At 49.9% G+C, this 230686-nt stretch carries 218 protein-coding genes, 2 tRNA genes, 2 pseudogenes and 2 riboswitches (2 of these 224 running past the window's edge); of the genes and pseudogenes, 95 read left to right on the top strand and 127 right to left on the bottom strand.

Going from position 1 to position 230686, the window contains the following annotated elements; all coding sequences use genetic code 11:
* From ACO0K8_RS14060 to ACO0K8_RS13905, 32 genes are all read right to left on the bottom strand, one after another.
* Window positions 1–5937, bottom strand: partial view of an NACHT domain-containing protein gene (locus tag ACO0K8_RS14060; RefSeq protein ID WP_422947278.1) — the 5' portion only. It extends 513 nt beyond the left edge of the window; the window shows 5937 of its 6450 coding nt (coding positions 1–5937); it begins with the start codon at window positions 5935–5937; its stop codon lies beyond the left edge, outside the window.
* A 360-nt stretch (window positions 5938–6297) separates the two neighbouring features.
* A complete protein-coding gene (locus tag ACO0K8_RS14055) occupies window positions 6298–7398 on the bottom strand; it encodes a hypothetical protein (protein ID WP_422947277.1) in 1101 nt (366 codons plus the stop codon).
* 292 nt (window positions 7399–7690) lie between these two features.
* Window positions 7691–7766 (bottom strand) — tRNA-His (locus ACO0K8_RS14050).
* A gap of 372 nt (window positions 7767–8138) precedes the next feature.
* Complete coding sequence (locus ACO0K8_RS14045) at window positions 8139–8309, bottom strand: hypothetical protein (protein ID WP_422947276.1); 171 nt, start codon at window positions 8307–8309, stop codon at window positions 8139–8141.
* Between the two features lie 8 nt (window positions 8310–8317).
* On the bottom strand, window positions 8318–9364 hold the full coding sequence (dusA, locus tag ACO0K8_RS14040) for a tRNA dihydrouridine(20/20a) synthase DusA (protein ID WP_422947316.1): 1047 nt from the start codon (window positions 9362–9364) through the stop codon (window positions 8318–8320).
* Window positions 9365–9680: 316 nt separating this feature from the next.
* The gene (locus ACO0K8_RS14035) at window positions 9681–10241 is read right to left on the bottom strand and encodes an FxDxF family PEP-CTERM protein (RefSeq protein ID WP_422947275.1); all 561 of its coding nucleotides are present in this window, start codon (window positions 10239–10241) and stop codon (window positions 9681–9683) included.
* Between the two features lie 302 nt (window positions 10242–10543).
* Window positions 10544–11131, bottom strand: coding sequence for an FxDxF family PEP-CTERM protein (locus tag ACO0K8_RS14030; RefSeq protein WP_422947274.1), 588 nt, complete (start codon window positions 11129–11131; stop codon window positions 10544–10546).
* Between the two features lie 555 nt (window positions 11132–11686).
* Entirely contained in the window at window positions 11687–13105 is a 1419-nt protein-coding gene (locus ACO0K8_RS14025) for a mannose-1-phosphate guanylyltransferase/mannose-6-phosphate isomerase (RefSeq protein WP_422947315.1), read from the bottom strand.
* A gap of 25 nt (window positions 13106–13130) precedes the next feature.
* The gene (locus ACO0K8_RS14020) at window positions 13131–14282 is read right to left on the bottom strand and encodes a sugar phosphate nucleotidyltransferase (protein ID WP_422947273.1); all 1152 of its coding nucleotides are present in this window, start codon (window positions 14280–14282) and stop codon (window positions 13131–13133) included.
* Window positions 14283–14852: 570 nt separating this feature from the next.
* A complete protein-coding gene (gene galE / locus ACO0K8_RS14015) occupies window positions 14853–15854 on the bottom strand; it encodes a UDP-glucose 4-epimerase GalE (protein WP_422947272.1) in 1002 nt (333 codons plus the stop codon).
* A 72-nt stretch (window positions 15855–15926) separates the two neighbouring features.
* Window positions 15927–17207 carry a nucleotide sugar dehydrogenase gene (locus tag ACO0K8_RS14010; protein WP_422947271.1) on the bottom strand — a complete coding sequence of 427 codons (1281 nt, stop codon included), beginning with the start codon at window positions 17205–17207 and terminating at the stop codon, window positions 15927–15929.
* A 63-nt stretch (window positions 17208–17270) separates the two neighbouring features.
* Window positions 17271–18035 carry a WecB/TagA/CpsF family glycosyltransferase gene (locus ACO0K8_RS14005; RefSeq protein WP_422947270.1) on the bottom strand — a complete coding sequence of 255 codons (765 nt, stop codon included), beginning with the start codon at window positions 18033–18035 and terminating at the stop codon, window positions 17271–17273.
* Window positions 18032–19141, bottom strand: a complete 1110-nt coding sequence (wecB, locus tag ACO0K8_RS14000) for a non-hydrolyzing UDP-N-acetylglucosamine 2-epimerase (protein ID WP_422947269.1) — start codon at window positions 19139–19141, stop codon at window positions 18032–18034. Before wecB ends, ACO0K8_RS14005 begins: the two co-directional genes overlap by 4 nt.
* A gap of 129 nt (window positions 19142–19270) precedes the next feature.
* Entirely contained in the window at window positions 19271–20347 is a 1077-nt protein-coding gene (locus ACO0K8_RS13995; RefSeq protein ID WP_422947268.1) for a glycosyltransferase family 4 protein, read from the bottom strand.
* Window positions 20348–21166, bottom strand: a complete 819-nt coding sequence (locus ACO0K8_RS13990) for a heparin lyase I family protein (RefSeq protein WP_422947267.1) — start codon at window positions 21164–21166, stop codon at window positions 20348–20350.
* 179 nt (window positions 21167–21345) lie between these two features.
* A complete protein-coding gene (locus tag ACO0K8_RS13985; RefSeq protein WP_422947266.1) occupies window positions 21346–22461 on the bottom strand; it encodes a glycosyltransferase in 1116 nt (371 codons plus the stop codon).
* Window positions 22462–22544: 83 nt separating this feature from the next.
* Window positions 22545–22844 carry an acyltransferase gene (locus ACO0K8_RS13980; RefSeq protein ID WP_422947265.1) on the bottom strand — a complete coding sequence of 100 codons (300 nt, stop codon included), beginning with the start codon at window positions 22842–22844 and terminating at the stop codon, window positions 22545–22547.
* Between the two features lie 206 nt (window positions 22845–23050).
* Entirely contained in the window at window positions 23051–23887 is an 837-nt protein-coding gene (locus tag ACO0K8_RS13975; protein WP_422947264.1) for a DUF2334 domain-containing protein, read from the bottom strand.
* Window positions 23877–24842, bottom strand: coding sequence for a glycosyltransferase family 2 protein (locus tag ACO0K8_RS13970; protein ID WP_422947263.1), 966 nt, complete (start codon window positions 24840–24842; stop codon window positions 23877–23879). The genes ACO0K8_RS13975 and ACO0K8_RS13970 overlap by 11 nt, the downstream gene beginning before the upstream one ends.
* Complete coding sequence (locus ACO0K8_RS13965) at window positions 24839–26158, bottom strand: oligosaccharide flippase family protein (protein WP_422947262.1); 1320 nt, start codon at window positions 26156–26158, stop codon at window positions 24839–24841. The genes ACO0K8_RS13970 and ACO0K8_RS13965 overlap by 4 nt, the downstream gene beginning before the upstream one ends.
* A complete protein-coding gene (locus tag ACO0K8_RS13960; RefSeq protein WP_422947261.1) occupies window positions 26151–27443 on the bottom strand; it encodes an O-antigen ligase family protein in 1293 nt (430 codons plus the stop codon). Before ACO0K8_RS13960 ends, ACO0K8_RS13965 begins: the two co-directional genes overlap by 8 nt.
* Window positions 27444–27538: 95 nt before the next feature.
* Window positions 27539–28228: an exosortase-associated protein EpsI, B-type gene (epsI, locus tag ACO0K8_RS13955; RefSeq protein ID WP_422947260.1), complete on the bottom strand. Its 690-nt coding sequence runs from the start codon at window positions 28226–28228 to the stop codon at window positions 27539–27541.
* A gap of 4 nt (window positions 28229–28232) precedes the next feature.
* On the bottom strand, window positions 28233–29111 hold the full coding sequence (xrtB, locus tag ACO0K8_RS13950) for an exosortase B (RefSeq protein WP_422947259.1): 879 nt from the start codon (window positions 29109–29111) through the stop codon (window positions 28233–28235).
* On the bottom strand, window positions 29111–30013 hold the full coding sequence (gene epsG, locus ACO0K8_RS13945; RefSeq protein WP_422947258.1) for a chain length determinant protein tyrosine kinase EpsG: 903 nt from the start codon (window positions 30011–30013) through the stop codon (window positions 29111–29113). Before epsG ends, xrtB begins: the two co-directional genes overlap by 1 nt.
* Before the next feature lie 15 nt (window positions 30014–30028).
* Complete coding sequence (gene epsF, locus ACO0K8_RS13940) at window positions 30029–31435, bottom strand: chain length determinant protein EpsF (protein WP_422947257.1); 1407 nt, start codon at window positions 31433–31435, stop codon at window positions 30029–30031.
* A 132-nt stretch (window positions 31436–31567) separates the two neighbouring features.
* A complete protein-coding gene (gene epsE / locus ACO0K8_RS13935; RefSeq protein ID WP_422947256.1) occupies window positions 31568–32359 on the bottom strand; it encodes a polysaccharide export protein EpsE in 792 nt (263 codons plus the stop codon).
* A 54-nt stretch (window positions 32360–32413) separates the two neighbouring features.
* Window positions 32414–33409, bottom strand: coding sequence for an EpsD family peptidyl-prolyl cis-trans isomerase (locus ACO0K8_RS13930; RefSeq protein ID WP_422947255.1), 996 nt, complete (start codon window positions 33407–33409; stop codon window positions 32414–32416).
* Between the two features lie 259 nt (window positions 33410–33668).
* Window positions 33669–35054 (bottom strand): undecaprenyl-phosphate glucose phosphotransferase, encoded by a 1386-nt coding sequence (locus tag ACO0K8_RS13925; protein ID WP_422947254.1) that lies wholly within the window; start codon window positions 35052–35054, stop codon window positions 33669–33671.
* On the bottom strand, window positions 35054–36298 hold the full coding sequence (gene epsL / locus ACO0K8_RS13920; RefSeq protein WP_422947253.1) for an XrtB/PEP-CTERM-associated polysaccharide biosynthesis outer membrane protein EpsL: 1245 nt from the start codon (window positions 36296–36298) through the stop codon (window positions 35054–35056). Before epsL ends, ACO0K8_RS13925 begins: the two co-directional genes overlap by 1 nt.
* Before the next feature lie 285 nt (window positions 36299–36583).
* Entirely contained in the window at window positions 36584–36973 is a 390-nt protein-coding gene (locus ACO0K8_RS13915; RefSeq protein ID WP_422947252.1) for a VanZ family protein, read from the bottom strand.
* A 329-nt stretch (window positions 36974–37302) separates the two neighbouring features.
* Window positions 37303–41400, bottom strand: coding sequence for a DEAD/DEAH box helicase (locus ACO0K8_RS13910; protein WP_422947251.1), 4098 nt, complete (start codon window positions 41398–41400; stop codon window positions 37303–37305).
* 259 nt (window positions 41401–41659) lie between these two features.
* Window positions 41660–42367 (bottom strand): DUF6445 family protein, encoded by a 708-nt coding sequence (locus ACO0K8_RS13905; protein WP_422947250.1) that lies wholly within the window; start codon window positions 42365–42367, stop codon window positions 41660–41662.
* 545 nt (window positions 42368–42912) lie between these two features.
* Here ACO0K8_RS13905 and ACO0K8_RS13900 point away from each other — a divergent pair.
* Window positions 42913–43833, top strand: a complete 921-nt coding sequence (locus ACO0K8_RS13900; RefSeq protein ID WP_422947314.1) for a methyltransferase domain-containing protein — start codon at window positions 42913–42915, stop codon at window positions 43831–43833.
* A 123-nt stretch (window positions 43834–43956) separates the two neighbouring features.
* On the opposite strand, the gene yegQ is transcribed toward ACO0K8_RS13900, so the two are convergent.
* From yegQ to typA, 3 genes are all read right to left on the bottom strand, one after another.
* Window positions 43957–45333: a tRNA 5-hydroxyuridine modification protein YegQ gene (gene yegQ, locus ACO0K8_RS13895; RefSeq protein ID WP_422947249.1), complete on the bottom strand. Its 1377-nt coding sequence runs from the start codon at window positions 45331–45333 to the stop codon at window positions 43957–43959.
* Between the two features lie 93 nt (window positions 45334–45426).
* Window positions 45427–46302, bottom strand: a complete 876-nt coding sequence (locus ACO0K8_RS13890; RefSeq protein ID WP_422947248.1) for a DMT family transporter — start codon at window positions 46300–46302, stop codon at window positions 45427–45429.
* Window positions 46303–46543: 241 nt separating this feature from the next.
* On the bottom strand, window positions 46544–48376 hold the full coding sequence (typA, locus tag ACO0K8_RS13885; RefSeq protein WP_422947247.1) for a translational GTPase TypA: 1833 nt from the start codon (window positions 48374–48376) through the stop codon (window positions 46544–46546).
* 551 nt (window positions 48377–48927) lie between these two features.
* Here typA and htpG point away from each other — a divergent pair.
* Window positions 48928–50844, top strand: a complete 1917-nt coding sequence (gene htpG, locus ACO0K8_RS13880; protein WP_422947246.1) for a molecular chaperone HtpG — start codon at window positions 48928–48930, stop codon at window positions 50842–50844.
* 377 nt (window positions 50845–51221) lie between these two features.
* Here the strand turns inward: htpG and ACO0K8_RS13875 are convergent, their stop codons facing one another.
* The 8 genes from ACO0K8_RS13875 to ACO0K8_RS13840 all read right to left on the bottom strand — a co-directional run bounded on the left by ACO0K8_RS13875 (window position 51222) and on the right by ACO0K8_RS13840 (window position 57714).
* A complete protein-coding gene (locus ACO0K8_RS13875; protein ID WP_422947245.1) occupies window positions 51222–51827 on the bottom strand; it encodes a DUF4337 domain-containing protein in 606 nt (201 codons plus the stop codon).
* A gap of 99 nt (window positions 51828–51926) precedes the next feature.
* The gene (locus ACO0K8_RS13870) at window positions 51927–52376 is read right to left on the bottom strand and encodes a glycine zipper 2TM domain-containing protein (protein ID WP_422947244.1); all 450 of its coding nucleotides are present in this window, start codon (window positions 52374–52376) and stop codon (window positions 51927–51929) included.
* A gap of 166 nt (window positions 52377–52542) precedes the next feature.
* Window positions 52543–52980, bottom strand: coding sequence for a DUF962 domain-containing protein (locus ACO0K8_RS13865; protein WP_422947243.1), 438 nt, complete (start codon window positions 52978–52980; stop codon window positions 52543–52545).
* Between the two features lie 127 nt (window positions 52981–53107).
* On the bottom strand, window positions 53108–54016 hold the full coding sequence (locus ACO0K8_RS13860; protein ID WP_422947242.1) for an ion channel: 909 nt from the start codon (window positions 54014–54016) through the stop codon (window positions 53108–53110).
* Between the two features lie 229 nt (window positions 54017–54245).
* On the bottom strand, window positions 54246–54698 hold the full coding sequence (gene ybeY, locus ACO0K8_RS13855; protein ID WP_422947241.1) for an rRNA maturation RNase YbeY: 453 nt from the start codon (window positions 54696–54698) through the stop codon (window positions 54246–54248).
* Window positions 54682–55851, bottom strand: coding sequence for a PhoH family protein (locus ACO0K8_RS13850; RefSeq protein WP_422947313.1), 1170 nt, complete (start codon window positions 55849–55851; stop codon window positions 54682–54684). Before ACO0K8_RS13850 ends, ybeY begins: the two co-directional genes overlap by 17 nt.
* A gap of 96 nt (window positions 55852–55947) precedes the next feature.
* Complete coding sequence (gene miaB, locus ACO0K8_RS13845; RefSeq protein WP_422947240.1) at window positions 55948–57273, bottom strand: tRNA (N6-isopentenyl adenosine(37)-C2)-methylthiotransferase MiaB; 1326 nt, start codon at window positions 57271–57273, stop codon at window positions 55948–55950.
* A 105-nt stretch (window positions 57274–57378) separates the two neighbouring features.
* Entirely contained in the window at window positions 57379–57714 is a 336-nt protein-coding gene (locus ACO0K8_RS13840) for a hypothetical protein (protein WP_422947239.1), read from the bottom strand.
* 171 nt (window positions 57715–57885) lie between these two features.
* Here ACO0K8_RS13840 and ACO0K8_RS13835 point away from each other — a divergent pair, with 171 nt between their 5' ends.
* Window positions 57886–58395, top strand: coding sequence for a flavin reductase family protein (locus ACO0K8_RS13835; protein ID WP_422947238.1), 510 nt, complete (start codon window positions 57886–57888; stop codon window positions 58393–58395).
* Between the two features lie 78 nt (window positions 58396–58473).
* Entirely contained in the window at window positions 58474–58734 is a 261-nt protein-coding gene (locus ACO0K8_RS13830; protein WP_422947237.1) for a SemiSWEET transporter, read from the top strand.
* A 16-nt stretch (window positions 58735–58750) separates the two neighbouring features.
* On the opposite strand, the gene ACO0K8_RS13825 is transcribed toward ACO0K8_RS13830, so the two are convergent.
* From ACO0K8_RS13825 to ACO0K8_RS13785, 9 genes are all read right to left on the bottom strand, one after another.
* On the bottom strand, window positions 58751–59770 hold the full coding sequence (locus ACO0K8_RS13825; protein ID WP_422947312.1) for an L-threonylcarbamoyladenylate synthase: 1020 nt from the start codon (window positions 59768–59770) through the stop codon (window positions 58751–58753).
* A 30-nt stretch (window positions 59771–59800) separates the two neighbouring features.
* Window positions 59801–61012, bottom strand: a complete 1212-nt coding sequence (locus ACO0K8_RS13820; RefSeq protein ID WP_422947236.1) for a 5-(carboxyamino)imidazole ribonucleotide synthase — start codon at window positions 61010–61012, stop codon at window positions 59801–59803.
* A gap of 104 nt (window positions 61013–61116) precedes the next feature.
* Window positions 61117–61644, bottom strand: coding sequence for a 5-(carboxyamino)imidazole ribonucleotide mutase (purE, locus tag ACO0K8_RS13815; protein WP_422947235.1), 528 nt, complete (start codon window positions 61642–61644; stop codon window positions 61117–61119).
* A 17-nt stretch (window positions 61645–61661) separates the two neighbouring features.
* Complete coding sequence (locus tag ACO0K8_RS13810) at window positions 61662–62558, bottom strand: phosphoribosylaminoimidazolesuccinocarboxamide synthase (protein WP_422947234.1); 897 nt, start codon at window positions 62556–62558, stop codon at window positions 61662–61664.
* A 72-nt stretch (window positions 62559–62630) separates the two neighbouring features.
* Window positions 62631–63695 (bottom strand): class II fructose-bisphosphate aldolase, encoded by a 1065-nt coding sequence (gene fba / locus ACO0K8_RS13805; protein WP_422947233.1) that lies wholly within the window; start codon window positions 63693–63695, stop codon window positions 62631–62633.
* Window positions 63696–63727: 32 nt separating this feature from the next.
* On the bottom strand, window positions 63728–65161 hold the full coding sequence (gene pyk, locus ACO0K8_RS13800; protein ID WP_422947232.1) for a pyruvate kinase: 1434 nt from the start codon (window positions 65159–65161) through the stop codon (window positions 63728–63730).
* Window positions 65162–65217: 56 nt separating this feature from the next.
* Window positions 65218–66411 carry a phosphoglycerate kinase gene (locus ACO0K8_RS13795; protein ID WP_422947231.1) on the bottom strand — a complete coding sequence of 398 codons (1194 nt, stop codon included), beginning with the start codon at window positions 66409–66411 and terminating at the stop codon, window positions 65218–65220.
* 111 nt (window positions 66412–66522) lie between these two features.
* Window positions 66523–66846 (bottom strand): AzlD domain-containing protein, encoded by a 324-nt coding sequence (locus ACO0K8_RS13790; protein ID WP_422947230.1) that lies wholly within the window; start codon window positions 66844–66846, stop codon window positions 66523–66525.
* Complete coding sequence (locus ACO0K8_RS13785) at window positions 66839–67612, bottom strand: AzlC family ABC transporter permease (protein WP_422947229.1); 774 nt, start codon at window positions 67610–67612, stop codon at window positions 66839–66841. The genes ACO0K8_RS13790 and ACO0K8_RS13785 overlap by 8 nt, the downstream gene beginning before the upstream one ends.
* 226 nt (window positions 67613–67838) lie before the next feature.
* Between ACO0K8_RS13785 and ACO0K8_RS13780 the strand changes: the two genes are divergently transcribed.
* The 4 genes from ACO0K8_RS13780 (at window position 67839) to ACO0K8_RS13765 (ending at window position 70215) form a co-directional block, all read left to right on the top strand.
* Window positions 67839–68042, top strand: coding sequence for a zinc-finger domain-containing protein (locus tag ACO0K8_RS13780; RefSeq protein ID WP_422947228.1), 204 nt, complete (start codon window positions 67839–67841; stop codon window positions 68040–68042).
* A 134-nt stretch (window positions 68043–68176) separates the two neighbouring features.
* Window positions 68177–68608: a YybH family protein gene (locus ACO0K8_RS13775; protein ID WP_422947227.1), complete on the top strand. Its 432-nt coding sequence runs from the start codon at window positions 68177–68179 to the stop codon at window positions 68606–68608.
* Window positions 68609–68620: 12 nt separating this feature from the next.
* Window positions 68621–69574, top strand: a complete 954-nt coding sequence (locus ACO0K8_RS13770; RefSeq protein ID WP_422947226.1) for a YheT family hydrolase — start codon at window positions 68621–68623, stop codon at window positions 69572–69574.
* Window positions 69575–69576: 2 nt separating this feature from the next.
* Entirely contained in the window at window positions 69577–70215 is a 639-nt protein-coding gene (locus ACO0K8_RS13765) for a DUF2946 family protein (protein ID WP_422947225.1), read from the top strand.
* 44 nt (window positions 70216–70259) lie between these two features.
* Here the strand turns inward: ACO0K8_RS13765 and ACO0K8_RS13760 are convergent, their stop codons facing one another.
* Window positions 70260–71801 (bottom strand): M48 family metalloprotease, encoded by a 1542-nt coding sequence (locus ACO0K8_RS13760; protein WP_422947224.1) that lies wholly within the window; start codon window positions 71799–71801, stop codon window positions 70260–70262.
* Window positions 71802–71918: 117 nt separating this feature from the next.
* Here ACO0K8_RS13760 and moaC point away from each other — a divergent pair, with 117 nt between their 5' ends.
* The 3 genes from moaC (at window position 71919) to ACO0K8_RS13745 (ending at window position 75392) form a co-directional block, all read left to right on the top strand.
* A complete protein-coding gene (gene moaC, locus ACO0K8_RS13755; RefSeq protein ID WP_422947223.1) occupies window positions 71919–72440 on the top strand; it encodes a cyclic pyranopterin monophosphate synthase MoaC in 522 nt (173 codons plus the stop codon).
* Window positions 72441–72667: 227 nt separating this feature from the next.
* Entirely contained in the window at window positions 72668–75166 is a 2499-nt protein-coding gene (locus tag ACO0K8_RS13750) for a putative bifunctional diguanylate cyclase/phosphodiesterase (RefSeq protein ID WP_422947222.1), read from the top strand.
* Window positions 75159–75392 (top strand): hypothetical protein, encoded by a 234-nt coding sequence (locus tag ACO0K8_RS13745; protein ID WP_422947221.1) that lies wholly within the window; start codon window positions 75159–75161, stop codon window positions 75390–75392. The genes ACO0K8_RS13750 and ACO0K8_RS13745 overlap by 8 nt, the downstream gene beginning before the upstream one ends.
* A 158-nt stretch (window positions 75393–75550) precedes the next feature.
* Here the strand turns inward: ACO0K8_RS13745 and ACO0K8_RS13740 are convergent, their stop codons facing one another.
* Window positions 75551–77113, bottom strand: coding sequence for a Wzy polymerase domain-containing protein (locus ACO0K8_RS13740; protein WP_422947220.1), 1563 nt, complete (start codon window positions 77111–77113; stop codon window positions 75551–75553).
* Between ACO0K8_RS13740 and ACO0K8_RS13735 the strand changes: the two genes are divergently transcribed.
* Both ACO0K8_RS13735 and ACO0K8_RS13730 read left to right on the top strand, forming a co-directional pair.
* Entirely contained in the window at window positions 77104–77328 is a 225-nt protein-coding gene (locus ACO0K8_RS13735; protein WP_422947219.1) for a hypothetical protein, read from the top strand. The two genes, ACO0K8_RS13740 and ACO0K8_RS13735, sit on opposite strands and share 10 nt — an antisense overlap.
* Window positions 77329–77451: 123 nt before the next feature.
* Complete coding sequence (locus ACO0K8_RS13730; protein WP_422947218.1) at window positions 77452–79332, top strand: sulfatase-like hydrolase/transferase; 1881 nt, start codon at window positions 77452–77454, stop codon at window positions 79330–79332.
* Between the two features lie 127 nt (window positions 79333–79459).
* Here ACO0K8_RS13730 and ACO0K8_RS13725 read toward each other — a convergent pair whose 3' ends face one another.
* The 12 genes from ACO0K8_RS13725 to ACO0K8_RS13670 form a co-directional block, all read right to left on the bottom strand.
* A complete protein-coding gene (locus ACO0K8_RS13725) occupies window positions 79460–79915 on the bottom strand; it encodes a pilin (RefSeq protein ID WP_422947217.1) in 456 nt (151 codons plus the stop codon).
* Window positions 79916–80135: 220 nt separating this feature from the next.
* Window positions 80136–80600, bottom strand: a complete 465-nt coding sequence (locus ACO0K8_RS13720; RefSeq protein WP_422947216.1) for a pilin — start codon at window positions 80598–80600, stop codon at window positions 80136–80138.
* A gap of 249 nt (window positions 80601–80849) precedes the next feature.
* The gene (locus tag ACO0K8_RS13715) at window positions 80850–81479 is read right to left on the bottom strand and encodes an FHA domain-containing protein (RefSeq protein WP_422947215.1); all 630 of its coding nucleotides are present in this window, start codon (window positions 81477–81479) and stop codon (window positions 80850–80852) included.
* Between the two features lie 54 nt (window positions 81480–81533).
* A complete protein-coding gene (locus tag ACO0K8_RS13710) occupies window positions 81534–82340 on the bottom strand; it encodes a Stp1/IreP family PP2C-type Ser/Thr phosphatase (RefSeq protein ID WP_422947214.1) in 807 nt (268 codons plus the stop codon).
* Between the two features lie 405 nt (window positions 82341–82745).
* Entirely contained in the window at window positions 82746–83627 is an 882-nt protein-coding gene (gene sucD / locus ACO0K8_RS13705) for a succinate--CoA ligase subunit alpha (protein WP_422947213.1), read from the bottom strand.
* A 14-nt stretch (window positions 83628–83641) separates the two neighbouring features.
* Complete coding sequence (gene sucC / locus ACO0K8_RS13700) at window positions 83642–84823, bottom strand: ADP-forming succinate--CoA ligase subunit beta (RefSeq protein ID WP_422947311.1); 1182 nt, start codon at window positions 84821–84823, stop codon at window positions 83642–83644.
* A gap of 77 nt (window positions 84824–84900) precedes the next feature.
* Window positions 84901–85458, bottom strand: coding sequence for a DUF2889 domain-containing protein (locus ACO0K8_RS13695; protein WP_422947212.1), 558 nt, complete (start codon window positions 85456–85458; stop codon window positions 84901–84903).
* A 209-nt stretch (window positions 85459–85667) separates the two neighbouring features.
* Window positions 85668–86132 (bottom strand): recombination regulator RecX, encoded by a 465-nt coding sequence (recX, locus tag ACO0K8_RS13690; protein WP_422947211.1) that lies wholly within the window; start codon window positions 86130–86132, stop codon window positions 85668–85670.
* Window positions 86133–86203: 71 nt separating this feature from the next.
* Window positions 86204–87244, bottom strand: coding sequence for a recombinase RecA (recA, locus tag ACO0K8_RS13685; protein ID WP_422947210.1), 1041 nt, complete (start codon window positions 87242–87244; stop codon window positions 86204–86206).
* 202 nt (window positions 87245–87446) lie between these two features.
* On the bottom strand, window positions 87447–88382 hold the full coding sequence (tal, locus tag ACO0K8_RS13680) for a transaldolase (RefSeq protein ID WP_422947209.1): 936 nt from the start codon (window positions 88380–88382) through the stop codon (window positions 87447–87449).
* A 21-nt stretch (window positions 88383–88403) separates the two neighbouring features.
* The gene (selD, locus tag ACO0K8_RS13675; RefSeq protein ID WP_422947208.1) at window positions 88404–89456 is read right to left on the bottom strand and encodes a selenide, water dikinase SelD; all 1053 of its coding nucleotides are present in this window, start codon (window positions 89454–89456) and stop codon (window positions 88404–88406) included.
* Between the two features lie 408 nt (window positions 89457–89864).
* Window positions 89865–91334, bottom strand: a complete 1470-nt coding sequence (locus tag ACO0K8_RS13670; RefSeq protein WP_422947207.1) for a DEAD/DEAH box helicase — start codon at window positions 91332–91334, stop codon at window positions 89865–89867.
* A gap of 442 nt (window positions 91335–91776) precedes the next feature.
* Here ACO0K8_RS13670 and modA point away from each other — a divergent pair, with 442 nt between their 5' ends.
* From modA to ACO0K8_RS13650, 4 genes are read left to right on the top strand one after another with little or no spacing between them, the layout of a single operon-like run.
* Window positions 91777–92556 carry a molybdate ABC transporter substrate-binding protein gene (modA, locus tag ACO0K8_RS13665; RefSeq protein WP_422947206.1) on the top strand — a complete coding sequence of 260 codons (780 nt, stop codon included), beginning with the start codon at window positions 91777–91779 and terminating at the stop codon, window positions 92554–92556.
* A complete protein-coding gene (locus tag ACO0K8_RS13660) occupies window positions 92553–92963 on the top strand; it encodes a TOBE domain-containing protein (RefSeq protein WP_422947205.1) in 411 nt (136 codons plus the stop codon). Before modA ends, ACO0K8_RS13660 begins: the two co-directional genes overlap by 4 nt.
* Window positions 92960–93649, top strand: coding sequence for a molybdate ABC transporter permease subunit (gene modB / locus ACO0K8_RS13655; protein ID WP_422947204.1), 690 nt, complete (start codon window positions 92960–92962; stop codon window positions 93647–93649). The genes ACO0K8_RS13660 and modB overlap by 4 nt, the downstream gene beginning before the upstream one ends.
* A 13-nt stretch (window positions 93650–93662) precedes the next feature.
* Complete coding sequence (locus ACO0K8_RS13650) at window positions 93663–94532, top strand: ABC transporter ATP-binding protein (protein ID WP_422947203.1); 870 nt, start codon at window positions 93663–93665, stop codon at window positions 94530–94532.
* Window positions 94533–94599: 67 nt separating this feature from the next.
* Here ACO0K8_RS13650 and fabI read toward each other — a convergent pair whose 3' ends face one another.
* The 3 genes from fabI to ACO0K8_RS13635 all read right to left on the bottom strand — a co-directional run bounded on the left by fabI (window position 94600) and on the right by ACO0K8_RS13635 (window position 96826).
* Window positions 94600–95382 (bottom strand): enoyl-ACP reductase FabI, encoded by a 783-nt coding sequence (fabI, locus tag ACO0K8_RS13645; RefSeq protein ID WP_422947202.1) that lies wholly within the window; start codon window positions 95380–95382, stop codon window positions 94600–94602.
* Between the two features lie 274 nt (window positions 95383–95656).
* Window positions 95657–96262 carry a glycerol-3-phosphate 1-O-acyltransferase PlsY gene (plsY, locus tag ACO0K8_RS13640; RefSeq protein WP_422947201.1) on the bottom strand — a complete coding sequence of 202 codons (606 nt, stop codon included), beginning with the start codon at window positions 96260–96262 and terminating at the stop codon, window positions 95657–95659.
* Window positions 96263–96334: 72 nt separating this feature from the next.
* Entirely contained in the window at window positions 96335–96826 is a 492-nt protein-coding gene (locus ACO0K8_RS13635) for an aminoacyl-tRNA deacylase (protein ID WP_422947200.1), read from the bottom strand.
* Window positions 96827–96900: 74 nt separating this feature from the next.
* Here ACO0K8_RS13635 and ACO0K8_RS13630 point away from each other — a divergent pair, with 74 nt between their 5' ends.
* Window positions 96901–98100: a glycerophosphodiester phosphodiesterase gene (locus ACO0K8_RS13630; RefSeq protein ID WP_422947199.1), complete on the top strand. Its 1200-nt coding sequence runs from the start codon at window positions 96901–96903 to the stop codon at window positions 98098–98100.
* A 56-nt stretch (window positions 98101–98156) separates the two neighbouring features.
* Here the strand turns inward: ACO0K8_RS13630 and xerD are convergent, their stop codons facing one another.
* The 5 genes from xerD to ACO0K8_RS13605 all read right to left on the bottom strand — a co-directional run bounded on the left by xerD (window position 98157) and on the right by ACO0K8_RS13605 (window position 102945).
* Entirely contained in the window at window positions 98157–99092 is a 936-nt protein-coding gene (gene xerD / locus ACO0K8_RS13625) for a site-specific tyrosine recombinase XerD (protein WP_422947198.1), read from the bottom strand.
* Complete coding sequence (locus ACO0K8_RS13620) at window positions 99077–99598, bottom strand: methylated-DNA--[protein]-cysteine S-methyltransferase (RefSeq protein WP_422947197.1); 522 nt, start codon at window positions 99596–99598, stop codon at window positions 99077–99079. The genes xerD and ACO0K8_RS13620 overlap by 16 nt, the downstream gene beginning before the upstream one ends.
* A 429-nt stretch (window positions 99599–100027) precedes the next feature.
* The gene (locus ACO0K8_RS13615) at window positions 100028–101308 is read right to left on the bottom strand and encodes a TRAP transporter large permease (RefSeq protein WP_422947196.1); all 1281 of its coding nucleotides are present in this window, start codon (window positions 101306–101308) and stop codon (window positions 100028–100030) included.
* Complete coding sequence (locus ACO0K8_RS13610) at window positions 101305–101856, bottom strand: TRAP transporter small permease (protein ID WP_422947195.1); 552 nt, start codon at window positions 101854–101856, stop codon at window positions 101305–101307. The genes ACO0K8_RS13615 and ACO0K8_RS13610 overlap by 4 nt, the downstream gene beginning before the upstream one ends.
* 84 nt (window positions 101857–101940) lie before the next feature.
* On the bottom strand, window positions 101941–102945 hold the full coding sequence (locus ACO0K8_RS13605) for a TRAP transporter substrate-binding protein (RefSeq protein ID WP_422947194.1): 1005 nt from the start codon (window positions 102943–102945) through the stop codon (window positions 101941–101943).
* Window positions 102946–103131: 186 nt separating this feature from the next.
* Between ACO0K8_RS13605 and ACO0K8_RS13600 the strand changes: the two genes are divergently transcribed.
* Both ACO0K8_RS13600 and ACO0K8_RS13595 read left to right on the top strand, forming a co-directional pair.
* Window positions 103132–105120 (top strand): PAS domain S-box protein, encoded by a 1989-nt coding sequence (locus ACO0K8_RS13600; RefSeq protein WP_422947193.1) that lies wholly within the window; start codon window positions 103132–103134, stop codon window positions 105118–105120.
* 77 nt (window positions 105121–105197) lie between these two features.
* A complete protein-coding gene (locus ACO0K8_RS13595; RefSeq protein ID WP_422947192.1) occupies window positions 105198–105788 on the top strand; it encodes a response regulator transcription factor in 591 nt (196 codons plus the stop codon).
* 139 nt (window positions 105789–105927) lie between these two features.
* Here the strand turns inward: ACO0K8_RS13595 and ACO0K8_RS13590 are convergent, their stop codons facing one another.
* From ACO0K8_RS13590 to ACO0K8_RS13580, 3 genes are all read right to left on the bottom strand, one after another.
* The gene (locus ACO0K8_RS13590) at window positions 105928–106404 is read right to left on the bottom strand and encodes a WbuC family cupin fold metalloprotein (protein WP_422947191.1); all 477 of its coding nucleotides are present in this window, start codon (window positions 106402–106404) and stop codon (window positions 105928–105930) included.
* A 94-nt stretch (window positions 106405–106498) separates the two neighbouring features.
* Window positions 106499–106933 (bottom strand): nucleotide pyrophosphohydrolase, encoded by a 435-nt coding sequence (locus ACO0K8_RS13585; protein WP_422947190.1) that lies wholly within the window; start codon window positions 106931–106933, stop codon window positions 106499–106501.
* A 357-nt stretch (window positions 106934–107290) separates the two neighbouring features.
* Window positions 107291–107722 (bottom strand): Hsp20/alpha crystallin family protein, encoded by a 432-nt coding sequence (locus ACO0K8_RS13580; protein WP_422947189.1) that lies wholly within the window; start codon window positions 107720–107722, stop codon window positions 107291–107293.
* Between the two features lie 270 nt (window positions 107723–107992).
* Between ACO0K8_RS13580 and ACO0K8_RS13575 the strand changes: the two genes are divergently transcribed.
* From ACO0K8_RS13575 to ACO0K8_RS13565, 3 genes are all read left to right on the top strand, one after another.
* Complete coding sequence (locus tag ACO0K8_RS13575) at window positions 107993–108682, top strand: helix-turn-helix transcriptional regulator (protein WP_422947188.1); 690 nt, start codon at window positions 107993–107995, stop codon at window positions 108680–108682.
* A 136-nt stretch (window positions 108683–108818) separates the two neighbouring features.
* On the top strand, window positions 108819–109190 hold the full coding sequence (locus tag ACO0K8_RS13570) for a drug:proton antiporter (RefSeq protein ID WP_422947187.1): 372 nt from the start codon (window positions 108819–108821) through the stop codon (window positions 109188–109190).
* Window positions 109187–109717 carry an EVE domain-containing protein gene (locus ACO0K8_RS13565; RefSeq protein WP_422947186.1) on the top strand — a complete coding sequence of 177 codons (531 nt, stop codon included), beginning with the start codon at window positions 109187–109189 and terminating at the stop codon, window positions 109715–109717. Before ACO0K8_RS13570 ends, ACO0K8_RS13565 begins: the two co-directional genes overlap by 4 nt.
* Before the next feature lie 24 nt (window positions 109718–109741).
* On the opposite strand, the gene ACO0K8_RS13560 is transcribed toward ACO0K8_RS13565, so the two are convergent.
* Entirely contained in the window at window positions 109742–109936 is a 195-nt protein-coding gene (locus tag ACO0K8_RS13560) for a hypothetical protein (RefSeq protein WP_422947185.1), read from the bottom strand.
* An 85-nt stretch (window positions 109937–110021) separates the two neighbouring features.
* Here ACO0K8_RS13560 and phaP point away from each other — a divergent pair, with 85 nt between their 5' ends.
* From phaP to ACO0K8_RS13545, 3 genes and pseudogenes are all read left to right on the top strand, one after another.
* Window positions 110022–111161 (top strand): TIGR01841 family phasin, encoded by a 1140-nt coding sequence (gene phaP / locus ACO0K8_RS13555; protein ID WP_422947184.1) that lies wholly within the window; start codon window positions 110022–110024, stop codon window positions 111159–111161.
* A gap of 182 nt (window positions 111162–111343) precedes the next feature.
* Window positions 111344–111583: pseudogene (locus ACO0K8_RS13550) on the top strand (DUF2249 domain-containing protein); the annotation flags it as partial.
* A 553-nt stretch (window positions 111584–112136) separates the two neighbouring features.
* Window positions 112137–112898 carry a hypothetical protein gene (locus tag ACO0K8_RS13545; protein WP_422947183.1) on the top strand — a complete coding sequence of 254 codons (762 nt, stop codon included), beginning with the start codon at window positions 112137–112139 and terminating at the stop codon, window positions 112896–112898.
* A gap of 291 nt (window positions 112899–113189) precedes the next feature.
* Here ACO0K8_RS13545 and ACO0K8_RS13540 read toward each other — a convergent pair whose 3' ends face one another.
* The 6 genes from ACO0K8_RS13540 to ACO0K8_RS13515 all read right to left on the bottom strand — a co-directional run bounded on the left by ACO0K8_RS13540 (window position 113190) and on the right by ACO0K8_RS13515 (window position 118822).
* Window positions 113190–113867 carry a type 1 glutamine amidotransferase domain-containing protein gene (locus tag ACO0K8_RS13540; RefSeq protein ID WP_422947182.1) on the bottom strand — a complete coding sequence of 226 codons (678 nt, stop codon included), beginning with the start codon at window positions 113865–113867 and terminating at the stop codon, window positions 113190–113192.
* Between the two features lie 55 nt (window positions 113868–113922).
* Entirely contained in the window at window positions 113923–114987 is a 1065-nt protein-coding gene (locus ACO0K8_RS13535) for an alkene reductase (RefSeq protein ID WP_422947181.1), read from the bottom strand.
* A gap of 100 nt (window positions 114988–115087) precedes the next feature.
* Window positions 115088–116134: an NADP-dependent oxidoreductase gene (locus ACO0K8_RS13530; RefSeq protein WP_422947180.1), complete on the bottom strand. Its 1047-nt coding sequence runs from the start codon at window positions 116132–116134 to the stop codon at window positions 115088–115090.
* 49 nt (window positions 116135–116183) lie between these two features.
* Window positions 116184–117341 carry an iron-containing alcohol dehydrogenase gene (locus ACO0K8_RS13525; protein WP_422947179.1) on the bottom strand — a complete coding sequence of 386 codons (1158 nt, stop codon included), beginning with the start codon at window positions 117339–117341 and terminating at the stop codon, window positions 116184–116186.
* Window positions 117342–117599: 258 nt separating this feature from the next.
* Window positions 117600–118193, bottom strand: coding sequence for a TetR/AcrR family transcriptional regulator (locus tag ACO0K8_RS13520; RefSeq protein WP_422947178.1), 594 nt, complete (start codon window positions 118191–118193; stop codon window positions 117600–117602).
* 221 nt (window positions 118194–118414) lie between these two features.
* Window positions 118415–118822 (bottom strand): hypothetical protein, encoded by a 408-nt coding sequence (locus ACO0K8_RS13515; protein WP_422947177.1) that lies wholly within the window; start codon window positions 118820–118822, stop codon window positions 118415–118417.
* Between the two features lies 1 nt (window position 118823).
* Between ACO0K8_RS13515 and ACO0K8_RS13510 the strand changes: the two genes are divergently transcribed.
* Both ACO0K8_RS13510 and ACO0K8_RS13505 read left to right on the top strand, forming a co-directional pair.
* Window positions 118824–119555, top strand: a complete 732-nt coding sequence (locus ACO0K8_RS13510; RefSeq protein WP_422947176.1) for a DUF6969 family protein — start codon at window positions 118824–118826, stop codon at window positions 119553–119555.
* Between the two features lie 72 nt (window positions 119556–119627).
* On the top strand, window positions 119628–120107 hold the full coding sequence (locus tag ACO0K8_RS13505; protein ID WP_422947175.1) for a YHS domain-containing (seleno)protein: 480 nt from the start codon (window positions 119628–119630) through the stop codon (window positions 120105–120107).
* Between the two features lie 259 nt (window positions 120108–120366).
* Here the strand turns inward: ACO0K8_RS13505 and ACO0K8_RS13500 are convergent, their stop codons facing one another.
* The gene (locus tag ACO0K8_RS13500) at window positions 120367–120894 is read right to left on the bottom strand and encodes a GNAT family N-acetyltransferase (RefSeq protein WP_422947174.1); all 528 of its coding nucleotides are present in this window, start codon (window positions 120892–120894) and stop codon (window positions 120367–120369) included.
* Window positions 120895–121092: 198 nt separating this feature from the next.
* Between ACO0K8_RS13500 and ACO0K8_RS13495 the strand changes: the two genes are divergently transcribed.
* Window positions 121093–121410: a hypothetical protein gene (locus tag ACO0K8_RS13495; protein WP_422947173.1), complete on the top strand. Its 318-nt coding sequence runs from the start codon at window positions 121093–121095 to the stop codon at window positions 121408–121410.
* A gap of 104 nt (window positions 121411–121514) precedes the next feature.
* On the opposite strand, the gene sodC is transcribed toward ACO0K8_RS13495, so the two are convergent.
* From sodC to ACO0K8_RS13475, 4 genes are all read right to left on the bottom strand, one after another.
* A complete protein-coding gene (sodC, locus tag ACO0K8_RS13490; protein ID WP_422947172.1) occupies window positions 121515–122024 on the bottom strand; it encodes a superoxide dismutase [Cu-Zn] SodC in 510 nt (169 codons plus the stop codon).
* Window positions 122025–122183: 159 nt separating this feature from the next.
* On the bottom strand, window positions 122184–122870 hold the full coding sequence (locus tag ACO0K8_RS13485) for a hypothetical protein (protein ID WP_422947171.1): 687 nt from the start codon (window positions 122868–122870) through the stop codon (window positions 122184–122186).
* Window positions 122867–123433 (bottom strand): YceI family protein, encoded by a 567-nt coding sequence (locus ACO0K8_RS13480; RefSeq protein ID WP_422947170.1) that lies wholly within the window; start codon window positions 123431–123433, stop codon window positions 122867–122869. Before ACO0K8_RS13480 ends, ACO0K8_RS13485 begins: the two co-directional genes overlap by 4 nt.
* A gap of 54 nt (window positions 123434–123487) precedes the next feature.
* Entirely contained in the window at window positions 123488–124291 is an 804-nt protein-coding gene (locus tag ACO0K8_RS13475) for a class I SAM-dependent methyltransferase (RefSeq protein WP_422947169.1), read from the bottom strand.
* A 228-nt stretch (window positions 124292–124519) separates the two neighbouring features.
* On the opposite strand from ACO0K8_RS13475, the gene ACO0K8_RS13470 reads away from it, so the two are divergent.
* The 3 genes from ACO0K8_RS13470 (at window position 124520) to ACO0K8_RS13460 (ending at window position 127677) form a co-directional block, all read left to right on the top strand.
* Window positions 124520–125494, top strand: coding sequence for a transferase spermidine synthase (locus ACO0K8_RS13470; protein WP_422947168.1), 975 nt, complete (start codon window positions 124520–124522; stop codon window positions 125492–125494).
* Between the two features lie 70 nt (window positions 125495–125564).
* On the top strand, window positions 125565–126776 hold the full coding sequence (locus ACO0K8_RS13465; RefSeq protein ID WP_422947167.1) for a hypothetical protein: 1212 nt from the start codon (window positions 125565–125567) through the stop codon (window positions 126774–126776).
* Between the two features lie 115 nt (window positions 126777–126891).
* A complete protein-coding gene (locus ACO0K8_RS13460) occupies window positions 126892–127677 on the top strand; it encodes a hypothetical protein (protein WP_422947166.1) in 786 nt (261 codons plus the stop codon).
* 34 nt (window positions 127678–127711) lie between these two features.
* Here the strand turns inward: ACO0K8_RS13460 and ACO0K8_RS13455 are convergent, their stop codons facing one another.
* Window positions 127712–128566, bottom strand: coding sequence for an HDOD domain-containing protein (locus tag ACO0K8_RS13455; RefSeq protein WP_422947165.1), 855 nt, complete (start codon window positions 128564–128566; stop codon window positions 127712–127714).
* Window positions 128567–128968: 402 nt separating this feature from the next.
* Between ACO0K8_RS13455 and ACO0K8_RS13450 the strand changes: the two genes are divergently transcribed.
* Entirely contained in the window at window positions 128969–129340 is a 372-nt protein-coding gene (locus ACO0K8_RS13450) for a hypothetical protein (RefSeq protein ID WP_422947164.1), read from the top strand.
* A 45-nt stretch (window positions 129341–129385) separates the two neighbouring features.
* On the opposite strand, the gene ACO0K8_RS13445 is transcribed toward ACO0K8_RS13450, so the two are convergent.
* The 3 genes from ACO0K8_RS13445 to ACO0K8_RS13435 are packed head-to-tail and all read right to left on the bottom strand — an operon-like array spanning window position 129386 to window position 132832.
* Window positions 129386–130879: an ATP-binding protein gene (locus tag ACO0K8_RS13445; RefSeq protein WP_422947163.1), complete on the bottom strand. Its 1494-nt coding sequence runs from the start codon at window positions 130877–130879 to the stop codon at window positions 129386–129388.
* Window positions 130872–131585 carry a response regulator gene (locus ACO0K8_RS13440; protein ID WP_422947310.1) on the bottom strand — a complete coding sequence of 238 codons (714 nt, stop codon included), beginning with the start codon at window positions 131583–131585 and terminating at the stop codon, window positions 130872–130874. The genes ACO0K8_RS13445 and ACO0K8_RS13440 overlap by 8 nt, the downstream gene beginning before the upstream one ends.
* Before the next feature lie 2 nt (window positions 131586–131587).
* Window positions 131588–132832, bottom strand: a complete 1245-nt coding sequence (locus ACO0K8_RS13435) for an ABC transporter substrate-binding protein (RefSeq protein ID WP_422947162.1) — start codon at window positions 132830–132832, stop codon at window positions 131588–131590.
* Between the two features lie 669 nt (window positions 132833–133501).
* On the opposite strand from ACO0K8_RS13435, the gene ACO0K8_RS13430 reads away from it, so the two are divergent.
* From ACO0K8_RS13430 to ACO0K8_RS13410, 5 genes are all read left to right on the top strand, one after another.
* The gene (locus ACO0K8_RS13430; protein WP_422947161.1) at window positions 133502–134785 is read left to right on the top strand and encodes a maltoporin; all 1284 of its coding nucleotides are present in this window, start codon (window positions 133502–133504) and stop codon (window positions 134783–134785) included.
* Window positions 134786–134918: 133 nt separating this feature from the next.
* Window positions 134919–136184, top strand: coding sequence for an ABC transporter substrate-binding protein (locus ACO0K8_RS13425; protein ID WP_422947160.1), 1266 nt, complete (start codon window positions 134919–134921; stop codon window positions 136182–136184).
* A gap of 117 nt (window positions 136185–136301) precedes the next feature.
* Window positions 136302–137306, top strand: a complete 1005-nt coding sequence (locus tag ACO0K8_RS13420) for a carbohydrate ABC transporter permease (RefSeq protein WP_422947159.1) — start codon at window positions 136302–136304, stop codon at window positions 137304–137306.
* Window positions 137296–138189: a carbohydrate ABC transporter permease gene (locus ACO0K8_RS13415; RefSeq protein ID WP_422947158.1), complete on the top strand. Its 894-nt coding sequence runs from the start codon at window positions 137296–137298 to the stop codon at window positions 138187–138189. The genes ACO0K8_RS13420 and ACO0K8_RS13415 overlap by 11 nt, the downstream gene beginning before the upstream one ends.
* A gap of 97 nt (window positions 138190–138286) precedes the next feature.
* Window positions 138287–139423 (top strand): ABC transporter ATP-binding protein, encoded by a 1137-nt coding sequence (locus tag ACO0K8_RS13410; protein WP_422947157.1) that lies wholly within the window; start codon window positions 138287–138289, stop codon window positions 139421–139423.
* 308 nt (window positions 139424–139731) lie between these two features.
* Here ACO0K8_RS13410 and ACO0K8_RS13405 read toward each other — a convergent pair whose 3' ends face one another.
* Entirely contained in the window at window positions 139732–140214 is a 483-nt protein-coding gene (locus ACO0K8_RS13405; RefSeq protein ID WP_422947156.1) for a GNAT family N-acetyltransferase, read from the bottom strand.
* Between the two features lie 692 nt (window positions 140215–140906).
* Here ACO0K8_RS13405 and ACO0K8_RS13400 point away from each other — a divergent pair.
* The 4 genes from ACO0K8_RS13400 (at window position 140907) to ACO0K8_RS13385 (ending at window position 143685) form a co-directional block, all read left to right on the top strand.
* Window positions 140907–141140, top strand: a complete 234-nt coding sequence (locus ACO0K8_RS13400; protein WP_422947155.1) for a hypothetical protein — start codon at window positions 140907–140909, stop codon at window positions 141138–141140.
* Window positions 141141–141583: 443 nt separating this feature from the next.
* Window positions 141584–142132 carry a fasciclin domain-containing protein gene (locus ACO0K8_RS13395; protein ID WP_422947154.1) on the top strand — a complete coding sequence of 183 codons (549 nt, stop codon included), beginning with the start codon at window positions 141584–141586 and terminating at the stop codon, window positions 142130–142132.
* A 189-nt stretch (window positions 142133–142321) separates the two neighbouring features.
* The gene (locus ACO0K8_RS13390; protein WP_422947153.1) at window positions 142322–142930 is read left to right on the top strand and encodes a sigma-70 family RNA polymerase sigma factor; all 609 of its coding nucleotides are present in this window, start codon (window positions 142322–142324) and stop codon (window positions 142928–142930) included.
* Window positions 142927–143685, top strand: a complete 759-nt coding sequence (locus tag ACO0K8_RS13385; protein WP_422947152.1) for an anti-sigma factor — start codon at window positions 142927–142929, stop codon at window positions 143683–143685. Before ACO0K8_RS13390 ends, ACO0K8_RS13385 begins: the two co-directional genes overlap by 4 nt.
* A gap of 56 nt (window positions 143686–143741) precedes the next feature.
* Here the strand turns inward: ACO0K8_RS13385 and ACO0K8_RS13380 are convergent, their stop codons facing one another.
* From ACO0K8_RS13380 to ampC, 6 genes are all read right to left on the bottom strand, one after another.
* Window positions 143742–144272 carry a hypothetical protein gene (locus ACO0K8_RS13380; RefSeq protein WP_422947151.1) on the bottom strand — a complete coding sequence of 177 codons (531 nt, stop codon included), beginning with the start codon at window positions 144270–144272 and terminating at the stop codon, window positions 143742–143744.
* Between the two features lie 143 nt (window positions 144273–144415).
* On the bottom strand, window positions 144416–144631 hold the full coding sequence (locus ACO0K8_RS13375; protein WP_422947150.1) for a hypothetical protein: 216 nt from the start codon (window positions 144629–144631) through the stop codon (window positions 144416–144418).
* A gap of 178 nt (window positions 144632–144809) precedes the next feature.
* On the bottom strand, window positions 144810–145241 hold the full coding sequence (locus ACO0K8_RS13370) for a hypothetical protein (RefSeq protein ID WP_422947149.1): 432 nt from the start codon (window positions 145239–145241) through the stop codon (window positions 144810–144812).
* Window positions 145242–146354: 1113 nt separating this feature from the next.
* Entirely contained in the window at window positions 146355–146606 is a 252-nt protein-coding gene (locus tag ACO0K8_RS13365; RefSeq protein WP_422947148.1) for a hypothetical protein, read from the bottom strand.
* A gap of 34 nt (window positions 146607–146640) precedes the next feature.
* On the bottom strand, window positions 146641–147018 hold the full coding sequence (locus ACO0K8_RS13360) for a hypothetical protein (protein ID WP_422947147.1): 378 nt from the start codon (window positions 147016–147018) through the stop codon (window positions 146641–146643).
* Between the two features lie 192 nt (window positions 147019–147210).
* Complete coding sequence (gene ampC, locus ACO0K8_RS13355) at window positions 147211–148389, bottom strand: class C beta-lactamase (RefSeq protein ID WP_422947309.1); 1179 nt, start codon at window positions 148387–148389, stop codon at window positions 147211–147213.
* 551 nt (window positions 148390–148940) lie between these two features.
* Here ampC and ACO0K8_RS13350 point away from each other — a divergent pair.
* From ACO0K8_RS13350 to ACO0K8_RS13340, 3 genes are all read left to right on the top strand, one after another.
* Window positions 148941–149768, top strand: coding sequence for a DUF3034 family protein (locus ACO0K8_RS13350; protein WP_422947308.1), 828 nt, complete (start codon window positions 148941–148943; stop codon window positions 149766–149768).
* A 55-nt stretch (window positions 149769–149823) separates the two neighbouring features.
* On the top strand, window positions 149824–150288 hold the full coding sequence (locus ACO0K8_RS13345; protein WP_422947146.1) for a group I truncated hemoglobin: 465 nt from the start codon (window positions 149824–149826) through the stop codon (window positions 150286–150288).
* 199 nt (window positions 150289–150487) lie between these two features.
* Window positions 150488–151399 (top strand): 5'-nucleotidase, encoded by a 912-nt coding sequence (locus ACO0K8_RS13340; RefSeq protein WP_422947145.1) that lies wholly within the window; start codon window positions 150488–150490, stop codon window positions 151397–151399.
* Between the two features lie 210 nt (window positions 151400–151609).
* On the opposite strand, the gene ACO0K8_RS13335 is transcribed toward ACO0K8_RS13340, so the two are convergent.
* Entirely contained in the window at window positions 151610–153922 is a 2313-nt protein-coding gene (locus ACO0K8_RS13335; protein ID WP_422947144.1) for an NADP-dependent malic enzyme, read from the bottom strand.
* A 393-nt stretch (window positions 153923–154315) separates the two neighbouring features.
* Between ACO0K8_RS13335 and ACO0K8_RS13330 the strand changes: the two genes are divergently transcribed.
* From ACO0K8_RS13330 to lnt, 26 genes and pseudogenes are all read left to right on the top strand, one after another.
* A complete protein-coding gene (locus ACO0K8_RS13330; RefSeq protein WP_422947143.1) occupies window positions 154316–154795 on the top strand; it encodes a rubrerythrin family protein in 480 nt (159 codons plus the stop codon).
* Between the two features lie 69 nt (window positions 154796–154864).
* Window positions 154865–155029 (top strand): rubredoxin, encoded by a 165-nt coding sequence (locus tag ACO0K8_RS13325; protein ID WP_422947142.1) that lies wholly within the window; start codon window positions 154865–154867, stop codon window positions 155027–155029.
* Window positions 155030–156244 carry an FAD-dependent oxidoreductase gene (locus ACO0K8_RS13320; protein WP_422947141.1) on the top strand — a complete coding sequence of 405 codons (1215 nt, stop codon included), beginning with the start codon at window positions 155030–155032 and terminating at the stop codon, window positions 156242–156244.
* Window positions 156245–156777: 533 nt separating this feature from the next.
* Window positions 156778–157278: a hypothetical protein gene (locus ACO0K8_RS13315; RefSeq protein WP_422947140.1), complete on the top strand. Its 501-nt coding sequence runs from the start codon at window positions 156778–156780 to the stop codon at window positions 157276–157278.
* Between the two features lie 16 nt (window positions 157279–157294).
* Window positions 157295–157702, top strand: coding sequence for a hypothetical protein (locus tag ACO0K8_RS13310; RefSeq protein WP_422947139.1), 408 nt, complete (start codon window positions 157295–157297; stop codon window positions 157700–157702).
* 160 nt (window positions 157703–157862) lie between these two features.
* Complete coding sequence (locus tag ACO0K8_RS13305) at window positions 157863–158075, top strand: hypothetical protein (RefSeq protein ID WP_422947138.1); 213 nt, start codon at window positions 157863–157865, stop codon at window positions 158073–158075.
* Window positions 158063–158155: pseudogene (locus ACO0K8_RS13300) on the top strand (IS200/IS605 family transposase); the annotation flags it as partial. The gene ACO0K8_RS13305 and the pseudogene ACO0K8_RS13300, both read left to right, overlap by 13 nt.
* A 754-nt stretch (window positions 158156–158909) precedes the next feature.
* Entirely contained in the window at window positions 158910–159455 is a 546-nt protein-coding gene (locus ACO0K8_RS13295) for a DUF2867 domain-containing protein (protein ID WP_422947137.1), read from the top strand.
* Window positions 159456–159575: 120 nt separating this feature from the next.
* The gene (locus ACO0K8_RS13290) at window positions 159576–160586 is read left to right on the top strand and encodes a carbon-nitrogen hydrolase family protein (protein WP_422947136.1); all 1011 of its coding nucleotides are present in this window, start codon (window positions 159576–159578) and stop codon (window positions 160584–160586) included.
* Between the two features lie 102 nt (window positions 160587–160688).
* Window positions 160689–161060 carry a DUF6463 family protein gene (locus ACO0K8_RS13285; protein ID WP_422947135.1) on the top strand — a complete coding sequence of 124 codons (372 nt, stop codon included), beginning with the start codon at window positions 160689–160691 and terminating at the stop codon, window positions 161058–161060.
* Between the two features lie 517 nt (window positions 161061–161577).
* Window positions 161578–161823 (top strand): DUF6868 family protein, encoded by a 246-nt coding sequence (locus ACO0K8_RS13280; RefSeq protein WP_422947134.1) that lies wholly within the window; start codon window positions 161578–161580, stop codon window positions 161821–161823.
* A 156-nt stretch (window positions 161824–161979) separates the two neighbouring features.
* Entirely contained in the window at window positions 161980–162276 is a 297-nt protein-coding gene (locus tag ACO0K8_RS13275) for a hypothetical protein (RefSeq protein WP_422947133.1), read from the top strand.
* 91 nt (window positions 162277–162367) lie between these two features.
* Window positions 162368–162796: a hypothetical protein gene (locus ACO0K8_RS13270; RefSeq protein WP_422947132.1), complete on the top strand. Its 429-nt coding sequence runs from the start codon at window positions 162368–162370 to the stop codon at window positions 162794–162796.
* A 163-nt stretch (window positions 162797–162959) separates the two neighbouring features.
* A complete protein-coding gene (locus tag ACO0K8_RS13265) occupies window positions 162960–163376 on the top strand; it encodes a hypothetical protein (RefSeq protein ID WP_422947131.1) in 417 nt (138 codons plus the stop codon).
* Window positions 163377–163890: 514 nt separating this feature from the next.
* Complete coding sequence (locus ACO0K8_RS13260) at window positions 163891–165093, top strand: hypothetical protein (RefSeq protein WP_422947130.1); 1203 nt, start codon at window positions 163891–163893, stop codon at window positions 165091–165093.
* Window positions 165094–165589: 496 nt separating this feature from the next.
* Window positions 165590–166075 (top strand): VOC family protein, encoded by a 486-nt coding sequence (locus ACO0K8_RS13255; RefSeq protein ID WP_422947129.1) that lies wholly within the window; start codon window positions 165590–165592, stop codon window positions 166073–166075.
* A 95-nt stretch (window positions 166076–166170) separates the two neighbouring features.
* Window positions 166171–166641, top strand: a complete 471-nt coding sequence (locus ACO0K8_RS13250) for a hypothetical protein (RefSeq protein ID WP_422947128.1) — start codon at window positions 166171–166173, stop codon at window positions 166639–166641.
* A gap of 111 nt (window positions 166642–166752) precedes the next feature.
* Window positions 166753–167442, top strand: a complete 690-nt coding sequence (locus tag ACO0K8_RS13245; RefSeq protein WP_422947127.1) for a VIT1/CCC1 transporter family protein — start codon at window positions 166753–166755, stop codon at window positions 167440–167442.
* Between the two features lie 93 nt (window positions 167443–167535).
* Window positions 167536–168711, top strand: a complete 1176-nt coding sequence (locus ACO0K8_RS13240; RefSeq protein ID WP_422947126.1) for a serine hydrolase domain-containing protein — start codon at window positions 167536–167538, stop codon at window positions 168709–168711.
* Window positions 168712–169569: 858 nt separating this feature from the next.
* Entirely contained in the window at window positions 169570–169962 is a 393-nt protein-coding gene (locus ACO0K8_RS13235) for a hypothetical protein (RefSeq protein ID WP_422947125.1), read from the top strand.
* A gap of 92 nt (window positions 169963–170054) precedes the next feature.
* Window positions 170055–170234 carry a GrpB family protein gene (locus tag ACO0K8_RS13230; protein WP_422947124.1) on the top strand — a complete coding sequence of 60 codons (180 nt, stop codon included), beginning with the start codon at window positions 170055–170057 and terminating at the stop codon, window positions 170232–170234.
* A gap of 178 nt (window positions 170235–170412) precedes the next feature.
* A complete protein-coding gene (locus tag ACO0K8_RS13225) occupies window positions 170413–171027 on the top strand; it encodes a GyrI-like domain-containing protein (RefSeq protein WP_422947123.1) in 615 nt (204 codons plus the stop codon).
* A gap of 95 nt (window positions 171028–171122) precedes the next feature.
* Complete coding sequence (locus ACO0K8_RS13220) at window positions 171123–171530, top strand: DUF1801 domain-containing protein (RefSeq protein ID WP_422947122.1); 408 nt, start codon at window positions 171123–171125, stop codon at window positions 171528–171530.
* A 416-nt stretch (window positions 171531–171946) separates the two neighbouring features.
* Entirely contained in the window at window positions 171947–173032 is a 1086-nt protein-coding gene (locus ACO0K8_RS13215; RefSeq protein ID WP_422947121.1) for an SGNH/GDSL hydrolase family protein, read from the top strand.
* A gap of 21 nt (window positions 173033–173053) precedes the next feature.
* Window positions 173054–173740 carry a hypothetical protein gene (locus tag ACO0K8_RS13210; protein WP_422947120.1) on the top strand — a complete coding sequence of 229 codons (687 nt, stop codon included), beginning with the start codon at window positions 173054–173056 and terminating at the stop codon, window positions 173738–173740.
* Between the two features lie 40 nt (window positions 173741–173780).
* A complete protein-coding gene (lnt, locus tag ACO0K8_RS13205; protein WP_422947307.1) occupies window positions 173781–176258 on the top strand; it encodes an apolipoprotein N-acyltransferase in 2478 nt (825 codons plus the stop codon).
* 122 nt (window positions 176259–176380) lie between these two features.
* On the opposite strand, the gene ACO0K8_RS13200 is transcribed toward lnt, so the two are convergent.
* The 5 genes from ACO0K8_RS13200 to ACO0K8_RS13180 all read right to left on the bottom strand — a co-directional run bounded on the left by ACO0K8_RS13200 (window position 176381) and on the right by ACO0K8_RS13180 (window position 181779).
* Complete coding sequence (locus ACO0K8_RS13200) at window positions 176381–177589, bottom strand: M24 family metallopeptidase (RefSeq protein WP_422947119.1); 1209 nt, start codon at window positions 177587–177589, stop codon at window positions 176381–176383.
* Window positions 177590–177837: 248 nt separating this feature from the next.
* Window positions 177838–179031, bottom strand: coding sequence for a PLP-dependent aminotransferase family protein (locus ACO0K8_RS13195; RefSeq protein ID WP_422947118.1), 1194 nt, complete (start codon window positions 179029–179031; stop codon window positions 177838–177840).
* A gap of 96 nt (window positions 179032–179127) precedes the next feature.
* Window positions 179128–179586 (bottom strand): RidA family protein, encoded by a 459-nt coding sequence (locus ACO0K8_RS13190; protein WP_422947117.1) that lies wholly within the window; start codon window positions 179584–179586, stop codon window positions 179128–179130.
* A gap of 268 nt (window positions 179587–179854) precedes the next feature.
* Window positions 179855–180724 carry a DMT family transporter gene (locus ACO0K8_RS13185; RefSeq protein ID WP_422947306.1) on the bottom strand — a complete coding sequence of 290 codons (870 nt, stop codon included), beginning with the start codon at window positions 180722–180724 and terminating at the stop codon, window positions 179855–179857.
* Between the two features lie 74 nt (window positions 180725–180798).
* The gene (locus ACO0K8_RS13180; protein ID WP_422947116.1) at window positions 180799–181779 is read right to left on the bottom strand and encodes a threonine dehydratase; all 981 of its coding nucleotides are present in this window, start codon (window positions 181777–181779) and stop codon (window positions 180799–180801) included.
* 137 nt (window positions 181780–181916) lie between these two features.
* On the opposite strand from ACO0K8_RS13180, the gene ACO0K8_RS13175 reads away from it, so the two are divergent.
* The 7 genes from ACO0K8_RS13175 (at window position 181917) to ACO0K8_RS13145 (ending at window position 187598) form a co-directional block, all read left to right on the top strand.
* Window positions 181917–183350, top strand: coding sequence for a PLP-dependent aminotransferase family protein (locus ACO0K8_RS13175; RefSeq protein ID WP_422947115.1), 1434 nt, complete (start codon window positions 181917–181919; stop codon window positions 183348–183350).
* A 52-nt stretch (window positions 183351–183402) separates the two neighbouring features.
* The gene (locus ACO0K8_RS13170) at window positions 183403–183642 is read left to right on the top strand and encodes a hypothetical protein (protein WP_422947114.1); all 240 of its coding nucleotides are present in this window, start codon (window positions 183403–183405) and stop codon (window positions 183640–183642) included.
* Complete coding sequence (locus ACO0K8_RS13165; protein WP_422947113.1) at window positions 183639–184769, top strand: hypothetical protein; 1131 nt, start codon at window positions 183639–183641, stop codon at window positions 184767–184769. The genes ACO0K8_RS13170 and ACO0K8_RS13165 overlap by 4 nt, the downstream gene beginning before the upstream one ends.
* 107 nt (window positions 184770–184876) lie before the next feature.
* Window positions 184877–185020 (top strand): hypothetical protein, encoded by a 144-nt coding sequence (locus ACO0K8_RS13160; protein ID WP_422947111.1) that lies wholly within the window; start codon window positions 184877–184879, stop codon window positions 185018–185020.
* A gap of 34 nt (window positions 185021–185054) precedes the next feature.
* Window positions 185055–186182, top strand: coding sequence for a hypothetical protein (locus ACO0K8_RS13155; protein WP_422947112.1), 1128 nt, complete (start codon window positions 185055–185057; stop codon window positions 186180–186182).
* A gap of 107 nt (window positions 186183–186289) precedes the next feature.
* Window positions 186290–186433 (top strand): hypothetical protein, encoded by a 144-nt coding sequence (locus tag ACO0K8_RS13150; protein WP_422947111.1) that lies wholly within the window; start codon window positions 186290–186292, stop codon window positions 186431–186433.
* Window positions 186434–186467: 34 nt separating this feature from the next.
* Complete coding sequence (locus ACO0K8_RS13145; RefSeq protein ID WP_422947110.1) at window positions 186468–187598, top strand: hypothetical protein; 1131 nt, start codon at window positions 186468–186470, stop codon at window positions 187596–187598.
* Window positions 187599–187921: 323 nt separating this feature from the next.
* Here ACO0K8_RS13145 and ACO0K8_RS13140 read toward each other — a convergent pair whose 3' ends face one another.
* Window positions 187922–189088 (bottom strand): ChuX/HutX family heme-like substrate-binding protein, encoded by a 1167-nt coding sequence (locus ACO0K8_RS13140; RefSeq protein WP_422947109.1) that lies wholly within the window; start codon window positions 189086–189088, stop codon window positions 187922–187924.
* 128 nt (window positions 189089–189216) lie between these two features.
* Window positions 189217–191523, bottom strand: a complete 2307-nt coding sequence (locus ACO0K8_RS13135) for a TonB-dependent receptor domain-containing protein (protein WP_422947108.1) — start codon at window positions 191521–191523, stop codon at window positions 189217–189219.
* A gap of 22 nt (window positions 191524–191545) precedes the next feature.
* Between ACO0K8_RS13135 and ACO0K8_RS13130 the strand changes: the two genes are divergently transcribed.
* Window positions 191546–191839 (top strand): hypothetical protein, encoded by a 294-nt coding sequence (locus ACO0K8_RS13130; protein WP_422947107.1) that lies wholly within the window; start codon window positions 191546–191548, stop codon window positions 191837–191839.
* 130 nt (window positions 191840–191969) lie between these two features.
* Here ACO0K8_RS13130 and ACO0K8_RS13125 read toward each other — a convergent pair whose 3' ends face one another.
* The 7 genes from ACO0K8_RS13125 to ACO0K8_RS13095 all read right to left on the bottom strand — a co-directional run bounded on the left by ACO0K8_RS13125 (window position 191970) and on the right by ACO0K8_RS13095 (window position 197530).
* Window positions 191970–192425 (bottom strand): SRPBCC family protein, encoded by a 456-nt coding sequence (locus ACO0K8_RS13125; RefSeq protein WP_422947106.1) that lies wholly within the window; start codon window positions 192423–192425, stop codon window positions 191970–191972.
* Window positions 192426–192435: 10 nt separating this feature from the next.
* On the bottom strand, window positions 192436–193392 hold the full coding sequence (locus ACO0K8_RS13120; RefSeq protein ID WP_422947105.1) for a TIGR01777 family oxidoreductase: 957 nt from the start codon (window positions 193390–193392) through the stop codon (window positions 192436–192438).
* 158 nt (window positions 193393–193550) lie between these two features.
* Complete coding sequence (locus ACO0K8_RS13115; RefSeq protein ID WP_422947104.1) at window positions 193551–194060, bottom strand: cell division protein; 510 nt, start codon at window positions 194058–194060, stop codon at window positions 193551–193553.
* Window positions 194061–194093: 33 nt separating this feature from the next.
* On the bottom strand, window positions 194094–194579 hold the full coding sequence (locus ACO0K8_RS13110; RefSeq protein ID WP_422947103.1) for a thiol-disulfide oxidoreductase DCC family protein: 486 nt from the start codon (window positions 194577–194579) through the stop codon (window positions 194094–194096).
* The gene (locus ACO0K8_RS13105; RefSeq protein ID WP_422947102.1) at window positions 194579–195121 is read right to left on the bottom strand and encodes a GbsR/MarR family transcriptional regulator; all 543 of its coding nucleotides are present in this window, start codon (window positions 195119–195121) and stop codon (window positions 194579–194581) included. Before ACO0K8_RS13105 ends, ACO0K8_RS13110 begins: the two co-directional genes overlap by 1 nt.
* Window positions 195122–195239: 118 nt before the next feature.
* Window positions 195240–195413 (bottom strand): hypothetical protein, encoded by a 174-nt coding sequence (locus tag ACO0K8_RS13100; RefSeq protein WP_422947101.1) that lies wholly within the window; start codon window positions 195411–195413, stop codon window positions 195240–195242.
* Window positions 195414–195526: 113 nt separating this feature from the next.
* Complete coding sequence (locus tag ACO0K8_RS13095) at window positions 195527–197530, bottom strand: PKD domain-containing protein (RefSeq protein ID WP_422947100.1); 2004 nt, start codon at window positions 197528–197530, stop codon at window positions 195527–195529.
* 100 nt (window positions 197531–197630) lie between these two features.
* A riboswitch (cyclic di-GMP riboswitch) is annotated at window positions 197631–197717 on the bottom strand.
* Between the two features lie 186 nt (window positions 197718–197903).
* On the opposite strand from ACO0K8_RS13095, the gene ACO0K8_RS13090 reads away from it, so the two are divergent.
* Entirely contained in the window at window positions 197904–198941 is a 1038-nt protein-coding gene (locus ACO0K8_RS13090) for an alpha/beta hydrolase (protein WP_422947099.1), read from the top strand.
* A gap of 149 nt (window positions 198942–199090) precedes the next feature.
* On the opposite strand, the gene ACO0K8_RS13085 is transcribed toward ACO0K8_RS13090, so the two are convergent.
* Window positions 199091–200188 carry a GGDEF domain-containing protein gene (locus ACO0K8_RS13085; protein ID WP_422947098.1) on the bottom strand — a complete coding sequence of 366 codons (1098 nt, stop codon included), beginning with the start codon at window positions 200186–200188 and terminating at the stop codon, window positions 199091–199093.
* Between the two features lie 364 nt (window positions 200189–200552).
* Between ACO0K8_RS13085 and cysS the strand changes: the two genes are divergently transcribed.
* A complete protein-coding gene (gene cysS / locus ACO0K8_RS13080; protein ID WP_422947097.1) occupies window positions 200553–201929 on the top strand; it encodes a cysteine--tRNA ligase in 1377 nt (458 codons plus the stop codon).
* A gap of 96 nt (window positions 201930–202025) precedes the next feature.
* On the opposite strand, the gene truB is transcribed toward cysS, so the two are convergent.
* The 8 genes from truB to ACO0K8_RS13040 all read right to left on the bottom strand — a co-directional run bounded on the left by truB (window position 202026) and on the right by ACO0K8_RS13040 (window position 211712).
* The gene (gene truB / locus ACO0K8_RS13075) at window positions 202026–202958 is read right to left on the bottom strand and encodes a tRNA pseudouridine(55) synthase TruB (protein ID WP_422947096.1); all 933 of its coding nucleotides are present in this window, start codon (window positions 202956–202958) and stop codon (window positions 202026–202028) included.
* Window positions 202959–203056: 98 nt separating this feature from the next.
* Entirely contained in the window at window positions 203057–203446 is a 390-nt protein-coding gene (gene rbfA / locus ACO0K8_RS13070) for a 30S ribosome-binding factor RbfA (protein ID WP_422947095.1), read from the bottom strand.
* An 82-nt stretch (window positions 203447–203528) separates the two neighbouring features.
* Complete coding sequence (gene infB / locus ACO0K8_RS13065) at window positions 203529–206486, bottom strand: translation initiation factor IF-2 (RefSeq protein WP_422947094.1); 2958 nt, start codon at window positions 206484–206486, stop codon at window positions 203529–203531.
* Window positions 206487–206557: 71 nt separating this feature from the next.
* Complete coding sequence (gene nusA, locus ACO0K8_RS13060) at window positions 206558–208117, bottom strand: transcription termination factor NusA (RefSeq protein ID WP_422947093.1); 1560 nt, start codon at window positions 208115–208117, stop codon at window positions 206558–206560.
* The gene (rimP, locus tag ACO0K8_RS13055) at window positions 208114–208599 is read right to left on the bottom strand and encodes a ribosome maturation factor RimP (RefSeq protein ID WP_422947092.1); all 486 of its coding nucleotides are present in this window, start codon (window positions 208597–208599) and stop codon (window positions 208114–208116) included. The genes nusA and rimP overlap by 4 nt, the downstream gene beginning before the upstream one ends.
* A 198-nt stretch (window positions 208600–208797) precedes the next feature.
* Complete coding sequence (locus ACO0K8_RS13050) at window positions 208798–210513, bottom strand: pseudouridine synthase (RefSeq protein WP_422947091.1); 1716 nt, start codon at window positions 210511–210513, stop codon at window positions 208798–208800.
* Window positions 210513–211343, bottom strand: coding sequence for an SMC-Scp complex subunit ScpB (gene scpB, locus ACO0K8_RS13045; RefSeq protein ID WP_422947090.1), 831 nt, complete (start codon window positions 211341–211343; stop codon window positions 210513–210515). Before scpB ends, ACO0K8_RS13050 begins: the two co-directional genes overlap by 1 nt.
* Before the next feature lie 292 nt (window positions 211344–211635).
* A tRNA-Met gene (locus tag ACO0K8_RS13040) sits at window positions 211636–211712 on the bottom strand.
* Window positions 211713–211876: 164 nt separating this feature from the next.
* Here ACO0K8_RS13040 and ACO0K8_RS13035 point away from each other — a divergent pair.
* Window positions 211877–212443, top strand: a complete 567-nt coding sequence (locus ACO0K8_RS13035) for an NUDIX hydrolase (protein ID WP_422947089.1) — start codon at window positions 211877–211879, stop codon at window positions 212441–212443.
* 13 nt (window positions 212444–212456) lie between these two features.
* Here ACO0K8_RS13035 and ACO0K8_RS13030 read toward each other — a convergent pair whose 3' ends face one another.
* Window positions 212457–213659: an ammonium transporter gene (locus tag ACO0K8_RS13030; RefSeq protein WP_422947088.1), complete on the bottom strand. Its 1203-nt coding sequence runs from the start codon at window positions 213657–213659 to the stop codon at window positions 212457–212459.
* A 191-nt stretch (window positions 213660–213850) separates the two neighbouring features.
* On the opposite strand from ACO0K8_RS13030, the gene aat reads away from it, so the two are divergent.
* From aat to ACO0K8_RS13010, 4 genes are all read left to right on the top strand, one after another.
* On the top strand, window positions 213851–214567 hold the full coding sequence (aat, locus tag ACO0K8_RS13025; RefSeq protein WP_422947087.1) for a leucyl/phenylalanyl-tRNA--protein transferase: 717 nt from the start codon (window positions 213851–213853) through the stop codon (window positions 214565–214567).
* 49 nt (window positions 214568–214616) lie between these two features.
* Entirely contained in the window at window positions 214617–215339 is a 723-nt protein-coding gene (locus tag ACO0K8_RS13020; protein ID WP_422947086.1) for an arginyltransferase, read from the top strand.
* Between the two features lie 112 nt (window positions 215340–215451).
* Window positions 215452–216495 carry a quinone-dependent dihydroorotate dehydrogenase gene (locus ACO0K8_RS13015; RefSeq protein WP_422947085.1) on the top strand — a complete coding sequence of 348 codons (1044 nt, stop codon included), beginning with the start codon at window positions 215452–215454 and terminating at the stop codon, window positions 216493–216495.
* 52 nt (window positions 216496–216547) lie between these two features.
* Entirely contained in the window at window positions 216548–217591 is a 1044-nt protein-coding gene (locus ACO0K8_RS13010) for an aldo/keto reductase (protein WP_422947084.1), read from the top strand.
* Window positions 217592–217616: 25 nt separating this feature from the next.
* Here ACO0K8_RS13010 and ACO0K8_RS13005 read toward each other — a convergent pair whose 3' ends face one another.
* Window positions 217617–218573 carry a peptidylprolyl isomerase gene (locus ACO0K8_RS13005; RefSeq protein WP_422947083.1) on the bottom strand — a complete coding sequence of 319 codons (957 nt, stop codon included), beginning with the start codon at window positions 218571–218573 and terminating at the stop codon, window positions 217617–217619.
* A gap of 509 nt (window positions 218574–219082) precedes the next feature.
* Here ACO0K8_RS13005 and ACO0K8_RS13000 point away from each other — a divergent pair.
* The 3 genes from ACO0K8_RS13000 (at window position 219083) to ACO0K8_RS12990 (ending at window position 223762) form a co-directional block, all read left to right on the top strand.
* Window positions 219083–221974, top strand: a complete 2892-nt coding sequence (locus ACO0K8_RS13000; protein ID WP_422947082.1) for a PAS domain S-box protein — start codon at window positions 219083–219085, stop codon at window positions 221972–221974.
* A gap of 415 nt (window positions 221975–222389) precedes the next feature.
* The gene (locus tag ACO0K8_RS12995; RefSeq protein WP_422947081.1) at window positions 222390–223403 is read left to right on the top strand and encodes an alpha/beta fold hydrolase; all 1014 of its coding nucleotides are present in this window, start codon (window positions 222390–222392) and stop codon (window positions 223401–223403) included.
* 95 nt (window positions 223404–223498) lie between these two features.
* Window positions 223499–223762, top strand: a complete 264-nt coding sequence (locus ACO0K8_RS12990; RefSeq protein WP_422947080.1) for a DUF2164 domain-containing protein — start codon at window positions 223499–223501, stop codon at window positions 223760–223762.
* 81 nt (window positions 223763–223843) lie between these two features.
* Here the strand turns inward: ACO0K8_RS12990 and ribB are convergent, their stop codons facing one another.
* Window positions 223844–224524 carry a 3,4-dihydroxy-2-butanone-4-phosphate synthase gene (ribB, locus tag ACO0K8_RS12985; RefSeq protein ID WP_422947079.1) on the bottom strand — a complete coding sequence of 227 codons (681 nt, stop codon included), beginning with the start codon at window positions 224522–224524 and terminating at the stop codon, window positions 223844–223846.
* Window positions 224525–224637: 113 nt separating this feature from the next.
* Window positions 224638–224803: riboswitch (FMN riboswitch) on the bottom strand.
* 254 nt (window positions 224804–225057) lie between these two features.
* Between ribB and ACO0K8_RS12980 the strand changes: the two genes are divergently transcribed.
* The 6 genes from ACO0K8_RS12980 to cysD all read left to right on the top strand — a co-directional run.
* Entirely contained in the window at window positions 225058–225570 is a 513-nt protein-coding gene (locus tag ACO0K8_RS12980) for a DUF6882 domain-containing protein (protein ID WP_422947078.1), read from the top strand.
* Between the two features lie 245 nt (window positions 225571–225815).
* The gene (locus ACO0K8_RS12975; protein ID WP_422947077.1) at window positions 225816–226589 is read left to right on the top strand and encodes a sulfite exporter TauE/SafE family protein; all 774 of its coding nucleotides are present in this window, start codon (window positions 225816–225818) and stop codon (window positions 226587–226589) included.
* Between the two features lie 145 nt (window positions 226590–226734).
* A complete protein-coding gene (locus ACO0K8_RS12970) occupies window positions 226735–228441 on the top strand; it encodes a nitrite/sulfite reductase (RefSeq protein WP_422947076.1) in 1707 nt (568 codons plus the stop codon).
* A gap of 32 nt (window positions 228442–228473) precedes the next feature.
* Window positions 228474–229007: a DUF934 domain-containing protein gene (locus ACO0K8_RS12965; protein WP_422947075.1), complete on the top strand. Its 534-nt coding sequence runs from the start codon at window positions 228474–228476 to the stop codon at window positions 229005–229007.
* Window positions 229004–229726, top strand: a complete 723-nt coding sequence (locus tag ACO0K8_RS12960; protein ID WP_422947074.1) for a phosphoadenylyl-sulfate reductase — start codon at window positions 229004–229006, stop codon at window positions 229724–229726. The genes ACO0K8_RS12965 and ACO0K8_RS12960 overlap by 4 nt, the downstream gene beginning before the upstream one ends.
* A 41-nt stretch (window positions 229727–229767) precedes the next feature.
* Window positions 229768–230686, top strand: partial view of a sulfate adenylyltransferase subunit CysD gene (gene cysD, locus ACO0K8_RS12955; RefSeq protein ID WP_422947073.1) — the 5' portion only. It continues 17 nt past the right edge of the window; only the first 919 of its 936 coding nucleotides appear in the window; its start codon is at window positions 229768–229770; its stop codon lies off the right edge, out of view.

Here is a 230686-nt window from a genome sequence, read left to right as displayed (position 1 = left end):
TTGAAATGGATCTTCCTTAGATAACTTGAGTGCCAATCTTTCAGCCTTCTTAGTTGGTGCCAATGCCGACATAATGTGAATCGCAACACCGTCCTCAGAATGCCAGTCACCAGCAACAACCAGTTCCTTCGCGATAGATGATTCGATATTCAGGAGAGCAATGAGTTTGAATCTATCACCAATAAGTACAAGCCCATTTTCTCCTTTTTCATATAGATTTAAGTGCGTGTCCAGAGGTGGCCGATCGACTCCGTCACTAAGCCACAGCCCGTCATCCCTCGTAAGCAACTCACGTCTTAGCCACTCACGCCATGAGTCTCCGTCGTCATATGGGCGTTGAACGACTGGATACTTAGCTAAGAACTCGCCTGCCACAAAATAGAGTGCGTGCCATGCTAACTGCTGCCCATAGAGGTGATGCTTCGCATTTAACCCTCGAACGCGATCTCTATGACGAAACGACCGTCCGTTGCTTTCATTCATACTTGTAATCTGCGGATCGTACTTCCGGACCCAAGCGACCATGGCATCTTTTATCTCCCACCTTGATCTGTCGAACATGTCGCTCACAGGCTTCACATCCTCCTTGTCAAAATCATAGTCGAGATAAAAATCAGGGCTTGGCTCCGGCATGGATTCAGGACGGCCTTCATAAAAAGAATCGCGGGGGTAGTCTTTCGTTTTTCTTCTCGGGAAGAGCGACTCATTGACCATCTTCAAAGCCTTAACTTCAACGTGAGATAAAACAACACTACCGCTGCCTACACAAATCAACAAAATCTGCGTGGCGAAGTGGCGCAACAGCACATGTGGAGCACTCCCATCTAACGCGACGGCCTTCAATTCTTCCGCATACTTTGCCACATGCAGCGGGAAATCCTTCGCTACTCGTGCAATTGCAATTAGTAGCCAGAGTCGCGCATGAAGAAAGTAGAAAGGAAGTTCCGGCGCCTGGTGCGGACGGGCGTCAATAGAATGAAATCTTCCGATGAGCGAGTCTATTACTTCCCACTTGCCAAACCGTGCTAAGCAACGGACGCTATGGGCGGATCTCCAGCGACACGCTGCAGAAGGCGAACCAAGTGTGAGCCATATCAATCCTGCAGCAATGTCTGTCTCTCCGTTTTTTGGATAGAGATCATTCGTCAAAACTCCATCAAGCACTGTGGAAGCTAGCTTTGCAGAACTACTGTTTAGCAACCTCTTAAGAGCAGCTTGCCCCTCGCCTTCCTTTGTTTTTTCACAGATGATCGCTGCAAGCCCCATCCAAATGGATGCCGGCAAGTGCGAATCCGGCGCTGCGAATATCACGATCAATTCGAGCGCCAATACCGCCATTGAAATGCCGGACAGTTCGGCAACTTCCTTCAATTTAGAACCAGAAAGATAGCCAAAAGTGAGCAAATCATCTGTATGAATTTGGATGAGTGGCACCCCTATATTGTGAAATGCCATCTTCAAGGCGGCTGAAGAGGTATACCATTTTTCCTTACACTCCTTAAGCTCGCGCAATTTTGTATAGATATCGAGAGTCTCAAGTCTCGCTACAATTTGAATGTATTTTGATCTTTCAGAGAACTTAATCTTTTTTCGTATACTCTCAAAAAATGAGTGCTTCAGATCATAAATGTTTTGCAAGTCGTTCAGTGCATCGATTGCTAGGGTGAGTGAAGCCTCGTCAATAGGGTCTGTTTCATTCTCAATTTTCAGCAGCGTTTCACGATTTCTTTCATCTTGTTCATTCGATTTATCTGTGAGACGGTAATCTTGGGCGCCGTGATAATTTCGGTTCCCATTTCCCTCATGCTGAAGCGTCTTAAACTTTGGCACGGCGACGGACAAATAACTTATCAGCTCCGAGTCCTTGCCTAGCTCGTGCTCGGCTATCTTATGGAGCGTTGCAAGCGTACTAGGCGCCAAGACGCCGGTATGATTCTGTTCAAACTGTGACATCAGTTCGACAAACAGTTCCTTCGAATTCGCATACTGTTTACCTGCGATTACCTCCGCCAATTGCTCAGTGCCACAAACATACAGTTCTGCGGGATCAGATACACGAAGCAGCGCTAGGGCTATGGACGGGTCTATCTTATCCTGCTCGACAAGAGCAGTAAGATAAGGCAACAAAGTATAATCCAGTGATATTTTTTCACGATCGTGCCATCTCCCGAGTTTTGCAAGCGTTCTACATCCGGAAGTCCGGGCCAATCCTTTTGCGAACGCCATCCAGGGAAATTTTTCCTCTTCAAATGGCATGTTGAGTTCGCAAATATTTGAAAGCGTATGGAAATCTGCCTCCTCCAATTCATCACCTCGCAACTCTGCCGAAAAATGCAGCAATTCATTCGTGAACTGATAGTCACCTGAACCTATGACGTCCATCTGCTCCAGACCGGCTCGAAAATAAGATGCTGTCTCGTCGCAGCTTGCTGGCAAAATCGCCCTGGACAATTGGGCGAATAAAGAAGCTCTATTGCCGACTTCATCCTCGCGCTCAATCATTGCCTTGACCTTTAGTGCAGTCGTTCCCGCCAGTTCGTGAAGATCAGGTCTCTTCGAAAGAATCGCGATGATCTCGACAAGCGTCGATGTTGGCACAACACCGTCTTCGCTTACCTGAGTCACGAATGCAACCACGGAAGAAGCGTTAAGATCGTCGCGCGACCAGAGAGAAAAGATCAGAAACTGCCGACCCAATTGATCAAAGAACAGATTCGTTTCATGAGCGTGTGAATAACGTTCCTGCTTTTTTCTGAGCTTCATCCACACATCAATCAGTTCTCGAAATGGCTTTTCGCCCTCCCCAGCAATTGAGGAAAGCACTGCTGTAAAAGCCTGGACAATCTGAAGCAATGGCTCCAGTCGCTCATCTATAAAACGCTCCGCGTCTCTCTTGGTTTCGTAGCTTATAGGTTCAATCCCATCCGGCTGTTCTTGCTGTGATTTGAGGTGCGCCTCCAACTCATCCTTGATTGCCTTCCGAAAAACCTCTCCCATTAAACCATTCGGAACACGCCCACCAAATTCAACGAGTTCCTGCGGCAGTAGACTGCGCTCTGTAAGAGATTGACGCTCTACTGCGGCGAGAAGCGCCGTATGGATAAAAAAAGGAAACGCCTCCTTATTAGAAAACTGATCCATAAAAGACCAGAGCCGAGGCCTCTCGTGCGAAATGGTAGCTGCTATCGCTTGTGCCTCATCGTACATTTTCATTGTGATCGCGATGGCCACGACCTTTAAGATACCGTCCTGAACGCGATGAACTCTATCCGAGTGATAGTCTCTATTTGTTTCGATGACCTTTTTCTTTTTGCAGACTTTGGCAAGTTCACCAATGAGGCGGCGACGAAGCGCATTGTCGAGCTCCATGAAAGAGAGGGCCGCCGCGAGAACACCAGGCTGCAATTTCAATAATACAAGGAAACGTTGAATATTGCCTGCCGGGATGGTTTCCATAGTTTGCGCTTGATGTAGAAGTGTGAAGATATATTCAGCGACTTCATATGCATACCAGTCTTTCCATCCCTTCATGAAATGCGCAGCATCACGCGCTCGATCTTGGGCGATAAGACATAGGGGTATCGACGCGATGTCAACTCTCTCTGGCCCGCCCCTGTCTCTGCGGTATTCGTCGTTCTGCCGATAAAAGTGACGAGTCCATTCCTCGGCGCTTACAACATGGCGACAAGCGTTACTCAAGTCACCTGACAATACACTTGCAATTGTAAGCCGCGCGTGACGAGTTCCTGGCCATTGAGTGCGCGTCTCGAAAAGCCGTCTAGTCGCATCGATATCGTGAGACGCAATAACTAGATCGGGATTGTCCAACACATAATCCGTACCACGCTGATTGCTGGCGGCAAGAGTTGATAGCTCGACCAACAAGTGAACCAACCGATCAAAATTTTCTTTTCGCGCAGTATGAAGAACAGCGGCTTTCAGTCTCGCGTAGCGTATGTTCTGTTTGCCAACGGTGCTCGTGATCGCAGCTGGAAACCGCTCATCGAATGCCAGTTCGAACAGTAGCTTCTCGTCATCAAGCTTTTGAAGCAAACCTGGGAGCGCGCTCGCCGCATATACCGACGTTCCTTGTTTCTTGAAGATGTTTTCGGCGAGTGCGCGCAGCGTGTCCGGATCTGCCGCGTAGACTTCGCGCACAAGCGTTTCTGTGGGTTCATCGCGGAACATCAATCCATGCCTTGTCTGCTCCAGCAGAGGCGCCAAGTCAGCCGCGAAGCTTTTTACGGCACTGAGATCCATGTCGTGTGCGTCTGCGTACTCGTCGAGTGGCACCGGCGGCGGCAGAATAGATAAACCGGCGAGAAACGCGTTGATGTCATGTTCCTTGTAGCCGCGTTTCAAAGCATCACCGAGGGCCTTCTGAATTCGCGCCTTTAGAAGATCGTCCAGCTTTATTATGTTGTTGATTTCCGATGGTTCAAGCAACCCTCTATCGCTAAGCGCAAGGTGTTCGAGTATCCGGGGTATTCCTTCCGATCGTGAATAGGCGACCTGAATTTGTATGTCACTAACAGTCGGAATACGCGCGCGAAGATACGTTTCAGTTTCTGCGGGGTTGAATGGTTTTAACTCGAATTCTTCACATGGAATGTCGCCTTTAGAAATATTGCGACGATATGTTCTACAGCTTAAGATGAGCTGAACCCCGGCAACCGGGCCGCTATGGTGAAAGCTCTCCAGCAAAAGTTTAGGGAACGACAACTCGCCTTTGTCTTTCGCATGCTCAGCGGCGTTGTCTATCGCATCTATGAATAGCAGTAGCTTTTGCTCGGACGACGCTCTCCGCAAGGTAGCGACAGCCTGTGCGAGCCGAACACGAAAGGCCTTGACAAGCTCTTCCACGTTCTCGTTGATTGGCAGAAGTGGGTCGCATAGACCATCGCACGCAAGGTTGTTGATGATGTGAATTAGGCCGCGCTTTGGAAGGTGCCGTGCATCTTCCGGCGCACGATATGCGCCACCGCCAAAGCAATCAAACAGAACGACTTCATGGGTTCCGCTTAAGACCTTGGCGAGACTTTGAAGAAAGACAGTTTTCCCCATACCGCCATCCGCGTGGATCAGAAGCGGTCGATCCAAGTTAGGAATCCTGTTTGCGACGGTTGATAGCTGTTCGCGCTCAACGACCGTTCCGACTTCCGGAAAACTTGCAGGGCAAGGGAAAAGGTCATCGGAGCTTTGCAACTCTAAAGCGTCAAAAACGTCCGTGCGCGTAACAACGTTTCGTCCTTCACCCACTAAGCCAGCCTTGTCCCGTAACAATTGCCTTAAGTTGCCCAATCTGGCCCGCGCCATTGCGTCCGGAGCAACAGACCAATCCGCCAGGATGCGAGAAAGGTGTTGTTTGTTTTGCCTGAGGTTTCCAACCAGACCTGTGATCTTTACTTTCTTTGCAAATTTGGCGAGTGCTTCACCTTTAAGCCCGCACGCGGACGAAAACTGAGTAGTTTGCTTCTTGGCTTCTCCGCTCAACACCTCGCCAGAAGCAATAGCATTTATTGCATCTACAAATTCACTGTAGATGGGCCTGTTTGTTATAAGTTCGAACGTGAGCTTCGCCTCCACATCATTCGCGTCATGCATCTTCAGGTAACTGTCAAAAGCTGCCGCGAACTTGCAAATCGTCTTCTTGGCATCGCTAGCACGGAACGGGACGGTTTCCGAGCCTTTGGAATATTTGAGCTGAACAATGACGAGTGAATTAGCTTCATTAAATGTCGGATGTTTCCCGTAGTACAAAGCAAGATCCGCAATCTCGACTGTTTTTGCCGAAGCACCTTTTTGGTCGGCGGGCGCGAGCCCTTCAACTGCAATTCCTACAAGACCATCAATCTGCATAACGAGTTGCAGCGCCTTGCGCGCGGCCCAAGCCTCATGAAATTCGTGACCATCGCGTGAAGCCCTTGTTTTGTCCATTTTCAACCAGTTAGTGTAATAAGTATGAATTGAGCCTCAAGTCGCTCAACCGGACAAGAGATCAGGCTTAGGGCAATTGGGCTAAGTCATTACTAATTTAATCTCAGCGAATGCTGGTATTGGCGTCATATTTGACGCAAAAATACATACGCACAGTAGCATATTGGAAAGAATTAGACGGCACAATCAAGCGGAACGCTGCATTTTCGTAGACCTACCGTTTACAGCTCAGTTTTCGAGAAAAATTTTTACGGTCGACAGGCACTAAATTGATTCCCAAATAGCTTAATTATGTTGGTCAATTTGCATAATCAAAAATCGTCTGGTGTGATGCAAAATCAAGTTTTTCACAAACCCAATTTAGCAAGCGCCTAAGTGTTCCCCCACGTCTTTGAATCGTTTCAAATCGAAAAAAGGATGTCCATACAAGTAACTAGGTGAGACGGCGTCTTTCTTTTTGTTTGGTGCTGAATGCTCATGAACGGGAAAAAATTTCAGCTCCGCATGGTCAGGTGCGCAATCGGAACGATACCGTTCATCTTTCACGCCTGGCTCATACAGCATATATGCGAAATCACTAAATGATGAAAGACGTAAAAGCCACTTCCAGCCACTTTCTAATTCTATCCAGATATGCCATCCTCGTTCCCTTTTCTCGACTTTTCCGATGACACCACCTAACTCAGCGGCCACTGTTGTAGAAACGAGCGGGATAACGTTATCTGGAATAAGTGGTAGTTTTTCGAGTTCATCCCATTCAAGTTCAATGCCAAATAGCGAAGCAAAAAACATAAAAATACTAGGATGTCGTTTAGCATCATCAAGATGGGTACTGCAAACCGGAAGTTGAACCATAAACGCGTTGTCGATATTTCCGATAGTGGTGGCGGCATAACACTTTGCTGCGTCACCGCAAACCACGCAACCAGCTCCTTTCGAAAAAATCATTGCCCGATCTACGCTAGTGTTTGCCATTCGCCCAGTTACCAGTTCTGTGGGTAATTCTGTGGCTTTGATCATGTAGTTATGCCACACATTGAAAATATATCGATTACTTGGCGTATCTAAAATCTCGTACAAAGTTTCTTCATTGGATAAATTTAATGTTCGTTCTATCGAGGTGGGTGGCAATTGAACCGTGCCGTTTGGTCGGAATCGATAAGTCCTAATGCATCCACAATCGGAAGTCTGAGGAAAAACTAATACGATCGAAGCCTGATGTCGAATAAAATAAATTTGATCGCAAGCCTCTGCAAGACGGAACCAATACTTTGCGTTGTAAGTGCAACATTCGATAATAAACGGAAGTTGCCGCTCCATGAAATCGAAATTTCTGAACGCTAGCGATGAAACGCGAGCTTCAATAATTGATGCGGTCACGTCTGGCTCTGCTAAAGGTGTAAGCGCGGAGTCAATATTAAATAATGGATATTGTGATGTATGCATTGGAAGACCGCCCATCGTTGAATCTTACTTATGAAAAATTCTCAAAACCATTCAACTTCAAATCTATCGTTAATGCTAGCGAAAAAATCGAAAACGTTGCGTTTTGGCGGACAGTCACGGTTCAATTAATTTAAATCTTTAACGTCAAATTCACCAGATGCTGAAGTTAGTACGCTTGAAAGATATAGAGGGGGAAGCGACGAGTGAAAAACCTACACAGTGCCTACACAAAAAATAACTGACAACAATAAAACAAAAAAGGCTACAAGCCTAAGCTTGTAACCCTTTGTTTTTCCTACATATTCTGTGGGGTGATCGATGGGGCTCGAACCCACGACAACAGGAATCACAATCCTGGACTCTACCAACTGAGCTACGACCACCACTGAAATCTCTCAATCGCACTGCAACTGAGACACAAATTATACGAGTGCCTGGGATTTTTGGCAAGCACTTTCTACTTTACTTGCTTTTGGAGCACGTCCCCTCATTCTTCCGTGAAAAAAAACCCACGATGCGTGTCGTGGGCTGAACTCACTTCAAAAGCGAGATGAGGGGTCGTGCAATGAAACAGGATCAGTATATGGCTTGCAGCTCCTGATCGTTAGCACATTTACACTTATTTACGAATTAACTGGAATGGAAACATTCACCCGCCCTCAATTCGGGATGTTCAAGTGCATGTATTTTTCTGACATTATTTTCCATTTTCATTTCATGAATCTCTGCCCTTCCTGCAACATTCGTATGCACGCTTAAAAGACGCCCGCAATTGCTGGCTTGTACTTGAAGAAAGCGCCTGTCGCCCTCTGTTGAGGTACGGTAGCTCTGGCCCATTCCTCGGTGACGACGACCTCTGCATGTAGCGTTATAGAAAACAGCAAATTGCTTACGGCAAGAATAAAACGATTAACTTGTTTCATCATAGCTTACGCTAAGTGCTTAAAGTTTGATGAGGTGGGTGCGTGATCAAATGCATTTCGTGATCCTGCGCAGATTGTTCAACGCGTAACAATGCGTCCAGCAAAATATCAGGATTGCCTAAGGCTAATTTTTTGGTATCTGACAGGGTTTGCCGAAAGGCGCGTGCACCTACCATGCCCATGGTTAACCCCAGCATATGACGGGTAATGCCATTTAGCTTGAGGCCCCTCCCATCCCGATAATGCACAATCAACTGCTGTCGAATATACGGCAACATTGCACGTATTACTTCCTCCCGAGTTTTGACAGGACTATCGTCGCCATAATAACGCGCATCAAAATTGGCCATCAAATAGGGGTTGTGATAGGCCTCACGTCCCAGCATCACGCCATCGACATGTTGTAAATGCAGATCAATTTCTGCTGTCGTTTTGATGCCGCCATTGATAAGAATTTCCAGTTGCGGAAAATCCTTCTTTAACTGGTAGGCATAGTCATATTTAAGCGGTGGAATTTCACGATTTTCTCTCGGAGTAAATCCCTTTAAAATGGCATTACGCGCATGCACCACAAAGGTAGAACAACCGGCATCAGCCACCGTTCCGACAAAATCACGCACAAAATCGTAAGATTGCACATCATCAATACCGATACGGTGCTTGACCGTAACATCAATACTCACAGCATCGCGCATCGCCTTGACGCAATCGGCAACCAAAGTAGGCTCAGACATCAGGCAAGCACCAAATGAACCTTTCTGCACGCGCTCTGAGGGGCAGCCGCAATTAAGATTAATTTCGTCGTAGCCCCACTGCTCACCCAGCTTGGCGCTATGCGCCAACTCTGCAGGATCACTACCGCCGAGTTGCAGAGCAACCGGATGCTCCTCCTGATTAAAATCAAGCTGACGCGCTACATCGCCGTGCAACAAAGAACCAGTCGTTACCATCTCGGTATATAGCCAGGTATGGCGACTGATGTGTCGATGAAATAAACGACAATGCCTATCACTCCAGTCCATCATTGGGGCAACAGATATTCTTCTGGACGGCTTGATTGTGCCGCTGGCTTTGGCAACTGGAAATATGAGGTTTTTCACTTTAATCCTGATTTACTAACACTGAGCACAATGTCGATCCCATAGCGATGACTTAACTACTGTGCGGAGGGAACGTCGACTGGCGAAAGCGACGACATAAGTGTCACTTTGTAAGGGAGAGCAGTTTATCAGTAAATTGACTAAGCCCAAAATACCAGGGCTGAACAGAAAGGGAGAAACGTGCTTTTAAATACAAGACTAAAACTGGCTCAATAAAAAAGAGCGCCGCAGCGCCCTCTTAATACAACAACTACCGCCAGCTATTAATTAGCAATTAAGCCAAAAAAGTAGATGCGGATTTTTGACGACGGCGGCTGATTGCACCGATTACGCCCAAGCCAGCTAACAGCATTGCGTAAGTTTCAGCTTCTGGCACTGGAGGAGTCAGGCTAGCAACATTTAGTGACAATTTATATTCGCCTGAATGGAACAATGCGCCATTCGCTTTACCAGAGATATTCGCGAAATAATTACCTGCAGACAAAGAACTGAAAGAATTGTCCAAACCTAGGCCAAGCAGATGAGTATGCGCAGCATCAGAATACAGAGAAAAACTCAGATTTTTGATGTTAACCAAATCAAACAGACCGAAGAAAGATACTTTCTTGTTCTCGGCTTTTGTACCCAAATCACTTGCATTACCTAAAGTGAATTTGAAATCATCTGAAAATTTATTCTGATGAATCGCGGTATAAGTTGTCGTGCCCTCAGCCAAAGTACCAAGATCAATCACTGGTGCCGCTTGCGCAGCCGCAGAGATAGACAAGCCCGCTACCAGAGACAAAGTGCCCAGTAGTTTTGGTGTAGCAGATGCTACGGTATTAAATACGCTCATATTGTCCAACCTTAAAAAATTTATTAAACAATTAATCCTCAACACCATCCGCCAAAAATCAGCAAAAATCAGCATTAACAATTAACACGGTACAACTGCTACTATTTTAAGCTTTTTAGTTATCCAAAAAGCCATAAAGTGTTACTAGATGTAAGACGATGAATACGCCATTGCCCTACGGAACATCCCCTCTTGCAACACTCCTTTTTTGTCAATCAAATGAATGGTTAATTATTTATTTGATAACAAATTTTTCAAAAAAATGAGGCTCTTCTAGCCTCATTTTTTTCGCTTCGCTTTTATTAAGCGGCAAAAGCAGATGGTCCAACATTTTTACGGCGACGGCTAACTACAGCGATCAAACCCAAACCAGCCAGCATCATTGCATAGGTTTCTGGTTCTGGAACAGCAGAGACGGTCATGCTACCAGCATAAGTGCCGCCACCAATGCCATATGCATTCCCTTTGATGTCGACATGGTAATTACCCGCAGCGACTTTCAAGAAGTCATGATCCAAAGCAGAAGAAGAACCAATTACCAAGGTATTAGGTTGACCAAAGAAACCCATCGATTGTGAATTTTTTCCCGCGATATCATGGAACAACTCAAACGACAGACCAGAAATATCTTTCTTAGCGGTCTTAGGAAAAGAGATCAGGCTAAATGACAGGTCGCTTGTACCGCCGAAAGAAAAACTAAATGTGTCGGAAAAATTTCCTGACTTGGAATAAGAATTGCCGAAGCTGAAGCTGCTCGAATCATTTTCAGCTACGGTTAATTTGATCACGCTAGCATTCGCAGCGGCAGAGATCGACAAACCGGCAACAAGAGACATAGCGCCCAGAAATTTAGGAGCCAGGGATACAGTTGATTTAATTAATTGAAACATTGATATAACTCTCTTAAAAGGTGGACGGTGAGCCACACATATGTGCGAGTTCAAATTGATCATTTTGAACAGTCAATTAATTAACAATTAATTAACGTAATAAAAATACCCAAACGCATACTATCATGCGAATAAATTATCGTATTTTCAGAGTAGCAAGTTTACCGAATAATTCTCTTGCTTTTTACGATTTCTTGAAAAAAAATTCTTTGTGGAAATTTTTTTGTCAAATTTTACCAATAAATCAATACCTTAAGCCATTTTTGCAGCGCACAAAAAAATAAGACTTTTCAGAAGAAAATTAAACTCAGGGAATAAAAATAATATCTAAAAATTAATTAATCCGTTTGTTTATTACTACACTCATCAACATCGGCACCAGCTAACTGATTCAGCGCTAATTCTCTGTTTCGATGTAATTTAGCTTACGAGTAATTTATGTCTGCATGATGACATAAAAACCTTTTTTTCAAAAAAAACACGCTTTTGCTAAAGCGTGTTTTTAAAAGATAACCTTACGAAGTCACCGATCGCAGTGGACTTGCCATGTGTAAATTAATTGCGTTTATAGATATCTTCAAAACGTACAATATCATCCTCACCCAGATAGCTACCGGACTGCACCTCGATTAAATGCAAAGGTAGTTTGCCCGGATTCTCCAGTCGATGTGTCTGGCCGATGGGGATATACGTCGACTCATTTTCGGTGAGCAATTTCACCACATCACCACAGGTAACACGTGCGGTACCACTGACGACCACCCAATGCTCGGCACGGTGATGATGCATCTGTAGCGACAAGATCTGGCCTGGGTTCACCGTAATCCGCTTTACCTGAAACCGGTCACCAACATCAATGCCTTCGTAACAGCCCCAAGGTCGGTACACCTTGGTGTGGTTGATATGTTCGCTGCGTTTGTTTTTCTTCAGATGATCAACGATCTGTTTCACCTTTTGCACATCATCCTTATGCGCCACCAAGACCGCATCCTTAGTTTCTACCACCACCAGATCACTCAGCCCTATCACTGCCACCATACGACTTTCGGCGCGCACCAAAGAATTGCTGACATCGTCAAGATAGACGTCGCCGCGCAGCACATTGCCTTGTGCGTCGGCGGCCTGCACTTCCCATAAGGCCGACCATGAGCCGACATCGCTCCAGCCTATGTCGGCAGGCACCACGACCGCATGCTTGGTATGCTCCATTACGGCGTAATCGATAGACTCGGAGGGGCAGGCAGCAAACGAGGCTTCGTGCAAACGACAAAAATCCAGATCACGGTAACCGTCTTCAACCGCTTTTTTCGAACAAGCAGCGATATCCGGGCGCAAGCTGCCCAATTCATCCAGATAACGGGCTGCGCTGAATAAAAACATGCCGCTATTCCAGAGATAACTGCCTTCAGCGATAAATGATTGTGCGGTTGCCAGATCAGGTTTTTCGACAAAACGCGCCACGCTAAAACAGCCTTGCGCACTTGCCAATGCATCGCCACGGCGGATGTAGCCATAGCCGGTCTCAGGGCCAAATGGCACGATGCCGAAAGTAGCCAGAGCACCAGTATCGACAGCAGCAGCGGCACGGGAGATCGCCGCATGAAAAGCTGGCACATCAGTAATCACATGATCAGCCGGCAGCACCAGCATCACAGCCTGCGGATCTATCGCCAGTAAATAATGCGCCGCAGCGGCCACTGCAGGAGCGGTATTGCGCCCTTCTGGTTCTAACATGATGCCGATAGGCGCAATACCGATTTCACGCATTTGCTCGGCGATCATGAAGCGATGCTCGTTACCGCACACCAGTAGCGGTGGCATCATCTGCAGGAAATTCTCCAGTCGCAAAGCAGTTTCTTGCAACATGCTCCGCTCGCCCACCAGAGCCAGCAACTGCTTCGGCAAGGCTGCACGTGATAAAGGCCATAAGCGGGTACCAGAACCACCAGAGAGAATTACCGGATATATCTTCATGTTCATACGCCCTATTTCGCCATCGTTAAGTTGCTTTCACTAACTCATCGGCTGTTTCTGCGCGTGGAGTAAGCCGGCGGTCGCGCGCATTGCCCCACTTCTTATTCACCAGCTCAGACAGATGCACCATCGTGCCGCTACGGTCTACACTATATTCTTTAAAGACGATTTTTTCATCCAAATGTGCATTGTCCGAGATCCGCGTGTATTCAAACAACACGCTACGCACGATCTGGGCACCAGCACAGATATGGCTGCCATGCCCTATCCAGGTCGGGCCGACGATCTTGCAACCGGCCTCGATATGCGTTCCCGCACCGATGTAGACCGGGCCTTCGATGACGGTACCTTCCCAATCAATGCGAGTATTCAGGCCGACCCAAATACCATCGTCGATTTGTACTCCGGGGATAGTCATATTGGCCAAACCGCCGCTCATCATGCTTTGAGAGACCGACCAAAAATCTTTCACGCTACCGATATCGATCCAGTTAAACGTGCGATTTTGCGCAAAAAACGGTATACCTTTTTCTACCAACAAAGGGAAAAGTTGCGACCCGATATCAAACACCGTATCGGCCGGAATCAGATCGAGCACGGCTGGCTCAAAAATATAGATACCAGTACTAGCATGATTGGACAGAGCCTGATCCTGCTGCGGTTTTTCCTGGAAAGCCTGAATCCGGCCATCCTTGTCTGTCACCACCACACCGTAGTCCGAAACCTTATCCCAAGGTACTTCTTTCGTGATAATACTGGCCAGAGCGCCCTTGCGCTTATGTTCGAACAAGGCCGACTGGATATCCAGATCGATCACCGCATCGCCACACATGACGATGGTGGTCTCATCAAAGAAGCCGCCAAACTCTTGGATTTTTTTCATGCCGCCGGCGGATCCTAAAGGCTCAGGCACGACCTCGCCCTCGTCATTGGTATAGCCCTCAAACGAGTAGCCAATCTGCACTCCAAACTGGTGACCATCTGCAAAATATTCTTCTATTTTCTCGTGCAGATAGCTGACATTGACCATGATATCGCGCACGCCATACTTGGCTAAATGTTCGATCAGATATGCCATCACCGGCTTACCCAAAATAGGGATCATAGGCTTAGGCAGATCGTAAGTCAGGGGTCGAACGCGAGTACCCTTACCTGCCGCCAAAATCATTGCTTTCATCATCATCCTTAAAATCTAGTAGCGCTTTACTGGCGGGAGATCAGCCGGTAAATTTAAAATTACTTTTCAAAACAGCCTGGCCCAATGCACATAGCCCATGCGGGTTTCAGGCCATGCAGCGCCAGCAGCCGCACGGATACTGCGTCTCCGAGCATGCCACCTGAACAAGCGCATGGGCTATGCGCTAAAGGGCGATGCTTGCATTAATTTCGCACTTTACCCCGAAGTTCCATCTGGGCCTAGCCATTGTAAAAACACTAGACGTAGGCCCAAAACACAGAGCGCAGTGCCTCAATTGCCGCATGACATAAAAGGGCGCTGCGTTTTTTTTGACCGGCATCTTCGAAACGATGTTACTAAAATTCACAAGTGCACCGGCCGATTGAGCAATAGCCATGCGGGTTTCAGGGCAGATGCCGCCAACACCCGCATGGATACTGCGTCTCCGGGCATGCCCCCTGAGCAAGCGCATCGGCTGTGCGCAATCGAGTATGCACTTCGCCCAGTCCAACAAAATACAGCAAAAATATTTCAATACCAATACAAGTTGCAACTATTACATTTCACTCTTTACTCTTTAGGCGACGACTGCCAGCGCCAGGTGTCCACGCACATTTGTTCCAGGTTTTTCTCGGCGCGCCAGCCCAGTTCTTGCTCGGCCAAAGCCGGGTTGGCGTAGCAAGCAGCGATGTCGCCGGGGCGACGGGCCACGATTTTATATGGCACCGCTTTGCCGCTTGCCTTTTCAAAGGCGCGTACCATCTCCAACACACTATTGCCACGCCCGGTGCCTAAGTTGTAGGTCAGTACACCAGGTTGTTGCGTCAATTTCGCCAGGGTCTTCACATGGCCTATCGCCAGATCCACCACATGGATATAGTCGCGCATGCCTGTGCCATCTGCCGTTGGATAATCATCGCCATACACCGACAAAAATTCGCGCAGACCGCCCGCCACTTGCGCCACATACGGCAACAAATTATTCGGGATGCCATTAGGCTCTTCACCGATCAAGCCGCTCTCATGCGCACCGACCGGATTAAAGTAGCGCAGCAAGGCAATGCTCCAGCTAGGATCGGCCAGCGCCACGTCACGCAGCATCTCTTCTACCATCAGCTTGCTGCGGCCATACGGATTGGTCGCCGATAACGGGAAATTTTCTAAAATAGGCACCGTCGCCGGATCGCCATACACCGTGGCCGACGAGCTAAACACCAGCGTCTTCACGCCGAATTTAGCCATAACACGAAACAGCACCAGGCTACCGGTGACATTATTATCGTAATACTGCAGTGGCTGCTGCACCGATTCACCAACCGCTTTTAAACCAGCGAAATGGATCACGGCATCGGGCTTATGCTCGGCAAATACCGTCTCCAGATTCTCTTGATCGCGCACATCGACCTGCGCACAGGCGAAAGCCTTACCGGCGATTTTCTCAATACGGCGCAGCACCGAGAGTTTGCTATTGCAGAGATTATCAACAATCACCACCTCATGCCCGGCGCTGACTAGTTCGATACAAGTGTGCGAGCCGATATAGCCAGCGCCGCCAGTTACTAATATTTTCATTTTATTCACCTCATATCGAACTAATTATTATCTAGCAAAACAACGCCCACGAATAAGCCATATATGGCTCGATTACAAGCGCCAGATTTTAACGCCAGCCTGCTCCAGACCATCGGTATTAAAACAAGCTTTAACGTCGATAAAGCAACCGCCCTTGATCAGTTTTTTCTGGAAATCTTCGCCCTGCAAAGCCAGCAAATCACGGTGCGGTACAGCCGCTACAATCGCATCGGCGCGTGGCAATTCATCCCATGCATACAGCTTTACGCCATATTCGTGCATCGCTTCTTCTGCATCGGCATGCGGATCATGCGTGAATACCTCAACCCCGTAGGTCTTAAGCTCAGCGATCACATCGGCCACTTTAGAATTACGCAGATCAGCGCAGTTTTCTTTAAAGGTCAGCCCCAGCACGATCACTCTAGCATCCTTAATATAGCTGCCGGCAGCTATCATGTTTTTGACGGTTTGTTCGGCTATGTATTTTGCCATGCCGTCATTAATGCGGCGGCCAGCCAGAATCACCTGAGGATGGTAGCCCAGCATCTGCGCTTTATGCGTCAAATAATACGGGTCAATACCAATGCAATGTCCGCCCACCAAACCCGGGCTAAACTTAAGAAAGTTCCACTTAGTACCGGCCGCCTTCAACACCTCGGAAGTATCAATGCCGATCTTATCGAAGATGATCGCCAGTTCATTCATCAAAGCGATATTCAGATCGCGCTGAGTATTCTCGATCACCTTGCAAGCCTCTGCCGCCATGATGCTAGAGCAGCGATGCACACCAGGTTTAACGATCAATTCGTACATACTGGCGACCTTCTCCAAGGTCTCTGGCGTGTCGCCTGAAACTACCTTGACGATGGTGGTTAAAGTATGTTCACGATCACCCGGATTAATACGCTCTGGTGAATACCCGACGAAAAAATCTTCTTTCCATTTATAACCAGATTCGCGCTCCAGCACAGGGATGCACACTTCTTCAGTTGCGCCGGGATAGACGGTAGATTCATACACCACGGTTGCGCCCTTTTTCATGTGCTTGGCGACAAAACTGCTGGCACCGATCAAAGGAGAAAAATCGGGGATATTCGCCTCGCGCACTGGGGTCGGAACCGCCACAATTATGATGTCAGCCTGACCCAGCATAGTGGGGTCAGCAGTGTACTCAGCATGCACTGACGCTTGTAACTGTTCATCAGATAATTCGCGCGAAGGATCCACGCCACGCTGGCAAGACTCCACCTTATTGAGCGCGATATCAAAACCAATGGTGCGGGTGTGTTTGCCGAACTCAACAACCAGTGGGAGGCCTACATAACCGAGGCCGAGAACTGCAATAGTAGTCATGAAAAACTTTCAAACAAAAAGGGTAAATTGCTTGGTAAAAAAAGGCTATTCGTTTAAATAAATTTAACGACGACTTACTTCTTTTAAAAGTAGCCAGAAGAAGCCCATATCCTCGATAAAATAGCGTCTGAACATGCGGCGTGGCTCTTGTAAAAACCGGTAGAACCACTCTAGTCCTGACTTTTGCATCCACACTGGTGCACGCTTAACACGTCCAACCGCCACGTCAAAAGTACCGCCGACACCCATGGCAAAAGGGATCTTCATCTGCGCCTGATATTGGCCCAAGAAATGCTCCTTCTTCGGGGAGCTAATCGCTACAAATAACAAATCTGCCTTTGCTTCTTTGATTTGTTCAACCACACCAGCCTCTTCTTCCGGCTTCCAATAGCCGTTGCGGTAGCCAGCAATAGTTAATCCGGGGTATTTTTTTTCATATACCTGCTTTACGCCGGAAACAACTTCCTCGCGTGCGCCCAACAGATACACACGCCATCCTTTGCTGGCAGAACGCTGCATCAGCGCTTCAAACAGATCTACACCGGCAACGCGCTCTTTTAAACGTTTTCCTAACAAACGCGAAGCCCACACGACTGGCATGCCATCCACATTGATCAAGGCACATTCGTTAATAATACGACGCAGCTCAGGATCGTGATTTGCCTTCACCAATTTATCCACGTTGACGACAACATGCTGATGCGGCAGGCCAGATTTGATGAATCCTTCCACTTTAACCAGGGTTTCTTCCATAGACAAATTGTCGATCTGGCAGCCCATCATCTCTATGCGTTGATTCAGTTGGTTGCCTGCATCGCCCTGGCTCATGCTAATTCCTTCGCTAAAATCTCAACGATGCGTACCGCCGCCTTGCCATCCCACAGGTGCGGCCTGCGTCCTTGCTTACCTTCGCCACGCAAGACTTTGTTCACCTCAGCGACAATACGCACCGGGTCGGTACCAACTAACACATTCGATCCCTCATCTACAGTTACAGGACGCTCGGTGTTCTCGCGTATCGTGATGCATGGCACGCCGAGTGCTGTGGTCTCTTCCTGCAGGCCACCGCTATCGGTCAGCACAACCGCAGCGTCTTTCCACAAGTTAAGAAAAGCCATGTATGCCTGTGGCCCGACTAAAGTGACGTTGGGACCAAGATCGATGCCGAACTTATCTAGGTTGCCTCTGGTGCGCGGATGTACAGGGAAAATCAATGGCAACTCGGTGGCGATCTGTTTCAAAGCCGCCGCAATACGGGTCATCATCGCAGCATCATCGACGTTGCTTGGGCGGTGCAGAGTTACCACGCCATAACGTGCGCCATTTTGCGTATGTGCGGCCTTAAATGCGCTAGTCTCATACTCAGAGGTATCGGCATTGCTCAATTTCTCAGCCTGATATAAAGCATTGTCGACCATCACATGGCCAACATAATGGATCGCCGATTCCGCTTTACCTTCACGCCGCAAATGCGTCACTGCGCTTGGTTCAGTCACAAAAAACCAATCAGAGATACTATCGGTTACCAGACGGTTAATCTCTTCCGGCATGCTCATGTCACCACTACGCAAACCCGCCTCTACGTGCGCGACGGGGATGTTTAATTTTTTAGCGACGATAGAACATGCCAATGTCGAATTAACGTCGCCCACCACTAGGACCGCATCCGGCCGTTCGGTCTGGCACAAAGTCTCAAACGCAACCATGATCTTGGCCGTTTGTTCCGCATGGCTACCGCCACCGGCTGCCATAAAAATATCCGGTTCAGGGATGCCCAATTCTTCAAAAAACACATCGTTCATTTCACGGTCGTAGTGCTGCCCCGTATGAATAATTTTAAAGCCCAAACCACCATGTGCCTGCAAAGCGCGCACGATAGGTGCGATTTTCATAAAATTAGGTCGAGCACCAGCGACCAGATATATCAGTTTCATAAATTATTCCTATTCATACATTTAAAAGAATGAAAATCGATTTTCAAAAAGTTAAAAAACAAAATGCGCTCACGAACTATGATCAGGTTTATATTTTCATCAACCTTCAAGATCAAAAAGCGACTGAACCTACTTCGCCTTCATAATCGGTGTCGATAGATTTTGGTAAATGGCCTCAAGACGCGGCAACACCGCAACATCAGAGTATTCGTGCTCGATCCGGGCACGGCCAGAAGCTCCAATTAATTGCCGAAAGTGAGCATCACTTCCCAGCTTTATTAATGCGTTTGCAAGCTGCGACTGGTCACCTGCATCAACCAACAATCCACTCTCACCATCACAGATCAATTCGGGAATACCCCCAACGCGCGTAGTTACGACGGGCTTACCCCAAGACATCGCCTCCAAAACACTCATTGGCAAGCCTTCGTTATATGAAGGCAACACAAGGGCGTCGGCTTGTTTCAATAAATCGAGTTTATGATCTCCATCAACCCAGCCTAAGAACTTAACAGTTTCAGCAATACCAAGTTTCTCTACTAGCGCTTTTGCTTCATCCATATCACCAGTTCCACCAACAGAAAGGCGGGCACCTGGAATCTTCGCAAGCACCGCTGGCCAACATTCGAGCAAATCGAAAATGCCTTTTCTTTGTGTAATTACACCCAGAAATAAAAGTGAAAATATTTCATGATCAGTCTTATCTAATGTCAAAGTCGGCAATAGCACATAATTATTAAGTACCGTGATACGAGCCCGCGGAGCCACCTGAAGGACGAACTCTCGCCACGACTCTGAGAGAACGACCACTGCCGCCGCTTTTTCAAGCGAACGTCTGACCGCACGATGACGCAGCACCGGCATAGTCCCATGAAAGGTACTTGTGTCAGAACCATGTAAATGAATGATCGACGGCACGCCAAAGCAACGTGCGGTTTCAGCTATCAATGACTTGCGCCAAAAACTGCCCCGCATCGCCGCATGGATGTGTAAAAACGAAATCTTGCGACGTATCAATAACGACAATAAATGGCAATAAGCCGACGCGGCGATACGAACACGTGCTCCTGCGCTACCAGCGCAATGCGTCCAGAGCGACTCAAAACACCATCGTTGAAATACCCCGTCACGTTCGTAAGCATCAACCACCGAGCGCATACCGCCACGCGACTGGGTACAAACCATTAAGGCAATTTTTGACTTCATCTAATTATTTTCTTTCAGTGCATTTTTTTCGAGCGTATTCTTATTTGGCACTCGTCGCTCACTTGTGGAGCCCGATCCAGATGCAATTTTTTCTATAGACAATTTTTTAAAATATATGATGCTGTCAGTTTTTATTTTCGAATGACGATACTGTCCGAATTTAAGATAATGCTGATAGCTGTTGTGCATATTTCCGCCTTTCACCTTAAGATCGAACTCAGGATATCCGGCAATATGAAACTCCGCCTCGCCATCATCTTTAGTACTCCAATGCAATGTCATAGACACTTTCAGCCAGACCCCGAGCGCCACTTTATGCCATGAGCGTTTGTCCCGTCCATTCATAATCACACCGATCCCCGGGCTGCCATTATGTATTTCCATGAAGATTGCGACCGGAGGTGAGCGCACGGGAAACCCGTCCCATTTCTCATTAATCCGACGATCTGGCTGATCATGCCACTGAGAAAGCAACCACCACCGATTCAAGGGTTCATCGCCCTTCAGGTCCGTCGGGATTTTCATTTCCCATGTATAACGAATTATCTCGCCTTCAAGAAACGGAAAATCTACCGCCACCTCAGAGCGAGTACCGCCATACACTTGCGAAGTTTCATTACTAAGCCGAAACCCAACCCCCTCACCTAGTAACAAGTCATTGCACGAAGCTGCCTCAACAGAAAGCGCACCAGCTAGATCCGGAGCTCCTAGCATCTTGGCCATTTTCACTCGATCGACTTCATGACAATCAGGCGACTGCGCAAACACGGGCGCTGCAAGTAACAACACACAGGAAATCAAAAAAAATTGAATTTTCATTCGGGACACTTTTCAAAAAACGACTCGGTAACCTTATATCCCTCCCTATCTTGGATCAGGGCTAGGGCGACACTTCGCATGCTCCATTCAACGATAAGACCGGCCGGCTCACATCTATCAGCCTTTACTCTCACACTCAATCCACCTCAGTTGCAGTGACATCTATTTCGATACTCAACTCATCTCGTCACTAACAAATTAGTAATCAAATCCCAGTATTGCGCACCGATCCTATCTTCAGAGAACTCCATTGAGCGCAGGCGCAATAAGTCTTTGTCCCGCACCGGGCTGTCGAATGTACGACAAATAGCATCTGCCATTGCGATCGAATCCCCCACAGGAACCAACATTCCATACTTCTCACTACTTAAAATTTCAGCCGGGCCGTAATTGCAATCGGTACTCACAATAGGCAGACCGAATGCCAGCGCCTCGACCAAAACATTCCCAAATCCTTCCCATGCCGAGCTAAGTACAAATACATCCGCGTTGCGATAGTATGTTTCGACCTTATCGGTGTAACCGACAAATTCTATTTTTGAGGCTAGTCCAGCGGAGGCGATATACGTGTCTAACAATTCTTTCTCGGCAATTTCATGCACACCTCCAACAATCACTAGTAAAGCGTCATGACGGGTTAAAACCAATTTAAATGCACGTAACAAATTTGAATAATCTTTTTGTTTAGCAATTCGCCCAACAGCCAATATGATTTTTTTCTCACGCAAGGTTTCATCGTTGGCTAGTCCTAAAGAATCGCCCTTTACAGAAAATCGAACTGGATTATAGATACAACTCACTTTTTCTGGTTGATGCATACGCTGCGTAATCTGCCCTGCAATTCCCTTTGAAACCGTCAGCACGTGATCCGCTATTCGATAACCGAGAGCGACATAGTTATTGAGCAGCAATCGTCTTTTCCACGATGCATGTTGCCAATGCTCATCTAGCGAGGCGTGCTCGCTCACGATCGTCAAACATTTATGTTTCGCCAATTTGCTTGAGATGAGGGCGCCCATATTTGTATCGGTATAAGCCGAAATAAGCACGTCGGGGCGAAAAGCATCAATATAGTTTTTTAGTGGTCCGATAGACCGCGCCGTTCGAGAGCACTCTAAGCCTAACAGTTTAAAGCCATGGTTTCGCACCACTTCCTCAGTTTCTCCTGTTCCCACACGATCAACAACAAAATGGATTTCGACCTTATGCGTCCGAAACAAATAATCGGCGACGGAGATGAAGACCCTTTCGGCACCGCCAAAGCCCAAACTAGAAATTCTGAAAGCTACTATCATTTAATATCTAAACTTGTGTTTATATAAATTCATTAAGAACGAGCCACATATTAATGCCAGTCCATAAAAAGAAAAATCTTCCATTAACTGACGTCGATTTTTCCATATGCTTTTGTCTTGATCCCGGATCTAATTAATTTGGCAGGATTTCCTGCCACAATCGAATTATCAGGAACATCATTTGTAACAACCGATCCAGCCCCGATAATGCATTGATTACCAATGCGCACTCCTGGCATAACAATTGAATTCGCTCCTATAAAACATTTGTCACCAATAAAAGTATCCGCATGAAACTCACGACACATATCATGAGTGAATATCACGACACCAAAAGCAAGGTATGTTTCATTTCCGATGTGAATTCCACGTGGATTGGTCATATCCAAATTTGTCTTCAACGAAAACCGGCACGTTGGCGCCAAATTCATCTTACATATTTTTGTCAAATACAAATATCTAGTTGATATGAGCAGATTTCGGATTTGCAAAGCAAAAGCACGTACAACACCAAAATTTGTCGCTAAGTACCGTCTTTCTTTCATCTATATTTTGCCTTCAGAATATGAAATAAATTACCGATTAACATTTAGTTAAAGAAATCACTGGGAAGACAGAAAGTTGCCCCTTCATGGTTTAGCCAATAAATAATTTTTTTAAATGTAATAAATCCTTGCTCATCCCATTCGTTCGGATGTGCTTGTAAAGCAAGATAAGTAAGACTACGGTCTCGTTTATCAAAATTTTTCGAAAAAACTTCAAAATTTGGATGAAAAATAGGAGTCTCTATTTCCAAAATTCTTTGAATAAGTTTTGCTTTGTGACGCCGCTGATCCACTGGTTTGTAAAACCACACATAACGAATCTCTGGGATTTTATCTAATTGGATATACGTATTTGTATCGACTGCACTAGCATGTGGACCAAAGCCTTTCAATTCAATACCCAATCGTTGACGGGCTAATTGCTGTGTTTTCATAAGCGCTTTTTCTTGATCGACCGCCGATGCGCCGTTGAACTCGCTAATTACCCCAGTTTCGTAAGCCGTAAAACGATTTCGATAACCGTGATTCCAAAACTCCCCACCTTTAGACACTCTCTTTTTGAGCCATGAAAAATATGCGACGTTCTCTCTCTCTAATGATTCGCCAACAATGCCATAAGAAGCGGGAATATGATTTAACTCCAAGAATTCGACCACTTCGCTCCACTTTTTAGACACGCCAGCACTCGAACTGACATCCGCTACCACATCATCGAGTTTTAGCAAAATCGCTAACCTCTCTGCATTACTTTCGCACCTAGCTGAAGTCGCTGCCGTGGCTAATGGGGTTAGTATGAAAAATAGAAATCCCCCAAAAAAAATAAAAGAATACTTAAAAAACAAATCCAATTGTTTCCATCTACGTTGACGATTATTCATCATTTCTTTTTCCGAAAACAGTTTTGATCCTCTTCATAAGACTAAAGGTTGTTGGATATAACAGCATCGCTATTTTTTTTGGTTCTATTTCAAAATAGACTGCAAATGAATACCTCAGTTTGCGCATATCTGAAGACATATTCTTAGGTAGTAGCATGCGTCCAGCTAATTTAAACTGACAGCTATATACCGAATATGCGACGGCGATCCTAAGAAAATCATGCCGACGCATTCCATTCCTCGGGATAGTTTTGTAAAATTTCTCAAGGTTAGAAATATAATCAGGTTTTACATTAAAAGTAGCACTAGATGGATTGGTTCGATATCCATAAAGAGCATCTGATAAATTGAAGACCGTCTGCGCTTTTTCATACAGCAATGGGATCGTCATCATGTCTTCACAAAAACGCACCCCCAAAGGAAACTGTATACCGGTCAGTAAACTAGCCTTAAAAACACGGGTACATGGATACCAGCGTGCGATTGCATGGACACCATCGATTATCGCGGGCATCTGATGCAAGCCAAATTGTTTGTTGGTATAAAAAATGGGATTAAGCGCCAGTTCATCGGTTGAACTTACGAAAGTCTTATAGGCAAATTCAATAATGTCGGCGCCTGACTTAAGTGCCCCAAATATTTTCTCGAAATATCCCGGTAAGGCAACATCATCTGCATCGAAAAAACCCACGAATTGACCGGCAGCATGGCTAATACCAAGATTACGGGCGGCAGACACGCCCTGATTCTCTTGCGAAAACAATCTTAGCGTCCCCCGCTCTAGATAGCTAGAAAAGCACTCTTTGACGATACTTGAAGTAAAATCGGTTGAACCATCATCAACGACAAGTAGCTCGACTCTGTCATCAATTTGCCCTAGCAACGCCCCTAAAGAGTCTTTGATATAAGCGGCCGCGTTATAGGCTGGAATAATGACAGACAGTACTATTTTTTTCATGATTTATGCTGAAACAATTCCCTAGATTCTCTAAGGGAAACAACCGGCGATATTAATAATGTCCGGACAGCAGTTATCGCTACCTGGAATATAAAGCGAGTATCTTTAAACAATCCGTAAATAAAAAAATCGGTTAAAAAACTGGAACCTACCGCTACACAAGCTGCTGCGATAAAGCCAAAACGTGGTATCAGAAAAATATTCAAGCCTAGACTTAATGGTGCCACTATCAGCACTTTTATTAGTTCATAGCGGGCAAGTCTTGCCAGCACAAGAAGGCGCGAAAACAGGCAGGCTGGCAATGCAAATAGCCAGACCCATACGCCAATAGCGAGTACCCCGGCACTACCTTCAAATTTACTGCCATAAAGTAGCGTTATCAGCAAAGGTGCGCATAGTGCAGTAGCCGCAGCCATCACGAAGGCGATAGCAAATTGAATTCTGGCCACTTTGACCGCATACTGGAAAAAGGATGCTTTATCTGCCTGAAATTTATCGCTGAGCAAGCCATAAAATGTTAGTACCGTCACATGACCGAGAAAAACTGCTTGCGGAACCAAGCGCATCGCCGCTGAGTAAATACCAACTTCCTTAACACTCATAAAATGTGACAACACCAGAATATCTGCCTGACTATATCCAAAATACAAAATGCTAGAGAATAAAACCGGCATCGCTTCAGTCATCAGGCTTCGTACGCGTTTACCCGAAACATGCATTTTTTCTGGTTCCGGACATGCACGGCGATAGCCGTAAAACATCATTGCCGCCTGCACGATCGCTTGCAAAGGTAAATAAAACACCATCAGGTCATAAGAAAAATGCAGAACAGTGCCGACAACTAAAAACAGCAAGGCAACAATTCGCGACACCACGGCCGAAACCGCTAGGCCATAAGCGTCATTAATCGCCTGCAAATACAATTTAAAGAACAGCACCCGCATAAAATACGTACTGACAGCAACGCTGGAAAAGAGATAAATTTCATCAAAAAATTCACCACGCGCATAGAAAAAAATCGCAAGACTACACAGATATAATACCCAGCCTAGCGACTGGGCGAATAAGATACTTCCCTTCAGTTCGCCATCTTTTCGATTGAGTGCAAAATCTCGAATAATAAAATAGTCCAGACCTAGAGTTGCGAAAGCGACAAATATTCCTGATGCTGCCTGCACTAGCGAGAGCCGTCCCAAATTCTCAGGACCAAATACTCTAGCCAGCATGGCGGCACCGACCAGGCCAAATAATAATGCGGAAATGTTCTCTGCCGAATGGAATAAGAATTTGCGGGCTTGCCCGCCAGCCTTACTCATAGCACCTACGCAATTCAGGATGGGCCAGAATTTCTGTGCGCACCTCAACTTCAGCGACCTGTTTTGCAATGTTTATATTGCTAAAAAAAATCAGGTAGAAACTGAGAAACAAGTACAAAAACCACAAAAAATTGGTTGAGTGGTAAACAGTAGTTTCGGTAATATTATGAAAAACAAACAAGGTAATTAACGCAATCAGCATTCCAGATATTGGCGCTGTGGCGATCATCATTAGCCGGCGGTAATTACTCACAAAAGTACAAAATAGGATAGCTAAGCCGACAAAACCGAGCGCGCCAATTAAATCGATATAACCACCATCGGCAGAGCCCAACTTTTCAATCCATAAAGGGTATTTGGTTAAAAGTGACGTCTGCGCAATCTCGGAAAGCCGTCCAGCCCCCCAAAAAGACCCTGGTCCCAAGCCATGAAGCAAATCAATTTCTGCGCGCTTTAGCACTGTTACCCACAGTTCGCCTCTCCCGGTGAGAAACTCGTATGGTAAAAGTTTAATGAGATAACTAGCTATGGTGTCACGGTATAGAACCATCAAAATTATGAAGCCATAGACACACACAAGTAAGCCTCTTCCACATAATGCCAACATCCCTTTGGCAAACGATGATAGTTGGCCATGTAGTTTTTTTAACAGATGAAGTAGCAGAGAAATTACGACTATAAATAATAATAAGCCTAGTGAAGTTTTCGATCTGCTCAGCAAAAGAAGTGTAAATGCGATAGTAGCAAAGCCATAGTCAAGCCACTTGAGCTTCGATGAATACAAAATAATCACCAAACAGACAGACATCACCAAACCAAGATTGTTTTTATTAACATAAAATGCTTTAAAACCACTAGGGCTAACCGCATTTTTTGGATACGCGAGCGCAAAAAGTACAATTACGGTAATGACGAAAAATGCAGCCAACTTAAGACTCTTTATCAAGTCTTTACCGATTGCGTAGCGTGCCATTAAAACGCAAAGACAAAAAAATGCAGTCTGTACAAAGACAATATCTCGCGTGACTTTTGGGACCACAGACCAAAATACACTAGACGCGGCCCATAACTGAAACAGCATTAAACCGGGATTGAAGCGCAAGGCAGAAAAAATCTCTGGCATCACTCTCATATTTTTAAAACCGAAATAACTCAAACAAAGCAAGAGTGTGACTTTTGTAAATAAATTATTTCCCAATAACATGGCTGAAAAAACTAGGGTTAATGCCCAGGCTATGGGCTCCCCCTTTGTTTTGGTCGGCGAAGGGTAAAGCGCAGACATCATCGCTTAGATCCAATCAAAGCATCAGCTGGAAAATCCAGTTCTAAGTTTGAAAAAATATATTGAGAGTGTTTCTGAAATTTTAGTGAAAACACAGTTCAGTCCTTACTCTCGCCAAACAAACGTACATTTGTATTGCCTGAAGTAACGTTATACATCTGCTTGACAAAGCGACTTTGCATGTCAAATGCATGCGTCGTATCCGCATCAATTGACGAGACTCTCACGAGCATCCCATCGGCAACTTTGTTCCTCATTGCATAAGTGAACTCATAATATTTTTTCTCTAACCGAGAATTAAACATTTGTGTTCCAACCAAGGTCCAATACATCAGCGGCTCCATACGGTCACGATTTCTGGTCACCATTTGGTTTGCCCTAATCATTTTTTTCCCACCGCCAAGCTCAAACGAGACGACATCTTTATTAAGAATTTCAAAACCTTGCGCTGGGTAGCAGATATCAGGTTTGTGCATCTCCATGCCATCCCTCTGATTCTTTCCATAAGCGATCGACAGCATAATTTTATAACCCTCGGAATTTACGTAAGTTCGACTCAGCGTATCGCTATAAAGCGTTTCCAACATGTGCTTTTGTTCAGGATTAATCACGACAGAACTCAAATTAGGCTGTTCCTGCCATTCACCAATAACTTTTGGCATCATCATCTCAAGATCGGTCCGGCCGCGATCATCTGCCAAACTGGCCGTAGGGCGCAACATAACTGTTAGCCCAGCAGCCAACAGCATTGCCACCATTAAAATAATATTTTTTACAAATACAGTCATGACATTAAACTCCAGTAAGCACCTGTGCACGGCGCTGACGAATGCCATCAATTGACTGAAGGGCAGTATCAAATCCAATGATTAAGAGTAATGCGCTCACAAACAAAAGCATTCCGGCGAACCCATGTAAAAATCCTTGGCCAGCAGCATCACCAAAATGATATGTAATGAGCGTTAAAGTAATCACTCGAAAAACATTGGCAGTAAAAGAAATTGGAATAATAAGTAGCGCAAGGGCTATATTCCGAAAAGTTGCCGTATGGCGCACTACATTTAGATAAAATAGTCCAAGCGCCTCAAGTGTGAGCAAGGTTTGCAGCCCTGCACAGGCATCAGCAACCAGTAGTTGGTATTGCCCGATTTGCAAAATTACACCTGTGCGAGCAATGGGATAACCAAGCCAGAATAAAATATGTTCGGTCATATACGAGACCGCCATCTTCATGGGCAAGGTAACCGCACTGACAATATCCCCTGGCAAAGGGATCATAAATAACATGAAAAAAAATGGGAACCATTGCGCTTTGAACGCCCGTTTGCCGAAAAATACCAACACAATGGCAACCAACAAAACGATGAACGATCCAATTTCAAGTATCAAAACATCTTGGCTCCGGCCTAAAATGTAAAGCAACAAACCAAAGCCAAAGAATAGCCACCCGACGAATGATCCATTTGATCCCGCACGAGCATCCATCATGCGTGGCCATTGTCTGGCAATAAGCCAAAATGAAAGCAATAAAATAATAGGACCATGCGCATACCCCTCGGTAGCCCATAAACCATTTATTAAATCGAAAAAACTTGGTACGAAAAGTACCAGCATTCCAACAATAATCGGCCACCAAATTGAGGCGACCTTAGAATTAAAAGCCATTTTCATCAGAACTCAACCATGACAGACCCAACGACCTCAGCACCAGCCCGCCTCAACTGGTCAGCCACTGCACTGATGTCGGCCAGACTGGTGGTGTTTTTACGCGCGACCAACAGAACACCACCAGCGCGAGCTGCGATTGCCAATGCATCAGCACCAGCAGAAAAGGCGCAGACGTCGTAAATGACGACATCAAACTGGCTCTCTACACTGACGCTTAGATTAGCAAAAGAGCTGCGGCTGACTAACTCTTGCGGATTCGGTGGCAAAGTCCCGGCTGGCAAGACTGACAGATCGACAAAAGAATTGACCTTAGCGATAGTACTCAGATCGGCGCGACCGGCCAACACATCAGACAAACCTTGTTTACCGGGCAAATTAAAAATCTGATGCTGGCGCGGTTGGCGCAAGTTGGCATCAATCAGCAAGGTGTGCTCGCCCAATTGCGAGAACACCACCGCCAGATTGGCGGCAAACAGGCTGGCACCCTCACCCGGATTAACGCTGGCGATTGCCAGGGTTTTGTGGCCGGTAGCAAACCAGCGCAACATTAACTGGCTACGGATGGCGCGCAAGGTTTCTACCTGCGGGCTAAATGGTTGATAAGCGGCGACTAGTTCAGGCGCAAAATTACCCTGCCCTGCTGGCAGATAAGGGTAATCAAACTGGCGCGCTAGTACTTGCTGGATATCGGCTTCGGTAATTAAGCCGAGGCTAAGCGCAGCCTCGCCAAAACGCATGTTTTTTTCTTTTTGCTGACGCAAAATGCGCTCAGCATGCTCGGGCTTGATCTTGCCCATATCGAGCAAGATACGGCCCATACTTGACTCACGCACGGCGTTAGCTGGATTAAGCGGGCGTACTACGGCAGCCGGGCTAATTGGATTGACTTGATTTTGCGGGTTCATTTGCTGATCCATGACTCAATTAGCGCTTAAATTTTTTCTTAAAGCACGGTTAAAAAAACCACGACGCGGACGTTTTGGCGCAGCCCATTGAACCACGCCAAGCACCGGTACTTTTAAAGCCTCCACCAGGTCTTCGGCAGAACGCACGCGACGGTTCATTAGCTCTGCCAACATCGCCAAACCTAGACCCAGCATGGTACCGAGGAAGATAGAGGCCAGCGTATTGAGCAAGACTCTAGGTCCGGCCGGATCTAGTGGCGCTATTGCAGGGTTTAACACCGCGATATCGGTTTGATTCGACTGGCCTTCCATATTGGTTTGGTTATAGCGCAATGAGGCTCCTTCGTAAGTGCGCTGAGCGGTATCCACTTCATTGAGCAAAACTTTGAGTTCATCTCGGGCGCCGTTGAGCCCCATCACTTTGGCTTTTTGTGCCGCCAGCGCAGCACGTACTTCGGCTTCGCGTTGCTGCAATATATGCGCATTGCCAGCGACGCCGCTACTAGCCAACTTGATTTGCTCCTCTAAATTAGAACGCAATTTATCGACTTCAGATTTGGCGGCCAGGTATTGCGGATGGTTCTTATCCAGTTTCTGTGCGGTATCGGCAAACTTCACCTCCGCCATAGATAAGCTCACCTTAATGTTTTGCACAATAGGGTTAGCCATCACGTCAGGCGATGCACCGTTGCTGCCTTGCGCCTGACGCTGACGCGAACCGGCTTCTATCGACTGCCCTTGCGCCATCACCAATTGGCTAGACAAATCATTGAGGCGCGCCGACTCGACATCCAGACGCGTATCGGCATTGACGATGCCGTGTTCTTGTTGATAGGCTGTGAGTTTTGCTTGTGCTGACTCTAGCTTCTCGCGCAATAACTTAATCTGCGCTGTAAAGTAGCTCGATGCTTTTTGTGACGGCTCCACCTTCAGTTGCAAACTTACTTGCTGATATGCCGTTGCAAACCCGTTGGCTATGGCGGCAACAAACTGCGGATCATTTCCTTTATAGATCAAATCAAGCACACTGCTCTCACGCGATGGCACGACATCCAATTTTTTTAACAGTAAATCAGCTAACCAATCTTCGATTGTACCTTTACCTTCTGTAGCTTCCATAAATTGCGCCCGCACGGCAGCACCTTCTGCAATCTTCAGATCCTCGATCACTTTCAAGGCAACTCGACGACTGGTAATGATATCCACCTGAGTCGCCATATATCCCGGCATTAATTGCGCGGGTAAAGTTATGCCAGTAACCGGATCCGTCCCCTTATAATTCAGCACCAGTGAGGTGCTTGCCTTGTAAGTTTTTGGCAGTAGCAAGCTGACAGCTACCGTGGTCGTCACTGTCACCAGCAAGGTAATCAGGATGATCTTGTAGCGAGCGCGTAAGATAAGTAGAAACTGGGTGAAATTCATTTTATTACTCTCAAAACTGAATGAAGCGCATCACATTTGCGCTTGGTTACTGCATTATTGGATATGCGCTGCGGCTGGCAGCACTTTGCATTAGCAGCGCTATCGCGACCCTATCACTGCCCAATCCCAGAACTAAAACAAACTCTCTTGTATGTACAAGACATCATCGGTATGAATTAGATCATCGTGTTTGGCCGGAATCTCCTGTATCACCCCATTCAGATCGCTGCGTTTGATGCGTATGCCGCGTTCCGTGCCGCGCGCGTTTAAACCACCACCAACCGACAAGGCCTGCAACACAGTCATGCCACGTTCTAAGCGGTACATACCCGGACGCTGTACCTGGCCGTAAATATAAAACCTTTGGGCTCTTGCCACGTAGACGATATCGCCTGCCAACACTTCAGAGTTCAAGGCCAAATCGCCGCTCTGGACCATGCCCAGAATATCGATCACTTCTTTCTTCGAATTACCATCGCGATTGCGTACTACGGTGGCGGTATCGCCCGCTTCGCTATTCACACCACCGGCCAATGCCAGCACTTCCAGAACACTGCGACGCCCCTCTATCGGGTAACGCCCCGGGCGATTTACCTGACCGAGGATAGAGATCTGCTGACTCTGCATCACGGTAACGATAATATTCACTTGCGCATTGCGGATGAACTTACCACCCTCTAACAGACTGGCGATTTTTTTCTCCGCCGCGGCAGAAGAGATGCCGCCTACTGTCACTTGCCCGATCAAAGGATAAGAAATGCTTCCGGCTTCACTGACCCTGGTCTCTAAGGCCAAATCAGGATGATCGTAAACCGTAATTTTCAGTACATCGCCCGCACCCAACAACACATCCGCAGCAAAAACTGGGCTCATCAAGCCTGCCAGCAGCAGTGCGATTATGGAGATCCAATATTTTTTTATCATGACAATTTCCTATTTAAACTGCACTCTGAGAGTAAGGCGGTACGTCATTGTGGCTTACTTCAAACCTGCTACACCGCGATTAATGATTGCATCGTCAGGCTTATTGTCCGGCTTGGCTTCTCCGACTGTGCTTGCAGCTGCAGCCGGCGCTACTGTTTGAGGCACTGCTTGCGCTGCAGAAGCTGGAGCGGCATTTTCTGGCTGCCCTTTATTAATGATTTCTGCATTCAGATATTCAATCTTGCCAGTCGCACGCAAGCGCGCCAGTTCGGCTTCGCTGGCTTCCTTATTCTTTTTGCTGATCAAAAATTGCTCGATTTGCGGCGTTGCGACTGCGGCCGTTACCGCTGCATCTTTAATCTCGTGTAGCGACACTAGCAAGCTACGGCCACCTTCTTTGATGGTAAATAACTGCCCCTTTTGCATGGCCTTGAGCGATTTAATCATCTCGGCTGGCAGATCGGTGCTGGTGCGTGAAATCTGCGCTCTTGTGAACTGGATATTTTTTGATTCTAACCACACAGCGACTTCATCCAATGATTTTGCGGAATCCATCATCGCGCTCAACTCAGGACTGAAGTTTTTAGTTTCTATCACCAATTCTTTTAAATCGTACTGTTTGCGTTGCGTGAACAGATCGGGATTTTTCTCAAAAAAACTATCGACGTCGGCCTTAGTCGGCTTGGCGTTGTTCCCTATTTTTTTCTGTAAATAGGCTTGCACATAGATCTGCGCCTTGGCGCGCTCTACCGCTTGCATCACGGCTGGATCTCTATCGGTTTTTTCTTTTAAGGCCTCACCCAAAATCAACTGCCTATCGACCAGAGCTTCTAACACTTGCTTATTGGTGACGCCTTGCTGGCCACCCAGACGCTGCAATTCTTCATTGAGCTGATGCACGGTAATCTCATCGCCATTAACTTTAGCGATAGCTTGACCTGGTGCTTTTTCTTTACTGCCACAAGCCGACAGGCCAATCACAGCGATGGCGATCAAGGAACTGCACAAGAGTCGTTTACCCGGGGTGGCTGTAGCCAGTGCTGCAGACATTTTAATTGTAGTACGCATCAAAATTTCACTCCTAAACGATCTTAAAATTTATCTTTGCAGGGCGTTTATAGAGCCCTACTAATTTTTTACATCTGTTGTTATTCAATAACACCCAGACCCTGACACCTTGCGCTGTATTCCAAACACAGGCGAATTACAGAGTTCCTGATTTGGCGAGCCGCATTGTTGCACAAAAAACAAAAATCTCCTATTTGCCGGACGGCAAACTTAACCCATTTTCGACGCGCATTAATGTGCACTAATGCGCATTCTCACGCTTCAAAACCACCATCACGGTTTTGACGATAATGCTCAGATCGAGCATAAGAGACCAACGTCTGAGGTAATCCAGATCCAGATCGATTCTTGTCTTCATCTTGTCTAAGGTATCGGTCTCGCCGCGTGAGCCATTCACTTGCGCCCAACCAGTAATGCCTGGCCTTACCTTATGCCGCAACATGTAACCTTTGATTTGCTTGCGATACAGCTCGTTATGCGCCACCGCATGCGGACGCGGCCCAACGATACTCATACGCCCTTGCAAGACATTGATAAATTGCGGCAACTCATCGAGAGAAGTGCGACGTAAAAAGCCACCCAATTTAGTCACACGTAGATCACCCTTGGTGGCTTGCACAATATTGTCGCCATCGTCACATACCGCCATCGAGCGAAATTTATACACCATAATTTCTTCGCCATCTAAGCCGTAACGGCGTTGCTTGAAGATAACCGGACCAGGTGAAGTGAGCTTTACTGCCAGCGCGATGCACAGCATGATAGGCAGCAATAAGATTTGTATTGCGGATGCCAGCACGATGTCGCTCAGGCGTTTGATGATGTGATCAATACCGGTAAACGGTGATTCGCAGATAGCCACTACTGGCATGCCACCGACATAATCAAAGCGCGGCTGTATCAGATCAAACACATAAATATCTGGCAAAAAATAAATCGACGCGGTAGTGTCTTGCAAGTCTTCTAGCAATTGCAAAATACGTGGCTGCGCTGAGATAGGCTGACTAATATAAATAATGTTGATGTTATGTTGACGCACATAGGCAGCGATATCAGCCATGCCACCCAAAGGCTGAATTTTTTCTGCCGAGCTTTGACGCGAAATATCTCTATCGTCAAAAAAGCCATGCACATTGATATCCACGTTGTGATATTCAGAGGTGCGACGTGCCAGCTTTAAACCGACTTCGTTCACACCGACGATCACGGCAGAACGCTGGCCGCCACCCTCGTTGAGGTTGGCGTTTATTTTTTGCAACGTGGCACGGGTGGCAATCAGGGCGATCGGCGCCAGTACAAACCAGACTTCGATAACCGTCTCAGAAAACTGAAACGCCAGACCGGTCGCCACACCCATAAACAGGATGACCGCAACGATCATTATCCACTCGATAATAATCTCACGCGTGATGGTCCAGAGCGTTATTTTGTCGAAAGAGCGGCGCTGATCGACTTGTTCAAATACGTAAGAACAAATGAAAAACGTGATGATCCCCAACACCAGATAGTAACCATCGAGACGTTCGTCAAAGGCCAGCATACTCGCGTACAGACTACCTAGTATCACTAACGGATCCAATAGACGGTTATGCAGAGCAACCGCAAAAAGATTATTACTCGTTTTCATTAATCCAGTCCCAAATCATAACGACCATTAAGCTGCAATTTATTATCGCGATAGCCATTGCGCTCAAAATTCGAACTCAGCACCTCATTGGCAATCGAGGCGCTCAATTGCAAATGGCGTATCGGCACATAGCTCAGACCGAGGTTCGCTGCGGTATAGGTATCTTTACGCTCCAGTGCCTGCGCCCCAGTCACGGCTGACACACCGGTATAATCTCTATGCTCGGCTCTGAGTGAGGCGTCCATCTTGATTTTTGATGTTAACTCCCAACCCATGCCACCACTGATACCACGGTTGGTCGAGTAATTTGCGGAGAGATCATTACTGGAACCAACTTCATTCCAGGCGTTGACATTGAGGTTGAGTTTGGCGCTGACCGACCAGTTACCGACCAGCCTGGAATTGGTACCACTGAAATTGCGTTTAGTCAGCGCATCATAATTTTTGCGCACCAGTCCGCCGAGAAACTGGATTGACGCCGTCTCAGACATGCGCCAGTCGACTTTGCCTTTAAACTCATTTTGCGAATAGTTATTGTCGACAGAAAAAATACTGACGATTAAATTATTCGGATATTCACCGCGGATTTGGCGCATCTGCACACCCACTGTACTGTTGGTAGGCTGAACAAAATCAATGCCAAACTCTGTAGTTGCAAGTTTTCTGTCGTTATATTTGAGCACGGCTAAATCGTAGGCCAGCGCATATTGGCTATAGCCAGCGCGCACGCGCCAACTTGGGTGAAACTGCCAGGCCGCATCAAAATTTTCACGACGCTGGCGATTGATGTTCGGCTCTATCGTCCTAAAATCCTGAAACGGGGTTTGCCCTTCGGTATAACCGCCACCCAGATTGCCCGACACATGACTACCTAACTGCCAACCCCAATTGGCACTGGCATCTTTACCTGCGTAATCGTATTGACTAAAATGGTTGTAGCGATTGCGACTCATACTGAGATCGGCAACCAGAGTTTGTTGGCTAATGATTTTATTAATGCGCAGACCTGCAGTAGCACGCTTGACGGTATCGGCCATCACATCGCTGCCAGTGACAGCAAGAGCAGTTGCGGCGTCATGAAAACGCAGCAAATTATCCTCGTGGATCACCGAGAAATCGAGATAAGGGGAAAACACGTCATCAGATGCTGCAACTGCAGAAAAACTGGCACTCAAGGCGACCAGAAAAGTAACTAGACCCAGATAGAGGTGCTGCGGGTAACGACAAGCTTGTAACAGAAACATAAAAATAAAGTGCTTTTCAATAAACATGAGAAGAAAATTTGTGACTCCCCTCCCAAGCAAAAATCGCCCGTAAGATGAGGACCCGACCAACCCCTGCTGGCCATACACCATCTAAAAACCTTATCGGCAATCGCTGCGTATTATAACTAGCCTACAAATATACTGTGATTATTTTATTAATTTATTGTTACTAAATGTAATGAGTTTGCCGTTTATTTCTGCTTTGTTTCAATTATTTTTCCGCACTGCAACATTTATTACTTTGATGCATTTTTATGTTGAGCATTAAATATTTTTAAGCAATTTTTCAGGTGCGGGCGCGGGATTAAGTACTTTATGAATCAAGGTCAAAATTAGCACACTGACTGTCGCTGCCAGAATATCAAAGGCCCAATCGGCAATATCACAACTACGGTAAGGCATGAAGCGCTGTATGTTTTCATCTAGCGCGCCAAGCATGCCTACATAGACAATACTGCGCCAGGATCGGCTCCATAAGCTCCCTACCAAACTGCCAAAGATGCAGCCAGTCAAAAATGAATACGCCACGAAGTGCAATAGCTTATCGGGTATCCTGGCAGAGAGTGCTGTCGCCTCACCAGGTATCGCACCGATCGCCACCATCACTGCAAAAAAAATCGCACCGAGTAACAAACTGCGGCGATAACTCAGCATGTTGCGCAGCCTAAGATGTAGAGCTTGAAAAGACATTATTGATGGAGTCCTGAAGGTTGATGGCGATATTAAAGAAAGTTGAACTAGCACGCTCATCGGCGAAAACAGTAGAGTCATCTCCGAATGGAGCCATTATACGTTGCTTGCATCAATAGCAAGATGATATTGTCGTGACACACGCCCGATCACCATTGATTCGATGATTGAGCGCTAAATCAGCATTTTTTAATGGAATATGCGCGCTGGCGGCATGCTATTTTAGAAAAAAGCCATACTACGAGGCTAGCGATTTAGCCTCGCATCTGCACGACATCCTAGACAGCGATGACTTACACGCTTTCCTTCAATAAGCGTAGTAAGGCCGCAGTATCCATGCGGCCTGCAGCATCGCCTCCATCGAGCAGGCTGTCGGCCAGATCGCGTTTTTGCGCGTGCAGGGCAATGATTTTTTCTTCTATGGTGTCTTGCGCCACCAAGCGGTAAATCGTCACCGGACGCAACTGCCCCATGCGATGGGCGCGGTCTGAAGCTTGATCTTCTACCGCTGGATTCCACCATGGATCGAGATGAATCACGTAATCGGCAGCGGTTAAGTTAAGACCCGTTCCGCCAGCTTTCAAGCTAATCAGGAAGATATCCCCCTGCCCGGCCTGAAAGGCATCAACCCGTTTTTTACGCTCTAAGGCCGGGGTGCTGCCGTCCAGATATTGATATGAGATACCTTGCTGATCCAGCCATTCGCGTACGATCGCCAGATGATCGACAAACTGGCTAAACACCAGCGCCTTATGTCGATTATCCAGTAACTCCTCTACCGTATCGGCAAATACCGCCAACTTACTGCCCGCCACATTCGAGTTTTTCAGCACCAGTTTGGGGTTGCAGCAAAAACGGCGCAGCTTGGTAATTTCGGCCAACACTTGCAGCGATTGGCCATCGCCTGTCTTTAAATTGGCAATTTTTATGATAGCTTCTTGCCTGAGTGCCTCGTACAGATGGCGCTCTTCGACACTGAGCTCTACCTGCAGAGTGATCTCGGTGCGCGACGGCAGCTCACTCAAGACCTGGGTCTTGGTGCGCCGTAAGATGAAAGGCTGTATCAATTTTTTTAGGTGCAGACGAGCCGGTTTATCACCGCGTTCTATCGGGTTACTAAAGCGTTCGGCAAAGCGCTCTTTCGATCCCAACAGGCCGGGATTGATGAAGCGAAATAGATTCCATAACTCGCCCAGATGATTCTCTACCGGCGTACCGCTGGCGATCATTTTAAAATCGGCAGTCAAGGCCATCGCTGCCTGGCTACGTTTGGTGGCGGCGTTCTTGATCACTTGCGCCTCGTCCAACACCACGCTATGCCAGTGCTGCGCGCTAAACGCCGCGGCATCCGATTGCAACATGCCGTAGCTGGCGATCACAATATCGAAGGGGCCGAGATCGGCCAGCGAGCGATTGCTATGGTAAGCGCGAACGTTTAAGGTCGGTGCAAAGCGAGCGACTTCGGCTTGCCAGTTCATCGCCACCGAGATCGGTGCCACCACCAAGGCTGGCCCGTTCGGCGCACGGTCTAACAACAGCGCCAGCGCCTGCACGGTTTTTCCTAAACCCATATCATCGGCCAGACAGGCACCGACGCCCCAATGCGCTAGTCTAGCCAGCCATTGATAGCCTTCCAGCTGATAGTCGCGCAGCTCAGCTTGCAAAGTCGATGGCACGGTCGGTACAAAATCGGCCAGACTATCGAGCTTAACAACTTGTTCGCGCCAGGCGCTATCGGCTTGTAAATCACCGACTTCGGCCGCCAGTTCGGCCAGTGCCGGGGCTGCCAGCGGATTAATTCTGACGCCGTCTTTGCCAACTAAATCACTAAGGGCGCGTAACTCGTCGAGACGTTTGCGAAAATTATCGGTCAGCGCCAGATAATCGTTGTCACCCAATTTCAAGAAACGTCCGGTAGCGCCTTCGGCCAAGTGCATCAGCTCACGCAATGCCAAGACCCGGCCATCGTCTAAAGTAAGCTCACCGCCAGCGACAAACCATTCACCCTGCTTCTTGATGGTTAAACGCATGTTCTGTAAAGTGCGGCTTCCCTTAAGACGGAAGCGCTCGCCCTCGGGCCAGACCAATTCTAGCGTGGCTTCCGGCAAGGCCTTGAGTTGTCCGAGTAACTCCAGACAGAGTTCAGGATCTTGCAATTGCCATTCCTGATCGTTTTCTTCTGCCTGCGCTAACGCCGGACAAGCGGCAATCACTTGCTCAAGCGCCTTGACCTCCTCTTTCAAACTGCGGCTCGCTTGCACCGGGCTACCCTCTTGCTCGCCAAGTACATTGGCCGAGCCTTTGCCGGGCGCGAACCAGCCGCCATCGGTCAATGGCCGCACTAATAATTGCAGACGCAAACCGTCCTTTAAAGGCAGCAAATGCGCAAACAAGGTGGGGTTGGCCGCGATCGTGGCGATGTGCTGCGCCAGCTCGGGCAAATCTGAGTGGATAGACAAATGCGGTGCAATCGCAGCGATCACGTCGACCAGCTGCGCCTTGGCAGCGGTTGGTACGGTCAGACCGGTCCCGAGAATGCCGGCGATCTGTTTGATCTCGGGACTGGAGGCGTACACCGCCAGCCGCGTCGGGGTTTCTTTGCGCCAGCTGACGACCGCGTCTGCCATCATAGGTGGGTCTAGCTGCAAGCTAATCAAACCGCCCTTCTCTTTGAGTTGCAAGGCGAGCTCACCTTTGATGATGTCAATACGCACATCGGGTGCATCTGACCAAAACACGGCAGGATGGCCGACCAAAAACGTCAGGGCTTTTTCGGCAGACATCTCGTACTCGCTGCCGCCGTAGTAATTGTCATAGGTTTTGCGCACGCAGGTAGCCAGGCGCTTGTCTTGCTCGCTCATGCCGGGCAGGCTATCTTGCTCCTGCGCCAGACGCTTCAGTGCGACGGCGCGACCCTTACTCCAGACTCCTTTGGCACTACGTTTTTGCTCACGCGGATCAAGTTGAACCAAACCATGCTGCAGTTCCAGCAGCCACGCGATACGCACGTCGCTGCCGCTAGGGGCGACCACTGCGGCACCGGATTTAAGTTGCGATAAGGCGGTTAAGGCGCGCTGCCAGGTTTCTTCCCGGTGCAAAGCGCCAAGCAGCGGCTTGACCTGATGCGCAGCATGCCAATCTGGCAGCAAAGGCGCATCACCGTATTGGGTCTGCAATAAGACATCGAGCTCAGCCACCACCCATTGGTAACCCAAGCGTTGGCAGTAGGCACGTAAATCGACTAGCTTGTCGTGCATTTTTTTGTCTTTAGGCGCATCTTGCCAATACAGCGCAAGACCTTCAAACAAGCCATCGACGTCGCGCTCTACCCGAATAAATTTTTGTGGACTGGTCAGCGGTACGCCCAGTGCCAGATGATGCACCAGTGGTTGTAAAAACAAATAGGCAAAGGCATTTTGATGCCGGACGCCCTCATCGACTTGTTCTTTGGCGCGCTTCAAGCTGGCAGCGGTATTGGTCGCCAACAATGTCACGGTATATAACAAGCCGGGTAAATCGGCGATGAAAATCTTGCGCTTACCGGTCTCCGCTTTGCGTACTTTAATGAGTATCTCGGAGATCTCCAGCGCGGCAGCGAACTCGCCGCGCAGCACCGCCGTGACAAACATACTCTCTTGCTGTTGTGCCTCAGTCAGCCCCAGCTGCAAGTCAAATAATTGCTGGAAATCCCCGCGCAATTGGGCTTGCAGGCAAAGCAGCACTAGGGTGCCGGGCCAGGATTTCAGATGCGTAGGCGCATGCTGACAAGCATACTGATACGCCGTGGTACAGGCGCTGAGTTTCCAGTTGGCGACCACCAGCAAATCACTGAGCATCAAATCCTGGCTGACAGGATGCAACGTGGCAAACAAAGCTAGTCCATCAGCGTTTGCGAAAAAGACCGTACTTGGCGGAATATGTTCGTTACTTGGGCACTGATAGAATTTATCGCGCCATTCCATCACCTCTTGATTATTCGATGCCAGCACCGAAAACATCACCTCCCGGCGACAGAAGGCCACGTTAAACGGTTTCCACTGGCGGTACTCGCCATGCCGCTTGAGCAAATCGCGCACGCTCTTAACCCAACTCTTGATCGTGCCGGTCTGCTGCAAATGCAATAAAACCGCCATCCGCAGATCTTCGCGCAGCACATAACCCAGACCTATTTCCTGACGCACCAGCAAACTTTGGCATAGGCTGCTCAGGCACTCCTTAATCAGCACAGACGTGTAAGGCGAGCCTTCGCTATCGGGCTGATGATGACTGTGCAACAACTCCAGAAAGGCAGCCTGACTGAGAGGTGCGTCAAACAGTGCCATCGCATACACTAGAGGAAATTGCTCGGAGCTGAGTGCCGAGAGATCGTACAGATCGGGCTGTGGGGTCATAGAAATATAGAAGAAACGAAGACAGTGATGACGACAGCGCTACTGTTGCGTAGGCAAGCTGAACGTTCAAAAAAATAGCTCATTAGTTTAATCGATCTGAGACAAGGCGGGCGCGCTATTTGCGGGCGATTGGCGGCTTTTGCGACGCAGGCTGCCGCACTTAGCAGCCCCCCAAAAGCTAGACGTAAGCACCATGCGCCTGCTGGCGGCATTTCGCCCTGCAGGCCGCATGCGCATTGCGCAGAGAAAATCAGAATATCTAATCTTCTGCCATCCAAAAGAACACCGTCGTCAGGCGCTTTTCGCGCAGTTCTTTACCAAAATAACCAGTAGCGCAGTGCACCAGGTTAGCCTTATACAAGAGCATGCGATTAAACACATTCTCTACTTTCAGGTCTTCATACCAGGCTTCAATCGGCAAGCCACGCACCTTGAGTGCATCGAGCAGATTATTGTAAGGTGCAGACACCAGATTGCCACCCATGGCACCGTTCGGATAGCGCAGGCGGCAAAAACTGGTACCACAGGCCGGATCGGGTTGTGGACTAAGGTAAATGACACAGGCGTAACGGCACAAACTACGGCTGTCGGTATGCGGATGCGAGCTACTTTCGGTGGCACCGACTAATTGCGCCACATTACAATCGAGTCGTAAGCCGCCGGGTGGCTGTTCCATCCAGATTTTATCTTTACCTATCAGTGTCTTGACTGTTTGCTCCAGCGCTTGCAACTCATCCGGCAACAGCGCGCCATGAAAACGCATGCCCGGCCACGATTCGGGCTGATACGGCAAGCCATACTCCCAGGCCGGTTGCGCAAAACAACGCTCGGCAACTTCCTGCGCATTCGGCAGGACGCCATCGACAATCCAGTAATTTTTGCCTTGCTCTAACTTCTCATAGGCCAGAGTAGGTGCCGCCGGATGGATGGCAGGCAAAACGATATTCGCAGCAGGAACTGGCAACATAGACCGACCAAATCACAAGGCAAGATGAATAATGGTAGGGCAAACGCACTACCGCTCTGAAAACTCCGACGAAGTATCTCTGCAACTGCCATTCTTAGTCAAATTACATTGATGCAGGCGTCGTTATTTGCCCACGGCCAGCGCGCAAGTGGCGAATAGCACACAGCCAGCCTACGGTTCTCCGCTATGTCACCTACACTATCATTTCACGTATAGATGAAGAAAACCTGTTTTTACTGCATTGCCGGAATAATCGAAGTAAGTGTGTAGTCAAAACCCACAATAGCAAGGAAAAAACCAACGAACTCGGCTGATCAAATTTTAGCGGTCCGGGGATAATGTAGACGGTTCAAAGACAGTTCCATCGTTTAGCTGTTACGGCATTTGCCCTTGCAAAGGTCTCAGGCTAACGGTCATCGATACCAGAACGCTCTCCATTATTGACAGGCATACAGTTTGGCACTCAGTTGGTAGTACCCAATGAGCGACACGCAATTCGCACTGCAATGAGGAGATAGATCGTGATTACTATGAACGGGAAAACCATGCTAAACGAACGCGAAGCCGAGAGCTGCTACCTGGGCCAATTTATCCCTCTGCACTACCATCACAATATGCTGATGGATAGCAACCGCATGCAAGCCTTTAAGGCGGCGATTAAGCATGTGGTTTTTCCCGGTGCCAAGGTGTTGGAACTTGGCGGTGGCACCGGCGTGTTATCCTGGTTCGCAGCGCAGCAAGCCGAAAAAGTCTGGTGTGTAGAATTTAATCCCGATATGGTGCATGAGGCGAAACGCCTGCTGGCACAAAATACGCATGGCGATAAGGTCGAAGTCATCCATGCCGACGCTTTTGAATACCTGCCGCCCGAACCGGTCGACGTGGTGATCTGCGAGATGATCCATGTCGCCATGCTGCGCGAAAAACTGCTGGAAGTGATAGAAAATTTCAAGCAGCGCTACCTGGAAAAGTTCGGAGGCCCTTTGCCGATTTTCATGCCAGAAGCGATCATCATGGCAGTCCAACCCATGCAGCAGGAATACGATTTTGAAGGCTATAACGCGCCTATCGTGCAGTTTCAGGAAACCAATGCGATCTACGCCACTAGCCTGCAACTGGCCGAACCGGCGGTCTACAGCGTCATCGATTTTACCGCGCCCATAGATTTGATCATCAGCTGGGAAGGCAGCTTCACCATGGTCACTGACGGCAAGCTGAATGCATTGCGCTTCATTACCAAGAATATTCTATCGGTATTGCAGCAACAAAACAGCACCATAGACTGGCTCAATCACTACATGGTGTTGCCATTGCCAAGCGCATTGCAGGTGAAAGCTGGCGACATCATTGACGTCAACTTCCGCTATCGCGGCGGCGCCTCTATCGCCTCTTTGCAAAGCGCCCTGCAAGCAGTCATCCGCCAGCCTGAATCGCTAAGGACAAGTGACGAAGCCTTATTCGCTTAAAGCGACATAGTGCAGCTAAATAAAATTCTAAGCCGCCCCTGCCAGCGCGCATAGTCCACGCGGGTTGGCGGGCATATGCCTTGGAGAAGCGCATGGAATATGCGCTCTGGCAGGGTCTGTTTTTTACAGCATGCGTGCCAATAAGGCCTTATCGTATTTTGCGTCCAGCGGGATGCGCACTTTATGGCCGGCACCTCCGATGATGCTGATAGGCGCATTGTGCTGGTTGCGCATCTCGGCCAGGGTGATGATCTGGTTACCGGAAGGATGGATGATCTCGATCTGATCACCGACCGCAAAACGATTTTTCACTTCGACTTCAGCCCAGCCATCGACCACATTCAAGACTTGCGCCACGTATTGGCTGCGATGCGCTTTCGAGACGCCTTCCATGTAGTTCTGATGTTCCTGGGTGTGATGACGCTGATAGAAACCGTCGGTGTAACCACGATTGGCCAGGCCATCCAATTGGCCTAGCAATTGCTCGTTAAACGGTCGCCCCGCCACTGCATCATCAATCGCATGGCGATACGCTTGCGCGGTGCGCGAGACGTAATACAGCGACTTGGTACGGCCTTCCACTTTCAATGAATCAACCCCAATCTTGGCCAGACGCGCAACGTGCTCAATAGCGCGCAAGTCTTTCGAGTTCATGATGTAGGTACCGTGCTCGTCTTCCAGTATCGGCATAAAACTGCCAGGACGGCCGGATTCTTCGATCAGATAAGGACGGTCGGCCAAAGGATGGCGCGGCATATCGCCCATCGCTGAAAACGATTGATTGGCTTCTTCCAAGGCTTCGTTGAAATTGAGTTTAATGGTTTCGACTGGCGCATCTCTCATGATTTGTTGCAGATCGCCGGTTTCGTTTTCATTGGCGTTCTCAACCTTATAATCCCAGCGGCAGGAGTTGGTGCAGGTGCCCTGATTCGGATCGCGGTGATTGAAGTAACCGGATAGCAGACAACGGCCGGAATAGGCGATGCACAAAGCGCCATGTACGAACACTTCGATTTCCATCTCAGGGCAACGTTGTTTGATTTCTTCGATCTCGTCCAGCGAGAGTTCGCGCGACAGTATCACTCGCGTCAACCCCATGCTCTGCCAGAACTTAACGTCGGCCCAGTTCACTGCATTAGCTTGCACCGACAAGTGGACATTCACTTCCGGCCATTTTTCGCGCACCATCATGATCAGACCAGGATCGGCCATGATGATGGCGTCCGGCTTCATAGCGATCACCGGTTCCATGTCGTTAATATAGGTTTTGAGTTTGGCGTTATGCGGGAAAATATTACTGGCAACGAAGAATAATTTGCCGCGCGCATGCGCGCCCTCTATCCCTTGTTGCAAGACATCGAGTGTCGAGAATTCATTGTTGCGGGCGCGCAGGCTATAGCGTGGCTGACCGGCATACACTGCATCCGCGCCAAAATCAAAGGCGGCATGCATTTTTGCCAGCGAACCGGCGGGCAACAGAAGTTCAGGGGCTTTTAGCATAGCGAGGCAATCCGAAAAGAAAAATGTTCGCGATTATAATTCTGCCCGCAGCGATTTGCAGTCCGATCTCGCCGGCTCTTGATCTAGATCAACTTAGGCTTTTCGCAATGCTAACAATTCGTTAAATACCAAGGCACTAAGCACCACACTACCGCCCAACAGCGTTGCCTGAGCCGGCACTTCGCCCGCACCGAGCCAGGCCCAGATCGGCCCCAGCAAAACTTCGAGCAGGGCCAACAGAGACAATTCCGGCGCTGACAAACTACGTGCCGCACGCACCATCAGCATACAAGGGAAGCCCAGCTGAAAGAAACCGAGTAAAGCCAAGATCAGCAGATCATGCAGCGAAGCCTGAAACGGCCAAGCCATAGGCAGCATCGCCACTGCGGAGAGCACACCACCTATCAGTACCGCAGGGATCAGATCGACGGCATGGCCGCCTTTCTTCATGCTAATCACATTCACTGAGGCGGCCAACGGCACCCCCATGGCGATGACCATACCGGCCAAGCCACGTGCGTCGAGCTGCGAAAAGCCATCGATGAACATCCAGAAAATACCCGCAGTGGCGACACAGATCGCCAACCAGGTGCGTGTCGGTATCTGCTGATGTAAAAACAAGCGGGCAAACAAGGCCGTCAGTAGAGGCGAGACGCTCATCACGATCAAGGTATTGGCCACAGTGGTCATGGTCAGCGCGATCATAAAGCACGAGAACATGATGGCCCACATTGCGCCAGATATGACGCCAAAGCGCCCCACTGCCAACAAGCGCGGCACCGCCTGGGCCTTATGCTGCCACAGCATCGCGCCAGCAACGTAAATCGCCGCAAACAAGCTACGCCAAAAAGTCACCTCAAAATCGCGCGCGGCCTCAAGATGGCGCGTCAACACGCCCGCCATACTCCACAGAGTGGCGGCGATAATCATTAAAAATAGTGCTTGTCGGTGAGTCGGTTTATTTTGCATATCAAATTTAACAACAAGGTTTTACGTCAATTCTGACAAAATTAGGACTTACGCAAAATTGTTCCAGCTAGGCGTGCCGCCGAAGACTGTACTTTAGTACGGCAAGGCGAGTGCAACCACCTTGGGGCGTTTTTGCGTAAGTCCTAAAAACAAAAAACCCGTTTGTCACACCACATCAGTGGCGCAGCAAACGGGTTTTTGTGTTTTACCATCGATCTTCCGATGGCAAATCGCTTACCTATTAATCGCGTGATGCTTTTTTACGTTCGTGCTCTTTCAAGAAACGCTTACGCAGACGAATGCTCTTAGGCGTTACTTCAACCAATTCATCATCATCAATAAATTCAACCGCGTATTCCAGATTCACCAGAATTGGTGGTACCAGACGTACCGCTTCATCCGTACCGGAAGAACGAACGTTGGTCAATTGCTTACCCTTAATCGGATTCACAACCAGGTCATTTTCACGGGAATGGATACCGATGATCATACCTTCGTAGACTGGATCGTTATGACTAACAAACATACGGCCGCGATCTTGCAGTTTCCAGATAGCGTAAGCAACAGCAGCGCCGTCATCTTGAGAAATCAATACACCGTTACGACGACCACCGAGTTCACCTTTAGTGTTATCGACAGGACCGTATTCATCAAACACGTGACTCATCAAGCCAGTACCGCGTGTCAATGTCATGAATTCGCCCTGGAAACCGATCAGGCCACGTGCAGGAATATGGTATTCCAGACGAACACGACCTTTACCATCCGGTTCCATGTTTTGCAGATCGCCACGACGACGACCAAGTTCTTCCATGACGCCACCTTGATTGGCTTCTTCTACGTCTACGGTCAGATTTTCAAACGGCTCATGACGTACACCATCAACCATTTTGAAAACCACGCGTGGACGGGACACAGCCAATTCGAAACCTTCGCGACGCATGTTTTCGATCAGGATAGTCAGATGCAATTCGCCGCGACCAGATACTTCGTAAGTCGAATCATCGTTCTCAGCTTGAACTACACGCAAAGCCATATTGCCTTTGAGTTCGCGATCCAGACGATCACGGATCTGGCGAGTTGTCACGAATTTACCTTCGCGACCAGCCAATGGCGAATTGTTCACCATGAAGTTCATTGTCAAGGTAGGCTCATCCACCTTCAACATAGGCAAAGCATCCGGAAAATCAGGAGCGCACAGAGTGGAACCGATACCGATTTCTTCAATACCGTTAATCAGTACGATGTCACCGGCCAGTGCTTCGTCAACCAATACGCGATCCAGACCTTTGAAAGTCAAGACCTGGTTAATACGCGCCTTAGTTGGCTTATCATCCGGACCATTCATCCAAACGATGTCTTGCAAAGGCTTAACACGACCACGCAAGATACGGCCAACGCCGATCTTACCGACGTAAGAAGAATATTCCAGGGAAGTGATTTGCAATTGCAAAGGACCATCTGGATCATCTTCACGTGCAGGAACGTGTTTGAGGATCGCGTCGAACAGCGGATCCATATTGCCTTCACGTACAGTATCTACCAAGCTTGCATAGCCCTTGAAGCCTGATGCGTAGATGATAGGGAAATCTAATTGTTCATCGGTCGCGCCGAGTTTGTCGAACAATTCAAAAGTGGCGTTGACCGCTTTCTGAGGATCGGCATTTTCACGATCGACTTTATTCACAACAACGATAGGTTTCAAACCCAGAGCCAAAGCTTTACGTGTCACAAAACGTGTTTGTGGCATCGGGCCTTCTTGTGCATCAACCAGCAACAAAACGCTATCAACCATAGACAATACGCGCTCAACTTCACCGCCGAAATCGGCATGGCCTGGGGTATCGACGATGTTGATGTGCGTGCCTTTGTACTCAACAGCGCAGTTCTTCGACAGAATCGTGATGCCGCGTTCTTTTTCGATATCGTTTGAATCCATGACGCGAGCGTCAACTTGCTGATTGTCACGGAAAGTACCGGATTGGCGCAGCAATTGATCAACTAGCGTGGTTTTGCCGTGATCAACGTGGGCGATAATGGCGATGTTGCGTATAGCGCGTTTTGTAGTGGACATGATTTGTAGTTTTGCTTTGGGAATGATTCGGGTAACCCACAATTATAACATGTTGCGATGCAAAACAACTTAATGCATCTTAAATGTGAATTTAATGGCGGGAGCCAGACAGCGATGCCAGCCAGCATTCTGCCAAACATAGACTACCGCACGATGACAATGGCATTAAAACCACAGCCATAGCGGAGCAATGCCGCTGAATTACCATGATAGTAGCAAGCCGAAAAAGCACAAGATCATAAAAATGCTCACGCTGCCCTTACTGAGATCCCTGCATCCACGCCGACTATTTATTTCTGCACTGCAAACACGAACACCCAAGCGTTGCGTTGCCGCAAGCAATCTTTAAGGCTGATGCAAAATGCTTCTAGCCAGGCGTATCGCAGAAGACTTTATAGAGTGCGGCATGAAAAGTGCGACAACGCTGGGACGATTTTGCGTAAGCCCCACATGAAACACGCCTTGAAAATCCAGCAAACACCCATACCTCGGAGCATATCTGTATTTTCAGTGTCATTTTTTCATAAAACTTTCTCCTTTTTGAGGTAAGCATGTCAGAAAAACAAACCCTAGGCTTTCAGGCTGAAGTTGCGCAATTATTGCAATTGATGATTCATTCTTTGTACTCGAACAAAGAAATTTTCCTGCGAGAACTGATCTCCAACGCTTCCGATGCGGCCGACAAACTGCGCTTTGAAGCCATCAATGACGCCAGCCTGTTTGAAGACGACTCCGATCTGAAGATCAAGGTGAGTTTCGACAAGACCGCTCGCACTATCACGATCGCCGACAACGGCATCGGTATGACGCGCGATGAAGCGATCTTGCATTTAGGCACGATTGCCAAATCAGGCACCAAAGAATTTTTCGGCAAACTGTCTGGCGATCAGCAAAAAGACGCGGCCATGATAGGTCAGTTCGGCGTCGGTTTCTATTCCGGCTTTATCGTTGCCGACAAGATTACCGTCGAATCACGCCGTGCTGGCACTAGCGCTGCCGAAGGTGTGTGCTGGGAATCGACTGGCGCTGGCGACTTTAGTGTAGAAGCGATCACCAAAGCAGAACGCGGCACCGCGATCACTCTGCACTTGCGCGAAGGCGAAGACGATTTTCTGTCTTCCTACAAACTCAAGAGCGTGATCCGCACTTACTCTGACCATATCTCTTTGCCTATCATGATGCAAAAAGAAGAATGGGACGAAGAGAAAAAAGAACAGGTAGTGCGCGATGAACTGGAAACAGTCAATCAAGCCAGCGCCTTGTGGGCCCGCAACAAGAACGACATCACGCCAGAGCAATATGAAGAGTTCTACAAACACATCTCGCATGATTACACAGCACCGCTGACTCACACGCACAACCGCGTCGAAGGCCGCAGCGAATATACACAATTGTTGTACATTCCTAGCCGTGCGCCGTTTGATATGTGGGATAGAAATAAACGTGGCGGCATCAAGCTCTACGTCAAGCGCGTCTTCATCATGGACGATGCCGAACAACTGATGCCGGTCTACCTGCGTTTCGTGAAAGGCATCATCGACACCAATGATCTACCGCTGAACGTGTCACGCGAAATTTTGCAAGAGTCGCGCGACATCAAGGCTATACGCGAAGGCTCGACCAAGCGTGTACTGGGTATGCTTGAAGAATTGGCAAATGCCGAAGGTGAAGACGATTCTAGTGCCAAGCAAGAAAAATTTGCGGGCTTCTGGAAAGAGTTTGGCCAAGTCTTAAAAGAAGGTGTAGGCGAAGACGCCAGCAACAAAGACCGCATCGCCAAGCTATTGCGCTTTGCCTCGACCCATAACGACAATGATGCGCAAAACGTCTCATTCGCCGATTATCTGGGCCGCGTCAAAGAAGGCCAGGACAAGATTTACTACGTCACTGCCGACAGCTATATCGCTGCTAAGAACAGCCCGCATCTGGAAATTTTCCGTAAAAAAGGCGTGGAAGTCTTGCTGTTGACCGACCGCGTTGATGAATGGATGCTGTCCTTCCTGACTGAATTTGAAGGCAAAGAGCTGGTCTCAGTTGCCAAAGGCGATCTGGATCTGGGCAAACTGGAAGACGAAGCCGAGAAAAAGCAGCACGAAGAAACCGAGACCGAGTTCAAGGATCTGGTTGAGAAGATGAAAGTAGCGTTGGCCGATAAAGCCAAGGATGTACGCGTAACTTTCCGTCTGACCGACTCGCCAGCCTGCCTGGTAGCGGACGACAACGAGCTGTCTGGCAATCTGATGCGCATGCTGAAGGCCGCGGGCCAATCAGCACCGGAATCAAAACCTATCCTGGAAGTTAATCCGGATCATCCTTTAGTCCAAAAACTCAAGTATGAAGATGCTAAATTTGCTGACTGGTCACACATCCTGTTTGATCAAGCCATGCTGGCTGAAGGCGGTTCACTAGTTGACCCAGCCGGTTTTGTGAAACGCCTCAACGAAATGCTGCTGAACGTCAAATCCTAAGCGACAGCTAGACCAAAAAAAGCCCACCGAAGTCGGTGGGCTTTTTTATTGGCTAAGCGAGGCGACTCGCTGAAACGAAAGCAGCACTATCCGAAAAGAAACGACCAAAATAGAAGCTAGAAAAACCTGTCAATCGGGATGCAAAGCAATGTGCCCAAATAAGGTTTTTTGAAGTCACCAAAAGGGAACTTCTAAAAACCCGTTAATCGGGATGCAGCGCAAGGCGCAAACCGGAGCAATACGTCGGTATTGCGAGGATTTGCAACGCCGCGATGCGCCCGAGTATAGGTTTTTTAGAAGTTCCCAAAAACAAGTGCGCAGTATCCGTGCGCCCTACAGCCGCTTTTCGGCCTGTGGAGCGCATGGAGATTGCGTCTTCATGAGAGCAAACGAATTAAACTATCTGGATGCACGGCCCAGCCCAATAAGCCTGACAAGCCCATGAAGATACCGAAACCAGTCGGTATCAGAGCACCCCAATACAACCACTTTTGATGCGTTAAAGCGGTCACTGCCAACAGCGAGATTGCAATGGCAATGAGCGCATCAGATAAATCAAACTGATCATCTTTGAAATTGGCCGCATCGTAGTCTTTTTGGTCTTGCTCGGCCTGTCCCTTTAATTCTTCCTTTTTACGGGACTGCTCAGCTGCGACCTTTTCATAGTCGGCAATCGCTGCCTGATAGGCAGACGCCTCCGCTCCGGTGCGTGACATGGCCGCCAACTTCAGTTGCACAATGGTAGCTTTGGCGACTTCTTCACGGATATTCCGCGCCTGATAAAAAGCCCAGTGGTCGAGTTTATTCGCCTGCGCCTGCTGCATGGACTGAACAATATTGTCATCCTTGACCTTACAGATACCCATAAAAGTGGCGAGAATAGCGACTGTGATCGCGACTAGCATATTCAGGCGAAAGGATGCCCTATCACCGGGTTTTGCCTCATCCAGATTTTCCACGGTTTCCAAAGGATCAATGTCCATATGCACCCTAATAATTTAAATTTTTATCGACAAAAAAATCCCTCGCATAGCGAGGGATTTTTTAATTGTGTAAAGCAATCTGAAACTAAGTAAAAACCCTTAATGCGTTACCCGAGTCACGCCACCGCTATTAAGTAAACGTACTCTTTCGCCTGCGCGAAAAGCTTCATCGGCGTCTTGGGTAATCGCTTTCATGTCGCCATTATCGAGTCTGACGGTAATCTCCAGACCTTTGCGATTATTTACTTTTGACTCGACGCTCTGGCCTACCATGCCACCCACCACCGCACCGACGATACCAGCGGCGATCGCGCCATTACCCTGACCTATACTAGAACCTGCTGCCAGGCCACCGAGAGCCGCCCCGGCCACGGTACCGACGCCACTCTGACCTGGATCGATAGTTACTTCACGCACCGACTCAACCACGCCCATACGGATGGTCTGTTCATTTTGCGTCTGGTGCGGACGATACACGCTGTTCGATGTTGGCTGACTGGCACAAGCAGTTAAGCTAGCGATGACTGCAAAGATAAGAATTTTTTTCACGGTAAGCTCCTATTTGAAACGACTCACCAGAACTATTTTCTAGTGATATCTTGTTTTAACGTCTGTATAGACAAAGGGTTGACGGATTTGTTCCGTTTTTTGTGCATCCATAGCGAAATTGCTGCGGCTCACTACGCTACGCTAAACTTAGCGCCTGCCCCGCATGCTAATAAGCAATTTTTAAGCGTCTATATAAAAATCCCAAGACAAACAGAGGCCCAATCAAGAGAAAGCGCAAATCGTCGAAAAACGACGGTTTCTTGCCCTCTATCTTATGTCCGATAAATTGAAAAATCCAGGCGATGACGAATAGCCCCAAGGCGGACGGCAATACTGCTGCTGCCGGCAACAGGTAGAGTATCGCCAGCATGGCCGCTGCCATCAGGCACATCCCTACAGCAAAGGGCACTGAAAGCGAAAAATAATAGGCCAGTGCTAACAAGGCTGCCACTAGCGCCAGCGCCGGATGCGCGGCCCAAAGCAAACCCAGCACGGTCCACATAATGACGGGCACGCACACAAAATGAATTAATTCATTCACGTGATTGCGGTGGCTTTCTGCATATTGATTGAGCAATTGATCGACGGTTCTAAGCGTATCCATACTAAGTCTCCTTAAGTGTTTTTATTTGCACACAATAGCATTAGCCGCCCTTGCCGGGCACAAATGCACAGATTTTAGAGTTGCACTTCTGTTATTGCAGCGCAACAAAACCACAGAAAAAAAACGCTCAAACACCCTTCGCCTCTGACAACGTGGTATCTAACAATTCTGACTCATGGAAACGGGAATAATGTATATGCTGCTGTCCCGCTGCATCGCTACTGAAAATATCCACATAACGATGACTCCAGCGTATCAACTCGCAAGGATAATAATGGCGCGCCCGCTGCGATTGATTGGTGGTGTCGTCGATCCCGTCTATACTCAAGATCAATGCCGCCCGCATCTCTTTTAGTTCCTCTACAGTGAGACCGAATAAGGGGCTACTCTGATCAATCACATGCATCACGGTCCAGCCCAGGATAAAAATAGGATGCTGCTCGCGCTCCAGACGTAGATCATGAATTTTACGAAAATTACCGCTACCTACCAAGTTTTCATCGCGTATCAGCCGCAGTTTGGCGCCTGCCTCACTGATAATATTCATGCGCGCGTTGGCTAGCCGCACCATCAGTATGCGACGCCCGTCGACCTCGTGGCTGACCGGATGCTCGGCAAAAATGATGCTGGAGCGCGGCCGCGAAAAGCGCGCGAACATGACGCCGGTGATCAGGGCGATCCCCGACATACCGATGAAGATTTCCAGGGTTGCGATGACATGTCCATACACGGTTTGTGGATGCATATCACCGTAACCAACGGTCGCCAGCGTCTCTACGCTAAAGAAAAAAGCACCGAGAAAATTATTTGGCAGTAAATTGCCGATGGCATTTGGCCCCAGCATGTAGAGCCCAGCAAATACCAGATTGAGCGAAACAAACAGCAGCGCAAAAAACACAAAGAACACTGGCCACGAGATAGTCATCGTGTAGTAGTAAATATCCTGCCAGAACTGGGTGCGCAGGCCATATGTGACGACGTCGCGGTCACCGATATTGACCGTGCGTTGACGCTTCTTAAGAAATGACATCGCCATGTTAACTCGCTAAGGTTTCGGGTATTTTGGGGTCTTCTTGAACGCTGTCTTTAACACTCGTTCAGGATAGGGATGAACTTAAATCGCAATACGTGCAATACGTGCAATTTCAAATCAGGCATGGCCCAGCGCGCATAGTCCATGCGGCTTACAAGCCAGGCAGGCTGGAAACCCGCATGGACTATGCGCGTTGGCGCTGTGCCTAAAAAATAAGCTAGCGCGACAACACTTATTGGTAAGGATTCTCCAAACCCAGTCCTGCCAGTATTTCTATCTCTAAGGCTTCCATTTCTTCAGCCTCTTCATCTTCTTCGTGATCGTAGCCCTGCGCGTGCAGCACACCATGCACCACCAGATGCTGGGCGTGTTCTATCACCGTCTTGTTTTGCTCGGCAGCCTCTTTCTCCAGCACTTCAGTGCAGAAGATGATGTCGGCCTGGGTAACTTCAGCATCTGTGTCTTCGGTATAGGCGAAGGTCAGTACATTGGTGGCGTAATCCTTGCCGCGATATTCGCGGTTCAGCGTGCGGCCTTCTTCGGCGTCCACAAATCTTAGCGTCAACTCGGCGGGGAAGAATAAAGCCGCCTGCACCGTCTTGCGTAGCAGCGGACGGGTCAACACATCTTGCAGACGCGGATCAGGATATTGAACGGATAAAGTGAGTTTATTTTTTGCGGCCATGATGATTTTGTAAGTGATGACTAAGCGGTGTTGCCTGTTTTAGATTACCGATGTCGGCGCTGTGCTGATGCTGCAATTCATTCGCTTCTTCATAGGCATCGACGATGCGTCCAACTAGCGGATGGCGCACCACGTCAACGCTGGAAAATTGCGCAAAGGCGATGCCGCGCACGTCCTTGAGCACCTGACAGGCATCGACCAAACCGCTTTTTTGATTGCGCTGTAAATCGATCTGGGTGACGTCGCCAGTGATCACGGCCTTACTGCCGAAACCTATGCGCGTCAAAAACATTTTCATTTGTTCGGGCGTGGTGTTTTGCGCCTCGTCCAAAATCACAAAAGCGTGGTTCAGAGTGCGCCCGCGCATATACGCCAGCGGCGCGATCTCTATCACCTGTTTCTCGAACATTTTTTGGGTTTTATCGTAGCCCAGCAAATCGTACAGCGCGTCATACAGAGGGCGTAAATAAGGATCAACCTTTTGCGCCAGATCGCCGGGTAAGAAACCCAGACGCTCACCAGCCTCGACCGCCGGCCGCGTCAGGACGATGCGTTTGACCGAATCACGCTCCAAAGCATCGACTGCGCAAGCCACCGCCAGATAGGTTTTACCGGTACCGGCCGGGCCTATGCCGAAGGTAATATCGTGCTCAACGATGGCGTGTAAATAGTTGTTCTGATGCGGAGTACGTCCGCGCAAATCGCTGCGGCTGGTCTTGAGTACCGGGCTTTCTAGCTGCGCTGACTCGGCCTGTTCATCCAAAGCCACGACCAGATTAAGATCGGTCGCCAAGCCAAGCTCAGCGACCAAGTCTGGGCTTTTAAGTTTTTTCTGCGGCTTGGTTTTGGCTGCTACATCGCTCTGCTTTTTCAGACCGCTGCTCAGTCTTTGTTCGACCAGCGCCAGCTGCACTTCATCGATGCTGATGATTTTCTTAGCGATGGCATAAAAATGCTCCAGCATTTCCAAACCACGCTCGGCATTATCTCCGCTGACAATAAATTTATCGCCACGCCGGAAGATACTCAAATCGAGCGCCGCTGAAATTTGCCTGAGGTTTTCATCGAGAGGCCCGCAAAGATGCGCCAACCTCAGATTATCCAGGGGCTGGGGGCTAAAATAGAGGACGGGAACGGGGGTATTTTTCAAAATAAATATTTTTCAAAATCGATCACGCACAACTGGTGCGGGTTGTAGACCATTTTAGCCTGCGAAGCCGCATGGATATTGCGCATGCCACGTGAAGACTTATGCGATTAATTCACCACGCAACGTGTAATTATATGACTCGGTAATGCGGGTATTCACCAAACTACCGATCAACTCTTTAGGCCCGGCAAAATTGACCACACGATTATTCTCGCTACGACCTTGCAACTCATTGGCATCCTTGACTGAAGGACCTTCTACCAGGATGCGCTGCACTGTGCCTATCATGGCGCTGCTGTATTTTTTGGTATTGGTATCGATCGCCGCTTGCAAGTGCTGCAGGCGCTTGAGCTTGAGTTCGTAAGGGGTTTCATCTTCCAGATTGGCTGCTGGTGTGCCAGGGCGTGGACTGAAGATAAAACTAAAACTATTATCGAATTCTATGTCGTGAATGAGCTTCATCAACGCATCAAAATCTTGCTCGGTCTCACCAGGAAAGCCAACGATAAAGTCGGAAGAAATCGCAATATCGGGACGCACTGCGCGCAAGCGCCGCACTACCGATTTGTATTCTAGCGAGGTATAGCCGCGCTTCATAGCCGACAAGATACGGTCAGAGCCATGTTGCGCTGGCAAAAATACGTGATTAGCCAGTTTGGGGATCTTGCCGTAGGCATCGATCAGTCGCTGAGTAAATTCTTTAGGATGGCTAGTGACAAAGCGGATACGTTCTATCTCAGGGAACTCGGCCACATATTCCAGTAACAGGGCAAAATCGGCGACCTCACCATCGTCCATCACGCCGCGGTAGGCGTTGACATTTTGTCCCAGCAAAGTGATTTCTTTAACGCCCTGCGCGGCCAGACCAGCCACTTCAGCTAGCACATCGTTAAACGGACGCGAGACTTCTTCGCCACGGGTGTAAGGCACCACGCAATAACTGCAATATTTGCTGCAACCTTCCATGATAGAGACGAAGGCGGTGGCGCCATCGACCTTGGCTGGCGGCAGGTGGTCAAATTTTTCTATTTCAGGAAAGCTAATATCAACTTGCGAAATGCCGCTGCGCACGCGCTCGTTAATCAATTGCGGCAGTCGGTGCAAAGTTTGCGGACCGAATACCAGATCGACATACGGGGCCCGCTTGATGATGGCAGCACCTTCTTGCGAGGCAACACAACCGCCAACACCGATGAGCAAACCGGGTTTATTTAGCTTAAGTTCGCGCAAACGACCCAGATCGGAAAACACTTTTTCCGAGGCTTTTTCGCGCACGCTACAGGTGTTGAGCAAAATTACATCAGCCTCTTCCGGCTTATCGGTTTTGATCATGCCTTCTGCCGCTTGCAGCACATCCTGCATTTTGTCCGAGTCATACTCGTTCATCTGGCAGCCGAAGGTTTTAATAAATACTTTTTTTTGCATGAAATTCTCTACACTACTTTTTTGTAAATTTTACTGATTCTATTCAAACCGAAACTGGTGCGACGCTTTTGCGTAAGTCCTGTATTTAAGTGACTAGCTAAGCGACTAGCGCTTTTTCGGCTTGTACTGTATCGCCTCTAGCTTTGTTAGCAACCAGATACGCTGAATCTCACCGATCTCGGTTTCAGTGTACAAAATCGGGGCCTTCACGCTATCGAGATTGCTGGTGGTGACTATCAAACCTTCTTCATTAAAGACCCGCGTCGCTGGGCTCGTTTCCCTCAGTTTTCCATCGATGAGCAGATCGCCAAGCTTGGTAATGCTCAACTCAGCGCGTTTGGCGCTTGCCGGAAATTCGCGGCCTTCAGCCAGGGCAGCCATTGCAAAACCAGCCAAGACCATCGTCACTAGCAGCTTAGCCAACATTTTTATTCTGAACATGAAGATTATCCCGTTTAAATAAACTTAAAAATCAAGCACTTACAAAGTGCAACTTGAAATAAATGAGGGCGCAAGTTTAACACAAGCGAGGCTTTGCTTCAGGATAGTCTGAGCACAGCATGCTTGCATGAAAAATCTGGGATAATGACTACAAATAAATATGGAAAATTGATGCACACTCGCTCTCCCCGCGCCGAAAAACGCGAATTTGACACCCGCCACTTCCGCAATGCCCTATCGCAATTTGCCACTGGTGTGACCGTCATCACCACGCGACTGGCTGATGGCACATTTCTGGGATTGACTGCCAGTTCCTTCAATTCGGTGTCACTCGATCCGCCTTTAGTACTCTGGAGCCTGGCCAATACGGCCTCTAGCATGCCAGTTTTTAGCGGCAACTCTCACTATGTTGTCAACATTCTGTCGTCCGAGCAAGCTGCTCTGGCAGAGCAATTTGCCAGCAAGAAGAAAGATAGATTTGAGGGAGTCGAGTACAGCCTGTCACATACCGGCCACCCTATTTTGAACGGGGTTTCCGCCTGGTTTGAATGTCATAACCGCAGCCGTTATCCAGAAGGCGATCATGTTATTTTTGTCGGTGAGGTTGAGCGCTGTGAATTTACCGCGCAAGCTCCGCTAGTATTTCACTCTGGCCAGTTCCTACTTCCCTCAAGTAAATAAAACCAAGAAGTTTCAGGCCAAATTTATCGCATTTAAAATGCTGGCACTGACTTGCTCACCATTTTTCGACTTCACCCAATGACACTGCCACTCATCGATATTGTCGGTTATTTTGCCGCCTTCTTAACCACTAGCGCCTTCGTCCCGCAAGCCTGGCTGACCTGGAAAAACAAACACGCCAACGGCGTCTCACTAGGCATGTATATCATCCTAGTGAGCGGCATCTGCTTATGGCTAGCTTACGGGGTTTTGCTACAAGCCTGGCCTATCATCATCGCCAATTTCATTACCCTGATGTTGGCGCTGTTTATCCTGGCGATGAAACTTATTTACAAATAAAGCGCCAGCTCAAGAATCAAGCTTTAGCCAAAAGCTGGGCCAGCACATGGCGCGTATCAAATGCAGCGCGCTGCAATCTATCATTCACGCCTTGCCAGGCTTTGTCTTGCGGTAAGGCTTGCACCAAGATGACGTCGGCAGCGGCCAGATCGAGATTGCGTAAAGCCGCATACAGATCATGCGCATAGGGCACAGCATCGGCCGGCATGCGCTGAAACGCTGCCAGTGCCTTGGTGTTTGCCAGTTCGCGATTCGCCATCACGGCAACGCGTTTACCGGCGGCCAGCAGATTGTCGACGCAGGCATCGATTTCTTCGGACGCGATCAAGGTCACTGGCGTATTCGGTGCGTAGTGCGCATCGAGCGTGCCAGAAGCGCGCGGTGCCGCGACATCGGCGGCCAGCGGCATGACACCCAACACGGCAGCTAACTGACTGGCAGAAATATGCCCCGGTCTCAGCAAGACTGGGCCATGACTATCGAGCCGGGTCAGATCAAGTATGGTTGATTCTATCCCGACCTCGCTTTGACCACCGTCCAGCACTGCGGCAATTAGCCCGCCACTCTTGGTTTCTTGCTCAAATTCATTGATGACATGCTGCGCCGTGGTCGGGCTAACGTGGCCGAATTTATTCGCGGAAGGAGCGGCAATGCCGCCCTTACCGCCTTTAAAACTACGTAACAAAGCCTGCGCCACCGGGTGCGAAGGGCAACGCACACCGATCGAGTCCTGACCACCGGATACAGCATCAGGAATATGCGGGGCGCGTTTCAAAATCAGAGTCAGCGGACCCGGCCAAAATGCCTTGATCAAGGCATGCGCCTGCGCGGGGATATGTTTTACCCAATAACCGAGATCCGCTTCCGGCGCCAGATGGACGATCACAGGATGATTCGAGGGCCGTCCTTTGGCAGCGTAAATGCGCGCCACTGCAGCTGGGTTTTCCGCATCAGCACCCAGGCCGTACACGGTTTCGGTAGGGAAAGCGACCAGATGCCCCGCTTCCAATTCCCTTGCGACCAACTCTATCTGCATCTGCTCAATTTGAGTATCCAAAACAGCCTCTCAAGACTCGGAGCGCAAGGCAATGCCCAGCAATTGACAGGCACTGCGCAAATCGCTCTGCGCTTGCTCCATACTGCTGGCGACGAAAGTAATATGCCCCATCTTGCGCCCCGGCCTAGGTTCGGCTTTGCCATACAAATGCAAATGCGCACTAGGTAAGGCGAGAATCTGATCCCATGCCGGCGAACCTAAGGTTTCGCCGTCAAACCAGACGTCACCTAGGATATTGAGCATCACGCAAGGAGAATGTTGACGCACATCACCCAAAGGCAAACCGGTCATGGCGCGTACTTGTTGGGCGAATTGGCTACTCATACAGGCGTCCATCGTGTAATGACCGCTATTATGCGGACGCGGTGCCATCTCATTAACGACAATACTGCCATCTTTCAAGACAAAAAATTCTATGCAGAGTACGCCCACATAATCAATGTCCGCGATTAATTTGAGTGCGGCATTTTGCGCCTGAGTGGAAGCCTCGGCTGAGACATGTGGGCTAGGTACCGTGGTGGTAAACAAAACTCCTTCGCGATGGACGTTTTCGGCGATAGGGTAGACCACGGCCTCCCCATTAGCACCACGCGCCACCAATACAGAAATTTCGTAAGCCAGCGGTAGCATTTTTTCCAGCACGCACAATACCCCATCCATAGTGCGGTAGGCATCACGCAACTCTTCCAGGGTTTTTACTCTGACCTGCCCCTTACCGTCGTAACCCATACGTGCAGTTTTAAGTATGCCGGGAAATAAATCGTCCGAGATGGCATCGAGGTCGGCAAGCTTGGCGATCACGGCATGCGGTGCTGGATAGATGCCTGTTTCCAATGCACAGCGGCTAAAAAACTGTTTTTCCTCTACCCGATTTTGCGCTATCGAAACACAGGCAGCACTCGGAGCCACAAAACGCGTTTGCGCCAGCCAAGCCAGGCTAGCGGCTGGAACGTTTTCAAACTCGGTAGTGACAGATTCACATAATGCCGCCATCTGAGCCAACGCACTATGATCATCATAGGCCGCCTGAATATGCTGATCTGCCGCTTGTCCTGCCGGGCAATCTGCTTCCGGCTCTAACACTAGTACTTTGTAACCCAGAGCCTGAGCTTCATGTACGAACATGCGGCCGAGTTGACCGCCGCCTAGCATACCGAGGTAACTTGAAGAAGAATTTGGCAATTGCGCGGCACGTTGCGGCGAAGATGTAATGTTTTCCATGATGGCTCTAAGATGGCGGAAAAAAATTTGCCCTGCATAGTTAACCGCGCACGCAGGGCAAGATACGAATTAGCGGTGATGTTCACATCACCGTAGCAGCAGATTTATAGCGGCAGATGCATGTCGCTCGCGATTTGTGTTTGCTTTTCGCGATAGTCAATCAAGCGACTCGCCAGCACCGCATCGGTAGTGGCCAAGGTCGCGATCGCCGCCAGCGCTGCATTAGCAGCCCCAGCCTCACCGATCGCAAAAGTCGCGACCGGTATCCCTTTAGGCATCTGCAAGATGGATAACAAAGAATCTTCGCCGCGCAAATACTTGGAAGGTACCGGAACGCCAAACACCGGAACGATGGTTTTCGCTGCGATCATGCCTGGCAAATGTGCCGCTCCGCCAGCACCGGCGATAATCCCGCGCAAACCGCGCTCTCTGGCGGTTTCGGCAAAGCGAAACATTTCGTCAGGCATACGGTGCGCAGAAACGACACGCGCCTCGTGGGCAATGCCGAACTCAGTGAGGATCGCGACCGCATGCTGCATCACGTCCCAATCCGAGGACGAGCCCATCACGACCGCGATCACCGGGGTCGCACTGACATTGTTGCTACCAGCGTTATTAGTTGCTTGCGTCATCTTGTGTCCTTAGTCTCTTAGTCCTTGAGTTTTTCACCAGTCAGACGCTCTAGCGCCTCACGATATTTAGCTGCAGTTTTTTGCACTACATCATCTGGCAAAGCCGGGGCCGGCGCGGTCTTATTCCAACTAGTGATTGTTTCCAGATAGTCGCGTACAAACTGTTTGTCAAATGACGGTGGCGAGATACCGGTTGCATAAGAATCTGCCGGCCAGAAACGCGAAGAATCGGCCGTCAATACTTCATCCATTAAATGCAAAACGCCATTTTCATCCAGGCCGAATTCAAACTTGGTATCGGCAATGATAATGCCACGAGTAGCAGCATACTCTGCCGCTTCGCTATACAAACGAATACTGATTTCGCGCATGGTGGCCGCTAACTCTGTGCCTATGCGGCTTTCCATGTCGGCGAAGCTGATGTTCTCGTCATGTGAGCCCATTTCTGCCTTGGCTGCCGGCGTAAAAATTGGCTCGGCCAATTTAGCCGCCTGCGGCAAGCCTGCCGGTAGCGTGATACCACAAATGGCACCGTTCTCCTGATAATCTTTCCAGCCGGAACCGATGATATAGCCACGCACTACCGCCTCGACCATGATAGGTTCAAGGCGCTTGGCAACCACGGCGCGTCCACGCACTTGCTCTACCTCATCGGCGGCTACCACAGACTCAGGCGCAATACCGGTCAGATGATTCGGCACAATATGACCCAGCTTTTCAAACCAAAAATTTGCCATCTGATTGAGCACGCGACCTTTTTCAGGAATCGCTTCATTCATGATCACGTCGAATGCGGACAAACGATCGCTAGTAACAATCAAGAGTTTGTCGTCGCCAACCGCGTAGTTGTCACGAACTTTGCCGCGTCCCAGCAAGGGCAAAGAATGTAAAGTGGAGTTAATTTGCGTAGTCATCATGTTTGCTTTTTAAAAGTACTCAGGGCGCAGACTGCGCCCCGTTTTAACTTACCTGCGAAATCTTATTACTTAGTTGACGACCTGAGACAGGGCGCCATTCTTGTATTGCTCAGCCATTTTTTCAAGCGTGACAGGCTTGATCTTGCCAGCCTGACCTTCGCAGCCAAACGACAGGAAACGTGCTTTGCAGACCAATTTCGCCGCTTCGCGCGCTGGCTTGAGGTAATCACGCGGATCGAATTTACTTGGATTTTCAAACAAGTAACGACGGATCGCCGCAGTCATCGCCAGACGGATATCGGTATCGATATTGATCTTGCGCACACCGTTTTGAATACCGATGATGATCTCTTCAACCGGCACGCCGTAAGTTTCTTTCATGTCGCCGCCAAATTGACGTATCTCTTCCAGCAACTCTTGCGGTACCGAAGACGAGCCGTGCATGACCAAATGGGTATTTGGAATACGTGCATGAATTTCTTTAATACGGTCTATCGCCAGGATGTCGCCGGTAGGCTTGCGCGAAAATTTGTAAGCACCGTGGGAAGTACCGATGGCAATTGCCAATGCATCGCATTGTGTCAATTTAACGAAATCGGCCGCTTGCGCCACGTCCGTGAGCAACTGTTCACGCGTCATTTTACCATCAGCGCCATGACCGTCTTCTTTGTCGCCCATCATGGTCTCTAAAGAACCGAGCACACCGAGTTCTGCTTCTACCGTCACACCGATAGAATGCGAGAACTTCACCACTTCACGCGAGACCGCCACGTTGTAGTCGTAGCTAGCAACATTTTTGCCATCTTCCATCAGGGAACCGTCCATCATGACCGAAGTAAAACCGGATTTGATGGCTGCCATACAAACCGCTGGCGACTGACCGTGATCCTGATGCATAACAACAGGAATATGCGGATAAGCTTCAACCGCAGCTTCGATCAAGTGACGCAGAAACGCTTCACCTGCATATTTACGGGCACCGGCCGAGGCTTGCATGATAACGGGCGCGCCGACTTCATTGGCCGCTTCCATAATCGCAGTAACCTGCTCTAGGTTATTTACATTGAAGGCTGGGATGCCATAGCCATTTTCAGCAGCATGGTCCAGCAATTGACGCATAGATACGAGTGACATAATTTACTCCAGATAAAAAAATCAGTAATTGATCAGTTATCGCCGACCTTGACGATTTTCAGCGCATTGGTACCGCCGACTTGGCCCATAGGCTCACCCCAGGTCACCACTATCATATCGCCGCGGCTGACTACACCTTTTTCCAGCAACAGGTTTTCGACGGATTTGAGTACTGCGTCGCGATCAATAGAATGTGGCATTTTAAAGGTTTGCACATTTCTATACAAAGCAGCTTTGCGTTGCGTCGCCACACTAGGCGTCAAGGCAAATAGCGGTATATCAATATTGTGCCGGCTCATCCATAAAGCGGTGGAACCAGATTCTGTTAATGCAACGATCGCTTTGACGCGCAAATGGTAAGCCGTAAACAAGGCGCCATAGGCGATCGATTGATCGATGCGGGTGAAAGTGACATTCAGAAAATCGGCGTCGAGCTTGCATTCCTGGAACTTCTCGGCTTCCAGACAAATTGCCGCCATCGCTTCTACGGTTTCTATTGGATACTTACCGGAAGCGGTTTCCGCCGAAGTCATTACAGCATCGGTACCATCTAAGACGGCATTGGCAACGTCAGAGACTTCAGCGCGGGTAGGCACCGCATTGACGATCATCGACTCCATCATCTGTGTGGCGGTTATCGCCAATTTATTCGAAGCGCGCGCCATCTTAATCATGCGCTTTTGCAAGGCCGGAACCGCAGCATTGCCGACTTCTACCGCCAGATCTCCACGCGCCACCATGATGCCATCGGAGGCATCAAGAATTTCTTGCAACAAAGGAATCGCTTCAGCGCGTTCGATCTTGGCGATCATCATAGGCTTGTGGCCGTAAGGCTCGCCTGCAATATTCGACAACTGACGCGCCATTTCCATGTCGGTCGCATTTTTTGGAAAGGACACCGCGATGTAATCGGCTTGAAACGACATCGCCGTCTTGATGTCTTCCATATCTTTGGCCGTCAAAGCGGGTGCAGTAAGACCGCCGCCCTGACGATTGATCCCTTTATTATTCGACAGTTCACCACCGATACGTACCGTCGTGTGGATTTCGTTGCCAACAATTTTATCGACCACCATCACGATTAAGCCATCGTTAAGCAACAATACATCATGCGGTTTAACATCGCGTGGCAAGGCTTTGTAATCTAGCCCGACCCGCTCCTGATTGCCCAGCTTACAATCGGCATCAAGGATAAATTTATCGCCGTTGGCGACATCGATACGGTTGTTTTCGAACTTACCGATGCGAATTTTAGGACCTTGCAAATCGGCCATGATGGCGATTTCGCGGCCACATTCAGCTGCGGCTTGTCTGACCATAGTCGCTCTGTCTATATGATCTTGTGCCTTGCCATGCGAAAAGTTCAAGCGCACCACATTCACGCCCGCCTCCAACATGCGTTTGAGCGTGTCTAAATCGTTGGATGCTGGGCCTATGGTTGCTACAATTTTGGTTCCGCGTGACATCTGGTCTCCTGAGGGTAATCTTGACTAAGTTTAATATTTACTTATTGGTCAAGGAATTATTTACTTTCGCGCTGTAACAAGATTTCAACCGCCGGCAAAGTCTTGCCTTCCAAAAATTCCAGGAAAGCCCCGCCACCAGTAGAGATATAACCAACTTGTTCGGTGATTCCATACTTGGCGATCGCGGCTAGCGTGTCGCCGCCGCCGGCAATCGAGAAGCCTTTCGAGGCGGCAATTGCCATCGCCAGAGTTTTAGTACCATTACCGAATTGATCGAACTCAAACACGCCGACCGGACCATTCCAAACTATCGTGCCAGCTTGCGCAATTTGCTCGGCAAATTTAGCCGCAGTGACGGGACCGATATCAAGGATCATATCGTCGTCTTCGACCTCACTAACTGCTTTAACAGTCGCAATCGCCGTAGGCGAGAATTCTTTCGCGCACACCACGTCGCTTGGAATCGGTACCGATGCACCGCGCTTCGCCATCATATCGATGATGGCCTTGGCTTCATCGACCAGATTAGTTTCTGCCAAAGATTTGCCAATTTTCAGACCTGCGGCCAACATAAACGTATTCGCGATACCGCCGCCAACGATCAGATTGTCGACCTTGTCAGCCAGCGATTTCAGGATGGTCAGCTTGCTCGACACTTTGGAACCCGCCACGATCGCGACCAAAGGACGTGCCGGCGCACCGAGCGCCTTACCTAATGCATCTAACTCGGCCGACAACAGCGGTCCTGCGCAAGCGACTGCCGCATATTTGGCGATACCGTGAGTGCTTGCTTCGGCTCTGTGTGCTGTGCCGAACGCATCATTGACATAGATATCACACAAGGCTGCCATTTTTTGCGCCAGCGCGTCATCATTCTTTTTCTCGCCCTTGTTCAGGCGGCAGTTTTCTAGCAAGACAACTTGACCTGGAGCAACATCTACACCATCTAACCAATTCTGTTTCAATTCGACAGTCATGCCTAACAGCTCGGACAGGCGTTGAGCAACCGGTGCCAGACTATCTTCGGGTTTGAATTCACCTTCGGTAGGACGCCCCAAATGCGACGTCACCATCACAGCAGCGCCAGCAGCCAGGGCTTGCTGGATCGCCGGAACCGATGCGCGTATGCGCGTATCTTCGGTGATTTTGCCGCTATCGTCTTGCGGTACGTTCAGATCTGCGCGGATAAATACGCGTTTTCCTTGAAGCTGATGGGCGGCGATGAGATCACTGAGTCGATTAAATAGCATGGATATGGTCGATGATGAAGGTTGAGGTCGGACGACAAGAGCAGTATTTTACCAAACACCTAGAAGCAACCCTATGGTTTTCGACAGGATAGTCAAAAAATCGTGTAAAAACTATAATCCCAGACGCACATAGGTGTACACCGCCATGCCAAAATAGATAGTGAACAACATATTTCGCTTCACTAGAAAAAATGCCGCCGCAGCAATACCGGCCATGAGTTTGGGGTTATCCAGGCTCACCAGGATAGCGCCATTAGTCAATAAGAGATCGGGGAAAATAATCGCTGCCAAGGCGCACGAGGGCGCATAGCGCAACGCCTCTTGCACCCGTTTGGGCAAGCTGATGTGGTGACCGATTAGCCAAAATGAGCTGCGTGCAATAAAAGTTGCAAGCGCCAATAAAGCGATAACCAGCCAGATCTCGGTATTAGTCATGACCTGCTCCTCGGCCATCATTTTTTTCATCATCTAGTACAGCGGCGTTGGTATCTGCTGGGGTAGGCTGTTTTTTCTCCAGCCACTCTTCCAGCAACATGGCCGCGGCCATTCCCATTACGACTGCGACTAACAAGCCCAGTTTGTACGGCATGTTTGCCGCCAGCACGGCAACAGCTCCGGCCACCAAAACCCCAACTACCGCAGCCCTACTCACTATCGCTGGCAGCATCACACATAAAATTGCCAGGGTTCCGGCAAAGCCCAGCCCCCAGCTAGCCGGAATCTGGCTACCTAACAAAATGCCAATGATCGAGCCTATCTGCCAGGAGCACCAATTTGGATACACCAGGCCTTTTAGATACGCCAACTTGCCATGCGTTTGTACAAACTCAGGATATTTTTGCATAAACAAGGCAACCGAAATATCGCCAGTTAAGTATCCCATCACCGCTTTGGTACGCCATGGCAGGTATGAAAAATGCGGTGCCAGAATGGCAGAAAAGATCACGAATCTGAGATTAACTACCAAGGCCGTCGTGAAGATCAGCCACAGAGGCGCATGGGCGGCAATCAAAGGCAAGGAGGCCAATTGGGCCGATCCGGCAAACACGATCAAGGTCATCCCTAGTGCTTGCGGCATACTTAGACCGGCCTTGATCATGGCAACGCCCACCACCAAACCCCAGGCAGCCACCCCAAACCAGGTAGGCATACCGATTTTATAGCCCTCCTGGAAGGCGGCCTTATCAATTTCAGTCGTCATGAGGCTTTGTTTGCTAGAAAAGACGCTCATTGTAACGAGGAAGCGCTGTTCCTGCTGATAACTGGCCGCTCCGACTAGCGCAAACCCCGAGCTAAATGGCAAATGGAACAGGCTTTCTAAGGCTTTTCAAGGATTCATGCGCCAGACTGTCACGCACCATCGGTGGAATCCGTTAAAATCGCATCATTGATCAAAATACCCACGTATTCATTTTCCGGAGAATAGTATGTCAGCCAGCACCCCCCACTCGAACGCCGCCATCGAACTGCAAGCGCAAGACTTGCCTGCTCATTGCCCGAACCCGTCTATGCCTTTGTGGTCTTCGCATCCACGCGTCTACCTTGATCTATCCCACGGCGGCGCGGCGACTTGCCCCTATTGTGGCACTCAGTACAAGTTGGCACCGGGCACCGTACTGTCGGCCCACTGATACGCGCGCATTGAGATAAATAGGGAGTATAGTTAGTCAGCAGCCAATTGCGCATATAGATAGCGCGGTTCTTTGCAAATCATGACGATACTCCACCCTAGTATGCCCACATTCGCAATCCCCAGGGAAATCCCATGGCAGCCAAAAAACAGTTTAACGGCAGTGCAGATGAGCTAGAAGCCGCGTTTTACGACGCGATCAGCCGCGCCGATCTGGAGGCCTTCATGGAATTATGGGCAGAAGACGAAGAAATCGTCTGCATCCACCCGGGTGCTCCGCGCCTGATAGGGCATGCCGCGATCCGCGCCTCTTGGGAGGCGATCTTTGAGCGCGGCAGTCTGCAAATTCATGCGATACAGTTGCACGCTATGCACAATATGTTTACCGCGGTACACAGCGTGATCGAAGAAATACCGCCCAAGCAAGGGGTAGAGCAAGAGCTGCATATTGTCGCAACCAATGTGTATATCAAAACACCGCAAGGCTGGCGCATCGCCACTCACCACGCCTCGATCTCATCGGGCAAGGCACCGCTAGACTTATTCAGAGCCAGCGTCCTGCATTAAATTTAGGAAGCCATGAATTACCCCGCACCAGCCTGGCTACCCAGCGGCCACCTGCAAACCATTTATCCTGCACTTTGCATACGCAAGCCCTCGGTACCGTTTCGACGTGAACGCTGGACTAGTCCAGATGATGATTTCATCGATCTCGACTTCATTGACGGCGCACCTGAGCTGCCCTGTGTGGTGTTGTTTCATGGGCTAGAAGGTTCGAGTGACAGCCATTATGCACGCGCCCTGATGGCACTCTTGCAGAGCAAAAATTGGTCTGGCGTCGTCGTACATTTTCGCGGCTGTTCGGGCGAACTCAATCGTGCACCGCGCTTTTATCACTCAGGCGACTCACAAGAAATCGGCTGGGTATTACAAAGACTACAGTCTGAATATGCCATCAAGCACCCTAAGTCGAATTTTTTTGCCTGTGGCGTTTCGCTGGGCGGAAATGCCCTATTACGCTGGCTGGGCGAATCACAACAACAAGCGGCCATCGTCGATGCTGCCTGTGCGATCTCGGCACCGCTCGACCTGGCAGCGGGTGGCGCCTCACTCTCTAGCGGCTTCAATCTGATCTATACCCGCATGTTCTTACAGACATTGAAACCCAAATGCCTGAAAAAGCTCGATCAATTTCCAGGGCTATTTGATAAAGACGCGATGCTGCAGGCTAAAAATTTATATGACTTCGACAATGTCGTTACGGCACCCTTGCATGGCTACCGCGACACCAATGATTACTGGGACAGAGCCAGTGCCAAACACATATTGGAAGACATACGGATTCCGACTTTGGTGCTGAATGCCCAAAATGACCCTTTTTTACCCGCTCGACACTTACCGAGCAAAGCCTCGTCCCAGGTGCGTCTGGAGTACCCGCAATTTGGCGGTCATGTCGGCTTTGCGGTTGGCGGCCTGCCTGGAAAACTAGACTGGCTACCACATCGTATAGTGCATTTTTTCGAAGGCAAATAAAGATGGATGAGATCGTACTGGCGGCAATCAACAAATGGCCGAATGTTCCGCATTGCTATGGCTGGCTAGGTTTAGATGCGCGCGGCAATTGGCGCATGCGCGATGAGAGCGCGCAGGCCTTACAGCTAGCCGGTGACAAAATCCGCAACCCTACGCTGCTGGGTTTTATTAACCGTAACTATCAACATGACCAAGATGGCTGCTGGTATTTTCAAAATGGCCCGCAGCGGGTTTATGTCGACCTGGAAAGTGCACCGTATATCGTCAACACCTCGCCCACCGGCCTGATCTTGCACACGGCCATGGCAATGCCACCTATAGACGCTGTCTTCATGAGCAGTAGCGGCCAACTATTTATGCTTGCCGGTGAAATTTTGGCGCAACTAGACGACCGAGATCTGGCCAACTGCTTACAACAGGTTCAACTAGACGAAAAACCGGCAAGCGATGAAGCCCTGTTGGCCTGGCTAGAAGATGGACAGAAGGATACAGCGAGCCTGAAACAATGCAGCGCCAGCATACAATTAGCCGGCGATTTGCCGCCCTACACAGCCGTCAAACACCCGCTAATACGCGCCGAACTAAAACAACTCATGCACAATGCTGGCTATACCCAGCACCCCAAAGCAAAACCAGAATAGCCTGACGCTCTGTTAGAAAATTCAGGGTCTAGGCACAGACACGACTATTTCCTTTTTTTGTCTTCCAGGCTTTCTTCTCTGTGCTTTTCTTTCCATTCGCGCTCACGGGCATCGATCACTGACAGATCAAAGTATTGCAGATTTGGATCGCGCCTGGCGATCACTAGCTGCTGCAAGGCTGCCGGTAGCGCCCCTTCTATCGCATACGCTTCGGCCAGGGCAATGTGTTGCAAAGCGTGCTTGCCGAGTGCTTCATACGATTTCGCCAGCAGATTTTGCAAGGCAACCTCATGTCTATATAAACTCAGCTGATCGCGCAAAAACAGAGCGGCATCGTCTGCCCGATTGGCCGCGAGCAAAATTTCTGCATGTTGATACACCAAGCCACGCGACAAAGGCAATTGCTGCATCGCGCTTAAGGATTGCTGTAGCGCAGAAGCATAATTTTTATTCGCAACCGCAATGTCTATCGCCAGACTGGCAAAGGCGCTGGTTTGTTTTAACATCGATTTATGCGACGCCGATCGCTCCACTTGCGCCACCACCTGCTCCAGCAATGCTTGTGCTTTGACATACTCATGCCGCTTATAGGCGACAAAGGCCAAACCGTACCTGGCGCTGACCACACTTTCCAATTGATCGTTTTTTGCCTGCGCCTCAAAAAAATCTTTGGCATCCATCAAGCCTTGAGTACTACTATCTTGCAATACCCTCACCCGGGAGCGTATCAAATAAAAATCCAGACCATCGACATGTTGCTTGTAGCGCTGATCATGCAAGCGTCCCTGAATATCGGCCATACGTTCACTGGTCAAAGGATGGCTGCGTAAATAATCCGGTGCGGTATCGGTGTAATTACGTCCAGCGCCCTGCAAGCGACCAAAAAAACTCACCATACCTGAAGTATCAAAACCGGCATCGCGTAAAATCTGAAACCCCACCCTATCGGCCTCACGCTCGGCTTCGCGGGTAAAATTAATTTGTCGCTGCAATGCCACGCCCTGCCCGCCCATGATCACGGCCATCGCCGCATCCGGACTGGAGCGCGCCGCCAAAGCGCCAATTAAGAGACTAGCCAGTGGAATCAATACATCGAGTTTTTGGCTACCTATCATGCGTGCGATATGCCTTTGTGAGACGTGACCAATCTCATGCCCCATTACCGAGGCCAGCTCCGATTCGGTTTGTGCCGAGAGTATCAAGCCGGAATGAAAACCGATGAAGCCGCCAGGAAAAGCAAAGGCATTCAAAACCGGATCGCGCACCGCAAAAAATTCAAAATCACCAACCCCTTCACCGCGCGCATCCGGACGCTTTTCCAACATGGTGTTGCCTAGTCGATTCAGATACTCAGAGGTCGGGCCATCATCGATAAAGTCTGGATCGCGTCTGACGCTGAGCATGATTTGCTCGCCGACTTTGCGCTCCATAAACGGCGATAAATCTTCACGTGCGGTATCCCCTAAAGTCGGCAGATCTTGCGCATGACTGAGCGCGACTGGCAGCAAGGCGAGCGGCGCAGCCAGCATAGCCACGATCAACAGTGGCAAGAATTTGATCTGGAGTAAGGAGAGATTTGATTTCACAGTGCTATGATACCCACAAACGCGATTTGTTCCATATTGCATGCTTTTTCTTCGCTGATTCTGCGCTGACTCTTCACCGATTTTTCACCTATTCATATTCACTTATACCCGACTAGCATGACAAGCAAACCAAAAACTACTCCTAACGACAGCGGTCTGACGCATTTCGACAGCACTGGTCAGGCCCACATGGTCGATGTCTCGGAAAAAAAGGACAGCCACCGCATCGCCATTGCCAGTGGCAATATACGTATGAAGCCTGAAACCTTGGCGATTATCACCCAAGGGACAGCAAAAAAAGGCGATGTGCTGGGCATAGCGCGTATCGCCGCGATTATGGCCGCCAAACGCACCAGCGACCTGATTCCGCTATGTCATCCACTGGCACTAAGCCGCGTCACCGTCGACTTTAGTATCGACGCCGACAACGCCAGAATTGCTTGCCGCGCTCAAGTGGAGACGGTCGGTAAAACCGGGGTAGAAATGGAAGCCTTAACCGCAGTCCAAGTTGGACTATTGACCATCTATGATATGTGCAAAGCAGTTGACCGTGGCATGGTCATGAGCGACATCCGCGTCATGGAAAAACATGGTGGCAAGTCTGGCGACTGGGTGAGTTTAATTGATGGCGCAATGTAAGCCATTAATACATCGCTTGCAGCGACGCCACAGTATTGCTCGACTGCGAACAGGTAGAATTTTGCAAGATGCCACATTCGCTTGAATTATTTAGCTAATTTGACAAATAATTCATACCAAACTGCATACGCGCGTTTAGAATCTCTAGCAGCTTTCGCGCTTAGAGCTGAGATCCAGTCCAAAGGCAAGCACAGAGATCCCTTCACACTTAACAGCAGGATAGAATAATGGCGACAGAGTCCATCTCCATCACGCAAGAATCGAGCCGGCTCGATGCATGGTTCCTGATGCTAGGAAATTTATCGCATTGTTTATGGTACTCCCCGACTCTGCCCGCCATGTTAGAACAATTCTGCCAGATCCTGGTCAGCAAGGCGGGCTATCTCAGTGCAGAAATCGATCTGCAGCAAGACGGCCAGCAGCGCTTGTTTCGTGTTGATGCAGAGAATAAGCACACCGCCAGCGCTGAGTTTAATCATCTAGAAATTCCGCTACAAAATATCTCCGGCGTGATGCGCATACAGGCAGATTTTGCGCTTAGTCCAGAGACGGATGCCTACCATTTACTGCATCGATTAGCCAAAGAACTCAGCAGTGCGATACTCGCCTTCTCGACTGCGAGCATAGCGAACAGTACGCACTGCGATCTGCAAGATGATGTGGAAATCCTGGTGTTCGCGCTGGCACAAAGCCCGTTTGCCATCGTGATTACTAATATTCAAGGCGAACTCGAATATTGCAACGCGAGTTTTACCAGCATGTCTGGTTACACTTTGGAGGATGCCCGCAACATCGCACTACTCTGGAGCGTGGGCGATGGGCTCGATGAGGCGCGTCAAGCCCAATTTCTGGCACTCAAGCCAGGCCAACATTGGGAGGGTGAAATCCTCAGTCGGCGCAAGGACGATAGCCTGTGTTGGGAAAAACAAATCGTCTCGCCTCTATGCGACGCAGCTGGCAAGATTAGTCATCTGGTCGCGGTCAAACAAGACATCAGCAATAGCAAACATCAGTTCAAAGAGGTCGAACAAGCCTTACTATTGCGTGAGCAAGCCCTGGTCTCGAGTAGCAATGGCATCATGATCACGCGTAGTGACGACACCGATCATTCCATCGTCTACGTCAACCCGGCCTTCACCCGCATCACCGGCTATAGCGCAGAAGAAGTGATAGGCCGTGAAGGTCGCTTCCTGGTGCGCGATGATTTAGAGCAAGCTGGTCTGAACGAGATACGCTCGGCCTTGCGTGAGCGCCGCGAAGGCCAGGCACTGCTACGCAATTACCGCAAAGACGGCAGCCAATTTTGGAATGAGTTGCACATATCGCCAGTCAAGGATGCGGATGGCGCTAGCACGACCCATTTTGTCAGCGTGATCAATGATGTGAGCGAACGCGTCAATTATCAAAAAGAACTAGAGTTCCAGGCCACCCACGATAGCCTTACCGGTTTAGCCAATCGTAATTTACTCAATGACAGAATTACCCAGGCGATCGCCTGGGCCAAACGCCAGGATAGGACGGTAGCACTGCTATTACTGGATTTGGATCACTTTAAACTGATCAACGATGGTTCCGGACATGGCACCGGCGATATTGTCCTCAAAGAGGTGGCGCGTCGCTTGAGCTTATGCGTGCGGGATACCGATACCGTGGCACGTCTGGGCGGTGATGAATTCGTCATTGTCCTCACCGATCTGGCCAATGCGGAAGAAGCCAATCTGATCGCGGAAAAAGTATTAGCGACGCTCTCGCAACCGTTTCAGGTCGAGGCGCACAATATGTTCGTCACTGCCAGCATCGGGCTCTCGCTCTACCCGAAAGACGGTGAAAACGGTGAGACCCTATTGCGCTACGCCGATATTGCGATGTATAGAGTCAAGGAGCACGGCCGCAATAGCGTGCGTCAGTTTATTCCGGAGATGGGAGTGACCGCCATTAGCCGCCTGAATATGGAAGGCGCACTCAGACGCGGTTTAGACAGAGGCGAATTCATCCTGCACTACCAAGCCAAAATTGACTTACGTTCGAATAAAATTATTGGCGCTGAAGCTCTGGTACGCTGGCAGCATCCGCAGATAGGCATGATTCACCCTATAGAATTCATTCCCTTAGCAGAGGAAACCGGCTTAATTCTGCCACTGGGCGAATGGGTACTGGCAGAAGCCTGTCGCCAACAAATAGCATGGCAAAAATTGGGGCTGCCGGCACTCAAACTCGCCATCAATATGTCATCCCGCCAGTTCCGCCAGGAAGATCTATCGGAAAGAGTTGCTGCCATTTTCTCTGCCACTGGTGCGCTCCCGGCACATTTTATCCTGGAACTTACCGAAAGTATGGTGATGCAAGATGTCGAGAGTACCTTGGTAACCCTGCGCGCACTAAAAAACCTGGGCGTGGCACTCTCGCTAGACGACTTTGGTACTGGCTACTCCAGCCTGTCGTATTTAAGAAAATTCCCTATCGATGAATTGAAGATAGACAAATCTTTCATCAACGACATCCATGAAAACCCCGATGATGCCGCCATCGCCAGTGCCATCGTGGCAATGGCACTCAGCCTGGGTCTACAAGTGGTGGCCGAAGGCGTGGAGAAAAAAGAGCAAGTTGAGTTATTGCTAGGAATGCAGTGTCATCAGGTTCAGGGCTATTATTTTGGCAGGCCTATGGATGCCAATAGCTTCGCCCATCGCGTACAAGCATCGCAAGCAGGCGAACGTCATGAATAAACTCGATTGGCAACTACGCTCACTCAAAGAACTATCCACTGTATTGAACGATGCCACGGTACTGCACTCACAAGCAATCGGTGCCAGCGTGCTATATCAAATCATGCACCGGGGAGTGGAGAAACTGGCGATTTCTTTGAGCGATGGCCAGGCTCTGATTATTGAGACTCGCCAGCCTAGCCACCCTGAACGGCGTCGTCCGCCAGCCAGCAAAGAAAGCGCTTAGCTCACATTTTTTATTCCTACGCCAGAGGCGCATATTCCATGCGCCTCTGGCCGTGCCTGCCTCGAAAGGCGCATGGATACTGCGTCTTGGCGTAGCTTGTAAACCCCGCATGAAATATACGCAGTGGCAATGCCCATCAATTAATTGCTTTCCTGAAATTATTCAGCATCTCGCTTAGGCATAGAAACAAACACTGCTGCATAACGCTGATCAGCCTCTGCTTGCGATTTCCAGTAATCAAAATATTCCGGATAAGAGTAAGGATGCAAGCGCTGAAGCGTCAACATCATGCGCTCGGCTTTCTTAGCCTGGCCGTTTAAGACATACACTTCAGCCAGTTTATTGAGGATGTGCACAAAGCCAAAGCGACGACTCATCTGCTCGACAGCGTCGATCTCGGCCGCACTCATGCCTTCATGCGGCGTCATACGCATCACATCAAAGTAGCAGAAGTACTCGCCGAACAAGGTGAACTGCGGTCGCGTCAATGCCTGCGTATCGGTCTCAGTATAGGTCTTGCCAGTGCGCAGAATATTAAAACCATTTACTACCCTTTGATAATCCGCAGTGAGCAAAACTAGGATCAATGCAACAGCCAGGCTCGTCGCAAGTATCGCAGCTCTAGGTACGTCACGCCCTGCCCCGGACCAACGCAATTGATGCAGCATACCCATCAACAATCCGACTGGCATTAAGACATAGGCGTACCAGAGCGGGAACTCGACCATGCTATGCACAGCAACCGCGATCAAACAAAGCGCAGCGAAACCCACAGAGATGTCTTTACGTTCAGAGCGGTATCCACAAGTCTGCCAAAACCACCAAACCAGTGAACCAATAAACACGACAGTCGCAGGCCAACCTAATTCAGCGGCAAAATTCAATAACAAATTATGCGCATGCTCAGCATAGGTAGTAGAAGAAAAATCGGCCGCGATCCCGACCTGTTCGGCACCAAAGCCGAACCAACCGACTCCAAACCAAGGGTGTTGATGCGCCATAGAAAATGCCTGCTTTAATAGAACCGAGCGCTCAGACCGCCCCCCCAGATGATCGGCTACCGAACCGCTAGAAAAACCCATCAGCTGGGAAAACGCCGGCAGCCCCATCACCATCGCGGCGTAAAGCGCGAGTAGTAGCAGCAAACAGCGCTTATCGATAATGCGCGCACCATGCCGCTGAATAAAGCAATACATCACAAACAAAGGCATAATGATCCAGCCTATGCGCGATTGCGTCAGTGCCATCCCCCATAACAAAGTCAGACTGAGCAAGCAAGCCTCCCAGCGCCCTAACCTGAAAGTTTGAAACAGGTACCAAACTGACGCCAAACCCAGACATAACAGCAACGCCAACTGATTTGGTTGCGCAACATTTGCATAGGGCCGCATCTGGCTAGCTCGAGCCATATACATAATCCATGGCGAGGCATCGATTCCAGAGATTTGCACACCCTGCATCACCACCGACAACAACGCCGCCAATAAATGCGCCAAAGCCAACATCAGACATAAATCTCGCGCGCCTTTACCCGACTGCGCCCAAGTCGCGCCCAGAACCAGCGCCGCCGCAAACATTAAAAAATACATGACTGGTATCGCGACGGCCTCGAAAGACACCAAACCTACACCCCATTGCAACAACAAAAATAAAATCAAACCCAATGGAAGCAAGAGCATCAAAGGCAAGCGCAAGCGCGGTGCTGCATGCAATGCAAACATCCCAAACGAAAACAAAACACCAAGCAAGACCAGGCTATCGTGATAGAAAGTGCGAAAAGGATGAATGTGAAAAGGATGAAGGTAAGCCGCCAACAGCAGCATTCCAAAAATCAGCAGGGAAAAATGAGTTTGTTTTTCAGAGTACATTGCTCAAAACGAAATTCTATAAAGGGAAAATGATACAAAAATCGGCTAGTCGCTATTTTGACAGCTAATTCTTGCATGAGATAAACATATTGAAACAATTTCTACGGAAGCCCAGCGTCCCAATTGCGGTAAAATTTGGTTCACGCTGAATGTAGTTCGATGTTTCATGTTCAATTCAGAATTAGTAGCCCGTGCATCCTACTTCAAGTAAAAATTCCAGCCTCCCTGAATTACTGAGACTCATCAAATTGAAGAAACATTTATTACATTTTTCCTACAATCTGGCGCTATTGTTCGCGTTGCCGATTCTATTTATATTGACCTATGTACTTAAATACTTTAATCCAACAATAGTCATCTACGAACACTTAAGCGTTGTTACGCTAGTCGTTTTTGCCATCTTCAGCCTTAAACTACTAATCAATCACTATGCTCACGATAAAAAGTACGCTCTTCTTATGTACTCGCTGCTTTACAGCAGTTTTATTTTCATTATCGTCATCTATTACCTGGTTGTATTGATTGGTTTACATTCATGGGGCCGTGTTATTACAGAAGAGTTCATCATTTCATATACTGAGCAAGCTGAGTATTTTTTGGAAGCATTAAATATCTCAATCTATTTAGCAACAAGCCTTGCGATTATTTTCTACGCAATTCTATTTGGTGCTTGTTATATCTTTCTAAAAAAATTCCATTGGATACCGCCACGCACACATTCCAAACGGAGCTGGCTTATCGCTCTATTGTTACTGAGTTTGGTATTATTTTTCACCTATCGATTTTATGATTACCTAATTACGGGCGACAAATTGAGCAAGGAGCCAATCACGCTAACTCTGTTTTCAGGCAAATCAAAACCGCTAGAAGGCCACGATGCCAGGCAAGGTAGCGCCGCTGAAGAGAAGCTCAATATCCTTGAAGAGAACGCACGCAAAAATTACAAGCCCAGTGTACTGGCAAAAAAAAGAAATCTCATCGTCATTATTGTTGATGCGTTAAGACCGGATCATATGAGTGTTTACGGCTACCCCCGCGACACGACGCCAAACCTCAGACTATTAACGGAAACTCAGGCAACGAGCAAATTCACAAACTTACGCTCTACCTGCGGAGAAACCACCTGCGCCCATGCGAGCTATATGGCATCACGTTACGTACACCAATTGCCCGACCATCTATTTACTCTACAAGATGTATTAAAGCTCAATGGCTATCAGACCTATATGATTATCAGCGGCGATCATATAAATTTTAATAATATTCGTGAAGTCTATGGCAATGTCGACCATTATTACGATGGATCGATGGCGAAAGGCTACTACTTTAACGATGATGCAATAACAACCAATAAAACCAAAGCATTACCGTTATGGGACGGCGTGCCGACCATGATCCACTACCATCTTTTATCCGCCCATATAGTCGGAAAAAAAGATCCACAGTTTTTACGTTATACCCCGGCAAAAAACTACCTTTTATTATCCAATGGCAAGCCCGAACAGCAATATACCAACTTCTACGATAACGGTGTGCTACAAGCGGATGCCGTCATCAAACAGTTATTGGACACGTTAAAAGAAAAAAAATATCTGGAAAACAGCCTGGTAGTCATTACTGCAGATCATGGCGAAGCGCTCGGTGAGCACAACATTTTTATGCATACCAATAGTGTGATTGAGGAAGCACTACATATCCCTCTGTTAATGCTGCATTACGGTTACCGATCCACGCTACCGAAACAGCTTGATGGCTTCATGTCGCTGGTAGATCTGGCACCAACCATACTCAGTGAATTTAACATTAACAGACCAGAATCGTGGGTAGGTTCACCGGTTCAAGAACATGTAAAAACTGCTTTTAGCTATTTCGAAATGGCGCCATTTAAAGGCCTATATGATCACAGAGACGATAAAGTTATGTGGAAATACTGGAGAAATATTCATACCGACGAAGAATTCGTCTACGATCTCAGTAAAGACCCTAAGGAGCAACACAATATGAGCTTTCAGGTATCGTCAGAGTTGAAAGCAGAATGGCGTAAATTAACAGCTACAGGCAAGCCAGATTGAGTGAAAAATGATGCGCTTGGCTGACCAATGCAAGTCGCGGCCAATACGATGACAACTTTTAGCTATTTTTGATGTTTGATCATGCAATCAGAGTAAATTCCGACTTTTATGTAGTAAGTGCACTAAATTAGCTACCCGCACAAACTTCAACTCTGCCCACATATTTTTGCAAAACTGTTGAACTACACGACCATTTACCGGTCGATGCCTTACGGCTTAAGGTGATAAATTTACCGTTCACGACATCTGGCCCACCTACAATAGTCGCCTTCATAACCCCGGCAACCGTTGTATTCGTAATTTCTATGAGCGTATTAGCATTCGATGGCTGTACGCCCACAAACCAGTTTGCATTCGTGGTTGGGCCAGTGACAGGGATATAATTATCGCCCAAAGCCACATCGAAACCAGTCTTACCAAACGAGACTTCTGCCAAAGCAGCTGCAAATTTCGCCTTCGCTATATGATTTTGATATGACGGAATCGCTACCGCAGCAAGTATACCTATAATCGCGACCACAATCATTAATTCGATCAACGTGAAACCAGATTGCTTACGATTTAGTATTTCTTCTGTTTTCATTATATTGCTCCCAAACGAGGATTCGATTATTTACTAAAGCGCCAACATCAATTTATGCACATAAAAACTGGGCACAATATAAGTTCAAAATTGGTTTCAGCCAGCCACATGTCATTCGAAGCTATTATCACCCTAAAAAAAAGCACCCCACTGGGGTGCTTTTAATCTTTAAGTGCTATACGCTAGCGATAAACTTGCAATTATTGCACCGAAATAGCATTTAGTTTGGCTGACCTTTGCAAGTTTCTTCTTTACCAATATATTTTTGTTTTACATCAGCAGATGTACATTTCCAAGCACCTGTACTACCTTTACGTGTCAATGTGATTGTCTTATCGTTCACAGCCGCAGGGCCGCCAACAATCTTCGCAGTCAAGATCCCATTGATAGTCACGTCAGTCACAGTAATTTTGGAGTTAGAGTTTAAAGGTTGAACACCGATAAACCAATCGGTATCACTGGAAGGACCAGTTGATGGTTTCAAGCTATCATTCAACGCCACGTCAAAACCTGTCTTACCTGGAGCTACTTCAGCTAAAGCAGCTGCGAACTTAGACTTGGCAATATAGTCTTGATAAGCAGGGATGGCTACAGCAGCCAAAATACCGATAATCGCAACAACGATCATCAATTCAATCAGAGTAAAACCTGCTTGTGCGCGTTGTTTCAATTGCATGGATTTCATTTTAATGCTCCTAAGGGAAAATTGGGAATTTCGATAATGCTGCGTGCTACATCTTCTATAGAGCAAACAGCGTGCCAGCGCAGAAAATTATCGTTTCGGGACACGTTCAGCTAATTTTCAGCAAAAATTGATGCAAAACTTTAAACTTTTCTGACAAATTTTGACCAAGAAAAAATTGTCGGGCGTATTTAAACAAAATTTGTCACTTTCTTGACCAACAATCCATTTCCGTCATAAAGATGAATCGCTCTATTTCTCCGTCAAAAGATAAAACTTCATTTTTGTTCCAGCAAGATCCAACTCATCACCATCCCTCAGCACTAGAGGGGCGGATTCCAATGGATGACTATTAACAGTCACCGCAACTCCCTCTAATCTCGTGGCGATATACTGCTGATGCTGTTTGCTGATAGTAACAACGAGCACACCAGCACGGCCTAAGCTAGTCACCGCTTTATCCAGAAGTAACTCACGACCCGCATTCGCACCGTTCAGCACTTTAACTTTAGCCACTAGTTTAGGTAATTGTGGGGCTTCCCCGACAGGCAAGGGCACCGAGCTCAATGCGGCTTGCGGCTCATAGGAATTATTCTGTCCATGTTGAAATTTAAGCCGATACTTACCGACTTCTATAACGTCTTCGTGTTGAAGTAAATGCTTAGTAATTGGCTGGCCATTTACCAAAGTACCGTTAGTACTACCTAAATCGAGGACAAAAATGCCGATCGATGTACGATCTATCGCAGCGTGATGCCCACTAATGGTGGCTTGATCGAGTACCAAATCATTTTCTGGGCGTCGGCCTATGCTAAAACGAGGCTTCAGCAAATTTACATCGTATTTTTCTAGTCCATTTAATGTGACGATGATTTTCGCCATAGCACTCTCTATCTTTTATTTCATTGTTGAGCAATTCTAGTGCGGCCAATCAAACTAACTAGCAAAAATATGCTCCATTAATTTTCGTTGATGCAATTCAGTAACTTTGACTAAGACAACGGAAATATTATCTCGTCCACCAAATTGATTGGCACTATTAATCAAAACTTCACAGCATTTTTCAAGTTGAGAGTTGTATTGATGCATGATGTGATGAATTTCTATGTGATTAAGCATATCCGTTAAGCCATCCGAGCATAACAAATACACATCACCAACTTCCATTTGATGCACATGTATTTCGATTTCTATGTTTTCTTGTGCGCCAACCGCGCGCGTGATTAAATTTTTAATCGGAGAAAAACGTGCATCTTTTTCAGAAATGAGACCTGCGTCTATCTGCGCCTGCAAAACGGAATGATCTCTTGTAATTTGGGACAGTTCGCCATTTCGGAAACGATATGCCCGAGAATCACCGACATGCGCAACAAGCAGTTTATCTTGATGACTCAGGGCAACAACGGCAGTAGTGCCCATGCCTAAATAAGCCTCGTTCTCATGTGAAGCGTTATAGACACGAGTATTTGCAAGCGTAATGGCGTCGTTTAACCATCGAACTGCAAGCACTGCGGGTCGGGAAAATATTGGCATCCATACTGCTTGCTGCTTTTGCTGCAAAAATTGAGCGATGAGCTCTACGCACATACGACTGGCAACTTCGCCGGCGTTATATCCGCCCATACCATCAGCAAGAACAGCCAAACCTAGATCTTCACATATTTCAAATGCATCTTCATTCTGCGCTCGCACTAGCCCAGTATCGGAACGGCCAGCAAACTCGAGCACGGATTGAAGTGACATAATTATATTTATGATTATCTGGTGACTATGGATAAGGCTAGGTATTTTACTTGGATAAGCATTTCACTCATTAAACATAAACTGTTGTGATTGATTACTTAGCTAGCACTTCAATAACGCCAAGGGTACTAAGCTTAACATTAGCCCAGTATATTATTGCATTCAGATAAGATATTTAACGTTTAAATACTTAGCGCAAAGATGGCAATGACGACTAAATTGCTTATTTAGCAAAAAAATTTCATCTAAAGTTATTCTTGCTGAACGTAAATACTTACTGCGATCATTAGGCTATCAATCAACATAAATATAGGAACAAGGTATTCTGACAGCCATTGCCACATTTTTTGCAAAGTCCAAATAAAAATAGGGAGCCAGGCTCCCTATTTTTATTTACAAATCAGACTACAGCATTGCTTTGAGTAAGCGAGCCATTTCTGATGGATTTTTTGTAGCTTTGATGCCACACTCTTCCATGATATCGAGCTTCGCTTGCGCCGTATCGGCACCGCCAGAAATCAAAGCACCAGCATGCCCCATGCGCTTGCCTGGAGGCGCGGTAACACCAGCGATGAAGCCGACTACTGGCTTCTTCATGTTATCACGTATCCAGTAAGAAGCATTCGCCTCATCCGGACCGCCGATTTCACCAATCATGATCACTGCATCAGTATCAGGATCGTCATTGAACATCTGCATGATATCGATATGTTTCAAGCCATTGATAGGATCGCCACCAATACCGACAGCAGAAGATTGACCTAAACCAAGCGCAGTTAATTGGCCGACAGCTTCGTAAGTCAAAGTACCGGAACGCGACACCACACCGATGCGGCCTTTACGATGGATGTGACCTGGCATGATACCGATCTTGATTTCATCTGGAGTAATCAGACCAGGGCAATTAGGTCCTAGCAATTTTGTTTTACTGCCAGATTTTGCCATGCGGTCTTTCAACATCATCATGTCACGCACAGGAATACCTTCAGTAATACAAATCGCCAAATCAAGGTCAGCTTCTACCGCTTCCCAAATTGCGGCAGCGGCACCTGCTGGCGGCACATAAATAACCGAAACAGTCGCACCGGTTGCAGCTTTGGCTTCTGACACGTTGGCGAAAATAGGAATACCTTCAAAATCTTCACCCGCTTTTTTCGGATTTACGCCAGCAACGAAACAATTTTGTCCGTTTGCGTAATCGCGACACATGCGAGTGTGAAATTGACCGGTCTTGCCGGTGATACCTTGGGTAATAACTTTTGTATCTTTATTGATCAGGATCGACATATTGTTCCTTGCGATTATTTAGCTTGGGCAGCGGCAACAACTTTCTGCGCCGCTTCTTCCATGGTGTCTGCAGCAATGATAGGCAAACCGGAGTCAGCCAACATTTTCTTGCCGATATCTTCGTTGGTACCCTTCATCCGCACTACCAAAGGCACTTGCAAAGAAACTGCCTTGGATGCAGTAATCACACCTTCTGCAATAACATCACAACGCATGATACCGCCAAAAATATTCACCAAAATAGCTTTCAAACCTGGGTTTTTAAGCATGATTTTGAAGGCTTCAGTGACTTTTTCCGCCGTCGCGCCACCACCAACGTCAAGGAAGTTAGCTGGTTCGCCTCCGAATAATTTAATCGTATCCATGGTTGCCATCGCCAAGCCCGCACCATTCACCAGACAACCGATATTACCGTCGAGAGAAATATACGCAAGGTCAAATTTTGAGGCCTCGATTTCAGCCGGATCCTCTTCGTCCAAATCGCGATATGCAACGATTTCTGGCTGACGGAACAAGGCATTTGCGTCGAAGTTGAACTTAGCATCAAGTGCGATGACTTTGCCAGAACCGGTCAGAATCAAAGGATTGATTTCGGCTAGTGAACAATCGGTGGCCATAAATGCTGCGTACAAACCTTTTAACTGATTGCGCGCATCAACGACTGATGCTTCTGGCACACCAATTTTACGGGCAATCGCATCCGCTTCTGCGTCTTGCAAACCAGCTGTAGGATCAATAGCTATCGAATGCAACAATTCAGGGTGACTTTCAGCCACTTCCTCAATGTCCATACCGCCTTCTGACGATGCCATCAACACTACGCGTTGGCTAACACGATCAGTCACCATACTGACATACAGTTCCTTCTGGATGTCAGCACCTTCTTCTATCAAAAGCCTGCGAACTTTTTGCCCTTCAGGACTAGTCTGATGAGTAATCAGTTGCATTCCCAAAATAGCTTCTGCGTATTCACGGACTTGCTCGAGGGATTTTGCAACTTTGACGCCGCCGCCTTTACCACGGCCACCTGCGTGGATTTGCGCCTTGACAACCCATACCGGGCCGCCCAAAGTTTCTGCCGCTTTGACCGCTTCATCAACAGACAGGCACGGGATACCGCGAGGTACTGTCACTCCAAATTTACGGAGGATTTCTTTACCCTGATACTCATGAATTTTCATACGTCTTCCCTTCAGACACTGAGGTATTAGTTAAATTAGTAAAATTACTTACGACAAGTAAAACAAAAACGGTACAGCTTTGCGATAAGCGACTAAATTGCCCAGCGCGGATAATATTGCACCACGGCCGATCCATCTAGCCTTAATGCATGACAACGATTGAGTTGAAAAGGTTGCTGCGTGTGCTGGGCGTCATCATTTGCGCCATCACGAGTATTAAGTACATCACCGGCAAAAGCCTGAACTGCTGCAGTTGGAAGAATTTGTGCCAATTCGGTAATATGGGTGCAGCCATTAATGCCGGAGAGCCTTTGCTTTACGCCCTGACGAAATTGCTGCATCAAATTGAGACCGATTAGCTTTTTGTATTCAGGCCCTATCGTATTGCAAAAACCTGGATAAGGTACCGCATCAGAGATGGCATCTGCGTCAATGATATTTAAATTAGTATCAATAGTAATTCGAAGACTCAAATCATGAATAGCCGAACCATTAGGGCGAACGCCGGAAGCGAGCGCAATATCACGCGTTTTACAGTCAATAATTTGAGCGTCAAGATCCCACAAGCCATCGTCACGTGCGAACGCTTGAATAGTAATGGTGCGAGTATGCTTCAACGCACGTCGAATTGTAGGCGGAGATAAGGGCATAAATGCCTGTTGCGGGCTAATTCAGTGTAAAAATAGCCACAATTGCGCGTCGCTACCGCAGCTTCTACGATAACAGCCGCTCTTGCGGCACTGCAAAAAAAGGAAGTTTAGCACAGCTCGCGGACTAATTCCATTTTCATCGACGCCATCGTCCCGCTAACAAATAAGGATTTGGAAAATTTTGCATTACCGAGTAGTCGGAACTATATTCAAGCTTCCCCATCATCGTTATTTCTCTTTACCCGCATCGCCGCTTGAATTGCTACGCCAGAAAAGCCTCGTTTCTGTAAAAATTGCATTTGCTTCGCGCGTTCCATATGATCCACCGGCTCGAATCGATATTTTCTATGTAGGACCTCAGTCGCCCTAACAGCTTCCGACTCAATCAATTGCGATTTCACTTTTTCAATTTCGGCTTTCTCGATATTATGACTTTGCAATTCTAAAAAAATACGTTGATTGCCAAATCTAGCCTGTCGCCTTCTTACCAGGGACGCAGAAAACCGCTCCTCTGACAGGAATTGTGCGGACTCCAATACGTCGAGCAATGCAGATACATCGTCGGTTTCCTCTGCATAGCGAGACAACTTTCTCCCCAACTCCAAACGACTATGTTCACGCATAGAAAGGTAACGCAATGCTCTTGCTTTAAGACTTATTTTTACTTTAAACATTTTGACGCCCATAAAAAAACGCCGGCAATCCTGATGCATCAGGGAAGCCGGCGTTCTTAAATATTTTGCTTTTATTCGGTAGTCGCCAACGGTGGCAACAAAGGTACGCCTAGTTGCACCCTGACTTTATTCTCAATTTCATGCGCCAAGGCAGGACGTTCTACCAGGAAATTGCGCGCATTATCCTTTCCTTGTCCTATACGCTCACCGTTATAGCTATACCAAGAACCTGCTTTCTCAATAATTTTTGCATCGGCACCCAGATCCAAAATTTCGCCTTCGCGCGACGTACCTGCACCATAAAGAATATCAAAATGCGCCTCTTTGAAAGGCGGCGCAACTTTATTCTTTACAACTTTAACCTTAGTTTCATTACCGATCACTTCATCGCCTGATTTTATCGAGCCGGTACGACGAATATCTAATCGAACGGAAGCATAAAATTTCAATGCATTACCTCCAGTAGTAGTTTCTGGACTACCGAACATCACACCGATTTTCATGCGTATCTGGTTAATGAAAATAACCAAAGTATTGGTACGATTAATACTACCAGTTAATTTACGCAATGCTTGCGACATCAGGCGTGCTTGCAAACCAGGTAAAGAGTCACCCATATCGCCTTCAATTTCAGCACGAGGAGTCAGCGCAGCAACAGAATCGATGACAATCAGATCAACGCTACCTGAACGCACCAAAGCATCAGTAATTTCCAATGCTTGCTCGCCTGTATCAGGCTGAGAAATCAAGAGATCAGGAAGGTTAACCCCCAATTTCTGCGCATAACCGACATCCAATGCATGCTCAGCATCAATAAACGCACATGTTCCGCCTAATTTTTGCATTTCTGCAATAACTTGCAAAGTCAAAGTGGTCTTACCGGAAGATTCTGGTCCGTAGATCTCAACCACACGACCACGTGGTAACCCACCGACGCCCAGCGCGATATCCAAACCCAGGGATCCGGTAGAAACAACTTGAATTTCTTCTATTACAGCACCGTCAGCGAGACGCATGACCGAGCCCTTGCCAAATTGTTTTTCAATTTGTGCCAGGGCGGCAGCTAGTGCCTTGCTCTTTTCAGAGCTGTTGTCAGATTTTTTATCGTCCATAAATTCTTTCAGTTAAGAGCAAGCAACAAGGTGAGTCTTTAAAAATGCGTCCAGTAACGACACTGTATAAAAAATCAGTGGTTTATGCAAGCATCATTTTATGATTTTTGAATAATCTCTTTATTTTTACGCGAAGACGAGCAACGAAAAATCCATATAGAACTCCCAATTAGCAAAAAAAAGCATGCTTTGAGGCTTACTATCAGCGCATTGTCGCGATCATTTGCTCCAATTTGAGAGTATCGGCACAGAACATGCGTATGCCCTCGGCCAATTTTTCGGTCGCCATTGCATCTTCATTTAAGTGAAAGCGGAAAGTTTTTTCATCCATGACTATCTTTTCTAAATCGGAAGTCCGCGCCGCATCCGTATTCAATTTCTGAGTAAGATTAGCGTTGGAGTCACTTAATTTTTGCAATAGATCTGGGCTAATCGTAAGCAAATCGCAACCAGCCAACTCTAAAATCTGTGAGGTATTGCGGAAACTCGCCCCCATAATTTCAGTTGCGTAGCCAAATTTTCGGTAGTACGTATAGATTTTCTTGACCGATAAGACTCCAGGGTCGTCCGCACCGTAAATCTCCTGACCAGTCTGTTTCTTGTACCAGTCATAAATCCGTCCAACAAATGGCGAGATTAATTGCGCACCAGCCTCCGCGCAGGCGATCGCTTGCGGGAGACAAAACAGCAGCGTCATATTACAACGTATGCCTTCTTTTTCTAGTATTTGAGCGGCCTGTATCCCTTCCCACGTAGATGCAATTTTAATCAGCACTCGTTCTTTAGGGATCCCGGCTTCTTGATACAAGGTGATCAGATGTCGGCCTTTGGCAACGGTTTTTTCTGTATCAAACGATAGTCGTGCATCGGTTTCAGTGGAGACCCGTCCAGGTACGATTGCCAGAATTTTCAGGCCGAAAGCGATCAACAGATGATCAATAATTTCATCCATCGTTTTCCCCGCGTGTTGCTGCAATACTTGCTCCAACAAAGGCAGATACTCTGCTTTTTGAACCGCTTTCAATATCAAGGATGGATTGGTGGTCGCGTCACGTGGCGCATACGCTTGCATGGATTGGAAATCACCGGTGTCAGCGACAACGGTGGTGTACTGTTTGAGTTGTTCAAGTTGATTCATATAAATTTTCGCATAAAAAAATCAAAGGTTTACTTCTACTATACTTGTTCCCGCAACAATATCACCAATTACGGAGGCATCCAAAAAATCGCCGCTTCTAAATATTTCCAAAACCTGCTGTACCGACTCGGGATCACAAGCCACCAACAAGCCACCTGAGGTTTGCGGATCACTTAATAGGGCTTGCTGTACGGCACTTATGCCATTAGTTTTGACATCGTGACCATATGCAGCCCAATTTCGTGCCGACGCACCAGTGATATAACCAGCCTCTGCCAGTTGCGCGACTTGGGGCAATAAAGGAATCTGTGACATGTTTAAGCGCGCGCCAACTTGCGCGCCACGGCATACTTCTAGCAGGTGCCCAAGCAAACCAAATCCAGTAACATCAGTCATGGCACTCACCCCATCCAAGAGTGACAGCGCTTGTCCAGGTTTGTTCAATTTAGTCGTGTTCAGAATCATGCTTGCATAACCAGCGGCATCTAAGGCCTGCTTTTTAAGTGCTGCCGACAAAATACCAACGCCGATAGGCTTGCCGAGTATTAACTTATCACCTACTTTAGCAGCGGAATTGCGCTTAAGTTTTGAGGGGTGAATTAAACCTAATACAACTAGACCATAAATCGGCTCCACCGAATCTATCGTATGGCCACCCGCAATCGGAATGCCAGCTTCCGCGCAAATACTCTCGCCTCCCTGGATAATTTGACCAATCACTTCTAGCGGCAACTGGTTAATCGGCATACCCACCAAAGCCAAAGCCATAATAGGCGTCCCCCCCATTGCATACACATCGGAGATTGCATTGGTTGCGGCGATACGGCCAAAATCGTAAGCATCATCGACAATAGGCATAAAAAAATCCGTGGTCGCGATCAGTGCTTGCTCGTCGTTGAGTTTATATACTGCAGCATCGTCGGAGGTTTCAATACCGACCATCAAGGCAGCAGGGACTGGAAATCCTGTAGATTTCTTCAATATTTCGGCCAACACACCAGGCGCAATTTTGCAACCGCAACCACCACCGTGCGAGAAAGAAGTCAGCCTTATCGGAGTTGCATTTGTATTCATCTTGACAGCCTTTTAGAGTGCGTTAGTATTTAATGCAATTATTTCGTACTAAGCTAGTATTTAACAGCCTGGCAATCGCGGCACGTGTCACTAACGAAAAACTCATTTCGACACGCCATAGCAAATAAACGGGCATTGATGCTAACTGAAGCCCACAATTATACGCTGAGCCTATTGCCACGTTTTGGTGCCGCATTCGCGCGAGCGGAATCTCAATAGCAGGCCAAACACGCAATCTTGCGTTACTTCATAAAATTTTTTTCGGAACTTTTGCGAAAACTTTAGCGGTTTTAGCATCTGGCAATGCTAGCGTCCAATTCGAACTTGCAGATACAATTTAGCGACCAAAAAAAACGGGCACTTACGTGCCCGTTTTTAATTTACGGATACTATGCAATTACTTGCAGATTACCGATCGCCAAATGAGCGACGGTTACCGTTAGCATCGCCCGAACGAGGGTTGCTGCCTTTATAACCGCCGCCACTTGTTTCGCTACGCGGACCATTGCTGGATGGGCTATTTGGCTTACTGAAAGTACGTTGGCCTGGCTTGCTGCTATTGCCATTAGAATTTGCACCATAACCACCGCCACTAGAACGTGTATCACCCGGTTTCCAGCCACCTGGTTTGCGCGCTGTTGAGCGTGAAGCAACCGCACTCTTTTTAGGCTCAAAACCTTCAATGACATCGACAGGTATCAATTGCTTGGTGAAGCGTTCGATACGTTTAACATTGATACCTTCAGCATGATTTACCAAAGAAATCGCTACGCCGTTACGACCAGCACGACCAGTGCGGCCGATACGATGAACATAATCCTCTGGGAATTTAGGTAAATCGTAGTTAAATACGTGAGTAATCGCTGGAACGTCGATACCGCGAGCGGCAACGTCAGTCGCCACCAACACACGAACCTGACCGCGACGCAAAGCATCTAAAGTACGGTTACGAGCACCTTGATGCATATCGCCATGCAAGGCGGCAGCAGCAAAACCGGCTATATTCAAACGGTCCGCGATAGTATCGGCATCACGCTTGGTTGCAGTAAATACGACAGCTTGATCAACCGACTCATCACGCAACAAATGATCGAGCATACGATTTTTGTGCGACAGATCATCTACAAAATGAACTTTTTGAGTGATATTTTCGTGCTTGGTTGCAGAACCGGCGATCTGAATGATCATAGGATCTTTAGTGATACGGCGCGCCATATTACCGACGACACCATCAAGCGTCGCTGAGAACAACATGGTTTGACGTGACTCTGGAGTCGCGGCAACGATTTTTTCGATATCATCGATAAAACCCATATCCAACATGCGATCGGCTTCATCCAAAACCAAAATTTCCAATTCGGAAAAATCGATCTTGCCCGATTCCATATGATCAATCAAGCGACCTGGAGTGGCGACCAAAATTTCTGGATTGCGCGACAATAATTGCATTTGTTTTGGGTAAGGCATACCGCCCAAGATAGACACAGCCTTAATCTTACGTGAGTAAGCACTGTATTTTTCTGTGGCGGTAGTCACTTGCAAAGCCAATTCGCGAGTTGGTGTCAATACCAACATTTTAGGTTTTGCAGCTTGAAAACGCGGACGTTCGCCACGTGAACGAGCCGACTGACGCTCCTGATTTGGCGTCTTGTCTGCAGCAGTTACTTCGAGGCTGTCGGCTGCAGTTGCAAATTTATGCAAGGCTGGCAACATAAAAGCCGCTGTTTTTCCAGAACCAGTCTGGGAAGAAACCAGCAAGTCACGTCCGGCAATCGCGGCAGGCACTGCCTGGATCTGTACCGCAGTAGGGTCGGTATAACCACTGTCAGTGATAGCGCGGAGTATGGACGTGTGCAGGCCTAGTGTTTCAAAAGTCATTTAATTTCTCTTTCGTTATATATCTGCGCCCAGCAACAGCGAGGCGCGCAAAAAAGCAGCGTCAACCAAACGAAATGAACAAAGAAAACCAGTTTCAAAATGAAACGAGAGCGGTATACGATGAAATTTCGGCACAAAAGCTTTGCGCCGGGATGATGTCTTTTAAGGAACAAGACATACAGGGCGGGAGGGCTTTTACATTGCTGCATCTGTTATTGCCAGATGCGCATAGGCTACGGTGCTGCAGTAACACTACAATAATTATATTGCAGTGCAAAAAAGTGACTATACAGGATTTCCATGGAAATTGCACTTATTTATTGACACGCGGCAGCTTTTTACTTAAAAGTTATGCCGTAATTCTGGTATTGCTATCAAACTAGCTATTGTATGCGCAAGCAAGACCGCATAATAGCGAAGCTTTTCATTAACGAACATATCTATGCCATTCAAGACATCTTTTTCCCAGCGAATTTTCGCCCTGTTTTCACTACTATTTTCGTCGCAATACAGCAATTACGCGGCGGCTGACACTCTGTCGGTGGCGGTAGCGGCCAATGTCCAATACGTGTTTGATGAAATCAAGCTCGAGTTCAAAAAGGAAAGCGGGCACGAACTGCTGGCCACCTACAACTCTTCAGGAAAATTTGTCACCCAAATACTTAATGGTGCGCCCTTTGATGTTTTTCTCTCGGCCGACATGGAGTATCCGGATTACTTAAATAAGCAGTCATATACCACCGTGCCACCCAAAGCCTACGCCTATGGCAGCCTGGTGTTATGGAGCATGAAAAAACAAGACTTAAGTCAGTGGCAAAGTATAATAAGCGGCAATACTGTCTCCAAAATTGCGCTGGCAAATCCCAAAACGGCCCCATATGGACGCGAAGCGATGAGAAGCCTTGCCTACTTCAAACTGGATGTCAGCTTAAAACCGCGACTGGTTTTTGGCGACAGTATTTCACAGACCAATCAATACATCCATTCCGGAGTCGCCGATATAGGCTTCACCGCAAAGTCGGTAGTTCTCGCCAAAGAAATGAAAGACCAGGGCAGCTGGATAGAAGTCCCTCAAGAGTCCTATCAGGCGATAGCTCAGGGTGCCGTCATACTCAAGCACGGAAAAGAAAGTAATCCCGTACTGGCCCAACAATTTTACGATTTTTTGTATTCGGCAAAAGCCCGCGCCATCTTCCAAAAAAATGGCTATACGGTGCCATGAATATCCTCTCAGGCCACATCGCGGCGATAGAAGCGCATGGCAGCATCGCGATAGTCGACGTCAGTGTTGCTGCCCATCATTTTACTGCCACCCTACTTGGCAGTCCCGAGCATCTGGCCAACTGGCAAATCGGGCAAGCGGTACAACTGCTATTTAAAGAGACTGAAGTGGCTTTGGCAAAAAATTTATCGGGTCAAATTAGCCTCAGAAACCGCCTGCCCGGAACCATCGTCGCCATCGAAATCGGTCAGGTTCTGACCCGCGCCATCATCGACATGGGCGGCTTACAGATCAGCTCAATTATTACCTCACGTTCTGCGCGAGGCTTGCAACTGGCAATAGGCGATGCCATCGAGGGTCTGGTGAAATCGAATGAGATGAGTTTGATGCTGGCAGAAGAAGCATGATTTTTTTCAACGTCGACTGGGCTCCATTGCTGCTGACATTTAAATTAGCGGCACTGACCACCCTCATCTTATTTTTGCTAGGCCTGCCATTGGCTTATTGGCTGGCGTTTTCCCACAACCGATTTAAGCCCGCGTTTGAGGCTAGCGTCAGCATGCCACTGGTGTTACCGCCCTCAGTCCTGGGATTTTATCTGTTGCTGGCCCTTAGTCCGCAACAAGCGTTTGGCCTGTGGCTAGCGCAGACTTTCGATATCCGCCTGGTGTTCAGCTTTACCGGACTGGTGATAGGCTCCGTCATTTTCAGCTTGCCGTTTATGGTGCACCCGATCCAATCGGGCTTGCAAAACCTCCCTTATTCCCTGGTCGAGGCGTCCCGTACGCTGGGCAAGTCCGATCTTCACACACTCATTCGCGTGCTGTTGCCGAATATTAAATCATCCCTACTGGCGGGAATAGTTATGACGTTTGCCCATACCATAGGAGAATTTGGCGTGGTGCTGATGATAGGCGGGAATATTCCAGGAGTGACCAAGGTCGCCTCTATCGCCATTTACGACGAGGTCGAGAGCCTCAATTATGCTGCGGCACATTTTTATGCTTTGATCTTATCCATCGTCAGCTTTGCCGTGTTATTGCTGGTCTACATGAGTAAGCGCCGCGCCCCACTCGCCTTTACGCGTCAATGAATGAGCTACCACGATGCTTGAACTAGACCTGCAAAAAAAATTCAGTAGCAGCTCAACCTCGCTTCAGATTGATATCAAGCTGAAGGCAGATGCGCGTGATTTTATTGCTTTATTTGGCCCCTCTGGTGCGGGAAAAACTACCCTACTGCGCATGTTAGCCGGCCTGAGCAGCCCCGACAGTGGGCGCATAGTGGTAGATGGGATCACTTGGTTTGATGCAGTAAAAAAAATCAATCTACCGCCACAGCAACGCTCGCTCGGATTGGTATTCCAGGACTACGCCCTATTCCCAAATATGAGCGTACGCCACAATGTCGCCTATGGTGCGGCCAAGAATCAAGACGCGTGGATAGAACATCTATTGCAACTAACTGGCTTAAGCGCGTTTCAAAGCAGCTTGCCCGCTACGCTATCGGGCGGACAAAAGCAACGAGTCGCCTTGGCACGCGCGCTGGCACGCAAACCCACGTTATTATTAATGGATGAGCCCTTGTCGGCACTGGACGGCGTATTGCGCTCACAACTACAAGATGAGCTATTGCAATTGCATCAGGAATGCGGGCTGACCAGCATTCTGGTCAGTCACGACATAGGCGAGGTTTTTAAGCTCTCGCAATGCGTGCATCAAATGGAACAAGGCAAAATCATCAAGTCCGGCACCCCGGCACAAGTCTTTTTGCAGCAACGACTATCCGGCAAACTCAATCTGCGCGCGCAAGTACTGGCAATACGTCAGGAAGAAGTGATTTATGTGCTATCACTATTAATCGCTCAGGATATCGTAGAGATTATTGCAGGAGAGGATGAGGTAAAGGATTTGAAAGTGGGCGATCAGATTGCCATCTCAAGCAAGGCTTTCAGCCCTTTGATTTTCAGACTATAAAACTATGACGCATTCGAGCTGCAATGCGCCATAGATACACAAAAAGACACAAAATTAGAGCGCAGCCCTATTCCGGTGTCAAACCCATCACGTGCGAGAAACCACCATCGACGTAGGTAATTTCGCCAGTGATACCGCTGGCCAAAGGTGACAACAAGAAAGCGGCAGTATTACCCACTTCTTCTATTGTCACATTGCGGCGCAAGGGAGCATGCTCAGCCACAAAGCCGAGCAACTTACTGAAATCCTTGATGCCGCTGGCGGCCAGAGTCTTGATAGGACCAGCTGAAACGCCATTCACACGTATGCCTTTTTTGCCCAGGTTTTCTGCCAGATAGCGTACCGATGCTTCTAAGGATGCTTTAGCCAAGCCCATGGTGTTGTAATAAGGTATCGCGCGTATCGCTCCCAGATACGACAGCGTCAACACAGAAGAACCTTCGTGCAACAGCGGCAATGCCGCTTTCGTCATCGCAGGGAAGCTGTAAGCTGAAATATCGTGAGCGACTTTAAATGCTTCGCGTGAGAAACCATCGAGGAAATCACCGGCAATCGCTTCGCGCGGGGCGAAACCTATTGCATGCACTAAGCCATCCAAGCGATCCCAATGTTTGGCCAGATCGGTAAACACGGCTTCGATTTGCTCATCACTGCTGACATCGCAATCAAAAATCAAGTCGCTGCCGAACTCTTTGGCGAAATCAGTAATTCTGTCTTTAAAACGCTCGCCCACATAAGTGAAAGCTAACTCAGCGCCTTCGCGTTTGCACGCCTGTGCGATGCCATAAGCGATAGAACGGTTTGACAACAAACCGGTGATCAGAATTTTTTTGCCTTGCAGAAATGCCATGATAACTCCAGGTATTAACGCAGTACTGGTGCAGCTTACAGGCCAAAAAGCCTTGAAGAACCGCATGGATACTGCGCTAAGGGTTTTATACTTATTTTATACAGTGTGTGTCTACGCTATTTAACCAAGTTCTGCGCTAGAACAAGTCTTTAGAGCGTTTACTCACTATTTACTTAATAGGGCGGAATTGTAGTTGTTCGCGCTTAAACGGGCAAATATTAATTCTATTTTTGCCACACCAACATTGCGGAAACCTACCCAAGTATCCGCTAAACTATTTCTTTTTACTGCCCAGGCGGCTTTCTTTACCCTGCATAAGATTACCGATATTGCTGGAATGACGATATACCAGCAAGGCACTCATGATAAAAATTGCGAGTAATTTCGGATCTGGACCGAATAACAAACCATAATAAAACGGCGCAAAAATAGCCGCAATCAAAGCGCCCAGCGAGGAATAACGAAATGCATACACCACCACGATCCAGGTAATCAGTGTGGCCAGCCCCAGCCAGGGATTTATTCCAAGCAAAACGCCGAGCGCAGTAGCGACGCCCTTGCCACCGACAAATTTAAAAAATACCGGCCATAAATGTCCTAAAAACACAGCAAGCGTCACCAGGGCTACCGCAGTATCTCCCAAGCCAAACTGCTCGCCGAATTGAATCGTCAGCCATACCGCCAACCAGCCCTTTGCACCATCACCCAGTAAGGTAAAGACGGCCGCCGCCTTATTTCCACTACGCAGCACATTGGTAGCACCCGGATTTTTTGAGCCATAAGTGCGTGGATCAGAAAGCCGAAACAGCTTGCTGACCACCACTGCAAATGAAATCGATCCCAATAAATAAGCAGCTAACATCGCCAGTAAAGTATTCATCTATATTTCCCTTGATTCTTATTGCTACATTGTTATTTTATTTTTTCGTCTAGCTAAGCGCCTTAGCCTCAACTAGTCATCCAAAGCACACTCGACCGCCTGTGCTTTTAACAGCAAGACCAGTAATGCAGGATCGATTCCTAACAAATAGCCGCGCTTGCCGCCATTGATATAAATTTTATCCAGCAGAAGAATACCCTGTTCGACATAGACAGGCATGGCTTTTTTTGTAGCGAACGGTGAGGTGCCACCGACCATGTAGCCAGAATGGCGTTGCGCCACCTCAGGTTTGCATGGCTCTACCGATTTGCGGCCTATTTGTCGCGCCAGATTTTTGGTCGACACTTTGCAGTCACCATGCATCAGAACGATCAACGGCTTAGTTAATTCATCCTGCATTACCAGCGTTTTGACAACGCAATGTTCATCCACCCCTAATTCACGGGCTGACACTGCGGTACCACCATGTTCTTCGTAAGTGTAAGGGTGCTCACTAAACTGTGCAGCCTGTTTGCGTAAAAACTGAGTCGCGGGTGTTTCTGATACATGTTCTTTTTTAGCCAAAACGTTTCCTTCATGTCATAAGCAGGTCATATCCGAATTATATCGTTCTGTTTTTATCCACAACGAGAAATTTCATGCAAATTCCACGTCATGCAGCCTTGTTATTAGCTTGTTCCGCCAGTGTTTTAATCACTGCCTGCGGCGGCACCGATACCCCTAGCGCATTGCCAACCCTTAACGGTGAACAGCCTATCGTTGTGGCACATCGCGGTGCCTCTGGCTACATTCCTGAAGAAACCTATGAGGCCTATGTGAAGGCGATAGAACTTGGGGCTGATGCAATTGAACCTGATCTGGTATCAACTAAAGATGGCGTACTCATTGCCAGACACGATCCTAATCTGGCGTTCAGTACCGATGTCGCAAAACATCCGGAATTTGCTTCGCGTAAAAAAACCATGAACGTCGACGGCGAAATACAAGCCGACGGCTGGGCCGTAAGCGACTTTACGTTCGCAGAAATCAAAACATTGGGGGGTATTTCCACCGATGCCGAACGGCCACAGCAATTTAACGGGCTCTACAAACTCGTCAGCTTTCAAGAGATCATCGATCTGGTCAAAGCCAAATCAAAAGAAACCGGGCGCACAATCGCTGTCTATCCCGAAACCAAAAACCCTAGTTATCACCGCGCCCTCGGTCTGCCTTTAGAAGACAAACTGATCGCCATCATCAATCAGGCCGGCTGGAACGACAAGACAGCACCGATTTACGTGCAATCCTTCGAACCTGGCAGCCTGAAAGAGTTGCGTGCCAAAGGTTTGAAAACAAAATTAATACAACTGATCGACGCCGACGATGTCGATTTTAAGACGGGAAAATTGACCTACGCGGCGCCTTACGACAGACCGGCAGACTGGGCCCTGTCCGGCGATAAGCGCATGTTCTCCGATATGGTAACGCCAGCAGGTCTGGCCGAAATCAAAACCTACGCCGATGGCATAGGTCCGTGGAAACGTTATATCGTCAGCGTCAAAGGCACCGTGGGTGCCGATGGAAAGATTGTAGACATCAATGGCGATGGAAAAATTAACGATGCCGACACCACAACTATGGAAGCAACTAGCTTAATCGCTGACGCCCATAAAGCGGGGTTGATGCTGCATCCTTACACCTTCCGCAATGAAAAACGCCGCCTTGCCAGCAACTACAAAGGCGATCCGAAAGAAGAATACAAGCAGTTCTTCCGCTTGGGTGTTGATGGTATTTTTTCCGATTTCACCGATACCGCCTTGGCAGCACGTGCCGAGTATTTGAAAGAAACTGGACGTTAATCAAAAGTTGGGACAAGTTCAAAATGGGATTTGTCCCTAGCTTAAGCTCTATGCAACTAACCTCTTGGATGATGTTGCGCATGTAGTTGCTTTAAGCGCTCACGCGCAACATGGGTATAGATTTGGGTAGTCGATATATCGGCGTGCCCAAGTAGTAATTGCACCACCCTTAAATCGGCACCGTGATTCAATAGATGGGTGGCGAACGCATGCCTGAGTGTATGTGGTGATAAGGGCGCGACTATGCCAGCCTGACTGGCATATTTTTTAATCAGCACCCAAAACATTTGCCTAGTCATAGCGCCACCGCGCGCCGTGACAAACAGAGCATCATCGATCTGACCATCCAAAATCACGGCCCTGCCCTCGCGCAAATAACGCTCCAGCCAGTTTCTGGCGACTTCTCCAAACGGTACTAGTCTGGTCTTATTTCCTTTGCCGGTAACGCGTAAGACTCCGTCATTGAGGCTCATATCGAGCGCCGCCAAAGAGACTAATTCGGTCACACGTAAGCCACAGGCATATAGCAATTCCAGCATGGTGCGATCACGCAAACCTAAGGCCGTATTCACATCCGGGGCTAGCAATAACACGTCGACCTGTTTTTCACTCAATGTTTTAGGTAAGCGATTCGCTTGTTTCGCCGATTTGAGTTTAGTGCAGGGATTGGCGGCGATCAGGTTTTGCCTGAACGCCATTTGATAAAAACGTTTGAGTACACTCATACGGCGATTCGCAGAAGTGGCTTTTGATGCGCTATGTTTCTCGGCAATGTAGGCGAAAATATCCATCTCATTCACTTGATACAGATGCTTTTCGTTTTTTTGCTGCAGCCACTCGGCAAATAGGCGCATATCGCGTCTATACGCCTCCAGAGAATTTTTAGCCAATCCGTCTTCTAGCCAGAGATTGTCGCAAAACGCATCAATTTGCGCCTGCACTTGTGCCGGCAATACGATGACAGGCGTGGCTGTGTCTACTTGGCGGGCCACAAAGACTCCTGAGTATAGCCAGCAACTTGTTCATGCGTCAGTAGCCAGCGTTTCACTCCCAAATGAAATCCGGTCTCATCGTCGTGATGTGCAAAACCGCCTAAGCCACCTGCCGCAGTGACTCGATGACAAGGAATCACTAAAGGATACCAGTTAGCACCACAGGCTTGCCCAACGGCACGTGGAGCGGACTGTATATGTTTGGCAATTTGTCCATAAGTTCGCACTTCACCACGCGGTATAGATGAAATCGCCTTCCAGACTTTGTGCTGAAATACACTACCGGCAGGTTTGAGAGGAAGTTTAAAACGAAAGTCTGGCTGTTCTATATACGACTCAATTTGGCGCACTGCTTGCTCGGCAACTTTGTCAATCGGTGCTTTTTCAAGAAATCTGGGTGGCAGATAGACTAACTCACTGATGAGTCCACCCTCACTACGCACTCCGATATAACCGAAAGGCACACTGACGATAGCCGAAAAAATAGCTGCTTCGCTTTCCAACATAGTGACTCCTGCAAAAACGCGCGTTAGGCGCTACCAAAAGAAAAAAGGCGCATCCAAGGATGCGCCTTTAAAACATCTTTCGCGTTTCGGGCCGTTTAGACTTATTCGCATAAATCTCAGCTTATATTAAAACGCGCGTCTCCCCAGTGTGTTCGGTATGAATACCGCTTTTTATTGCACTTCCGCCTTAAAACTTCTTTGCACTGCGCTACTGCAAATTTCGATCTGGCGAGAATATAGCATGCAATTTCGCGCTATTCAAAAGCAAAATTGGGGAAAAATGCGAAATGTTGCGAATTTGTAAAAAATCGATTAATCCAAATAAATTTCTGGACAATTTACTTTTCTTTACAATTTCTTTACATCAAAGGGAAGGGGCGCAACAAGGCTTCAGTGCGCTCCCACTCCCTTTCTTATCGACAACAACTCCTATTTGTAGATCAGTTGTGGCAACCAGGTCGAGAGGATAGGTACATAAGTGATTAGCAGCAAAAACCCTAACATCGTCATCAACCAAGGCATGACTGCGATGGTTAACTCAGTAATTCCCATCTTGGTAATGCCCGACGCCACATATAGATTCAGTCCGACTGGTGGATGGCACATACCGACTTCCATATTCACCACCATGATGATGCCGAAATGCACAGGATCTATACCCAGCTTCATCGCCACCGGAAACAAGATCGGTGCCATGATCAGAACGATAGAAGACGGCTCCATCACATTGCCCGCCAAAAGTAGCAAGACATTGCAAACTAACAAGAAACTAATCACACCAAAACCTTTGCCCAAGATCCAACCCGCCATTGCTTGCGGGATGTTTTCACTGGTCATCAAAAACGAAAACAGCATGGCGTTAGTGATGATGTACAACAGCATGGCCGACATGGCAGCAGAATCCAATAAGACTTTCGGCACTTTCTTGATCGTCATGTCTTTATAGACGAACACCGCCACCACAAAAGCATACACGGCAGCTACCGCTGCGGCCTCAGTAGGCGTAAACATGCCGGAATAGATACCGCCCATGACTATCACTATGAGTAACAGACCCCACGCGCTTTTGCGGAAAGCGATCCAGCGCTCGCCCCAGGTCGCCTTAGGCATACGTGGATAATTATGCTTACGTGCTAGAAACCAGGTGGTTAATCCAAGTAAAATCGCCAACAGCAAACCTGGAATCACGCCGGCCATAAACAACTGACCAACTGAGGTATTGGTCGAAACTGAATACATCACCATCACGATAGATGGAGGGATCAAAATGCCAAGGGCGCCAGAAGTAGTCACCACACCAGCGCCAAAGCCCTTGGGGTAACCTTGCTTCACCATTGCAGGCATGATGATAGAACCGATCGCCACCACCGTTGCAGGGGAAGAACCAGATACCGCAGCGAAAAGCGCACACGCCATCACCCCAGCCAAGGCCAGACCACCATGCCAGTGGCCGACCATGGAGGTGGCAAAATTAATCATGCGTCTCGCCACCCCGCCGTGGGTCAGAAAATTACCTGCCAAAATAAAGAAAGGGATCGCCATGATCTCGAATTTCTCTATACCGGTAAATAATTTCAAGGCCACCGATTCGATAGGCACGGTCGTCATGGTGAATAGAAATCCCAAAACCGTTAAGCCCAGAGAAATCGAGATCGGCATGCCAGTCAACATCAGCGCCAGCAACAAGACAAAAATAATCGCGGCGTTCATGCTTTCACCTCATCTTCCAGACCTTCTACATGCGAATGATCATGCTTAGGCAATTCACCGGTTTTTATAAAAGTCCAGGTTACTTGCAGAAAGCGGAAGCACATCAAGTAAGAACCCAGCGGTATCGCCAGATACACCCACCACATAGGGATTTCCAGATCGGCCGAAGTCTGGTCGGTGTGCGCAATGTCCCAGACAAAACTTGCTCCTAGCGTGCCAACGATGCCTGTGAACAAGGCACCAGCGAGCAGACCAAAAATAACAAATTGATTGCGACGTGCCGGCTTCATTTTATTGATCAACACGTCGACTCCAACGTGAATGCCGGTACGCACGCCATACGCGGCACCAAACTTTGCCATCCAGACGAACATATAGATCGTCAGTTCTTGCGCCCAACTAGTATTTATCTGTATCAGTGCGTCTTGCACATAAGGGATGGCAAAACCGGATAAATAGCGATGCAAGACTGCGACAAAAATCACGATGGTTGCCGCTCCCATCAGAGTGGCAATGAGCCACTCTTCCAAATGATCAAGGAATTTCATGGTATCTCCTAAGAGGTTCCTAAGGTAAACGGTTGCCACAAGACCCGCTCTCCTTAGGAGCAGCGGGCAGCAAAGAGATTGAAATTACTTGTAGCCGAGAGCTGCGGCTTCTTTGTTGACGTTGGCAATTAACTCTTTACCAATGCGTGTCTCCATGCTTTTTTGCACAGGTAACAGAGCCTTACGCCATTCAGCACGTTCTGCGGCCGTTGGCACATACACGGTAGTCTTACCTGACTTTTTGACCGCTTCCAATGCGCTATCGTTTTCTTGCTGGGCTATCGCGTTCGCATATTTGGTTGCAGCCTTCATCGCACCGTCGAGTTCGCCCCGAATATCGGCTGGCAAGCCATCCCAGAACTTCTTATTGACGATCACGGCATAACCTAAGTAACCATGATTAGTCAGGGTCACGTGTTTTTGCACCTCGTGCATTTTTTGGGTGTACAAATTGGACGGTGGATTCTCAGTGCCGTCGACCACGCCGGTTTGCAAGGCTTGGTAGACCTCAGAAAATGCCAGCACCTGAGGATTAGCGCCTAAAGTACGCATCTGAGCATCCAGTACTTTTGACGACTGTATGCGTAGCTTCTGTCCTTTCAAATCACTCGGAAGATGGATAGGCTTATTCGCAGACATCACCTTAAAACCGTTATCCCAGAAACCCAGACCAACAATACCTTTAGGTTCCAGCTTCTTCATCAAGTCTTTACCGATAGGACCTTCGGTGACGCGATACAAGACATCTTTATCCGGAAAGATATAAGGTAAATCGAATACCTCAAATTCTTTTACTCCCAGAGGGCCAAACTTCGCCAGTGAAGGTGCCAACATCTGAACCGCACCTAATTGCAGCGCTTCTAACTCTTCCTTATCTTTATATAGTGTGCTATTCGGATACAGCTCTACTTTAACCCGGCCTTTAGTGGCTTTTTCGGCGAGTTCTTTGAAACGTTCGGCAGCCTTGCCTTTCGGCGTATCGACCGACACCACATGACTAAATTTAATCACGATAGGGGCTTGCGCAAATGCCGCGCTGCTGACAACAGCAGCGGTCAGCATAGAAAAAAGTAAGGAAGTGAGTTTCATATTAGTCTCCGGTATGTTTATTTTTGAGAAATTTTGCTGATTAACAAGAAGTATTCAGACTTCCCGAAAATTAAGCAACTGTGGATAACCACAATCGCTACAACTCACACAAAATTGACCACAATCGGCCTCGAATATCGACAACTATCTCGTGTTTTGCGGGCTATGCAGTAAACTGTCTGTACCATGACTAAGTCTCCTCTCTCCCAACGCTGGTCCCACCAAAAATGGCGCTGGCTGCTGCCAATACTTCTGGTACTCCTATTTTTAACGACGTTGATATGGTTACCATGGCAAGCTCAGCGCATGGAAGCGAACGAGCGACAGGAACAACTGATAGCCGACACGCTATGGGTAGAGCAGGCGATACAATTCCAGTTAGACCGTAACGAAGAAATTTTGCGCCAGCTAGGCAAGGACATTGTCCAGGAAAAACTCAAACCCAGCACCGCCAACGACAGGTTTCGCCAACTACTCAAAAGCAATTACGAAATTCATCGGATAGACTGGTTTGACGAGCAAGACAAACTCATCAATTCGACCTCCGAATCCCCGCTGTTCGAGGACAAGAAGACTGAAGCTTTGAAGCCAAACTTGCTTGACCCGCATGCAAAAAACAAGACCCGCTGCCTCGAACCCTCGATAGAACCAAACACCAAAAACACCTATTTACTGAGTTGCCAGATCCCTCTCATCCGAGGTAATCAACGTGATGGCAGTATTGTGGTCAGCTATCGATTACAAGGAATACTGGAAGAAATGGCACCCTGGTGGTTTGCTCAGGATAATCAGATTTCTATCCTGAATATGGATGAAAAAATATTGGCCGATCGCTCTGCCGGCGGCTCCGGGAAAAACGTCTACACCCATGTCAGGCAACTTGAATTTTCGGGATTGAGTCTGATCCTGCGCACCAATAGCAATAAGACGGCCCCCAAACTACTCTCCAATCTGCTGGTGCTCTCGGTAGTATTGCTGTCGCTAGGCTTGATCTGGAGTCTGTTGGCTCTGTGGCGCGACATTACCCGCCGCCTTGCGGCCGAAGGTGCACTGCGCCAGCAGGTGGCGTTTCGCACGGCGATGGAAAACTCCCTGATCACCGGCTTACGTGCGCGCGACATGGAAGGCCGCCTGACCTACGTCAACCCGGCATTTTGCAAAATGATAGGGCACCCGGCCGAGGATGTGATTGGGCGCATCCCTCCCATGCCGTATTGGGCGCCAGAAGCTTTTGAAGAGTATCAGGAGCGTTTCACTCTGATGCTATCGGGTTCAGTGCCAGCCAAAGGCTTCGAAACTATCTACCAGCGCGCCAGTGGCGAACGTTTTCCCGTTTTAATTTACGAGTCAGCTCTGGTCAACGAACATGGCAAGCAGACCGGCTGGATGAGTTCCATCCTCGATATTTCGGAATTAAAAAACGCCCAGGAGTTGGCGCGCCAGCAGCAAGAAAAACTGCATGCCAGCGCCCGCCTCGCCACCATGGGAGAAATTGCCTCGATGCTGGCACATGAACTCAATCAACCGCTGGCGGCAATCTCTAGCTACACCACCGGTGCCATCAATCTAATTAAAGCGGGTAGCAATGATCACGAATTGTTGCAAAGCGCCTTAGAAAAAGCCAATGCCCAGACACAGCGCGCTGGCCACATCATTCGCAGCGTGCACGAGTTCGTCAAAAAAACTGAAAGCAGTCGGGAAGCGGTCAGCATTCCCAATCTGATCCGCAGCGTATTGCCCCTGATAGAATTGCAGGCGCAGGGCTCACAGGTTCACCTGCAAACCCAGATAGAAGCTCAGTTGCCCGAAGTTTTAGCAGATAAAGTATTGCTAGAACAGGTGTTACTCAATCTGACCAGAAATGCGATCGAGGCGATGGCGCATTGTCCGCCAGAGCAACGCTTGCTGCGCATAGTTGCCAGCAGCGATAACCGTACAACAGGGGAGCATACAGCGGGGAATAATGTCATGATAGAAGTAATAGACCGCGGCCATGGCATCACAGAAGAAATTGCCAAACAACTGTTTTCGCCATTTTTTTCGACCAAATCTAGCGGCATGGGGATGGGCTTAAATATCTGCCGCACTGCGATAGAATTCCACGGTGGTAGCCTGGAGCATCAGAATAATCCTCTGGGCGGCACCATTTTTAGATTCTCACTGCCAGTAAAATAAGGTTTGGCAAACCCCACAATAAGAATACATGAACAGGGCAGCCAGCCTGCCCCTAAACGTAGATCGAGGAGACCTGAGTGCTACACATAGTCGATGATGAAGACGTAATCCGCGATGCGCTGGCCTGGCTGGCGCGTTCCCGCAGCATTAGCAGCGCCAGCTATGAAAGCGGCGAGAAATTTATCAGCAAGCTCGATAATAATTTCCACTACGATCTGGAAGGCGATTGCCTCTTACTCGACGTGCGTATGCCCGGCCTCTCCGGCACCACCCTGTTTGAGGTACTGGTTGCCAAACAGCTCACCAAACGTCTCCCTGTGATTTTTTTAACTGGCCATGGCGATGTGCCTATGGCCGTTGACACCTTAAAACGGGGCGCTTTCGATTTCTTTGAGAAGCCGTTTAACGATAACAAGCTGATGGATAGAGTGCAGGAAGCGCTGGCATTGTCGCGCCAGGCAGGTGCGCTGGCAGCCGTACACGAGCGCCTTGCCAGCCTATCGGCACGCGAGCGCGAAGTACTCGATTTGATTTTGCTCGGCAAGATGAACAAGGTGATCGCCGACAAGCTCGGCATCAGCATGCGCACCGTAGAAGTCCACAGGGCGCATATCTTCGACAAAATGAAGGTCAAGACAGCGGTAGAACTGGCAGGCGTATTAAAGTGAAGTAAACAATTCATAGCACCTGCCCCACTACGCATATTCCATGCGGTCTGCAGCCTTGCATGCCCGCAAACCCGCATGGAATATGCGCGTTGGGCCTGCCTACTAAAAAAATAGTATCTATCAGTGTAAGTAAAGGTATTTACTGCGTCGTGAAGCGTGCCAGCATTTGCGCCAGATAAGCAGCACACTCTGGATCTCCTTCAGCCGGCGCCCAGCTAGCCTTCTCAGCATCGGCCACTGCCACATAGGGACCGGCCTTGCATTCAAAGAAGACCGAGCCTGGCTCTAAGGCGACCATACTGTGAAATACTCCCGTCGGTATCGTCACGCCCAAGTTACCCTGCCCTGCTGCCATGACGAGCTGTTCGATAACATTGCCGTCGGCATCGAAAATGAGGATACCAAAACTACCGCTCAGGGCAAGCATGGTTTCATCTTTCTCCACATTCAGATGGCAATGCGGCTGGACATAGGTGCCCGGCTCCAGGGCATTGAGTAGTCTATGGCTGCGCGACTCATTACTGGCGTGCAGATTAAGGTTTTTACGCAGACGCGGGCTGCTCGCCGCCACTTGCGACAGTTCGCTCAGTGTGTGCTGGTTAATGATGTTGATCATAGGTGTTACTTTCTATTGTAAAAAAACACTCAGCTCAGTCTTAGCGATGACGATGAAGATCTGCGGCTGTACTACGTTAACAATTCAGACTTGGCTAATAATCTGAATATTTTCTGGCATCACCGCGCACCTGCATAACTGGATATTTCAGTGCATTGAGGCTTATTTTTTCTTGCGCAGCGGCCAGCAAATCGACATCGAGACGGTCGGCTAGCATCACCAGATAAGTGAGAACGTCGGCCATTTCATGACGGATAGCAGTACGCGTCGCGGCACTCAACTCCTCCGTACTACCACTGTGCAGCCATTGAAAAGGCTCCAACAATTCGGCCGCCTCGACGCTTAGTGCACTCGCCAGATTTTTAGGTGTATGAAATTGCGCCCAATCGCGCTCAGCAACAAAAACGCGCAACTGATCGCGGAGATCACCAAGACTGAATGCGCCCTGTGGTTCCGGCGTGGTTGGCGGCACTGATAAGGCCAGCTCGTCTGTCATACGAAATGCTCCCGCGTCATTAGAAGCGCTCATTTTACGGGAGTTGGTTTTATTTTTTGCAAAAATCCAGTGTTGCGCGCGGCATTAAACGCCCACTGGCGCAAATTTACACCGACAATTGATGATCGCGTTTTGCACGAGGGCACTTGTATTGCAAGCGACTGATATCACTAAAGTTCAGCTCGGCAGGGACAACCTTAGTGGCCATGCTAAGTTTCTAAATTAGCTTAGAAATTGAAAGGGGCATGGCTGTTGCTGTCGTTTTACTGTTCCGCGCATTGCGCCAAATGCGAAAAATCAATTGAACTAAGTTGCCTATCAACAGCCATGCTAACACCTGCACTTCATATCCAAACTTTCCTCTCTTTCAGCAAGCCTAGCACATTAAACTCATTCTATTTTTATGCGTTGCACGCCACCAGATGAGCGTTTTTTTGGCAAACTCAGTGTCAATACGCCGTTATCATATTTAGCAAAAACCTCGCTTTGCTCTATGTCTACCGGAAGTTGGAAGCTACGCGACACCTCACCAAAATAGCGCTCACTACGCAATATTTTTTGATCTTTATTGCTACTATCCTGCTGTTTAATTTCAGCGCGTAATGTCACGATATTTCCATCGAGCGAGACATGGATATCTTCTTTACTCACCCCTGGCACTTCGGCATGCACGGTATATTCACGCTCAGTTTCTTTCACATCGAGCTTGATCTGTGAGGGCGTCGGCAATGGATCTCCATGCAAAGGCCGGACATAAAACCCAGGTGCAACATCTCGAAAAAAATCATCGAAAATATTGCCTCGATTAATCAATGAAGTCATTTCCCACTCCTAGAAAATATTAAAAAAAATCCACCCCTTACTCCGATGCATGCGCAAACTTTAGCTCGCTTGCGTTCTCAATATAGAAATGCGCTACCATAAATACAAGCATTTAAATTAACATTATTGATGTGGATCAAAGGCATAATAGAGGAACAAAATTGCAAAAAATCTTGAGTATATTTACCACTGCAAAGATACGGCGGTAAGTTTTTCAATACCCGTCAATTGTCCCTAAAATACGCTTCACCGCCGCCACAGTTAGCCTTTATGTCCCGTTCACAACGCCTGCTTGATCTGATACAAATTTTGCGCCGCCACCGCTATCCCGTGACTGGAGCCTTACTGGCCGACGAGCTCAAAATCAGCCTGCGTACCTTGTATAGGGACATTGTTAGCTTACAGGAACAGGGCGCCCATATTGAGGGTGAAGCTGGGCTCGGTTACGTCTTGCGTTCTGGCTATATGTTGCCGCCCCTGATGTTTTCTGAAGAAGAAATAGAAGCCCTGGTACTGGGTTCACGCTGGGTTGCCAAACGCGGTGATAGCCGGCTCGCCGCTGCCGCCAGGAATGCACTGGCAAAAATTAGCGCGGTGGTGCCCACTGAGTTACGCGATGCATCGGATCAATCGGCGCTACTGGTCGGCCCCGGCACACCGATTGCGGCGGACCATCCTGAGCTGCCACTGATACGCAAGGCCATCCGCAGCGAACACAAATTAGTTCTCACCTATCTGGACCTGAAAGGGCTGCAGTCACAACGCACCATCTGGCCCTTCGCGCTGGGTTTTTTTGATCATGCGCGTGTCGTGGTGGCTTGGTGCGAGCTGCGTGCCGGCTTTCGGCACTTTCGCACCGATCGTATACTTGCGGTCGAAAGTCTGGAACAGCGCTATCCGCGTCGACGCCAGGTGATGCTCAAAGAGTGGCGCGAGCGGGAAGGAATCGCGGCGCAATGACAGCGGCATTTCCGCATCCCTCATTTTTTTGGACTGCCCCGTTTGACTACTGACAGAATCTGACAGTAGCGCCCTTTAGGATGCTGTTGAGCGCGGCGATTTCCGCCTGTGCCAGCCACCAACAAGGAGCCCTACCATGCGTGACCCTAATTACATTCTTTGGTACGTCAATAGTCCCGAAGTGAGCGCTGCCTTCTACGCCGGACTACTGGAGCATGATCCAGTTGAGGCCTCACCCGGCTTCGCCCTGTTTGTCTTGCAATCTGGCGTCAAGCTGGGCTTGTGGGCCAGGGACGATGTCGCGCCCGCAGTCAGTGCCCAACCCGGTTGCGGTGAACTTGCCTTTGCAGTGGCCGATCATGCCGCCGTAGAGCATATGCATACCGACTGGCAGTCACGCGGTTTGCGCATCGCGCAGGCCCCATGCGCTCTCAACTTTGGCTATACCTTTGTGGCACTCGATCCGGACGGACACCGTCTACGCGTGTTCGCACCGACGCCGGCATGAGGCGCAACTGGATCGCAGTCGCCTCGGCCGAGCATGTCGCACGCGGTCGAGCTGACGGCTATATGCAGGTATGTCATGGTAAGGCGGCGCCCTTGCGCCGCCTTAGGCCGGGTGACCGTGTGGTGTATTACTCGCCCACGGCGGTGTTCGGCGGCAAGCTCAAGTTACAAGAGTTTACCGCCCTCGGTATCGTGGCAGCTCGCGCGACCTATCAGTTTCAGGCGTCTGCAGACAGTGCTACCGGCTTTTGCCCGCACCGTCGTGATGTCGATTGGCTGGTCGCGCAAAGTACGCGGATATTGCCCTTGCTCGAACACCTGGAATTTTCTGCTGGCAAGACCAACTGGGGCTATCAATTCAGGTTTGGTATTTTCTCCATCAGCGATCACGATATGCAACTGATCGCGCGCAGTATGCAAGCGGACCTTTTTTCCTCATCTTGCGCTTTACTGGCAATGCCGTTTGCCAGCGAATCTGAGCGTACTACACGTGTCCCATTGAGCGGCATACAACTTAGCCTGGTTTAAGGTCCAAGGCGCAGTATTCATGCGCTAGCTGGTTTTCTGCTCTTGAAGTAGCGCCCACTTAGCTGCGTTTGCCGGCCATCCCAGATCGCCGGCAAACGTCTTATTCTGTCGAAAATATTCCAAATCCTCGCCCACTTTTTTGAACAGCTCTGCAAGTACCAAAGCATGTTGATCGATGATTTGGCGCTGATGCTGCATCGCAAAAGAAACTATTTTCATTTCCACAATCTCAGTTTACAATGCTGGATGTTGCATTGCATCATTTTTGCTTATTCTGTAGCACCAAACTTCTAAGGAGAGCTTTATGTCTACGATTCCGGAACAAATTTCCGCAGCCGCCCAAACCCAATTGGCGACTCAACTCGCTGTCATCAACACGCTTTCGCATACGGCGTTTGGCGGCATACAGAAACTGATTGCGCTTAATTTCAGTCTGATCCAACAATCTATGGAGAGCTCGGTTGCCGCCACTCAGCAATTGATTGCAGCCAAAGGCCCGCAAGACCTGCTGGCACTGAGCAGTGCACAAACCCAGCCACGCATAGAAAAAATCATGGCCTACGGCCGCGAATTGGCGAGCATCAGCAATGCAGCACGTAGTGATTTTTTACAAGCAGTGGGCAGCGTCAGCGCAGCCAAGCAAGCACCTACTATCAAAGTAAGCAGCGCGCCAGTCGCGAGCAAAGCCACAGCGGACAGCACCGCAACGCCAGCAGTTGCCGCAAGCACTAAGCCAGCTAAAGCGACCACGGCAGTCGCCAAGCCTGCGCCAAAAGCGGCAGTTAAGGTAGAAGTGAAGGCCGAAGTGAAAGCTGCAGTTAAGCCCGCGGTTAAGTCCGAGCTTAAGCCCGCAACTAAGCCTGTCGCCAGCGCAAAAAAGTCCAGTGCTAAGCCTGCCTTAAGCAGCAATACCCAATTACCACTATTGACAGAAAGCGCCGCTAAACCTGCCGCGGCCAAGACCGCTGCAGCCAAGACGGCGCCTGTAAAAACTACCGCAGTAAAAGCCGCTCCAGTGACTACTGCAAAAGCCAAACCTGCAAAAGCTCCGGCACCAGTTGCCGCTGCGCCAGCAATCAAAGCGAGCGCGCCTAAAGTCCAGCCTGCCGCCGCCAAACCGACTGCCCCGACTCAAGCTGCCAGCGCTCCTGCCGCAGTGAAAGTAGAAGTAAAGCCAGCAGTGAAGGCAGAAGTGAAGGCAGAAGTGAAGGCAGAACTCGCAGCACAGCCTGAATTAGCCAAAACAGCCGACATCTCTGCTGTTGCGACTAGCCCAGTCGTCGCGGCGACACCTGCTGCAGAACCTGCGGTCAGCAAACCAGCCATCACTGGTTTGCCAACTAAAGCGGCAGCTAAACCTGGCTTTCCGGCAGTTGGCGGACGCCCTGCTTTTAAAGAAAAATCAAGTAAGGCCACAGGCGCAAAAATGCGCGTACGCCAATAAATTCTGAGCGCTTAGCAGATCGCTAAGCCCAGCATAGCAAGACCCATAGCGGCGCTTGATGCACATCAAGCGCCGCTTTTATTTGCACGGATTTCTGGCTCGCCTGGTGAAAACTTGATCGGCATTAAGGCAAACAAAATAGTGCCCGCTTAGAATGCGCTATCCCTTTTACGAAAGCGTCTATGTCTATCCAAACCACTCCTAATGTGTATCAATTTGATGTACGCGGCGTCTCCAAACGCTTACGTCATGCCGCCATTTTCGGCGCACTCGAATCGCTGGATCAAGGCGACATCATGCGCTTTATCAACGATCACGATCCGCTGCCCTTACTGAGTCAGATTGCGCAACGCTACGACGGTCAGGTGCAACATAACTACATACAAAATGGCCCGGATGCGGTGATTATCGATTTCAGCATCCATCCAAAACAGCAGAGCGCGGAGGCAATACCGGCAGCAGCACCTGCAGCGCAAACCGGTGGCTGTGGCGGTGGTGGCGGCGGCTGTGGTTGCCAGGGCGGCTAAGCCAGAGCGACTCTGCTTTAGGACCAGATAAAACATATACTCCCCATAAAGCATCATCAAATCTACTCGCTTGCGCAATAAACACGTGCGCAAGTGAAAAATACCCCCTCCCAGTATCAAAAAATAGATAATATCTGCAACAAGGCTCAAAGACGCTGCTATGCGGCAGACCTCAGGCATGACGGCGGCACCGAGTTGCGAGTGCGCTATCAATTTTCGTAAAACAAGCGCCCCCCTCAACTCAAACTGCCGCGCCTCAAGATGCCGTGGCCAGACCCTCGCGCGTTGCGCACCTGATTCCCGCATCGGTATCAACTTCATACAACATGCCTGAAAATATTTTCATACAATTTACCAAGAAAAAATTTCATTTAAATAAATCACTGCATAATACAGACGTTGCAGACGTGAATAAACCTCAGACTAATTTGCCCACCTAGGCGTTCTCATGCAAAAAACAGACATGAAGCAAATTGTACTTGGTTGTCTGCTGCTCTTCGTCAATAGTGCGACTTCAGCAGCGGAAGAAGTGGTGACGGTTGCCTGGCGCATCAAACCGCCGCATCAATATCTGGAAAATGGCATAGAAAAAGGGAATTTGCTGGAACGCGCAAAGCAGGTGTTTACCCTAGCTCGTATCACCACCCATTTTGTCGAAGAACCGGCCAAGCGGATATGGAATAACTTCGGCATAGGGACAAAAAATTATTGCTCTTTCGGCTGGTATAAAACACCGGAGCGCGAACATCAGGTGCAATTTAGTGGGGTATTTCATTCCGATCCACCTCATACCTTGCTGGTAAGCCTTGCCGCACTGCCCCAAGTGTCGAGCCACCGTACCCTGAGCTCCCTGATGGCCGACCCCAGCCTGACGATAGGAGTGGTTGATGCAGTCTCTTATGGCGCCGAACTCGATTCCATGATCAAGGCCAGCAAAAACAAGATTGAACGCAGTACCACCTTACCGATGAACATGGCACGTATGGTGGCGGCTAACCGTGCTTCCTACATGTTGATAGACAGAGAGGATTGGGAGTATTTAAAGGAAAAGGAAGAGGCGATCAAACAAAGCGCACAACTTGATCTGAGCGGCATGCCTGCCGGGCTGAACCGCTACATAGTCTGCAGCAAAGATATTCCAGCAGAACAAATGGCGCGCATCAACGCGGCGATCCAGAAAGTTAACGGAATAAAAAAACCAGCCGAATAAACCGCTAAGCGCTACACAGCAAATAAACCTCGGGGCTAATCACAAGGCTTGACCCTTGCCGCTTGCAAGTCAGAGCGGATCAACAGCAACCCGCACTCCCGATGCGGCCTACAGGCCAAAATGCTGCCAGCAGGCGCAGCGGGATTGCGGTACTACTTTAGGGAACTTCTAAAAACCCTTTAATCGGGATGCAGCGCAAGGCGCAAACCGGAGCAATACGTCAGTATTGCGAGGATTTACAACGCTGCGATGCGCCCGAGTATGAGGTTTTTAGAAGTTCCCTTTACTTCTTTATCCCAACAACGCCATTAAGGCATGTGCCGCCGGTTCTGACGAAGCCGGATTTTGGCCGGTAATGAGCAAGCCGTCGGTGATGACGTAAGGCTGCCAGTCGGCCGCTTTTGAGTAGACGCCACCATTGGCCACCAACATGTCTTCGACCAAAAATGGCACCACCTCGGTCAGACCAACTGCCGCTTCTTCGGTATTAGTGAAACCTGTGACGCGTTTGCCATCGACCACAGACTTGCCGCTGGCCGATTTCGGATGGCGCAGTACTGCTGGTGCATGGCATACCGCTGCCACTGGTTTACCTGCCGCCAGCATGCTCTCGATCAAGGCTATCGAGGATGCGTCTTCTGCCAGATCCCAAAGCGGGCCGTGTCCACCTGGGTAAAACACTGCATCGAAATCGGCGGCAGTGACAGCACTCAACTTCTGCGTGTTGGCCAATACCGCATTGGCCGCTGCATCTGCCTTGAAGCGCACAGTTGCCGCAGTTTGCGCACCTGGATCATCGCTTTTCGGGTCCAGCGGTGGCTGGCCGCCTAAAGGTGAAGCCAGAGTAATCGTCACGCCTGCGTCTTTAAAAACGTAATACGGAGCGGCGAATTCTTCTAACCAGAAACCGGTTTTTTCACCCGTATTACCGAGTTGATCGTGCGAGGTAAGTACCATTAATAGCTTCATGTTAAATCCTTGAGTAAAAAAGTGTGAGGTCGATGTGAGCTAAGTTCCAACGAAATCAGGCCGCTTGCATGCTAGGATAATCGGTGTAACCCTTAGCGCCTGGACTGTAAAAAGTGGTTTGATCCGGTGCATTGAGTGCCACACCCGCTTTAACGCGGGCAGGCAAATCTGGATTGGCCAAAAAGCCGGTACCGAAGGCCACCGCATCGAGTTTATTCTCGCGTATCGCTGCCTCGGCTTCTGCACTGCTATAGCCCATATTTCCTATCAGGACACCTTTGTAATGAGCGCGGGCGATAGGCATGACGTCACCATTTTGCTGCTGAAAAAAATCGGCGCGCATCAAATGCAGATACGCCAGTTTGTAGTCATTTAAACGTGTGCTTAAAAATTCTATCCATGCCAGCGGATCGCTGTCTATCATGCTGTTGAAGCTGTTCAAAGGCGAGAGACGCAAACCGACCCGCTCAGATCCTATGGCGGCACTCACCGCTGTCAAAATTTCGAACAGGAAGCGAGCGCGGTTTTCCATAGAGCCGCCGTAGTTGTCGGTACGCTGATTTGAGCCATCACGCAAAAATTGGTCGATCAGATAGCCGTTCGCAGCGTGTACTTCTACCCCATCAAAGCCAGCCTCGATCGCGCTTTTGGCAGCAGCCGCAAACGCCACGACCAGTTGAGCGATTTCTTCTGTGCTTAAGGCGCGTGGCATAGCATGCGGCAGCTTGCCGCTTGCCGTTTGCATCTCACCGCTAATCGCGATGGCGCTAGGAGCGACGCTTTGCTCACCGTGATTATTGGCCGGATGGGCAGCACGTCCTGCGTGCCATATTTGCATCACGATTTGCCCGCCTTTGGCATGCACCGCATCGGTAACTTTCCTCCATGCTGCCACTTGCTCAGCCGTGTAAATGCCTGGTTCGGTGACAAAGGCCGAGGTATTCGGGGCGATCATAGTGCACTCAGTGATGATCAGACCGGCGCTGGCGCGTTGGGCATAATACTCGGCCATTAACTCGTTGGGCATATGTGCCAGATCAGCACGCGCTCGTGTCAACGGTGCCATCAGCATGCGGTTAGTTAAAGTGAATGCGCCAGCTTTTAAAGGGGTAAATAACATGGTCGTTCCTCGTTAAATTGAAATAATTAAGATAATGGAGAAGATGAAAATATTTTTGATGCGAAATTGTTGCGAGATTGCTGCATGAGCGGCTTAAGACTCAAGCCTTGAGTTCATCGTCGCTGGCGATCTGGATGATGAGCTTGCCAAAATTCTTACCCTCTAACAGCCCGATAAACGCCTGTGGCGCTTGCTCTAGACCGGCTACGATGTCTTCGCGGAATTTGATTTGGCCTGCTTGCAGCCAGCTACTCATTTGCGCAAAAAACTCCGGGTAACGATGCCCGTAATCGTCAAAAATAATAAAACCTTGCATCTTGATGCGCTTGGTCAGTATCGTGCGAGCCAGCAAACCCAATCGATCCGGGCCTTCTGGCAAGGCGGTGTCGTTGTAATTGGCGATCAGGCCACACACAGGGATGCGGGCAGCAGTGTTGAGCAAAGGAAGGACCGCATCAAACACGGCACCACCGACGTTTTCAAAATACACGTCTATCCCTTTAGGACATGCCGCAGCTAATTGCTGCTTGAAGTCTGCACTGCGATGATCGATACAGATATCAAAACCGAGCTCTTCCACCACCGAGCGGCACTTGTCGGCACCACCGGCAATACCGACTACATAGCAGCCCTTGAGTTTGGCAATCTGCCCGACGATAGAGCCAACTGCACCACTGGCGGCAGCCACCACCACGGTTTCGCCAGCTTTAGGCAAACCGATATCCAGCAAACCCATGTACGCAGTAAAGCCCGGCATGCCCAGTGCGCCTAGCGCCAGCGAAGGACGTGTCATGCTAGAGCCAAGCTTGCTCAAACCAGTGCCATCGGACAGCGCATAGTCTTGCCAGCCGCTATAGGCCAGTACCAGCTCACCCTCGGCATAATCGGGATGTTGCGAGTTCACTACGCGCGACACCGTCGCACCCAGCATTACTTCGCCTAAGCCTACTGGAGCAGCGTAAGACTTGGCGTCGCTCATACGGCCGCGCATATACGGATCAAGCGACAAATATAGACTACGTAATAAAACCTGGCCTGCGGCCGGGCTGGCAACTACAGTCTCTTTCAATTCAAAGTTGGCAGCAGTGGGGGCACCGACTGGGCGTGAGTGCAGTGTGATCTGGCGATTGACAGTTTGATTGGACATGGTAGGAACCTAAAAAAATTGTGTGGACTTAAAAAGACTGCGGCTATCGTTAAAGCGCCTGCTGCAAAATCACGCGAGTGCGCTCTAGCGTCACATCCTGATGCTCGCCTAAGGCGGTCATGCCATGCGCCTCTAACTGCGCCAGAATGGCAACGATAGACTCTTCCCCTAATTGATATTCCGAGAGGCGGGTTTTGATCCCTAAACTCTCGAAAAACTCGCGGGTACGCAGGATCGCCATATCGATACGCTGCTCTTCGCTACCGTCGGTGATGTGCCAGACGCGCTCTGCGTATTGCAGCAATTTGGCGCGTTTCTGTTCACGCTGCACATTGAGCAATGACGGCAACACCAGCGCCAGCGTACGTGCATGATCGATGCCAAACAGAGCGGTAATCTCGTGCCCTATCATATGGGTAGCCCAGTCTTGCGGTACGCCAGAGCCAATCAAACCGTTCAATGCCAGCGTCGCCACCCACATCAGATTGGCACGGTTGTCGTAGTCCGGCTCCATCGTCATCGCTTGCGGCGCGATCTCTATCAGACTCTGCAACAAGCCTTCGGCAAACCGGTCTTGCGGTAAAGCCTGCACCGGAAAAGTCAGATACTGCTCTATCGTATGCACGAAGGCATCGGCAATCCCATTGGCAATTTGGGTTTTCGGCAAGGTGTAGGTCTTGGTCGGATCGAGGATAGAAAACTGTGGAAACACCAGGCGGTTCATGAACGAGAATTTCTCGTGGGTAGACTTGCGCATGATGACGCCGCCGCTATTCATTTCCGAGCCGGTCGCTGGCAAGGTCAGGACGGTACCGAAAGGCAGTGCGCTCTTCACATTACGGCCGCGCTTTTGCATAATCTCCCAAGGCTCACCGTCAAAACCGACCGCAGCTGCGACAAATTTAGTACCATCAATCACCGAACCACCACCGACGGCCAGCAAGAAATCGAGCTTTTCGCAACGCACCAGCTCAACTGCCTGCATCATGGTTTCGTAACTTGGATTCGGTTCTATGCCGGCAAACTCCATGACCACACGTGTGCCCAGAGCCGCTTTGACTTCATCCAAAGTGCCGCTAGTCTTGGCGCTGGCGCCGCCGTAAAGTATTAATACTTTCGCCCCAGCAGGCACCAGATCAGCCAGCTTAGCGATGGTTTCTGCACCAAAAACAATCTTGGTCGGATTATAGAATTCAAAATTTCGCATTTGTTTCTCTTTCTTTTTCAATTTTACTAAGACTAAAATTAGACTGGTCGTCTAGCCCTACGGCAAAAAATTAAGCGAACTTATCAGGTTCGCCCACCTTAAACACTAGTGCCCATCACATTACAAACTATGAAATCCAAGCGCTTTGTTTCTATTTAATCGGTACTTCAAGCAGTACTTCAAACAGCACTTCAAACTGTGATTTTTTTATAACACATACTGCCTTGAATACTAGGCGTTAATCCAATGGAATACAAACTACTTCGCTAAATTCAATAAGCTCAGCGTTGCCAGCATGGCGCCTTCCATGGCGCTGCGGTCGCGCCGCATCTTGCTCAGCAAGGTAGCGCCCAGCCACATTTCATACAAGGTTAGCGCCGTATGCTGAGCATCGATCGCACCAGTCAGTGAGCCGTCTACCAAACCTGCAGCAATACAGGCAGCCAGCCTATCGATAATCTGATCGGTGCCCTGATGCAAAGCCAGACGCATCGCTTCCGACAAATCGGAGACTTCTCCCCCTAACTTCACTGCCAGGCATTTACCCTGCATATCGCAACTGGCTTGCGATTCTAACCAGCCACGCCAGTAAGCCATCAGCCGCTCGGCCGCAGGTACAGCTTGATTACCGAGTAATTGATCCAGATATGCCAGATAGTCAGAGAAATAGCTTTCTAACAGCGCCTCACCAAATAATTCTTTGGATTTAAAGTAATGATAGAAAGAACCCTTAGGCACCGCGGCTGCGCTCAAAACCTCATTGAGACCAACCACAGAAAAACCTTTGCCCAAGATAATGGGCTTGGCGGTATCGAGTATGTGCTGCCTGACATTGGTGCGGGGAGTATTCATGGAGCGAACTATAAATCAAATTAGACCAGTCGTCTAGAACTATTTTTATCTCATTGGCTTCATATTTTTTTAGACAAAATCACGGGCATTAAAAAAATAATGAATTCTATTTAAAGAAAGGTGTAAGTTTCACTACGCTGACGCGACTCACTCCCTGTAGCAATAAGCAAGCACCACAGTCAGCGCCCCGCTACGGGCTTTTTCTTATAATTTATTTTATTTTAATTGGAGTCACACATGAAATCTACTTCCCTGAGCAAGTCCCTGAAAAACATCATTTCCGCTTCTGTCGTTGCTGCTGCGGCGATGGCAGCAGCCCCTGCCATGGCAACTTGCGCCGCCACTGGCTGCTCGGCAAAAGTTGCCGGCTGCTCTGCTAAAAAAGGCTGTTGCGCGGCGAAGAAAGGCTGCTGTGGCGCGAAGAAAGGCTGCTGTGCAGCGAAAAAATCTTGTTCCGCCAAAAAGTCTAGTGCTAAAAAAGGCTGCTGTGCTGCGAAAAAAGGCTGCTGTGCGGCTAAAAAGACTTGTTGCGCAGCGAAGAAGTAATCGTCACTTAGTTTTGCTGGCCTTAGACTATCCCCTATCGCCAGCAAAATTCGTCTAGCCGTCCCACCAAAACTGTTTTGCATTATGCGACTTCCCTTAGTCTTACCATCTACGCCCGAGTGGAGCATGCTGAGCGCAGCGCAGCTCAAACTATGCTATCGCGCCGCCACCCGGCTAGTGACTAGCATGCAGGCCCTTGTCGCGCTCGATAGCCAGATAGTTCAGACCATCATCGCAGGGCAAGACTTTATCGAGTGGCAGCATTACCCCGAGAACGATGTGCGGGACAATCAGCACGCCTCGCAGTATTTTTATCATGCGCACCCTGGTCTGCAAAGACCGTTTACTGAACATGGACATTTCCATTTATTTGTACACGCAGAAGAGTTGGGCATGCGCCGCGCCAATCCGCGCTACTCACCTGCCCCGGCCCATCTATTGGCGGTAGCTATGAATGCCCTAGGCCTACCTAGTGGTTTTTTTTTGGTGAACCGCTGGGTCACCAAGGGCCCATGGCTCAATTACGCCGACTGCGTCTCTGGCCTTGAGCACTTTCAAATTAAAGCGCGACAGAGCAATTCGCAACTCAAGCAGATTAATCAATTTTTACAAGCTCTCGTCACCCTGTATCGCGCCCCGATACTCGAGCTCTTCCAGCAACGTGATCAGATCATGCAAAAACTTTGCTCAACGCGCGATAGGCGCAGTGTTTTTGCCGATCAGAGCATAGAAGTCTTGTGCTACCACCCGATTGCCTTGATGGATGATATTGCAGCGCTTGAACAAGCCATAGAGCAGAGCAGCGAAAAAAAATAAACGCGTCTTTGTAAGTTATCCCGCAAGTTCCCGACCAATTAGCCTCTACCCTCAATTATTTAGGAGCACAGCATGCATTTTTCTCCAGGCAAACGCAGCACCCTGATCAAAGCGTTCAGCGCTCTATTTCTGATCGTCGCCGGCGGCAACGCTTTTGCCATCGCCCCGATATTTTCAACTGAAGAAGGCGCGATCCGCGGCTACGACCCGGTTGCCTATTTCAAGCAAAACAAACCGGTCAAAGGTAAAAAGGACTTAAGTACGACGTGGCAAGGAGCCCAATGGCACTTCAGCAGCCAGGCGAACTTGGATGCATTCAAAGCCGAGCCAGAAAAATATGCACCACAATATGGCGGCTACTGCGCCTACGGTGTGGCGCAAGGCTATACGCCAGAAATCGATCCGTCGGCTTACAAGGTGTTAAACAGTAAGCTGTATCTTAATCTGAGCCCGGTCGTGCTCAAAAGATGGAAGAAAGATATTCCTGGCTACGTCAAAGATGCCGACAAGAATTGGCCTGAGCTCAAGGCTGGCACTTACGTTGAAAAGTAGTGAGCGAATAGTCCAGTTTAGAATTGACTTGCGCAGTATCCATGCGCCTTGCAGACCAATATCAGGCTGCAAGCGGCATGGATACTGCGCAATCGTTTTCGGGAACTTCAAAAGACCTTTAATCGTGCGCATCGCTGCGTTGCAAATCCTCGCAATACCAACGTATTGCTCCGGTTTGCGCCTTGCGCTGCATCCCGATTAAAGGTTTTTAGAAGTTTCCTTTTAAGAATTGAATAATACTGGGTAAAACATAGTCAAATTAGCGCTGCTCCCATTCATCTCGCAGCAAGGCATACATTTTGATATCGGAATGCTTGCCCCGGCTAAACGCCGCGCCCCGGGCGATTCCCTCCATCTTAAAACCGCATTTGATCGCCACCTTTTCTGAGGCGATATTATTGACATTCATATGGATATCGAGACGGTTAATCAGCATGGTATTGAACAGATAATCGGTCAGCAATTGCACCGCCTCACTCATGATGCCCTTGCCATGAGACGCTGCTGAAAACAGAGCATAGCCAATTTCCCGGGAATTGAAATACGGCACCGATTTAAAATGAAATACCCGACCGATCATTGCGTCGTTCTCATCGATGATCACAAAAGTTTCCCTAATTTCTTTAGAGCGTGAATGCTCCTCGAAATGCTGCTCGACCGTGCCCGGCAGCATCACTTCCAGCGAAAGAAAATCGCCTTTGCTATCTGGATGGTTAATTAATTCTGTGTAGCGTGGCAGTTCGTCTTTTTTGAGATGGCGCAGATGAAAACAACTTCCCTTGATCATACGAAGTTCCTAGTAAAAATTGGTCGAAATGAAATTATCACTGTAACATCAAAATAATATTATGAGGAGAATCGGCCGATTTCTTTTATACTCCCGCATCTTGCGGAAAAATCGCGAAAAACCTAGGGCAGCAAGCAGGTGAGCACTTAGCTCGGTTGGCAGCGGCACGACACTGGCATTATTTTATAAGGATTCATCATGACAACACCATCCATACAAACCTGGCCTGAAGCCAAGTCCGGCGCACTCACAGAGGCTGCGATACGCGCCCACCATCAGCCAGAAGAAAACTTCAAGCTGTATGTCAATGCCTATGAAGCGGCACAACAGTTCGCCGTCAAAGCCGGTCACGAATTCTTTTTGTATGTCGTCACCGGTGCTTGCAAGACCAGCGTAGACGGTCACGAGTTGCGTCTGGCTGCAGGTCAGTTCGTCAGTCTGGCTGCTGGCTCTTACGCTTTCGAGGCCTTGGGCACAGAAGCTTTGCAATTGGTGAAAGTATTTTCTCGCGCCTAAGCCCGCTTTACAGAAGTCAAAAAAATACCGGCCTGGCGCCGGTATTTTTACTTACTAACAAGTAAATTACACAAAGTAAGTTCGCAAAGTAAGTTCGCAATTACCTAGAACACGCCACAGACCATACGCGCACCACCACCGCCTAATTTGGCCGGATGATCGTCGTGATTATCGCCACCGGCATGTATCATCAAAGAATGACCGCGCACGTCCGCCGCCTTCAAGCGCGGAGCCAATACCGGATACATCGCGGCACCCTCGGCATTCACATACAAAGCGGGTAAATCGCCCTTATGTCCCTTGTCGGTATATGGCCCCAGATGCTTACCGGTTTTTTCAGGATCCCAATGACCGCCTGCGGCGGCACCAGTGACGACTTTACCATCGACTTCGGCCGGTCCGCACTGAGCTTTCTCGTGAATATGAAATCCATGCAGACCAGCAGGGAGCCCACTCAACTGCGGCGTGAGCAACAAACCATAAGGGGTATCTTCATACTGAACCAATCCCGCTGATTTCACCACGCCTTTATCGTCAATCAGATTGAGTGTCAGGCTCTCGGCAAACACGCTAACAGTGGCGGCAGACAAAACTAGAGCTAGGGCATATTTCATGGTGATCTCCTGTGGTCCTGGCGCATCGCTGCCATCTCGGAGGATACCGAAAACAGCCAGTTTGCCAAAAATATAAAAAATACAATTAGACACCGACTCACACCCGGCTGTAAAGGCAAATTACTCACGATGATGTTTGCCCAAGCGGCAAGCTAGCCGTCAGCGTATCGCTGCACCGCTAAGCAAAGCATCGCAGCCCAGGGCAGTTGACTCAGTCTGCGCGGCACGTCGCGCTTGATTCAAGGTTTCCATAGTCGCTACACTGCCGCCTTCCGCCTGTGCCAATCGGATATTTTGCATCTTGCTTTTCAAATTAAAGCATTGCGCACGCTCCCTGGCATTGCTCTCCGCCTGAACTCGATTCGCGCCGGAATTGCCTGCCGTGTCCGCATTTTTCAGCTCATTAGCGGAGCGCCTGGCAGGCCCCTGCTCCGAGGTATCTAGCAGCACATGCGGCTGTTTTTTTTCCTCCATACAGTCTTTCTCTATCGCCGCACGTACCATGCTGGCATCGGCCCGCATCGCATACACATCTGCGATTAATTTGCGGCGATCACCACTGCTGGCCTCAGCCATCAATTTTTCTTGCGAGGCCCCACCTTCACGTGACCAGATAATTTTCTTTGCCTCTTCGCTGCGGCGCGTACAAGCAAGATCCACATCGCCTTTTTGTGCGGAGACCGACATTTTACCGATCACAGCTGCCTGTTGTCCGGCCTCACAAGGGCGATCTTGATACGAGCTATTGCAACGATACATGGTCTGCGCCTGCAAGCCTGAACTGAGCGAGGCTAAAAAAATACCGGATAGAACAATACCTTTCCACCTTAATTGTCGCGATCTCATTCTTTAATTCCCTCCACATTAAAATACAGCGTGATTTCATCACTGACGAAAGGCGCATAGCTCGCCATTTTGAAATCGCTGCGCAAAATTTTAGTATTTCCATTCGCTCCGCAGGCTTGCCTCATATACAGAAACATGAAGCGACAGGCAAATTGCGTCACATCGATAGTGACATTTTTACTGATATCTTTGATCGTCAGCGTGCCTTCGATCTGGCTTAGCTTATCCTGATCGAAAATGAGTCTGCTGGAGTTGAATGAAATTTTTGGAAAGCGTGCGACATCAAAAAAACTGTCCGAACGCAGCACACCGTTAAAAACGTCTGAGCCCGTGCTGACGGAGTCAGTATCTATCGTGATCGCGATAGCGCCACTCTTGCCGGGCAGATCAAGTTCGACAAATCCAGAATTTTTATCAAAACGGCCGCGCTGCAGAGATAAGCCCCAGTGGGAATATTCAAAACTACTAAAGCTGTGTTCAGGGTCGATTTTATAGCGCTCGCCAGCAGAAGCTGGCGAGACCGCTAAGAATAAATAAATCAGGAAACCACAAAAAAACCGCATAGCGCACTCTTAGTTTAAGTTAACGAACCAGAGCGCTATGCTGCACCGGGAAGTTTAAGGTTTAACGAACTTTAGGGTCATCCTATCACTTTCGCCTATCGTCTGATAGAGCGCCTTATCTTTGTCCTTGTTGGCAAACACCGGTGGCAAGGCCCACACGCCTTTTTCATGTTCGGCAGTATCTTTAGGATTGGCATTGATCTCCGATTTGGCAGCCAGTTTCAAGCCCACACTTTCGGCCAGTTTAATCACATAGGCCTCGTGCACATAGCCGGTGCTAGTCGCCGCATCTTGCGATTTCCCGGCGGGTAAACGATGCTCAACCACACCAAACACCCCACCCGGCTTCAAGGTTTCAAAGACACTCTGAAATAAAGCCTTCATACTCGGCTCGCCATTTTCCACCCAATTATGGATATTGCGGAAAGTGAGCACCATGTCTGCACTGTTTTTCGGCGCATAACTAAGTTTGCTCGGTGGTTCAAAAATCCCTAATTCAACTTTATCGTAGACCGCAGGACTAGCGTCGAGTTTTTGCTTAAAACGCAGACTATTTTTACTTGCGTACTCGCTGCTCGATGCAGGGTCAAAATTGGCAGCAATCAGCTTGCCGTCTTTACGTAAATAAGGTGCAAGGATTTCTGTGTACCAACCGCCACCCGGCGACAACTCTACGACCGTCATGCCTGGCTTAATACCAAAAAAACTCAAGGTTTCGTAAGGGTGACGTGCCGCATCACGACTGACATTGGCAGTACTACGCTGCGCTCCAGCAAGCGCGGCTTTGAGTCCGTCATCGGCCACAGCGAGTTGGCTAAAACTTGCAGCGATGGCGATCGCCAGGAATAATTGTTTCATTTCTTCTCCGATTATTTTGAATTTACGCCGACCAAAAGGCGACCCAACTTCGACCTGCGAACAACGCAAAAGTTCCGGTAGCGATAATACAACAGTTGTAATAAAACGTATATTCAGCAGATGAAGCAAGATTTGTGAATTCCCTGGTCGTGGCTAACAGATAGCGTAAAATCGGGGGACTAGTCTTGTCTCATCCGTTTAGCTTCGCCTTCTTCCCCAGATCCCCTCATGCAAAAAATTCGTCACAGTCTGTCTAAACTCTTTATCGATCCAGCCCCAAAAACCGATTTGGCGCGCACCATGCATTTAGAGCAGCTACAGGCACAGCATCAGGGGCGCCCCTTTGTACTAGATGAAGGCAATTTGCGCTTCATGTACTTTAATCAAAAATCGGTACAAAGCGCGATGAAAATCAATGCGCCGGACGAATTAATTTGTGGTTACACCAGTGGCATGATGGCTTTTTTACTGGAAAACCCGGCACCACAACACATATTAATGGTAGGTTTGGGCGGTGGCTCTCTGGTCAAATTTTGTTACCGTTATCTACCCGATTGCTGCATCACGGTACTAGAAATCGATGCCGATGTGATTGCCTTGCGTGAGCAATTCATGATCCCGGCAGACGATGCACGACTACAAGTTATCCATACCGATGCCGTGGACTATCTAGCTCAAGCTGATGCAAGCGACATGCAATTCGACGTCATACTGCTCGATGGGTTCAGCATTGAAGGTCTGGTACAAGAACTCAATAGCGGCGCATTTTACGCCTCCTGCCACGCAGCTCTGAGCGAGCACGGTTGCCTGGTGGTGAATATGTGGGGCAAGCGCAAACTCTTAATACCGGCGTTAACGGCCCTACGCACTCAGTTTGAGCAAAACGTCTGGTGGTGCCGCTCCTTAGATAGTTACAACCTGCTGGTATTTTGTTTTAAAAACGGCCTGGCTGGCTTCACTAGCGAGATGGCTGCCAAGGCACTGCAACTAGATCAGGCTTTTCCTCTGCAATTAGAAAAACTCAATGCGGGCATGCACACCTTGCGCATACAGATAGAGGCGCAAGATCGATCCGATGTCTGGATTACAGAAGAATACGAAGCCCGGGAGATGATAGCCTTAAGCAGCAATCTGGCCGCCATCATGGTGACCGATCCTAGTTTGCCGCGTAACGATGTCGAATGGAGTCTGGCGCATCAATAAAGCTGCGCATCTCTGGACATGACTGTACTTTTTAATTAGCATAGACGGCTGACCCTTCACTTTATATCCTATGACACTCAACGAAATCGCCGCCGCCTATGTCAAACTGGTACTTGCGGTTGGACCGCATGATAGCTCTTATGTGGATGCCTATTACGGCCCGCCTGAGTGGCAGACGGAGACTAAGAAAGTGCCCCTGCCGGATTTAATCTTGCAAGCCGATCAGTTGATACAAGATTTAAAAACGCTAGAGTTAGCGTCCGAAGATCAGCAATTAAGACAAGAATTTTTAGCTTTGCAATTAGGCGCCGTGCACGCCTACCTCCAGCAATTAAATGGGACGCGACGGTCTTTTGACGATGAGTCAAAGGCACTCTACGATGCCACATCACCGACTTTGAGCGAAACCGATTTTGATCTGATTTTGGCCGAACTCGATCAATTATTGCCTGGCACGGGCGATCTGAATGCGCGCTTAAGCCACTACAACCGCGAATTTGAAATTCCCGTCGACAAACTCGATCTCGTGTTTAGCGCCGCCATCAAGGAATCACGCACGCGTACCAAAAAATATATCAGTTTGCCGGAACAAGAAGACTTTGAGATTGAGTACGTCAAAGATCAGGTCTGGAGCGCCTACAACTGGTACAAGGGAAATAGCTATAGCCTGATACAGGTGAATACCGATTTCCCCATGTTTATCAGCCGCGCGATTGATCTGGCCAGCCACGAAGGCTATCCCGGTCACCATGTCTTTAATCTGTTACTAGAGCAGCAGCTGGTGAACGCCAAGGGCTGGATGGAGCATTGCGTCTATCCGCTGTATTCGCCCATGTCTTTGCTGGCAGAAGGCAGTGCCAATTACGGCATACAAGTGGCGTTTCCGCCTGACGAGCGATTGGCCTTTGAAAAAGAGGTCTTGTTTCCGTTGGCAGGGATTAATCCTGATCATGCTGAACTGTATTATCAAATTCAGGCTGTGCTGCAAAAACTTTCTTACGCCGGCAATATGGTCGCGCAGCGCTATCTGGACGGTGAAATTGAGCGCCCCGCCGCCATCGCCTTGCTAATGAAATACGCACTCTCAGACGAACAGAGATCGACCCAGAGAATAGCGTTCATAGAAAAAAATCGCTCTTATGTCATTAATTACAATCTCGGCCAGGATATGGTGCAAGACTATATAGAGAAACGCACGCAAGCTGGCGATCAGTCGCAACGCTGGCAAGTATTTGCTGATTTACTCTCTCATCCAAAAACCGCCTCTATGATGGCGAAATAGAGAGTATTCTGAGTTTTTCGGCAATCGCAATAAAGTTCTAGACTTTGCAGCGGATAAAGCGCCCTGGATAACTAGTTTCACCAGATGATTTGGCCGGGCAGGAGAGGATACTTCCATGTTAAAACTTATTGTCACTCTGGTTTTTAGCCTCCTTACTGCTCAGGCCTGCGCCAGCACAGCGATCAAACTGTGCTATGAAGACAGTTCAGTTTATCCCTGGATCACCGGAGACAATAAGGGCTTAGTTATTTCCGAATTACGCATGGTAGAGAAAGATCTGAATATTGAATTTGAATTGATACGCCTGCCATGGAAGCGCTGCCTGCAAGAGGTACGCATCGGGACTATCCAGGCCGCCATCGCCGCCAGCTTCAACAAGGATAGAGCAAGTTGGGGCAGTTACCCTCTCAATCCAGACTCCTCTTTAAATTCTGACTTGCGTCTGCATACCGATAGTTTTTATTTTTACCGGCGTATCGACAGCCCTATCAGGTGGAGCAACAATGCCATGCAAAATCTAGGCACCCAAGTAATAGGCGCTCAACTAGGCTATAGCGTCGCCAAGTCTTTAGAAGATACCGGTTACCAAATCAAATATTTACCTAACAGCGACGATCTGTTTAAGCTATTAGAAAAAGGTTTGTTGCAAATCGCCTTATTACAAAGCCATGAAGCGATGAAGGTATTGCGTAACTCCCCCGCGTTGGAGAAAACCGTCGTCAGAGAAAACGAAGCGGTCAAAGTTGCCGACCAGTATCTGCTGTTCAACACCAGCTACTACCTGAAAGAAGAAAAACTCGTCACCGGTATTTGGCAAGCCATCGCCAGAGCCAGGAAGAGTAAAAAATATCAGGAAGAAGAAGCCTTGATGTTAAATGAAGTGCTAAAACCTAAACCATAAAGCACAAGCGTCGCGGGGACAACTTGCCACCTGCTTAAGCCAGAACCTGCATCACTGCAGCCAGCTCTTGCCCGGTTTCCATCATGAGTTTTTCGGTTTTTTCAGCATCGAGCTGCAGGTTTCTAAGCGACATGGGGATCTTATCCCAGTCCAGATTGGCTATCGACTGCGCCACAAAATGTGCATCTAAAAAATCAGCTGCCGACACGATATCGGTCAAGTTGGCTTTTCCGGTAAATGGATGATCGCTTAATTTGTGATCCATGACGGCCGCACGTATGTCGTCCGACATTTCCCAGCTATCCAGAATCGCGGCACCGATATCGGCATGCCATTGATCGACCAAATCCCACAAAGTACTCTCAGAACTAAACAAGTCCTGATACAAACAAGCACGGTTCAAGATGTAAAATTTTCCTACATCGTGCAATAAGCCTGCAATCATGGCTTTATCGGCACTCTGCTTGGTCAGATTACGGGCGATCACAAAAGACAATGCAGCTACCCGCATACTTCTGACCCACAGGCCCTCCATGCGTTCGGCACTCTGGCCGCTAGCCTGATGATCCTTGAGTTGCTTCATGCCGACAGAAATGGCCACATTGCGCACCACGCCAAAGCCTAGCATCACAGTAGCAGCACGTAACTCTTCGATTTTTTTCCCGGTGCGATTAAACATCGCAGAATTGGCCAGCTTTAAGACCTGTGCCGACAACACAGGTTCAGAGCTGACGATACGCGCCACCTGATCATTCGAGATATCTGGCGTATCAAGCGCACGCCGTATCTTCATGGTGGTTTTTAAGGAGGTAGGAAACACCAAGTTCTTGGACGACAATTCTGCCGTCAATCCCTTGATAAATTCAAATTCTGATTCTTTGGCGTTCATAATCTGGCAGTCTAATTAAATGCTTCTGACGGAAAATCCGACTCTTTCCGCATTATCCCATGCAAGCGCGTTCAGATCCAAAATACCTAGTCTAAGGGCGTCGAATTCAAAAAAAATATACGGGCAGCGCCAGCGCGCATATTCCATGCGCCTTTCCAGCCTCCCTGGCTGAAGAAGCGCATGGAATATGCGTCACTGGCTAGGCGATTTTTGATTTCCATCTGTATTTTCCTTGCTTCACTCGCACCGGACTGAGAAATATCATAGGCCGAGAATAGTAGGTGCGCAAAAATAGCTAATACATTCTCTCGTGCAAGCTCGATATTCTGCTACTCTTTTACGCTAAGCCGCACTAAAGCTATACCACACTATGAATCGCCCCCAGTCTGCCAGGAGCCCACTATGTTTGACGAAGATGACTTTTTCGCTGTAAGCAAGTTTCTCAAGCTAGGCGTCAGAATTAATATAAAAAACCCTATGGGGCAGCACCCGTCTTTTAGCACCAGTTTTCCGACGCCGAAAGGCGAGACAGTCAACATCGAGGTCGAAAATTTATATGAGGTCGAGCGCAAGATGCGCGCGCTGCTGGCCAATGCGGTACCAGTCAAGACCAAATTAGTGCCGTTTAACTATCTTGGAACGAATTTTCAAGGCGTGTTATTTTGCACCAAGGGCATGAATGAATTTATCGTGCAAGAAACCCGCGATATGTTCGGTATGGAGTCGAAAAAAATCGTGCGCAAAGCTGATCTTTTTATACAGTTGCTGAGCTAAATTGCCGCATACCAAAAACCGGCGAGCTATCAGAAACCTGTCTTTCTAGCCCAAGTGCTTGGTAGTATCATACGGAAAAATGATGCGCGCCCGCAGGCCGCCATCCTTGTGATTCTCCAGCACTAATTGGCCGCCATGAGCATGCACGATGCTTTGTGCGATACCTAAGCCTAAGCCCATCCCATTACTGTTCTGGTCCCTGCCATGCTCCAACCTGACGTAAGGCTCAAATAAGTTGAGCAAGGCATCTTCTGGCACACCTGGGCCATGATCCCGGATCTCGATTTCTATTTCCGTTTCATTTTTCGTGACGCTAATTTCGGCTTTTTTCCCGTAGTGCAAGGCATTATCGAGTAAATTGCCGATCGCCCGTTTTAAGGCTAAAGGCTTAGCCGTCAAGCTCAAACCTGATTCTTCGAACAAGACCTCGTGGCCCGCCAACTGAGCACCCCGTACCAGTCTGGCGATAAAGGCATCGAGGCGAATTTCGGTAGGATTTTCATGAATATCGCTATCTTTCACGCATTGCAAAGCGCCCTTGACCATCATATCAAGATCATCCAGGTCATCATGAAATTCAGCCCGCAGAGCGTCATCATCGAGTAATTCGGCGCGTAATTTCAAGCGCATGATGGGAGTGCGCAAATCGTGAGAAATCGATACAAATAAGCGCTCTCTGTCTTCGATATAGCGCTGTATCCGTTCCCGCATGGCACTAAAGGCGCGCGCAGTATTGACGAATTCTTTACTCCCGGTTTCAGGTAAGGGCGGCATGTGCTCACCGTTGCCAAATGCTGCGGCGGCCTCAGACAGTGCCGCCAATGGTCGGGTAGTCCAGCGCACCACTAGGATAGAGAGCAATAGTACCGCCGCCAAAGATAGAGCTTGCAGCAAGACCCGATCTCGCGTGAGTGGATTGCCGCTTTCTAAAAAGTAAGGATTAGGCATCAGCGCCGCCAGATACAGCCAATGTTCGGCATCCATCTTGGCCTGTATCACCAGGATTGGTGCCGGAGTTGGGGTCGTCAGCAAAATATGTCTGACCCAATTCTCTGGCATGTCGGCAATCTGCGTCCCATCATCCATCGCAACCAGATTGTCCGGCCAGGCAAAGCCGACTTGAAATTGTGAAACAGCCGGTAAGTCTTCTTTGATAGTACTGCTAATTTGCCGCACCGCGATTGCTGCCAGTGACTGATTGCTAAACTCGGGCAGCGCAATCGCCGTGCTATTGATGTGGATAAAAAAACGGGTGCCACCCATTTCTCGAAATTGCTGAATGATCAGAGGGCGATAATTCTGCGGCAAACTGAGTACAAACCTGACCGCGGCTGAGGCACTATGCGCTAAATGCTGGGCCGCAGTTTTCGCTTCCGCTTCTGATTCAGCACGCAATTGGGTGGCCCAGATAAAATTGCCAAGCAATTGCGTCAACATCACGCCGACCACCATCACTACCGACAGGCGACCTAATAAAGACGATGGCAGCACTTTCGCAAGAGCGCGGCTGATTGCCGGTCTAGCCTTAAAATCAAGCATGCGAACTACTCACCTCAGCCGAAAACACATAACCGGCACCGCGTACCGTTTTGATCAGCAGTGGCTGTTTTCCGGCATCGTTCAGACGCAGACGCATACGGCTGATCTGCACATCCAGCGAGCGATCCAGCGGACCGGCATCGCGCCCACGGGTTTGTTCGCACAAGACGGTACGATCGAGTATCTCGCCAGGATGCTCGACAAAATATTTCAGTAACTGGAAATCCAAACCGGTCAGAGCGACGATTTCACCGTTCGCATCGGTCACTGAGCGTTCTATGGTATCGAGGGTAAAGCCGACAAAGCGATAATATCGGGGTACCGCGGCACTCTCGCCACCAAAACGTCGGTGTATCGCTTTGATACGTGCGAGTAACTCGCGCGGGCTATACGGCTTAGCGATATAGTCGTCAGCGCCCAACTCCAGCCCTACCACCCTATCGGTCTCATCAGAGCTGGCGGTCAACATAAAAATTGGCAAATTTGAGCGTCGTCTGACTTCTTTACACAGTGCAAAACCGTCGGTATCAGGCAACATCACATCGAGTATCACCAAAGACAGTTCATCCACATAGCGTTGAAATTCAGATAAAAACGTTTCGCCGTTATGCGCCAGCAGCACCTCGTACTGATTTTTTTCCAGGTAGGCTTTAAGCAGCGTGCGGGTTTTTTGATCGTCGTCGACGATAAGTATCTTACGCATGATTTCTATTTCTTCCTTGCTATGGGACGGGTCACGGGGCGAGTCACGGTGCGCGCGATGGTGGCCAGACGACGTTGGGTTTCGATGGTGCTCACTTTATCATCCAAAAAATATTGGTGGATCTCAGCAATCATGGCGTCCTTAGTGATTTCATCGGTGGCCATACGATGCGCCAGACTCGGCACTTGCGCCGCCACACCACTGGCGAACAGCTTCCATGAGGCGCGCGCGCAGCTATCCATTTTCGTCATATCGGGGTTGCGCAGAACCGGCACCGAACCTTTAATCTGATTATATTCAGCCTGCACTGCATTCGACATGACCACCTTCGCTAGTTTTTCTTGCGCCGTGCGCGCCGATTTTGGGGTCGCCAGCATGGCGAAAGTATCGATGTCGTACAAATGGAAATTCGCCGTCGCTGGCACTGCCGCACAAGCAAAGCTGTCGTCGCCCAGCTGGCCCCAGAGATTAAGCTCGGCTTTGGCCCAATCGCCCATCACCATCATGGCCGCCTCGCCATCGACCAGTTGGCGGCTAACCTCTTCCCAGGTGCGCTCCTGCAGTGGTCTCGCCATCCATTTTTTCAGATCGCGTAAGTGTTGCAAGGCCCGCGTCAGACGCATATCAGCAAATGCGCCCGGCTTTCTAAGCACAAACAAATCGCGGTAAAACTCGGTACCGCCTTCGGCCAATACCAGCGTTTCAAATAAGCTGACCACTTGCCAGGGCTCACTACTTTGCGCCAAAGCGGCGATCCCCAGGCTTTGTAATTTTAGTGCCAGCCGCTCAAATTCCGACCAGGTTTGCGGCACGGCCAGGCCATGCTGCTTAAACAGCTTGCGGTTATAAAACAAGGTGTTGATTCTATGTATGCCTAAGGGCGCGGCGACAAAATGTCCGTGCGGCTGAACCAGCGTCAACACGGTAGGTAAAAGTGATTGCTCCCATTTAGCGGCCGCTGCTACCGTATCGACGTCGAGCAACAAACCCAGACTATCCCACTCGCTGATCAGGACGCCATTTAGCTGCGCGACTTCGGGTGCATTGCCAGCCAAGATACGGCTACGCAAGACGATACTCGCGCCTACGCCAGAACCGCTAGGCACCACGGCATCGCGCCAACTGACCGACTCATAGTCCAGTTTTTCCTGCAAAAATTCGACCGCCTTACGTTCGCTCGCCGATTTCCACCAATGCAAGACCTGCAGACTTTCAGCATGTGCAGTAAGTGAAGTAAGTAGCATCAACATGTACGTTAAGCACATTAAGCGGCGCACGCTCAGGCTAGAGGCGTGCCTAGGCAACACCGCCTGCTGGCGATTTGTCTCCGTATTTTTTTGATTCCGCAAACTATTTTTTATCGCTATTGGCACTCTAAGGGACCTCCTGATTGCGAAGCAGACTATACCGCAAGTGGCTAACAATGCGTAAGTAAGCTTGCGTCCAGATTTGCAAGGAAGTGTGAGCATTTATTACTTTTTGTTGCAGAGACAAAGTCCGCAGTTTCAAGAAACTGCTTTGTATCCGTCTATGAAGCAAGTCCGGGGATGCCGCAAAAATGCACTTTGCATTGTAAAGAAATGTAAGTAGATATTCTTTTCAACAATGAGGGATATTCATAATAAACAAGCACTTAACAAGAATTCCGCACACTATTTTCCGAAACTGGAATCACAAATTCTTGGGTGCTATCTTCTGCTCGCTGTGACACAAAACGGAAAAAAAATCCGGTCACACTTGTAAAAAAGCAGAGTGAATACGGAAGACGGTGGACCCCACGGTATCAGCATTGCAGCAAAGCTTGCAGTAAAGCTTGCGGTACAGCTTACCGATGAGAGCCAAAGACAGCCGGCCACCTGCGATATTCGCCCCTATCAAAATCAATAATCAAAATCAACAATCAATAATCAGGAGACAAAATGAAGCGTAGCGCACTCAATATTTCACTCAAGACCCTACCGGCAGCACTGGGGATTGCATTTGGTTTAGCCGTAAGCTGTGGCCTTGCGCAGGCTGGCGACACCGACACTGAAGGCTTCCACGGCTACCTGCGCGCCGGCGTAGGATCTAGCTCTACCCATGGCCCGCAAAGCTGCTACGACCTCGGTGGCAACACCATGAAATACCGCCTCGGTAACGAGTGCGATAGTTTCACCGAATTTGGTTACACCAAAGAGATGGTCAAGACCGACAACGGCGTTAGCTTTGTCGGAACGGTGTGGGTCGATGCTTACAAAGGTAGCTCAGATTTTGGTGATGCCAAAACTGGTTTATCTAAAGCCTATGTAGAAGCCAAGAATCTCGATTTTCTCAATGGCGGTATCGCCTGGATCGGTAAGCGTCACTACTTGCGTCCTGACATCCATATGCTCGATCTGCAATACATCAATATGAACGGCACTGGCGGCGGTCTCGACAAGATAGGCGCAGGCCCGGGAAAATTTAGTTACGCAGTGTTCAAAGACAACGACACCAACGAAATCAATCCGACCACAGGCAAAGTGGTTACTACCAACGCCGCCTTGCGTCAAAACTTTATCTACGAAGGTTTGCCGGTCAATCCGGGCGGTACTTTTGACATTGCAACGAGCATCATCAGCGCGCAAGGCGAAAACAAACACAATGGTTGGCAAGTCTCGGCCTTCCATCGTCAAGCTAATGTTTTTGGCGGTGGTAACACAGTCGGCGTTCAGTATGGCGTAGGGCCTGGTACCGGGGTCGGTGGTCCTTGCTGCGATCGCATGGGTCCATCGGGTAGCACGCTGCTGGGATCTGACGTAACCCGCATGCGTATTTTCGATAGCCTGTGGATACAGCCTACCAACGAGTTCAGCATGGAATTTGTAGCGCTGCTGCAAACCGATAAATCGGATGCCAAAGGTTCCAGCACTTGGACTAGCCTCGGTGTGCGCCCTGTGTATGCGATCACCAACAACTTCAAGCTGCAAATGGAGTTGGGCTCCAGCAAAGTGACATCCGGCACCGGTGGTGAAGACATGCGTCTGACCAAGATCACGTTTGCGCCTACCATCAGCGCGGGCAAAGGCTACTGGTCGCGTCCTGAACTGCGTGCCTTCGTCACTTACGCCAAATGGAATGACGCTGCTACTGCCGCAGTCAACGCCAGCAATAACTCTGGCCCTGTGTACGGCAGCAATACCAGCGGCACCTCTATCGGCATACAACTGGAAACCTGGTTTTAAGCGAAAATTTAGTTCACTTATTGATCCACTGAATCCGCTGACCTAGTCTTCTGTGTCAGCCATAGCGCTGACACAGAATGCTCTATTTTTAGCGCAACAACAAAATTATTCTACCTATCCTGGAGAAGACAAAATGAAAATCAAATTAAGCGTACAAGTAACTCTGGCAGCTCTCGCCACTATCGCAGCAGCAGCGCTACCTGTCGTCAGCGCGCAAGCGGCCGAAGTTGAAGTTCTGCATTACTGGACCTCGGGCGGTGAAGCCAAGTCAGTCGCCGAGTTGAAAAAAATGATGGAAGCCAAGGGCATCACCTGGAAAGATTTCGCAGTGGCAGGCGGTGGCGGTGAAAACGCCATGACTGCCTTAAAAGCACGCGTGATTGCCGGTAGCGCACCAACTGCAGCGCAAATCAAGGGCCCATCTATCCAAGAATGGGGCAAGGAAGGCGTACTCGCTAACATCGACGCGGCAGCGACCGAAGGCAAATGGGAAGCCAATTTACCTAAAGTCGTCTCCAACGTCATGAAGTATCAAGGGCATTACGTGGCAGCACCGGTCAACGTGCACCGCGTTAACTGGTTGTGGATCAACCCGGAAGTGTTGGCAAAAGCGGGTGCCAAGGCCCCGACTAATTTTACCGAGTTTTTCGATGCGGCCGACAAGATCAAAAAAGCCGGCATGATCGCGGTAGCGCATGGCGGCCAGCCTTGGCAAGATGCCACAGTATTTGAGTCAGTTGCTTTAGGCGTCGGCGGTGCCGATTTCTACAAAAAAGCCATCGTGCAACTAGACCCTGCCAGCTTAACTGGTCCCACCATGATCAAGACCTTTGAAACTCTGGCCAAGATCAAGACTTACATCGATAAAGACGCTGCCGGACGCGATTGGAATCTGGCCACCGCCATGATCATCAACGGCAAAGCCGGTATGCAATTCATGGGTGACTGGGCCAAAGGCGAATTTACCGCTGCTGGCAAACAGCCAGGCAAAGACTATTTGTGCATGCCAGCACCTGGCACCGACAAGGCGTTTACCTTCAACATCGATTCTATGACGATGTTTAAAGTAAAAAGCGCCGAGGAGCAGAAGTCTCAACTAGTCTTGGCCGGTGCCATCATGAGTCCTGAGTTTCAAGAGGTGTTTAACCTCAACAAGGGCTCGATTCCGGCACGCGCCGGTGTCTCGCGCGCCAAGTTTGACAGCTGCGCCATCAAGTCTATGGACGACATGGATGCCACTAGCAAAAATGGCGGACTGGTACCGAGCTTTGCGCATGGCATGGCAATCGACTCCGCCAAAGCGGGTGCCTTCCAGGATGTCATCGCTAAATTCATGAACTCATCCATGACGCCACAAGCCGCAGTATTGGCATTGGCGAAAGCGGCAAAAGCCAAGTAATTGGCAATACATGTAGCGCCTGTGGCCGCAACAGCGGCCGTGGCGCTCACAGTCTCACACTGTGGCAGCAGCAAGGCCGCAGCGTGAGATCTGATGACCGGTTTCTGGAGATTTACGATGTCTGCATTACGCACTACCACCGAGGCTAGTAAGGCCAACGAGGCCAACAAGGTGATTCAAGCTTCTGGCACAAAGCCGCCCTCGCGCACAAACGCCGCAACGGGCAAAAGCACGTCGTCGCAATTTGCCGCACTGGCCGACATTTGGCTACCGCGCCTGGTGTTATCCCCCACGATTATTGCTTCACTGATTTTTGTCTACGGCTTCATCGCTCTGACCGCCTATCTGTCATTGACCGAGTCGCGCATGATGCCGAACTACGAGTTCGCCGGTTTCTCCCAATACGCCGCCTTATTTGAAATCGATCGCTGGTGGGTCGCCGCAGCCAACCTGGGCATTTTCGGCGGTCTATTTATCCTGTTTTGCCTGATTACCGGCCTGCTGATGGCGGTGTTGCTGGATCAAAAAATTCGTGCCGAAGGCGCATTGCGCGCCATCTATCTGTACCCGATGGCGCTGTCTTTCATCGTCACCGGGGCCGCCTGGAAATGGATACTCAATCCGGGCTTAGGCTTAGAAAAACTCATGCACGACTGGGGCTACCACAACTTCAGTTTCGACTGGCTGGTTGACTCGGATATGGCAATCTACACCGTGGTCATCGCCGGTGTCTGGCAATCATCGGGTTTTGTCATGGCGCTATTCTTAGCTGGCTTGCGCGGTGTCGACGACAGCATCATCAAGGCCGCCATGGTCGATGGTGCCAGTCTGCCGACCATTTATCGCCGCATCGTCATCCCTTCGCTGCGTCCGGTATTTTTTAGCGTACTGCTGGTACTGGCGCATATCGCGATTAAGAGTTTCGATCTGGTGATGGCCTTGACTGCCGGCGGCCCCGGCACCTCGTCCGACGTACCCGCCATTTTTATGTATCAATTTTCATTCACCCGCGGCCAGTTAGGCCTGGGAGCCGCATCGGCCATGATGATGCTGGCCACCGTGTTAGCCGTGCTGGTACCGCTGATGTATATGGAAACCAAAGGAGCCGCTCATGGCCGCTAATCAAACATCACCCACTAGCCCGCAATTTGGCCAAGGCCTTAGCCTGGGACGCGTACTGATCTACGTTTTACTCATCCTGTGTGCCTTTTATTATCTGGCCCCCTTGTATGTGATGCTGACCACCTCGGTCAAATCTTTAGATGAAATTCGCAGCGGTAATTTGCTCAGTATCCCGCTCAACCCCAGCACCTATGCCTGGTCCAAGGCCTGGGGTACGGCCTGTACCGGCGTCACCTGCGAAGGTCTGGCGCCCTACTTCTGGAACTCGGTGAAGATGGCCGTGCCAGCCGTCATCATCTCTAGCCTGATAGGCTCGGTCAACGGCTATGTACTGGCGCACTGGAAGTTTCGCGGTTCGCACATCGTGTTTACGGCCTTGATGGTCGGTTGTTTTATTCCGTTTCAGGTCGTGATACTGCCGATGGCAAGAGTGCTGGGCATGCTCAATTTAGCCAATACCACTTCAGGTCTGATCCTGGTGCACATCATCTACGGCATGGCATTTACCACCCTGTTTTTCCGCAATTATTATGTCTCGGTACCGGAAGAATTGGTGAATGCGGCGCGCATCGATGGCGCAGGTTTTTTCATGATTTACCGCCGGATTATTTTCCCGCTGTCCTTACCTATCTTCATGGTTTGCTTTATCTGGCAATTTACCCAGATCTGGAACGACTTCTTGTTCGGCGTGGTGTTTGGCGGGTCGGATGCACAGCCGGTCACCGTGGCACTGAATAACCTGGTCAACACCTCCACTGGTGTCACCGAATACAACGTGAATATGGCCTCTGCCATTATCGCCGCCCTGCCGACGCTGGGGCTGTATCTGGTGGCTGGTAAATATTTTGTACGCGGTCTGACCGCAGGCGCAGTCAAAGGCTGAGGTTGAAGCTGAAGTTGAGCCAAGACCCGATCACGAAAAAATTTAGACACCCAGGGCAGCAAAGGCCCGGGCAAAGCAGAACATTCAAGGAAATCAAATGGCAAGCTTATCAATTCGCAATGTGCGCAAGGTGTATCCAAATGGCGCAGAAATCCTCAAGGGCATCGATCTGGAAATCGAAGATGGCCAGTTTCTAATTCTGGTGGGCGGTTCCGGTTGCGGCAAATCGACCTTACTCAATATGATCGCCGGTCTGGAAACCGTCTCTGAAGGCCAAATCCTGATCGGCAACCAGTGCGTCAACAATATCCCACCCAAATCGCGCGATATCGCGATGGTGTTCCAGTCTTACGCCTTGTATCCCACCATGACGGTGAGAGAGAATATCTCTTTCGGCCTGGGAATCAGAAAAGTCCCTAAAGACGAACAAGAACAAATCGTCAGCCGCGTCGCCGAGACCTTGCAAATGACGCATCTGCTCGATAGAAAACCGGCACAACTGTCGGGCGGCCAGCGCCAGCGGGTAGCGATGGGGCGCGCCATCGCCCGTGACCCGGCCTTGTTTTTGTTTGACGAACCGCTATCAAATCTCGATGCCAAGCTGCGCGTAGAAATGCGCGCCGAGATCAAACTTATGCACCAACGTCTCGGCACCACCATCGTGTATGTGACGCACGATCAGATCGAGGCCATGACCCTGGGCGACAAGATCGCCGTCATGAAAGACGGCGTAGTGCAGCAATTTGGCAGCCCGCAAGAAATCTATGACGCACCGAATAATCTGTTTGTGGCAGGTTTCATAGGCTCGCCATCGATGAATTTTCTGCGCGGCAAATTGATTGCCCACGCTGGCGGCCTGGCCTTTACCTTACTGCACGGCGAACGCACGACTTTGCTGCCGCTGCCAGCAGACGCCAGCGACTTATCCAAACTCAGCGCCTGGCAAGATAAAGAAATTATTCTAGGCATACGCCCTGAGCACGTCACCGACGCCCTCAGCGCGCGCCGCGCCGAAACCCCAGACGGCTACCACCCTAGCGAAGTCGATTGCATGATAGAACTGACCGAGCCGACCGGCCCCGACACCATCGCCTTCACCTGGATCAACGGCATACGCGCCACCTGCCGCACCCACCCACGGGCAGAAGCTACACCGGGTCAGCGCATGCCTTTAGCCTTTGATCTGTCCAAGGCGGTATTGTTTGACCCTGAAACTGAATTGCGCATAGGCTAAAAATTTATCAGAAATTTTCGACGGCAAACTTGAGTCATATTCAAGAACCCGACTAAGTACGATAGCCAAAGACGGTCAGCTTAAACTTTGGCTAGGGTTTGAAATTTCAAAAACAGGCAAGGCCAGCGCGCATATCCCATGCGGCTTGCAGCCCGGCATGCTTGAAGAAGCGCATGGAATATGCGCGCTGGCAGGGGCTGCTTTTAAATACGCTGGGGTGCCTGCGATTACGGCTTGCTAATCGCAGCTAGCTTGAAATAGCAAACGGTGCAATACGCCTGCGGCTATTGCACCCTACTTATTGGGGTTTACGGCCTTGCATTTTGAAGAACCTTTTTCATTACTATGCAGTCCAAAGAGAAACCTCTTGGTGACTCATATTTCGCATTTCTTACCCTTGAGAATCCGTTGCGAGTATAGAACCGTTCTGCATTTAACGTTGATTCCAGGTGGAGCGATGCGATGCCATTTGCGATTGCTAGCTGCTCAAGGAACTGCAACATGGTTCGACCCAGTCCGGTTTTCATGTGGGAGGGCGAGACAAAGATTGCGTCCAGCTTTCCGCTCGCAATATCGATAGCGCCAGTGCCTACAACTTGGCCACCCAACTCCGCTACGTAGAATGAATTTCGAACGGCCTCGCAGAAGCCTGCAGTAGCCAAATCGCCCTCTGTCCATCGCGCAATCAGGTCCGGGGAATAGTAGCCACTCGATCCTGCACAAATGGCTGCATTTCGAATGTCGTGTATTGCCTGGGCATCGCTCAACAGAGCTTTTCTGATGTATGGCATGGGGCACCTAACAAATAGCGTTTATCCGCCGCACCGGAACGCAAAAATAAGATCCGCGAACTGCTTGCGGCAGATGAACTTGGTTTGACGAAACCGCCTCAGCGGCGGCCACGCTGGAGATTGTAAGCGATGCACTTTCTATATTGCTAGTAATTTGACATTAAATTGTGTGTCATCAAGCCGGCTAGCCGAAATCTCTACGTAGGGCGTCAATAGCCGCAGGCGTATTGCGCCGTAAGCAATCTCAAAACAGGCACAGCCACCGCGCATATTCCATGCGCTTCTTCAAGCACATAGGCCTGTAGGCCGCATGGGATATGCGTGATGGCGGCATGCTGTTTTTGGTTTGCTTTTGCCTGGCCGTGTTTGTACTTCTGTTGTTACTGTGCGATTGCTGGCCGGTGGTAGACCGGCGGCTACTCCCTTTTCTTGCTTCGCCAAGAAATGGAAGCAAAAGAAGGCGACGCAAAGTCGCTGCCCTGCGGGTTCCCGCCTGTGCAAGTCAAAAAATGGGAAATGAAGCAAACTCGCCTGCGGCTCAAGCAGCTTCATTTCTAATCCATTTTCTGCCATGCACAAGCGGCAGCGCCACATGCGGAAAGCGAACGTCAACACATCCGTAGTGCGTCCGCCGCTCCACTGCACAGGCAACATCAAAGCACTTCAAGCTACGGCAATCTACTGCTGTTGACTTGGGTTTTGATTTAGCTTTTGATTTAGCTTTTGATTTAGCTTTTGATTTAGCTTTTGACTTGGCTTTTGACTTGGCTTTTGACTTGGCTTTTGACTTGGCTTTTGACTTGGCTTTTGACTTTGCTTTTGACCTGGGTTTTGACTCTGTTTTTGACGTGGCTTTTGAATCGAATTCGCATGTGGCGCTGCCAATTGTGCGGGGCAGAAAATGGATTAGAAAGGTTCGTGTTTGAGCGTAGCGAGTTTCGAACTTTTCCCATTTTTTGACCTGCACAATTGGGCATCCCGCAGGGACAGCGACTTTGCGTCGCCTTCTTTTGCTTCCGTTTCTTGGCGAAGCAAGAAAAGGAAGTAGCCGCCGGTCTACCACCGGCCAGCAATCGCACAACAACCACAGAAGTAAAAACACCACCCGGCAAACGCGCAAGCATACCCAATGACAGTGTCGACATTAAATAGCGTACGGCATAGCGACGGGTGTGCGATTACGCTTTGCTAATCGCACCTACGAGCTGAAGTAAAAACACCACCCGCTCAACGCGCTACTGCTGCGCATCGTATTTTTCCTCCTTCAAGAAATTTCCACCCCCCATCAAAATAATTGAATCCAAATGCTAAAGCCCGCCGTATATCACTTGGCAAACTCTGCAAACAATGCCAACTTATAGGAAACATCATGCGTTCATTTAGCTCTGCTGTCGTTTTATCCGCCCTCGCTCTCAGCGCCACAGTCTCATTTGCCGATGTCATGGTGGGCGGCCAAAGTATGTTGCCAAGTAAAGACATCATCGATAACGCCGTCAATTCGGCCGACCACACCACCCTGGTGGCGGCCGTCAAAGCCGCCGATCTGGTGACTACGCTCAAAGGCAAAGGCCCATTTACCGTATTTGCGCCTACCAATGCCGCCTTCCAAAAACTGCCAGCGGGCACCGTAGAAAACTTGCTCAAGCTTGAGAATAAAGCTAGTTTGAGCAAAGTCTTGACTTACCACGTGGTGGCAGGCAAATTTGATTTTATGACGATGGCGCAAGAAATCAAACAGCACAAAGGCATGGCCGAATTAGCCACCGTCAGCGGCGGCAAGCTCAAGCTGATGATGAACGGCAGCCACAACATCAGCATCATGGATGAGAGCGGTCACACTGCCAATATCAGCACTTACGATGTGATGCAATCGAACGGCGTCATCAATGTCATCGATACGGTATTGCTGCCAAAATAAGCTCAATTAATTTGATACGCTAAAGTCTGGTGCGCATCGCAATGCGCACCAGACTTTATCCATGCAAACACTGAAATCAAACACTTTAAAAACTATACGCCCGGCGTCTGACGGCTATAGGTAAAATGCCTGCGCAGCAGATGCATTTGCCATGCGCGGTATTTCACCACCATAGAGAGAAAGCTCATCATGTCCAGCAATCCAAATAATCAGACCCTAGACCCGGGCCAGATGCACATCTGGCTGATGGCTGTCGCGCGCCAGGATGGCCAGGCGTTTCGCGCACTGTATGAAGCGAGTTCACCGAAATTATTTGGCTTCGTGCTACGCATTTTGCAAAAGCGCGAACTGGCCGAAGAAGTCTTGCAAGAGAGCTTTGTCAGCATCTGGAACAATGCCAGCAGCTATCAATCCAGTCTGGCGGCACCGATGACCTGGATGACTACGATAGTGCGCAATCGCGCCTTTGACTTATTACGCAAACTCAATAACGGCCAACACTACGAGCTGGAAATCGACGCCGAATATTTTGATCCCGAGATCATGAGCGCACTAGAAAGCGCGGACGCCAGCCCACTGCAAGCCTTAGAACTGAGCCAGGACGCCAAAGCCCTGGCGTCCTGCATGTCGCGCCTGGAAGGCTTACACAGGCAGGCCATGGCACTTGCCTTTTATCACGATTTATCTCACAGCGAAGTGGCCGAGCAAATGCAATTACCGATGGGCACAGTCAAAACCTGGATACGCCGTGGGCTAGATAAACTGCGTACCTGCTTAGTCAAAAGGGAGCTGGCATGAACTTCAAAGATAAGCCCCTGCTGCAACAAAAACTGGCAGCCGAATATGTCTTAGGCACGCTGCGCGGCGCTGCCAGACGCCGCTTTGAAAGCTGGATGCAGCAAGATGCCGCCTTGCATCAAGTGGTCAGAGAATGGCAAGCGAATCTGATGCCGATGGCAGAATTTTCTAGCGCCACAGCAGCGCCAGCCAGCGTCTGGCAAGCACTGACGCAACGCCTAAAACTACAGCCAGACCGCTGGGCCTATTGGCGCAATCTGCGCGAAGACTTAAGCTTTTGGCGCGGCCTGGGCATGGTCTCGACCACCACCGCGCTGGTGCTGGTCTCGGTCTTGATGAGCAAACAAGCCGAGCTCAGTCTGCCTAGCAATAATTATGTCGCCACCTTAAGCGATGAAAAAGCGCAAGCCGTGGCGGTGATCTCTAGCGACAGCAAGAAGCGCCAATTACTGGTGCGCTTCGTCATTGCACAAGCGATCCCCGCCGACAAAAGTTTAGAGTTATGGGCAGTGGCCAAAGACGGCAAGGTCAAATCGCTAGGCTTAGTCGCCAACACGCTGGTCGCCAGCAAAGCACCGAGCCGCAATCCCGATGGCAGCGTGAATAACACCATCAGCCTGGCCTTGCCAGACAATCTAAGCCCAGAAAACATACCCTTACTGGCTGTAAGCCTAGAACCAAAAGGCGGCTCCGGCAACCCGGAAAAACCTAGCGGCCCGATTATCTTCAAAGGAAGTTGGCTGCGCTTGGGATAAAGGGGGTGCGGGTCTCACTCCTTTGGTGGGGTGAGATTGGGTGGGTGGGTTAGTGCTTAACGTTCGAACTCACCGGCCTGCGCGGATTTTTGCGCAGGTCCGGTGGAATGAATTGTTAGGGTGGCGGCTGGTATGGGGCGCAATTTCAGCCAATCCTCGCCAAGAGCGCCTTTACCTTCAATCGATACAGAGAAAACCGCCGTTTGTGGAGTAAGCGGCTCATCTGGTGCAGGCGTGAAGTCGCCGTGCCAACGAATGTGCATTTCCGAATGCACAATTTTTCCCTTCAGGCGAAAGACCATCAACATCTCGCCATCATCAGTTGATTCTGCCGTGATTGCCGACTTGCAGTCATCAGGCGATAGCGCAAGTTGTTTACAAACTTCGCTTGTGGGCTGATACGGGCCGAATAGGAAAAACTCATCCCATCCAAACTTTGTGATCTTGGCAAGTTCGACTCTTGTAGCCTTTTTGTCTCGGAGTTCCTTTTTCAACGCCCAGCCCACATCGCCGCTCTTGAGATAGCGGTAGATATCGCCACAGCCTGACAGGCATAGAGCAAGGAGGATCGTAAGGACTGTTCGCATGGAGCCCTAACGTTGAGTTGAAAGGCGCGCGTGCCGATCAATAAGTTTAAGGAATGCGTTTATCCGCGCGTCATTTTCGAATGCCATGTTAGCCACAAATACTAAATGTTCACCGCGATGAGAATTTATTTCCATAAACATTGCTATGGACCCCAATAGTCGAACTTAAAAATAACACCGACAGGCACGACGAAGCCGATCTCAGCGCCGCATGAAATTGTATGTTGTCCCGGTTCGAAAGGGACAATTTTTCCCAATGGATGGGGCCATACAACACCATCAACTTTAAGTGGCCCGCACTTACCGCCATTGTCATCGATGACTGCGAAATACGTCTTGCCGTCGAGGGATTTGTTCACGGCCCCTCTAAGATGACCATCGTCACATCCAGAATTGAAAAGACTAACGACAACGAGAAATATGTATGTAAGAAGACGGTACATGTGGGCGGTTGTTCTTGATGGCTAACGTTTGAGATGAGAGGCGGCACCCGGCTTGCCGGGTGACGTCCTCTCGATTGAAGGGTTAGGCGACATGCTACTGAGAAAGCACAACTTCGTAGACGCCAAACTTTGGCCAAAGAAGACCGGCTTTGGAGTACAGCTGCAACCGCACCTGCCGAACATCTGGACTTTTGACTACCTGTGTCAGATCAATGGTGTGTCCATTGCCGAGCATGGCGTTCATAGACAGATTTCCGATGGCAGTGAGCATGGAGTGCGTTGTCTCTGTGCTCAGCCCAGAACGACTGAGTAGTTCGAACCGGATTCCTTCGGCGCTGACCTTTTGCTCTGCGTAGAGCGAGAGTTCGACGGTGACGTAGCCGCGCTCTTCGCCAACTTGGCACATGGAGACAGGGCCTCCACCACTAAAGCCAACGATTCCAGTGATCGCAGCGTTGTGGATCTCGCCGTTCTCTTTAGCCAGGCGATTGAAGAGACGAGCGTAGTGCGCAGTTGTGCTTTTCATGGCGCCTAACTAGATATGTGCGTCACCGTGACGGGCGAATCGGACGGGTGACGCATAAAGCATTAAGAAAAAACTCTCGAAACCCGCTAGCAGACTAGCTTTGGAGAGTTTCACTGGATTTTCAATACCATTAAAAAAAACGTGAAACCCGTCAACTTATTTTCTTTTGATTATATCAATTAAATTGGTGAAATTGAAATATTTTCCCGAACGCATTTAAATCTAATAAGCCGTAATTTTTGTCTAGGTCGTCAATCGCCTCAAGCGTATTGCGTCGCATGAAATTTCCAATACAGGCAAGGCCACTGCGCATATTCCATGCGCTTCTTCAAGCATACTGGCCTGCAAGGCGCATGGAATATGCGCGCTGGCGGCATGCTGTTTTTGGTTTGCTGTTGCCTGGTCTTGTTTATATTTCTGTCGTTGGTGTGCGATTGCCGACCGGGGGTAGCCCGGTAGCTACTCCCTTTTCTTGCTTCGCCAAGAAATGGAAGCAAAAGAAGGCGACGCAAAGTCGCTGCCCTTCGGGTTCCCGCCTGTGCAAGCAAGCGTAGGGTGCGCCATGCGCACCATTTGAAGCACCGCTTGCCGAATTTACCTGCTGTTGGTCTCGCGCCATGCCGATAAGCCGCAATCAATACATAAGCCAGTAAGGCGTCTCGGACTTCATCGCTTACCCCGCATGCAATTTCAAAACAGGCAAGGCCACTGCGCATATTCCATGCGCTTCTTCAAGCATACTGGCCTGTAGGCCGCATGGAATATGCGCGCTGGCGGCATGCTGTTTTTGGTTTCCTTTTGCCTGGTCTTGTTTGTACTTCTGTCGTTGTTGTGCGATTGCTGGCCGGTGGTAGACCGGCGGCTACTCCCTTTTCTTGCTTCGCCAAGAAAAGTAAGCAAAAGAAGGCGACGCAAAGTCGCTGCCCTTCGGGTACCCGCCTGTGCAAGTCAAAAAATGGGAAATGAAGCAAACTCGCCTGCGGCTCAGACAGCTTCATTTCTGATCCATTTTCTGCCATGCACAAGCGGCAGCGCCACATGCGGAAGGCGAAGGTCAAAACATCCGTAGTGCGACTTTCTCTTCTCAGTACGTGCATGCTCAAACACATCGAGCTACGGCAATCTGCTGCTTTTGACTTGGGTGTTGACTTGGGTGTTGACTTGGGTGTTGACTTGGGTGTTGACTTGAGTGTTGACTTGGGTGTTGACTTGGGTGTTGACTTGGGTTTTGACTTGGGTGTTGACTTGGGTGTTGACTTGGGTGTTGACTTGGGTGTTGACTTGGGTGTTGACTTGGGTTTTGACTTGGGTTTTGACGTGGCTTTTGACTCTGCTTTTGACTCGGCTTTTGACTAGAATTCGCATGTGGCGCTGCCAATTGTGCGGGGCGGAAAATGGATTAGAAGTGAAGCTTGTCTGAGGTGCAGCAGGGGTTTCGTGGTACATGCACCACGCCTGCGTAACGGTATCCGCTTGCAAGCGGATATGCGCCCTGCAAGGGCAGCGAGTTTGCTTCATTTCCCATTTTACGACCTGCATAATTGGGCATCCCGCAGGGACAGCGACTTTGCGTCGCCTTCTTTTGCTTACTTTTCTTGGCGAAGCAAGAAAAGTAAGTAACCGCCGGTCTACCACCGGCCAGCAATCGCACAACAATGACAGAAGTAAAAACAAGACCAGACAACAAAAACACCGCCGCGAAGACGCGCATCCAAAATTGGCAGGCATGAAACTCAAGTCTGGCATGACGACAATGGGTGTATTTCGTCTCTTGCATATCAGAGGCTGAACAATTGCCAGCAACAAAAAAACAAAAACACCACCAAGCCACTGCGCATACCCCATGCGCCTCACAGCCCACCATGCTTGAAGAAGCGCATGGAATATGCGTGATGGCAGGGCCGTTTTCTAAAACCGCTACGGCGCAGCGAAATACGTGCGATTACGCTGGGCTAATCGCACCTACTGACTACTTAACTGAGCTGATTGCCAGTTGCTCCAGGATTGCATATCCCGCTTTGATGCGGGCAGGAATCGGGTAGTTTTTATTTGCCAGCATCACGATGCCAATTTTCTGTTCCGGCACAAACGCTACATAGCCGCCAAAACCATTGGTGGAGCCGGTCTTGTTGAACAAGGTGGCAGCAACTGGCGCTTGCGGCGCGCTGATTTTCTGCGCCGGATTGGCATCAAAGAGCATGCTTTCTGAGTTGCCGGCCAGCAGATGCTCTAACGTGACCGGGTAAGGATATTGCTCCCATCCTAGGCCCTGCACCATAGTGCCAACTTTGAAGTAGCCTACATGGGTCGCCGCCAAGGCGCGCTGCATAGTTGGCTCCAGGCCGCTAGCATCGATATTCACTTGTACGAAGCGCAGCATGTCGGCGGCGCTAGATTTGACGCCATACGTTGGTGCAGCCAGTGCGCCGGGATTCATCCGTATAGCCTGATTGGCCCGATTGTAGCCCCAGGCATAATTGCCCATCGCAGTTTTCGGCACGTCGAGATAACTGTGCTGCAGGCCAAGTTGCGGGAAAATCTGGGTTTCCATCACATCGCGAAAATCGGCCTTGAGCGCCAGCGCCGTGAGATGCCCGAACAGGCCTAGACTAGGATTGGAATATTCGCGTTGGCTGCCAGCTGCGGCAGTGGCCTTCCATGTTTGAAAATACGTCGTTACCTGTGCATCCGCGAGATCGTCGGGAAATTGCAGTGGCAGCCCGCCCGCAGTATAGGTACCCAGATGCAGCAAGCTGGCTTGGTCGATATCCTTGCCTTTAAGTGCTGGCATATACCGACTGGGGTGATCGTCCATGCTTAGCTTGCCGAGTACCTGGGCATAAGTGGCCATGGTTGCCGCGAAGGTCTTGCTGATAGAGCCGATCTCAAACAAGGTCGTCTCGCTCACTGGCGTCTTATTCGCGCGCGAGGCCACTCCGTATTGGAAGAACATCGACTGACCATTAATAGTCACGGCGACTGCCATGCCGGGCACATCGTACTCTGCCATCAGAGGACGTATCGCGGCATCGACGGCAGCGCGTATTTGCACGGCTTGCGCGCTATGCACGAGATCCGCGCCGGCCCAACTAGTGAGCGGCAACAAAGAAATAAGGCTGATGGCGATACGACGGCTAAGTTTTTGCAAGCTAGTCAATGGATGTTTCCTTTTTTTGTTGGGGAGTAAATTCTTGGCGCGGATTTTAAGCGCCGATTATTCGCGCCGATTATTCGCGCAAATGTTGAGGGCAGATTGTAAGCGCAGATTGTAAAAATGTCAGCAGCAGCGATTGCGCATTTCTGTCCATAAAATCTGAAATGCTAAGCTAGCCAGCGCGCATACCCCATGCGGCTCGCAGGCCGGCATGCTTGAAGAAGCGCATGGACTATGCGTGATGGCAGGGACGGCTTTTAGATTCGCTAAGGCACAAGACATGCGTGTGATTACGTCTTGCTAATCGCAGCTAGCGAACTAAAAACTCTTTTCAAATTAATTCAAATTAATTTGAAATAATTGAATCCGTTTCTGCCTGCCCTGCGTATATGACACTGAGCGGACGAGTTTCTTGTCTGCATCCCCGATAACAACACATCATGAAGACGGAGCAAAGCATGCGAAATAGCAAAAAAAGTGCGCAATTTATTTTACTCGCGGGCTTAAGCGCCCTGTGCCAGATAGCCAGCGCGCAAGTGTCGGCTATGTCGGCCATGCCAGATATGGGTAAATTAACCGCCACCGGCGGAGTCAGCCAGGTTGAAGGTGCCGGCGGTGGCGGTCTCACGCCCTGGGCTTTGATTACCGGCTACGGCAGTCGCGACAGCTATGGTGGCAATGCGCATTACACGCAAATCAATACCCAAGACTATACCTTGAAGACTTACGGCGTGGCAGTCGGGATCATGGATACGCTTGAGTTTTCATTGGCCAAGCAAGAGTTTAGCGGCAGCCTGGCACCGCTGGATAATCTCAAACTCAAGCAAGATATCTTGGGCATCAAAGTCAAAGTGGCTGGCGACGCAGTGTATGACCAAACTGGCTGGTTGCCGCAGATCGCAGTCGGCGCGCTGATCAAGCGCGATGATGCAATCGGCGGCTTGGGTGCCTTGGGCGTGACTAGCGTTAAGCAACTCGGTGCTACTAGTGATAGCGGGGTTGATTACTATGTCTCGGCCACCAAACTGTATCTGGCACAGAGCCTGTTACTCAATGCCACGGTGCGTTTAAGCAAGGCGAATCAAATGGGTCTGCTCGGTTTTGGCGGCGATAAAAATGATAAATACGAGCCGCTGCTAGAAGCCTCGGCGGCTTATCTGATTAATCGCAAGCTAGTGCTAGGTGCCGAATACCGCATGAAGCCACGCAATCTCGGGGTCGATAACGAGAAGGATAATGTCGACGTCTTTTTGGCGTATTTCCCGACCAAAAATCTCTCAGTCACGGCTGCCTATGTGAATCTGGGCGACATCACTATCTTTAACCCGACCAAGCAACGCGGTTGGTATTTATCGCTGCAGACTGGCTTCTAATTTAGCGCAGTCCAGCACAGTCCCTTACGTCCCCACCCTATTCTGAGAGCACAACATGCACACATTTTTTAAAACAACAATTCGCCAAATCCTCTGCGCCCTGGCGCTCATCGCTGGCAGCGCAGTCAGCGCCCAAGCTCAAACTCAAACTCAAACTACGAGCGAGAATGCCGTGTATCTGGGTCTGGGTGAAAAAGCCGGCATCGACAAAATCGTCGCCGATTTTATCCCGCTGATCCTGGCCGACCAGCGCATTAATCAATTTTTTTCTAAGCTAGACAAACCGCAATTTGCCGCCCTGCTGGCCGATCAGTTCTGCGAATTGGCTGGTGGCCCTTGCAAATATCAGGGCCGCGATATGTACAGCACCCATGACGGCATGGGCATCAGCAACGCCCACTTCAACGCCTTGGCGGAAGACCTGCAAATCGCCATGGAGAAAAATAATATCACCTCGTCAGTGTCGAACAAGCTGGTCGCCAAACTGGCACCTATGCAACGCCCTATCGTCAGTAAATAAACGGATTAGCAGGGCAATATGCGAGTACGATAATTGAGTACAAAAGCGCGCCTTGCCTTACACTGGAGGATTCTGATTATTCAAACATAGGACTTACGCAAAATTGTTCCAGCTAGGCGTAGCGCCGAAGACAGTACATTAGTACGACAAGGCGGATACAACGACGCTGGGGCGGTTTTGCGTAAGTCCTAAAACAATCATGGCCTTCTCTCTCGATCATCTTCTCGTCATTGGTATCTCTTCGCGCGCCCTGTTTGATCTGGAGGCGGAAGAGACAATCTTCCAAAATCAGGGGCTCGATGCTTACCGCCAGCATCAGTTAGAAAATGAAAATGCAGTGCTTAAACCTGGTGCCGGTTACTCACTGGTGAAGGCTCTGCTCAAACTCAATAGCCTCACACCGGGACATAGACTGGTGGAAGTGGTGATCATGTCGCGTAACTCGTCCGAGACTTCTCTGCGTATTTTCAACTCGATAGAACATTACGGCCTCGACATCAGCCGCGCCGCCTTGTCGGGTGGTGCGCCGCTGACCCCGTATCTGCAAGCCTTTAACATCAGCCTGTTTTTGTCCTTGCATGAAGACGATGTACAAGCCGCGATTAATTCTGGGGTGGCCTCCGCCCTGCTGTATCAATTACCGGAGAACGCCGCCGATCTGGAACAAATCCGCATCGCCTTCGATGGCGACGCCGTGATTTTTTCAGATGAGTCTGAGCGCATCTACCAGGAACAAGGGATAGAAGCATTTGAAGCGCACGAGCGCGCCAATGCCAAGCAGCCGCTACCGGCCGGGCCTTTCGCACGTTTATTGGTGGCGCTCTCTTACTTGCAAAATAATTTCAAGACACCGGATGGCCGCGCTTTTCCGCTACGCACGGCGCTGGTGACGGCGCGCTCTTCACCGGCGCACGAGCGCGTGATACGCACCCTGCGCGCCTGGAATATCGCGATCGACGAAACCTTCTTCATGGGCGGCGTGAATAAATCGGCGGTGCTGGCGGCGTTTCAGCCGCATATGTTTTTTGATGACCAGCACGGCCACTGCATCAAAGCGGCCAGCGTAGTGCCGACCGGTCGCGTACCCATCAAGCAGGACCTGGCGCAATAAATACATATACTCCCCTAAAAATTTATAAAATACTGCCGTTTGCGCACATAGATATTGCGCAGTTTAAATTTACTCAGGGGGAGTATGCTGAATTTATAGTGAAGCTCAGGCTGCGATATGCTCAGTCCATAAAAAAATCCAGATGCTTTTGCCAGCATCTGGATTTTTATTTGGCTGAAACTAGGTACAGCCTGGTCGACTACAAATAGCTCAACGCTGTGCCAAAATATCCACCACACACAAGGCGGTCATGTTGACGATGCGGCGTACCGTGGCCGATGGTGTCAGAATGTGCACGGGTTTGGCGCAACCTAGCAAGATAGGGCCGATCGCGATATTGTTACCTGCTGTGGTTTTCAGCAGGTTGTAGGCAATATTGGCGGCATCGATATTTGGCATCACCAGCAAATTAGCGTCGCCATGCAGGGTCGAGCCTGGCATCATTTTTTTGCGGTAAGCGGTATCGAGGGCGGTGTCGCCGTGCATCTCGCCGTCAACTTCCAGATCCGGTGCATCGCGCTGGACTATTGCCAAAGCAGCGCGCATTTTCTGCGCTGATTCGCTATTACTGGAACCAAAATTCGAATGTGACAGCAAGGCCGCTTTTGGCTGCAAACCAAAGCGACGCATTTCTTCGGCCGCCAAAATCGTGATCTCGGCGATTTGCTCGGCGCTAGGGTTTTCATTGATGTGGGTATCGACCAGCACCAACTGACGATCCGGCAAGACCAGCGCATTCATGGCGGCGTAGACATTCACGCCTTCACGCTTGCCCAAAACTTGATTGACGTAATTAAGATGCAGGCCAGAAGTACCAAAGGTTCCGCAAATCATACCGTCGGCATCGCCCTTATGGATCATCATGGAACCGATCAGGGTGTGACGACGGCGCATCTCTAGTTTGGCGTAAGGTTCGGAGACGCCCTTGCGGCAAGTCATCTTATGGTAGGTTTCCCAGTAGTCGCGATAACGGGGATCGAACTCGGGATTAATCACCTCAAAGTCGACCCCGGCTTTCAGGCGCAGGCCGAACTTCTCTATGCGCTGCTCTAAAATATGCGGACGACCGACCAGGATAGGGCAAGCTAATTTCTCATCCACGATCACCTGCACCGCACGCAAGACGCGCTCTTCTTCGCCCTCGGCGTAGACGATACGCTTACGTTCTTTAGGCGCTTTCTTAGCGATCTGGAACAAGGGCTTCATGAAAGTACCGCTGTGATACACGAAGGTCTGCAATTTATCGACATACGCTTGCATGTCCTTAATCGGACGCGCTGCGACACCGGATTCTTCGGCCGCCTTGGCCACTGCTGGCGCAATCTTGATCAAGAGACGCGGATCAAACGGCATAGGGATCAGGTATTCAGGGCCGAAAGACAGATTGCTGATGCCATAGGCAGAGGCGACGATATCGGATTGTTCGGCTTGCGCCAGATCGGCGATCGCCCGCACTACCGCAATCTCCATCTCACGCGTGATGGTAGTCGCGCCACAATCTAAGGCACCGCGGAAAATGTAAGGGAAGCACAGTACGTTATTCACCTGATTCGGGTAATCCGAACGGCCAGTGGCCATCACGGCGTCGTCGCGTACCGCTTTGACTTCTTCCGGTAAAATTTCTGGAGTCGGGTTGGCCAACGCCAGTATCAAAGGCCGGGCCGCCATGCGCGCCACCATCTCTGGTTTTAACACGCCACCGGCAGACAAACCGAGGAATATATCCGCACCGTCGATAATCTCTTTTAAGCTGCGGGCCGTGGTGTCTTGCGCAAAACGCGCCTTGTCCGGATCCATCAGCTCAACGCGACCGGTGTACACCATGCCAGCCAGATCGGTGACAAAAATATTTTTGATAGGGAAGCCCAGATCGACCAGCAGATCAAGACAGGCCAGCGCCGCCGCACCAGCCCCCGAGACCACTAATTTGCAGTGATTGATGTCTTTGCCTACCACCTTCAAACCATTGAGGATAGCAGCACCGACGATAATCGCCGTGCCATGCTGATCATCATGAAAGACGGGGATCTTCATCTTGTCGCGCAATTGGCGTTCGATATAAAAACACTCAGGTGCTTTGATGTCTTCCAGATTGATGCCGCCGAAGGTCGGTTCCAGCGCAGCGATGATGTCGACCAGTTTATCCGGATCGAGCTCATTGATCTCGATATCAAAGACATCGATACCAGCGAATTTTTTAAACAGGACGCCCTTACCTTCCATCACAGGCTTGGAAGCGAGCGGGCCGATATTACCCAGCCCTAAGACCGCCGTACCATTGGTGATAACGCCGACTAAATTGCCGCGCGCTGTGTACTTAAAGGCATTGGCCGGATCGGCGACGATTTCTTCGCAAGGCGCGGCCACACCGGGGGAGTAAGCAAGCGCCAGATCACGTTGATTCGTCAATTGTTTGGTAGGAGTGACGCTGATTTTGCCCGGAGTAGGAAACTCGTGATACTCAAGCGCGGCCTGGCGTAACTGTTGACGTAATAGTTCTTTTTGATCTGACGATGAATCCATGCTGGTCGATTCCTTCTTGTTAGCTTACTAAAAACTTACTATTGGCCTGTGATTCTAGCAGACCGAAGCTTTCAACTTCATACGTATTTGTACGAACTTCATGATTTTTTTGCATAAGCAAATAATCATTTTCGGTGTAGGAATTATCGGTAAGTAGGACGTCAAGCCAGGCTATAGTCAGTCAATATAGTAATTAACTATCAAATAGATTAAATCAATTGCTTTTACAAATATCATCCTCAGACCTAAGATGGGAACCAATCCGCAGCAAACAGAACATCAGCAGCAGATAGGCAACACATAAGCAACGCATAAGCAGCACAGCAACACAAGAAAAAACGCAACACACCGTCATTTTACCAAGCTTGCAGTTTCGACCACCAGGAGAGCAATATGAGTAACACAGCCACCCCATCCGTCACCATCCAAAACCTCGAAGCCGCCTTTGCCGGTGAGTCGATGGCGCATATTAAATACCGTTACTTCGCTAAACTGGCACGCGCTGCCGGTGCCGAAGACATCGCGCTGGCATTTGAAGCGACTGCCGAGCAAGAAGTCATGCACGCTTTCGGCCACCTCGATTTACTCTACCCAAAAGCCCAGATGACGCCACAACGTGCGCTAGAGATCGCGATTGAAGGCGAGACCTATGAATATACAGAGATGTATCCAAAGTTCCGCCACCTGGCAGTAGAAGAAGGCCAGCACGCTGCCGTAGCCGAATACGATGAACAAATCGCCGAATCGAAAGAGCACGCAGAAAACTTCCAGCGCACGCTGGAAATCGCCGCAAAACGTTTCGCCGCCTTAGCCAAAGTGGAAGAGCGTCATGCCAATCATTATCGCGGTGTGTTAGCAGCCAATCCTGCTTAATTCGCCTGCTTAATTCGCCGGCTTAATTGAGCTAAACCACAATATTTAATTACTCTAGGAATTTACATCATGAAAACATATCAATGCGTCGTTTGCGGTTTCATCTATGAAGAAGCTTTGGGCTTGCCAGCAGAAGGCATCGCCGCCGGCACACTCTGGGTAGATATCCCGGAAGACTGGGAATGCCCGGATTGCGGCGTCGCCAAGGCTGACTTCGACATGGTGGAAATCTAAATGCATAACACCATCATCATCGGTAGCGGCATGGCCGCCTACAGCGTAGCGCGCGAATTACGCAAACTCGATAAAGAGCGGCCCCTCTTGATCATCAGCAGCGATGATGGTGGTTTTTACTCCAAGCCCATGCTGTCGAACGCCTTTGCGCAAAACAAACAGGCGGCGCAACTGGTCAGCCAGAGTGCCGCGCAAATGGCCGAGCAGCTCAAGGCCACGATCTTGCCGCACACCGTGGTCACGCAGATTACGCCCGCAACTAAAACCATCAGCACCAGCGCTGGCGATTTTGAGTACGACAAACTGGTGATCGCAGTTGGCGCCCAGCCCATCCGTTTGCCGATAGCCGGCGACGCGGCCGCGCAGGTTTTATCGGTGAATAATGTTGCGGATTACGCTGCCCTGCGCCAGCGCATCAGTGCGCATGGCGACGCCTGCCGCATCACAATACTCGGCGCAGGTTTAATCGGCTGCGAGTTTGCCGATGATCTGGCGGGGGCCGGGCATCTGGTCACCCTGGTCGATCCGAATCCTTTGCCATTGGCGGCACTGGCACCCAAGCCGATTTCTATCGCGCTGCAATGCGCGCTGGAGCAACGCGGAGTACAGATGCAATTAGGCAGCACCGCCGCCAGCATAGATATCTCCAGCAATAGCCACGCCAGCAGCAGCCCGGTCTTGCAAGTCAAACTGAGCAACGGCAGCACATTTGAAACCGATCTGGTCTTGTCGGCAGTAGGTTTGCGCCCCGATCTGCGTCTGGCGCAAGCGGCTGGCCTCGCCACCGAGCGCGGCATCCTGGTCGACACCACCGGCATGAGCAGCGCGCCCGACGTGTATGCGCTGGGCGACTGCGCCCAATACACCAATCCGCTAGACGGTAGCCGCCCGGTATTGCCCTACATCGCCCCCATCATGACGGCAGCGCGCGCCATTGCAATGAGCTTAACGGGCCAGATCACACAAATAGAACTAAAGCCCGTCCCGGTCATCGTCAAAACCCCGAGCTACCCTATCGCCCTAATCGCCCCCGCCCCACCGCTTGCGGCACTAGGCCAGTGGCAACACGAACAAAACGACGGTATCACCATCTGCCGTTTTTACGACGCAGAGCAACGCATGACAGGCTTTGCCGTCGCCCCGCAAGACGCTAAACACCGCGCCGCCTTGTTGGCAGAAATGAGTGCAGCAACACCAGCCAAGCTGGTAGCCTGAACAAGGTAATAGTAGCCTGCGCCGTAAAATATTTGCGGTGCAGGCTGTAATGCCGTTCAGTTAAACCTTGTCCTATGTATCGTCATTCCCGCGAAGGCGGGAATCGGGCGACGTAAAAGCCTAAAGACACTGGATCCCTGCCTACGCAGGGATGACACCTAGACGGATTGGAGCTTAACTGAACGGCATTACGATGCAGGCTGTGCTTACCAAAGCCCAATAGCAGCTAGCCCAACGCGCATAGTCCATGCGCTTCTCCAAGCACTTAGGCCTGCGAGCCGCATGGGATATGCGCGTTGGCAGGGGTGCTAGTTGAATCCATATAGCGCAATACGTTTGCAGCTATTGTGGCCTTAGGAATCCAAGCACAATTAATTATCAAATTACTAGCACTACAGAAAGCGCATCGCTTACAATCCCCAGTGTGACCGCCACGGAGGCGGTTCAGTCCAACAAGGTTTATCCGCCGCAAGCAGTCCGCGGATTTTATTTTGCGTTCCGATGCGGCGGATAAACGCTATTCGTTAGCGGCTATGAATAAAAATTCTTTTACGCGTATCGTCAGCATTGGAATTGTAGGTCAAGTTCTTTGCTTCTTAATTGTTGCGATTATTGGCCAACTTGTCGTTCCTTGTTGTCGCAATATGTCGCCTGAAGTTCCAATGTGGTTTTCGTATTTATCATCACCACTGTATTTTTTTAGTATTCTTGTTCCGGGATATTTTATAGGTAGGCTTGAGCACAGCCGTTTCGCATTTGCAGGAATTATTGTTGGAGCTGTCGGTTCTATAATATGGAGTGTTATAGGCGCATTCTTGATGCTTCAAATTTTTCCTGAGCGTGCGGTAAGTGAATTGGGCACTATTTCGAGCGTCCTACATAGCATTGGCAGTTTGGAGGTTATGTTTTCTTTTGCTATTACTGCGTCATGTCAGGGATTGGCAGCTTGCACCGCAGCTTGTGCTGGACACGTTTTTAGCGCTAACCATGCATTCGAGCGGGACGCGTCAGAATCCCCGCGCCCTTCAATTTAATCGTTAGACCAACACGATGTTTGTCTTTCACGGTACTGACGGTGAAAACGCGAAGCGCTATGTTTGCGCGGGTATCGACGCTCACCTCTTGCGTACTCGTGCATATCACGGTCCCCAAGATAAAGAGCCGGGCTTGTTTGTCACACCCCGATTTGACGTAGCAAGAAGATTCGGGCTCTACGTGATTCAGATTGAAGTCGAGTTATCTGAATTGAGCGTTCCTCCGGCGCTCCGTCAAGCAGGCGCATCGCTCGAACAAGCTTTGACAGCTTCATTTGAACCCCAAGCGCTCATAACCTCGCGTATTGAGCCGAGCCGGGTCAGCATTGTCGAGTCGCAGGCAAACAATTATTCCTTCAATCCGTTCGATGATTCAGTACCACTACAAGGCATTCATGATGACGATACCGGTAGCATGGCCTAACCCGGCGCTCAACCTCGCTCCCTTCAGTCGCTGGACGCTGCGCGATAAAGCCGCGCAGTTCCGGGTAGCTCAACGTTGAGGCTGTATTTAAAGTCCAAAACGTGTAAACGAATCGAACACTGTAAACCTTAGATCTTCAAACGTTTTTTTGAAGATCAGCATGGCACGTTACAAGATTATTGATCACAATCCCAAGTTCATCCCCGTGGTGCTTGATGCGCAACTCATGGCTGGCAGTTTTGAATATGCGCTCGACTACCTGATCGACAACGAACTCGATTTATCGCGCTTTGATAAGCGCTACAAAAATGATGACACCGGTGCCCCCGCGTATGCACCTGCTGTGATGCTCAAGATTGTGTTACTCGCTTAGGCCGAGATGAGGAAGTGATCCGCAACGACATCCGGCATCAAGAGAAGGAAGATGAGCGATTGGAGCAGCTTGGGCTGTGGAGCCAAGTTGCCGCCGATTCGGTGGCGCCAAGAGTTGGGGTTGCGTTAGCGACCCCGTTTAGCTGCTTTGAGCGACTCAACATTTTGAAAATCCCCGCCTTTGCCGGGGGATGGTTATTTCACTTGCTCAACAGTTAACCCAACGGAGTGGCAATTCGCGCGTATCTGCCGTGGTCCACGGCGAGCCAACTTTGGCATAAATTTCTCAATTTACGATATTTACTATTATTTAAATGATGTTTTATTTAATTTAATGTATAGTTAGATCATAATATTCAGTCAATATGGATATCACTTTCGACAACAGGGAGGATTTCATGGCTAACACTGCGTCCTGGTTCATGTTTTTCTGGGAATCGGCCACATCGCCTTTGGTTTAATGCGCTACCAGGCTCCTGTTGTCGATGCAGTGACCGCTGGCTTCATCGACAAGTTAGAAATCAAAAGATGTAGCTCTGATTAGCAAGGCTGAAAACGTCATCAATAAATTTAAGCAACATGAAAGGAAATCCTATGGAAAAGTTAAATTACTGGTACTTAGGCGCAACATTGCTGTGCTTGTTCATGATGGGGATGCAAATATTCGTTGGCGGCCCGCAATTGCATGCACCGATTCAACAAAGCTCACTACCTCCGGGCATTCGGGCAGTTGCGCAAGTTGCTTGGCATTCCGTGACCACAGTCTATGGGTTGATGGTTGCTGCTCTACTCTTTCTATTCATGAAACCTCAGAAACAAACTATTGGACGCATACATGTCAACCGAACACCATCACGCAACATCTGTGTCGCTTCCTCCTGAGTCGGCGATTGCTAAAGCCTACGTATCGATGAATCTCGCAGATGCCTACTCGATCGAGCTTCCACCCGGAGCGTCGACCAATCCCGAATTGTTGGCGAGGTTTATCTTCGCTCACCAAGCGCCCTGGATCAGCAGCCTCATGGCGGTTCGAGACGCGGTCGTGGCCGGTTTCGGCCTCAAGACAGCTAAGCATCTCGCATCACTGGAGGCGAAAAGCGGAACGGGCCGACTCGGCATCTTTAAGATCTACAGCATAAGTCCAACTGAAGTTGTTCTTGGAGAAGACGACCAGCACCTGGACTTCAGGCTCTCTGTTCTGTGTTCCGGTCAGTCATCGCCGGGAGCTAAACGTCACTTGATTCTGTCGACCGTTGTCCATTGCCACAATCGCTTAGGTCGTCTCTATATTTTTCTCATTGCCCCGTTTCATCGCTTAGTCGTTCAATCCAATCTTCGTAGTGCGGCACGGATCGGTTGGCCGTCGGCGACGGAGGCGTAAGCCAAAGTCCAAATCATCATGCGCGGCCAACTGAGGTCTAACCCTTCCATCGGGCGGACGTCTTCCTGGTAGCTTCGCCCGCTTCTAGCCGCCGCTCATGTCAAACGTTGGGAGTCTTAAATGAACATGCATATGAAACCGAAAACACTCATCGTCGCGACAGTTCAAGTCGCCTGTCAGCTTGGTAACCGCAATAGCAATCTTGCGAATGCAGAGCAGTACATACTGCAGGCGGGGCAAAAAGGTGCCAAGCTGGTTCTCTTGCCAGAGATGATGCCGGGTGGATATACGCTCAATGAATCGATCTGGGAGACGGCAGAACCCTTCGATGGACCGTCTACGCAGTGGATGCGTGAGCTTTCAAAGCGCTGTGCCATCTACCTTGGTACCAGTTTTCTTGAGGCAGATGGTGAAGATTTCTATAACACGTTTGTCCTCACCGGCCCTGAAGGAGAGGTGGTTGCGCGTGTCAGAAAAAGCCCCCCGGCTTCTTTCGAGGCGTATTTCTTTGCTGGGGGTTCTGATTGCCATTGGTTTGATACTCCAATAGGTCGCATTGGGGTTGGCATTTGCTTTGAGAACGCTCTGTATGAACGCTATGCGGAGCTACATCAAGCGGGGATTGATTTGTATCTGCGTCCGTTTTCTGGGGCGTCTTTTGAAGCAAAGTTTCCAGTGCGACAGCTCGACGCAGACGTTCTCAACTCAGCATTGCGGGACGGAACGGCAGAGACGGCCAAGTTGATGGGAATTCCTGTCGTCATGGCGAACAAAGTCGGCCGTTTGATTACTACCCTTCCAGCAGGATTCCCGCCTCAGGATATTGAATTTCCTGGCTTTAGCGCCATCGCCGATAGCGACGGCACGCTCCTAGGGCAACTCGGGCCTGGCGCACAGGGAGTCGTTGTCGGAACCATTCACCTCAAGCCCGAGCGCAAGAAAGCGGAGCTAGTTCCGCGAGTATTCGGACGCTGGACTGCGAAGATGCCTTGGTGGGGATTCATTTGGGTGCTGACCCAAAAAATGGGTGAGAGGGCCTATGCCAAGAGCGCATTGCGTAAATCAAAAGCGCTGGCAGTGACAGAGACGCCCAACCCTTCGTTACAGCGGACTGCCTCCGGCAGCCGCTGAACTCAAAATGTAAGGTGTCACAAATACCAATCTTGTTGTGCACGCAGCGTCGCATGCATAATTCCCAAAATCGCAATTTCACACCCTCAAGTCAGCCTACAGATGCCAAGCACTCTCCTTTCCTCAATCTCAGCGTGGGCGCTTCTGGCGCTCGGCGTGGCTCACATCGCATTTGGCGTCGTCAAGTTCAAAGCACCACTACGCGAAGCGCTCTCTTCGGGTTTCGTAGGCAGGTTCTCAGCGCCAGAACTCCGTCGCACGGCGTTCTGGTTTGTACTCTTTGGGATACCACTCACCCTTGCCGGTCATGTTGCGGTTCTTGCAGCAGGCAATGCCGACCTCGCATTACTCAGAATCATCGGCGCCTATGTGTTCGTGGCGTCACTCATCGGCGTTGCAGCCTTTCCAAAATCACCATTCCCGGCGTCACTTGGCGTGTCGGTCTTGCTGCTTTTGGCTGGGTATGGCTTCTGAGCGCGCGAGGCGAACAAAACGACGGCATCACCATCTGGCGTTTCTACGATGCCCCGTAAGACGCCAAACTGCGCGCCGCCTTGCAGACAGAAATGAGCACAATAAAGCGCGCCAAGCTGGCTGCCTGAGCAAGGTAAAAGTAAGCTGCACTGCAAATTATTTGCAACGCAAACTATGCTTACAAAATCCCGCCAAGCGGCAGGCCCAACGCGCATATTCCATGCGCTTGTTGGCGGCATCGCCCCGCTAGGCCGCATGGGATATGCGCGCTGGCAGGGGGTATTGAGTTCTTTGGCACAATACGTTTGCAGCTATTGAGGCCTTAGGAGTCCAGGCACAATTAATTATCAGATTACTAGCAATACCGCAAACGCATCGTTTACAATCTCCAGCGTGAGCGCTACGGAGGCGGTTCAGTCCAACATGGTTTATCCGCCGCAAGCAGTCCGAGTATCTTATTTTTGCGTTCCGATGCGGCGGATAAACGCTATTCGTTAGGTGTCAAAGGAGGAATCTCGTGCCAGTCAATGAACTCAAGGAAATTTTGCTTTGGTGCGTCGGCATCAACTACGTAATCCTGCTGGTCTGGTTCGGTGTGTTCTTCCTTACCCATGATTGGCTCTTTCGGACGCACACACGCTGGTTCAAGGTGTCGGCCGAGACTTTTGATGCGCTTAACTATGCCGGTATGGCCATGTACAAGATAGGCATCTTGCTTTTCAATTTGGTACCGTGGATCGCTCTTTGCGTTGTCTCGAGATAAAACGCTATGGCAGCCAACCGAAGCTCATCTGCACATGTTCTCGCTTTCCATTCAAACGCTGCGCTCACGCGTCGCTGTAATGTGTTCACATCGAAAGCCTCAGTCGGAGCCAGCGCGTGGCATCTAACCCTTCCATCGAGGGGACGTTAGTCATCCATGAGTATCGAAGAACCGAACTTAGAAAATTATGGCTCGCCAACTTACCCGCTCACACCCGATCCAGAAACAAATATTCGTCTGAGCGCAATTTTGAACGAGGCGGCTCATGTTTTTGATTGGCATGCGGAAGGTTTATGGCGGACGGCGTATAAGGATGGATTTGCGCGCCTGCTCGTGCCGAATATTAGGCTGCATCCGAAATTGATTAGGAGTATTCTAAAACTTAATGATCGCGTTTTCTCAATGGTGGCTTATCGTGCAGTTGAGCTTATCAAGAACAATGTCGATGACTAACAAGACAGTCGACTGGGAATCGCCAATGACGATTTCTCTCTTTTTTAAATATATGGTGGCGGCGATCTCGTCATTTCAGCGTTAGGCCAATATGCAACGACGCATCAGATACTGGGGAATCTGTTTCGCCATTTTGTGTGGCACTTCGACCGCCCACGCTCAGCTCTTTGAGGCAGACTCGAAGCGTTACGGCAATCCAAAAATGGACATCGTCATGACGGAAGTCGAACGGCGACCAAATTCCTCTGTAATTGATATCAAGATTACCTCGATAGGCTCCTCAGTTGGCTCGTCTTTCTTCCTCCTTTGCAGCATTCGTCAACTCGCTCAACTTCGAGGAAATTACCGCTACATAGTCAAACTAGAGGGGACGCCAAAGCTGGGACAAATGCTCATTGGCCTGCTTCGCAGCTCGTCGGAAAAACTATCGGATTTAGGACCAGAATTTGCGAACGTCGACGCACTCAAAGCTGTCATCGATTTAGACCAATTTGCTGAAATATGCGCTTTCACCAAGTAGCAGATTACACTCCAACTCGCCCTCATCGACAGTCAACAGCTGCGCAGCCCCCATCAATAAACGGGCAGCATCAATTTAAAATAATCGATGCGGCGCCATTAATTTCCTTTAAGTTCAAACCGCTCTCATACGCAGCACAGATGTTATTCCGGAGTTTTTATTAATGAAAAAAGTTATTTTTTCTATTGTATCGCTAGTGGTTCTTGCATTTATTGTGGCTTTGCTTGCTGGCTTTGTGCAGAACGAATCTGATTTTGCATTTGGAAATTTTGATAGTTTCGAGGCCACTCTGATCAATAAGGGTGGCCCGCATTCAGCGCAGCGTCGGCCAAGGTATTACCCTGTTTTCTTGTCGCGCAATGGCCAACGCATTAAGCTTGACGTGGGTTTTGTTGCCACGGAGCTCCCGCAGATCGGCGAGACTGTGATGTTGCGCTGCGCTAGAAGCCGGCCTGGAAATTGCAGAACATCGTCAATGCCAGACTTGGACCCAGTTTTTTGGGTGCCTGCAACGATACTGGCATTGCTGCTTAGTGTCGTCTTTTGTGTTTTGGGCTTGAAGCGTATTCAAAAAAAATAAACTGTGTTTTGGGCGTTTATATTTAACGCCTATCATTTACGCCTATCATTAACGTCTATCAAGTGGACTTGCTCCACCTAAGTCCTTAACCAGCAATCAGTAGTACCTCAATCGCCGCCGTATTTCGCCATATCGCATCTCAAAACAGCCCTCTGCCAGCGCGCATATCCGATGCGGGCTGCAGCCCGATGTGCTTGGAAAGGCGCATGGGATATGCGCGTTGGCAGGGGTTACTATTCAAACTCTCGTAGCCGCGCTGCATGTACCCGATTACGCTGCGTTAATCGGGCCTACAACTCCTAACGCATAGTCCCGGCAATTAAAAAAAGCTAAACAGCCACTAAAGGGTCCGCATCGAAATAATAAAGCGAGACTTCCAAATTTAATATGTTTTTTCTAACTGTTCATCCCTAAAAAGCTAAATCCTTGCATAATTGCTACCGTGCAAATGCTTGCTCGCCTATGCGAGAAAAGAAAATGCTAAAGAAAAATCCATGCAAATAACGGGGACATTATGAATAAAAAAATCATTAGTGCATTGGTAGTGAGTTTGTCAGTAACGATCTTGGCGGGATGCGGTGGCGGCAGCGCTAGCAGCGACAGCAACGCGCAGGATGCCAACAGCCAGAACCAAATCAATGCGAGTCTGGTGCCAGTGATATTGCCTGGGCCGATATCATTGAATTCACCCAATCCGCCGACTGGCGACAGCTACGCGATGTCATTGGCGATTCCGCCACGCCACCAGTGGAATGTCAATTACGGTTATTGTGGTGAAGTGTCCTTTATCAGCGCCGGTTTGTATTACGGCCAGTATGTATCGCAATACGCGGCACGCGCTGCCGCGTCGCCGGGCGTGAATCAAAGCGAGTCCAGCAGCCAGCTGTTAATTTCGGTCAACGATTTGACTGCGGCAGCCAATATGCATCTGAATGCACTGGAGTGGAATTGGCAATCCAACACGCTCACGACCAGCCAATATCTAGCCTGGATCAAGGGCTACGTGCTGGCAGGCTATCCGGTGATCATGGGGGTGTACACGAACAGGTTTAAGCCTGGCGGCAACCCAGCGGCCGGCTTTACCAGTTACGACCATATCGTGCCGGTCACTGGTATCGCATCGAATCACCCTTTGGTGCCGGGATTTAATCAGACGTATTACGCCGACGATATTTTGCAACTGAGCGACAACAGCGGCTATAACAATGTCAACTACCCCAATCTGGTGGCGAATCCACCGACGGCTGCCTATTTATTCCAATATGGCTTCGGCGCGTTCCAAATGACACGTGTCCAGGCTAACGCCTCCACTGCGCCGCCGTATTCGCTGGCCTTGCATAGCGACAAGAGTAATCAAAATGTCGCCGTTGCGATCACCGGCGTGATCGATCTGAATAAGGAAACCGTTCCAGTGCGACTGGCTACCGATTTGAATGAGGAAACCCCGGAAATCAGCAATGGAGCGAATACCGCACCAGCAGCAGTACCGTTGACCTTGACCGCGACCGTGTACGGTTTGACCGCCGGGCTTAAATACAATGTGTATGAGTACAACTCGCTGGCAGCCATCCCAAATTCTGCCTTCAACGCCAATGCTGCGGCGGCCGCCCAAAGTTTTACGTTTGTCGCCACGGCTTCTACCTATGTGCTTCCGGCGATAAAAATTATGTCGAATCAGGTAGCCGCGTTCCGCGCTGTGCCGGCATCGGCGCATTAAAGCATGGCCGTAAAATCGCGCATTCGTCAGTATTGATAGTTACGGAAATCGGGTCTTAAAGAATTCCATTTATTTAGTTACTGTTTAGCCCGCTATACAAAGCCCGTCTCCCGCTAGCGGGCGAGGGAGTTTTCCTAGCGGACTGAACAGTTAGCTTTTTTTGCGTGTTAATTCGGAAGTAGCCATACAATGAAGTGATACAAAAAAATTCTGGAAATGCCAGAATTAGATCTTCGCCGAGGGCGTATTCTTTTAATTTTTGTCTTCAGTGTCGCAGACTAGCAGCGAAAAGAAACACCATGTAAAGACGGATGTACACACGCATGACACAACATTGGCGTATAACAAAATGCTGGACCAGGCCGGCCGCGATGCGCTTCAGTATTTTTTAATTTCGTGGTCGCCCGTGCGTTCACCATCGCGTTGTGCCATCAATGCGCAGCGCAGTAAAGCCGTGCCGGAATGGCACAAATTTCTATCTTAATGGAGAAGTGACATGACAACACCAGCCAAGAATACGATTTGCCTTTGGTACGATGGCAGCGCCGAAGATGCAGCGCAGTTTTACGCCAAGACCTTTCCCGATTCGTCCGTCGGTAAGGTGTACCGAGCACCGGGTGACTTTCCGTCAGGGAAGAAAGGGGACGTCTTGACCGTCGAGTTTACTGTGCTGGGTGTTGCCTGCCTCGGGCTCAATGGCGGGCCTGCGTTCAAGCACAATGAAGCATTCTCGTTTCAGGTCGCAACCACCGACCAAGCCGAAACAGATCGCTACTGGAACGCGATTGTCGGTAACGGCGGCCAGCAGAGCGAGTGCGGCTGGTGCAAGGATAGATGGGGATTATCCTGGCAGATCACACCTCTGGCGCTGACAGAGGCGATCGCTGATCCCGATACCGCTGCTGCCAAGCGTGCGTTCGATGCGATGATGACTATGCAAAAAATTGACATCGCCGCGATCGAAGCGGCGCGCCGCGGCTGAGTTGCGGGCCTGGCCTAACAATTCGGTAGAGTGCACGCGGCCTGCTGATTCACTCGCTGCACTCAGCAACTCTCATCGCAAACACTAGATAACAAATGAAAAAACATTCTATTGCCTGGATCTATTTAGCCGGGGTCATTGCCCTGATTGGCGCGGCGATTCACCTAGCTGCTATTTTTTCTGGTGCTGGCTGGTACCGTTTTTTCGGCGCGCCTCCCTTGATTGTCGAATCTGCCAGGTCGGGTACTTTACTCGCGCCAGTTGGGGCTATGCTGATCGCCGCGTTAATGGGGCTTTGCGCAGCGTATGCGTTTTCTGCACTTGGTTTGATTCGTAGAATGCCGCTGCTTCGTCTCATGTTGGCGGGCATGGCAAGCGTTTGCCTGGTTCGCTCTTTCGTGCTGCTGCCTTTGTCGATTTTCCATCCTGAGCTTCGCAACACGTTTGAAGTCGTCGCTGCTGTAGTGTGGGGCCTTGCCGGAATGGGCTTTCTGGTGGGCTACTATCATTCGCGATTGGTAACTACTAAAAATGCTGCCGTAAATGCTGCAGTAAATGCAGTCTGATCAATCATTCACGTGGGTCAGCTACACCGTCCCGTCACATCGTCCGATTGCGCAGTCGCACAACTCAGGCGTTTGACCTCGCAATAAACTTACCATGATACTAAAGGCCTTATGAGACACAGCGAAAGACACAGAACACACCGAACAGGCTGGCTGCGTGCCGCTGTTCTTGGCGCAAACGACGGTATTGTTTCGACCGCCAGCCTAGTCTTGGGGGTCGCGGCCGCCAGTGCAGGCACTCAGGGTATCTTGCTGGCAGGAGTTGCCGGTCTGGTCGCGGGTGCCATGTCTATGGCTGCTGGCGAATATGTATCGGTGAGTTCGCAAGCCGATACCGAGCGCGCGGATCTTGCGAGAGAAAGCCTAGAGTTGGCCGAGAATCCCCAGCAGGAACACGCTGAGCTGGCAGGCATTTACGAGAAGCGCGGGCTAGACAAAAAACTGGCCTCAGAAGTCGCGACTCAATTAACGCAACATAACGCACTGGCCGCGCATGGACGTGATGAGCTAGGCATATCTGACACATTGGCGGCCAAACCTGTGCAGGCGGCGTTAGCCTCGGCGGGAACCTTTGCAGTCGGCGCAGCCCTGCCGCTACTGATGGTGCTCTTACTTCCGGCTTCTGCGCTGATGTGGGGTGTGGCTGCAAGCTCGCTCTTGTTTCTCGCGCTATTGGGTTTTCTGGCGGCACGCACCGGCGGCGCACCCGTGCTTGCGTCTGTCGTTCGCGTTACGTTTTGGGGTGCGCTGGCAATGGGATTGACCGCTGGAGTTGGTGCCCTTTTTGGGGTGGCCGCTTGAGATCCATCATGCCTGGGGGTTTGAGATCCCATCCCTCGCTAAGCCCAAGCCTGTTCGGCTGTGGCAGAACGCTACGCTTAGTCCAGATGCATTATGTCCACACGCACTGTGCATAGACGAATTTTCAGCTTGCTGCTAATCCCTTTCATCAGCATGTTGCAGGGAGCGACGATGATTGACCAAGTTGCAGTAAAACAGCACGCCGCAAGCGAACTGAATGATTACGTTCAATCGGAGCTTCCCGGTCTGCAATACATTGTCGTCAGCGCCGACCAGCTACTGTTCGAGTATGCCGGTGGCTGGGCGGATATCCAGGCGCAGAAGCCGATGACAGCCGATACCACGCTGATGGCCTACTCGATGACCAAGACCTTTACTGCGGTCGCGATGATGCAATTGGCAGAGCGCCACAAGCTCAAGCTGGACGACCAGATCGACCGCTATCTGCCGAATAGCCCCTATCACGGTCACGGCATCAGCCTGCGGCAGCTGCTCACCCACACGGCCGGCGTGCCAAATCCACTGCCGCTACGCTGGGTACATTTGGCCGCCGAGAATGCAGCGTTTAATGAGGCGGATGCACTGGCCACGGTGCTGCGCGACCATCCTGATCTGGCGTTTGAGCCTGGCCGCAAATATGCCTACTCAAATATCGGCTACTGGCTGCTCGGCAAAGTAATCGAACAAGTCAGCGGCCTCACTTATGCAGCCTATGTGCGCGAGAATATCCTCCTGCCTTTACAACTGCCATTGCAGGAAATGGACTTCATCATCCCCGATGCGGCGCATCATGCGAATGGCTATCTCAAGAAATATTCCGTAATGAATTTGGTCAAAGGCTTAGTTATTGACCGCAAGTTCATCGGCGGCTACGAAGGCCCATGGTTGCGACTCAACAACCACTATCTCAACGGCCCCGCTTTTGGCGGTCTGATCGGCACGGCACATGGATTTAGCCGATTCTTGCAAGACCAGTTGCGCAGCGAATCGCTACTGTTAGCGCCGGAGACCAAACGACTATTCGAGACCAGGCAGACCGATAGCGCCGGCCGCCCCATAGCTATGACGCTAGGCTGGCACATAGGCGAAGCGCAAGGCCTCAGTTATTTTTTCAAGGAAGGCGGCGGTGGCGGCTTCCATAGCGAGATGCGGATCTACCCCAGCAAGGGCATAGCAACAGTGGTGCTGGCCAACAGTACAGAGTTTAACTCTAGCCGATTCCTGAACCGCTTTGACCGCAGGTTTTTGCAAGATCGTCGCCCGCAATAAGCAGGCTAGCAGGCGGCAATAACTAGTGACGCTTACGGCCACAAAAACACCGTAAAAATCATATACTCCCCTATTTTTCAAATAATATACGCCACTTGCGCATACAGATAGTGCGTACTAAAAAAACACTAGGGGGAGTATGCTTTAATAGCGATAGCATGTCAGTACCCAAAGGCAAGGCTAAGCTATCCACCTGACCAAGCAGCCCAGACCTCAGCAAGCGCACAGCTCAGGCAAAAAACAAATGGTAACTTTACTAATTTTATTGATAGAATGCACAGCAATCTCTATGTCCCTTTTTTCTCGTGGTGTTTAATCCTTCTTGCTTGAGGCAATCACGATAAGTGTTAAGCGGCATAAGGCTTTGCCGAGACAAACAGCTTGTAACTAAGTTTTTTATCGTTTTTTTCAACATGTGAAAATTAAAATGCGTTACTGCGCATCCTCTCCAACCATGATCGTCAACATACTCGCCGCGCTTCTGACCCTTCTTTCTGCCTACCTCGGCTTCTGGGCTATTTCAGCCAGCGCGCCGTTTTGGTGGTTGGGGTCAGCGGTCGTGCTCGCAGTAGCGATTGGTTTGCTACTCCGCAAGCGCTGGGCTCAGTACGCATGGCACACACTTGCGCTTCTGGCAGTCATTGCTTGGTTGGTCTCGGTCGGTCGCGTGGCCATTTCGGAATGGCCATATTCAAGTGCAATGTCTACCTCGCTCTCGTTGTTCCCAGGTTCTGTGCTCCTATTGGTTTGCATCGGAGGCAGCTACGTCGTAGCCAAGCACTATCGACGCACACAGAATGCACTCTAACCCTTCCTGCAAGCGGGTGTACCTCCAGCACGCGGCAAACGTTGAACATCATGAGCACAAACCCACAGATCACTTTCAAAACTGATTTCTTCAAGCCTATCTCGGGCGAAGATAAGGAAACAAATCCAGGGCGCTTTGGCAAAGCATTGGCTCAGTGGTTGACTGAACACCTTAAACTGCGAGGGGTAGCCGTTGAAGGTGTCATCCCTGAAGATTTTGGTTGGGTTATCATGCTTTCTCGCAAACCATTTTTACTTTGGCTCAGCTGTGGCAACACTGATGGCAGCACAACCGAATGGAGTATTTTTCCCGTCGCGGAAGTTTCAACGCTTCAGCGTCTATTCAACCCTGCTGATCCAGCGCCCGAAATTGAGAAACTGAAAGTTCATCTTTCCGAATTGGTGCTATCTATTCCTGGAGTTTCCGATGTTACCTGGGATTAACTGATGCCTAATCAAGCAGTCGAGGCGAACGACTGTCAAACGGTTTTTCTTCGACCACTTCACCTGTGCCCTCTCACTTCCACGCTAGTCCCATGAAATTACACTCACCAGAGAATTATCAAGCGGAATTGGCAAAGCGCTATGAGCGCGTTGCCGCTAGTCTTCATCTGATTATTCCTTTTGCCAAGCTTGAACACATCGGTTCTTCTTCAGTACCGGGTGCGATTTCCAAGGCTGACCTCGATGTTTGCATGATCGTGAGTGGGGAGTGAATGTACGAGATCGATTTAATTTCGCAATAAAGCAAGACCGTCAGTCGTAAGTAATAATAAGTAACTCAATAGCGCCGATGTATTGCTCGCTTGTTTGCCAGCTTATTTGCCCGTTTGTTTAGCTGGCGTGCGTAACACGATTTTTCATATCGCCTATTTGCCCTCATCAGGAGAATTTGTGGAAAAAATTGATCTCAAGAAGGAACTGAAACACTTGTATTTGGCTTCCGCCAAAGAGGTAGTGCAAGTTCAGGTGCCGCCGCTTAAATTTCTGATGGTGGATGGCGCAGGCGATCCGAACACGTCGCCAGAATACGCCGAAGCGATAGAAGCCCTATTTTCAGTTTCTTACACGGCTAAGTTCATGCTTAAAAAGGGCGAACAGGCTGTAGATTACGCGGTCATGCCGCTAGAAGGCTTATGGTGGGCGGACGACATGTCCGTCTTCGCAAGCGAGGACAAATCGCAGTGGCAATGGACGATGATGATCATGCAGCCATCCTTTGTCGCAGACACGGTGATTGAAGCGGCGATTGCCGAGGTCAAAAAGAAGAAGGCCCTGTCCGCGATCAGCCGCTTGCGGCTAGAATCATTCACAGAAGGCCTATGTGCCCAAGTGCTGCACCTTGGCCCGTTCGCTGAAGAGGGCCCGACGATACAACGCCTACACGATTTTATCGATGGGCGCTCCGCCCGAGTGGGGAAACATCATGAGATTTACCTCAGTGATATTCGACGCGCAGATCCTAAAAATTGGAAAACCATCATTCGCCATCCTATGCAGGCCGGCTAAGCCCCGATCGCGGCGGCTGTTGGCATTGCAGGGCGCTGGAATTTATGCGGCGTCTTTTGCCGCCGCAACAAATAATTCTGTAATTGGAAGTGCATATGAAAAAATCCGACGCTAAGCTAGAGCAGTCAGCCACCGAGCTGATCTCACAAAAAATCGCCGCGCTCGCCGACTGGCGCGGCGATACGCTGAGCCGGATGCGCCAGCTCATCCAACAAGCAGATCCCGATGTGGTCGAAGAATGGAAATGGATGGGCACGCCGGTGTGGTCGCACCAGGGCATCATCTGTACCGGCGAAACCTACAAGGATAAAGTCAAGCTGACCTTCGCCAAGGGTGCGTTTTTACACGATAGCAACGGCCTATTCAACGCCAGTCTGGACGGCAACTTACGGCGTGCGATCGACATCTACCAAGGACAGGAAGTGGATGAAACGGCTTTCCAGCAGCTAGTCTTGCTCGCCGTGGCGCTAAACCGCGCTGGCAAGGCGAAGCCGGCTAAGTAAGCGTAATCCGCCACCACATTCCCCCGCCAAGACGCATAGCCCATGCGCCTCTGCAAGCACTCTGGCCGGTAAGCCGCATGGACTATGCGCGCTGGCAGCACCTCTCTCATAAAAACATCGCTTTCCCATTTTAGAGTTTAAATACTAATTCTACGTAGAGTGTTTCTACATAAGGGATTTAATTAAAAAGCAAGATTTTTTCGTGCGAATTTTGCTGCAATGCAAATTGACAGAGCAGGCGCTTAGTTTCAATACTTGCCGTCGATCAGATACAAAATGCCCATCACAAAAACTTCGTGGAAAACGCATTTCCTGATTGTTGTTGCTGTCGTTGTTGCTGCTGCTATCAATTTTCAAACGCCATAGTCTTAGAAAAAATAAAAATTATCCCTAGGTTATAAAAACAGGAGACAAAGATGAAGATGAGATTTCGTACTGCTATACGCACGCTGTTACCCATTACCGTACTGGCATTAGGCGCGCAAGCTGCCGCCAGCACTCTGAACCAAAATGTATCGTGGACCATAGACCGGGCTGGCACCACCAGCAAATACCGGGTGGTTGCCTATGGCGATTCTATCTATGCCGGTTACAACGGCTCTACCGTCAACGCGGCTAAATATGCGGCGCCCACCGTGGATGCCGAATACATGTCGGCTCTGTGGAACGCCGATATCGAGAGCGTACGCCGTACCAAATCCGGTGCGATTGCCTCGGATGTGTATAACAACAAGATCGTCGCCGAACGCTCTTACATGCAAGCCAGCAACACCCGCGTGGTCACCTTCGAGATGTGCGGCAATGATGGCTTGCAGGCGCGCTCTAGCTTCAAATCTCAGACCGGCACCTGCGATTACAGTGTACTGACGGCCGCTGAGGCAAGCTGCAAGACTTATGTAACGGCCGCGATGGATTACATCAACGCCAACGCTTATTCCGGCGTCAAACTGAAAGTAATCTCTAACCTGCACTACCCTGGCTATGCAGCGGATAATACCCAGAGTTCCTGCAAAGATGCGAGCACTGGAGCCACGGTTAAGATGCAAGACAAATTTTTGCCTTCCATCGCCAGAATTAACTTCATGATGTGCGATGTGGCGCGCCAAAAAGGCTTCCAATGCGCTGACAATTTCGCCCAGTACATGGGGGCTGATTACGATAGCAATGGCGACGGACAGATCGATTCTAGCGCGCTGCGCTATGTGCTCGGCGAGAGCGAAGCTAGCTATGTGACGCGTACGCTAACCACACTGCGCTCTACCATACGCGATGCCAACACGCATTTTGTATCCGCTGGCAGCAGCTACGATTACATCCAGTCTGATGATACCCATCCAACTTACACCGGCAGCACAGTTACCGCTGGTTTGTTTGGCGGTAGCACCGGTACTGGCGCGCCACGCTACACCTCGTTTGTGAGCGGAAAAAATCCGATCTGGAATCAATACGGCCACGAGCGCATGGGTTGGGCTATCTCGACCTTCAACCCGGCAGCACCGTAATTCTCCGGAGCCAGTAATCTCTTGGATACACCACGTAGTTCTAAGCCCGCGCCGACCGAGAAGAATACGGTTGTTGCGGGCCAGCTCTGGAGCCCCTCACGGGGCTATCTCATCATCGCCCTGCTGCTGGTTGCAGGCGGGCTATGTTTTTTCTTCTTTCAATTGATGTCCGCTTCCACTACGGACGAGGCCCAGGCTGACAGCGCCAGCAACGCAGCGAGCTCGTCAACGGTAGCGAGCACGGCGCAATCGGTTCAGACGACATCCTCGCCTCCCATTGTGCAAGCGGCGACGGTGCCAGCGGTGCCTGTAGTTGAAGGCGATGCCGACCCTACACGTGACTTGAAACATTATGTGGCACGCGGAGAAAAGCCGACTATGCCCGAGGTGATAGAACGCCTGCATCAGGCTGGCATCCATACCGGCCTGGGTGCGTTCTCGCCGCCAGGTACCCGCCCGCCCCTGGTTGGGCTGGCCGTACCCGAAGATTTTGTACTGCCGCCAGGCTATGTACGCCATCACCAGGCCACCGACGACGGCCAGCGCATAGAGGCGATCCTGATGTTTGCGCCGGACTATCAACCACTCGACTCCGCGAATAAACCGATAGCCCTACCGAAAGACCGCGTGGTGCCGCCCGAGCTGGCACCGCCCGGGCTACCCAATCGACGCATCGTGGTCCCTGCGCCCATAGAAGCCGCCAAATGACATTTTCTTGATGCGCCCATTCAACACGCATGACACTTTGATGACTCTATTTTCTAATTCTAAAGTGCGTTTATGCGCGCAGGCATTGGCTGGCATACTCGCCAGCGCGCTGTTAGCGGCCTTGTATGCACGTGGTGGTGCCGGCTACCTACTCGGTTTTGTGCTGCTGGTGCCGTGGTTACGCACGCTTGATGCGCGCGCTGGCGTATTGACTACGCTGCTAAGCGGCTACGCGATGGCACTGGCCTACACGGCGGCCGCGTTTGCCTGGTTCGGTAGCGCAATTGGTAGCTATACCCAAATCGGTGCGAGCACTGGCCTGGCGTTACTGCTGTTAGCCGCACCGCTGTTTCAACCGCAATTTTTAGTCTTCGCATTAGTACGCCATTTAGTCTCACGCCGGCATGGCGCGGTACTGCGCGCAGTGGCCGGCGCGGCCGCCTGGGTCGCCACCGAATACCTAGTACCCAGATTGCTGGGCGACACCCTAAGCTACGGACTGTATCCCTCTAAGCTGTTGCGCCAGGCCGCTGATGTAGGCGGTAGTGCTGGCCTGACTTTTCTGCTGCTACTGGCCAACGAAGGTGTGGCGGCGGCTCTGGCCCGCCGCACTCTGGGCTGGCGCGTGTTCGCCAAGCCACTGGCACTAGCGGCGCTGGTGCCAGCACTGCTGCTGGCCTACGGCATGGCTGTGCTTACCCTAATGCCAGTGCTCTCGCCGAATGCGGCGTTGCTCGGCAAGCCGCTGCGCATGGGTTTGATCCAAACCAATCTGACTGATTACGAAGCGCAGCGCCAGACCAAGGGCGCGCATGCGGTAGTGCGCGAGATACTCGACACCCATTTTGCGATGAGCTATGACGCCGTGGTTCGCCAGGGCGCGGATGCGGTACTGTGGTCAGAAACCGCTTACCCAACTACCTTCGGCCATCCCAAGAGCGAGGCCGGTGCCGAGTTCGACCAAGAGATACTCAGCACCATCCAAGCCGCCGGCGTACCTTTTGTGTTCGGCACTTACGATAGCGATGCGCAGGGCGAATACAATGCCGCCGCCTTCGTGCAGCCGGCCAGCGGTCTGCTCGGTTTTTATCGCAAGACACGCCTGTTCCCATTCACTGAATATCTGCCGGCCTGGCTTGATGGTGCGCAAGTGCGGCGCTGGTTGCCGTGGACTGGCAACTGGCGGCCGGGCAATGGCGCAAGGGTGTTTCCACTGCGTCTGGCCGATGGTCGCGAGATTCCGGTGTTGCCCTTGATCTGTCTCGATGACGTCGATACCAGACTGGCGATTAACGGCGCACGACTCGGTGCGCAGGCGATCCTGACGATGTCGAACGACTCCTGGTTTAGCACTCATCCATTAGGTGCAGAACTGCATCAGGCGGCCGCGGCGTTTCGCAGCATAGAAACGCGCTTGCCGCAATTTCGCGTCACCAGTAACGGCTACAGCGCCGTAATCGATGCCAGCGGCACCGCGCTAGCCGGCACCCGCATGGGCGAACGCAGTCTGGTGATCGCAGCCCTACCGGTAGCGCTTGCGCCGCGCACTCTGATGGTATTGTGGGGCGACTGGGTCGGGCTCGCCGCTTGCGTGTTCTTACTCTTGCTGGCAGCGCTGAGGCTATTTCCCAGCTGGCGCTTCGCCACTACAGCAGTTGAACAGGAAATGCGCTTTCCCGCCAAAGTTGCGGTACTGCCGCCCGCAGCCCGTCTGGCGGCGGGCTTGTTGCGCGCTTTTGCCCGCGGCAGTTTGTTGTGGATGTGTGGCGCGATGTTATTTAACGAAGCGCTGCGCACCAATACGCTGGCGCAAATTCGCACTTTCGGCGCACTGTTTCTGATTCCTGAAGCGGCTAGCTGGTGCCTGCTGCTGGCCTTTGCTGCGCGTCTCTCGATCGAAAATGGCAGCCTGGTACTGCGCCGTGGCATCCAGCGTTTCGAGCTAGCACTCAGTGATATCGTCGCAGTTGAAGCGTGGCGTTTGCCCCTGCCCGCTCCCGGTGCCGCCTTGCAACTTGCCTCAGGTCAGCGCTGGCGCTACGGCCTGGCGCTGGCAAATCCGCTGGCACTGGCACGCGCACTGGATGCTGCAGGCGGCCCCCAGCTTAGCCCAAGCGCGCCCTCGGGCGTGACCGCGTATGCGCAGGCACGGCTTGCCATACGGCGCTGGCGGCTTGATCATCCGCTGGTAAAATTTGCGCTACTACCCTTGGCGCTGGCGATTCCGGCCTTCCACTTACATCAGCACATCGCCTACGGCAGCGCTTTCGGCGAGTACTATAGCTTTGGCCTGAAAGCTTACCTGATCGCCTTCACGCTCTGGTGGAGCGCCTGGTCTATCGGCGTAGTGCTGAGTGCGACGCTGCTACGTGCCGCAATAGAAATCGGCACCCTGATCACAGCGCTGTTGCGCCCTAGGCAGACCATCGCGATACGGCGCTGGCTAGAGCGGATGGCGCATGTCGCCCTGTATCTGGGCTTACCAAGCTGGCTGCTATTAAACGTCTACGGCGCATAATTTAGGCACTCTGCCAGCGCGCATATCCCATGCGGGCTACAGGCCAGGCAGCCTGAAGAAGCGCATGGAATATGCGCGCTGGCCGAGGTGCTTAGAAGAAACGCCAAATAGTGAGAACGAATTTACTCGCCAAACGGCGCATCGAGTGACTCGCTTTGTCCGGTAAACCATTGTGGACCTTGCTCGGTCATATAAAAATGGTCTTCCAGCCGGACGCCGAATTCGCCTTCTATGCATATCATGGGTTCATTACTGAAACACATGCCGGCGGCCAGTGGCCGGGTATTGCCCTTGACCAGATACGTCCATTCATGAATATCCAGACCGATGCCGTGGCCGGTACGGTGCGGCAAACCTGGCGTTTTGTAGCCTGGCCCCAGGCCTGCCGCTTCCAGCACTTTACGCGCCGCAGCATCGACTTGCTCGCAAGGGACGCCTATCTGGGCGGCCTCAAAAGCAGCCGCCTGCGCGCTTTTCTCTAGCTCCCAGATGCTACGTTGACGCGGCGTCGCCTGGCCAAACACATAGCTGCGGGTAATGTCCGAATGGTAGTTTTGTAACTTGCACCCGGTATCGATCAAGACCATATCACCTTCGCGCAAATACTGTGCGCCATCCGGACCGTGCGGTATCGCCGTTGCGGCACCGAAACTGACAATACAAAAAGTTGAGCTACTGCCGCCAAAAGCGCGATGCGCCTGATCGATGAAGGCGGCGACTTCCAGGGAAGAGATCCCCTCGTACAGAATTTTGGCGGCACGTCTTTGCACTTCCAAAGTAATGTTTTTTGCCTTCTGCATCAAGGCCAGCTCGGCCTTTGATTTATGCATGCGGCATTCCGCCGTAATCACACTGGCATTGACGATACTGGTGAGTGGCATGGCGATCCGCAAGCCGTCAAACACAAAAAAAGGCGCGGCTTCGTCCAGCGCTATCCTCTGCGTGGCACAGCCCAGATCGGCCAGCAATTGCGCGACTAATTGATACGGGCTTTCGTCTTCTTCCCATAGACGCAGTTGGGCTGACTGCCCCACGGTTTCGCGCACTTTCGACTCTTCAAACGTCGGGCAGACGTACACGATCTGGCCTTCGGGAGTGAGCAACGCGCCTATCAGTCTTTCGCTTTGATACCATTGCAAACCAGTGAAATAGTACAGGCTAGTGCTGGCGGTGAGCAGCATGCCGTCTATGCCCTGCAGGCGCATCAGCATTGCAGCCTTATTCACCCGACTAGCGCGCTCGGCAGCGGAAATGGGCTGCACGTCCGACAGGTCCGACTGTATGCCCGCCAATTGAATTGCTGCGTTAGAGCCGCCAATACTGTTTGCCATATTTTTCTCTTGAAGATGATTGCAAATGATTACGAATGATTCCCGCTGGACTAGCTTAAACAGTAGCAGCGGGCGAATACATCAAGGTACAGGCATAGCCGGCGATTGTCTTGATCATCCAAGGCTATAGCATGAAGAAATCTGCACAAACACAATTTTATCTCAAAAAAAACGGGCTTACCTTTGCTGGCAAGCCCGTTTTTTTGCATGCTTTTCGCATACTCTTTGTATGCAAAATGTGCGTCGTTTTACAGTCTAGCCTGTATCAAGCGACCCAATTTTTGTATGCCTTCGTTAATCCGTTCTGGCGATACCGTCACAAAGCTCAAACGCAAGGTATTGGTCTCAGGATTTTCCGCATAGAAAGGCGCACCAGGAACAAAGGCGACATTCTCGGCCAGCGCCGCATCGAGCAACTGCTTGCTATCGATATGCTTAGGCAAAGTCACCCAGATAAACATCCCGCCTTCTGGACGTGTCCAGCTCACAGACTCAGGGAAATACTTCGTCATGGCAGCTAACATGACATCGCACTGGCCTGAATAAAAGCTACGGATAGTCGGAATATGCTCACTCAGGAAACCGTCTTTAATCACTTCGTACACGGCCATTTGGGTCAGAGTCGAAGTATGCAAATCGGCGGCCTGCTTGGCTTGTTCCAGTTTGCGTATCAGCGGAATCGGCGCAACGATGTAGCCCAGACGTATGCCCGGAGTGAGCACCTTAGAGAACGAGCCCATGTAAATCACGCCGCCCGGATTCATGTTCAGCAACTTAGGCAAAGGTTCGCCGTGATAGCAAAGGTCGCCGTAAGGATTATCTTCAATCAAAGGCACGCGCAGTCTGGCGCAAGTCTCTACCAATTCGTAACGACGCTCTACCGAAAGGGTACGTCCGGTCGGATTTTGAAAGTTAGGTAAGGCGTACAGCAAACGCGCGCCCTCGCCTTTGGCCGCGACCGAGGCCGGGATCAAACCATGCTCATCCATGTCGACCGAAACGAACTTCGGCTGGTACACCGAGAACGCCTGCAAGGCCCCCAGATAACTAGGAGTTTCGACCATGATGTTACTACCTTCATCGATCAGGACTTTACCCAACAGATCCAGACCTTGCTGCGATCCCGACACCATCATGATCTGCTCTGGCAAAATCTGGCTGTCGCTGGTCGACAAAGAATCGGCGATGAAGGCGCGCAAAGGTGTGTAGCCATCGGTTGGCCCGTATTGCAATGCTGTTTTACCGTTTTCTGACAAGACTTTATCGAAAGCGGCGCGCATGCGTTCTACCGGGAAAGTTTCTGGTGATGGCAAACCGCCAGCAAAAGAAATTACTTCAGGGCGCTGGGTAACTTTGAGAATCTCGCGGATTACCGAGCTTTGCAGCTGCTCGGCGCGTACCGAAAATTTCCAATCGATAGGAGTAGGGTTTTCAAGTTTCATGCTGGTCTCACCTGGAAGTATTTTAATTTGTGCTTAGGTATTTTTTTGTCGCACACGCGGTGCGGCAGAAATCATGCGCTTGCGCTGCTTTTAGCTTTATGCGATTTCAACGATCATTTCGATTTCTACGCAGGCACCCATAGGGATTTGCGCCACGCCAAAGGCAGAACGGGCATGCTTGCCTTGCACGCCAAATACCTCGGCGATCAATTCAGAAGCACCGTTGGTGACCAGATGCTGTTCGGTATAGTCAGGGGTAGAATTGACCAGACTCATCAATTTTACGATACGCTTGACCCGGTTCAAGTCACCACCGCAGGCGTCTTGCAAAGTGGCGATCATATCAATGGCAATCGCGCGCGCCGCCAAATTACCTTCAGCGGTCGTCATATCTTTACCCAATTGACCAACCCACGCCTTGCCGTCTTTTTTCGCGATATGGCCAGACAAAAATACAGTATTGCCAGTTTGCGCGTGCATCACGTAGGCGGCGACCGGTACCGCAACAACCGGCAAAGTGATATTGAGTGCGTTCAGTTTTTCGTAGAAGGACATGGCTGTTTCCAAAAATGGTGCCGCATGATCAGGCAAGCGGCAAAGGATTGATTGAGGGTACTAAGTAGTTTTTATAAGTAGTTCGTATAAATAGTTCGTGTGAAATTAGTTTTACCGGTCCGGCGATCTGGCTTGTGTTGATTGTATTAATCGCTCATAGGACGAATGCGGCAATCCTCTATTGTACGACCCTGATGCCACGATTAATACCCCCAATTCGTGGCACTAGGCTTGATTTAATTTGGCGTTTGTGGCTTTTTTTGCAAACTTACCGTCGAATATTCATGCGTCGGCCCAGCCCCACCACAGCAATCACCGCCACCGCAAATAGCAAATTCGTCACAGTCAGTGCCTCACCTAAAATACAGGCGGCGCCCAACAGGCTCAGAAATGGTTGCAGCAATTGCACCTGCCCGACCCTGGCAATACCACCGATAGCCAAACCCTTGTACCAAAAAAAGAAACCTATAAACATAGAAAACACCGAGACATAGGTAAAACTCAGCCATGCCTTGGGCGAGGCGTTAAGGCCATAATGCCAGGCCAGCCATACTGTGACCGGCAACAACAGCGGCATGGACAATACCAGCGACCAGGAAATCACCTGCTGGCCACCCATGCTTTGCGCTAAACGCCCGCCCTCGGCATAGCCCATCGCGGCCAAAACGACTGCCGCAAACAGGGCCAGATCTGCCATCTGAAAAGCGCCGCCGCCCTGCTGCAAAGCAAAGCCAAGTACCAGGCCGCTGCCGATGATCGCCATGATCCAAAAGCCCGCCGATGGCCGCTCTTTAAAACGCAAGGCGGCGAAAATGGCGGTTGCCAAAGGCAAGATCCCTAACACCACGGCACCATGCGAGGCTGGCACATAGCGCATCGCGATCGAAGAAAATAAAGGGAAGCCGATCACACAGCCCAAAGCGCTGACCAGCAAGGGCTTGATCTGCGCCTTGCTTGGCCAACTAGCGCGCATGCGCCATAGCAGCACAGCCGCCAACACGGCCGCCACTACTGCGCGCCCCAGCGCCACAAAGACAGGATTAAGTTCGGCCACCGCCATCCGCGTAAACGGCAAAGTCAAACTAAAAATCGCCACACCCACTGCGCCCAGCAACATGCCTTTGCTGTCGTCGCTCATGCCATGTTTGAGCGCAAGACCCGCGCCGACCATGCTGCCTGTTTTTGTGCTTACTGCTGTATTTATATTAGTCATCATGCTGCCCATCTTGTTTGAGTAAGAACCTCTGCATATTTATCATGATCGACATTGCCGCCACTGAGTGACAATCCCACTTTTAATCCTGCTAGTGCCGCCTTGTTTTGCAGTGCCGCTGCCAGCGCGGCAGCACCGGCCCCCTCGGCCACATTATGTGTAGACAAAAATAGTAATTTCATCGCCGCTGCGATCTCCTCATCGCTGACTGCCACTATTTCAGCGACATGCTCAAAGATCACCGCCAGCGAAGCATCATCCGGCACCCGGCATGCCATGCCATCGGCCAATACAGTGGTCACTGGCGAAGCAATATTTTTGCCCTGCTCAAACGACAGCTTATAAGCCAAGGCATGGCTAGACACTACCCCGATTATCTTAGTCCTCAAGCCTAGGGCATTGCGCGCCGCCACTGCGCCGCAAATACCTGAGCCCTGGCCTATCGGTACATACACAACATCCAAGTCTGGCTGCGCCGTAAAAAACTCCATCCAATAGGTGGCGACACCGCGCACCAGATCGGTATGCAGCGACGGCACCATATGCCAGCCCTGTTGCTGCGCCAGCGCCATTGCATGTTCGCGGCTCTCTTGAAAATCATTGCCGTGCTCAATCAAGTCGGCACCCAGAGCGCGCATCGCGGCATTTTTTTCTGCGCTATTCCCAAGTGGAACAACGATAGTCACCTTCAGGCCATGCGGACGTGCCGCATACGCAATCGACTGACCATGATTGCCACGGGTGGCCGAAATCACACCGCGCAGCGCTGGTTCGCGCTGTAGCAGTTCGTGCAGATACACCAGACCACCGCGCACCTTAAAGGCACCGGTAGGCGTGTGATTCTCGTGCTTGAGCCAGACCTCGGTGCCCAGCGTTTCGCATAATATTGGCCAAGCATATTGAGCCGTCGCTGGCATGCTGGCGTAGACGATCTGGGCGGCAGATGCTAATGCGGAATGATTCGGCAAAGAAAATTTCATGGTGACCTCAGAGAGTTGGATTATGCTATCCTAGCCGAAATAACCAATACAGTACCAGTACAATAATTTAGATAGATTACACACTGTTATGGTCACTTTTCCAATACAGCTTATTATTTTTTTGATGAAGTCAACTCATGCGCACAACACCAATCATTAGCAACACGATAGTTTCACGCGAGTCCGGCGGCTCACTGGTCGAACAAATCGTGCGCTCGGTGGCTAGCCGCATTGACGACAAACTCCTGCGCACTGGTGCGCGTATGCCCTCGATACGCCAGTTCGCCGACGAGCAGCAAGTCTCACGCTTTACCGTGGTCGAGGCTTACGACAGGCTGGTCGCGAATGGCTATCTGGAATCACGCCGCGGCTCGGGTTTTTTCGTGCGCGAACGCGCCTCTATGCTGGCCAATAATCATGCGGTTGCGCTGGCGAATCCGGTCGCGCAACAGTTTGACGTGGTGTGGTTAGTGCGTAATATGTTCCGCCAGTTACCACCGCAAAAAATGCCGGGCTCCGGCGTGTTACCGCACGATTGGCTAGATGGCGAATTAGTCGCCAATGGCTTGCGCGCGATCAGCCGTGTCAATTCCAGCCAGCTGCTGCACTACGGCACACCGCAAGGCTTTATGCCGCTGCGCCAGCAACTACAACTCAAACTGGCCGAGCTAGAGATCGCTGCAGCGCCCGAACAAATCGTCACCACTAGCGGCGTCACGCAGGCGCTAGACTTGGTCGCGCGCGAATTCACCCAACCCGGCGACACCATCTTTGTCGATGACCCGGCCTGGTTTTTGATGTTCGGCTCTTTCTCCATACTCGGTGCCAAAGTAATCGGCATCCCGCGCCTGCACGATGGCCCGGATGTCGCCAAGTTAGCCGAACTGGCTGCCCTGCACAAACCCAAGCTCTACATCATCAACTCGGTGATGCATAACCCCACCTCGACCTCATTGTCAGCTGCCAAGGCGTTTCAGGTTTTAAAAACCGCCGAACAGCATGATTTTATGATCGTCGAAGACGACATCTATTGCGATATGCACCCCGGCACCGCAGTCCAGCCAGCCACCCGTTTGGCAGCGCTCGATCAACTCAATCGCGTGATCTATCTGGGCGGCTTCTCCAAGACCCTGGCCGCCAACTTGCGGGTAGGCTTCATCGCCACCTCACCGCAATTGGCGATCCGGCTGTCAGACCGCAAGATGCTCTCGACCCTGACCACTACCGAGATCGGCGAGCGCGTGGTGTATAAAATTCTCTCGGAAGGCCATTACCGCAAACATGTAGACCGTATCCGCGTCAAGCTCGACAGCGTGCGCGACAACGTCACCAAGCGGGTAGAAAACCTCGGCATGAAGGTCGAATACCGCACTCCGGCCGGGATGTTTTTGTGGATAGAAACCGGCTGCGACAGCATCGCCCTGGCGGAAAAAGCGCTGGAACAAGGCATACTGCTGGCCCCCGGCAGCCTGTTTTCACCGAATCAATTGCCATCGAGCCGCATGCGTATCAACATCGCGGCCATGTCCGACCCCGGCGTCTGGGCGTTTCTGGAGCAAGAGATAGGCTAGCCGCCAGCCTGGCATTCACCGCAAAACAGCACTAGCCCACTGCGCATATCCCATGCGGTCTGCAGGCAAGGCAGGCTGGAAAGCCGCATGGAATATGCGCGCTGGCGGCATGCTTTTTTTTGTTGCGCAACAGCTGGCGCTGCTTGCGCTTGCCCCTAAAAAAAATGATCTGCACAATGCCGTGGCACCTGCCGCCGAATGGTTTGCCGCTGGCAGAAAAACAGCTGCTGCAGAGTGCTGCAATGATAAAATAGACAACACCGCCAATAAAGATCTGACCGAGAAAAAATGAATCATCACATCCGCCTGATCTGCCTTTTACTCAGCGCCAGCAGCGTACTGCTAGCCTGCCAAACCCATAGCAAACGTCCGCCTAGCGACATCCGCGCCGCCACAGAAAAAGAGATGGCCCAGGTCAAGCCAGAGTGGATAGAGAAGGAATGCAATGTCGGTTTATATGAAGAGCTGTTTGTGGCATGCGTGACGGTGACAGCGAAGCAAATGCCGGTCTTGGATGTCAATCGGCGTGAGCAGTTTGGCGAGTACTATAATCCTGCCGAATGGCTAGAGTGCATGAAGCGTTCCGCAGAAAAAGGTGGGCGCGGCGATGGGGCCTGCGAAAAATTCAAAGTGCGCCGCGTAGAAAACCCAGAATATTGGCCTAACCCCAGCATGCCACCGGTGCAATGGCCTGCCGCGCCTAAAGACCCTGTGTACCGCTCCTGGATGACGAGTCGCCATTATTTTGAGGCGCTGTGCAAGGCTGAGGCCGGAGAGTTTATCTATAAAACGGTGAGCGATGTCGAGGGCGTCTATCTGGTAAGGCCTATGAATTATGTGTATACAGGCGATGTTTTTGATAAGTATGTGGAGTATGCCCCGTATGTAAGGTCTAGGGGTATGGGGCGGTATCAAAGAGATAAAATCGAATTTACATTCGTTGGTCAAGGGAAGTACTCATTTTTTGAACAACCCCTGCCATATCACACATCTCAATACAGATCTTATCAATCGAAGGGCTTAGATAAATCTTACTTTGAATTTGACAAGCTTACGAAAAAAAATATTGCGAGATATAGCGGATATACAGGTCTCCCAGTCCCGAATGGCACCTCGGCGGATATGGATAGACAAATGAGGGTCGAGTACGCAACGCAAGCAAAAGCGCGTTACGGCCTGACCTGGCGTGAAATCAGGCGACCTGCGGATTTTGAGAAGGGCGTGCTCGGTAGCGAAATCGCTATCGTTGATCTAACCAGTGGTGAAATTTTGACCTTAGCACGCGGGTTTGCCATGGCAGAACAAGTGACACATGCGCCTAGCGGTAGGATGCAATGGTCTTTTCCATGTCCTTATAACGAAAAACGCCAAGATCTCTATTCTTTCACACAATCCGTATTGAAACCGGCTGCCCACTAAACCAACATCAGTCCTTTTTAAAATCAGCACTGGCCCAAGGCGCATATCCCACGCGGCCTGCAGGCCAGGCAGGCTGGAAAGCCGCATGGGGTCTGCGCGTTGGCGGCATGGTTTTTTTTGTTGCACAACAGCTCGCGCATGTTGCGCTTGCCGCTGAAAAAATGATCTGCACAATGCCGTGGCAGCTGCCGCCGGATGGTTTGTCGCTGGCAGAAAAACAGCTGCTGCAGAGTGCTGCAATGATAAAATAAACAACATCAACAATAAAGATCTGACCAAGAAAAAATGATTCATCACATCCGCCTGATCGGCCTTTTAATCAGCGCCTGCAGCGTACTGCTGGCTTGCCAAACCCATAGCAAACGTCCGCCCAGCGACATCCGGGCCGCCACAGACAAAGAGATGGCACAGGTCAAGCCAGAGTGGATAGAGAAGGAATGCAATGTCGGTTTGTATGAAGAGCTGTTTGTGGCATGCGTGACGGTGACAGCGAAGCAAATGCCGGTCTTGGATGTCAATCGGCGTGAGCAATTTGGCGAGCACTATGATCCTGCCGAATGGCTAGAGTGTATGAAGCAATCAGCCGAGTCTGGCAAACGCGGGGATGGAGGCTGCGACATGTTTAAAACCCGCCGTGTAGAAAACCCAGAATACTGGCCTAATCCGAGCATGCCACCGGTGCAATGGCCTGCCGCGCCTAAAGATCCCGTGTACCGCTCCTGGATGACTAGTCGCCATTATTTTGAGGCGCTGTGCAAGGCGGAAGCTGGGGAGTTTATCTATAAAACGGTGAGCGATGTCGAAGGCGTCTATCTGGTAAGGCCCATGAATTATGTGTATACCGGCGATATTTTTGATAAGTATGTGCAGTATGCCCCGTATGTAAGGTCTAGAGGCTTTGGCAGAAGAACCGATGCAAGGGAATTTCGTTTCGTAGGCCAGAATAAGTATTCATTTTTTGAAAACCCTTTGCCATATCACCTCTCGCAAATCGAAATTAATCGTTTCATTATAGGAGACCCCTCTTATTTTGAAAAACCAAAAGTCGCAGACCTGACTGTCGCTAGATATAGCGGATATACAGGTCTCCCAGTCCCGAATGGCACCTCGGCGGATATGGATAGACAAATGAGGGTCGAGTACGCAAAGCAAGTAAAAGCGCGTTACGGCTTGACATGGCGTGAAATCAGGCGGCCATCAGATTTTGAGAAGGGCGTACTCGGTAGCGAAATCGCTATCGTTGATCTAGCCAGTGGTGAAATTTTGGCCTTAGCACGCGGGTTTGCCATGGCAGAACAAGTGACTCATGCGCCTAGCGGTAGGATGCAATGGTCTTTTCCATGTCCTTATAACGAAAAACGCCAAGATCTCTATTCTTTCACACAAGCTGTATTGAAACCGGCTGCCCACTAAACCAACATCAGTCCTTTTTAAAATCAGCACTGGCCCAAGGCGCATATCCCACGCGGCCTGCAGGCCAGGCAGGCTGGAACCCCGCATGGGGTCTGCGCGTTGGCGGCATGGTTTTTTTTGTTGCACAACAGCTCGCGCATGTTGCGCTTGCCGCTGAAAAAATGATCTGCACAATGCCGTGGCAGCTGCCGCCGGATGGTTTGTCGCTGGCAGAAAAACAGCTGCTGCAGAGTGCTGCAATGATAAAATAAACAACATCAACAATAAAGATCTGACCAAGAAAAAATGATTCATCACATCCGCCTGATCGGCCTTTTACTCAGCGCCTGCAGCGTACTGCTGGCCTGCCAAACGCATAGCAAACGTCCGCCCAGCGACATCCGCGCCGCCACAGACAAAGAAATGGCACAGGTCAAGCCAGAGTGGATAGAGAAGAAATGCAATGTTGGTTTAATTGAAGAGCTGTTTGTGGCATGCGTAACGGTGGCTGCCAGACAAATGCCGGTCTTGGATGTCAATCGGCGTGAGCAATTTGGCGAGCACTATGATCCTGCCGAATGGCTAGAGTGTATGAAGCAATCAGCCGAGTCTGGCAAACGCGGGGATGGAGGCTGCGACATGTTTAAAACCCGCCGTGTAGAAAACCCAGAATACTGGCCTAATCCGAGCATGCCACCGGTGCAATGGCCTGCCGCGCCCAAAGACCCGGTGTACCGCTCCTGGATGACGAGTCGCCATTATTTTGAGGCGCTGTGCAAGGCTGAAGCTGGGGAGTTTATCTATAAAACGGTGAGCGATGTCGAGGGCGTCTATTTGGTAAGGCCTATGAATCGCGTGAATACGGGGGATGTATTTGATAAGTATGCACCCCCTGCTCCGTATGTAAGGGCAAGAGGCTTAGGACGACGGACCGATAGTCTGGAATTTGATTTCGTCGGACAGGGAAAATATACATTTTTTGAAAAACCCTTAGCATTTCACTTATCACAAATAGAAATTAATCGTTCGAATAATAGAGATTCCTCATATTTAGAAAATTCTAAAATATCGAGTTTGTCGGTTGCAAGATATAGCGGATTTATCGGACTTGCAATACCGAATGGGACGTCTGCCGATGTTGCAAAAAAAATGAAGGCTGAATACGCTCCGCAAGTAAAGGCTCGTTACGGATTGACCTGGCGTGAAATCAGACGGCATGCTGATTTCGAAAAAAGCGTTGTTGGTAGTGAAGTTGCTATCGTAGATTTAAACAGCGGGGAAATTCTGGCGTTGACACGAGGTTTTTCTATGGCGGAACAAGTTAGCAATGCACCCAGTGGGATGAGAAATTGGTTACATGCTTGTCCATTAATTTCACCTCAACGCCATAGCTTATATTTTTTCGCTGAAGCTGTATTGAAACCGGCCACCCACTAAACCAACATCAGTCCTTTTTAAAAACAGCACTGGCCCAAGGCGCATATCCTACGCGGCCTGCAGGCCAGGCAGGCTGGGAAGCCGCATGGGATATGCGCGCTGGCGGCATGCTTCTTTTATTTACCAAAATCCCCCCACGATCTGACCTTTGCTGCCGCAGTCAGCTTGGCTTGATGCTCTATGACAGCCAATATCGTGCCAACAGGCGCATGTCGATTGCGCACACGCTTTTGGGAACTTCTAAAAGCGCACTTTTGGCTTTTTTGCGCAGGCAAAAAAGGCTGCCTTCAAGGGCAGCCTATCTGGACAGCAGCGTAGCGAATTTATGACACGGTTTTGGTTAGGCCTTTGGTCAACTCTATCCAGCTTTGCGGTTGTGGTTTGGCTCTTTCTCTTACCCCAAAAAAGGTCACGACCAAGTCACCCTGTTTATCGTAAAACTCTACCGAGGTGACGCCAGCGCGTTGCACTACCCAGCCATTATTGAAATTGGCATCGCGCAGATGCAGGTTGAACTCGGGATCGAGCACGTTATACCAATCGCCACTGGCGGCCACTTTGGTGATCTTGCCACTAAAGATCTGGGTCAGGGCGCCATTACCCAAAAAGGCCATGATGCCCACCTGTTGCTGTGCCGCTTGCTCTAATAATTGGCGCACGGCGCTGCCATTAATTCTTTGCGCCACACCCCGGGGTGCCAGCCGTAAAGCTTGTTCACGACTCAATTCAAAGTCTTGCAACAGACGTTCAAATTGGTGGACATCGCTCATTTCTGTCCAGGCTAATTGAAATTCTTTGAGGTCGATCTGGCTGTCGTTTTTTTCTGGTTTTTTCAAAGTTTTTGCGACGATCTTGAGAGCGGCACTTTGCTCTCTGGCCGCAAAGTCTTTCTGCAATTGTTCAAACAAGACTACCCCAACCTCATTTTTTAAATACACCTTGTGGATGGCGTTGCCGCTGACATCGAAAAATTGCAGGCTACGCGCCAGCGTGCCATCGCGCCCGGGCTGCACCACGGCAAACGCGTACTGCCATTTTTCTAGCGTAAAACGCAGATCGATCTGGCCGCCCAGATAACCACCGGCCACGCTACGGATACGCTGTGCGCGTTCCAGATCCTTTTCTGGATCACCACTGAGTGCTTCCGGCTTCATTTTTGTGGCCACGCCAGTGCGTTCTAACACCCCGTTTTCATTTCTGGTCAGTGCCATCACGGTGCCAAGATCGAGCGCCGCCTGCATGATTTTACTGGCCGCATCCGGGCCATCTTGTAAGCGCGTCACCGTCTTACCAATTTGGCTGGCCAGTAACTCGGCCTCTGAGACGCCGAGCTTACTAGCAGCATCCCGTATCTGCATTTTTGGTTGCTCGGCGCGCAGGCTGGCCCAGCGCTCGCTCAGATCAGGGCTGGCGGCAAAACTGGTACTGGCGAGGCTGGCGAGGCTGGCGCAGAGCAGGGTCATACTAAAAGTGTGTTTAAAGTGGCGCATAGGTTTCCAATTAAAAGTGAGTTTGTGCTTGTGACGAGTGGTGATTTTGAGAGAATCAAAATAGTCGTAGCGCCAGCTTGCTGGGCGCTGCTTTTTTTACGTTTTTTAAACGCGCTTTGATCGGTTTCTTAAAAATTTAGATTCAAGCGCGCTGAGAAATTGCGGCCCGGCATACTCTGGCTTTCAATTTCGCTATGCGCTAAGACATTGGTATCGGCGGCCAGACCGCGCACCGAGGCATAATCCCAATACTTTTGATCGCTGAGGTTATAAATGCCGAGGATGAGCTTGGCGTTTTTAGTGATATTCCAATACCCGCTCAGATCCATTACGGTGCTCGCTGGCACCGCAAAATGCGCGAGCGTATCGCCGCTGATGACATCGTCTTTAGCTTGCTTGCCATTTACCCTCACCGTACTCAGACTAGCGCCAAAGCGCTGTGCCGCATCGTCATAGGCGATCGTCAAAGTTCCCTTGGCGGGTAAGGCTGAGGCCAGCTCACCATGCTTGCCGGTCGCGCTATTCTCGGAATTACCACGGACCAGCCCGGCCGCCAAATTCAGACTAAAACCAGCGAGCGATGGCGACCAGACGCCTAACTCGAAGCGGCTGCTCATTTCGCCGCCCCAGGTGTGTACCTTGCCTATGTTCTCGGGGCGATACAGGCCATAGCTAATGGTCGGGTAATGAATTGGGTCGAGAGGCTGTGCCACGTATTCGATAAAATCGCGATACTGGGTATTAAATACGCTGGCATTGAGTTGCACGCCCTTGCTGATGGCACCGCGTACACCGAGCTCAAAGGCATCGCTCCTCTCTTTTTTCAAGGCCGGATTACCCAGCACCGCATAACCAGCACCGGCACCGGTATAGCTAAACGAATCGTAGGTGCCAGTACGTTCGGCCGCAGTCGGCAATCTGGCCCCCTGCGCGTATTGGGCATAGGCGTCGAAGCCAGTAAATAAGGTGATGTTCAAGCCCAAACTAGGCGTCACGGAGTGCGCGCTATCTTCTTTGATTTCTTGCGCAGCCTGCGGCACGGCGATCACATAATTGCCCAAATTTATCGGGCTCATGCTGAGATACTGAGCGCGTAGTGCCGGGCTCAAAGTCGCGCGATAGCCAGCCAGATCAAAGCGAAAATCATCAGCTAACTTAGCGGTCCATTGGCGCGTCGTGACATCCGCCATACGGTTCTTTTGCGTGACTTGATGCGCGCCGCTGGCCGTGATCGTGCGATCATCGAGCCACGGACGGCTACTCTCGATTTGCTCAAAATTGAGACCGTAGCTGAGCTGATGTTGTGTGCCTATACGCTTATCGGCATTCAAGACCAGACCCAAGCTGTCGTTGATGTAACTGGTGCGAATATTTCTCGATGAGCTGATGCCGCGACTGATGTTTTGTGCGCTAGTGACATCATCGACCCGCGCCGTCTGGCTGTACAGCAGCGTGTGCAGATTATCGAAGGCCATAAAACCAGGGCTGGCTAATTGATGCGCCAGGCTGATACGGCGGCGCTCGGCATGCGAATCTTGTTGCGCACCAGCCGGATAAGCCGGGCTCAGTTTATTGAGGAAACGTCTTTGATGATCGCTCTGAAAACTATCTAAAGTAAGCTCAAAATTATTCGCTGGATTGAGCGCCCACTGCAATTTAGCCAGCAGCGCATCCGAGTTCCACTCATCCGGATTCTGTTGCACCGTCTCGTAGGCTTGCCGCTGCTGGCCTTTGCGATGTACGTACATGGCCAGACCCTGCAAGGCGCCACTGCGCGCCGCGCCGGTGACGGCCTGCATTAGACTGGTATCGCTAGAATTGTGGTTGGCCGCGTAGCCAAAATAAGTGCTTTTGTCTGCGCTCAAAAAATCTTGCGGTGCTTTACTGCCTAGCGCCACACTGCCAGCCAAACCAGGCACCGCCTCACTGCCAGCACTGGTACCCGAACTAAAGCGTACTTGACGCAGGGTCTCAGGGTCAAAATAATCACGCCCTACCCCAAAACTGTTGAGGCTATTCGCATCAGGCTTAGCAGCAGCGTCCGGCATGGCAATACCATCGAGCGCGATACTGACGCGATTACCTTCCACCCCGCGAATATTAAAACCGGTATTACCGGCACCGTCCCAGATATTGCCGCTACCGCTGGCGGCACCGGGCACACTAATCAAGGATTCATAACGTGCAATGCCGGCCATATCGAGCGCATTGCGCCGTTGTAAATCATCGCTATCTAAACGCACACTGCGAGCGCCAGACTCCGCCCTCTCTTTCTGAGCTTGCACCGTGATCTCGGGCAAATTAATACGTATGCCCGCTTTGTCAGTCTGCGCAGTGTTTGCGTTTCCAGCGACACTTTCGACCGTATCGGCCGACTGCGCAGACGCTGGCACCACTGCCAGCAAAGCAAGCGCTGCCAGCGCGGAGGCCAACACAGGCGTCAAGGTAAGCGTAGAAATGGAGCTGCGATTTAGACGAAAAGCTGTAATACCAGAAAAGCGGTTACCAGAAGCAGAAAGAAGCATTGAAACAGAGCTTGAAACAGAGCTTGAAACAGATTTTGAACGAGCAGGAACAGATGAAGTAGAGACCATCATAGAGCACCCAAAAAAAGTGGATGGCTGGCGCTCTGATCGGCAGGGGGAGAACTGCCTTAGACCTAGCTGGCTAAAAGCACAGTTTAATGAGAATGATTCGCATTTGCAAGTTATTTATATCGGCGTTCAGCTTTTTCCAGACTCTGCTAGTTAGCGTCATCCGCCAATCGACCGAAATCAAGAAAAATTCTCACCTAGCCCAAGGCGCATATTCCATGCGGCTTTGCAGCCAGACAGGCTGGGAGCCAGCATGGAATATGCGCGCTGGCGAAGTGCATTGAAAATCAATCACGACGATGCCGCGCTTCGCTATAGTTTTTTAATCCTTGCATGCGCGCGATAACAATTTTTTTGAAGTAGAAGGCGGCAAGTCTTTCACTAAAAAACGGGAATGTCCAAAACTTCAGCTTTATCGTATATCGAAATTTTGCTAGCGTTGAAGTGCTGCCATCCATTCGAAAGACCCAACTACCGGCAAAATTCTTTATAAAAAACGGTCCTTTCGTCATCTGCACTGCGGCGACAGAAGGCGGATTCATTTGCACGAGCTGTACATCCATGATGAGTCCCGACTTAGCAAACACTCGCACTTCGGCTCCAGGCCTTACGCCACTCACACCATTTAATAGCTCAATTTTTTCTGGAAACGGATCCCACTTATAACGAACATAATAATCTTGCGAGATTTGATAAACATCGGAAATCGGCGCATGAATAAGTAAGCGATGCTCAACAATCACGGTGCTCGCCTCATTTCAATAAACTCTTTAAAGCCGATTCTAAATCGGGATAAGCGAAGCGAAAACCTTGTGCTTGCAAACGACTTGGCGTCACCCGCTGCCCTTCGAGTAACAGCTCAGCTTGTTCCCCCAAAGCCAGACGCATAGGCCACCCAGGTGTGGGCATGAAGCAAGGCCGCCCCAGAATGCGGGCGGCAGTCTGGCTAAATTGCTTCTGTGTGACGCATTCGGGTGCGCTGAAGTTATATGCGCCATCGTCGATATGACCGGCGTCGGCCTGCTGCTCGCGTGTGCATAGATGGGCGATACCTCTGAGCACATCCTCCACGTGTATCCATGATTGCCATTGCGTACCACGGCCGAGCGCGCCACCCAAGCCCAATTTAATCGGCAGTAGCATCATCGGCAAAGCGCCCTGCTGGCCCAGCACGACGCCAAAGCGCATGCACTTCACGTGGACGCTATATTGGCTGGCTGCGTGCGCTGCGGCTTCCCATTCCTGACACAGCTGCGACATAAAAATGGCCTGTGGCGGGCTCTCTTCGGTCAGTTCACGCTGATCGCCTGGTTCTTGTATGCCGTAATAGCCGATTGCCGAGGCCGATAACAACAGCCGTGGTTTTTGTTTGGCGCGGGCTATCCACGCGAGGATGCTGTCGGTGAGTGCAACCCGGCTGCGGCGCAATTCTGCCTTGCGCTTTTCAGTCCAACGCCAGCCCAGGATGCGCGCGCCGGCCAGATTGATGATGACATCGAGCGGGTAATTATTAGGCAGCTCGCTCATGGCGCTGATGCTGTTCACTTTGGCATCAAAGCGCAATGTCGCATGCTTGGGATTGCGACTGAGGACGGTGACACGCTGTCCGTCTGCGATTAAGGCACGCACCAGTTGCTGACCGATGAAGCCAGTGGCGCCGGTGACGAGTACGTTTTCTGATCGATCATTGAAATGAAGCGTACTTAGCATCGATGTTGCCTCGTTTTGTGGATGTTTTTGTGGATCGTCGGCAAGCTAGTTAAGTATCTAATTATGTACCTAATTATGTAGCCAGTTCGGTTGCTATCCGAAGCGCGCACCCAAACCAGTCATTGGATAGGTATTCATAGTTTTACCGGAGTACTCACCTATGCAGATGGCTGGCCGCTTGCTGCTCTGTCGTACCACCAGAGCCAGCATAAGGGTGGCAACATCGCCAGCAAGGCAAAGCCATCGATCCAGACATGTATCGTTGCCGATGCACGTAACGATATCAGCATGTCTTGCGGTGCCCAGACCAACAAGCCGATAAGCAGCCAGATCCAGGCAAAGCGACTACGCTGACGGTTACCGATATGTGTCAAAGCGCCCATCCAGATCGCCACGCTTTGCACCGTGGGGCCGAATAGACTGATCCACCAGACCTGTTGCGCACGGGCCGCCGCTGGCACAGCCTGCGACCAAAAACCGGCTTCCACGGTCTGGTGGTAGGTGTTAAAGATACTCAGATCAGCGATCCATGGCAACAACAGACCAACCAGAAAATGCACGATGATGCTGGCGTACAACCAAAGCACGCAATAGCGACGCGTAATCTCTGCACCTATCACGAGTTTAGTATTGCTGACTTTAGTTCTGCTGGTGGTAGTTATCTGCATGATGATAAGGTTTCTGTTGATGTGCTACGGGCACTAAGCTTGATCGCGCAAAAAGGGATTGCCGACTTGGCAGACGCCCTCCACACAATGCGTCTGCGCAGGCTGTTTTTGATACCCTAGCCAGCGCGAAATACGGTAGCGGTTACGGGCAAACTTGCGATACAGGTTCGCCAGGCTTGGGCGTAAAAACTGTATGCGTAAAGCCGCCACCAGCCAACCTCTACCGACTAGGGTATACGCCGCCAGCATGCTATCGATACCGACCAATAAGTCACCCGCTGCAGTCTGGCTATGTAATTCCAGGTTCAAGGCTTGCATACTGACACCCAATGCAGCGGGATCAAAATCTGCCTCGGCGATGTCAACGAAGTGTAGCCGTCCAGCGCGGTTCCAGCCACGCAAACGACGCATCTCGGCATCGCAAAACGGGCAATTGCCATCATAAAACAGCGTCAGTTGCGGCCTTGCTTGGGGCTCACCTGTGCAGTCATTCGATTTGCTGATTTCAGGGATTTTCATCACTTCGCCTTATTCTCTGCGGAGGTGGTAAATTTAGCGACCTTGGCGCCCATTTTGATGACTTGCTTGAGTGTGCTGGGGGGGAGGCGCTTATAGCCTTCGTAAGTGTTGGTCAGCATTTCCATAAAGTCGAGCACCTGCCCCATTTTTTTCTTGGTGGCGCTCTCCAGTGCAGCGTCATGATCGGCTTCCCGCATACATTCACGCAAGACTGTTAAGGTTGGATCGATCTCACGGCGCTTGCGCTCTTCCATGATGATACGAAAAATTTCCCACACGTCTTGCAGCGCCAGAAAATGATCGCGTCGGTCGCCCGCCAAGTGAATCAAGCGCACCAGACCCCAGCTTTGCAATTCCTTGAGGCTATTACTGACATTGGAACGTGCCACACCCAGTGTCTCGGCAATATCCTCGGCGGTAATCGGCTCATTGGCGAGAAACAAGAGCGCATGGATTTGCGCAACGGTGCGGTTGACACCCCATCGCGTGCCCATCTCCCCCCAGTGCAGTACGTATTTTTGCATGGTCGAGCTGAGTTCCATTTGACTCTTTCTTTAATTTCTGTCGTTACAGAAATTAAATACCTAAACAAAATAAAAGTCAATCTTCTTTCTTGCCAAATTACTTAATTATTTACTCTGATCTGGATGCACGCACCGACTATTTTCCGCGCAGAAACGCTACTGCGTGATTGCCTATCCCATGCAAACGATGGGTGTATTCGACCGGCAAACCGTAGAGAGATTGCGAGGCAGGCATATACTTGGTTGTGGTATTTTGAGAGAAAGCAGAAGCATAGACGAAGGCGAACTCGCAGCACAGTATGAACGACATTTGGTAACGATAAAAAGCCGACGCTAAAACAAAAAACTGCCTGTAAGGCCCACCATAACGGCGCCTTACAGGCAGAAAGTAGAACAGACTGGAGGTAGAATTTTACTAAATACTTATTTGATGACTACTTGCATGCTAGTGCCAAATTTGCGGCCTAAAGAATCTACGATCGCGAGTGAAGCTTGATAGGTGCCCGCTTTAGTGTAGGTGTGTACTGCTAAAGCCGTGCTGGCTGTTGCGGTACCGTCACCAAAATTCCACAGATAAGTTTTGATGGTTGCACCAGCAACAGAAGCACCTCTGGCATCAAACGTTACAACTACAGATCTTGTATCGGCTGCTGGAGTAACTGGTTTTGGTGGTGTCACTGGCGGTGGCGTTACTGGAGCCGGTGGCGTCACGGTGCTTGGTGGCGGAGCAACTGGTGTACCGTTCGACAAGGCACTGGTACCTGTGATGCTGTATTGCCCAAGGCTGCCGTAATTGCTATAGCCACTGACTAAGGCACTGCCCTTGCCAGCACCTGTAACACTTAAGAAATACATTCCTTGTGCAGGTATCGCAAAACTGATGGAACTAGCCAGGGTGGTATCGACATTGGCTGAGGCGAGTACCTTGCCTTTGCTGTCTATCAATTGCAAGGCCATATCCAGATTACTACCTAAATCAGCCCCTTTAACCGTGAAGCTTGCGGTTCCAGCACCGGCGACAAAACTAAACATATCCACGTCACCAGGCGTACCTATCACACCGCTAGCGCTAAGGTTGTTGTAACCGTTAGCAGATTTACTGACCATTGCATCAGCGGTCGTGATGGTGTTTCCATGATCATCAGCCAAAGGTTTCAAGCCTTGCTTGAGCATTACTGCATAGGCATCTTCTTTATTATTGGCATTCGCGTATTCGCCTTTAGACCATTGTGTCAGGTTCTTGTAGTAGCCAACACCCATGATAGGAGCCCAACCTGTTTCACCGTCACCTTGACCTTGATAATAGGCGACTGAAGTGGTGCCCTGATGTGACAGACCTAAGGTGTGCCCCAACTCATGCGAAACGCATTCTGCGATATATTTCTCACCATTGGCGAGGTTGTTTGGGAAGCAGAAAGTACTGGCAGTACCGGTGGAGAAAGCACCGAAAGTATTTAAGTACGCATAACCACCTGCCGTCTGAACCCTAGGAGTAATCAGGATAGTCATGCCGACTTTCCCTGCAGGAGCGACTGGCTTCTCGGTTGTGACATCAACATCAAAGGGGGCGTAATCTTCGACCACGCGCTGCCATACTTTTTGTATCAAGACGCGTTCGGCATCGTTGTAGGTAGCTGGTGTTGCGTCCAGACTAAACGCTGGATTGGCAGAATCACCGGTGAAGTTGAGGTAAAGAATGCGTGTAGAGCTTGGTCTGGTGTGTAGTTTGAATGTCTGATCTAACGGGAACGGACTGGCGGTAGTGGCTGCGGCTGCAGTCGTCGCGGTTGTCGCTTGCTGCATGCTGCTGCCAGCTGCGGCACCTGCTGGCACTGCGCCTTCTAAGCCTGCATCAATATGCAACATGCGGCCCTTGCGATCCAAATGCACAGTGTCATCGGATACCAATAATTCGCGCATCGCATCACTGCTCATGCCATACCATTTTGCGACAGCATCAAGATCGTTGCCCAACAAGGCAATCGCTTTTTCACCGGAAGAAAATTCTTTTAAATTGATACGAGAGAACGGTGCACCATCAGTACTGCCTTCCGCACTATTCGGAACGAAGCTAGCTGGCAATTCCATCTGCGCCATCATGTCTTCGCTCATACGCTGTGGCGCTGCCGCTGGCATGCTGTAGTTATGCGTATCCGGAGAAAACTGAGTATTGATCTTAGTCGTGTTGTAGCTAGATTGGCCTTGTGCTACGACCTCTACGAGAGATCCGGACTGGGCTACGGCATTTGCTGTGAGCGTGGTAGCGGAAGTGGCTTTTTTACTGATGCCGCGATCACCATTACTGGCTTGTGCGTCAACTTTTTCATCTACGGATACACCTGCGTAGATGCTCAAGCCGCCGACTATCATTACGGCAAGAGCGATGGCAGTTTTGAGGACTGGCTTTTGTGGAGTTTGCTTGTTCATTTTATTTCCTTTGTTATGGTGGTATTTCAACAAAGGACATACGCGGTCGGAAAAACGTTGTAGTAAGATCTTGTAGAATAAAAATGATCATTCACGTCTAACCGGTAACCCCGCTACCATGATCTTTTCAGACATTAGGCCGGAGGCTTTGCGTCCCTGCTTTTCAGCAAGTTTGCCCTGAACACAGTATTGGATGATGAAAGACCAAAGTCAAGCAAATAAATCGCTTATTTTTAATTATTTACACGATATAAGTGCTTGATAAATAACAATAAATATTTTTTATTTAAGTAAATTTCAATTTTATATGTATAACGTACAAATGCTTAAATTTTAAGCAAATCAATACGACATGCTTTTTCCGGAAATATGTATGCCCCTCACATTTGCACTGAAATTGGCCCGAATATTTTTATTTTTTTGCGCCAGCAACGCTTTAGCTGTCGATGAAGCGGCGACAAATAAGCGCGCAGTCACTGTGATCGCCGACGCGCAATTTGAACTTGGCAAAGCCATTATTCCCTTATATCTGTCGCACGATTGGACGCTAACGCAACCAGAAGTCACGCAAGTAGTGCTGATGTTTCACGGTCGCTTGCGCGATGCCGATGTGTATTGGCGTACCGCAAAAAAAGCAATGGCGGCGGCCAAACAATCACAACACAGCATGTTGATCGTGCCGCAGTTTTTAGCTGACGCTGATATTGAGCAGCACGGTCTCTCTGAGGATTTTTTGCATTGGAAATGGGAGGCTTGGATGGGTGGCGAGCCAGCCAACGGCCCCTTAGCAATCAGCTCTTTTGAAGTCATCGATGCTCTTCTTAGCCGCCTAAAAGATCCGCACCGCTTCCCTAATTTGCATTCGGTAGTGTTGGCTGGTCACTCAGGTGGAGCCCAGGTAGTGCAAAGATATGCAGTCGTCGGTAGAGCCGAAGAACTGCTCGAATCTCGCGCAATAACAGTTCGTTATGTGGTGGCAAATCCATCGTCCTATCTGTATTTCAGCCATGCGCGCCCTTATGCGAAGGATGGCAGCTGCACCAAATTCAATCGATGGAAATATGGTTGGGAGGCAGCACCGGACTATGCTCGCAGAAAAAGTTCAGCGAACTATGAGGCGCAGTACGCCCAGCGTAATGTGATTTACTTGCTAGGGGAGCTAGATACCAATCCACAGCATCCAGCATTGGATCAGAGCTGCGCCGCCGAAATGCAAGGCGCATTTCGTTTAGAACGCGGCTTACATTACTTTAACTACCTGCAGCAACGGCACCCATTGATGACGCAACAGCGTATCGTCAAAGTGCCGGGGGTGGCGCATGATGCCGATGCCATGTTCGGCTCAGCGGAGGGTATCTCTGCGCTATTTGAGACAGCGCAGTCTCAGCTAGTGAAAACATCGCAAAAATAGAGTTCAACAATTGCTTTTTACACCCTGGCTAACGCGCACTATCCATCGGGGTTTCCAGCCATGCCGGGCGCTAGGCCGCATGGAATATACGTGTGCGGGGCATGTCAAATAAAATCTATTACACGCCACTCACACGTTTTTTGCGTTACTCAGGCTGCCATGCTGGCTCTTTGCTGCATCATAGGCGCCAGATTCAATTTTTTTGCATTTCTTAATTCAGCTGTGGCGCGTTGCAGCAAGCTATCTTGCGTGTCGCCGTCCTGCAGGGTGGCTACACCGACGGTGGCGGTGATTTTTATCTCTTGTCCTGCCATCGCGACTGGCATGGCAGCAATGGTAGACAGAATGCGATTCGCCACTTTATGTGCATCCTCGGCATTTGCCTCTGGCAGCAAGAGAGAAAACTCTTCAGTGCCATACCTCGCCATACAGTCATAGCTACGGGTGGCTCGCTTCAGTCGTCTGGTGACTTCAATCAGAACTACATCCCCCGCAGGAGCACCATAATCATCCTGAATCTGTTTGAAGTGATTCAGATCCAAAATCAACATCGACAAAGACTTGCCGAACCTCACGTGTCTTTGTAGCTCGGTCTCACTGACGCGCATGAACTCACGGCGATTGGCTACGCCAGTGGCCGGATCGGTGCTTTCCTGTCTATCCAGCTCCAGATCGGCGCTCAGAATTTTTTTTCTATAACGCTGCAGATAGGCCGCAGTCGCGTGCCCGGTATATGTGCTGGCCAGCAAAATGACTACTACGCTAGTAACATACGCAAACGTCGGTATTACTTTATAAGCCAACAGCGCCAACAAGGCGATCAGGTAGCAAAACATCGCAGGACGCAAAGACTTTAAGGGCAGCGGTAGGGTGACAAAGTAGATCATGCAGAGCCACGCATCGACCAGGTAATGCCCGAAATAATCTCTGGGTAAACTGGCGTTACTGACGAACTGCATTAACAACACTGCTGCACTCCAGCGTAATATCTGGCGATCTAACTGTTGCGGATTGGCGGTGCTGAGACTAGCTTTGAGTAAATACCAGGAGTAAGCAAATAACAACGCACGCAAGCACAATAGAATAAAAAACTCAGTACTGGTCGCCAGAAAACTGAAATCGACATACGCCAGAGGAAAGCTTGCCCACATCACGACGCGTATCAGTTTTCGCGATTGCGCCCTATCCTGCTTCAGATAATGAAGCCGATAGAGCTCATCATTCACATCAGGATAACGGTTTTGCATAGGTCTTCCCTTTTGTTTGCCTATTCGAGGTAAGCGTTTACTTATTTTTAGCCGTAACGATTAAGGCTAGATTTAAGTGTAGCGCCAATTACAGAAAATCGGTATGTATTCAAGCTATTTCACGCTCTGTATGATAAATTGATGCCTCTTTTTATTTACGTCTACATTTAAATTTCAGTGTTAAGAAAATCACATCTTCCCGTCACTCGCAGACCTTGCCAATTCAGGTTAGTGACTGAGGCAGGAATCAGCTTTCTCTATCCAAAACACTCACTAAGTTGTTGACGCGCAGCACATACCAATTTTATTCTTGTTTTTTCCCAGCTCCGATTCTAGCAATAACATTTTTACTATTTCAAATACCATGGACATACTTCTCTACGACAATTGGGAGCGTCAGCTTCGCCCGTTTTCACCTATACGCAAAGATTGGGTAGGTTTGTATTGCTGTGGCCCTACCGTCTATGACTACGCGCACATAGGTAATTTACGCACCTATCTGTTTGAAGATGTATTGCGACGGGTCCTGGAATTGAACGGCCATCAGGTTAGGCATGTGATCAACATCACCGATGTCGGCCATCTGGTATCTGATGCCGACGATGGCGAGGATAAAATGGAAACCGGCAGCCGCAGAACCGGTGAATCGGCATGGGATATTGCAGAAAAATATACCGTCGCATTTAAACAGGATTTGCTCACTTTAAATATGCTAGAGCCGCAGATCTGGTGCAAGGCCACCGAGCATATCGCCGAGCAAATCTCGTTTATCTCTTGCATAGAACAAAAAGGCTTTACCTATACCACGTCGGACGGTGTGTATTTCGACACCTCCAAGCAAGATGATTATGGCTATCTGGCCCGTCTGAATCGCGAAGGTCTGGAGGCAGGTAAGCGCGTCGATATAGGCGAAAAACGTCAGGCTACCGATTTCGCGTTATGGAAATTTAGCGCCGCTGGTAGCAATCGCCAGATGGAATGGGATAGTCCTTGGGGCCGCGGCTTCCCCGGCTGGCATATCGAATGCTCTGCGATGTCGGCAAAATATCTGGAACCTTGGTTCGACATCCATTGCGGTGGTGAAGATCATATTGCCATCCATCACAGCAATGAAATCGCGCAGAACATGGCATGCCACGGTACACGTCTAGCCAATTTTTGGATGCATGGATACTTTCTGCAAATCGACGCCGGCAAGATGTCGAAATCCAGCGGCGATTTCCTGCGCCTGCAAAGCGTTATCGATCAGGGTTTTGATCCCTTGGCATATCGTTTGCTGTGTATGTCGGCGCATTACCGTAGCCAGTTAAGCTTTAGTTGGGATGCCTTAAAGTCTGCCCAAACCGCTCTATTCCGTTTGCGCGAGACTTATTTCGCTTTACTTGACGGTGGCGTTGTCAGCCAGGAATTTGCTGACAAATTCAAGACCGAAGTGAATCACGATCTGAATCTGCCAAAAGCGGTCGCTGTCATGTGGGAAACACTGAAGTCATCTTTAAGCGATGCCGATAAAAAAGCCACACTGAATTACTTTGATCGCGTGCTCGGACTTAATTTAGCCGAATGGCAACCAAAATTAAATGAAATACCGGCCGCTATTCAGGATTTAGCCGAACAACGTCATCTCAGCCGTATCAACAAAAATTGGGCAGAATCAGATCGTCTGCGCGATGAAATCAAAGCTCTGGGTTACGTGATGGAAGATACCGCAGAAGGCGTGAAACTCAAACCCTTAGTTTAAGCTTGTAGGAGGTCGTCATTCCAGATTAATCCAGACTGGAATGACGATAGTAGACTTTGGAGCTTAATTGCCTTCAGCGTTGCAATCGCCGTGGCGTCACACCGTAGAAATTAATCTTTCCGGTGCCAGTATTGCGTATTCCTGTAATTGCGCAGAACCCAATAATTGCCGATTAGATTCGCGATACACTCGCACACGGCCAAGTTGTTCAGGAACCGATACTTCTTCTTTCCCCAGTGCCAGCCTTTGTCCTTGTAAAAATCTACGCGCCAAGTCGTCGTTCAACAGCACCTCAGGAAAGCTCGACAATAAAGCGTCCATGGGTGCGAGTAATTGCGCACGCTGCTCTTCTTCCATCGCAGTCAATGCATCAAGCGTCACGGTATTTTCCAGTAGCAGATGACCCACATGGGTGCGGCGTAAAGCATTCAGATGTGCACCACATCCCAGTGCATTACCGATATCCTCACCTAAAACACGGATATAGGTACCTTTACTGCAGCGCACGTTCAAAGTCAGAAAAGGCGCCTCATAACTGACGAACTCCAACAGATGGATAGTCACAGGCCGTGCTTCACGCTCTAGCGTAATGCCGGCGCGGGCATACTCATACAGCGGCTTACCGTCACGTTTGAGCGCGGAATACATAGGGGGCACTTGTAAGATGTCGCCTCTAAACTGCTGCAAAACCTGTTCAATCTGGGTGACGTTGACTTCATCAACAGGCAGAGTCTGCAGCACTTCACCTTCAGTGTCACCGGTATTTGTACTGACGCCCAAATGAACTACTGTCTGATAGGTCTTATCGGCTTCCAATAAGTCTTGCGAGAACTTGGTGGCCTCACCGAAACACAAGGGCAATAAGCCCGTAGCAAAAGGGTCAAGCGTACCGGTGTGCCCGGCTTTCAAGGCATTGAGTAAGCGCTTGGCTTTAATCAAGGCGTCATTGCTGGACCACCCGACTGGCTTATCGAGCAACAATACGCCGTGTACCGGAACACGAGGCTTTTTCTTTACTTGAGTTGTCATTAGCGTTGGGATAAAAACGTGCAGCAAACAGGAATAGTCGAAATACCAAAAAGCAAATATTCAACGTAATCACGCCAATATTTGCCTAACAGAAAATTTTAATCTTCGCTGTCGTCTGTAGATCGGGTTGCATTCGCTTCGTCGATTAATTTAGACATTGCCATGCCGCGCATGGTAGAGGTGTCATGGACAAAATGCAGTTGCGGTAGAGTGTGGATATGCAGGCGCAAACCCAACTGGGCACGTAAAAATCCTGCTGCTTTGTTCAAGCCACCCAGCGTGTTCTTGATAGACGCAGGATCGTCCTTCAAACTGGTGAAATAAATTTTAGCGTGCGCATAATCGGGCGTAAGCTGAACTTCGGTCAGCGTAATCATGCCAACACGAGGATCTTTTAATTCAGACCAGATGATCTCAGCAACATCACGCTGTATCTGATCTGCAACGCGCAAGCCGCGCGCGGGGATGGATTTACTATTTTTTGCCATAATAATTACAAAATTGCTACAAAAATACTACAAAAGCACAGAAAAATAAAAAGGGAGCAAAAGCTCCCTTTTCTTATAAATACTAAAGGGTACGAGCAATTTCTTGTACTTCGAAGACCTCAAGAATATCGCCGACCTCAATCTCGTTGTAAGACTTCAGAGACAAGCCGCATTCCATACCGGCTTTAACTTCTTTCGCATCGTCTTTATAACGTTTCAAGGAATCCAACTCGCCTGTCCATACGACAACGTTGTTGCGTAACAGACGGACCGAAGAAGTGCGCTTGACTGTACCTTCGGTGACCAGACAACCGGCGATAGAGCCGACTTTACTGACCGAGAATACCTGACGAATTTCAACTTGACCAATAACCGTTTCGCGCTTCTCTGGTGCCAACATACCCGACAATGCGGCTTTCACTTCGTCGACCGCATCGTAAATAATGTTGTAGTAACGAATATCCACACCATGCGATTCAGCTAACTTACGTGCGGATGCATCTGCACGAGTGTTAAAGCCGATAATCACTGCCTTGGATGCAACTGCCAGATTGACGTCGGATTCCGAAATACCACCCACGGCGGCATGCACCACTTGTACCCGGACTTCGTTGGTCGACAACTTGACCAAAGATTGCACCAGTGCCTCTTGCGAACCTTGTACATCGGTCTTGACGATGATAGGCAGATTTCTGACTTCGCCTTCGCCCATATTGTCGAAGATGTTTTCCATCTTAGCGGCTTGCTGCTTGGCCAGTTTGACGTCACGGTATTTACCTTGACGGAACAAACCGATTTCGCGCGCTTTACGCTCATCAACCATGACCATGAACTCTTCACCAGCCGCAGGAACTTCGGTCAAGCCCTGGATTTCTACAGGGATAGACGGACCAGCTTCGCTCGTGTTTTTACCATTTTCATCCAACATGGCACGTACACGACCATAGGAAGAACCGGCCAATACCACGTCGCCGCGCTTCAAAGTACCGGACTGAACCAAGACTGTCGCAACCGTACCGCGACCTTTATCCAGACGAGATTCAATCACCAGACCTTTAGCAGGAGCGTTGATCGGTGCACGCAATTCCAAGACTTCGGCTTGCAACAGAACTTGTTCTAGTAAGTCATCAATACCTTCGCCAGTTTTGGCAGAAACTGGTACGAATGGTGACTCGCCACCGTATTCTTCTGGAACGACACCTTCGGCTACCAACTCTTGCTTGACACGATCCATATTTGCACCGGGCTTATCAATTTTATTGATAGCAACTACCAACGAGACACCAGCTGCTTTAGCATGGGCAATCGCCTCTTTGGTTTGCGGCATCACGCCATCATCCGCTGCGACTACCAGAATAACGATATCCGTTGCCTTGGCACCACGGGCACGCATCGCAGTAAATGCTTCATGACCTGGTGTATCAAGGAAGGTAATCATGCCGCGCGGTGTTTCTACGTGGTATGCACCAATATGCTGGGTAATTCCACCAGCCTCACCGGAAGCAACCTTGGCGCGACGAATATAATCGAGCAAAGATGTTTTACCGTGATCGACGTGTCCCATAACAGTAACGACTGGTGCGCGCGGTGCGGATTCATACTCTGCATGTTCCGCAACATCAGTCAGCATCGCCTCAGGATCATCTAACTTAGCAGCAAAGGCTTTATGTCCCATCTCTTCAACCAGGATCATCGCAGTTTCCTGATCCAACACTTGGTTGATGGTGCACATTTGACCAAGCTTCATCAAATGCTTAATCACTTCAGACGCTTTTACCGACATTTTATGTGCTAATTCAGCGACGGTAAGTGTCTCTGGCACATAAACATCTTTAACGATTGCTTCGACTGGTGCCTGAAAATTTGACTGTTCTTCGTGTTGATTAGAACGACGACCTTTTCCACCGCTTTTCCAACCGTCACGACCAGTACTTGCCGGAGCACGGCCTTTGGCTGCACCACGTTTTTTCGCGTCATCTTGCCACGTCGAAGAAACATTAGCTGACTTAATCGATTTTTTATCAACCACTGCAGCAGCGCCTGGCGCAGGTTTAACATCTTTCTTGTCACCAGTCGCAGGCTTCTTATCACCAACTTTTTTATCAGCTGGTTTATGTAAAGTACCTTCAGCTACCTTAGGGGCAACTACCGGTGGTGCCGCGACTTTTGGTCGGCGCGCAGCATCCATCATTTCTTTAATTTGAGCAACTTCATCAGCAACTTTTTTACGCGCGGCATCATTTGCGGCTACACGTACGGCTGCTTCTTTTGCATCAGTAGCTGTTTTCATTTTAGCCTCTTCGGCTAGTTTCAACTTTGCATCTTCAGCCTGTTTCTTTTTCTCTTCTACTACAACAAGTCGTTTACTGTCATCTTCAACACTCACCGTGGCAGCAGAATCAGGCGTCGCAACATTACTTGCTTTCGGTGATGATTTGGCTGCTACTTTTGTCGCCACATTCAAACTGGCTGCAGCAGCTACTGCAGCAGCCTGGTCAGCTTTGATTTTTTCAGCGTCTGCTTTTGCAGATGCCGCGGCCGCTACCTCAATTTCTCGCAAAGCGTTTGCTTGAGATTCTTTTTCAGCTTCCAATTTTTCGAGATACTGCTGCTTCTCGAGCAATTCCGCTTCCTGGCGAGCAATCAATGCCGCTTCCTGACGCATTTCTTCTTCGCGTCGTTCCGCTTCCGCTGGATCAAGCACCTCTGCAGCATGCTCGGTCTGCGTCTCTGGAGACGATTCATCACGTTTGACAAAAGTACGTTTTTTGCGCACTTCCACTTGTATCGTGCGGGATTTGCCAGTGGCATCTGCCTGCTTGATTTCAGTGTTTTCCTTGCGGGTCAAAGTGATTTTTTTGGCATCCGATGTCACACCATGCGAAGTACGCAAGTGTGCCAACAGCTTATCCTTGTCTTCCTTTGACAGCACATCGGACGTCGAGCTTTTACTAACGCCCGCGGCATGCAATTGCGTTAGCAGCAAATCCGCTGACATCTTCAGCTCGGTGGCAAATTGAGCTACATTATTACTCGCCATTCAGTCCTCTTTTTCTCATTGCGCTTGAAAAAACGCTTAAATATAATTGTCTTTTAAAAACTCGTCGTGATTTATTTTGCTTCTACGAGTTTCCACGCTGAGGCCAACAAGGCTTTTGCATGATCATCATATTTAGCGTCGATGAGTTTCATCTCATCATCAGTCACATCTTCGAATGCATCTTTAATTAATTGGCGTGCACGATCCGTTGATAATGCCAAAATAGCACCAAACTCGTCATAAGCCAACCCACCGAAGGCAGTCAGTGTTTTAACACCAGCCAAACCCAACTTACCGGCAGTAACACGACTCATACCATCGAGATTGATCAGGGCTTCTTCTACCCCATCAATACCCTCTTCAGAAGCGATTGCTTCCGTCAACAAAGAATCTCTTGCGCGATTGCGCAATTCATTCACGGTATCTTCATCTAATGCCTCGATCTCCAGCATTTCGCTGATAGGTACGTAAGCGATTTCTTCCAAACTGGAGAATCCTTCATCTACCAAAATATCAGCTACCTCTTGATCAACATCGAGTTTCTCCATAAACAAAGCACGAATCCCTGCGGTTTCTTGCTCTGCTTTATTGGCCGATTCTTCAGCTGTCATGATATTGATTTTCCAGCCAGTCAACTCTGCAGCCAAGCGAACATTTTGACCGCTACGACCGATTGCAATGGCTAAATTCTCGTCATCAACGACCACATCCATGCAATGTTTTTCTTCATCAACCATAATAGAAGAAACATTCGCAGGAGCCAACGCGCCGATCACAAATTGAGCTGGATCTTCTGACCACAACACGATATCGACACGCTCACCACCAAGCTCACCAGTTACGGCTTGCACCCGTGAACCACGCATACCAACACAAGTTCCAATAGGATCTATGCGTTTATCATCCGTGTGAACCGCGATTTTCGCTCGTACACCGGCATCGCGTGCGGCTGACTTAATGACCAATGAACCTTGTTCGATTTCTGGAACTTCCAGCTCAAACAATTTCATAATAAATTCTGGCGCAGTACGAGAAAGTATGACTTGCGGTCCGCGCGCATTACGGTCTATACGCAGTATGTAGGCACGGACTCTATCACCAACTCGCAAATTCTCTTTCGGTATCATTTGATCGCGTGGCAAACGCGCTTCAATTTTACCGGACTCAACGACCGCTTCACCGCGCTCCATACGCTTGATTGTGCCTGTAACCAAAGCATCACCGCGCTCCAGGAAATCAGCCAAAATCTGCTCACGCTCAGCATCACGAATACGTTGCAAGACGACTTGCTTGGTATCTTGCGCAAATCGACGACCGAGCTCAACTGACTCGATTGGTTCTTCTATATATTCATCAATTTCGATATCTGGATATTGCTCCAAAGCCTCGAAATGCAAGATTTCCTGATCCGGCAATTGCAAACCAGCCTCATCGGCAACCACGTGCCAACGACGGAAAGATTTATATTCGCCGGTAACACGATCAATCTCAACGCGAATATCAACTTCACCTTCATAACGCTTCTTGGTAGCCTGCGCCAAAGCATGCTCCAGCGCGGCAAAAACCACATCTTCATCGACGTTTTTTTCACGCGCCAGCACATCAACCAATAATAAAACTTCGCGACTCATGCTTTGCGACTCCTAAAATCCACTTGTGGCACCAAGCGTGCCTTATCCACATCGGCAAGCGTAAACTCCAGCATTGCCGCCCCATCTTTTCCTTCAAATTCCAACCTTAAAGTCTCGCCCTCAGGCTCAAGCAAAACACCTTCAAAAGTCTTGCGATTATTCGAGTCAGGCATAGGCAAGCGCAACTTGACGCTGGCTACCTCACCGCAAAACCGAACAAAATCAGCAAACTTTTTCAAAGGTCGCTCCAAGCCAGGGGAGGAGATCTCCAAACGCTCATAACTCACATTCTCGACCGTCAGCACATGTGATAACTGATGACTGACTTTCGCGCAGTCTTCAACCGTAACATGACCCTTCTCCAAATCCTCCGGCAATAAATCTATGTAGACCCTAAACAAACCACGCTCGGCTCGTTCAAAATCAACCAAATCATAACCAGTACCATTGACGGTCTTTTCTATTAATTCCAGCAATTGCAAGACAATTCTCCGAAAAACGCAGACTTTATTCCTGCACTAAAAAGCGATGCACAAAAGAAAAATGGGCACCCGCCCATCATTTCTTTAGCGCCCCGCACATACTACATGCCAAGGAAAAATCTGCTAACTACAAGATTATAAACGATTATTTACTCTATCGCAAATTAAAACAAAGTAAATACATCATCAAAATCACACTCACACGCCTTTAGTGCGTCTGCGCGCTGCGATCCCCTGCCCTATCGCCTGACCGCTACCACGCGTGGTAGCACTTCGTCTTTGCTGACCGGCATTCGGATAACCAAGTGCTGTTTGCATAGGATCAGGCTGACGGCTACGCTTTTTCCCCACATCATTTCCAGCAGAGTTACCATTGCGATCATTACCTGGCGCACTACGGGAATTACCATACTCACCGCGCGGTGCAGCACCAAAAGTCCTCCCCTGAGGCTTATCATAAGGACGACCAACCGGCTTATCAAATGGATTCACATTGCGGCCAGCATTGCCGGATTGACGATTTCCTCTCGGCTTAGCATCAGACTTATCGCCGGAAACTTTTTCCAACCCACTAACCTTCAGCAAACTGCGAACCGCATCCTCACCCAACTCATCCCAACGACCGCGCTTAAGACCGGAGGGCAAAGTCATCACACCATAACGTGTGCGTATCAGGCGTGACACTGTCAAGCCAACCGCCTCAAACATCCGACGCACCTCGCGATTGCGACCTTCACCGATAATTACGCGATACCACTTATTTACACCTTCACCACCACCATCGGCAATTTTGGAGAATTGGGCCATACCATCTTCCAACTCAACACCAGCCAATAATTTCTGACGCATACCTTCTTCTAACTCACCCAAAGTCCGGACTGCATACTCACGCTCAATACCGTAGCGAGGATGCATTAGACGATTAGCCAAATCTCCAGAGGTCGTAAACAACAACAAACCCTCAGTGTTGTAATCAAGCCTACCGACCGCGAGCCATTTGCCGACCTTCATTTTTGGCAAACTCTCGAATACGGACTGACGCCCCTCGGGATCACTAGTACTCACGATTTCACCAGCAGGCTTGTGATAGACCAAGACGCGCGGTGGCTTGCTACTCACCTTACGTTGAATTAATTTACCGTTAATTTTGACTTGATCAGTAGGCAAAATACGCTGACCTATATGAGCAGGCTCAGAATTAACCGACACACGACCAGCCACTATCAACTCTTCCATCTCACGACGAGAACCCAAGCCAGCTTCTGCCAGGACCTTGTGCAGTTTAGGAGCATCATCATCCGCCGTCAGATCGCGCCTAACCGGCTTAACGTGGCGCGACTTATCATGCTTATCGTCCGAATTAACATCAAACGCATCCGAAGTAACAAAGGAGAAAACATCATCAGCACTGTTGACGGCCGAACGGCCATCCTTACGAGCGCCAGTCGCCCCCGGTGCTGGTCGCGCTCTAGGACCACTTGCAGGTCGCGAAGCATTCTTTTCACCGTACACCGGGCGATTACGAGCCTCATTGCCGCGACCGCGTTCGCCACGTTGAAATTCTGCCAGGGTTGCCGCATCAGCACTTGCAGGCTCAGATCTCACCCTCGGTACGCGAGTACGCACCTCGCTTACATTTGAATCAACTGAAACTATAGCCGACTCCGGAGTATCAGACGCTACAAGCTTAGGCCGAGCCTGTCTTGGTTGACGCACCTTCTTTTCTGGCGCAGCAACTAAAGCAGCATCAACTGACTCTGGGGCAACAATCTGCTCAGAGGCATCTGCGCGATTCGGTGCCCTACGCAGATTGCGTGGCCCTCTAACAGCGCGCTTTGCCGGCTTACCAGCAACACCATCATCCGAGCTTGATACCGCATCGGCTTTTACTTCATCTGAATTATTTGTGTTCATTATTTTGATTCTGAGTTGAGATGAGTAGATACATCGGCATTTTTATGAGCGTCTGATATCAATTCACTATTTGGTGCAGCTATCATCGCAACGTCATCCTCAAGTACATCATTGGCTGTCGCAATTTCAATTTCCGCATCAATTTGCATAGGCGCAAGACTGGTAAGCAAATCGCCAACCACCTCCTGCACCATTATTTTTTCACTATGAGCAACGACAGGCCCCTTCCCCTGCTCGTTAAACATATTTCCTACTAAAGCATCAAGCTCAGAAGCGGATTTCTCAACTGAGTTTTCTTGACCTATTTGCTGCAAAGGCGGCAACTGATCTAGCGATGCCAAGCCAAGATCAGACAAAAATTGTTTCGTGGTCGCAAATAAAGCAGGCCGCCCCGGCACATCTCTATGCCCGACACTCTCGATCCAACCACGATCCTCCAGAGTTTTAATCATCTGCGAGGCAACTGCCACGCCACGAATTTCCTCAATATCACCCCGAGTCACTGGCTGGCGATAAGTAATAATAGCCAACGTTTCCAAGGTCGCTCTTGAATACTTGGGCGGCTTTTCCGGATTTAATCTATCAATGAAGGCACGCATTTCCGGCCGACTTTGAAAACGCCAACCAGTCGACAAGCCCACCAATTCAATACCCTTTTCCGACCACTCGCCACGCAGATCCTCCAACATGGATTTAATCGTATCCGCACCAACCGCAACACCTTGACCATCCTCATCTTGAAATAATTTCTTCAAGGAATGAATGGCAAGTGGCTCATGCGCGCATAGCAGTGCGGTTTCAAGGACTCGCCTGGCCTCAGCTGTATTCATGCAAACTCTTTACACAGATGTTTTTGATCTCACGACGTAGCAGCAGACTGAAAGTAATACGCTCAGCCCACACCAGCTCTTTAATTTTTGCAGCGCACAATACACGTGCATGCTCAGGGATCAGTCTGCCATCAACGCTTGACCGGTACATCAAATTAGCGCAAACCGTTGAAAAGACAGTCGATCAATTTAGTAGATACTAGATTGTAGTCCAGAATTTCGATACAGATAAAAAAAATATACGTACGAGTAATAAAAAAGCCACGTTAATACGTGGCTTTTTTAATGAAACTGGTTGCGGGGGCAGGATTTGAACCTACGACCTTCGGGTTATGAGCCCGACGAGCTGCCAGACTGCTCCACCCCGCGTCTGATATGTAGAACTATACATGAATATGCTGCTTTGCGCAAATGCTTTATCAGATTACCCAATCCTAAACAGTATGGGTATCAGAATGTAGTGCTGAGTTTATCCTAGCCTCGTGCGATCCGGTGCTACACTTTAGGCTTCCCTTTTACTACTAATCTGCACCATGAAATTTTGCCCCGAATGCGCCGCCCCCATCGTCATTGAAATTCCCGCAGACGATACTCGCGAACGTCACGTTTGCTCGGCGTGCAAGACCATTCACTATCAAAATCCTAAACTCGTGGTTGGATCAATCCCGGTATGGACCCAAGACGGCGCAATCAAGATTCTATTATGTAAGCGAGCGATCGAGCCGCGCTATGGCTATTGGACACTGCCAGCTGGCTTCATGGAAAACAACGAAACCACCAGTCAGGCAGCACAGAGAGAAACCGAAGAAGAGGCTGGCGCCAATATCGCCCTGCATGAACTATTCTCTATGCTAAATGTTCCGCACGTTAATCAGGTCCACCTATTTTATCGCGCCACTTTATTAGACCTCGATTATCTGGCGGGGACTGAAAGTTTAGAGGTGCGACTATTTAGTGAGCAAGAAATCCCCTGGGCTGAGATTGCCTTCCCGACAGTGAGCAATACACTCAAATTTTTCTTCGCAGATTTGGCCAAGGTCAAGCAAGGCGGCAACTATGAACTCCATACGCATGACCTGTTTCAAGCCATGCGCGATTGAAACATTCAAGTAACTACCAACTAGTTTCTCGCTCGGCGGTAGATGAAACCTTGTGTATAGACAGATCGGCACCTTCAAATTCCTCCTCAGGATCCAAACGTATCCCCATCAGTTTTTTAAGACTGCCGTAAATCGCCCAGCTACCCAATAGCGCAATTGAAATTCCCAGAGCGGTGCCAGCCAATTGCGAGGCAAAGCTGACCCCGCCTAAGCCACCTAGCGATTTCAAGCCAAAGATCCCGGCGGCAATCCCACCCCACGCGCCGCACAAGCCGTGCAGCGGCCAGACCCCAAGCACATCGTCGACCTTCCATTTATTTTGGGTCCAGGTAAACATCCAGACAAAAATCGCGCCGGCAATCCCGCCTGTTACCAAGGCCCCCAACGGATGCATTAAATCGGATCCGGCACAAACCGCCACCAAGCCCGCCAAAGGCCCGTTATACACGAAACCAGGATCGTTTTTACCTAAGACTAGCGCCACCAAAGTACCGCCCACCATCGCCATCAAAGAATTGATCGCTACCAGGCCGTTCATCTTATCGAGCGTCTGGGCGCTCATGACATTAAAGCCGAACCAACCCACTGTCAGAATCCAGGCACCTAAAGCCAGAAACGGGATACTAGAGGGCGGATGCGCTGCAATCGCGCCGTTTTTCATATACCGTCCGCGCCGTGCACCCAATAGCATAACGGCTGGCAAGGCCACCCATCCGCCAAAAGCATGCACCACCACCGAGCCGGCAAAATCATGGAATTCTTCTGAGAACATCGCTTTGAGCCAGGCTTGAATGCCGAAACGCTGATTCCAGGCTATTCCTTCAAAAAACGGATATAAGACCCCAACCAATAAGGCGGTCGCGATCAATTGTGGATAGAATTTGGCGCGCTCAGCGATACCGCCGGAGATAATGGCAGGAATTGCCGCCGCAAAGGTTAGCAAGAAAAAAAACTTGACCAGCTCAAAGCCATTACGCTCTACTAGCACATCGGCACTGGCATAAAACTGCATGCCGTAGGCGATACCATAACCGACGAAAAAATACGCAATGGTTGACACGGCAAAATCGACGATAATTTTAACCAAAGCATTAACTTGGTTTTTTTTACGTACTGTACCCAGCTCAAGGAAAGCAAAACCCGCGTGCATGGCTAAAATCATGATCGCCCCAAGCAAGATAAACAAGGCATCCGCGCCACTTTTATGTGCATCCATATAGAATCTCCCGATAAATGTGCAAATATTAAATACTGACGCACTAGCAAAGCAATAAATGTACCAATTTAGTGCAAATTTAAATCCTTGATTTATATACCGAATTTTTCCACGCTCATGACTAACGACAATTTCGCACCAAAATATAGCGCCTTTTTGGTGCGCAGCATGCAAATCGCCCAAGGGCGAACATGATTCCCTGGCTGGAACTCGATAGCCCCTTCCCAGACGTAAGCAAGGCCCTGGCTGCCGATCAAGAGGCTGCCGGCTTGCTGGCAGCAGGTGCCGATCTATCTGCCGCGCGCCTGTTAGATGCCTATAGACATGGGATTTTCCCCTGGTACTCAGAGGGGCAACCGATACTCTGGTGGTCTACCGACCCACGTATGGTCTTGATGACGGATGAGTTTAAGCTCTCGGACAGCTTAAAAAAAACACTGAAGAAGGTCGCCAAAGATACCCGCTGGGAAATACGTTTTGACAGCGCCTTCGCCGACGTCATGCGTGCCTGTGCCGCGCCGCGCCGCGATGGCGCCGGCACCTGGATCTCGCCCGATATCATCCAAGGCTATACGGATTTACATAAGGCCGGCTACGCACATTCGTCGGAAGTCTGGCTCGATGGTGAATTAGTCGGTGGCGCCTACGGTGTCTGCATAGGCAAAATGTTTTACGGAGAATCCATGTTTGCCCGCGTCAGCGACGCCTCTAAAATCGCGATTGCTCATTTGATATTTTTCTTGCGCGCACACGGCGTGAAAATGATAGACTGCCAACAAGAGACTGCCCATCTGGCTACCTTAGGTGCGCGCCCGATTGCAAGAAGCGAGTTTATACGCCGCATCAATCTAGCCACCGCATTGCCTGAGATCGCGATATGGGAGCCATTAAAGACCTTCAATAGTTGAGTTTTTAGGCATAAAGTGTTAACACTGAGACGTAACGGGCATAATAAAAGTGACTCAACTTAACGACCTCCCTTTCTCCAGCATACAGTTCTATGCCACGGCACCTTATCCATGCAGCTATCTGGATGGCTTGCAGGCGCGTTCGCAAGTGGCGACGCCAGCGCATCTGATCAATGCCGATGTCTACTCCGAACTCATACAAAATGGTTTTCGTCGCAGCGGTATCTTCATCTACCGCCCGCATTGCGACACCTGCCAGGCTTGCGTGCCGGTGCGTGTCCGCGTCAATGAATTTATCAGCACACGCAGCCAGCGCCGTGCGCTCAAAAAACATGCTGACCTGGTGGCCAGCGTGACCAGTTTAAGCTACCAGCATGAGCATTATGAACTTTACCAAAAATATCAAAACCAAAGACATGCCGGTGGCGGCATGGATCACGATAGTCGCGACCAATATGCGCAGTTTTTACTGCAAAGCCGCGTGAATACGCGCCTCGTTGAGTTTCGTGACGCCAGCCAAGTCTTACGCATGGTCAGCATCATCGACATTTTGAGTGATGGCTTGTCCTCGGTATATACGTTTTTTGATACCGAAGATGAGACTGCCTCGTATGGCACTTATAATGTGCTCTGGCAAATCAAGCAAACTCAGGAACTGGCACTGCCTTATGTGTATCTGGGTTACTGGATTGCCGCCAGTCCTAAAATGGCCTACAAAACCAATTTCAAACCTCTCGATGGTTTAATGCGCGGTCACTGGCAGGCTATGTAGCCCTATACTAACGAGATACTCCACCGTGTATATTTTTGAAGCGCACGTCGTTATTGCGCAAACAGATCATTTTTTACCTATACTCCCCTTAAAATAACACTCATCTAGCATCATGCCCGACAAATTACTATATTCCCTGGTTCGACCTTTTCTCTTCTTTATGGACGCCGAAAGCGCCCACGATCTGACTCTACCTAGCTTGCGCCGCGCGCACGCGCTGGGTCTGACCAGCTTAATGGCAAAGCCAGTACAAGATACGCGCAAAGTCATGGGCATAGATTTCCCTAACCCCGTTGGTTTGGCGGCCGGTCTGGATAAAGATGGCCGCTATATCGATGCACTCGCTTCGCTAGGTTTTGGCTCTATAGAAATCGGCACGGTAACGCCACGCGCCCAGGCTGGCAACCCCAAGCCGCGTATGTTCCGCCTGCCGCAAGCGAACGCCATCATCAATCGCATGGGCTTCAACAATGGCGGCGTCGATGCCTTCGTCGCGAATGTCCAAGCTTCGCGTTTTTATCAAGACAAGCAAGGTGTACTCGGCCTGAACATCGGTAAGAACGCAGATACACCGATAGAACGCGCGGCCGAAGATTATCTGCACTGCCTGCAGAAGGTTTACCCTTACGCCAGCTATGTGACAGTGAATATTTCCTCCCCCAACACCAAAAACCTGCGCCAGTTGCAAGGAGCTGACGAACTCGACGCCCTGCTTTCACAACTCAAGGACGCGCAGCAAAGACTGGCCGATCAGCACAAACGCTATGTGCCTATCACCCTCAAAATTGCACCGGATATCGATAGCGAACAGATCAAGAACATTGCCGACGCTTTATTGCGTCACAAGATCGATGGCGTGATCGCCACCAACACCACCATCACGCGCGACGCCGTCAAAGGCTTGCACCATGGCGAAGAAACCGGCGGCCTCTCGGGCGAACCAGTGTTTGAATTATCGAATAAAGTGATACGCGCACTAAAATCGGAATTAGGCGATGCGTTGCCAATTATTGGCGTCGGTGGCATTTTCTCAGGTGTCGATGCCGTCACCAAAATGCAGGCCGGTGCGGCGCTGGTACAAGTGTATTCCGGCTTAATCTATCGCGGCCCTGCACTGGTGCGAGAATGCGCGGCGGCTCTGCTTAAGTCTGCCTAAACTGCTTTATTCCAACTCGATTGATTTTTTCTAGCATGCACGGAAATACAAAATGCGCCATACACAACTAGGCAAGAGTGATTTACAAGTCTCAAAAATTTGCCTCGGCACGATGACCTTCGGCGAGCAAAATACCGAGGCCGAAGCACACCGGCAGATCGATTACGCCTTAGAGCGCGGGATTAATTTCATCGACACCGCCGAACTTTATCCTGTTATGCCTCGCTCTAAAACGCAGGGTAAGACCGAAGAATTTATCGGCAGCTGGATCAAAAAATTCGGCAAACGCAATGAGATCGTACTGGCCACCAAAGTAGCCGGGCCGTCACGCGGGCTGGACTGGATACGTAAGGGTGAGAACGATCTGAATGCGCTGAATATACGCTCAGCGGTAGAAACCAGTCTGAAGCGTCTGCAAACCGATTACATCGATCTGTATCAGTTGCACTGGCCTAGCCGCAACGCGCCTATTTTCGGACAGAAAAACTTTGATCCTACGCTGGAACGACCATCTACCGCAATCGCCGAAACGCTGGCGGTACTGAGTGAATTGGTGAGCGAAGGAAAGATCCGCCATATCGGCGTCTCGAATGAAACAGCCTGGGGCGTTAGCGAATTTATCAAACAGGCTGAGCAACAAAATTTAGAGCGCATCATCAGCATACAAAACGCGTATAACCTGGTGAACCGTAGCTTTGAACAAGGTCTGGACGAAAGCTGCTTTCGAGATCATGTCAGTTTATTGGCCTACAGCCCACTGGCCTTCGGTCGTCTTACCAATAAATACACCGATGATCTGAACGCGCAAGGGCGGCTGACCCTGTTCCCGGCAACCTGGAGTCCGCGCTACATGCGCGCCGAGGTCGTCACAGCCAGCCAACGCTATGCCACGCTGGCGCGCGCGCATGGCATGACACCGGCCAGCATGGCCTTAGCCTGGTGCTACTCACGCTGGTTCGTCGCCAGCACCATCGTCGGTGCCACCAACCTGGTGCAGTTGAAGGAAAACATCGACGCTTTCGAGCTCACACTGAGCGAGGAAGTGGTGTCGTCTATCAATGCAATCCACGCGAAGATGAATAATCCGGCGCAGTAGACGGGCATCGCCAACGTCAGCGCGCTTACTTTTGCAGCCGAACCGGCAGCGGCACATTGCATAAGTCTATGTGCCCTGCCGGACGTTTATACCAGTCACCACCACGATTGCGCTGGGCCTCAACTACCGCCTTAAACAGCGCAGTATCGGTACGTAAAATTTCCAGTTTACTGCGCTCAGACTCAGGCACATCGGCGGCCAAGCGCATCGTCTTGATGGCTGTCATCTGCTCGACGCTTTCGTAAAAGCCCAAAGGCCCGGTGCCGCGTGGCAAACTTGAAATCAATTCCATGCCTTGCATCACGCGCCCTACCACCGTCACATTTCTATCCAGATGACGCGGCGCATTGCCATTCACCACATACAGAGAAGTACCGTCGCCGCTATTGGCATCGTTGCCGCGCCCTACCCCTACACTGCCATAGCAATGTGCCAACCAGGTTTGATGCATTTTGGGATCGCGTGCCGCCGCAAAGCCATCCACATGACCGACCTGCGGCGCATAGCCATCCACATCCGGCAAGCGGCTAAATGCCTTGCCCACCTTGCCTGAATTGGCCGTCGCAATCGAGACGCTGAATTCAGGATCGCTGTTTGTCAGTGTCGATTTGACGACGCGCTTTTTGGCGGCATCTTCTTCATTCGGATCGCCCCACTGCGCCACATAATTATCTTGCGAACGCAGGATGGCGAGCCCGTCGAAATAGCCTTCGCGCACCAAAGCCTTGATATTCGCGACATGTTGAGGCGCGAATCCGGGTGCCAGCTCTATCACCACACGGCCTTTTTCCAGTTCCAGATACAGGGTGTTTTCCGGATGTAATGGACGCCAGTCGGTCGCGGTCGAGCTCTTGAGCAACTCGCTCATCGCTGGTTTAGTTATTGTGGCGGCGGCCACCCCAATCGAGCATCCCAGCAACAATGCTCCCGCTAGGAAACCGCACGCAACTGAGGACGCAGAGTCAAATCTGAAAACTTTCATTGGAAGCTCCAACAGTGAAGATGAATCAAGCAAGCAAGGAACACGAGCTTACGCAAGCATGGTGGCTTTGTCCAGAGTGGGGCAGCATCCCCTAGAGCGCATACCTACAAATTAAAAACGGCATGCCTCAGCGCGCATATTCCATGCGGGTTACCAGCCATGCCGGGCTGCAAGGCGCATGGAATATGCGCGCTAGGCCGGTCGGGAATTTCTAAAACCGTATTTCTAGAGCGTATGCCTTTGTTGCACATCCTCGCAATACCGACGTATTGCTACGGTGTGCGCCGCGGTCTGCATCTCTATCAATGAGGTTTTTAAAAGTTCCCGGTCGCATATTGGCGACGCAATCCTGCAGCTAGATAAATGCTTCGCCATTTTAGGAGCCGCTTTCGGCGCAGCGGCCGGTAACCGACATGTTCCAGTTTTGCGCATCGCCACACAAAAATAGTTTGAATTTACTTGCAGGTGTGCGATTCTAGCAGCACAGTACATTCACCTCAGGAATAGGTATGCTTAACTCCGGGCATAGCATCATCGCGGCTTACGCTAAACGTTTGCGCGTGCTCGCTCTAGCCCTGATTTTTTGCGCTGCTGGCTCTGCCAGCCATAGCGCCCCCAGTGCCGCGACCGCAAGCTTGTCGGCCCCGGTGCAGTCCTCGATCATTCTGCAGCAAGCTCCATTAGATAAACGGGTTTTGATACTGGTCGCCAATGGCTTTGGTGGCCGCACTTTAGATCTGTACGTGGCAGGCCTGATGGATGGGCTCAAAAAAGGTGGTATCAAGAGTGGCGACATCTACGTCGAATACCTCGATTTAGCGCGCGGCACAAACGATCTATTTCGTCAGCAACTAGCTCGGCTATTGACCGAAAAATATTCTCGCATACAGCTTGATCTGTTGTTTTGCGTGCAGCAACCTAGCCTGAATTTTTTACTCAACGAAGGCAAACAGTTGGCTCCGCTCAGTCCGGTCTTTATCCGCGGTGCCAAATTAGCGCCTGGTGCCGCGCTCGGTCAGCGGCAATTCGTCTCGCAGACCGCGCAACTCGATTATGCTGGCACGATACAAAGAGCGATGGAACTTTTTCCCGACACCACCCAGCTGGTCGTGGTACAGGGCAACAGCGAACTGGAACAAGAACGCAAAAAAGATCTGGACCTGGCACTGGTGAGATGGCGCGACAAGTTACAAGTCACGGATACCACTTCCCTAAGTTTTAAAGAAATTCACAGCAAGCTCAGCACATTGCCGCAACACAGCATCATATTGGGAGCGGGTTTCATGCGTGACGCCAAAGGCGAGTTTTTTGTAGCGGCCGAAGCTCTCGGCGAATTATCAAGAATCGCTAACGCACCTTTTTTCGTGCTGTATGACAGCATGCTAGGCAGTGGTGCAGTGGGCGGCATGGTGTCACGGATAGAGGAAGATGCGCGCTCATTTTCCCAGATGGCGGTCGATGTGTTAAGTGGCGCGACCCAGCTAAGCGGGCAAGTGAACCGGGCACCCGGCACATTGACACCGCTCTTCGACTGGCTTCAGTTACAGCGCTGGCACGCCGATCTGAGCAAGCTACCAGCCAACACCGAATTCATCAACAAACCGGTATCGCTGTGGGATCACTATGCCGCCTACTTTATCGGCATCGTGGTATTGATACTGCTGCTGTGTGCTTTTGTGCTCGCCCTGATCATACAAAATCGCCAACGCCAAGTGGCAGAAACCCGTTACCGTGTGCTGGTCGAACAAGCGCCGGAAGCCATCTTGGTGGTCGATTTCGATACCAAATTTATTATCGATGCCAATCCCAGCGCAGAAAAACTGCTCAACTGCACGCGTGACGAGCTGTTAAACAGTAACGTACGCCGACTGTATGCAGACCAACAGCCGGACGGTTTGCCAGTAGAACTGACCCGCATACGCAACGTAGAGCGCGCCCTGGCCGGCGAATCTATTCTGGTAGAGCGCGTCATGCGCACCTTCGATGGTCGCGAACTTCAGTGCGACCTGCGCCTGGTCAGGCTACCGGATATACGACGCCGCTTATTACGCGTCAGCCTGGTAGATGTCACGCTGCGCAAACTGGCCGAAGCGCAAGTATTACAGCTGAACCGGCGTCTACAGGCCTTGCTCGATGCGGCGCAGGAGATCGCCATTATCTCTACCGACGCCAACGGACGCGTTACCGTATTTAATCAGGGTGCAGAAAAGATGCTGGGTTACGCCGAGTCTGAAATACGCGGAAAATCGCCGGCTTTTTTACATCTGACCGACGAAGTCAATCAGCGCGCCGCGTTCCTGACCCAGCAACTGGGACGCCCTATCGCCGCTTTCGAAACCTTCGTGGCGTTGACACGCGATGGCGCTTCCGATATCCAAACCTGGACCTACGTACGTAAGGACGGACGACACTTGCAAGTGTCGCTGGCGGTCAGTGCAGTACGTGACGAGCACGGCTTGATCAATGGCTTTCTTGGAATTGCAATCGACATCAGCCAGCGCCTGGCGGCCGAAAGGGAGTTTATTCAACTCAATCAAGAACTCGATCTGCGAGTACAAGAGCGCACCCAGGCACTGCAAAGCTCGACCGAGCAATTGCAACAGGCGCTCAATCATTTGCGTCAGATGCAAGACAAATTAGTGCAATCAGAAAAATTGGCAGCACTCGGTTCTATCGTGGCAGCGGTCGCGCACGAGCTCAATACACCGATCGGTAATTGCCTGACAGTTGCCAGTGCCTTCAATGACAAGACCCAGGATTTTGAAAAACAGATCCATGCCGGCCAATTACGCCGTTCGCATCTTACTGTCTATACGGAAGATGCACACAACGCCATGCAACTGCTTTTACGCGGTTTGCAACGCGCAGTTGAACTAGTGAGCAATTTTAAACAGGTGGCAGTGGACCAGGGTAGCGAGCAGCGCCGGCAGTTCATGCTAAAAGAAGTCGCAGACAGTGTTGTAGCCCTCATGAGTGCTAGCCTGCAGAAAAAAAACTATCAAATAGCAATGCGGATAGACCATGATCTGAATATGGATAGCTACCCCGGAGCGATAGAACAGGTGATCGCCAACCTCATCAATAACTCGGTGTTGCATGGCTTTGATGGCCGCACACATGGTCTGATCCAGCTGCAGGCCGAGCGGGATGGCGAGCATATCGTACTAACCTACGGCGATGATGGAGCTGGCATGTCGGAGGACATCCTCAGCCACATTTTTGACCCTTTTTTTACCACCCGCATGGGCACCGGTGGCAGCGGTTTGGGGATGAGCATTTGCCACAACCTGATCATGGGGCCACTCGGTGGCAGTATCGACGTCAGCAGCGTACCCGGCCACGGCAGCAGTTTTCACATTATCTTGCCACGCGTCGCCCCCAAAGCGAAAGACGACTCATAACGATCACGATGGCAAGAGCTATGGTCAGGCTGGCACCCGGCTCAATTAAATGCTCTATGGATTGCTCTATGGATTGCTCTATGGATTGTTCGATTGATTGTTCGATTGATTGTTCGATTGATTGTTCGAGCAGCTAAGCTCAAACATAGGCAATCAGACATTAGCGCGAATTGATACAAACTCAAATCCCAATTGAATAGTGCACGCCCCGCTCGCGCAGATCCCATGCGCCTTAGCGGGCAGGCTGCCTGGAAAGACGCATGGAATATGCGCCGTGACGTTGCTGCTTGGCGCCACGCTATCGTGCATTTATTCGTACGTTAAACCTGGTCGCATTTTTCGACAAGCTGAGCTATTATGCAACTCGTTCGGACTTACTGACGCCTGATTTTAACCACTTCAACGAGCGCAAACCATGACAAAACCTTTGGTAAATTTGATCTTGATCACGGCAACTGCTGTCTGTGCCAGCAGCGCTTTTTCCGACCCTGTTATCGATGCTGCGATACAAAATACCTTTTCGCATGCTCAGCAAATGGTCGATATCGGCGGCCGTCGCCTCAACCTGTATTGCAGCGGCGTTGGCACGCATACCGTGATCTTCGACGCGCCTTCGGGTGATTCTGGCTGGAGCTGGCTAACGGTGCAACCGGAAGTAGCGAAACTGAGCCGTGCTTGCGTTTATGACCGCGCCGGCCTGGGTTTTAGCGACCCAGCGATCCGCCCTGGCACCTCAGAAAATGCGGTAGAGGATTTACACACTTTACTTAGCAATGCCGGCATCCAACCACCTTACATCATGGTCGGTAATTCGTATGGCGGCGCCAACGTGCAGCTGTACGCGTATCGCTATCCAGATCAGGTAAGCGGACTGGTGCTGGTGGAGGCTGGCCATGAAGATGAAAGCGCTCGTCAGAACGTGGTCACGAAAGGAAAACTCGCACAATTTTATGCGATGATCAATGCGATAGAGAAAACCTGCGTGACTCAAGCCGAGCAAGGTTTTAAACCGGGCAGCGAGCCGCTAGCCACGTGTATGGCTGGCATGGGATCGGATTATGGGCGGCAACTCGACGCGGCGCAGTTTGCTGTAAGAATTTCGCCTGATTACTGGCGGGCCAGAGCCTCGGAGAGCTCGCAGTTTGAACTCAGTGATGCGCAACTACGCGCCGCGCGGCGCTCATTCGGATCGCTACCGCTGGTGGTCTTATCACGCGGCATCAGCCCTTATGCCGAACCAGGCAAACCACAGAGCGCTTTAAACAAGGCCTCCGAAAATGAAAATCTAGCACTACATAAAGAGATGGCGGGTTTATCCACACGTGGTGTACACAGAGTGGTTGCCGGTGCTGGTCACGTGATACAAGCGAGCCACCCGGAGGCCGTCGTCAATGCGGTAGCCGAGGTGCTCAGTCAAACTCAGCACTAAGCGCTCTAAGCCGCTGAGTTGGCACCGATGTCAATATACCCAACTCCAAACAACGCCATTTGTAAAAATAGACAAGTAAAAACAAGGAAATAGCAGTGAGTATCAAACTAGAAAAAGAAACGCAAAAACAAGCCATCGATTCCTTACAGCGCTATTTCGATGTCAATATGGAAGAGCGCATAGGCAATCTGCAGGCGTCTGCCCTGCTTGATTTTTTACTTGAAGAGATCGGTCCTAGCATCTACAACCAGGCCGTGCGGGATTCCCAAAATCACTTGCAGCAACGCGTACAGGAACTCGATATCGATGTGCATGAAGCAGAATTTTCTTACTGGCAAAACCAAAAGAAGCGTCGCTAACTGCAACTAGCGGTGAAATAACGATCTACTCACCGCTAGTAAGAAAAACACCGTGACGACTATCGCCACGGCAATTTTTAATTACACGACTTGTCGCAAACGATAGTCCGCCAATTCAGCGATCGTCAATATCACCAGATCGTGCGACAGGGCATAGTGCGCGATTTCTTCGCCCTTGGCCATGCTGCCGTCAGGATTCATCAACTCGCATAACACTGCAGCTGGCAACAGACCGGCCATCTGCGCCAGATCCACTGAACCTTCGGTGTGACCTCGCCGGCTTAACACGCCACCGGGCGCGGCGCGCAAAGGGAAGACATGGCCAGGTCGGGCCAAATCATCAGGTTGCGCATCAACGGCAATGGCCGCCAATACCGTCGTGACGCGATCTGCCGCTGAAACCCCAGTGGTGACACCATGCTTGGCTTCGATACTGATGGTGAAGGCGGTGCCGTAACGGCTGTCGTTGTGGACGACCATAGGCGGCAAGGCCAGTTGCTGCAGCTTCTCGTCAGTCAGACACAGACAGACGATGCCGCTGCCATCGCGTATCATGCGCGCCATAGAAGCGACGCTGATTTTCTCGGCGGCGACAATCAGATCGGCCTCGTTTTCTCTATAAGCGTCATCCATCAACAAGACTGGACGACCTTGACGCAAATCGGCTAAAGCACGCGCCAATCTTGGCTCGAAGGGAGGAAGTGAAATGACGGCTGGATCTACTGCAGCAGTCGGGGAAGGGATTAACTTAGTAATTAACATATGAAACGCTCCGCAAAAGTTAAGTGCAAAAGACGTTTCAGGGGATGTGATTCGCCAACGCACAAACGCTCCCCCGGTTCACCAAGTAAACAGGGGGGAGACGTTCAGGCTTGGCGCATCTTCTCTCATCCGGACTATCACCGTCGGCCCTGGAATCACACCAGATCTGCTGACCTTGCAAAAAATCCATGCAAGCGCTCGCGGGCTTGTTCAGACACAAAAAATCCTGTGTCTAAATTTACCGCCGGTGGGGAATTACACCCCGCCCTGAAGACGTACAACCTGCCGGCATTGCCGGCTTGAGGATTATACGCAACAAACGCGGCATTTTGCTGTCGAAAAAGCTAGACGGCTTGCTCAAATACGCTTTCCGCTTTACATTGTGCCCTCAGTAAATATGTAACAATAAATTGCCACACATCATTTTTAGTGACTAAAAATGCTACACTGTCGCCGCAAAATGCCTATGTCCAATTTTACAGTTTCAATTGCCGCCTGCCATGTTAAGCAAGTCTTGTAGTCTGGAATAAGTGATGCTGAGTTCCTTCAAAAAACGTCGTGACATTGAAGACACTATTGTGACTAGCCTAGAGGCCGCGCACACGCACACTGCTGTCCACCGAGAAAAGTGGCGCCTGGGAGAAGAGAAGACCTGGAATCTCGATCAAAACCACGGACAGATACTTTTCTCATTTGCCGACGGCATGCAAGCCTTAGCACCGGTGCAAATCATAGGCACCCTCGATCCTCTAACCGAGATGTTCACCTGGGCTTGGCGCCACCCCACCGTACTGGCGGCGCTGCAAAAAAACGCTTTGCGCGTAAAAGCCTTCGGCAAGCAACATCGAGCAAATGAACTGATCAAAAAAATCGTCCCCTGCTCAGAAAAAAGAGCCTGGGAATATACCGCGCTGGCGATGCATCTGAGTGCCTATCAAGGCATCTACCGCGCCAAGGCAAATAACGGTAGTCTGGTCTTCATGAATTTCGACGAAGTACTACTGACGCATATCAATCCCAACAAGTCCTTGCGCGCCAGCGCTTAGCGGCCCCGTCCAGAACGCAAGCCCCATGCGGCTTAGCGCCGTGATGCCTTGAAGAGCCGCATGTAGTATGCGCACTGGCAGCATAGTGTTTTCACAAAAAAACTTTATGTACTGTTCTTCTAACCAGATGTACTGCCTGCCAAGCACATTTCCATATATCAAAACCGCATATAAGCAAATAAATACTAAGTAGTTTGGAATAAAGGACCAATTACTTAAGATGCACTTACTTTGCGGAAGGCACTATGACTTTAACCTATATTATTTCTGGTTTTGCAGTTGGTACTCTGGTCGGACTGACCGGGGTAGGTGGCGGCTCGCTGATGACGCCTTTACTGACGCTCTTGTTTGGCGTCTCACCAGCAGTGGCGGTTGGTACCGATCTCGCTTTTGCCTCTATCACCAAGGCGACCGGCACGTTTACCCACAGATTACGCGGCTCGGTCGAATGGGATGTGGTGCGTCTGCTGTGCTACGGCGCCCTGCCTGCGGCTTTGGTGGCGACTCTGGGTTTGAAATACTTTGGCGGTATCAATAAAGAAATCGGCCAAATTATCCGTTATTCCATCGCCTGCTCGGTATTGCTCACCGTGGTGGCCTTGCTGTTTAAAGGCAAAATGCTGGCTTGGTTGAATCAACATCCAGAAAAACAATTGCATGGCCGCAAACTAGCGGCCGCCACAATCATCTCTGGTGCAGTACTGGGTTTATTGGTAACAATATCCTCAATCGGTGCCGGTGCTATCGGTGCCACCTTACTGGTCATGCTCTACCCGCGCATGCCTGCCGCGCACATTGCCGGCACCGACATTGCCTATGCAGTACCCCTAACCGCGATCGCGGCGATCGGCCACTGGTGGCTAGGCTCTATCAATTGGGAGTTATTGGGATCTTTGCTGTTGGGCTCTTTACCTGGTATCACGCTCGGCTCTATGGCGGCCAAGGCAGTTCCGGAGCGCATATTACGCGGAGTGCTAGCGACAACGCTTACGCTGGTTGCTGCTAAACTGGTACTTTAATTTGCCGTTGTTTGTTTGCCGGGCAAGAGCGAAGCCAGACCACACAATTTTGTTTATTAGCTTATTGGTTTATTAATAGTTTACGCGCGCCGTTCAGCGTCTATTTTTCAGCGATTTTTTTAGCGCATTTTTAGGGATATTCACGATGTATCGTTACGATCAGCATGATCACCAAATCATCAAGGAACGCATTGCGCAATACCGCGATCAGGTACGCCGTCGCCTTGCCGATGAACTGACCGAAGAAGAATTCTTGCCTTTGCGTTTGCAAAATGGCTTGTACATGCAGCGCCATGCCTACATGCTGCGCGTAGCGGTCCCTTACGGCATGTTGTCATCGGTACAGATGCGTAAATTTGCCCATATCGCGCGCAAATATGACCGTGGATATGGCCATTTCACCACGCGTCAGAATATTCAGTACAACTGGATCAATCTGGAAGAAACGCCGGAGATTTTAGAAGAATTGGCTTCGGTAGAAATGCACGCAATCCAGACCTCTGGCAATTGCATGCGCAATATTACTTCGGATGAATTTGCCGGTGTGGCTGCGGACGAAATTATCGATCCGCGCCCTTACGCCGAGATTTTGCGCCAGTGGACCACCTTTCATCCTGAGTTTGCCTATTTACCGCGCAAATTCAAGATCGCTATCAATGGCTCGCTGGAAGACCGCGCCGCGATTGCGGTACACGATATCGGTCTGACCGTAGTGCATAACGCGCAAGGCGAAGTCGGCTTTAAAGTCATGGTCGGCGGCGGCATGGGCCGCACCCCGATACTCGGTAGCGTGATCCGCGAGTTCCTGCCATGGCAGCATGTGATGACGTATCTGGAAGCGATCCTACGCATCTACAACCAGCACGGCCGCCGTGACAATAAATACAAGGCGCGTATCAAGATTTTGGTCAAAGCGATAGGCCCAGACGTTTTTGCGGCGCAGGTAGAGGCTGAATGGGCTGATATTAAAGATGGCCCGGCGACCCTGACGCAGGCGGAACTGCAGCGGGTTGCGGCGTATTTCGGCGCGCCCGAATATGCAGCATTGCCTAGCGTTGATGCAGAGTTTGAACAGCACAAGGCAGACAACAAGGCATTCGCTAACTGGATCAAACGTAACGTTAAACCGCATAAGGTGGCTGGTTACGCCAGCGTGGTGTTGTCATTGAAAAAACCTGGCGTGCCACCCGGTGATGCAACTGCCGATCAGATCGATTTTGTCGCTGATCTGGCCGAACGTTACAGCTTTGCCGAGTTGCGCGTGACGCATGAGCAAAATCTGGTGCTATCGGATGTACAGCAAGCGCAGTTGTTTGATTTATGGAAAGAAGCCAAGGCGCACGGTCTGGCAACGCCTAACGTTGGTTTACTGACCGATATGATCTGCTGCCCGGGTGGTGATTTCTGCTCGCTGGCGAATGCAAAATCTATCCCGATTGCGCTCGATATTACCGACCGATTTAATGAGCTCGATTACCTGCACGATATCGGTGAACTGGAACTAAACATCTCGGGTTGCATCAATGCATGCGGCCATCATCATGTCGGCAATATCGGTATCCTGGGTGTGGATAAAGATGGCAGCGAGTTCTATCAGGTTTCTATCGGTGGTGCGCAGGGTAATAATGCGGCAATCGGCAAGATCATAGGACCATCGTTTGCCGCCGGTCAGATGCCGGAAGTAATAGAACGTATCGTCGCCGTGTATCTGCGTGATCGCATAGAAAATGAACGCTTCATCGACACTGCGCAAAGAATTGGTATTGCACCATTTAAAGAATATGTCTACGCCACGCCCATCAAGACCTTTGAGCAGCACGGCGAAGATGCTGGCACTGTCGTTTCCTACTAAATGCCGTACTAAGTTCGTAAGAGAGTATTGAAATGCGTGAAATTATTAAAGACCAAACCATAGTGCAAGACGATTGGACAGTATTGCGCCTGGCTGAAGGTGAAACGCCGGATGCGATTGAAGTGCCCGCTGGCAAGCAGATTATTCCCTTGCAAGTGTGGCTGATACAGCGCGAAGAACTGAGCGCACGTTTAAAAAAGAATCAGGATCTGGCGATCTGGTTTGGCAGTGCCGAACAGGCTAAGGATCTCGGTGCAGATGCAGCGTTATTTCCTGTGCTGGCAGTGGATTTCCCTAAGTTTTCGGATGGTCGCGGCTATTCGATCGCCTACAACATTCGCAGCCGTCTTGGCTATACCGGTGAAGTACGCGCCATCGGGGACGTTTTGCGTGATCAATTGTTTTACATGCAGCGCGTAGGCTTCAATGCCTTTGCCACGCGTGAAGACCGCAACATACAAGATGCGATCAAGGGTTTAACGGATTTCAGCGAAAAATACCAGACTTCATGGGATGAAAAAAACCCGCTATTCCGCCGTGCTGAAAGAACTGGATTACCTGTATGAGCAGCGCCAATTTTGACAGCCTTTTAAGCGCAACCACCGCAACACTGGAGCGTATCGCCAACGAGTTTACTCCGGCGGTATTCGCCTCCAGTTTAGCGGCGGAAGACATGGTGCTCACCGACCTGATCTTGCGTAACAAATTGGCGATAGCTATCTTCTCGCTGGAAACCGGCCGCCTGCACGCCGAAACTCTGGGTATGTTGGATCGCATCAAGGAAACCTATGGCAGCGAGATCGCCTTGTTCAAACCTGAGGCCGCTGCGGTAGAAAATTACGTTGCGAGCAATGGTCTTAACGCTTTTTACGACAGCGTGGAGATGCGCAAGGAATGCTGCCGTATCCGCAAGATAGAACCACTGAATCGTGCACTGGCAGGCAACAAGGCATGGGTCACAGGCCAACGTCGCGCCCAATCAACTACCCGCACCGAACTCAATGTGCAGGAAGATGATGCAGCGCATGATATGCAAAAATTCAATCCTCTGGCCGATTGGTCAGAAGAGGATGTCTGGCACTATATTCGTAGCAATAATGTGCCTTACAACCCTTTGCATGACAAAGGCTATCCGTCGATAGGCTGCGAACCCTGTACCCGCGCCATACAGCCAGGTGAAGATGTGCGTGCTGGCCGCTGGTGGTGGGAGAACCCAGAATCCAAAGAATGCGGATTGCATGTGGTGGATGGTAAACTGATACGGATTAAATCAGTCGCAAATTAGTCGCAAAAAAATTAAAAGAGTTATCGTCAAAGGTAAAGTATATGAATAGCGCAGTAGAAAAAAGTTTTATTGATGCCGCGAGTAATCGCCATCTCGATTGGCTGGAATCGGAAGCCATCCACATCATGCGTGAAGTCGCCGCTGAATGCGCCAACCCTGCTTTGCTGTTTTCGGGCGGTAAAGATTCCGTTGTGATGCTGCGCATCGCAGAAAAAGCCTTCCGTCCAGGTAAGTTCCCTTTCCCGCTGGTGCATATAGATACCGGCCATAATTTTTCCGAAGTCATCACTTTCCGCGACAAAAAAGTGGCAGAACTGGGCGAGCGCCTGATCGTCGGTTCGGTCGAAGATTCGATCAAGCGCGGCACCGTGCGTTTGCGCAATCCTGCCACCGACTCACGCAATGCGGCGCAAGCGGTAACGCTGCTAGAAACCATTGCCGAACATAAGTTTGACGCTTGCATGGGTGGCGCCCGCCGAGATGAAGAAAAAGCCCGCGCCAAAGAGCGTATCTTTTCTTTCCGCGATGAGTTTGGCCAATGGAATCCAAAAGCCCAGCGCCCTGAACTATGGGATCTGTACAACACCCGCGTTCACCCTGGTGAAAACATGCGCGTCTTCCCTATCTCGAACTGGACTGAGCTCGATGTATGGCAATATATCGCCCGCGAAAAACTCGAACTGCCACCGATTTACTTTGCGCATGAACGTCAAGTGATCCCACGCAATGGCTTGCTTGTGCCATTGACTGATCTGACGCCGGCCCGCGCAGGGGAAACGGTAGAGACGCAAGTGGTGCGCTTCCGCACGGTTGGGGATATTTCCTGCACCTGCCCGGTATCGTCCGATGCGGCGACGGTAGAAGCGATTATCGCTGAAACCGCAATTACCCAAATCACAGAACGCGGCGCTACCCGCATGGATGATCAGACCTCAGAGTCCTCCATGGAAAAACGTAAAA

The organism is Undibacterium sp. Ren11W (genome assembly GCF_049340485.1).
Taxonomy (GTDB): Bacteria; Pseudomonadota; Gammaproteobacteria; order Burkholderiales; family Burkholderiaceae_D; genus Undibacterium.
Note: the sequence above shows the minus strand (reverse complement) of the source record. Positions and strands in the feature narration are given on the sequence as shown.

Bases quoted from the DNA above. Each gene is read 5' to 3' on its own strand.
- ACO0K8_RS13050 (WP_422947091.1), bottom strand. From the start codon at position 210,513: ATGAACACAAATAATTCAGATGAAGTAAAAGCCGATGCGGTATCAAGC.
- ACO0K8_RS13235 (WP_422947125.1), top strand. From the start codon at position 169,570: ATGAGCACAAACCCACAGATCACTTTCAAAACTGATTTCTTCAAGCCT.
- moaC (WP_422947223.1), top strand. From the start codon at position 71,919: ATGACAAGCAAACCAAAAACTACTCCTAACGACAGCGGTCTGACGCAT.
- pyk (WP_422947232.1), bottom strand. From the start codon at position 65,161: ATGTCACGCGGAACCAAAATTGTAGCAACCATAGGCCCAGCATCCAAC.
- ACO0K8_RS14010 (WP_422947271.1), bottom strand. From the start codon at position 17,207: ATGACTACTATTGCAGTTCTCGGCCTCGGTTATGTAGGCCTCCCACTG.
- ACO0K8_RS13465 (WP_422947167.1), top strand. From the start codon at position 125,565: ATGACACTCAACGAAATCGCCGCCGCCTATGTCAAACTGGTACTTGCG.
- ACO0K8_RS13010 (WP_422947084.1), top strand. From the start codon at position 216,548: ATGCGCCATACACAACTAGGCAAGAGTGATTTACAAGTCTCAAAAATT.
- ACO0K8_RS13390 (WP_422947153.1), top strand. From the start codon at position 142,322: ATGTCCAGCAATCCAAATAATCAGACCCTAGACCCGGGCCAGATGCAC.
- ACO0K8_RS13185 (WP_422947306.1), bottom strand. From the start codon at position 180,724: ATGAGCGACGACAGCAAAGGCATGTTGCTGGGCGCAGTGGGTGTGGCG.
- ACO0K8_RS13015 (WP_422947085.1), top strand. From the start codon at position 215,452: ATGCCCGACAAATTACTATATTCCCTGGTTCGACCTTTTCTCTTCTTT.
- ACO0K8_RS13790 (WP_422947230.1), bottom strand. From the start codon at position 66,846: ATGACTAATACCGAGATCTGGCTGGTTATCGCTTTATTGGCGCTTGCA.
- ACO0K8_RS13270 (WP_422947132.1), top strand. From the start codon at position 162,368: ATGCAACGACGCATCAGATACTGGGGAATCTGTTTCGCCATTTTGTGT.
- epsE (WP_422947256.1), bottom strand. From the start codon at position 32,359: ATGATAAAAAAATATTGGATCTCCATAATCGCACTGCTGCTGGCAGGC.
- ACO0K8_RS13575 (WP_422947188.1), top strand. From the start codon at position 107,993: ATGTCCCGTTCACAACGCCTGCTTGATCTGATACAAATTTTGCGCCGC.
- ACO0K8_RS14030 (WP_422947274.1), bottom strand. From the start codon at position 11,131: ATGTTTCAATTAATTAAATCAACTGTATCCCTGGCTCCTAAATTTCTG.
- ACO0K8_RS13130 (WP_422947107.1), top strand. From the start codon at position 191,546: ATGGAGCTGCGATTTAGACGAAAAGCTGTAATACCAGAAAAGCGGTTA.
- epsI (WP_422947260.1), bottom strand. From the start codon at position 28,228: ATGACTGTATTTGTAAAAAATATTATTTTAATGGTGGCAATGCTGTTG.
- ACO0K8_RS13290 (WP_422947136.1), top strand. From the start codon at position 159,576: ATGAACATGCATATGAAACCGAAAACACTCATCGTCGCGACAGTTCAA.
- ACO0K8_RS13520 (WP_422947178.1), bottom strand. From the start codon at position 118,193: ATGAATACTCCCCGCACCAATGTCAGGCAGCACATACTCGATACCGCC.
- ACO0K8_RS13905 (WP_422947250.1), bottom strand. From the start codon at position 42,367: ATGTTGCCAGTTCCTGCTGCGAATATCGTTTTGCCTGCCATCCATCCG.
- htpG (WP_422947246.1), top strand. From the start codon at position 48,928: ATGTCAGAAAAACAAACCCTAGGCTTTCAGGCTGAAGTTGCGCAATTA.
- xrtB (WP_422947259.1), bottom strand. From the start codon at position 29,111: ATGAAAATGGCTTTTAATTCTAAGGTCGCCTCAATTTGGTGGCCGATT.
- ACO0K8_RS13740 (WP_422947220.1), bottom strand. From the start codon at position 77,113: ATGTTTGCATTGCATGCAGCACCGCGCTTGCGCTTGCCTTTGATGCTC.
- ACO0K8_RS13405 (WP_422947156.1), bottom strand. From the start codon at position 140,214: ATGCCATACATCAGAAAAGCTCTGTTGAGCGATGCCCAGGCAATACAC.
- wecB (WP_422947269.1), bottom strand. From the start codon at position 19,141: ATGAAACTGATATATCTGGTCGCTGGTGCTCGACCTAATTTTATGAAA.
- ACO0K8_RS12965 (WP_422947075.1), top strand. From the start codon at position 228,474: ATGCGTGAAATTATTAAAGACCAAACCATAGTGCAAGACGATTGGACA.
- ACO0K8_RS13470 (WP_422947168.1), top strand. From the start codon at position 124,520: ATGCAAAAAATTCGTCACAGTCTGTCTAAACTCTTTATCGATCCAGCC.
- rbfA (WP_422947095.1), bottom strand. From the start codon at position 203,446: ATGGCAAAAAATAGTAAATCCATCCCCGCGCGCGGCTTGCGCGTTGCA.
- ACO0K8_RS12960 (WP_422947074.1), top strand. From the start codon at position 229,004: ATGAGCAGCGCCAATTTTGACAGCCTTTTAAGCGCAACCACCGCAACA.
- ACO0K8_RS12995 (WP_422947081.1), top strand. From the start codon at position 222,390: ATGACAAAACCTTTGGTAAATTTGATCTTGATCACGGCAACTGCTGTC.
- ACO0K8_RS13250 (WP_422947128.1), top strand. From the start codon at position 166,171: ATGAAAAAACATTCTATTGCCTGGATCTATTTAGCCGGGGTCATTGCC.
- tal (WP_422947209.1), bottom strand. From the start codon at position 88,382: ATGAATCAACTTGAACAACTCAAACAGTACACCACCGTTGTCGCTGAC.
- epsG (WP_422947258.1), bottom strand. From the start codon at position 30,013: ATGAACCCGCAAAATCAAGTCAATCCAATTAGCCCGGCTGCCGTAGTA.
- ACO0K8_RS13095 (WP_422947100.1), bottom strand. From the start codon at position 197,530: ATGAACAAGCAAACTCCACAAAAGCCAGTCCTCAAAACTGCCATCGCT.
- ACO0K8_RS13315 (WP_422947140.1), top strand. From the start codon at position 156,778: ATGAATAAAAATTCTTTTACGCGTATCGTCAGCATTGGAATTGTAGGT.
- ACO0K8_RS13475 (WP_422947169.1), bottom strand. From the start codon at position 124,291: ATGAAACAATTATTCCTGGCGATCGCCATCGCTGCAAGTTTTAGCCAA.
- ACO0K8_RS13630 (WP_422947199.1), top strand. From the start codon at position 96,901: ATGCAAATTCCACGTCATGCAGCCTTGTTATTAGCTTGTTCCGCCAGT.
- ACO0K8_RS13765 (WP_422947225.1), top strand. From the start codon at position 69,577: ATGGATGAGATCGTACTGGCGGCAATCAACAAATGGCCGAATGTTCCG.
- ACO0K8_RS13975 (WP_422947264.1), bottom strand. From the start codon at position 23,887: ATGATGAATAATCGTCAACGTAGATGGAAACAATTGGATTTGTTTTTT.
- ACO0K8_RS13925 (WP_422947254.1), bottom strand. From the start codon at position 35,054: ATGAAAACGAGTAATAATCTTTTTGCGGTTGCTCTGCATAACCGTCTA.
- fba (WP_422947233.1), bottom strand. From the start codon at position 63,695: ATGTCACTCGTATCTATGCGTCAATTGCTGGACCATGCTGCTGAAAAT.
- ACO0K8_RS13240 (WP_422947126.1), top strand. From the start codon at position 167,536: ATGTCCACACGCACTGTGCATAGACGAATTTTCAGCTTGCTGCTAATC.
- ACO0K8_RS14020 (WP_422947273.1), bottom strand. From the start codon at position 14,282: ATGAAAGCAATGATTTTGGCGGCAGGTAAGGGTACTCGCGTTCGACCC.
- purE (WP_422947235.1), bottom strand. From the start codon at position 61,644: ATGACGCAAGCAACTAATAACGCTGGTAGCAACAATGTCAGTGCGACC.
- ACO0K8_RS13285 (WP_422947135.1), top strand. From the start codon at position 160,689: ATGCCAAGCACTCTCCTTTCCTCAATCTCAGCGTGGGCGCTTCTGGCG.
- ACO0K8_RS13580 (WP_422947189.1), bottom strand. From the start codon at position 107,722: ATGACTTCATTGATTAATCGAGGCAATATTTTCGATGATTTTTTTCGA.
- ACO0K8_RS13000 (WP_422947082.1), top strand. From the start codon at position 219,083: ATGCTTAACTCCGGGCATAGCATCATCGCGGCTTACGCTAAACGTTTG.
- ACO0K8_RS13745 (WP_422947221.1), top strand. From the start codon at position 75,159: ATGAATAAACTCGATTGGCAACTACGCTCACTCAAAGAACTATCCACT.
- ACO0K8_RS13485 (WP_422947171.1), bottom strand. From the start codon at position 122,870: ATGAGATCGCGACAATTAAGGTGGAAAGGTATTGTTCTATCCGGTATT.
- ACO0K8_RS13320 (WP_422947141.1), top strand. From the start codon at position 155,030: ATGCATAACACCATCATCATCGGTAGCGGCATGGCCGCCTACAGCGTA.
- ACO0K8_RS14055 (WP_422947277.1), bottom strand. From the start codon at position 7,398: ATGGGCGGTCTTCCAATGCATACATCACAATATCCATTATTTAATATT.
- ACO0K8_RS13170 (WP_422947114.1), top strand. From the start codon at position 183,403: ATGCGGTCTGCAGGCAAGGCAGGCTGGAAAGCCGCATGGAATATGCGC.
- aat (WP_422947087.1), top strand. From the start codon at position 213,851: ATGATTCCCTGGCTGGAACTCGATAGCCCCTTCCCAGACGTAAGCAAG.
- ACO0K8_RS13670 (WP_422947207.1), bottom strand. From the start codon at position 91,334: ATGACTTTTGAAACACTAGGCCTGCACACGTCCATACTCCGCGCTATC.
- ACO0K8_RS13260 (WP_422947130.1), top strand. From the start codon at position 163,891: ATGAATAAAAAAATCATTAGTGCATTGGTAGTGAGTTTGTCAGTAACG.
- ACO0K8_RS13820 (WP_422947236.1), bottom strand. From the start codon at position 61,012: ATGGAAAACATTACATCTTCGCCGCAACGTGCCGCGCAATTGCCAAAT.
- ACO0K8_RS13420 (WP_422947159.1), top strand. From the start codon at position 136,302: ATGTCTGCATTACGCACTACCACCGAGGCTAGTAAGGCCAACGAGGCC.
- ACO0K8_RS13460 (WP_422947166.1), top strand. From the start codon at position 126,892: ATGTTAAAACTTATTGTCACTCTGGTTTTTAGCCTCCTTACTGCTCAG.
- ACO0K8_RS13650 (WP_422947203.1), top strand. From the start codon at position 93,663: ATGCTTGAACTAGACCTGCAAAAAAAATTCAGTAGCAGCTCAACCTCG.
- ACO0K8_RS13515 (WP_422947177.1), bottom strand. From the start codon at position 118,822: ATGCAAAACAGTTTTGGTGGGACGGCTAGACGAATTTTGCTGGCGATA.
- yegQ (WP_422947249.1), bottom strand. From the start codon at position 45,333: ATGCTAAAAGCCCCTGAACTTCTGTTGCCCGCCGGTTCGCTGGCAAAA.
- ACO0K8_RS13450 (WP_422947164.1), top strand. From the start codon at position 128,969: ATGTTTGACGAAGATGACTTTTTCGCTGTAAGCAAGTTTCTCAAGCTA.
- ACO0K8_RS13785 (WP_422947229.1), bottom strand. From the start codon at position 67,612: ATGACGACTGAAATTGATAAGGCCGCCTTCCAGGAGGGCTATAAAATC.
- infB (WP_422947094.1), bottom strand. From the start codon at position 206,486: ATGGCGAGTAATAATGTAGCTCAATTTGCCACCGAGCTGAAGATGTCA.
- ACO0K8_RS13215 (WP_422947121.1), top strand. From the start codon at position 171,947: ATGAAGATGAGATTTCGTACTGCTATACGCACGCTGTTACCCATTACC.
- ACO0K8_RS13265 (WP_422947131.1), top strand. From the start codon at position 162,960: ATGAAAAAAGTTATTTTTTCTATTGTATCGCTAGTGGTTCTTGCATTT.
- ACO0K8_RS13510 (WP_422947176.1), top strand. From the start codon at position 118,824: ATGCGACTTCCCTTAGTCTTACCATCTACGCCCGAGTGGAGCATGCTG.
- ACO0K8_RS13325 (WP_422947142.1), top strand. From the start codon at position 154,865: ATGAAAACATATCAATGCGTCGTTTGCGGTTTCATCTATGAAGAAGCT.
- ACO0K8_RS13030 (WP_422947088.1), bottom strand. From the start codon at position 213,659: ATGGATGCACATAAAAGTGGCGCGGATGCCTTGTTTATCTTGCTTGGG.
- sodC (WP_422947172.1), bottom strand. From the start codon at position 122,024: ATGAAATATGCCCTAGCTCTAGTTTTGTCTGCCGCCACTGTTAGCGTG.
- ACO0K8_RS13910 (WP_422947251.1), bottom strand. From the start codon at position 41,400: ATGACCCCACAGCCCGATCTGTACGATCTCTCGGCACTCAGCTCCGAG.
- ACO0K8_RS13445 (WP_422947163.1), bottom strand. From the start codon at position 130,879: ATGCTTGATTTTAAGGCTAGACCGGCAATCAGCCGCGCTCTTGCGAAA.
- ACO0K8_RS12980 (WP_422947078.1), top strand. From the start codon at position 225,058: ATGCTGAGTTCCTTCAAAAAACGTCGTGACATTGAAGACACTATTGTG.
- ACO0K8_RS12970 (WP_422947076.1), top strand. From the start codon at position 226,735: ATGTATCGTTACGATCAGCATGATCACCAAATCATCAAGGAACGCATT.
- ACO0K8_RS13140 (WP_422947109.1), bottom strand. From the start codon at position 189,088: ATGCGCCACTTTAAACACACTTTTAGTATGACCCTGCTCTGCGCCAGC.
- ACO0K8_RS13535 (WP_422947181.1), bottom strand. From the start codon at position 114,987: ATGTTATTTACCCCTTTAAAAGCTGGCGCATTCACTTTAACTAACCGC.
- selD (WP_422947208.1), bottom strand. From the start codon at position 89,456: ATGAATACAAATGCAACTCCGATAAGGCTGACTTCTTTCTCGCACGGT.
- ACO0K8_RS13115 (WP_422947104.1), bottom strand. From the start codon at position 194,060: ATGCAGATAACTACCACCAGCAGAACTAAAGTCAGCAATACTAAACTC.
- ACO0K8_RS14045 (WP_422947276.1), bottom strand. From the start codon at position 8,309: ATGATGAAACAAGTTAATCGTTTTATTCTTGCCGTAAGCAATTTGCTG.
- ACO0K8_RS13305 (WP_422947138.1), top strand. From the start codon at position 157,863: ATGGCACGTTACAAGATTATTGATCACAATCCCAAGTTCATCCCCGTG.
- ACO0K8_RS13110 (WP_422947103.1), bottom strand. From the start codon at position 194,579: ATGAAAATCCCTGAAATCAGCAAATCGAATGACTGCACAGGTGAGCCC.
- ACO0K8_RS13660 (WP_422947205.1), top strand. From the start codon at position 92,553: ATGAATATCCTCTCAGGCCACATCGCGGCGATAGAAGCGCATGGCAGC.
- ACO0K8_RS13005 (WP_422947083.1), bottom strand. From the start codon at position 218,573: ATGAAAGTTTTCAGATTTGACTCTGCGTCCTCAGTTGCGTGCGGTTTC.
- ACO0K8_RS13180 (WP_422947116.1), bottom strand. From the start codon at position 181,779: ATGAAATTTTCTTTGCCGAATCATTCCGCATTAGCATCTGCCGCCCAG.
- miaB (WP_422947240.1), bottom strand. From the start codon at position 57,273: ATGCAAAAAAAAGTATTTATTAAAACCTTCGGCTGCCAGATGAACGAG.
- ACO0K8_RS13915 (WP_422947252.1), bottom strand. From the start codon at position 36,973: ATGCTGAGTTATCGCCGCAGTTTGTTACTCGGTGCGATTTTTTTTGCA.
- ACO0K8_RS13175 (WP_422947115.1), top strand. From the start codon at position 181,917: ATGCGCACAACACCAATCATTAGCAACACGATAGTTTCACGCGAGTCC.
- ACO0K8_RS13840 (WP_422947239.1), bottom strand. From the start codon at position 57,714: ATGTTCAGAATAAAAATGTTGGCTAAGCTGCTAGTGACGATGGTCTTG.
- ACO0K8_RS12975 (WP_422947077.1), top strand. From the start codon at position 225,816: ATGACTTTAACCTATATTATTTCTGGTTTTGCAGTTGGTACTCTGGTC.
- ACO0K8_RS13495 (WP_422947173.1), top strand. From the start codon at position 121,093: ATGACAACACCATCCATACAAACCTGGCCTGAAGCCAAGTCCGGCGCA.
- ACO0K8_RS13155 (WP_422947112.1), top strand. From the start codon at position 185,055: ATGATTCATCACATCCGCCTGATCGGCCTTTTAATCAGCGCCTGCAGC.
- fabI (WP_422947202.1), bottom strand. From the start codon at position 95,382: ATGGCATTTCTGCAAGGCAAAAAAATTCTGATCACCGGTTTGTTGTCA.
- ACO0K8_RS14025 (WP_422947315.1), bottom strand. From the start codon at position 13,105: ATGAAGATATATCCGGTAATTCTCTCTGGTGGTTCTGGTACCCGCTTA.
- ACO0K8_RS14005 (WP_422947270.1), bottom strand. From the start codon at position 18,035: ATGAGCCAGGGCGATGCAGGCAACCAACTGAATCAACGCATAGAGATG.
- ACO0K8_RS13275 (WP_422947133.1), top strand. From the start codon at position 161,980: ATGAGTATCGAAGAACCGAACTTAGAAAATTATGGCTCGCCAACTTAC.
- ribB (WP_422947079.1), bottom strand. From the start codon at position 224,524: ATGTTAATTACTAAGTTAATCCCTTCCCCGACTGCTGCAGTAGATCCA.
- ACO0K8_RS13830 (WP_422947237.1), top strand. From the start codon at position 58,474: ATGACACTGCCACTCATCGATATTGTCGGTTATTTTGCCGCCTTCTTA.
- phaP (WP_422947184.1), top strand. From the start codon at position 110,022: ATGTCTACGATTCCGGAACAAATTTCCGCAGCCGCCCAAACCCAATTG.
- ACO0K8_RS13865 (WP_422947243.1), bottom strand. From the start codon at position 52,980: ATGGATACGCTTAGAACCGTCGATCAATTGCTCAATCAATATGCAGAA.
- ACO0K8_RS13395 (WP_422947154.1), top strand. From the start codon at position 141,584: ATGCGTTCATTTAGCTCTGCTGTCGTTTTATCCGCCCTCGCTCTCAGC.
- ACO0K8_RS13380 (WP_422947151.1), bottom strand. From the start codon at position 144,272: ATGCGAACAGTCCTTACGATCCTCCTTGCTCTATGCCTGTCAGGCTGT.
- galE (WP_422947272.1), bottom strand. From the start codon at position 15,854: ATGAAAATATTAGTAACTGGCGGCGCTGGCTATATCGGCTCGCACACT.
- ACO0K8_RS13795 (WP_422947231.1), bottom strand. From the start codon at position 66,411: ATGCTATTTAATCGACTCAGTGATCTCATCGCCGCCCATCAGCTTCAA.
- scpB (WP_422947090.1), bottom strand. From the start codon at position 211,343: ATGAATACAGCTGAGGCCAGGCGAGTCCTTGAAACCGCACTGCTATGC.
- ACO0K8_RS13965 (WP_422947262.1), bottom strand. From the start codon at position 26,158: ATGAGTAAGGCTGGCGGGCAAGCCCGCAAATTCTTATTCCATTCGGCA.
- ACO0K8_RS13150 (WP_422947111.1), top strand. From the start codon at position 186,290: ATGGTTTTTTTTGTTGCACAACAGCTCGCGCATGTTGCGCTTGCCGCT.
- ACO0K8_RS13715 (WP_422947215.1), bottom strand. From the start codon at position 81,479: ATGGCGAAAATCATCGTCACATTAAATGGACTAGAAAAATACGATGTA.
- ACO0K8_RS13455 (WP_422947165.1), bottom strand. From the start codon at position 128,566: ATGAACGCCAAAGAATCAGAATTTGAATTTATCAAGGGATTGACGGCA.
- ACO0K8_RS13165 (WP_422947113.1), top strand. From the start codon at position 183,639: ATGAATCATCACATCCGCCTGATCTGCCTTTTACTCAGCGCCAGCAGC.
- ACO0K8_RS13435 (WP_422947162.1), bottom strand. From the start codon at position 132,832: ATGTTGATGCTACTTACTTCACTTACTGCACATGCTGAAAGTCTGCAG.
- nusA (WP_422947093.1), bottom strand. From the start codon at position 208,117: ATGAGTCGCGAAGTTTTATTATTGGTTGATGTGCTGGCGCGTGAAAAA.
- ACO0K8_RS13985 (WP_422947266.1), bottom strand. From the start codon at position 22,461: ATGATAGTAGCTTTCAGAATTTCTAGTTTGGGCTTTGGCGGTGCCGAA.
- ACO0K8_RS13560 (WP_422947185.1), bottom strand. From the start codon at position 109,936: ATGAAAATAGTTTCTTTTGCGATGCAGCATCAGCGCCAAATCATCGAT.
- ACO0K8_RS13385 (WP_422947152.1), top strand. From the start codon at position 142,927: ATGAACTTCAAAGATAAGCCCCTGCTGCAACAAAAACTGGCAGCCGAA.
- ybeY (WP_422947241.1), bottom strand. From the start codon at position 54,698: ATGGCCGCAAAAAATAAACTCACTTTATCCGTTCAATATCCTGATCCG.
- ACO0K8_RS13505 (WP_422947175.1), top strand. From the start codon at position 119,628: ATGCATTTTTCTCCAGGCAAACGCAGCACCCTGATCAAAGCGTTCAGC.
- ACO0K8_RS13750 (WP_422947222.1), top strand. From the start codon at position 72,668: ATGGCGACAGAGTCCATCTCCATCACGCAAGAATCGAGCCGGCTCGAT.
- ACO0K8_RS13245 (WP_422947127.1), top strand. From the start codon at position 166,753: ATGAGACACAGCGAAAGACACAGAACACACCGAACAGGCTGGCTGCGT.
- ACO0K8_RS13330 (WP_422947143.1), top strand. From the start codon at position 154,316: ATGAGTAACACAGCCACCCCATCCGTCACCATCCAAAACCTCGAAGCC.
- ACO0K8_RS13900 (WP_422947314.1), top strand. From the start codon at position 42,913: ATGCTAAACGAACGCGAAGCCGAGAGCTGCTACCTGGGCCAATTTATC.
- ACO0K8_RS13590 (WP_422947191.1), bottom strand. From the start codon at position 106,404: ATGATCAACATCATTAACCAGCACACACTGAGCGAACTGTCGCAAGTG.
- ACO0K8_RS13525 (WP_422947179.1), bottom strand. From the start codon at position 117,341: ATGCGAAATTTTGAATTCTATAATCCGACCAAGATTGTTTTTGGTGCA.
- ACO0K8_RS13970 (WP_422947263.1), bottom strand. From the start codon at position 24,842: ATGAAAAAAATAGTACTGTCTGTCATTATTCCAGCCTATAACGCGGCC.
- ACO0K8_RS13480 (WP_422947170.1), bottom strand. From the start codon at position 123,433: ATGCGGTTTTTTTGTGGTTTCCTGATTTATTTATTCTTAGCGGTCTCG.
- ACO0K8_RS13570 (WP_422947187.1), top strand. From the start codon at position 108,819: ATGCGTGACCCTAATTACATTCTTTGGTACGTCAATAGTCCCGAAGTG.
- ACO0K8_RS13200 (WP_422947119.1), bottom strand. From the start codon at position 177,589: ATGGCAAACAGTATTGGCGGCTCTAACGCAGCAATTCAATTGGCGGGC.
- lnt (WP_422947307.1), top strand. From the start codon at position 173,781: ATGACTCTATTTTCTAATTCTAAAGTGCGTTTATGCGCGCAGGCATTG.
- ACO0K8_RS13565 (WP_422947186.1), top strand. From the start codon at position 109,187: ATGAGGCGCAACTGGATCGCAGTCGCCTCGGCCGAGCATGTCGCACGC.
- ACO0K8_RS13995 (WP_422947268.1), bottom strand. From the start codon at position 20,347: ATGAAGTCAAAAATTGCCTTAATGGTTTGTACCCAGTCGCGTGGCGGT.
- plsY (WP_422947201.1), bottom strand. From the start codon at position 96,262: ATGAATACTTTACTGGCGATGTTAGCTGCTTATTTATTGGGATCGATT.
- ACO0K8_RS13735 (WP_422947219.1), top strand. From the start codon at position 77,104: ATGCAAACATCCCAAACGAAAACAAAACACCAAGCAAGACCAGGCTAT.
- truB (WP_422947096.1), bottom strand. From the start codon at position 202,958: ATGACAACTCAAGTAAAGAAAAAGCCTCGTGTTCCGGTACACGGCGTA.
- ACO0K8_RS13875 (WP_422947245.1), bottom strand. From the start codon at position 51,827: ATGGACATTGATCCTTTGGAAACCGTGGAAAATCTGGATGAGGCAAAA.
- ACO0K8_RS13160 (WP_422947111.1), top strand. From the start codon at position 184,877: ATGGTTTTTTTTGTTGCACAACAGCTCGCGCATGTTGCGCTTGCCGCT.
- ACO0K8_RS13720 (WP_422947216.1), bottom strand. From the start codon at position 80,600: ATGAAATCCATGCAATTGAAACAACGCGCACAAGCAGGTTTTACTCTG.
- ACO0K8_RS13710 (WP_422947214.1), bottom strand. From the start codon at position 82,340: ATGTCACTTCAATCCGTGCTCGAGTTTGCTGGCCGTTCCGATACTGGG.
- ACO0K8_RS13600 (WP_422947193.1), top strand. From the start codon at position 103,132: ATGACTAAGTCTCCTCTCTCCCAACGCTGGTCCCACCAAAAATGGCGC.
- ACO0K8_RS13770 (WP_422947226.1), top strand. From the start codon at position 68,621: ATGAATTACCCCGCACCAGCCTGGCTACCCAGCGGCCACCTGCAAACC.
- ACO0K8_RS13540 (WP_422947182.1), bottom strand. From the start codon at position 113,867: ATGAAGCTATTAATGGTACTTACCTCGCACGATCAACTCGGTAATACG.
- ACO0K8_RS13695 (WP_422947212.1), bottom strand. From the start codon at position 85,458: ATGCCCTTATCTCCGCCTACAATTCGACGTGCGTTGAAGCATACTCGC.
- ACO0K8_RS13890 (WP_422947248.1), bottom strand. From the start codon at position 46,302: ATGCAAAATAAACCGACTCACCGACAAGCACTATTTTTAATGATTATC.
- ACO0K8_RS13430 (WP_422947161.1), top strand. From the start codon at position 133,502: ATGAAGCGTAGCGCACTCAATATTTCACTCAAGACCCTACCGGCAGCA.
- ACO0K8_RS13195 (WP_422947118.1), bottom strand. From the start codon at position 179,031: ATGAAACTTGAAAACCCTACTCCTATCGATTGGAAATTTTCGGTACGC.
- ACO0K8_RS13310 (WP_422947139.1), top strand. From the start codon at position 157,295: ATGTTTGTCTTTCACGGTACTGACGGTGAAAACGCGAAGCGCTATGTT.
- ACO0K8_RS13335 (WP_422947144.1), bottom strand. From the start codon at position 153,922: ATGGATTCATCGTCAGATCAAAAAGAACTATTACGTCAACAGTTACGC.
- ACO0K8_RS13035 (WP_422947089.1), top strand. From the start codon at position 211,877: ATGAAATTTTGCCCCGAATGCGCCGCCCCCATCGTCATTGAAATTCCC.
- ACO0K8_RS13725 (WP_422947217.1), bottom strand. From the start codon at position 79,915: ATGAAAACAGAAGAAATACTAAATCGTAAGCAATCTGGTTTCACGTTG.
- ACO0K8_RS13775 (WP_422947227.1), top strand. From the start codon at position 68,177: ATGGCAGCCAAAAAACAGTTTAACGGCAGTGCAGATGAGCTAGAAGCC.
- ACO0K8_RS13605 (WP_422947194.1), bottom strand. From the start codon at position 102,945: ATGAAACTCACTTCCTTACTTTTTTCTATGCTGACCGCTGCTGTTGTC.
- ACO0K8_RS13350 (WP_422947308.1), top strand. From the start codon at position 148,941: ATGTCGGCCATGCCAGATATGGGTAAATTAACCGCCACCGGCGGAGTC.
- ACO0K8_RS13120 (WP_422947105.1), bottom strand. From the start codon at position 193,392: ATGCTAAGTACGCTTCATTTCAATGATCGATCAGAAAACGTACTCGTC.
- ACO0K8_RS13530 (WP_422947180.1), bottom strand. From the start codon at position 116,134: ATGTCCAATCAAACTGTCAATCGCCAGATCACACTGCACTCACGCCCA.
- ACO0K8_RS13500 (WP_422947174.1), bottom strand. From the start codon at position 120,894: ATGATCAAGGGAAGTTGTTTTCATCTGCGCCATCTCAAAAAAGACGAA.
- ACO0K8_RS13415 (WP_422947158.1), top strand. From the start codon at position 137,296: ATGGCCGCTAATCAAACATCACCCACTAGCCCGCAATTTGGCCAAGGC.
- ACO0K8_RS13990 (WP_422947267.1), bottom strand. From the start codon at position 21,166: ATGAAAATTCAATTTTTTTTGATTTCCTGTGTGTTGTTACTTGCAGCG.
- ACO0K8_RS13220 (WP_422947122.1), top strand. From the start codon at position 171,123: ATGAAAAAATCCGACGCTAAGCTAGAGCAGTCAGCCACCGAGCTGATC.
- ACO0K8_RS13295 (WP_422947137.1), top strand. From the start codon at position 158,910: ATGTCAACCGAACACCATCACGCAACATCTGTGTCGCTTCCTCCTGAG.
- ACO0K8_RS13360 (WP_422947147.1), bottom strand. From the start codon at position 147,018: ATGCAAGAGACGAAATACACCCATTGTCGTCATGCCAGACTTGAGTTT.
- epsL (WP_422947253.1), bottom strand. From the start codon at position 36,298: ATGTTTCTGTTACAAGCTTGTCGTTACCCGCAGCACCTCTATCTGGGT.
- ACO0K8_RS13780 (WP_422947228.1), top strand. From the start codon at position 67,839: ATGTCAGCCAGCACCCCCCACTCGAACGCCGCCATCGAACTGCAAGCG.
- typA (WP_422947247.1), bottom strand. From the start codon at position 48,376: ATGTCCACTACAAAACGCGCTATACGCAACATCGCCATTATCGCCCAC.
- ACO0K8_RS13620 (WP_422947197.1), bottom strand. From the start codon at position 99,598: ATGTTGGAAAGCGAAGCAGCTATTTTTTCGGCTATCGTCAGTGTGCCT.
- modB (WP_422947204.1), top strand. From the start codon at position 92,960: ATGATTTTTTTCAACGTCGACTGGGCTCCATTGCTGCTGACATTTAAA.
- ACO0K8_RS13810 (WP_422947234.1), bottom strand. From the start codon at position 62,558: ATGACTACGCAAATTAACTCCACTTTACATTCTTTGCCCTTGCTGGGA.
- ACO0K8_RS13410 (WP_422947157.1), top strand. From the start codon at position 138,287: ATGGCAAGCTTATCAATTCGCAATGTGCGCAAGGTGTATCCAAATGGC.
- ACO0K8_RS13145 (WP_422947110.1), top strand. From the start codon at position 186,468: ATGATTCATCACATCCGCCTGATCGGCCTTTTACTCAGCGCCTGCAGC.
- ACO0K8_RS13365 (WP_422947148.1), bottom strand. From the start codon at position 146,606: ATGCGAATTCTAGTCAAAAGCCGAGTCAAAAGCAGAGTCAAAAGCCAC.
- ACO0K8_RS13345 (WP_422947146.1), top strand. From the start codon at position 149,824: ATGCACACATTTTTTAAAACAACAATTCGCCAAATCCTCTGCGCCCTG.
- ACO0K8_RS13105 (WP_422947102.1), bottom strand. From the start codon at position 195,121: ATGGAACTCAGCTCGACCATGCAAAAATACGTACTGCACTGGGGGGAG.
- ACO0K8_RS13090 (WP_422947099.1), top strand. From the start codon at position 197,904: ATGCCCCTCACATTTGCACTGAAATTGGCCCGAATATTTTTATTTTTT.
- ACO0K8_RS13255 (WP_422947129.1), top strand. From the start codon at position 165,590: ATGACAACACCAGCCAAGAATACGATTTGCCTTTGGTACGATGGCAGC.
- ACO0K8_RS13190 (WP_422947117.1), bottom strand. From the start codon at position 179,586: ATGTCCTTCTACGAAAAACTGAACGCACTCAATATCACTTTGCCGGTT.
- recA (WP_422947210.1), bottom strand. From the start codon at position 87,244: ATGGACGATAAAAAATCTGACAACAGCTCTGAAAAGAGCAAGGCACTA.
- ACO0K8_RS13585 (WP_422947190.1), bottom strand. From the start codon at position 106,933: ATGAGCGCTTCTAATGACGCGGGAGCATTTCGTATGACAGACGAGCTG.
- ACO0K8_RS13085 (WP_422947098.1), bottom strand. From the start codon at position 200,188: ATGCAAAACCGTTATCCTGATGTGAATGATGAGCTCTATCGGCTTCAT.
- ACO0K8_RS13100 (WP_422947101.1), bottom strand. From the start codon at position 195,413: ATGTCGTTCATACTGTGCTGCGAGTTCGCCTTCGTCTATGCTTCTGCT.
- ACO0K8_RS13230 (WP_422947124.1), top strand. From the start codon at position 170,055: ATGAAATTACACTCACCAGAGAATTATCAAGCGGAATTGGCAAAGCGC.
- ACO0K8_RS13825 (WP_422947312.1), bottom strand. From the start codon at position 59,770: ATGCAGATAGAGTTGGTCGCAAGGGAATTGGAAGCGGGGCATCTGGTC.
- ACO0K8_RS13960 (WP_422947261.1), bottom strand. From the start codon at position 27,443: ATGATGTCTGCGCTTTACCCTTCGCCGACCAAAACAAAGGGGGAGCCC.
- ACO0K8_RS13610 (WP_422947195.1), bottom strand. From the start codon at position 101,856: ATGAAATTCCTTGATCATTTGGAAGAGTGGCTCATTGCCACTCTGATG.
- ACO0K8_RS13615 (WP_422947196.1), bottom strand. From the start codon at position 101,308: ATGAACGCCGCGATTATTTTTGTCTTGTTGCTGGCGCTGATGTTGACT.
- ACO0K8_RS13860 (WP_422947242.1), bottom strand. From the start codon at position 54,016: ATGGCGATGTCATTTCTTAAGAAGCGTCAACGCACGGTCAATATCGGT.
- modA (WP_422947206.1), top strand. From the start codon at position 91,777: ATGCCATTCAAGACATCTTTTTCCCAGCGAATTTTCGCCCTGTTTTCA.
- ACO0K8_RS13340 (WP_422947145.1), top strand. From the start codon at position 150,488: ATGGCCTTCTCTCTCGATCATCTTCTCGTCATTGGTATCTCTTCGCGC.
- sucD (WP_422947213.1), bottom strand. From the start codon at position 83,627: ATGTCGATCCTGATCAATAAAGATACAAAAGTTATTACCCAAGGTATC.
- epsF (WP_422947257.1), bottom strand. From the start codon at position 31,435: ATGAATTTCACCCAGTTTCTACTTATCTTACGCGCTCGCTACAAGATC.
- ACO0K8_RS13930 (WP_422947255.1), bottom strand. From the start codon at position 33,409: ATGTCTGCAGCACTGGCTACAGCCACCCCGGGTAAACGACTCTTGTGC.
- ACO0K8_RS14035 (WP_422947275.1), bottom strand. From the start codon at position 10,241: ATGAGCGTATTTAATACCGTAGCATCTGCTACACCAAAACTACTGGGC.
- ACO0K8_RS13545 (WP_422947183.1), top strand. From the start codon at position 112,137: ATGCAAAAAACAGACATGAAGCAAATTGTACTTGGTTGTCTGCTGCTC.
- cysS (WP_422947097.1), top strand. From the start codon at position 200,553: ATGGACATACTTCTCTACGACAATTGGGAGCGTCAGCTTCGCCCGTTT.
- ACO0K8_RS13980 (WP_422947265.1), bottom strand. From the start codon at position 22,844: ATGACCAATCCACGTGGAATTCACATCGGAAATGAAACATACCTTGCT.
- ACO0K8_RS13370 (WP_422947149.1), bottom strand. From the start codon at position 145,241: ATGAAAAGCACAACTGCGCACTACGCTCGTCTCTTCAATCGCCTGGCT.
- recX (WP_422947211.1), bottom strand. From the start codon at position 86,132: ATGTTTAAAGTAAAAATAAGTCTTAAAGCAAGAGCATTGCGTTACCTT.
- ACO0K8_RS13835 (WP_422947238.1), top strand. From the start codon at position 57,886: ATGCACACTCGCTCTCCCCGCGCCGAAAAACGCGAATTTGACACCCGC.
- ACO0K8_RS13425 (WP_422947160.1), top strand. From the start codon at position 134,919: ATGAAAATCAAATTAAGCGTACAAGTAACTCTGGCAGCTCTCGCCACT.